The organism is Moorella humiferrea (genome assembly GCF_039233145.1).
GTDB classification, from domain to species: domain Bacteria; phylum Bacillota; class DSM-521; order Neomoorellales; family Neomoorellaceae; genus Neomoorella; species Neomoorella humiferrea.
In genome coordinates this window covers 504,624-729,615 of record NZ_CP136419.1, presented here as the reverse complement: position 1 = coordinate 729,615, position 224,992 = coordinate 504,624, and the positions used below count along the sequence as shown (strand labels likewise).

247 protein-coding genes, 3 tRNA genes, 1 other RNA gene, 7 pseudogenes and 3 riboswitches (1 of these 261 running past the window's edge) are annotated in these 224,992 nt (G+C 53.9%); of the genes and pseudogenes, 47 read left to right on the top strand and 211 right to left on the bottom strand.

Annotated elements, in window-relative coordinates; all coding sequences use genetic code 11:
- The 10 genes and pseudogenes from MHFGQ_RS03800 to MHFGQ_RS03760 form a co-directional block, all read right to left on the bottom strand.
- Positions 1-32 (bottom strand): annotated as a pseudogene (locus MHFGQ_RS03800) (amidohydrolase family protein); its annotated part reaches 470 nt to the left of the window's first position; the annotation flags it as partial.
- A 114-nt stretch (positions 33-146) separates the two neighbouring features.
- The gene (locus MHFGQ_RS03795; RefSeq protein WP_106005775.1) at positions 147-614 is read right to left on the bottom strand and encodes a cupin domain-containing protein; all 468 of its coding nucleotides are present in this window, start codon (positions 612-614) and stop codon (positions 147-149) included.
- A gap of 142 nt (positions 615-756) precedes the next feature.
- Positions 757-957 carry a hypothetical protein gene (locus MHFGQ_RS03790; protein ID WP_106005773.1) on the bottom strand — a complete coding sequence of 67 codons (201 nt, stop codon included), beginning with the start codon at positions 955-957 and terminating at the stop codon, positions 757-759.
- Positions 958-1,238: 281 nt separating this feature from the next.
- Positions 1,239-2,525, bottom strand: a complete 1,287-nt coding sequence (locus tag MHFGQ_RS03785; protein WP_170066326.1) for an SEC-C domain-containing protein — start codon at positions 2,523-2,525, stop codon at positions 1,239-1,241.
- Between the two features lie 91 nt (positions 2,526-2,616).
- Positions 2,617-3,060: a type II toxin-antitoxin system VapC family toxin gene (locus MHFGQ_RS03780; RefSeq protein ID WP_106005771.1), complete on the bottom strand. Its 444-nt coding sequence runs from the start codon at positions 3,058-3,060 to the stop codon at positions 2,617-2,619.
- Positions 3,057-3,245, bottom strand: coding sequence for a hypothetical protein (locus tag MHFGQ_RS03775; RefSeq protein ID WP_146127162.1), 189 nt, complete (start codon positions 3,243-3,245; stop codon positions 3,057-3,059). The genes MHFGQ_RS03780 and MHFGQ_RS03775 overlap by 4 nt, the downstream gene beginning before the upstream one ends.
- 351 nt (positions 3,246-3,596) lie before the next feature.
- Complete coding sequence (locus MHFGQ_RS03770; RefSeq protein WP_106005769.1) at positions 3,597-3,974, bottom strand: hypothetical protein; 378 nt, start codon at positions 3,972-3,974, stop codon at positions 3,597-3,599.
- A 272-nt stretch (positions 3,975-4,246) separates the two neighbouring features.
- Positions 4,247-4,321, bottom strand: coding sequence for an SEC-C metal-binding domain-containing protein (locus MHFGQ_RS13940; protein ID WP_422879838.1), 75 nt, complete (start codon positions 4,319-4,321; stop codon positions 4,247-4,249).
- 52 nt (positions 4,322-4,373) lie between these two features.
- Positions 4,374-4,772, bottom strand: coding sequence for a type II toxin-antitoxin system VapC family toxin (locus MHFGQ_RS03765; protein ID WP_106005768.1), 399 nt, complete (start codon positions 4,770-4,772; stop codon positions 4,374-4,376).
- Positions 4,760-5,032: an AbrB/MazE/SpoVT family DNA-binding domain-containing protein gene (locus MHFGQ_RS03760; protein ID WP_106005767.1), complete on the bottom strand. Its 273-nt coding sequence runs from the start codon at positions 5,030-5,032 to the stop codon at positions 4,760-4,762. Before MHFGQ_RS03760 ends, MHFGQ_RS03765 begins: the two co-directional genes overlap by 13 nt.
- Positions 5,033-5,524: 492 nt before the next feature.
- On the opposite strand from MHFGQ_RS03760, the gene MHFGQ_RS03755 reads away from it, so the two are divergent.
- The 4 genes from MHFGQ_RS03755 (at position 5,525) to MHFGQ_RS03740 (ending at position 7,177) form a co-directional block, all read left to right on the top strand.
- Entirely contained in the window at positions 5,525-5,938 is a 414-nt protein-coding gene (locus MHFGQ_RS03755) for a type II toxin-antitoxin system VapC family toxin (protein ID WP_245907862.1), read from the top strand.
- 152 nt (positions 5,939-6,090) lie between these two features.
- The gene (locus MHFGQ_RS03750; RefSeq protein WP_106005766.1) at positions 6,091-6,339 is read left to right on the top strand and encodes a YlcI/YnfO family protein; all 249 of its coding nucleotides are present in this window, start codon (positions 6,091-6,093) and stop codon (positions 6,337-6,339) included.
- Between the two features lie 87 nt (positions 6,340-6,426).
- Positions 6,427-6,567 (top strand): type II toxin-antitoxin system VapC family toxin, encoded by a 141-nt coding sequence (locus tag MHFGQ_RS03745; protein ID WP_146127160.1) that lies wholly within the window; start codon positions 6,427-6,429, stop codon positions 6,565-6,567.
- Between the two features lie 133 nt (positions 6,568-6,700).
- A complete protein-coding gene (locus MHFGQ_RS03740; protein ID WP_245907861.1) occupies positions 6,701-7,177 on the top strand; it encodes a DUF4351 domain-containing protein in 477 nt (158 codons plus the stop codon).
- A 46-nt stretch (positions 7,178-7,223) separates the two neighbouring features.
- Here the strand turns inward: MHFGQ_RS03740 and MHFGQ_RS03735 are convergent, their stop codons facing one another.
- Positions 7,224-7,394: a hypothetical protein gene (locus MHFGQ_RS03735; RefSeq protein WP_170066323.1), complete on the bottom strand. Its 171-nt coding sequence runs from the start codon at positions 7,392-7,394 to the stop codon at positions 7,224-7,226.
- Between the two features lie 290 nt (positions 7,395-7,684).
- Positions 7,685-7,966, bottom strand: a complete 282-nt coding sequence (locus MHFGQ_RS03730) for a plasmid pRiA4b ORF-3 family protein (protein ID WP_245907864.1) — start codon at positions 7,964-7,966, stop codon at positions 7,685-7,687.
- A gap of 114 nt (positions 7,967-8,080) precedes the next feature.
- Here MHFGQ_RS03730 and MHFGQ_RS03725 point away from each other — a divergent pair, with 114 nt between their 5' ends.
- On the top strand, positions 8,081-8,398 hold the full coding sequence (locus MHFGQ_RS03725; protein WP_062283200.1) for a hypothetical protein: 318 nt from the start codon (positions 8,081-8,083) through the stop codon (positions 8,396-8,398).
- Complete coding sequence (locus tag MHFGQ_RS03720) at positions 8,398-8,757, top strand: toxin-antitoxin system TumE family protein (RefSeq protein ID WP_106005763.1); 360 nt, start codon at positions 8,398-8,400, stop codon at positions 8,755-8,757. The genes MHFGQ_RS03725 and MHFGQ_RS03720 overlap by 1 nt, the downstream gene beginning before the upstream one ends.
- 78 nt (positions 8,758-8,835) lie before the next feature.
- Here MHFGQ_RS03720 and MHFGQ_RS03715 read toward each other — a convergent pair whose 3' ends face one another.
- The 16 genes and pseudogenes from MHFGQ_RS03715 to MHFGQ_RS03640 form a co-directional block, all read right to left on the bottom strand.
- Positions 8,836-9,180 carry a hypothetical protein gene (locus tag MHFGQ_RS03715; RefSeq protein ID WP_106005762.1) on the bottom strand — a complete coding sequence of 115 codons (345 nt, stop codon included), beginning with the start codon at positions 9,178-9,180 and terminating at the stop codon, positions 8,836-8,838.
- 351 nt (positions 9,181-9,531) lie between these two features.
- Complete coding sequence (locus tag MHFGQ_RS03710; protein WP_106005761.1) at positions 9,532-9,855, bottom strand: hypothetical protein; 324 nt, start codon at positions 9,853-9,855, stop codon at positions 9,532-9,534.
- 113 nt (positions 9,856-9,968) lie between these two features.
- Positions 9,969-10,118 (bottom strand): annotated as a pseudogene (locus MHFGQ_RS03705) (polysaccharide biosynthesis protein); the annotation flags it as partial.
- A gap of 159 nt (positions 10,119-10,277) precedes the next feature.
- Positions 10,278-10,610, bottom strand: coding sequence for a protein-export chaperone SecB (locus MHFGQ_RS03700; protein WP_170066321.1), 333 nt, complete (start codon positions 10,608-10,610; stop codon positions 10,278-10,280).
- Positions 10,607-10,840: a hypothetical protein gene (locus MHFGQ_RS03695; RefSeq protein WP_106005760.1), complete on the bottom strand. Its 234-nt coding sequence runs from the start codon at positions 10,838-10,840 to the stop codon at positions 10,607-10,609. Before MHFGQ_RS03695 ends, MHFGQ_RS03700 begins: the two co-directional genes overlap by 4 nt.
- A 48-nt stretch (positions 10,841-10,888) precedes the next feature.
- The gene (locus tag MHFGQ_RS03690) at positions 10,889-11,344 is read right to left on the bottom strand and encodes a hypothetical protein (RefSeq protein ID WP_170066320.1); all 456 of its coding nucleotides are present in this window, start codon (positions 11,342-11,344) and stop codon (positions 10,889-10,891) included.
- A gap of 164 nt (positions 11,345-11,508) precedes the next feature.
- Entirely contained in the window at positions 11,509-11,637 is a 129-nt protein-coding gene (locus MHFGQ_RS03685) for a hypothetical protein (protein WP_343105563.1), read from the bottom strand.
- A gap of 207 nt (positions 11,638-11,844) precedes the next feature.
- Positions 11,845-12,066, bottom strand: a complete 222-nt coding sequence (locus MHFGQ_RS03680; RefSeq protein WP_146127158.1) for an HD domain-containing protein — start codon at positions 12,064-12,066, stop codon at positions 11,845-11,847.
- Entirely contained in the window at positions 12,053-12,733 is a 681-nt protein-coding gene (locus MHFGQ_RS03675; protein WP_146127157.1) for a hypothetical protein, read from the bottom strand. Before MHFGQ_RS03675 ends, MHFGQ_RS03680 begins: the two co-directional genes overlap by 14 nt.
- Positions 12,734-12,754: 21 nt before the next feature.
- Positions 12,755-13,729: a DUF1848 domain-containing protein gene (locus tag MHFGQ_RS03670; protein WP_170066319.1), complete on the bottom strand. Its 975-nt coding sequence runs from the start codon at positions 13,727-13,729 to the stop codon at positions 12,755-12,757.
- 58 nt (positions 13,730-13,787) lie between these two features.
- Entirely contained in the window at positions 13,788-13,961 is a 174-nt protein-coding gene (locus MHFGQ_RS03665; protein WP_170066318.1) for a hypothetical protein, read from the bottom strand.
- Positions 13,962-14,492: 531 nt separating this feature from the next.
- A complete protein-coding gene (locus tag MHFGQ_RS03660; protein ID WP_106005754.1) occupies positions 14,493-15,011 on the bottom strand; it encodes a YwgA family protein in 519 nt (172 codons plus the stop codon).
- Positions 15,012-15,030: 19 nt separating this feature from the next.
- Complete coding sequence (locus tag MHFGQ_RS03655) at positions 15,031-16,164, bottom strand: HD domain-containing protein (RefSeq protein ID WP_106005753.1); 1,134 nt, start codon at positions 16,162-16,164, stop codon at positions 15,031-15,033.
- Between the two features lie 78 nt (positions 16,165-16,242).
- Positions 16,243-16,587, bottom strand: coding sequence for a hypothetical protein (locus tag MHFGQ_RS03650; RefSeq protein WP_106005752.1), 345 nt, complete (start codon positions 16,585-16,587; stop codon positions 16,243-16,245).
- Positions 16,588-16,999: 412 nt separating this feature from the next.
- Positions 17,000-17,290 (bottom strand): hypothetical protein, encoded by a 291-nt coding sequence (locus MHFGQ_RS03645; protein WP_106005751.1) that lies wholly within the window; start codon positions 17,288-17,290, stop codon positions 17,000-17,002.
- Between the two features lie 216 nt (positions 17,291-17,506).
- Positions 17,507-17,641, bottom strand: a complete 135-nt coding sequence (locus MHFGQ_RS03640) for a hypothetical protein (RefSeq protein WP_277997032.1) — start codon at positions 17,639-17,641, stop codon at positions 17,507-17,509.
- Positions 17,642-17,720: 79 nt separating this feature from the next.
- Between MHFGQ_RS03640 and MHFGQ_RS03635 the strand changes: the two genes are divergently transcribed.
- A complete protein-coding gene (locus tag MHFGQ_RS03635) occupies positions 17,721-18,269 on the top strand; it encodes an Rpn family recombination-promoting nuclease/putative transposase (protein ID WP_245907860.1) in 549 nt (182 codons plus the stop codon).
- A 118-nt stretch (positions 18,270-18,387) separates the two neighbouring features.
- Here MHFGQ_RS03635 and MHFGQ_RS03630 read toward each other — a convergent pair whose 3' ends face one another.
- The 9 genes and pseudogenes from MHFGQ_RS03630 to MHFGQ_RS03590 all read right to left on the bottom strand — a co-directional run bounded on the left by MHFGQ_RS03630 (position 18,388) and on the right by MHFGQ_RS03590 (position 23,102).
- Positions 18,388-19,266 (bottom strand): hypothetical protein, encoded by an 879-nt coding sequence (locus tag MHFGQ_RS03630; RefSeq protein WP_170066317.1) that lies wholly within the window; start codon positions 19,264-19,266, stop codon positions 18,388-18,390.
- Between the two features lie 62 nt (positions 19,267-19,328).
- The gene (locus MHFGQ_RS03625; RefSeq protein WP_211292913.1) at positions 19,329-19,901 is read right to left on the bottom strand and encodes a hypothetical protein; all 573 of its coding nucleotides are present in this window, start codon (positions 19,899-19,901) and stop codon (positions 19,329-19,331) included.
- Positions 19,902-20,092: 191 nt separating this feature from the next.
- The gene (locus MHFGQ_RS03620) at positions 20,093-20,272 is read right to left on the bottom strand and encodes a hypothetical protein (RefSeq protein ID WP_245907859.1); all 180 of its coding nucleotides are present in this window, start codon (positions 20,270-20,272) and stop codon (positions 20,093-20,095) included.
- Between the two features lie 40 nt (positions 20,273-20,312).
- Positions 20,313-20,447: pseudogene (locus MHFGQ_RS03615) on the bottom strand (polysaccharide biosynthesis protein); the annotation flags it as partial.
- Positions 20,435-20,788, bottom strand: a complete 354-nt coding sequence (locus MHFGQ_RS03610) for a hypothetical protein (protein ID WP_245907863.1) — start codon at positions 20,786-20,788, stop codon at positions 20,435-20,437. The gene MHFGQ_RS03610 and the pseudogene MHFGQ_RS03615, both read right to left, overlap by 13 nt.
- Positions 20,789-20,896: 108 nt before the next feature.
- The gene (locus MHFGQ_RS03605; RefSeq protein ID WP_170066316.1) at positions 20,897-21,331 is read right to left on the bottom strand and encodes a type II toxin-antitoxin system VapC family toxin; all 435 of its coding nucleotides are present in this window, start codon (positions 21,329-21,331) and stop codon (positions 20,897-20,899) included.
- Entirely contained in the window at positions 21,303-21,503 is a 201-nt protein-coding gene (locus MHFGQ_RS03600; protein ID WP_343105525.1) for a hypothetical protein, read from the bottom strand. Before MHFGQ_RS03600 ends, MHFGQ_RS03605 begins: the two co-directional genes overlap by 29 nt.
- Before the next feature lie 211 nt (positions 21,504-21,714).
- Positions 21,715-21,900, bottom strand: coding sequence for a UDP-glucose 4-epimerase (locus tag MHFGQ_RS03595; RefSeq protein ID WP_106005746.1), 186 nt, complete (start codon positions 21,898-21,900; stop codon positions 21,715-21,717).
- Positions 21,901-22,145: 245 nt separating this feature from the next.
- A complete protein-coding gene (locus MHFGQ_RS03590) occupies positions 22,146-23,102 on the bottom strand; it encodes an HNH endonuclease (protein WP_106005745.1) in 957 nt (318 codons plus the stop codon).
- Between the two features lie 208 nt (positions 23,103-23,310).
- On the opposite strand from MHFGQ_RS03590, the pseudogene MHFGQ_RS13935 reads away from it, so the two are divergent.
- Positions 23,311-23,573, top strand: a pseudogene (locus MHFGQ_RS13935) (IS1634 family transposase); the annotation flags it as partial.
- Here MHFGQ_RS13935 and MHFGQ_RS03585 read toward each other — a convergent pair.
- On the bottom strand, positions 23,543-24,013 hold the full coding sequence (locus tag MHFGQ_RS03585; RefSeq protein WP_146127163.1) for a GDP-mannose 4,6-dehydratase: 471 nt from the start codon (positions 24,011-24,013) through the stop codon (positions 23,543-23,545). The pseudogene MHFGQ_RS13935 and the gene MHFGQ_RS03585 overlap by 31 nt on opposite strands.
- Positions 24,014-24,222: 209 nt before the next feature.
- On the opposite strand from MHFGQ_RS03585, the gene MHFGQ_RS03580 reads away from it, so the two are divergent.
- Genes MHFGQ_RS03580 through MHFGQ_RS03570 form a run of 3 tightly spaced genes read left to right on the top strand, consistent with a single transcriptional unit; the run spans position 24,223 to position 25,083 of the window.
- On the top strand, positions 24,223-24,561 hold the full coding sequence (locus tag MHFGQ_RS03580) for a hypothetical protein (protein ID WP_245907858.1): 339 nt from the start codon (positions 24,223-24,225) through the stop codon (positions 24,559-24,561).
- A complete protein-coding gene (locus tag MHFGQ_RS03575; RefSeq protein ID WP_245907857.1) occupies positions 24,498-24,755 on the top strand; it encodes a hypothetical protein in 258 nt (85 codons plus the stop codon). Before MHFGQ_RS03580 ends, MHFGQ_RS03575 begins: the two co-directional genes overlap by 64 nt.
- Complete coding sequence (locus tag MHFGQ_RS03570) at positions 24,730-25,083, top strand: DUF4351 domain-containing protein (protein ID WP_245907856.1); 354 nt, start codon at positions 24,730-24,732, stop codon at positions 25,081-25,083. The genes MHFGQ_RS03575 and MHFGQ_RS03570 overlap by 26 nt, the downstream gene beginning before the upstream one ends.
- A 217-nt stretch (positions 25,084-25,300) precedes the next feature.
- Here the strand turns inward: MHFGQ_RS03570 and galE are convergent, their stop codons facing one another.
- The 16 genes and pseudogenes from galE to MHFGQ_RS03490 all read right to left on the bottom strand — a co-directional run bounded on the left by galE (position 25,301) and on the right by MHFGQ_RS03490 (position 43,843).
- On the bottom strand, positions 25,301-26,293 hold the full coding sequence (galE, locus tag MHFGQ_RS03565) for a UDP-glucose 4-epimerase GalE (protein WP_106005743.1): 993 nt from the start codon (positions 26,291-26,293) through the stop codon (positions 25,301-25,303).
- Between the two features lie 12 nt (positions 26,294-26,305).
- Entirely contained in the window at positions 26,306-27,652 is a 1,347-nt protein-coding gene (locus MHFGQ_RS03560) for a sugar transferase (RefSeq protein ID WP_106005742.1), read from the bottom strand.
- Between the two features lie 41 nt (positions 27,653-27,693).
- Positions 27,694-28,830: a glycosyltransferase family 4 protein gene (locus tag MHFGQ_RS03555; RefSeq protein ID WP_106005741.1), complete on the bottom strand. Its 1,137-nt coding sequence runs from the start codon at positions 28,828-28,830 to the stop codon at positions 27,694-27,696.
- A gap of 90 nt (positions 28,831-28,920) precedes the next feature.
- Positions 28,921-29,361: pseudogene (locus MHFGQ_RS03550) on the bottom strand (phosphomannomutase); the annotation flags it as partial.
- 13 nt (positions 29,362-29,374) lie between these two features.
- Positions 29,375-30,520, bottom strand: a complete 1,146-nt coding sequence (locus MHFGQ_RS03545; protein WP_106005740.1) for a glycosyltransferase family 4 protein — start codon at positions 30,518-30,520, stop codon at positions 29,375-29,377.
- Positions 30,521-30,785: 265 nt separating this feature from the next.
- Positions 30,786-33,149, bottom strand: coding sequence for a glycosyltransferase family 39 protein (locus MHFGQ_RS03540; RefSeq protein ID WP_106005739.1), 2,364 nt, complete (start codon positions 33,147-33,149; stop codon positions 30,786-30,788).
- Positions 33,150-33,332: 183 nt separating this feature from the next.
- Entirely contained in the window at positions 33,333-33,680 is a 348-nt protein-coding gene (locus MHFGQ_RS03535) for an EamA family transporter (protein WP_106005738.1), read from the bottom strand.
- A gap of 66 nt (positions 33,681-33,746) precedes the next feature.
- On the bottom strand, positions 33,747-34,136 hold the full coding sequence (locus tag MHFGQ_RS03530) for a DUF2304 domain-containing protein (RefSeq protein WP_106005737.1): 390 nt from the start codon (positions 34,134-34,136) through the stop codon (positions 33,747-33,749).
- Positions 34,126-34,842, bottom strand: coding sequence for a glycosyltransferase family 2 protein (locus MHFGQ_RS03525; protein WP_106005736.1), 717 nt, complete (start codon positions 34,840-34,842; stop codon positions 34,126-34,128). The genes MHFGQ_RS03530 and MHFGQ_RS03525 overlap by 11 nt, the downstream gene beginning before the upstream one ends.
- 106 nt (positions 34,843-34,948) lie before the next feature.
- On the bottom strand, positions 34,949-38,356 hold the full coding sequence (locus MHFGQ_RS03520) for a glycosyltransferase (RefSeq protein ID WP_106005735.1): 3,408 nt from the start codon (positions 38,354-38,356) through the stop codon (positions 34,949-34,951).
- A gap of 493 nt (positions 38,357-38,849) precedes the next feature.
- Positions 38,850-39,593, bottom strand: a complete 744-nt coding sequence (locus MHFGQ_RS03515; protein ID WP_106005733.1) for an ABC transporter ATP-binding protein — start codon at positions 39,591-39,593, stop codon at positions 38,850-38,852.
- 23 nt (positions 39,594-39,616) lie between these two features.
- Complete coding sequence (locus tag MHFGQ_RS03510) at positions 39,617-40,393, bottom strand: ABC transporter permease (protein WP_106005732.1); 777 nt, start codon at positions 40,391-40,393, stop codon at positions 39,617-39,619.
- A 29-nt stretch (positions 40,394-40,422) separates the two neighbouring features.
- The gene (gene rfbB / locus MHFGQ_RS03505) at positions 40,423-41,445 is read right to left on the bottom strand and encodes a dTDP-glucose 4,6-dehydratase (RefSeq protein WP_106005731.1); all 1,023 of its coding nucleotides are present in this window, start codon (positions 41,443-41,445) and stop codon (positions 40,423-40,425) included.
- On the bottom strand, positions 41,439-42,296 hold the full coding sequence (gene rfbD / locus MHFGQ_RS03500) for a dTDP-4-dehydrorhamnose reductase (protein ID WP_106005730.1): 858 nt from the start codon (positions 42,294-42,296) through the stop codon (positions 41,439-41,441). The genes rfbB and rfbD overlap by 7 nt, the downstream gene beginning before the upstream one ends.
- Positions 42,289-42,750 carry a dTDP-4-dehydrorhamnose 3,5-epimerase family protein gene (locus tag MHFGQ_RS03495; protein WP_106005729.1) on the bottom strand — a complete coding sequence of 154 codons (462 nt, stop codon included), beginning with the start codon at positions 42,748-42,750 and terminating at the stop codon, positions 42,289-42,291. The genes rfbD and MHFGQ_RS03495 overlap by 8 nt, the downstream gene beginning before the upstream one ends.
- Positions 42,751-42,775: 25 nt before the next feature.
- On the bottom strand, positions 42,776-43,843 hold the full coding sequence (locus tag MHFGQ_RS03490) for a glucose-1-phosphate thymidylyltransferase (RefSeq protein ID WP_106005728.1): 1,068 nt from the start codon (positions 43,841-43,843) through the stop codon (positions 42,776-42,778).
- Positions 43,844-44,287: 444 nt separating this feature from the next.
- On the opposite strand from MHFGQ_RS03490, the gene MHFGQ_RS03485 reads away from it, so the two are divergent.
- From MHFGQ_RS03485 to MHFGQ_RS03465, 5 genes are all read left to right on the top strand, one after another.
- Positions 44,288-44,515, top strand: a complete 228-nt coding sequence (locus MHFGQ_RS03485; protein ID WP_106005726.1) for a DUF1659 domain-containing protein — start codon at positions 44,288-44,290, stop codon at positions 44,513-44,515.
- A 93-nt stretch (positions 44,516-44,608) separates the two neighbouring features.
- The gene (locus MHFGQ_RS03480) at positions 44,609-44,830 is read left to right on the top strand and encodes a DUF2922 domain-containing protein (protein WP_106005725.1); all 222 of its coding nucleotides are present in this window, start codon (positions 44,609-44,611) and stop codon (positions 44,828-44,830) included.
- A 37-nt stretch (positions 44,831-44,867) separates the two neighbouring features.
- Positions 44,868-45,179, top strand: a complete 312-nt coding sequence (locus MHFGQ_RS03475) for a hypothetical protein (protein WP_170066314.1) — start codon at positions 44,868-44,870, stop codon at positions 45,177-45,179.
- 1 nt (position 45,180) lies between these two features.
- Positions 45,181-45,330, top strand: coding sequence for a YvrJ family protein (locus MHFGQ_RS03470; protein ID WP_106005723.1), 150 nt, complete (start codon positions 45,181-45,183; stop codon positions 45,328-45,330).
- Positions 45,331-45,471: 141 nt separating this feature from the next.
- Positions 45,472-46,110 (top strand): hypothetical protein, encoded by a 639-nt coding sequence (locus tag MHFGQ_RS03465; RefSeq protein WP_106005722.1) that lies wholly within the window; start codon positions 45,472-45,474, stop codon positions 46,108-46,110.
- A gap of 152 nt (positions 46,111-46,262) precedes the next feature.
- On the opposite strand, the gene MHFGQ_RS13930 is transcribed toward MHFGQ_RS03465, so the two are convergent.
- Positions 46,263-46,508, bottom strand: a complete 246-nt coding sequence (locus MHFGQ_RS13930; RefSeq protein ID WP_425463820.1) for a hypothetical protein — start codon at positions 46,506-46,508, stop codon at positions 46,263-46,265.
- A gap of 124 nt (positions 46,509-46,632) precedes the next feature.
- Here MHFGQ_RS13930 and MHFGQ_RS03460 point away from each other — a divergent pair, with 124 nt between their 5' ends.
- A complete protein-coding gene (locus MHFGQ_RS03460; RefSeq protein ID WP_211292916.1) occupies positions 46,633-46,869 on the top strand; it encodes an ATP-binding protein in 237 nt (78 codons plus the stop codon).
- Between the two features lie 260 nt (positions 46,870-47,129).
- Here MHFGQ_RS03460 and MHFGQ_RS03455 read toward each other — a convergent pair whose 3' ends face one another.
- From MHFGQ_RS03455 to MHFGQ_RS03425, 7 genes are all read right to left on the bottom strand, one after another.
- Positions 47,130-47,690 carry a hypothetical protein gene (locus MHFGQ_RS03455; RefSeq protein ID WP_106005720.1) on the bottom strand — a complete coding sequence of 187 codons (561 nt, stop codon included), beginning with the start codon at positions 47,688-47,690 and terminating at the stop codon, positions 47,130-47,132.
- A gap of 17 nt (positions 47,691-47,707) precedes the next feature.
- Positions 47,708-48,445: a hypothetical protein gene (locus MHFGQ_RS03450; RefSeq protein ID WP_106005719.1), complete on the bottom strand. Its 738-nt coding sequence runs from the start codon at positions 48,443-48,445 to the stop codon at positions 47,708-47,710.
- A gap of 298 nt (positions 48,446-48,743) precedes the next feature.
- Positions 48,744-48,869, bottom strand: coding sequence for a cyclic lactone autoinducer peptide (locus MHFGQ_RS03445; protein WP_170066312.1), 126 nt, complete (start codon positions 48,867-48,869; stop codon positions 48,744-48,746).
- Positions 48,870-48,874: 5 nt separating this feature from the next.
- Positions 48,875-49,507 (bottom strand): accessory gene regulator ArgB-like protein, encoded by a 633-nt coding sequence (locus MHFGQ_RS03440; RefSeq protein ID WP_343105524.1) that lies wholly within the window; start codon positions 49,505-49,507, stop codon positions 48,875-48,877.
- Positions 49,508-49,534: 27 nt separating this feature from the next.
- Entirely contained in the window at positions 49,535-50,266 is a 732-nt protein-coding gene (locus MHFGQ_RS03435; RefSeq protein WP_106005228.1) for a LytR/AlgR family response regulator transcription factor, read from the bottom strand.
- A 699-nt stretch (positions 50,267-50,965) separates the two neighbouring features.
- Positions 50,966-51,253 carry a hypothetical protein gene (locus tag MHFGQ_RS03430; RefSeq protein WP_170066411.1) on the bottom strand — a complete coding sequence of 96 codons (288 nt, stop codon included), beginning with the start codon at positions 51,251-51,253 and terminating at the stop codon, positions 50,966-50,968.
- A gap of 1,311 nt (positions 51,254-52,564) precedes the next feature.
- On the bottom strand, positions 52,565-53,248 hold the full coding sequence (locus MHFGQ_RS03425) for a hypothetical protein (RefSeq protein WP_146127180.1): 684 nt from the start codon (positions 53,246-53,248) through the stop codon (positions 52,565-52,567).
- Positions 53,249-53,574: 326 nt separating this feature from the next.
- Here MHFGQ_RS03425 and MHFGQ_RS03420 point away from each other — a divergent pair, with 326 nt between their 5' ends.
- The 4 genes and pseudogenes from MHFGQ_RS03420 to MHFGQ_RS03410 all read left to right on the top strand — a co-directional run bounded on the left by MHFGQ_RS03420 (position 53,575) and on the right by MHFGQ_RS03410 (position 57,003).
- The gene (locus MHFGQ_RS03420) at positions 53,575-54,822 is read left to right on the top strand and encodes an IS4 family transposase (RefSeq protein ID WP_343105523.1); all 1,248 of its coding nucleotides are present in this window, start codon (positions 53,575-53,577) and stop codon (positions 54,820-54,822) included.
- A 473-nt stretch (positions 54,823-55,295) separates the two neighbouring features.
- A pseudogene (locus MHFGQ_RS13925) lies at positions 55,296-55,407 on the top strand (IS3 family transposase); the annotation flags it as partial.
- Positions 55,408-56,175: 768 nt separating this feature from the next.
- Complete coding sequence (locus tag MHFGQ_RS13920; protein ID WP_106005605.1) at positions 56,176-56,280, top strand: YvrJ family protein; 105 nt, start codon at positions 56,176-56,178, stop codon at positions 56,278-56,280.
- A gap of 87 nt (positions 56,281-56,367) precedes the next feature.
- Entirely contained in the window at positions 56,368-57,003 is a 636-nt protein-coding gene (locus MHFGQ_RS03410; RefSeq protein ID WP_106005602.1) for a hypothetical protein, read from the top strand.
- A gap of 176 nt (positions 57,004-57,179) precedes the next feature.
- Here the strand turns inward: MHFGQ_RS03410 and MHFGQ_RS03405 are convergent, their stop codons facing one another.
- The 7 genes from MHFGQ_RS03405 to MHFGQ_RS03375 all read right to left on the bottom strand — a co-directional run bounded on the left by MHFGQ_RS03405 (position 57,180) and on the right by MHFGQ_RS03375 (position 61,618).
- Entirely contained in the window at positions 57,180-57,893 is a 714-nt protein-coding gene (locus MHFGQ_RS03405; protein WP_170066295.1) for a hypothetical protein, read from the bottom strand.
- A 31-nt stretch (positions 57,894-57,924) separates the two neighbouring features.
- On the bottom strand, positions 57,925-58,491 hold the full coding sequence (locus MHFGQ_RS03400) for a hypothetical protein (protein WP_106005603.1): 567 nt from the start codon (positions 58,489-58,491) through the stop codon (positions 57,925-57,927).
- A 286-nt stretch (positions 58,492-58,777) separates the two neighbouring features.
- Positions 58,778-58,903 carry a cyclic lactone autoinducer peptide gene (locus MHFGQ_RS03395; protein WP_106005604.1) on the bottom strand — a complete coding sequence of 42 codons (126 nt, stop codon included), beginning with the start codon at positions 58,901-58,903 and terminating at the stop codon, positions 58,778-58,780.
- A gap of 5 nt (positions 58,904-58,908) precedes the next feature.
- Positions 58,909-59,541 (bottom strand): accessory gene regulator ArgB-like protein, encoded by a 633-nt coding sequence (locus tag MHFGQ_RS03390; protein WP_343105522.1) that lies wholly within the window; start codon positions 59,539-59,541, stop codon positions 58,909-58,911.
- 27 nt (positions 59,542-59,568) lie between these two features.
- Entirely contained in the window at positions 59,569-60,300 is a 732-nt protein-coding gene (locus MHFGQ_RS03385; protein ID WP_106005228.1) for a LytR/AlgR family response regulator transcription factor, read from the bottom strand.
- 10 nt (positions 60,301-60,310) lie between these two features.
- Positions 60,311-61,153: a sensor histidine kinase gene (locus tag MHFGQ_RS03380; RefSeq protein WP_106004391.1), complete on the bottom strand. Its 843-nt coding sequence runs from the start codon at positions 61,151-61,153 to the stop codon at positions 60,311-60,313.
- A complete protein-coding gene (locus MHFGQ_RS03375; protein WP_106004392.1) occupies positions 61,154-61,618 on the bottom strand; it encodes a hypothetical protein in 465 nt (154 codons plus the stop codon). It abuts the gene before it with no gap.
- Between the two features lie 546 nt (positions 61,619-62,164).
- Between MHFGQ_RS03375 and MHFGQ_RS13915 the strand changes: the two genes are divergently transcribed.
- Positions 62,165-62,320: a YvrJ family protein gene (locus MHFGQ_RS13915; protein ID WP_146127119.1), complete on the top strand. Its 156-nt coding sequence runs from the start codon at positions 62,165-62,167 to the stop codon at positions 62,318-62,320.
- An 87-nt stretch (positions 62,321-62,407) separates the two neighbouring features.
- On the top strand, positions 62,408-63,043 hold the full coding sequence (locus tag MHFGQ_RS03370) for a hypothetical protein (RefSeq protein WP_106004393.1): 636 nt from the start codon (positions 62,408-62,410) through the stop codon (positions 63,041-63,043).
- Positions 63,044-63,068: 25 nt separating this feature from the next.
- On the opposite strand, the gene MHFGQ_RS03365 is transcribed toward MHFGQ_RS03370, so the two are convergent.
- The 6 genes from MHFGQ_RS03365 to MHFGQ_RS03340 form a co-directional block, all read right to left on the bottom strand.
- The gene (locus MHFGQ_RS03365) at positions 63,069-63,251 is read right to left on the bottom strand and encodes a hypothetical protein (protein WP_106004394.1); all 183 of its coding nucleotides are present in this window, start codon (positions 63,249-63,251) and stop codon (positions 63,069-63,071) included.
- 3 nt (positions 63,252-63,254) lie between these two features.
- Positions 63,255-63,668: a nucleotidyltransferase domain-containing protein gene (locus MHFGQ_RS03360; protein WP_106004395.1), complete on the bottom strand. Its 414-nt coding sequence runs from the start codon at positions 63,666-63,668 to the stop codon at positions 63,255-63,257.
- A gap of 177 nt (positions 63,669-63,845) precedes the next feature.
- Positions 63,846-64,223, bottom strand: a complete 378-nt coding sequence (locus MHFGQ_RS03355; protein WP_106004396.1) for a CBS domain-containing protein — start codon at positions 64,221-64,223, stop codon at positions 63,846-63,848.
- Positions 64,224-64,254: 31 nt separating this feature from the next.
- Positions 64,255-66,783 (bottom strand): alpha-glucan family phosphorylase, encoded by a 2,529-nt coding sequence (gene glgP, locus MHFGQ_RS03350; RefSeq protein ID WP_106004397.1) that lies wholly within the window; start codon positions 66,781-66,783, stop codon positions 64,255-64,257.
- A complete protein-coding gene (locus tag MHFGQ_RS03345; protein ID WP_106004398.1) occupies positions 66,759-69,530 on the bottom strand; it encodes a 1,4-alpha-glucan branching protein domain-containing protein in 2,772 nt (923 codons plus the stop codon). Before MHFGQ_RS03345 ends, glgP begins: the two co-directional genes overlap by 25 nt.
- Before the next feature lie 14 nt (positions 69,531-69,544).
- The gene (locus MHFGQ_RS03340) at positions 69,545-69,988 is read right to left on the bottom strand and encodes a DUF4912 domain-containing protein (protein WP_106004399.1); all 444 of its coding nucleotides are present in this window, start codon (positions 69,986-69,988) and stop codon (positions 69,545-69,547) included.
- A 109-nt stretch (positions 69,989-70,097) separates the two neighbouring features.
- Here MHFGQ_RS03340 and MHFGQ_RS03335 point away from each other — a divergent pair, with 109 nt between their 5' ends.
- Positions 70,098-71,912: a glycoside hydrolase family 13 protein gene (locus MHFGQ_RS03335; protein WP_106004400.1), complete on the top strand. Its 1,815-nt coding sequence runs from the start codon at positions 70,098-70,100 to the stop codon at positions 71,910-71,912.
- Here the strand turns inward: MHFGQ_RS03335 and MHFGQ_RS03330 are convergent.
- From MHFGQ_RS03330 to MHFGQ_RS03310, 5 genes are all read right to left on the bottom strand, one after another.
- Positions 71,824-73,857: a diguanylate cyclase gene (locus MHFGQ_RS03330; RefSeq protein ID WP_106004401.1), complete on the bottom strand. Its 2,034-nt coding sequence runs from the start codon at positions 73,855-73,857 to the stop codon at positions 71,824-71,826. The two genes, MHFGQ_RS03335 and MHFGQ_RS03330, sit on opposite strands and share 89 nt — an antisense overlap.
- 59 nt (positions 73,858-73,916) lie before the next feature.
- A complete protein-coding gene (locus MHFGQ_RS03325; protein WP_106004402.1) occupies positions 73,917-74,144 on the bottom strand; it encodes a DUF4405 domain-containing protein in 228 nt (75 codons plus the stop codon).
- Positions 74,145-74,347: 203 nt separating this feature from the next.
- On the bottom strand, positions 74,348-75,043 hold the full coding sequence (locus MHFGQ_RS03320) for a hypothetical protein (protein ID WP_106004403.1): 696 nt from the start codon (positions 75,041-75,043) through the stop codon (positions 74,348-74,350).
- Between the two features lie 128 nt (positions 75,044-75,171).
- Positions 75,172-75,582 carry a type II toxin-antitoxin system VapC family toxin gene (locus MHFGQ_RS03315; protein ID WP_106004404.1) on the bottom strand — a complete coding sequence of 137 codons (411 nt, stop codon included), beginning with the start codon at positions 75,580-75,582 and terminating at the stop codon, positions 75,172-75,174.
- Positions 75,570-75,812, bottom strand: coding sequence for a CopG family ribbon-helix-helix protein (locus tag MHFGQ_RS03310; protein ID WP_106004405.1), 243 nt, complete (start codon positions 75,810-75,812; stop codon positions 75,570-75,572). The genes MHFGQ_RS03315 and MHFGQ_RS03310 overlap by 13 nt, the downstream gene beginning before the upstream one ends.
- A 123-nt stretch (positions 75,813-75,935) precedes the next feature.
- Here MHFGQ_RS03310 and MHFGQ_RS03305 point away from each other — a divergent pair, with 123 nt between their 5' ends.
- Positions 75,936-76,217, top strand: a complete 282-nt coding sequence (locus tag MHFGQ_RS03305) for a hypothetical protein (RefSeq protein ID WP_106004406.1) — start codon at positions 75,936-75,938, stop codon at positions 76,215-76,217.
- On the opposite strand, the gene nagA is transcribed toward MHFGQ_RS03305, so the two are convergent.
- The 15 genes from nagA to MHFGQ_RS03230 all read right to left on the bottom strand — a co-directional run bounded on the left by nagA (position 76,182) and on the right by MHFGQ_RS03230 (position 94,666).
- Complete coding sequence (gene nagA, locus MHFGQ_RS03300; RefSeq protein WP_106004407.1) at positions 76,182-77,441, bottom strand: N-acetylglucosamine-6-phosphate deacetylase; 1,260 nt, start codon at positions 77,439-77,441, stop codon at positions 76,182-76,184. The two genes, MHFGQ_RS03305 and nagA, sit on opposite strands and share 36 nt — an antisense overlap.
- A gap of 21 nt (positions 77,442-77,462) precedes the next feature.
- The gene (locus MHFGQ_RS03295; RefSeq protein WP_170066133.1) at positions 77,463-78,497 is read right to left on the bottom strand and encodes an SIS domain-containing protein; all 1,035 of its coding nucleotides are present in this window, start codon (positions 78,495-78,497) and stop codon (positions 77,463-77,465) included.
- On the bottom strand, positions 78,482-79,486 hold the full coding sequence (locus tag MHFGQ_RS03290) for an ROK family protein (RefSeq protein ID WP_106004409.1): 1,005 nt from the start codon (positions 79,484-79,486) through the stop codon (positions 78,482-78,484). Before MHFGQ_RS03290 ends, MHFGQ_RS03295 begins: the two co-directional genes overlap by 16 nt.
- A 1-nt stretch (position 79,487) precedes the next feature.
- Positions 79,488-80,468 carry a Gfo/Idh/MocA family protein gene (locus MHFGQ_RS03285; protein ID WP_106004410.1) on the bottom strand — a complete coding sequence of 327 codons (981 nt, stop codon included), beginning with the start codon at positions 80,466-80,468 and terminating at the stop codon, positions 79,488-79,490.
- Positions 80,469-80,472: 4 nt separating this feature from the next.
- Complete coding sequence (locus tag MHFGQ_RS03280; RefSeq protein WP_170066134.1) at positions 80,473-81,465, bottom strand: Gfo/Idh/MocA family protein; 993 nt, start codon at positions 81,463-81,465, stop codon at positions 80,473-80,475.
- Positions 81,466-81,515: 50 nt separating this feature from the next.
- Positions 81,516-82,541, bottom strand: a complete 1,026-nt coding sequence (locus MHFGQ_RS03275; RefSeq protein WP_170066135.1) for a Gfo/Idh/MocA family protein — start codon at positions 82,539-82,541, stop codon at positions 81,516-81,518.
- Between the two features lie 23 nt (positions 82,542-82,564).
- The gene (locus tag MHFGQ_RS03270) at positions 82,565-83,524 is read right to left on the bottom strand and encodes an ABC transporter permease (RefSeq protein WP_106004413.1); all 960 of its coding nucleotides are present in this window, start codon (positions 83,522-83,524) and stop codon (positions 82,565-82,567) included.
- On the bottom strand, positions 83,517-84,548 hold the full coding sequence (locus MHFGQ_RS03265; RefSeq protein WP_106004414.1) for an ABC transporter permease: 1,032 nt from the start codon (positions 84,546-84,548) through the stop codon (positions 83,517-83,519). Before MHFGQ_RS03265 ends, MHFGQ_RS03270 begins: the two co-directional genes overlap by 8 nt.
- On the bottom strand, positions 84,549-86,063 hold the full coding sequence (locus tag MHFGQ_RS03260; protein WP_106004415.1) for a sugar ABC transporter ATP-binding protein: 1,515 nt from the start codon (positions 86,061-86,063) through the stop codon (positions 84,549-84,551).
- A gap of 11 nt (positions 86,064-86,074) precedes the next feature.
- The gene (locus MHFGQ_RS03255; protein ID WP_106004416.1) at positions 86,075-87,238 is read right to left on the bottom strand and encodes a substrate-binding domain-containing protein; all 1,164 of its coding nucleotides are present in this window, start codon (positions 87,236-87,238) and stop codon (positions 86,075-86,077) included.
- Between the two features lie 147 nt (positions 87,239-87,385).
- The gene (locus tag MHFGQ_RS03250; protein ID WP_106004417.1) at positions 87,386-89,503 is read right to left on the bottom strand and encodes an FAD-dependent oxidoreductase; all 2,118 of its coding nucleotides are present in this window, start codon (positions 89,501-89,503) and stop codon (positions 87,386-87,388) included.
- Positions 89,504-89,602: 99 nt separating this feature from the next.
- The gene (locus MHFGQ_RS03245) at positions 89,603-90,859 is read right to left on the bottom strand and encodes an ROK family transcriptional regulator (RefSeq protein ID WP_170066136.1); all 1,257 of its coding nucleotides are present in this window, start codon (positions 90,857-90,859) and stop codon (positions 89,603-89,605) included.
- Between the two features lie 353 nt (positions 90,860-91,212).
- A complete protein-coding gene (locus tag MHFGQ_RS03240) occupies positions 91,213-92,421 on the bottom strand; it encodes an ABC transporter permease (RefSeq protein ID WP_106004419.1) in 1,209 nt (402 codons plus the stop codon).
- Positions 92,418-93,164, bottom strand: a complete 747-nt coding sequence (locus tag MHFGQ_RS03235) for an ABC transporter ATP-binding protein (RefSeq protein ID WP_106004420.1) — start codon at positions 93,162-93,164, stop codon at positions 92,418-92,420. The genes MHFGQ_RS03240 and MHFGQ_RS03235 overlap by 4 nt, the downstream gene beginning before the upstream one ends.
- Before the next feature lie 5 nt (positions 93,165-93,169).
- Positions 93,170-94,666 carry an HlyD family secretion protein gene (locus MHFGQ_RS03230; protein ID WP_106004421.1) on the bottom strand — a complete coding sequence of 499 codons (1,497 nt, stop codon included), beginning with the start codon at positions 94,664-94,666 and terminating at the stop codon, positions 93,170-93,172.
- Positions 94,667-94,841: 175 nt separating this feature from the next.
- Here MHFGQ_RS03230 and MHFGQ_RS03225 point away from each other — a divergent pair, with 175 nt between their 5' ends.
- The 6 genes from MHFGQ_RS03225 (at position 94,842) to MHFGQ_RS03200 (ending at position 100,866) form a co-directional block, all read left to right on the top strand.
- Entirely contained in the window at positions 94,842-95,474 is a 633-nt protein-coding gene (locus MHFGQ_RS03225; RefSeq protein ID WP_106004422.1) for a TetR/AcrR family transcriptional regulator, read from the top strand.
- A complete protein-coding gene (locus MHFGQ_RS03220; protein WP_106004423.1) occupies positions 95,467-96,318 on the top strand; it encodes an MTAP family purine nucleoside phosphorylase in 852 nt (283 codons plus the stop codon). Before MHFGQ_RS03225 ends, MHFGQ_RS03220 begins: the two co-directional genes overlap by 8 nt.
- A gap of 25 nt (positions 96,319-96,343) precedes the next feature.
- Entirely contained in the window at positions 96,344-97,456 is a 1,113-nt protein-coding gene (gene mqnE / locus MHFGQ_RS03215) for an aminofutalosine synthase MqnE (RefSeq protein ID WP_170066163.1), read from the top strand.
- Positions 97,457-97,478: 22 nt separating this feature from the next.
- On the top strand, positions 97,479-98,339 hold the full coding sequence (locus MHFGQ_RS03210) for a menaquinone biosynthetic enzyme MqnA/MqnD family protein (protein WP_106004619.1): 861 nt from the start codon (positions 97,479-97,481) through the stop codon (positions 98,337-98,339).
- Entirely contained in the window at positions 98,308-99,381 is a 1,074-nt protein-coding gene (mqnC, locus tag MHFGQ_RS03205; protein WP_106004425.1) for a cyclic dehypoxanthinyl futalosine synthase, read from the top strand. The genes MHFGQ_RS03210 and mqnC overlap by 32 nt, the downstream gene beginning before the upstream one ends.
- Positions 99,382-99,459: 78 nt before the next feature.
- Positions 99,460-100,866 (top strand): MFS transporter, encoded by a 1,407-nt coding sequence (locus MHFGQ_RS03200; RefSeq protein WP_106004426.1) that lies wholly within the window; start codon positions 99,460-99,462, stop codon positions 100,864-100,866.
- 214 nt (positions 100,867-101,080) lie between these two features.
- Here the strand turns inward: MHFGQ_RS03200 and MHFGQ_RS03195 are convergent, their stop codons facing one another.
- From MHFGQ_RS03195 to MHFGQ_RS03125, 15 genes are all read right to left on the bottom strand, one after another.
- Positions 101,081-101,356, bottom strand: coding sequence for a type II toxin-antitoxin system RelE family toxin (locus tag MHFGQ_RS03195; RefSeq protein ID WP_106004427.1), 276 nt, complete (start codon positions 101,354-101,356; stop codon positions 101,081-101,083).
- Entirely contained in the window at positions 101,343-101,630 is a 288-nt protein-coding gene (locus tag MHFGQ_RS03190) for a type II toxin-antitoxin system prevent-host-death family antitoxin (protein WP_106004620.1), read from the bottom strand. The genes MHFGQ_RS03195 and MHFGQ_RS03190 overlap by 14 nt, the downstream gene beginning before the upstream one ends.
- A gap of 292 nt (positions 101,631-101,922) precedes the next feature.
- Positions 101,923-102,274: RNase P RNA component class A (gene rnpB / locus MHFGQ_RS03185), an RNA gene on the bottom strand.
- 86 nt (positions 102,275-102,360) lie between these two features.
- Complete coding sequence (locus MHFGQ_RS03180; protein WP_106004428.1) at positions 102,361-103,473, bottom strand: Nif3-like dinuclear metal center hexameric protein; 1,113 nt, start codon at positions 103,471-103,473, stop codon at positions 102,361-102,363.
- Complete coding sequence (locus tag MHFGQ_RS03175) at positions 103,449-104,168, bottom strand: tRNA (adenine(22)-N(1))-methyltransferase (RefSeq protein WP_170066137.1); 720 nt, start codon at positions 104,166-104,168, stop codon at positions 103,449-103,451. The genes MHFGQ_RS03180 and MHFGQ_RS03175 overlap by 25 nt, the downstream gene beginning before the upstream one ends.
- Before the next feature lie 46 nt (positions 104,169-104,214).
- A tRNA-Ile gene (locus tag MHFGQ_RS03170) sits at positions 104,215-104,289 on the bottom strand.
- Positions 104,290-104,293: 4 nt separating this feature from the next.
- Positions 104,294-104,368 (bottom strand) — tRNA-Asn (locus tag MHFGQ_RS03165).
- Between the two features lie 68 nt (positions 104,369-104,436).
- Positions 104,437-105,519 carry an RNA polymerase sigma factor RpoD gene (rpoD, locus tag MHFGQ_RS03160; RefSeq protein WP_106004429.1) on the bottom strand — a complete coding sequence of 361 codons (1,083 nt, stop codon included), beginning with the start codon at positions 105,517-105,519 and terminating at the stop codon, positions 104,437-104,439.
- On the bottom strand, positions 105,516-107,336 hold the full coding sequence (dnaG, locus tag MHFGQ_RS03155; RefSeq protein ID WP_106004430.1) for a DNA primase: 1,821 nt from the start codon (positions 107,334-107,336) through the stop codon (positions 105,516-105,518). The genes rpoD and dnaG overlap by 4 nt, the downstream gene beginning before the upstream one ends.
- A 465-nt stretch (positions 107,337-107,801) precedes the next feature.
- Positions 107,802-108,791, bottom strand: a complete 990-nt coding sequence (locus tag MHFGQ_RS03150; RefSeq protein WP_106004431.1) for a deoxyguanosinetriphosphate triphosphohydrolase — start codon at positions 108,789-108,791, stop codon at positions 107,802-107,804.
- A gap of 13 nt (positions 108,792-108,804) precedes the next feature.
- A complete protein-coding gene (locus tag MHFGQ_RS03145; RefSeq protein ID WP_106004432.1) occupies positions 108,805-109,410 on the bottom strand; it encodes a flavodoxin family protein in 606 nt (201 codons plus the stop codon).
- A gap of 83 nt (positions 109,411-109,493) precedes the next feature.
- On the bottom strand, positions 109,494-109,652 hold the full coding sequence (gene rd / locus MHFGQ_RS03140) for a rubredoxin (RefSeq protein ID WP_106004433.1): 159 nt from the start codon (positions 109,650-109,652) through the stop codon (positions 109,494-109,496).
- A gap of 86 nt (positions 109,653-109,738) precedes the next feature.
- Positions 109,739-110,194 (bottom strand): ribonuclease HI, encoded by a 456-nt coding sequence (gene rnhA / locus MHFGQ_RS03135; RefSeq protein ID WP_106004434.1) that lies wholly within the window; start codon positions 110,192-110,194, stop codon positions 109,739-109,741.
- Positions 110,191-110,919 carry a vitamin B12 dependent-methionine synthase activation domain-containing protein gene (locus MHFGQ_RS03130; RefSeq protein ID WP_106004435.1) on the bottom strand — a complete coding sequence of 243 codons (729 nt, stop codon included), beginning with the start codon at positions 110,917-110,919 and terminating at the stop codon, positions 110,191-110,193. Before MHFGQ_RS03130 ends, rnhA begins: the two co-directional genes overlap by 4 nt.
- Before the next feature lie 27 nt (positions 110,920-110,946).
- Positions 110,947-111,261: a YbjQ family protein gene (locus MHFGQ_RS03125; protein WP_106004436.1), complete on the bottom strand. Its 315-nt coding sequence runs from the start codon at positions 111,259-111,261 to the stop codon at positions 110,947-110,949.
- Between the two features lie 114 nt (positions 111,262-111,375).
- Here MHFGQ_RS03125 and MHFGQ_RS03120 point away from each other — a divergent pair, with 114 nt between their 5' ends.
- Complete coding sequence (locus tag MHFGQ_RS03120; protein ID WP_106004437.1) at positions 111,376-111,837, top strand: DUF523 domain-containing protein; 462 nt, start codon at positions 111,376-111,378, stop codon at positions 111,835-111,837.
- A 138-nt stretch (positions 111,838-111,975) separates the two neighbouring features.
- On the opposite strand, the gene MHFGQ_RS03115 is transcribed toward MHFGQ_RS03120, so the two are convergent.
- Positions 111,976-112,239 (bottom strand): hypothetical protein, encoded by a 264-nt coding sequence (locus MHFGQ_RS03115; RefSeq protein WP_106004438.1) that lies wholly within the window; start codon positions 112,237-112,239, stop codon positions 111,976-111,978.
- A 124-nt stretch (positions 112,240-112,363) separates the two neighbouring features.
- On the opposite strand from MHFGQ_RS03115, the gene MHFGQ_RS03110 reads away from it, so the two are divergent.
- Together MHFGQ_RS03110 and MHFGQ_RS03105 are read left to right on the top strand one after the other, a co-directional pair.
- The gene (locus MHFGQ_RS03110; protein WP_106004439.1) at positions 112,364-113,362 is read left to right on the top strand and encodes an SDH family Clp fold serine proteinase; all 999 of its coding nucleotides are present in this window, start codon (positions 112,364-112,366) and stop codon (positions 113,360-113,362) included.
- 17 nt (positions 113,363-113,379) lie between these two features.
- Entirely contained in the window at positions 113,380-113,556 is a 177-nt protein-coding gene (locus tag MHFGQ_RS03105) for a hypothetical protein (RefSeq protein ID WP_170066138.1), read from the top strand.
- A gap of 33 nt (positions 113,557-113,589) precedes the next feature.
- Here the strand turns inward: MHFGQ_RS03105 and MHFGQ_RS03100 are convergent, their stop codons facing one another.
- Together MHFGQ_RS03100 and MHFGQ_RS03095 are read right to left on the bottom strand one after the other, a co-directional pair.
- A complete protein-coding gene (locus MHFGQ_RS03100) occupies positions 113,590-114,024 on the bottom strand; it encodes an Hsp20/alpha crystallin family protein (protein WP_106004440.1) in 435 nt (144 codons plus the stop codon).
- A 58-nt stretch (positions 114,025-114,082) separates the two neighbouring features.
- Positions 114,083-114,760, bottom strand: a complete 678-nt coding sequence (locus MHFGQ_RS03095; RefSeq protein ID WP_106004441.1) for an Hsp20/alpha crystallin family protein — start codon at positions 114,758-114,760, stop codon at positions 114,083-114,085.
- A 169-nt stretch (positions 114,761-114,929) separates the two neighbouring features.
- Between MHFGQ_RS03095 and MHFGQ_RS03090 the strand changes: the two genes are divergently transcribed.
- A complete protein-coding gene (locus MHFGQ_RS03090; RefSeq protein ID WP_106004442.1) occupies positions 114,930-115,310 on the top strand; it encodes a carbonic anhydrase in 381 nt (126 codons plus the stop codon).
- Here the strand turns inward: MHFGQ_RS03090 and garR (MHFGQ_RS03085) are convergent.
- Together garR (MHFGQ_RS03085) and ilvB are read right to left on the bottom strand one after the other, a co-directional pair.
- Positions 115,277-116,188 (bottom strand): 2-hydroxy-3-oxopropionate reductase, encoded by a 912-nt coding sequence (garR, locus tag MHFGQ_RS03085; protein WP_106004443.1) that lies wholly within the window; start codon positions 116,186-116,188, stop codon positions 115,277-115,279. The genes MHFGQ_RS03090 and garR (MHFGQ_RS03085) overlap by 34 nt on opposite strands.
- 24 nt (positions 116,189-116,212) lie before the next feature.
- Positions 116,213-117,883 (bottom strand): biosynthetic-type acetolactate synthase large subunit, encoded by a 1,671-nt coding sequence (ilvB, locus tag MHFGQ_RS03080; protein ID WP_106004444.1) that lies wholly within the window; start codon positions 117,881-117,883, stop codon positions 116,213-116,215.
- 413 nt (positions 117,884-118,296) lie between these two features.
- Here ilvB and MHFGQ_RS03075 point away from each other — a divergent pair, with 413 nt between their 5' ends.
- The 3 genes from MHFGQ_RS03075 to MHFGQ_RS03065 are packed head-to-tail and all read left to right on the top strand — an operon-like array spanning position 118,297 to position 119,111.
- Positions 118,297-118,524, top strand: coding sequence for a hypothetical protein (locus tag MHFGQ_RS03075; RefSeq protein WP_106004445.1), 228 nt, complete (start codon positions 118,297-118,299; stop codon positions 118,522-118,524).
- Positions 118,517-118,861: a hypothetical protein gene (locus tag MHFGQ_RS03070; RefSeq protein ID WP_106004446.1), complete on the top strand. Its 345-nt coding sequence runs from the start codon at positions 118,517-118,519 to the stop codon at positions 118,859-118,861. Before MHFGQ_RS03075 ends, MHFGQ_RS03070 begins: the two co-directional genes overlap by 8 nt.
- A complete protein-coding gene (locus MHFGQ_RS03065) occupies positions 118,854-119,111 on the top strand; it encodes a hypothetical protein (RefSeq protein ID WP_106004447.1) in 258 nt (85 codons plus the stop codon). Before MHFGQ_RS03070 ends, MHFGQ_RS03065 begins: the two co-directional genes overlap by 8 nt.
- Positions 119,112-119,174: 63 nt before the next feature.
- Here the strand turns inward: MHFGQ_RS03065 and ppdK are convergent, their stop codons facing one another.
- The 10 genes from ppdK to MHFGQ_RS03015 form a co-directional block, all read right to left on the bottom strand.
- Positions 119,175-121,847 carry a pyruvate, phosphate dikinase gene (ppdK, locus tag MHFGQ_RS03060; protein WP_106004448.1) on the bottom strand — a complete coding sequence of 891 codons (2,673 nt, stop codon included), beginning with the start codon at positions 121,845-121,847 and terminating at the stop codon, positions 119,175-119,177.
- The gene (locus MHFGQ_RS03055) at positions 121,837-122,694 is read right to left on the bottom strand and encodes a pyruvate, water dikinase regulatory protein (protein ID WP_106004449.1); all 858 of its coding nucleotides are present in this window, start codon (positions 122,692-122,694) and stop codon (positions 121,837-121,839) included. Before MHFGQ_RS03055 ends, ppdK begins: the two co-directional genes overlap by 11 nt.
- Positions 122,666-123,301, bottom strand: a complete 636-nt coding sequence (locus tag MHFGQ_RS03050; protein WP_106004450.1) for a helix-turn-helix transcriptional regulator — start codon at positions 123,299-123,301, stop codon at positions 122,666-122,668. Before MHFGQ_RS03050 ends, MHFGQ_RS03055 begins: the two co-directional genes overlap by 29 nt.
- Positions 123,302-123,394: 93 nt before the next feature.
- Positions 123,395-125,479, bottom strand: a complete 2,085-nt coding sequence (gene glyS / locus MHFGQ_RS03045) for a glycine--tRNA ligase subunit beta (protein WP_106004451.1) — start codon at positions 125,477-125,479, stop codon at positions 123,395-123,397.
- A 3-nt stretch (positions 125,480-125,482) separates the two neighbouring features.
- Positions 125,483-126,412, bottom strand: a complete 930-nt coding sequence (glyQ, locus tag MHFGQ_RS03040) for a glycine--tRNA ligase subunit alpha (RefSeq protein ID WP_106004452.1) — start codon at positions 126,410-126,412, stop codon at positions 125,483-125,485.
- A 125-nt stretch (positions 126,413-126,537) separates the two neighbouring features.
- Complete coding sequence (locus MHFGQ_RS03035; protein ID WP_106004453.1) at positions 126,538-126,972, bottom strand: DUF4342 domain-containing protein; 435 nt, start codon at positions 126,970-126,972, stop codon at positions 126,538-126,540.
- Positions 126,923-127,726 (bottom strand): DNA repair protein RecO, encoded by an 804-nt coding sequence (gene recO, locus MHFGQ_RS03030; protein ID WP_106004454.1) that lies wholly within the window; start codon positions 127,724-127,726, stop codon positions 126,923-126,925. The genes MHFGQ_RS03035 and recO overlap by 50 nt, the downstream gene beginning before the upstream one ends.
- Before the next feature lie 3 nt (positions 127,727-127,729).
- Positions 127,730-127,867: a YqzL family protein gene (locus MHFGQ_RS03025; RefSeq protein ID WP_170066139.1), complete on the bottom strand. Its 138-nt coding sequence runs from the start codon at positions 127,865-127,867 to the stop codon at positions 127,730-127,732.
- A gap of 78 nt (positions 127,868-127,945) precedes the next feature.
- A complete protein-coding gene (gene era, locus MHFGQ_RS03020) occupies positions 127,946-128,848 on the bottom strand; it encodes a GTPase Era (protein ID WP_106004456.1) in 903 nt (300 codons plus the stop codon).
- Positions 128,849-128,860: 12 nt separating this feature from the next.
- The gene (locus MHFGQ_RS03015) at positions 128,861-129,250 is read right to left on the bottom strand and encodes a cytidine deaminase (RefSeq protein WP_106004457.1); all 390 of its coding nucleotides are present in this window, start codon (positions 129,248-129,250) and stop codon (positions 128,861-128,863) included.
- Between the two features lie 110 nt (positions 129,251-129,360).
- On the opposite strand from MHFGQ_RS03015, the gene MHFGQ_RS03010 reads away from it, so the two are divergent.
- A complete protein-coding gene (locus tag MHFGQ_RS03010; RefSeq protein ID WP_106004458.1) occupies positions 129,361-129,846 on the top strand; it encodes an NUDIX hydrolase in 486 nt (161 codons plus the stop codon).
- On the opposite strand, the gene MHFGQ_RS03005 is transcribed toward MHFGQ_RS03010, so the two are convergent.
- From MHFGQ_RS03005 to larB, 19 genes are all read right to left on the bottom strand, one after another.
- Positions 129,843-130,187 (bottom strand): diacylglycerol kinase family protein, encoded by a 345-nt coding sequence (locus tag MHFGQ_RS03005; RefSeq protein WP_106004459.1) that lies wholly within the window; start codon positions 130,185-130,187, stop codon positions 129,843-129,845. The genes MHFGQ_RS03010 and MHFGQ_RS03005 overlap by 4 nt on opposite strands.
- Positions 130,187-130,657 carry an rRNA maturation RNase YbeY gene (ybeY, locus tag MHFGQ_RS03000; protein WP_106004460.1) on the bottom strand — a complete coding sequence of 157 codons (471 nt, stop codon included), beginning with the start codon at positions 130,655-130,657 and terminating at the stop codon, positions 130,187-130,189. The genes MHFGQ_RS03005 and ybeY overlap by 1 nt, the downstream gene beginning before the upstream one ends.
- Entirely contained in the window at positions 130,626-132,791 is a 2,166-nt protein-coding gene (locus MHFGQ_RS02995) for an HD family phosphohydrolase (RefSeq protein WP_106004461.1), read from the bottom strand. The genes ybeY and MHFGQ_RS02995 overlap by 32 nt, the downstream gene beginning before the upstream one ends.
- Positions 132,773-133,777, bottom strand: coding sequence for a PhoH family protein (locus MHFGQ_RS02990; protein WP_106004462.1), 1,005 nt, complete (start codon positions 133,775-133,777; stop codon positions 132,773-132,775). The genes MHFGQ_RS02995 and MHFGQ_RS02990 overlap by 19 nt, the downstream gene beginning before the upstream one ends.
- Before the next feature lie 70 nt (positions 133,778-133,847).
- Entirely contained in the window at positions 133,848-135,098 is a 1,251-nt protein-coding gene (gene yqfD / locus MHFGQ_RS02985; RefSeq protein WP_170066140.1) for a sporulation protein YqfD, read from the bottom strand.
- A 21-nt stretch (positions 135,099-135,119) separates the two neighbouring features.
- Complete coding sequence (yqfC, locus tag MHFGQ_RS02980) at positions 135,120-135,422, bottom strand: sporulation protein YqfC (RefSeq protein WP_106004463.1); 303 nt, start codon at positions 135,420-135,422, stop codon at positions 135,120-135,122.
- 143 nt (positions 135,423-135,565) lie between these two features.
- Positions 135,566-135,742 (bottom strand): 30S ribosomal protein S21, encoded by a 177-nt coding sequence (rpsU, locus tag MHFGQ_RS02975; protein WP_106004464.1) that lies wholly within the window; start codon positions 135,740-135,742, stop codon positions 135,566-135,568.
- An 87-nt stretch (positions 135,743-135,829) separates the two neighbouring features.
- Positions 135,830-136,174 (bottom strand): histidine triad nucleotide-binding protein, encoded by a 345-nt coding sequence (locus tag MHFGQ_RS02970; RefSeq protein ID WP_106004465.1) that lies wholly within the window; start codon positions 136,172-136,174, stop codon positions 135,830-135,832.
- A gap of 22 nt (positions 136,175-136,196) precedes the next feature.
- A complete protein-coding gene (gene mtaB / locus MHFGQ_RS02965) occupies positions 136,197-137,567 on the bottom strand; it encodes a tRNA (N(6)-L-threonylcarbamoyladenosine(37)-C(2))-methylthiotransferase MtaB (RefSeq protein ID WP_106004623.1) in 1,371 nt (456 codons plus the stop codon).
- Positions 137,568-137,679: 112 nt separating this feature from the next.
- Positions 137,680-138,423 (bottom strand): 16S rRNA (uracil(1498)-N(3))-methyltransferase, encoded by a 744-nt coding sequence (locus MHFGQ_RS02960; RefSeq protein WP_106004466.1) that lies wholly within the window; start codon positions 138,421-138,423, stop codon positions 137,680-137,682.
- 16 nt (positions 138,424-138,439) lie between these two features.
- Positions 138,440-139,588 carry a molecular chaperone DnaJ gene (gene dnaJ, locus MHFGQ_RS02955; RefSeq protein WP_106004467.1) on the bottom strand — a complete coding sequence of 383 codons (1,149 nt, stop codon included), beginning with the start codon at positions 139,586-139,588 and terminating at the stop codon, positions 138,440-138,442.
- Positions 139,589-139,603: 15 nt separating this feature from the next.
- Entirely contained in the window at positions 139,604-141,442 is a 1,839-nt protein-coding gene (dnaK, locus tag MHFGQ_RS02950; RefSeq protein WP_106004468.1) for a molecular chaperone DnaK, read from the bottom strand.
- On the bottom strand, positions 141,420-142,124 hold the full coding sequence (grpE, locus tag MHFGQ_RS02945) for a nucleotide exchange factor GrpE (protein ID WP_245907773.1): 705 nt from the start codon (positions 142,122-142,124) through the stop codon (positions 141,420-141,422). The genes dnaK and grpE overlap by 23 nt, the downstream gene beginning before the upstream one ends.
- Before the next feature lie 78 nt (positions 142,125-142,202).
- The gene (hrcA, locus tag MHFGQ_RS02940; RefSeq protein ID WP_106004469.1) at positions 142,203-143,237 is read right to left on the bottom strand and encodes a heat-inducible transcriptional repressor HrcA; all 1,035 of its coding nucleotides are present in this window, start codon (positions 143,235-143,237) and stop codon (positions 142,203-142,205) included.
- Positions 143,238-143,316: 79 nt separating this feature from the next.
- Positions 143,317-143,607: a DmsC/YnfH family molybdoenzyme membrane anchor subunit gene (locus MHFGQ_RS02935; RefSeq protein WP_211292833.1), complete on the bottom strand. Its 291-nt coding sequence runs from the start codon at positions 143,605-143,607 to the stop codon at positions 143,317-143,319.
- Positions 143,608-143,655: 48 nt separating this feature from the next.
- Entirely contained in the window at positions 143,656-144,765 is a 1,110-nt protein-coding gene (hemW, locus tag MHFGQ_RS02930; RefSeq protein ID WP_245907775.1) for a radical SAM family heme chaperone HemW, read from the bottom strand.
- Positions 144,766-144,999: 234 nt separating this feature from the next.
- Positions 145,000-146,805 carry a translation elongation factor 4 gene (gene lepA, locus MHFGQ_RS02925; protein WP_277996998.1) on the bottom strand — a complete coding sequence of 602 codons (1,806 nt, stop codon included), beginning with the start codon at positions 146,803-146,805 and terminating at the stop codon, positions 145,000-145,002.
- Positions 146,806-146,916: 111 nt separating this feature from the next.
- A complete protein-coding gene (locus MHFGQ_RS02920) occupies positions 146,917-147,255 on the bottom strand; it encodes a phage holin family protein (protein ID WP_106004471.1) in 339 nt (112 codons plus the stop codon).
- A gap of 51 nt (positions 147,256-147,306) precedes the next feature.
- Entirely contained in the window at positions 147,307-148,062 is a 756-nt protein-coding gene (gene larB, locus MHFGQ_RS02915; RefSeq protein ID WP_106004472.1) for a nickel pincer cofactor biosynthesis protein LarB, read from the bottom strand.
- A 70-nt stretch (positions 148,063-148,132) separates the two neighbouring features.
- Here larB and spoIIP point away from each other — a divergent pair, with 70 nt between their 5' ends.
- From spoIIP to MHFGQ_RS02900, 3 genes are all read left to right on the top strand, one after another.
- A complete protein-coding gene (gene spoIIP, locus MHFGQ_RS02910) occupies positions 148,133-149,179 on the top strand; it encodes a stage II sporulation protein P (protein WP_106004473.1) in 1,047 nt (348 codons plus the stop codon).
- Positions 149,180-149,231: 52 nt separating this feature from the next.
- Positions 149,232-149,501: a 30S ribosomal protein S20 gene (gene rpsT, locus MHFGQ_RS02905; protein WP_106004474.1), complete on the top strand. Its 270-nt coding sequence runs from the start codon at positions 149,232-149,234 to the stop codon at positions 149,499-149,501.
- A gap of 128 nt (positions 149,502-149,629) precedes the next feature.
- Positions 149,630-149,827 carry a hypothetical protein gene (locus MHFGQ_RS02900; RefSeq protein WP_106004475.1) on the top strand — a complete coding sequence of 66 codons (198 nt, stop codon included), beginning with the start codon at positions 149,630-149,632 and terminating at the stop codon, positions 149,825-149,827.
- Between the two features lie 14 nt (positions 149,828-149,841).
- Here MHFGQ_RS02900 and holA read toward each other — a convergent pair whose 3' ends face one another.
- The 3 genes and pseudogenes from holA to MHFGQ_RS13910 all read right to left on the bottom strand — a co-directional run.
- Positions 149,842-150,831 (bottom strand): DNA polymerase III subunit delta, encoded by a 990-nt coding sequence (gene holA, locus MHFGQ_RS02895; protein WP_106004476.1) that lies wholly within the window; start codon positions 150,829-150,831, stop codon positions 149,842-149,844.
- Between the two features lie 39 nt (positions 150,832-150,870).
- Entirely contained in the window at positions 150,871-152,169 is a 1,299-nt protein-coding gene (gene thiC, locus MHFGQ_RS02890; RefSeq protein WP_106004477.1) for a phosphomethylpyrimidine synthase ThiC, read from the bottom strand.
- Between the two features lie 56 nt (positions 152,170-152,225).
- Positions 152,226-152,331, bottom strand: a riboswitch (TPP riboswitch).
- A gap of 204 nt (positions 152,332-152,535) precedes the next feature.
- Positions 152,536-154,815 (bottom strand): annotated as a pseudogene (locus MHFGQ_RS13910) (DNA internalization-related competence protein ComEC/Rec2); the annotation flags it as partial.
- 115 nt (positions 154,816-154,930) lie between these two features.
- On the opposite strand from MHFGQ_RS13910, the gene thiM reads away from it, so the two are divergent.
- Positions 154,931-155,734, top strand: a complete 804-nt coding sequence (thiM, locus tag MHFGQ_RS02875) for a hydroxyethylthiazole kinase (RefSeq protein WP_106004478.1) — start codon at positions 154,931-154,933, stop codon at positions 155,732-155,734.
- A 14-nt stretch (positions 155,735-155,748) separates the two neighbouring features.
- Here the strand turns inward: thiM and splB are convergent, their stop codons facing one another.
- Positions 155,749-156,771: a spore photoproduct lyase gene (gene splB, locus MHFGQ_RS02870; protein WP_106004627.1), complete on the bottom strand. Its 1,023-nt coding sequence runs from the start codon at positions 156,769-156,771 to the stop codon at positions 155,749-155,751.
- A gap of 120 nt (positions 156,772-156,891) precedes the next feature.
- Between splB and MHFGQ_RS02865 the strand changes: the two genes are divergently transcribed.
- Positions 156,892-158,298: an FMN-binding glutamate synthase family protein gene (locus tag MHFGQ_RS02865; RefSeq protein WP_106004628.1), complete on the top strand. Its 1,407-nt coding sequence runs from the start codon at positions 156,892-156,894 to the stop codon at positions 158,296-158,298.
- Between the two features lie 5 nt (positions 158,299-158,303).
- On the opposite strand, the gene MHFGQ_RS02860 is transcribed toward MHFGQ_RS02865, so the two are convergent.
- Positions 158,304-159,539 carry a D-alanyl-D-alanine carboxypeptidase family protein gene (locus MHFGQ_RS02860; RefSeq protein ID WP_106004479.1) on the bottom strand — a complete coding sequence of 412 codons (1,236 nt, stop codon included), beginning with the start codon at positions 159,537-159,539 and terminating at the stop codon, positions 158,304-158,306.
- A gap of 99 nt (positions 159,540-159,638) precedes the next feature.
- Between MHFGQ_RS02860 and MHFGQ_RS02855 the strand changes: the two genes are divergently transcribed.
- Complete coding sequence (locus MHFGQ_RS02855; RefSeq protein WP_106004480.1) at positions 159,639-160,286, top strand: hypothetical protein; 648 nt, start codon at positions 159,639-159,641, stop codon at positions 160,284-160,286.
- Between the two features lie 48 nt (positions 160,287-160,334).
- On the opposite strand, the gene MHFGQ_RS02850 is transcribed toward MHFGQ_RS02855, so the two are convergent.
- The 6 genes from MHFGQ_RS02850 to MHFGQ_RS02825 are packed head-to-tail and all read right to left on the bottom strand — an operon-like array spanning position 160,335 to position 165,875.
- Complete coding sequence (locus MHFGQ_RS02850; RefSeq protein ID WP_106004481.1) at positions 160,335-161,081, bottom strand: ABC transporter permease; 747 nt, start codon at positions 161,079-161,081, stop codon at positions 160,335-160,337.
- Positions 161,078-161,854, bottom strand: coding sequence for an ABC transporter ATP-binding protein (locus MHFGQ_RS02845; RefSeq protein WP_106004482.1), 777 nt, complete (start codon positions 161,852-161,854; stop codon positions 161,078-161,080). Before MHFGQ_RS02845 ends, MHFGQ_RS02850 begins: the two co-directional genes overlap by 4 nt.
- Complete coding sequence (locus tag MHFGQ_RS02840; RefSeq protein WP_106004483.1) at positions 161,851-162,834, bottom strand: ABC transporter substrate-binding protein; 984 nt, start codon at positions 162,832-162,834, stop codon at positions 161,851-161,853. Before MHFGQ_RS02840 ends, MHFGQ_RS02845 begins: the two co-directional genes overlap by 4 nt.
- Positions 162,835-162,853: 19 nt before the next feature.
- Positions 162,854-163,711 carry a UbiA-like polyprenyltransferase gene (locus MHFGQ_RS02835; RefSeq protein WP_106004484.1) on the bottom strand — a complete coding sequence of 286 codons (858 nt, stop codon included), beginning with the start codon at positions 163,709-163,711 and terminating at the stop codon, positions 162,854-162,856.
- Positions 163,698-165,134 (bottom strand): menaquinone biosynthesis decarboxylase, encoded by a 1,437-nt coding sequence (locus MHFGQ_RS02830; RefSeq protein ID WP_106004485.1) that lies wholly within the window; start codon positions 165,132-165,134, stop codon positions 163,698-163,700. Before MHFGQ_RS02830 ends, MHFGQ_RS02835 begins: the two co-directional genes overlap by 14 nt.
- Positions 165,135-165,140: 6 nt before the next feature.
- Positions 165,141-165,875 carry a globin-coupled sensor protein gene (locus tag MHFGQ_RS02825; RefSeq protein ID WP_277996999.1) on the bottom strand — a complete coding sequence of 245 codons (735 nt, stop codon included), beginning with the start codon at positions 165,873-165,875 and terminating at the stop codon, positions 165,141-165,143.
- 137 nt (positions 165,876-166,012) lie between these two features.
- Here MHFGQ_RS02825 and folE point away from each other — a divergent pair, with 137 nt between their 5' ends.
- Positions 166,013-166,570: a GTP cyclohydrolase I FolE gene (gene folE / locus MHFGQ_RS02820; RefSeq protein WP_106004486.1), complete on the top strand. Its 558-nt coding sequence runs from the start codon at positions 166,013-166,015 to the stop codon at positions 166,568-166,570.
- Positions 166,571-166,597: 27 nt separating this feature from the next.
- On the top strand, positions 166,598-166,999 hold the full coding sequence (folB, locus tag MHFGQ_RS02815; RefSeq protein ID WP_106004487.1) for a dihydroneopterin aldolase: 402 nt from the start codon (positions 166,598-166,600) through the stop codon (positions 166,997-166,999).
- Here folB and MHFGQ_RS02810 read toward each other — a convergent pair.
- From MHFGQ_RS02810 to larA, 56 genes are all read right to left on the bottom strand, one after another.
- Positions 166,981-168,579: an NAD(P)/FAD-dependent oxidoreductase gene (locus MHFGQ_RS02810; protein ID WP_106004488.1), complete on the bottom strand. Its 1,599-nt coding sequence runs from the start codon at positions 168,577-168,579 to the stop codon at positions 166,981-166,983. The two genes, folB and MHFGQ_RS02810, sit on opposite strands and share 19 nt — an antisense overlap.
- A 112-nt stretch (positions 168,580-168,691) precedes the next feature.
- Positions 168,692-169,477 carry an undecaprenyl-diphosphatase UppP gene (gene uppP / locus MHFGQ_RS02805; RefSeq protein ID WP_106004489.1) on the bottom strand — a complete coding sequence of 262 codons (786 nt, stop codon included), beginning with the start codon at positions 169,475-169,477 and terminating at the stop codon, positions 168,692-168,694.
- A gap of 70 nt (positions 169,478-169,547) precedes the next feature.
- Positions 169,548-170,183: a helix-hairpin-helix domain-containing protein gene (locus MHFGQ_RS02800; RefSeq protein ID WP_211292834.1), complete on the bottom strand. Its 636-nt coding sequence runs from the start codon at positions 170,181-170,183 to the stop codon at positions 169,548-169,550.
- 30 nt (positions 170,184-170,213) lie between these two features.
- Positions 170,214-171,659: a sodium:proton antiporter gene (locus tag MHFGQ_RS02795; RefSeq protein ID WP_245907761.1), complete on the bottom strand. Its 1,446-nt coding sequence runs from the start codon at positions 171,657-171,659 to the stop codon at positions 170,214-170,216.
- Positions 171,660-171,740: 81 nt separating this feature from the next.
- Positions 171,741-174,230: a leucine--tRNA ligase gene (leuS, locus tag MHFGQ_RS02790; RefSeq protein WP_106004491.1), complete on the bottom strand. Its 2,490-nt coding sequence runs from the start codon at positions 174,228-174,230 to the stop codon at positions 171,741-171,743.
- Between the two features lie 35 nt (positions 174,231-174,265).
- The gene (gene rsfS / locus MHFGQ_RS02785; RefSeq protein ID WP_106004631.1) at positions 174,266-174,607 is read right to left on the bottom strand and encodes a ribosome silencing factor; all 342 of its coding nucleotides are present in this window, start codon (positions 174,605-174,607) and stop codon (positions 174,266-174,268) included.
- Between the two features lie 8 nt (positions 174,608-174,615).
- Positions 174,616-175,179 (bottom strand): bis(5'-nucleosyl)-tetraphosphatase (symmetrical) YqeK, encoded by a 564-nt coding sequence (gene yqeK / locus MHFGQ_RS02780; RefSeq protein WP_106004492.1) that lies wholly within the window; start codon positions 175,177-175,179, stop codon positions 174,616-174,618.
- 76 nt (positions 175,180-175,255) lie between these two features.
- On the bottom strand, positions 175,256-175,501 hold the full coding sequence (locus tag MHFGQ_RS02775; protein WP_106004632.1) for an RNA recognition motif domain-containing protein: 246 nt from the start codon (positions 175,499-175,501) through the stop codon (positions 175,256-175,258).
- 45 nt (positions 175,502-175,546) lie between these two features.
- Complete coding sequence (gene nadD / locus MHFGQ_RS02770; protein ID WP_106004493.1) at positions 175,547-176,200, bottom strand: nicotinate-nucleotide adenylyltransferase; 654 nt, start codon at positions 176,198-176,200, stop codon at positions 175,547-175,549.
- Positions 176,201-176,237: 37 nt separating this feature from the next.
- Positions 176,238-177,494: a glutamate-5-semialdehyde dehydrogenase gene (locus MHFGQ_RS02765; protein WP_106004494.1), complete on the bottom strand. Its 1,257-nt coding sequence runs from the start codon at positions 177,492-177,494 to the stop codon at positions 176,238-176,240.
- 68 nt (positions 177,495-177,562) lie between these two features.
- Positions 177,563-178,699: a glutamate 5-kinase gene (gene proB / locus MHFGQ_RS02760; RefSeq protein WP_106004495.1), complete on the bottom strand. Its 1,137-nt coding sequence runs from the start codon at positions 178,697-178,699 to the stop codon at positions 177,563-177,565.
- Between the two features lie 255 nt (positions 178,700-178,954).
- Complete coding sequence (gene obgE / locus MHFGQ_RS02755; protein WP_106004496.1) at positions 178,955-180,226, bottom strand: GTPase ObgE; 1,272 nt, start codon at positions 180,224-180,226, stop codon at positions 178,955-178,957.
- Between the two features lie 27 nt (positions 180,227-180,253).
- A complete protein-coding gene (locus tag MHFGQ_RS02750; protein ID WP_106004497.1) occupies positions 180,254-180,796 on the bottom strand; it encodes a Spo0B domain-containing protein in 543 nt (180 codons plus the stop codon).
- A 78-nt stretch (positions 180,797-180,874) separates the two neighbouring features.
- Positions 180,875-181,144: a 50S ribosomal protein L27 gene (gene rpmA / locus MHFGQ_RS02745; RefSeq protein WP_170066165.1), complete on the bottom strand. Its 270-nt coding sequence runs from the start codon at positions 181,142-181,144 to the stop codon at positions 180,875-180,877.
- A gap of 33 nt (positions 181,145-181,177) precedes the next feature.
- Complete coding sequence (locus MHFGQ_RS02740) at positions 181,178-181,516, bottom strand: ribosomal-processing cysteine protease Prp (RefSeq protein ID WP_106004499.1); 339 nt, start codon at positions 181,514-181,516, stop codon at positions 181,178-181,180.
- Positions 181,516-181,827, bottom strand: coding sequence for a 50S ribosomal protein L21 (gene rplU, locus MHFGQ_RS02735; RefSeq protein WP_106004500.1), 312 nt, complete (start codon positions 181,825-181,827; stop codon positions 181,516-181,518). Before rplU ends, MHFGQ_RS02740 begins: the two co-directional genes overlap by 1 nt.
- A 125-nt stretch (positions 181,828-181,952) precedes the next feature.
- Entirely contained in the window at positions 181,953-183,638 is a 1,686-nt protein-coding gene (locus MHFGQ_RS02730; protein WP_106004501.1) for an Rne/Rng family ribonuclease, read from the bottom strand.
- Between the two features lie 5 nt (positions 183,639-183,643).
- Positions 183,644-184,354, bottom strand: a complete 711-nt coding sequence (locus tag MHFGQ_RS02725) for a TIGR03936 family radical SAM-associated protein (protein ID WP_106004502.1) — start codon at positions 184,352-184,354, stop codon at positions 183,644-183,646.
- Positions 184,344-186,212, bottom strand: a complete 1,869-nt coding sequence (locus MHFGQ_RS02720) for a TIGR03960 family B12-binding radical SAM protein (RefSeq protein WP_106004503.1) — start codon at positions 186,210-186,212, stop codon at positions 184,344-184,346. The genes MHFGQ_RS02725 and MHFGQ_RS02720 overlap by 11 nt, the downstream gene beginning before the upstream one ends.
- A gap of 74 nt (positions 186,213-186,286) precedes the next feature.
- A complete protein-coding gene (locus MHFGQ_RS02715; protein ID WP_106004504.1) occupies positions 186,287-187,183 on the bottom strand; it encodes a site-2 protease family protein in 897 nt (298 codons plus the stop codon).
- Positions 187,184-187,186: 3 nt separating this feature from the next.
- Complete coding sequence (locus tag MHFGQ_RS02710) at positions 187,187-187,921, bottom strand: murein hydrolase activator EnvC family protein (protein ID WP_106004505.1); 735 nt, start codon at positions 187,919-187,921, stop codon at positions 187,187-187,189.
- A gap of 71 nt (positions 187,922-187,992) precedes the next feature.
- Positions 187,993-189,390: a [FeFe] hydrogenase H-cluster radical SAM maturase HydG gene (gene hydG / locus MHFGQ_RS02705; RefSeq protein ID WP_106004506.1), complete on the bottom strand. Its 1,398-nt coding sequence runs from the start codon at positions 189,388-189,390 to the stop codon at positions 187,993-187,995.
- A gap of 15 nt (positions 189,391-189,405) precedes the next feature.
- On the bottom strand, positions 189,406-190,179 hold the full coding sequence (locus MHFGQ_RS02700; RefSeq protein ID WP_106004507.1) for a thiazole synthase: 774 nt from the start codon (positions 190,177-190,179) through the stop codon (positions 189,406-189,408).
- A gap of 49 nt (positions 190,180-190,228) precedes the next feature.
- Complete coding sequence (gene thiS / locus MHFGQ_RS02695) at positions 190,229-190,429, bottom strand: sulfur carrier protein ThiS (RefSeq protein WP_106004508.1); 201 nt, start codon at positions 190,427-190,429, stop codon at positions 190,229-190,231.
- A 6-nt stretch (positions 190,430-190,435) separates the two neighbouring features.
- On the bottom strand, positions 190,436-191,113 hold the full coding sequence (gene thiE / locus MHFGQ_RS02690; protein ID WP_106004633.1) for a thiamine phosphate synthase: 678 nt from the start codon (positions 191,111-191,113) through the stop codon (positions 190,436-190,438).
- A riboswitch (TPP riboswitch) is annotated at positions 191,104-191,212 on the bottom strand. (Overlaps the previous gene by 10 nt.)
- 151 nt (positions 191,213-191,363) lie before the next feature.
- Positions 191,364-192,980 carry a chaperonin GroEL gene (groL, locus tag MHFGQ_RS02685; RefSeq protein WP_106004509.1) on the bottom strand — a complete coding sequence of 539 codons (1,617 nt, stop codon included), beginning with the start codon at positions 192,978-192,980 and terminating at the stop codon, positions 191,364-191,366.
- 34 nt (positions 192,981-193,014) lie between these two features.
- Complete coding sequence (gene groES / locus MHFGQ_RS02680) at positions 193,015-193,302, bottom strand: co-chaperone GroES (RefSeq protein WP_106004510.1); 288 nt, start codon at positions 193,300-193,302, stop codon at positions 193,015-193,017.
- 118 nt (positions 193,303-193,420) lie between these two features.
- Entirely contained in the window at positions 193,421-194,557 is a 1,137-nt protein-coding gene (gene rodA, locus MHFGQ_RS02675; RefSeq protein WP_106004511.1) for a rod shape-determining protein RodA, read from the bottom strand.
- A 104-nt stretch (positions 194,558-194,661) separates the two neighbouring features.
- The gene (minE, locus tag MHFGQ_RS02670) at positions 194,662-194,958 is read right to left on the bottom strand and encodes a cell division topological specificity factor MinE (protein ID WP_106004512.1); all 297 of its coding nucleotides are present in this window, start codon (positions 194,956-194,958) and stop codon (positions 194,662-194,664) included.
- A gap of 18 nt (positions 194,959-194,976) precedes the next feature.
- Entirely contained in the window at positions 194,977-195,771 is a 795-nt protein-coding gene (gene minD / locus MHFGQ_RS02665; RefSeq protein ID WP_106004513.1) for a septum site-determining protein MinD, read from the bottom strand.
- Positions 195,764-196,207, bottom strand: coding sequence for a septum site-determining protein MinC (gene minC / locus MHFGQ_RS02660; protein WP_170066144.1), 444 nt, complete (start codon positions 196,205-196,207; stop codon positions 195,764-195,766). Before minC ends, minD begins: the two co-directional genes overlap by 8 nt.
- A 146-nt stretch (positions 196,208-196,353) precedes the next feature.
- Complete coding sequence (gene mrdA / locus MHFGQ_RS02655) at positions 196,354-198,432, bottom strand: penicillin-binding protein 2 (protein WP_106004515.1); 2,079 nt, start codon at positions 198,430-198,432, stop codon at positions 196,354-196,356.
- Positions 198,399-198,893: a rod shape-determining protein MreD gene (gene mreD / locus MHFGQ_RS02650; protein ID WP_245907777.1), complete on the bottom strand. Its 495-nt coding sequence runs from the start codon at positions 198,891-198,893 to the stop codon at positions 198,399-198,401. Before mreD ends, mrdA begins: the two co-directional genes overlap by 34 nt.
- Positions 198,894-198,905: 12 nt before the next feature.
- Positions 198,906-199,748, bottom strand: coding sequence for a rod shape-determining protein MreC (gene mreC, locus MHFGQ_RS02645; RefSeq protein WP_170066146.1), 843 nt, complete (start codon positions 199,746-199,748; stop codon positions 198,906-198,908).
- 14 nt (positions 199,749-199,762) lie between these two features.
- Positions 199,763-200,803, bottom strand: coding sequence for a rod shape-determining protein (locus MHFGQ_RS02640; RefSeq protein WP_106004517.1), 1,041 nt, complete (start codon positions 200,801-200,803; stop codon positions 199,763-199,765).
- Between the two features lie 94 nt (positions 200,804-200,897).
- Positions 200,898-201,554, bottom strand: a complete 657-nt coding sequence (gene radC, locus MHFGQ_RS02635; protein WP_343105543.1) for a RadC family protein — start codon at positions 201,552-201,554, stop codon at positions 200,898-200,900.
- Between the two features lie 35 nt (positions 201,555-201,589).
- Positions 201,590-202,180, bottom strand: a complete 591-nt coding sequence (locus MHFGQ_RS02630) for a Maf family protein (RefSeq protein WP_106004519.1) — start codon at positions 202,178-202,180, stop codon at positions 201,590-201,592.
- Between the two features lie 8 nt (positions 202,181-202,188).
- A complete protein-coding gene (locus MHFGQ_RS02625; RefSeq protein WP_106004520.1) occupies positions 202,189-202,836 on the bottom strand; it encodes a redox-sensing transcriptional repressor Rex in 648 nt (215 codons plus the stop codon).
- A 68-nt stretch (positions 202,837-202,904) separates the two neighbouring features.
- Positions 202,905-204,221, bottom strand: coding sequence for a bifunctional folylpolyglutamate synthase/dihydrofolate synthase (locus MHFGQ_RS02620; RefSeq protein WP_106004521.1), 1,317 nt, complete (start codon positions 204,219-204,221; stop codon positions 202,905-202,907).
- 11 nt (positions 204,222-204,232) lie between these two features.
- Positions 204,233-206,875: a valine--tRNA ligase gene (locus tag MHFGQ_RS02615; protein WP_106004522.1), complete on the bottom strand. Its 2,643-nt coding sequence runs from the start codon at positions 206,873-206,875 to the stop codon at positions 204,233-204,235.
- A 341-nt stretch (positions 206,876-207,216) separates the two neighbouring features.
- Positions 207,217-209,547, bottom strand: coding sequence for an endopeptidase La (gene lon, locus MHFGQ_RS02610; RefSeq protein WP_106004523.1), 2,331 nt, complete (start codon positions 209,545-209,547; stop codon positions 207,217-207,219).
- Between the two features lie 98 nt (positions 209,548-209,645).
- On the bottom strand, positions 209,646-211,361 hold the full coding sequence (gene lonB / locus MHFGQ_RS02605; RefSeq protein ID WP_106004524.1) for an ATP-dependent protease LonB: 1,716 nt from the start codon (positions 211,359-211,361) through the stop codon (positions 209,646-209,648).
- A 98-nt stretch (positions 211,362-211,459) separates the two neighbouring features.
- Positions 211,460-212,722, bottom strand: coding sequence for an ATP-dependent Clp protease ATP-binding subunit ClpX (clpX, locus tag MHFGQ_RS02600; protein WP_106004525.1), 1,263 nt, complete (start codon positions 212,720-212,722; stop codon positions 211,460-211,462).
- Positions 212,723-212,743: 21 nt separating this feature from the next.
- The gene (clpP, locus tag MHFGQ_RS02595) at positions 212,744-213,343 is read right to left on the bottom strand and encodes an ATP-dependent Clp endopeptidase proteolytic subunit ClpP (protein ID WP_106004526.1); all 600 of its coding nucleotides are present in this window, start codon (positions 213,341-213,343) and stop codon (positions 212,744-212,746) included.
- Positions 213,344-213,370: 27 nt separating this feature from the next.
- Positions 213,371-214,705, bottom strand: coding sequence for a trigger factor (tig, locus tag MHFGQ_RS02590; protein ID WP_106004527.1), 1,335 nt, complete (start codon positions 214,703-214,705; stop codon positions 213,371-213,373).
- 146 nt (positions 214,706-214,851) lie between these two features.
- Positions 214,852-214,926: transfer RNA gene (locus MHFGQ_RS02585), tRNA-Gly, on the bottom strand.
- A 56-nt stretch (positions 214,927-214,982) separates the two neighbouring features.
- On the bottom strand, positions 214,983-215,189 hold the full coding sequence (locus MHFGQ_RS02580) for a hypothetical protein (protein ID WP_106004528.1): 207 nt from the start codon (positions 215,187-215,189) through the stop codon (positions 214,983-214,985).
- A gap of 113 nt (positions 215,190-215,302) precedes the next feature.
- Positions 215,303-215,389: riboswitch (cyclic di-GMP riboswitch) on the bottom strand.
- 204 nt (positions 215,390-215,593) lie between these two features.
- On the bottom strand, positions 215,594-216,331 hold the full coding sequence (locus MHFGQ_RS02575) for a FadR/GntR family transcriptional regulator (RefSeq protein WP_170066147.1): 738 nt from the start codon (positions 216,329-216,331) through the stop codon (positions 215,594-215,596).
- 131 nt (positions 216,332-216,462) lie between these two features.
- The gene (gene garR, locus MHFGQ_RS02570) at positions 216,463-217,353 is read right to left on the bottom strand and encodes a 2-hydroxy-3-oxopropionate reductase (protein WP_106004530.1); all 891 of its coding nucleotides are present in this window, start codon (positions 217,351-217,353) and stop codon (positions 216,463-216,465) included.
- 262 nt (positions 217,354-217,615) lie between these two features.
- Entirely contained in the window at positions 217,616-218,404 is a 789-nt protein-coding gene (gene hyi / locus MHFGQ_RS02565) for a hydroxypyruvate isomerase (RefSeq protein WP_106004531.1), read from the bottom strand.
- 19 nt (positions 218,405-218,423) lie between these two features.
- Positions 218,424-219,494, bottom strand: coding sequence for a hypothetical protein (locus MHFGQ_RS02560; protein WP_106004532.1), 1,071 nt, complete (start codon positions 219,492-219,494; stop codon positions 218,424-218,426).
- A 17-nt stretch (positions 219,495-219,511) separates the two neighbouring features.
- Positions 219,512-220,522 (bottom strand): uroporphyrinogen decarboxylase family protein, encoded by a 1,011-nt coding sequence (locus tag MHFGQ_RS02555; protein ID WP_106004533.1) that lies wholly within the window; start codon positions 220,520-220,522, stop codon positions 219,512-219,514.
- 58 nt (positions 220,523-220,580) lie between these two features.
- A complete protein-coding gene (locus MHFGQ_RS02550; protein ID WP_106004534.1) occupies positions 220,581-221,630 on the bottom strand; it encodes a tripartite tricarboxylate transporter substrate binding protein in 1,050 nt (349 codons plus the stop codon).
- A gap of 9 nt (positions 221,631-221,639) precedes the next feature.
- Positions 221,640-223,214, bottom strand: a complete 1,575-nt coding sequence (locus MHFGQ_RS02545; RefSeq protein WP_106004535.1) for a tripartite tricarboxylate transporter permease — start codon at positions 223,212-223,214, stop codon at positions 221,640-221,642.
- A gap of 11 nt (positions 223,215-223,225) precedes the next feature.
- Positions 223,226-223,678 (bottom strand): tripartite tricarboxylate transporter TctB family protein, encoded by a 453-nt coding sequence (locus MHFGQ_RS02540; RefSeq protein ID WP_106004536.1) that lies wholly within the window; start codon positions 223,676-223,678, stop codon positions 223,226-223,228.
- A gap of 27 nt (positions 223,679-223,705) precedes the next feature.
- The gene (gene larA, locus MHFGQ_RS02535) at positions 223,706-224,992 is read right to left on the bottom strand and encodes a nickel-dependent lactate racemase (RefSeq protein ID WP_170066148.1); all 1,287 of its coding nucleotides are present in this window, start codon (positions 224,990-224,992) and stop codon (positions 223,706-223,708) included.

Sequence of the window (224,992 nt, the reverse complement as noted above, 5' to 3'; positions counted from 1 at the left end):
CCTTTAGCAATCATTTCCGGAACCCGGGCAAACGTACATTGTCATTTATAGCGAACACAAAATAAATTCGCCGCTTTCTAATTTTTTTCTGCCGGCGAAATGATAATTTTTTAGATAAAATCAAAACAGAGAAGGGGTAGCAACAATCAAAAATTTATTTCAATTTGTTCAGACGGGTTATGCCAGCGATGGGGTATGGTGCAGGGGTAGTATAAGCAGTCTCCCTCTTTTAAATCATAGTCATTAACGCCTTCCAAAATATATCTGAGTTCCCCCTTGAGAATAAAGATGAATTCCTCGCCTGGATGGGTTATTGCCCGCCCAGAATCAGCTTTAGGGGGGACAGTAATTATCGCTGGCTCCATTTGAAAATTTCGTCCTTGGGTAAGAAATTCTTCAATAAGATCGCCAAGATCGCCCGTAGACGTAGAATTACGTACAAGTCGCAGGCGTTCTCCAGGTTTAACTAAACTTATTTTCGTATCGACATTCTCCAGTAAAAAAGAAATAACTGAGATGCCTAACGCTTCAGTTATAGCTTTCATCGTTAAAATATTTGGAATAGATTTACCTATTTCAATTTGGCTGATGGCGCTGGGTGAGAGGCCAGTCATACGAACCAATTCCCGAATAGTGATCCCTTTAGCGATTCTCTATAACCTAATTGTCGAGCCAATATCCACGACTTTGCTGCCTCCATAACAACCTGCGGGGGCAGGTGAAAAACAGGGTTTTACGTCAGTATGGACGGATTTCTCAGCGCCTTATTTTCATACATTTGCTGGCAAAGTTAATCTGTTCGACAAGGCGGGCTTTAATTTTCTCCTGGTCTTCCAAAGACAACTGGTTAATTTTTTTGGCGCCGGCAATGCTAGTAATAATCTCTTTGATCTGGAATTCATAATATCCCAAGCGGCGAAGTTCATTGCATAAATTCCGGTTCTCTTCCCCGACCAATGTGTCTGCCTTCCTTAATGGACACAAAATAAGGCCGACTGTAGGCCGGGTTCACTATTGGATCCATACGAAGGAGAAACGAACAAGTATTTAATCAATTTAATCTTCAACACATTGCCATCCAAACTTGGCAAATATCAAACGCCAGAGCTACATTCAGCTTTAGCCGTTCCATAACTTTTCATCTTCTTCATTAACACGTTAAATTTTCCAAATCAAGGTTTTTATCCACTCGCGGAAACGTTATAATTACTACCTTGCCATTAAACATTGATATGGCATTAAGTCTCATTTGCATCCGCTATAGTGGTAAGGTAATCTCTCCCCAAAGTCCTAAACTGGGCCAACACGTAATCCGCTTCCTTTTCTAATCCCCTCGCTTTTAGGGCTTCCGCGTAGCGGGCAACCTTTTCTTCCTTGTACAAATCCTCAATACTGGTAAATACCCCGCCTGTATCCGGAGCTGTTTCAAGGGGATTCTTGAGGAAATTATACACGCACAGATGATAAAGTTTTTCGATTAATTCCGGATTATTTATGACCACGCCAACCTGCGAAGCAAAGATGAATTTTTCCAGAGATTCCGCTAGGGCTTCATCTTTTAAACTCGCCCTGTTTTCTTCTAATACCTGGTAAATAGCGGGCAAAAAGTGTTCGGCCTCATTCTCTTCCCACAGGCACTCTGCTATCCAATCGTTTTCAAACAGGCCCGGAATCTTTTTTAGAGTATAGACACCGCGGGCCAAAGCATAAAAAGGAACGTTTAACTTTATCTCTTTTTTTATAATGGCCTCCATGGCCGTTATGGAACCCCTGAGGAGTTTGGTGTAAAAATAATCGCCAAAGGCTATATGATCTTCTAAAATCTCCATCAGTTTCTTTATAAACTCCGGATCTTCTTCGCCGGTAGAATCTTGCAATGCTTTTATTTTCTCCATGGTTGCATCAAATTCTTCCATAGTGACGCTCATGATAGCCTCGATAAATCCCTCACGGGTATCTTTGTTAATAATCATGCCTAAACCGGAAAGGAGGGTTTTCATTTCCTCGTCCGTATAACTGTCGTAGTGCAGCGAATAGGCTATGTCGATGATGCAACCGCTTATAAAATCATCGTCATTAACCATTTCCGCTACGACTTGCGCCAAACACTCCTTTAGTTCTTCCTCCGATTCCTGATGGGCTTCGACTTCAAGGAGGATGTCGGGAGGGATGCGCGTCATGTGTAACCGCGGCTTTTCCTGCAGCAGGCGTATATAATTATTTCTGATGTTTTCCAGAAAATCTCCAAAAGCTTTTTCCGAAATATTATCCTCTTCTTCCCAGGCTTCTTTCAAAAGCCGTCCCACTCGTGAGGGTTCAAGGGGTTTTATATCTTCACCCCATTTTAAGCCGCAGATAAATCCAACAGTAGCCAAAACCTCTTGGCCGTGAGCAGTAAGGCCCTGACCTACTTCGCGGCCGACAGCCCGCGTGGCTTCCTCTACAGCCGGAAGGCAGCATTTCTTGTACTTGCGCCCGCTGCCGCAGGGGCAAAAATCATTTCTTTCAACCTGATAAATCTGCATTCCAATACCCCTTTTCCTACAACGTCTTTTCAAGCCGCTGCTGGTGCAAACTGCTATGATCACCCAGGAAATTATAACTGATATTATCGCTCTATAATAGTCCATTATCCTGCAAAAGCCGGACATACGGCCCCAGGGAAGTGGGTAACAAAGCGTTGGCCAGCTTTTTATCTACCGTAATAAACACCGCATTTTTGGCCACGGCCAGGGCGATGTAGAGGCTGTCGTATAAAGAACGCCTGTAGCCGTTAGCGATCTCAAAAGCGGCAGGAAGAAGAGGCTGGATCTCAGCGACCCTTGCAGGGAATTTTTGAGTTATCGCCGCCAATATCCTGCGTGCGTCTTCCGTGTCGATCTCGCCGCGCGTGCACTTTTTCCAGAGGACATTCCCTATTTCCGCAAAAATCAATTCCGGTGCCCACAAACGGCATTCGCCTTTACCCGCTCTCTCCAAAAGCTCAACAGCCGCCTCCCAGTGAGGTTCCGGGATATACCACTTTACGGCGACGATGGCGTCTACGACAAAGATTTTCACCTTTCCCTGTCCTCTCTGATCAGCTCAACGCTGTCGCTGTAACTTTTTCCTCTCGCCAAAAGCTTTTTCCTTATATCGGCCGCCATTTTCACCCCATCCAAATCATTTTCACCTGCAGCCTCTTCCAGAATTTTATGCAGTTCCACCTGCAAAGACCTGCCTTTTGCCGCTGCTCGCTGCTTCAAAGTTGCCAAAACCTCCTTGGAAACATTACGGATAAGGACATCAGGCAAAGCCAGCACCCCTCTGCTATCATTCTGATAGCATCATTATAACATTAAGCAATGTAATAGTCTAACATAAGCTTTTAACACCGCGCGAACGACTAAAGCAATTCTCAGTATCTACCATCACACGGGCGGCTTTATTCAACAATTTCCCCTTTCCTGTAGACCGGTGCCTTCCACGCTTCCAAGAAAAAGGCGGTAAAAACTCCTACCATGCCTTCCAGTTCCACCTGAGTTTCGCTCAGATTTGTTTTGAAATCTGTCAACAACTGGACTTTTGCTTCCAGCTCGGCATTTAACTGTTTTACGCTACGCGGCTGGGCTAGAAACTGCCTGTATTCCTCCATGACTTGATTTAACTTGCTTGCTCGATAATGATAACGTATAGTTAACCACCTGTCTGATACCGTTAATCCACGTTGTAAATCCGCGGTAGATATGAAATTGCTCAGCACACTCCCACGTCTGGGCATCACCGACTACGGCCAGAAAACGGCCTTTGTGATCCTGGCCCTCCGGGCTACGCGTAAGAACAAGCCGCGTAAAGCCAAACTTTTCTTCCTCGGTGAGGCGCACCGGCTGCGGTTTAAAGGCCTGGATCACTTGTTTGGCTGCGTCATAAAAACGCTCCCATTCCACCGCCCCGATTGCATCTGGCAAAACCCTCAGCCCCAGATAGATGCCCATCAGTACCCCCCCTCGGGAATATCAAAAAACGGGTGCCACACTGGCTAAAAGCGGTCGTACAAAGATAGCTACTACAAACTGATCCTACGTTTTTACAGCTTGTTTGCTCCATGAAAGGTGCCGGTTATATCCAACTCAAGGCAATAAATATAACAAGGTATCAGGGCTCAATCCTCTAAATTTCCGGAAACTTATCAAAATGACGATCGTAAGAATATATCTCCATCCGGTTTCCAGCTTCCATTCCGGCGGCAATAAAGGCATCCGTCCAATCAACGTTTTTTCTTGGCGTCACGGCCGCTGCCGCAGGGACAATTATCGTTTCTTTCAACCTGGTAAATTTGCACTATATCACATCCTGCTAAAGATTGTCGCTTACATATGAGTTCTGGCTCTTCCTCAAACGTCAAGACACTGCCAGCCAAACTGGGTAAAATGATTATCAAAGGCCAGAGCTACATTCAGCTTTAGTCGTTCCATAACAGCAAAAGTAGTAGCATCGGTATAAGAAAAAGACTTATCTTTGTATGCAATTATGATTTCCCTGGCTCGCTTCTCATCTTCTTCTTTAACACGTTCAATTTTCCAAACCAAATTTTTTACCCATTCACGGGCCAGTTCATGACCTATACGGCTCAAAATTAAAGCATGGGTTTCAGCCAAAATAAAGTTTGTTAATATTAAATCAACATCCTGTTCGCTTAATTTCTTAAAGAGATTCTTAGCCTTCTCATGCCAATCGTCCGAGCGGTCAATAAGAGCGTAAATAGCGCTGGTATCTACCATTATTTTTTCCATCTTTCTACTTCACCTTCAGCCAGGTAATGATCATGTTTGGCAGCGACATCTTTAAGGCCACTGTTGCCGGCACCAACTAATTTCCATATAGGGTCTTCTTTACTCAAGGGCTTCACTGGCTGGACTTTTTTCAAACGTATCTCATCTCCATCAACCAGGATGGTCAAATAATCGCCTGCCTTCAGGCCCAAAGTTTCTCTGATACTTTGGGGAATAGTCATCTGCCCTTTACTAGTTAAGCGTACTAAGGGGTTGGACATGAAGCATCCTTCTCCTTACTTCCAGAAAGATTTTCTTACCAGAAGTATACCATTACTAGCACTATAATTGCAAGCAAAATCCAAGTTTACTGTGGAGGGCATCTCCAAAAAATACTACAGGGCCTAGCAAGCCGGGAGCGACAGGCTTCACACGGTCGCTTTCTACATGGTCCTAATCTCAGGACTATCCTCTTACACGCTGGTCTCTTACTCGCTGGTCACCGCCTGGGTGAAATAGTCGCGGGCCTAGCCGGGACGCTATTCCTCTTCCGCTCCCACTGCCAGGCGGAGTAGATGATGCCCTCCAGGTCATCGTGGACCGGCACCCAGCCGAGGCGCACGCGGATTTTCTAGCATCCGCCACCAGCACCGGTGGGTCGCCCGGCCGCAAGTTATCGCCCTGGATACCAACTGTTTCATTTATATGCTTCAGGCAGACCCCTGAGCCCTGGTATTAAAAGAAGAGGTGCGTTTCAGGCCGTTACTTCGACTTTGACGCTTCTCGAACTGTTAGTCAAACCCAAATCCCTGGGTCTGGAAGAAGTCTGCGAGCAGTATATTACCACACTAAAATCTTACCCAAATTTGCAGCTGATCGATTTTTACCTGGAAATAGCCGTTCTGGGGGCAGAAATCCGCGCTAAATACCGGGTGCGAACTCCTGACGCCATTCAACTGGCATCTGCTTTAGCATCAGATGCCACGCTATTTTTCACAAACGATCTTTCCCTTCCCCGGGCGTTTTTCCTCCCAGGGCGTAGTTTACCCCACCTGCACCAGTTCCCGTCCCTTCTTCGCCCGGAAGCCCGACAGCGCCAGGAACAAAAGCTCTTCCACCCTGGCCTGCGCCTGGAACTGCCGCCAGACGTCTCCCCTTCCCTTTCCCGGTCTTTTTCCTTCAGGTAACCCGTCGGGCAAAGCCGACTCCCCCTGTGCTATCATTTTGATAGCTTAAACAGCAACTCACTCCGGTAATCCTTAAGCCAGACGGACTGAATTACATGTTGTCTCTATTTTTTAAATCTGTTATATTTTATAGTAACAGGAGTTGTTATAAAATGCCCGAAACAAAAATGATCCATATAAGGTTTCCTGCAACAGTGATAGATAAAATGACGGTCTATCTTAAAGAGCACGGCATAAACCGCAACAGCTTTATCGTCGAAGCTGTAACCGAAAAACTGCGCCGGGAAATGCAAGTTAAAGCCTTCAGAGAAACCCGGGGCGCTTTGACGCATGAGGATGCTCCCGAATGGACGAAAACTGGAGGAACAAAATGGGTTCAAGGCTTGCGCGGTAAAGATTAAGGAGACGTCGAACTTATCCCCGTCGACAGTACAATTGCTGAATTCGCAGCAACGCTAAGGCGGGAGTGGGCCGCAGAAGGAAAAACAATGAGTATGGCTGATAGTCTTATCGCGGCCACTGCAGCAATAAAGGGTGTGAAGGTAATCACATCAAACCTTAAAGATTTCCCTCCCTCTTTAACCTTAAGCCTTGAAAAAGCGATACAAATCTCTGCTCCAGAAATATAGTCCAGTTTTACCGCTTCCGCTCCCACTGCCAGGCGATGGACGTTGTTGACCGGACTACCGTTACCGCCTGGTCGACCTGGGTAAAATAACCTATGAGGAGCTAAAAAACCACCCGCAGCAGCAGCTGCGTTCCTTGCTGCCCCTGGCGGACAGGGAGAGGCGCAAGAAAGAGGGGGAGAAATTTCTCCGGCAGTGCGCAGAGGATATTTTAAACAGCGACCTGGACCGGGAGACCAAAAAGGCCGTGCTCCTACGGGCGGAGATATTCGCCGGCCTGGTTTACGACCGGCAGGTGATCGAGCTTATATTCCGGGAGGTGGAACAAGTGCTGAACATCGAAGAGTCCGCCGGTTACCAGAGGATATTTGAAAAGGGTCTGATAAAAGGCCGGCAGGAGGGTTGGCAAGAAGGCCGACAAGAGGGCCGGCAAGAGGGCCGGCAGGAGTCTCTGGTAGACGTAACCATCAGGCTCTTGAGCAAAAAGTTCCGCAGGCTTCCCAGGGAGTACGTGGCCAGGATCAAGGAGCAGGACGCGTACGTACTACAGCAGGTGATCGACAACATCTTCGACATCAACGACCTGTCCGAATTGGAAGACTACCTGCAGTAAAAGGTCCTTTATCCCACCGGAGACCCGGTGGTTTTTTATTGCAGTTTTATAGCTGCTTGTACTGTAATTTTCCCCACGGCGACGGCTGGCCTCCGGACGCGTTCCTCTCTTCCATAAGGGTCGCCAGCCAGACCTGCCGTGTATCATTGTCGTAATCGCCTTCGTCCAAGCATTCGCTCAACCTATCCACACAACGGATGCCGTTTTCCCCTAACACAACTTTTACCCTGTATGGCTCATCCTGGGCCTGCCAACTGGCGGATATCTGCCTCTGTTAAACCGGTTTTCATGTCTTCCTCGTCCATAATAAGCATAATAACCCCCTTTTTCGGTATGCTCACTGCCTTTGCCCGTATGTCGTCAGCAGAAGTTCACCCTATAGAGCCCTGATTGCTTGCGCGGCAAAAGCCATGGCGGCTTCTTCACTCAAGCGCGGTTTTTCATTTTGTCCAGATAAAGCATGGCCCTCAACACCAGGGGGATGAGGTGGGTTTCCGGGTTAAAGCATTACTTGATGGTTTTTAACTCCTGGTTTACGAACTCCACATCGAAGTCTTCGGGGTCGAAATCTTCTCCCGCCAAAATCCGCATATCTTCATAATCGGGATGGCCGGGGTCCTGGAGAATGTCTAACAAACTGGCATAGCCCCAGGGACCGCCGCAATCTTCAGGCGGGCAGGCGCGTTTACCTTTCAGACATACAGGGTAGCGCTTCCCTGGCTCCGGCGGAAGAATCTTTTCCACGACGATTTCATGCTCCCAGCCGTCACCGAAATCATACTCGTAAATAAATTCATTCTCCCAGGGGCTAAAGGAAGTGGCTAATCTAAATCGTGACCTTACTTGACTTAATGATAAAGCTACTTTAAACTGAATATACCTGAATAATTGAGGTGGTTACCAGTGGAACGGATAGAAATACGAGCACCCGAGTGGTTGGTAAAACTGCCTCCTCGGGAACGCGAAGCTTTAATCGTGGACGCCATTGACCTTACAGCTAAAAGGAAAACCATCCAGTTAAAACATCAAATCAAAGAGGCCGAGGAACAAATCAAAAGGCTAGAAGCAAAATATAACATGAACTATGAAGAATTCCAAAAAAAAGTAGTTCCTACTATGACAGACTTCGAAACCCACAGAGACGATACCGAATGGGAAATGTGGCTCGATATTATCAGGGAAGCTAAAACGCTTTTAGCAGCATTAGAGGGCCAGCAATAATGAAGCAATATTATACGGGTGCACTGGACAAACATAAAACTATTATTGCAACCATCGAAGATTTTACTACACTAACCCGCCGGAATCGTACCATTATCTCCGGTAGGATTTATTTTATTGATGGCTCTTTTTTAGAAATTTATGATCGCTGGCAGGACGATAAACTGGAACGTTATAATTACTACTGGCTGGATGGAGATACTGTTATTATGGGCTGGGATAACAAGGAACACCACAGGGAAATAGCCACGTTTCCTCATCATAAACATACAAAGCACAAAAAAGAAGTACTTTGTTCTTACGAAAACACTTTAGCTGATGTTTTAGCTGTGATTAATAATCATCTTTGTGGCAAATAGAGCATAAGGGAGGCTGGTAGGCTGCAGTGGGGAGAAGCGGCAAGACATCTGGCCCTGCCGCTTCCATAGCTTAATCTTTTAGGACTGCTGCTGGCCCGGGGGCAGGAAGGGCGTGGCTGGGGCTTCGCCGTTGTGACTGGATAGATACTTGATATACTGGGCTAGGTAGTAATTCATCCCCGTCAGCGGCCGGCCGCGCACGGCCGCGTTCCACATGGCCCTGGTCTCAGGGCTCTCCCCCCGCCAGCTCGTCACCGCCCGGGTGAAGTAGCTGCGGACCCTTTCCTGGTTCTCCGTATTGGGGTTCATGGGCACAAAATAGCGCCGGGCATAATTGAGCCCCTTCCATTTGGCAAAGACCAGGGCCTTCCCCAGGGCGCCGCTGGCATCCAGGGACATCAGGGGCGCCGTCACTTTGGCCATGATGCTCACCTCCTTTCGCCCCCATTCTACCAGGGGCTAAAGGAAGTGGCTAATTTCGTAACCGGCGAGGAACCTGACTGCCGATCAACGTTCCCGGCAGGATGCGAAGGACTACCTGCCAGTCTAAGTTCCCTCCCTGAAAAAAGTTTCCCGTATCGCGAGAAAGTAATAAAGTTGGTACAGCAGTAAGGCAGCGGGATGTACGGCTGGCTGCCGGTAGAACTTACCCCGGCTATTAAATTGCACTTAACCGGCCAGGACGAACATCACCGTACCATCGCCGTACCCACTCCGTTTAATGAACGTAGCAACCATAAAGCTATATTTAAGCACCTACCCTATTTTCCCCAACTACCCTTGCCAGGCAGCCAGATCCCGCCGTATCTGCTCGCCGCCAGGACGCTCATTCCTCTTCCATTTTACTGGACCGCTAGTCATCAGAAGCCTTAGAGCCAGGCCTTCCTGGTAGAGCTTTACCCCCGTTGCCACCAGCTCGCCCTGTTCACCCGAGAGGACAATAATCACATCGTCAGGATGTAAATCTTTGTCTCCTACCATCAGCCAGCGGGCAGCAAACGGTAACCAGAAACTTTTCGTTGTCCACAAAAATAAAAAGAGACCTGCGGTAATAATTAAAAGACAGACCAGGCGCAGCAGTTCTTCCACCCCGGCCATGTCGGCCCGCCAGCCGGGCTGGGAGACCAGCGCCAGGAAGTGCTCCAGCTTGGCGGCGTCGAATTCCTCCGGCCGGGCAATAAAGATGCTCTCGCGGGAAGTGGCATTAGGACAAGGGCGCCGGCCTGGATGACCAGCTGCACTGCCTCGGGGATTGTCATAAAGTAGCGGGTCATCTCCGGGTGGGTCACTGTCACCGGCCCCCCGGCGGCAATCTGGCGCTGAAAAAGGGGCACGACGCTGCCGCGGCTGCCCAGGACGTTGCGCTTTACGCCTCTCCATCCGGCGATAGCATGCTTTAACTCAGTGACCATTGCGCGATTATTATTGTTTTTGAAGCTCATTTAAACGATTGATGTTAACTAATGGAAGTATTACGGGTGGAACATTTGCAGCCATAGTAATACTCGAAACAACTGTTCTCAAGAAGGAAAAAGAATAGCCGGAGCGTTAATTTCTGCATAACGATACAACTCATTCTTTTCAACAGCAGAGTTAGTTTTAAACCAGCCCCGTAAATTAACTTCTAAGTGAAATGGATTATCTTTTTCGGGGCTTTCTTCAAATATATTACAAAATAAATCAACGGTAATCTCATTATTTGTTTCATCAACAGTTGATTCAGTCCGTACTTTGAAGTCAAGCGGTATAGACTTATTCTTCTGTGATTTAAAGTTCTGATTCAACTTATAAGATAAATGTAAAACTTTATACCCCCGAAAAATCAAATTGCTCTCTATAGACTTGTCTATCATGCCGCCTCACCATTTGCAATAGCAATATAACCATTTGTTAAGTCGCTATATGGTTCCTCAAGAATACTATATTCAACGATTAACCTTTCTGGTTGCCATTCACTATCTGCTTCCTCCCCAATATCGGGACATTGCTCAATCCCAGCCCTCTGTAAATCCCTTTCAAATTGTTCAATAGTTACCTGGGCAAGATATTGGTTTATCTGCTCAACTACTTCTTTAAAATCCACCGTTACTGCACCTCCATTGTTCAATAGATTTTATACACCGCTCTTCTTTTACGCATATTTGAATTTGTACCGGGGGAATATTAGTAATGTCGTACGGATAACTCCGGCCGGGCACAAGAAAAACAGCTCTAACCACTCATAAGGAAATTGTTGGCAGATAAAATTTATAGCCACACCATTTAAAAGGCGTTTTCCTTTATACTTTGTCTGCTTCATTTTGCCCTGTAGTTGTTTTATTATCGACAAAAACATATCCCATTCCCGCTTTCGTGTTAAATCAAGAACCTCCTGGGCTTCAATAACAGTTTTTAAGATAGCCCATTCTTTATATTTCCTGGCGCGTACACACCAATCAATAGCCTGGTCAGGATCATCCTCAAAAAAGTATATACCCTTCCCCAACCATTCATCTTCTCTATTTGAAGGTAAAAATCTTTTATCCAATAATATCATATCAGCACTTGCTTTACTAGTACCATGAAAACCTATAAAAACCCTTACCATATTATGCCCCCGATATAGGTTAGATAACCTAATGGAAATAGGTTCTAGCTTAACCGTAGAAATCCTGCTATTTTGAGTTTATAAACTTCATAACCTGCCAGGCTGCAGGAAGGGAGCCTGACAATTAACACCCTACCCCACCTGCACCATTTCCTGCCCTTTCTCTACCCGAAAGCCCGGCAGGACCAGGCGCAGCACCCGATGGAACCGCCGGCGCCGGTAACCAGGACCACTTCCCCCGCCAGGTAACCAGCCATGGCCGCCAGGTCCACCCTGACCGGCTCCCGGCCCAAGATGTCTTCTAAAATGGTGCAAGTGAGAATGCTTGAAATCCTACTAGCCGGTAGTCTACTGGGCCAAAGAAATGCCAATAGTTCTTCTCGATGCATAAAGGGCAAAATTGAACCACGGTTCCGAATGGAGATCTCCTGCAAACAACGGCAATACCTGCTCCGCCCACCCTTCAGTTTTTTGCAGAGTTGCCGCCATAACCTTTGAGCCTATGAAGCTTGACAGCGTGACCGATAATTTGTGACAAAGATTTTATCACCTGCTCTGGTCAAGGCACTTTCTCCAAAATTGGGTGTTTTCTTTTGAACAACTTGCTCTTTCTCGAATTGAATGCGCATAAAAACCGCTTCACCTACGTGTGAAAGGGGGTAATGACCAATATCATGCAAAAGGGCAGCCATGCGAAGTTTCCTCAAATCATCCTCTTCCAACACACCTTTTTCGCGCAAATGAGCCGTAATTTAGGGTAGGCAGAAAAATATCAAGAGTTTTTCCTGATGGCTTTTTCTTTATCGTCTTCATATCCTCGCCGGCCAGACCATTATCAGTTCCCGGCTTGCCCTTAACTGATTCGACAGGTATACGCTCAATAACTGCGCATACCTGTTCTAAACACCTGCTTTCAGGGAACGGCTCAGAAATTATCTCTAATCTATTAAGGACTATACCCGTTTTAGCAGCATAGGTCGTTATTAACTTTTTGGCAATTTTGTGGGTTAAAGTATTAGGTTCAATAAGTATGACGTCTAATTCAGTTTTTATGCTGTTACTCCATTTATAAAGAAAATCCATCAGTGCCAGGGAAAAAGTGCCAACCCCCGCTCCTATATCCACCACAGTTATTTTTTTCTGCTTAAGTAGAGAAGTTGTTAACTCATGATGTTCCTCTTCGTATTGGTGAATAGTATGAAGAGCTTTATAGAAATGGGCGGGGAAATGGTAATAGAGCGTTCCAGCCAACTGCATTGGAGTAGTAGCTCGCGGATCCTTCCAGAACTTATAGCCGGTATAATTGTTGTCACAGTCGAAATGATCCATCAATGCTGCATACAAGTCAAGCATAACCTGAGAAGCTTCCAGTATATTTGCCGTATACACCCCTCGACACTCCATCCCCGTTCACTCCCAGTTGAACACCTGTTGTTGACAGACTTCTCCGCGTTCCACGTTAATTTCTTCCTCCTCTAATCGAATAACTTTGTTTTTGATGAGGAGCGGGAAATCGGGATCATGTATAAGGTTTTTGGGGGGGCATTCAAAGCTGGTATTTGCATAGCAGTATACACAATCATGGGAACATGTATCGTACATACCAATATCTACACTTTCGTAGCATGCACACTCCTTTCGGGTAGGTTTGATCTTATAAGCCATTTTGTTTATTTGAAATAAATCTCCCAATAACTCCACGTCCACACAATGGGCTTTCTTTATAGACCCGCCTACCAGATGGTCGTTACAACAGCTATATAATTGTATACCGTGTTGCAAGGCTATTTCTGCCAGTTCATTTACCAGGGTCGACTGTTCTTCTTCAGAAATAGGGATTAAGTTAATACCTGTTTTTTCTAAAGAGTTCAATCGCCGCCTTACTTTAGAATAGAGATTAGCAAAGCTTGTATAACACCTCGTGGTATATCCTTCAAGGCTCTGGCACAATACCTTAAAAGTCTTTAGATGAAACGCCCAATCAGTGTATGTGCTAACTAATATAGGATCGTAGCGCCATTGGATATGTTTAGGGGAATACCGTTTCGATATCATTTGGAAAATGGAAATGGAACTAGTAGCCTCTGGCACCCTGTTTTCGAATACCTGAGGCAACCCGGTGATAGTGTAAAGAAAAACCATGTTGTAACCCTTACTATCCAGTTCATCCAAATAACCTAAAAAGGGTCTAAAGTTTTTGGACCAGAAAACAATGGCTGCCACTTGAGATGTTGCTAATGAAACTTTTTTAGCGCGGTGGTTATACGGATTATAGGCAAAAACCCAACCCTCACGGATACGCCTCATAAACCACTCGCCATAAAATGCTGGAATATCAGTACGGCGGCTAGCAGATATAATAAGAGGTTTTTGAGAACCCAGCACAGCTGACACCCCTGATCTCAATCAGCGTTATACTTTATACCCAGGCTAGCTGCCTTGTTCAATGGACGCCACGGACGCCACCTCCCAGGAGGCTATCGTATGCTTCCAGGTTGACTGCTGCCACCATGGGGAAGGCGGCATCCGGCTGTACCTGGTTAGTGTCCGCATTATCTTCCTGGCCCAGGTAATAGCGGAACTGCCTGGAAACTATCCTGGACGCTTTTGAGGGCAAGTCTTATGGCCTTCTTTACTTCCTCAATACCATACTCGAGGATCAGGCCCAGGATACGCGCCAGTTCCCGGTCCTCCCCCCGGCCTAAGAGGCGCTCTTTAAGCTCATAAAGACCCGGAGGCAAGAAAGCCCGGCGTAAAAGGTGCTGCATTGGCCAGGGAACGCGGCTTTTGCACCAGCACCGGCAGGTAGTGTTCCAGTACCAGACTGGTCTGGTCAGCAAGAGCGGTAGCAGAATAGCTGCACCTAAACTTTACGCCCAGCGATGATTACAGTTGCTTCGCTCCACTCCACCTGGGTTTTTTTACATACCACTCCAACGCTTTCCTAGCCACCGACTTGCTAGAAAGCCGCATACCTCGGAGGGATAAAAGAGAGGTGCTTATTTTCAGCATCTGCCACCAGAGCCGGCAGGGCGCCTGGCCGCCGGCCAGCTGGTGCTCCAGGCCCAACACATGGGCTGCCGCCAGGTCATCCACCTGGATGTAGTCGCGGATGCAAGTATCATATGTGATTAAACAACATATACTATTACTTTGAAAACTTCTCCTCCAAAAATTTTAAGGCCTTTTCAATTTCCCCATCTTTATATTCTTGTTCTGGCTTTAGTTCCTTTACATAACGGGCAGCCTCTGTATCTGAATAATTTATTTTCCGAAGAAACCTTAAGGTGGCAATCAACTCTAGAGTACGGGCATCAAACTGGGCCAATTCCCTGGCTGCTTCCTCAAAGGAATCCGGGACTGCCAAATGGCCAGCAAAGTCCGACGCCCTTTTCCCCCTCTCGGATAAAGAATATATATATTGTTTGTATCCATAAACTGTCGTTTCCACCTTCTCTTCCAATAAACCTAGGAATTTCATTTCATCTACTTCCGTAGAAAGTTCTTCTGAGTATGGCCCGTAAAGGTGATAGCCAAAACTTTCCTTAAAGGCATATCCTTGTTCTTGAAGTAGATATACCATTTTCTGTAGTTTTTTGCGACCATGCACTTCTCCCACTGCAGTTAGTAGCTTTATTAACATATAATACTTATTCAATATATTCATTTAACCAACTCCCCTAACTTTATTTTCGTATTAACTTTATCACATCTTGACGGCAATTTTCATCTGGAACATAAACATAAATCACAACTTTGCGCGTACCGGCGATAGCGCGAATCGGGTCTGAAAGCTTCATTATGTCCCACTCTCTACCATTTTCATCACGTACCCGGATAGGCGGTTTGTTGGTATCTTCTTCTTCAGGCGATGTATAATAATCATGGGCTACATCTGATTGAGTATCCCATAAAAGGTAATAATCCGGGTCATAACCATTCTGCTGAAGTATATGTCTCATTCTAGGCAGTACTTCTAAAAAATTAAGCGAGGCGCTATCAGCCAGCCTGACAGGCTTAAACAGTTCTCTTATCCAAATACGTTTCGACAAATCAGACAGAATGGGATCCGGACTGGACTGCCACATTTTTAAAGCATGCCAGATATCAACATCATCTATAGCTAAATAATCATCGCTATTCCACTTGTCTTCCAGAAAGGGTTTAAGGGGACCAGGTATTAAATCATTGGGCAAGAAACCTTGACTGAAGAGCTCTTTGGCCCTTTTCCAAATGGTATGAAGAACTTTTTCGGCTCCCCGGGTAGTCTTATGAAAATATATTTGCCAGTAAGCATAGTAACGAGCAAAGATAAACTGTTCTGCCGCCATAAGTCCTTTATTATTGATTATTAAACCCGTACGCTTATTACTCAATTCGATTACTGCCAGAAGCCTGGTAAGATCAAAATGCCCATAGCTAGTCCCGGTCATAACTGCATCACGTAAAAGATAATCCATACGATCTATATCGATTTGGGAGGAAATGATATTCTTTAGTAACTGCCACTGAGGATCGCCTTGAAGTACTTGACATATCTTCTCCGGCAATTTGGGATCTATTTTTTGAAGAGCACATCGGAGTTCCGTCGGGCCTAAAATAATATCTCGAGCCCAAGCCTCGTGTTTCTTCCCGGGAGTTATTATGCCTTCTAAAACATGAGATAGTGGACCATGGCCTATATCATGCAATAGACTGGTGCACTTTCCAAGTAACCTTTCTTCTTCAGAGAAGGTATATCCCTTGCGTTCCAGTTCTGCTTCTAACCTTATAAAGAATTTTTTCTTCTTAACCCTTGCCCTCTTCAGCTCCCACTCCATGATGAAAGCCCTAATCCGATGGGCTACAGTTGGAGAAGCGGCAAAGCCTCCGGCCCTGCCGCTTCCCGGCTGATGCTTTTAGGATTGCTGTTGGACCGGGGGCAGGAAAGGCGTGGCTGGGGCTTCGCCGTTGTGACTGGATAGATACTTGATATACTGGGCCAGGTAGTAATTCATCCCCGTCAGCGGCCGGCCGCGCACGGCCGCGTTCCACATGGCCCTGGTCTCAGGGCTCTCCCCCTGCCAGCTCGTCACCGCCCGGGTGAAGTAGCTGCGGACCCTTTCCTGGTTCTCCGTATTGGGGTTCATGGGCACAAAATAGCGCCGGGCATAATTGATCCCCTTCCATTTGGCAAAGACCAGGGCCTTCCCCAGGGCACCGCTGGCATCCAGGGACATCAGGGGCGCTGTCACTTTAGCCATGGTGTCCACCTCCTTTCGCCCCTCATTCTAGCAGGGGCTAAAGGAAGCGGCTAATTTCGTAACCGGCCGGGAACCCGGCTGCCGTAAACGTAACCATCAGGATGCGAAGGACTACCTGCCAGTCTAAGTTCCCTGCCCGGAAAAAGTTTGCCGTATCGCGAGAAAATATTAGAGTTGTTACAGCGGTATGGCTGCAGCAGGCACGGCCAGCTGCCGGTACAGTAGGACTTATCCCCTCGTTAAATTGCACTTAACTGGCCAGGACGAACATCACCGTACCATCGCCGTACCCACTCCGTTTAATGAACGTAGCAACCATAAAGTTGTATTAAACACCAGCTTTATTTTCCCCAGCCGCCTCGCCCGGCAGTTATATCCCGCCGCATCTGCTCCCCTATGACCCTCGTATAACTCAACCTTTAAATCCCCGCGGCCTGCGGCGGTGCCACTGCCAGGCCGCAGCAATGATGTCCTCCAGTTCTGTATACCGCGGTCGCCAGCCTAACTCCGCCATGGCTTTTCCTGCCGCGGCTACCAGCACCGCCGGGTCGCCGGGCCGCCGGGGACCGACACGGCAGGGCACCTTTTTCCCCGTAACCTTTTCTGCCGCCCGGATTACCTCCAGGACCGAATAGCCCCGGCCGCTGCCCAGGTTATAGGCTGCCGTGGGGCCGCCCCGCTCCAGGGCTTCCAGGGCCAGCACGCAGGCTGCCGCCAGGTCGTCGACGTGGATTTAGTCCCGCACCGCCGTGCCCAATATCCCCTGCCGGCGAAGCCCCGGCTGCGTTGAAGTAACGTAAGGATATCCAGGCCCACCACTTCTATCCCCCGGTCCTGGAGCCACCAGCGGGTAGGATCCAGCCACGGATCCTCCGCCCCGTAGAAGCTCAAACGGATGCCACTGCCCCGAAATACATTGTTAAAAGTCATCCTGGTGCGCCGCAGGTGGTAAGGAGAAGTAACGACAATGACCGAATACCAGCCATTTTTCCTGGTAGAACTTTACCCCGGTCGCCACCCGCTCGCCCTGTTCACCCGAGAGGACAATAATCACATCTGCAGGCTCGCCGGGGGAACTGGACGGGACTGCAGCTCCGGGGCCAGGCCTTTGCCAATATATTAAAAAATAACCTTTGCTCAGCCAGGCCCTCTCAGGTAAAATAAAGAAAAATTTTATCGATTATACGAATACCAGGTTTTTAACCCAGGAAGTTATTACCGATATTACCGCCGGCGACAAACACTACGTTGATATCCTGGCGGAAGTTAAAATCAAAGGCGAAGACGGCTGCGTCCTGGTCCATATCGAGCCCCAGGCCTACCGGCAAGCCAACTTCGCCCGGCGCATGTTTATTTACTTCAGCCGGCTTTACGAAAAACACCAGAAAAGAGTGCTCCCCATCGCCGTCTTTGCCCATGACAGTAAGGCAGAAGAAACCAACCGGCATGAAGTAGAGTTTCCCTTTCTCAAGGTGTTGCAGTTCGAGTTTTACAAAGTACAGCTCAAGAGACTCCCCTGGCGGCAGTACATCAACAGCAACAACCCGGTAGCGGCGGCATTGTTGAGCAAAATGGACTATTCGCCCCGGGAGCGGGTACAGGTAAAGATCGAGTTTTTGCGCCTGTTGACCCGGATGCAGGTGGACCCGGTAAGCTCCACTCTGGGCTTAAGGTCGCCCTAGCCTCAAAGACCGGCCAGGTTTAACCAGGCCGGTCTTTAAGTCATCCTTTAAATCCCCGTGGATTATATCAGTAACCAATGGATATAACACTGGGATGGTCAAGCCAGCGTAATCGCCTCTAACAAGGCCTATTTTCCTCCACCATAACCGTAAGGTAATCGTGACCCTTTTCTACATCCGGGAGAATAAACCGGCATCCCAGGGCATCCATGGGATCAAACATTAAAATGCGCCAGAATGTATTGCGGGCGGCATCAAACTGGCCCAGGCGCCACTGGCAGAAGCCTAGCCCGTGCAGGGCGCGCAGAAAAGGGCGATTATTTATCCAGCTCCACGGAAGCAGTCCGTTAAAGCCTGGCGGCAGGGCCTGCTCGCCAACTTTAACCCCTGCGAGGTAACGTTGCATCGCTCTTTTTGCATGCCAGGCGCTGCGCCCATCTCCAAACGTATATGTGCCCAGGTGGACAAAGGCATCAATGCAGCGCAGATCTTTGGTCAGGCACCCCTGCAAAATTTCCCACGTTTTATCAATATTGCCCTGATGAGCATATTCAACCGCCAGGGATATTGGGTCCTCCATTTCCTCAGGGTTCGCCCCTGGGATAATTTGCTCCATTTCAAATACCTCACGGGGACCTGCTTTCAGAACAGCAATTACCCACTCAGGTAAAGACGAAGGCAATTCCCGGTCCAGATCAATTTCCCACAGCTCGGCAAAGTAATAAAAAGAATCCCAGGTGCCATGCGAGTACAGTCTCAGGGGAACAGGTGTTAATACGGAACCGTCTATGTAAGAATCAATGACTTTACCCGAAAGATAAGTATGCTTCTTGTATTCCCATTCTTTATTGGGGATGACCCTGAGGATTTCTCCCTCAGTTTCATCCCTGACGCCTCCGACCGGCCGCAAGATAATAATCTCCCGTTCCGGTAACCGGAGGCAGCGCAGATTCGTCTTTCCTGCCGCCAAAACGATTAGTTCTACTAAATCTGGCATAATCATACCCACCCTATCCCTGCGGTTATTATAGTTGCTTCTTTTCCTAATAAGCTATCCGGCTATTTCCAAGCGCCGGCATTACGGAAAAGACTTGCCGCCCACAGGAAAGCATTCTCGTAAATAATGTCCTTGTCCATGGGTTCGAGAAGGGCTACCTGCTTTAAGCGGGCATGTACCTCTTGTACAGATACCAGCTCTACCGGCATTCCCTCTTCTCTGGCTTTACTCACTGTTTCAAGCACTAATTTGTTGGGCGGCATGAAACACCAGATTTCGTAGACCACCTGATACTTCATTTCCATTTGCAATGCTGCAAACTCTGCATAGCGTTGGAGTGCGGCAACTTTTTTCTGCACCCGGCGTAGCCTTGTTTGCAGCTTCTCTTTTTCTGCAAAATGATATATACTGGAAAAATCCATGCCGTAAATTTCTCCAGGTTTATGGGCAAAAGCCACTACCGGGACAATATTTTCCCCGGGAATATCCAGGCTCACCGTACAGCCTTTTACCATTTCATAATAGGCCAGGATAAAACCGCGTTCAATATCCGCCTTCAGGTATTTAGGTAATTTGCGCACCATATTGTCCTCCGTGAAAAATGCTTGTGTCCGGCCGTTACGCGCCGGCGTCAACCGTACTACAGGGTTCTTACCTATTCCCACTACCAGGCGGAGCAGGCTATCAGTTTATGGGTAGTATTGGAGGACCATTCACCTGGACCAGTAAGGCAAAAAATAGCTTTAGGTTGGCGATAAAACTTTTCCAATGTCCATACTATGTCGGCAATGACCAGGTCGGGAAAAATACTTGCTCTGCCCCGCTTTCAACTCTTTGTACAAGGGCTGAACACCGCCGCGCCCGCATATTCCAACTGGCCCAGTTCCGCTTCATCCACGAATATATAGGTAGTATCGCACTCCCCCAACAGTTCCCCCAAGGCAGAAATGGCATAGAAGGCATGGGCGTTTTGCGCGAATTCCCCGGCTACCCCGCGGAAATTCACAAGGTCGACCTTCCCGGGTATAGGCAATTCCTCTAATTCCCGGCTCGCCCATGTCGAGAACGAAAATCTCCCCGCTTTTCACTAAAGCCCCGGCCTGGATAACGAGCTGCACCGCCTCAGGGATGATCATAAAGTAGCGGGTCATCTCCGGGTGGGTCACCGTCACCGGCCCTCCGGCGAATAAACTTGAGAATACCCGCCCGGCTTGTTTCTATGCCACATCCAGGCAGTGGCGATAATCTCCTCCAAACTAGTATATCGCGGCCGCCATCCCATCTCTTCGATGGCTTTTCCTGCCGAGGCTACCAGCACCGCCGGGACGCCGGGCCGCCGGGGACCGAAACGGTAAGGTACTTTCTGCCCCGTCACCTTTTCCGCCGCTTTTATTACCTCCAGTACCGAATAGCCCCGGCCAATGCTAAGGTTATCGGCCGCCGTAGGACCGCCCTGCTCCAGGGCTTCCAGGGCGAATACGTGGGCTGCCGCCAAGTCCTCGACGTGGATGTAGTCCCGCACCGCCGTGCCCAATATCCCCTGCCGGCGAAGCCCCGGCTGCGTTGAAATAACGTAAGGATGTAGAAGCTCAAACGGATACCCTCAAATAAGGCCGTATGCCGTTAACTATTATCTTTGTTCAAAAGGATTGTATAAATGTAGACCATGCCTGCGAAGATGTTTGAAATCTTCAACATTCCGTGTGACTAAAACAGCCGCTAATAATAAGGCTGTAGCTGCAACGATGGCATCTGGTAATTTTAGCTTGCGATTATGATCCTTTTTACTAATGGCGCGTAATTTGGCGGCTTTAAGAGCGACGTTAGAATCAACTTCCACTATTTCTCCTATATCCAGAATACCTCTTATCTTTGATTTTTGTTCAAGAGTTAGTTCATGGAATGAAAACAGCTCTGCCTCGACTATTGTTGAATAATAGACTTCTATATCGTCGTCTTCTAGTTTCTTCATTGCCCAAACTGCTGCTTTTACTCCTGCCAGTGTATAAATAATTATGTTAGTATCGACCACATATTTATTCGGGTACGACCCCTGATCGATCATCTTCATCCTCCCTGATGCGTAACATCTCCTCAACCAATTGAGGATGGTCCTTTAAGATACCCGCAGCCGCCAGGACAGCACCTTTTGATTTACTACGTTTAGTCAGCTTAATGGTTATCTTGTTCGTACCCGGGATAATCTCTACCCAATCACCAGGTTTAATTTTGGCCATTTTCAATACTTCTCCGATGGTAATTCTTCCGCCTGGCTCTACTCTTCTCTTAACCTGTAGCAATGCCATCACTCCTAAGGCCCAAGGGTAATATCAATTATATTCTGTAAGATTATACCCCAAAAACGTCTCCAACTCAATCTGGTATCTGTTTCTTCTTTAAACACCCGACCATCCTGCCGCATCTGCTCCCCTATGACCGTGGTATAACTTAACCGTTAAATCCCCGCGGCTTGCGACGGTGCCACTGCCAGGCCGTAGTAATAATGTCCTCCAGTTCGGTATACCGCGGTCGCCAGCCTAACTCCGCCATGGCTTTTCCTACCGAGGCTACCAGCACCGCCGGGTCGCCGAGCCGCCGGGGACCGATACGGTAGGGCACCTTTTTCCCCGTCACCTTTTCCGCCGCTTTTATTACCTCCAGAACCGAATAGCCCCGGCCGGTGCCCAGGTTATAGGCCGCCGTGGGGCTGCCCTGCTCCAGGGCTTCCAGGGCTCCAGTATGATACTTTTTTATTGCACTGGTCTAGCAGGAAGTTAAAGGAAGTTGCTAATGCCTGTATTGATCTTCATGCTACCAATTAATGCCATTTAGTATGTAACTGGTATGGCACTAGCTACAGTATATCCGCCCACGGCCATCTATTCAAAGGACTCCGCAGTGAACGCCATGACAAGTTCCATCAGGGTGTTCCTGGAGGCCGATTTATTGGGAACATCTATCACCCATATGATTCCATTATCCTGGCGCGTCCAGTATTTTTCCCGCTCCACGGTAACCACAATACTGCCTTCGAAAATGTTAAAGAGGTTCACATAACCGCAAATGCTACTGCCCGTGGCCAGTAGTCCACCAACCATCCAATCTGGATTATCCACGAGGAAAAGCAGCGGCTTTTCACCCCCGAGAATGCGGATAGTCCCCTTTAGGCCTTGCTGTAAAGCTTGCTCTCGGCTAAGGGTTTCTGGCCGGAGAATTGCACGAAATTTCGCCGCGGTAGGGTCTTCCAAGTACTCTGGCCCCAACTCCATGCAGGCCAGCTCATAGACGATTTTGAGCAGGCCCCGTTGCCAGTCCCACAGATTGAATGTGAAATTCAGTTCCATCGTTGGATGTTCAACATGTACTTCCTTCCGTGAGAGCAACTCCATCCTCAAGCTCTTATTTTTCGCCCTCTGAGCGATTTTCTCCAGGATAATAGGTAGTCTATTTTCGTCGCTTTTGTCCAGGATAATTCGTATACGCTCTCCCGTATCGATTTCCTCACGGATGACCTTCGGCACCGTATAGAGTCTTTTTGGTTTGCCGCTACTATCGAATTCATAACGAACTTCGTGTTGCGGATCACCGGCAATGTATCCCTTTTCTAAAGGATTGGGAATCTTTCCACTCTTTCCCGGCAAACAAAGTAGCATCCGCTTCGCTTCAATCAACCAATTGTTGATTAAGGGAGCGTCCACATATCTGCCAAGTTTGGAATTACACTCCCGGCACACGTTTTTGATAGTAATGTTTCCCCCAAGCGCTTCCGGAAAAATGTGCTCCTCACTGGCAGTTGCGTTATCTAGCTCTCTTAGACAAATAATGCACCTAAACACGCCCCCTTACACCACCCTCTCGAAAACTACGTTTGTCAATACAAAAAATGATCAACTATGCAAAGTAAATCTGAACACTTGTTCTAAAGTAAAAGTAATCCAGTCTTCGTGAAAACGTTGAGAATGAAGAGATGGTGCCTACCCCTATCCCTAGGGAAAGTGGTAGGTAACGTATGACGAACGGCTGTTCTAGTTGGCCCTGGCTTTTATTAATAAGCCGCGGGTATTCCTTAACGAAGATGAGCTAGGCACTGTTAGGGGCATTACGGCATCCCTTATATGGTGAATTTTTTCTGGGAGCGACTGGTGCTGGACGCCTTCTTTAAAAACTATCTCCAAAATTGTCAACTAGAGATGGATGTGGCCTTATGCACCAAGATATGGTTAAGGCAAATTTACCTGCCGGAACTTGAAGAGAAACAGCCTGAGTTGCATCATTTTTACCGCCCCCTCGACATCCTGGAAAAAATGATACCTTGAGAATAACCTCGCGGCCTGCGGCGGTGCCACTGCCAGGCAGTAGCAATGATGTCCTCCAGTTCGGTATACCGCGGCCGCCACCCTAACTCCGCCATGGCTTTTTCTGCCGAGGCTACTAGCACCGCCGGGTCGCCGGGCCGGGGGGGACCGCCACGGTAAGGTACTTTCTGCCCCGTCACCTTTTCCGCCGCTTTTATTACCTCCAGAACCGAATAGCCCCGGCCGCTGCCAAGGTTATAGGCCGCCGTAGTGCTGCCCTGCTCCAGGGAAGCCAGGGCCAGGATTTGGGCTGCCGCTAGGTCGTCGACGTGGATGTAGTCCCGCACCGCCGTCCCCAATATCCCCTGCCGGCGACACCCCGGCGGCGTTGAAATAACGTAAGGATAAGGATATCCAGGCCCACCACTTCTATCCCCCGGTCCTGGAGCCATAAGGCTGTAAAGGGCGTTTTCATAGGTGCTGATAGCCCACCGTTCGCCCTGTTCACCCGAGAGGACAATAATCACATCGGCAGGATCGCCTGGGGAACTGGACGGGACTGCAGTTCCGGGGCCGGACCTTTGCCAATATATTAAAAAAATAACCCTTGCTCAACCCAGGTCCTCTCAAGTAAAATAAAGAAAAACAGGAGAAACTGCCAATGTCCATTGATCACGACCGCTTGTTCAAAGAACTGCTGACCACCTTTTTCCGGGAGGTTATGGAGCTCTTTTTCCCTAAAGCCCATGCTTTAATCGATTATACGAATACCAGGTTTTTAACCCAGGAAGTTATAACCGATATTACCGCCGGCGACAAGCACTACGTGGATATCCTGGCGGAAGTAAAAGTCAAAGGCGAAGACGGCTGCGTCCTGGTCCATATCGAACCCCAGGCTTACCGGCAAGCCGACTTCGCCCGGCGCATGTTCATAAGGTGCTGCCCATCGCCGTCTTTGCCCATGACAGTAAGGCAGAAGAAACCAACCGGCATGAAGTAGAGTTTCCTTTTCTCAAGGTCCTGCAATTCGAGTTCTACAAATTACAGCTCAAGAGACTCCCATGGCGGCAGTACCTCAACAGCACCAACCCCGTAGCAGCGGCATTGTTAAGCAAGATGGACTATTCGCCCCGGGAACGGGTGCAGAATGCAGTTGGACCCAGCAAGGATGGAACTGATAACCGCCTTTTTTGAAAGCTACCTGGTATTAAACCCCGAAGAAGAAAAAACCTTGCAAGAGAAGTTGCCGGAAGAACTTCAACCCGAGGAGGTGCAAAGGGTTATGGAATTAACCACATCCTGGCATTTAAAAGGCTGGCAGCAGGGCAGGCAGGAAGGCAGGCAGGAAGGCAGGCAGGAAATACTTTTAAGACAGCTAAGGAAACGCCTGGGTACCATTTCTTCTGAAGTGGAAGCGAAGATAAAGACTTTATCAGTGGAGCAGCTAGATGACCTGGCTGAAAAGATACTTGACATCACCAGCGAGGATGAACTGTTGAAGGTCCTTGATATTAAACATTGATACGCCCTCTGGATAGAGGATTACCCTGGCTTCCCAGGACCGGCCCGTCTTAACAGTGCCGGTCTTTTACTTATTTCTCTAAACTTCCCAGCCAAACCGTGAAGCTCCTGCCGACCCTGCCGGGCCTATTCCTGCCTCTGACGAGGTCCCCTGTCTATGCCCCTGACGGGCCGTATCTTCACCCATCTTTTCCTCCGGCAAAATCCAAGAGCTACTATTACCTCCCCGCCAAAACCTTTTCCCTCTTCCGCTCCCACTGCCAGGCAGAGTAAATAATGCCCTCCAGGTCGTCGTACAAAGGTTTCCATCCCAGACGCGCGCGGATCTTTTTGGCATCGGCCACCAGGACCGGCGGGTCGCCCGGCCGCCGACCTTCGTAGCGCACCGGGAAGTCTACACCGGTCACCTTTTTGGCCGCTGCAATCACTTCCAGGACGGTATAACCCCGGCCGTAACCGCAGTTAAATACTTCGCTCCGGCCGCCGTCCAGCAGATACTCCAGGGCCAGGACGTGGGCCGCCGCCAGGTCCTCCACGTGGATGTAGTCGCGGATGCAGGTACCGTCAGGGGTGGGATAGTCGGTGCCGTAGACGCTTAAATACGGCCTTTTGCCCGCCGCTGTGCGGATGGCCAGAGTGATGAGGTGGGGCGCGTCTTCTTTCCCCTCGCCGATCCTGCCGTCCCGGTCGGCGCCGGCAACATTAAAATACCGAAGGGATACGTAGCTTATCCCACCGACAGCCGACACATCCTGCAGCACCCTTTCCACCATGGCCTTGCTGTACCCGTACGGGTTAATGGGGTTTAAGGGGGCTTCTTCCGGCACCGGGATTTGCTCCGGGATGCCGTAGACGGCGGCGCTGGAAGAGAAAATGAGCTTATCAACCCAGCCCTTTTTCATGCAGTCCAGGAGGTTCAGGGTGCCCTGCACGTTGTTTATGTAATATTTCAGGGGCTGGGCCACGGACTCGGGGACGACAATATGGGCCGCAAAGTGCATGACGGCGTCGGGCCGGAACTCCCGGATAACCTCTTCCAGTTTGGCGGCGTCCAAAAGGTCGCCCACCACCAGGTCGCCGTATAAGACAGCCCAGGGGTGGCCTGTAATAAGGCTGTCATAGGTCAGCACCTGGTAACCCCTCTCCCCCAGGGCCTTGACCACGTGGCTGCCGATATATCCCGCACCGCCGGTGACCAATACTTTAGCCATGATATATATCTCCTATGATGCTTTATCGCGCATGAGCATGACTTTCAGGGTATGTAAAAGAATCTGGGCGTCGCTTAAAGGCGAGATGGTTTTCGCATAGAGCAGGTCATAACGCAGTTTATCGGCCGGGGTGGTGCTGTAGCGCCCCTGGACCTGGGCCAGGCCGGTGATGCCGACTTTCAACTGGTGGCGCCAGTCGTAGCCCGGCACTTCTTTTCTGAACTGCTCCACAAAGATCGGCCGCTCCGGCCGGGGGCCGATGAAACTCATTTCACCTTTAAGGACATTCCAGAGCTGGGGTAGCTCGTCAATGCGAGTGGCCCTTAGAATCCGGCCCACCCGGGTCAGGCGCGGGTCGCCGGCCGTGGCCAGTACCGGACCGGTATCCTTTTCAGCGTTAGGTATCATGGTCCGCAATTTGATTAACTGGAACACCCGGCCTCCCTGGCCCACCCGCTGCTGGCGGTAAAAAACCGGTCCCCGGGGAGATTCTATTTTTATCGCCAGGGCCGCCAGCAAAATCAAGGGTACGGCTATTATGGACAGACATAGGGACAGGGCAATATCGAAGGCACGCTTCCAGGCGCGTGAAGGCACAGCTATAAAGCCGTCCACCCGAAAAACAGGGATGCCGTCGAGCTGTCCCAGGCGGGCTTGGGCTAAAAAGATTTCATAGATATCAGGAACTATAAAAGCGGGCAGATTACGAGCCATAATTTCTTTCAGCATCATTTCGCGATATTCCAAGGGAATCCCATCGCAAAATAGTACCGCCCCGGGCCGGCTGGCATCAAGGGCTTGAGGAAGTTCATGATAAGTTCCCAGCACTGGAAACTCTATCTCAGACATTGTCGAACCGCCCTCGACTACCAGACCCGCCACCTGGTAGAGGCGGTTGTCTTCCCGGGCAACCTGCCGTGCCCGCTGGCAAGCTGTAACCGCAGGACCAACAACAACCAGCGTAAGGGTTCCCTGTAACCAGATAGAGCAGCGCCAGACAGCATACCGCCAGATGCTCAAAAGCGCGAGCTGGATTGGTGCAGTCAGGAGAAACACCGAGCGGGGGAAGGCATACTTTTGCAGCATGTATGAAATGCCCAGGCCGCTGAGGATAGTCAAAGCCACCACCCAGACCAGGGCGGCAAAGATCTCTATCCAGCGGTAACGGCCGCCGACGTAGAGCCCGTAGCTGTAAAAAAAGACAAAGGCCGCCAGGGTAATCCAGATGGCAATCGTCCGGTAGGCGTGCCAGTTAACAGCAGGAATGCTGCCACCGAAGCGGAGCCAGAAAGCCAACCAGAAGCTGAAGTTAACTAAAAAAAGATCCCCGGCTATTTTTACCACCTTTGTCCAGCGCAAAATCCCATCCCTCCCCCGAGACGAGCAGAAGCTACGCGTTCTTAACCTGGTAAATAGCGGCTATAAACAGCATCCATCTCGGCGAGCACTTTGTCAAGGGAATAATCGCCAATCTTCTCCCGGCCCGCTCTACCCAAGGCCAGGCGCAGGTTTTCATCCCGGGCCAGCAGTTCCAAATAGCCAACCAGCCCCTCTACGTCGTCCAGCTCCACCAGGAACCCCGTCCGGCCGTGGTCTACCAGATCCCGGTTGCCGCGCACGTTGCTCGCCACCACCGGCTTGCCCGCGGCCATGGCTTCCATAAGGGATCTGGGGAGGCCTTCGCGCCGGGAGACCAGGACGAAGATATCCGTCTCCTGCAAGACCTGGGGTATATCGCGGCAAAACTTTAGGAAATGAACCCTGCCAATCCTTTTTTCTAGCACCAGCCGTTCAAAATAAGGCCGTAAATACCCGTCACCGGCCAGCCAGAGAGAGGTATCTTTTGTTCTGGCAATAAATCTAGACCATGCCTCTAGCAAAAAAGCATGATTCTTTACGGTTGAAAATTCAGCCACGCAAGTTACCACTATATCGTTTTTACCCAACCCCAGCCTTTCCCGGATATTGATGCTACCAGTACCCCCGGCAAACTTCTTCAGGTCCACCCCTACGCCGTGCACATAAAAGAGGTTTTTCCCCGGCCTGAAGCCCATTTTAACTGCGCTATCGTAATCTTCCCTGTTCATCACTATCAGCCCGTCCGTCCACCGGGCCGCCAGCCGCTCGGCAGGGTAGTAAAGGAGCCAGTTCCGTAAAGACGCGCCCCAGTAAAAGTGGAAGCCGTGGGCGGTATAGAGCACAGGTCCCTGCCCCGTAACCCTGGCCAGATATCTCCCCAAAAAACTGGCTACCGGGGTGTGGACATGGATGAGATCAAACCGGCAAGCTTTAAACAGCCGGCCTAATTCCCTGAAAGCGCGCCAATTTTTAAGGCTATAGGGCGAGCGGGAAAAAGGTATTTCCCAGCATCTCACACCTATAGCCTCCACCTCTTCCTTTCTCCCCTGATCTGAGGAGGCCGCCGCGTGCACCTCATATCCTTTACTTTGCAAAAGCTGCATGAAAGGCAGGTGAAAAGCGGCCAGGTGGGTGTAAACAGTGGCGAGAAACAAAATCCTGCCTTTTGAGTTAGTCAACCTCTCAACCCCTGCCACTTATGGATGAGCCTTTCCAAAAAGGCAAGCCTGTTAAGGGAAAGGGCCTAGACTTAAAATCCTGCCCCCGCTTTATGGCAGTTCCCACTCGAAGGCACCAACGGGTGGAAATTCCTTAAGGGCTGCCTTTATGATGGCGCATATTTTTTGCAAGTCCTCCCGCGTTCGGGCCTCACACCTGGCTACTAGGACAGGCTGGGTGTTCGACGCCCGCACCAGGCCTCAGCCTCCAGGGAAGATGACCCTGGCGCCGTCCACGTCGATAACCTCATAGCCCTTCTGCCTGAAATACTCTATCACGCCGGAGACTACCTCCGCTTTACATTCGTCAGCACAGGGGATACGTGTCTCAGGGGTAGCGCAGTACCGGGGCACGCTCGCCAGGAGCCCAGACAGCGGCCTTTCCTCCCGGGATAGAAGGCGCAGGAGCCTCGCTGCTGTATAGAGGGCATCGTCGTACCCGTAATACTCATCGGCAAAGAAGAAATGCCCCGACATCTTGCCTGTAAAAAGGTTTATGAATACCTTAAATGGATATCTTCCTATATAACGCAAGCAGACGCTCGCGCATCAAATTCCAACTGTATTTTTCCTCATAAGCTCGCCTCCCGTTTTCCCCTAGCCTCTGCCGTAAAGCCGGGTCCCGAGCTAGGCGAATAAGTGCTGCTTCGAGGGCCGCCACATCCCCGTATACCACGACTAGGCCGCAATTAACCTCCTCAACAAGGCGGTCTATACCCGTGCCCCGGGCCACCACAACAGGTTTTGCCAACATCATAGCCTCAAACACTTTATTCGGGCTGGAGTAGCGATGGTTGGGGATAGCCGGGTCATAGGTAGCGAACAGAACATCGGCGGCATAACTCAGCTCCAGGGCTTGCTTGTATGGTACCCGACCATGCCAGGTAACGTTGGACAGCAAGCGAGCCAAGCCCAGGATGCGTTCTTCATCACCACCGCCAAAACCAGCCAGGTCTAAATGCCACTCTGGGTGACGCGTAAGCACCTCCAATATCTCCAACAATCCCCGTTCCACCTGGAGGAGTCCGACATAAGCCAGGTAAAGCTCAGCCCGGCGTATTGGAGAAACGTTGAATCTCAAGGCGTCTAATATATCGGGTGGACTGTTGTAAACAATGGTAACGTGACGAGGCTTACCTCTAGCAATCTGTTTCCGGCGGGCCTCATCTACAAGTATAACGGCATCTGCATGGTTGAGGGCTTTAAGCTCAAACATATAAAGTAGCTTGCGCATGAAACCGGGTATAGTCCGTCTACTATCAGCATAAAAGTCAAAAACATCATAGATCACGCGGTTGCCCCTGAATACTTTGCTAAATAAGCATGGCAAGAGAGTATCAAAATCACAGGCATGGCAAATCCTTATACCTTGACGGTTACGGATAAAAAATCGTAAAAGAAAAGTCTGCCAACGTAGTATATGAAAAATGTTTTTAAGTCCCAACCCATAAGAAGCAGGATGAGAAAACCGCACTATATGATAACCTTGCTGCCACTCTTCTCTGGGCAATTGCCCTGTACGATCCCACGCTAGTACAAGGACCTCATAGCCAGCTTGACACAAGGCTTGAGCTATTTTTTCTACTCTGGGGTCTGGAGCTACCGGGTTTGACCGACAAATTAGCACCCGCTGCAAGCAAGAGGGCTGCATCCCGTGGCTTTTTCCTCCCACTTTAACCTGACGATGATATAATAGTTTCAACGAGGTTAATTTAGTTATTAAGGTAAAAGGCCGCTACTCCCTTCTGGAATTCCTTGTTACCTCCTGAGTTCCTCCTGCTCAACTAATAAATGTAAATGTATTAGTAAATTCAAGATTCTTTTTCTCAACCGGTTTGAAGATTTATTGATAGACCTGCTATTCCTATATGAACCTATCCCCACCTGAAGATTTCATTCTAACTTGGGCTATTATTTTAGGAACTAAAGTTAGTATCTAGTGGCGAGGCTTCTGACGTTTTTCCTTCAGTAGTGTATGTTACCTCCACGAAAGAGAGGTCATCAAACCATACTGAGCTCTGTTCATGAGGACTAACATAGACTGTTGCAAAAGCCGCTTGTGAAGGCGCTGTTACCGTCATCTCATATTGCTTCCAGTCGGCTCCAATTTCGACAAGTTCTATATCCGTTTTGAGAAATCCTCCTTGTGCATTTGACCAATTAACCTGTAACCTCGCCATCTGTCCCTGCCTGTTTGCACGCGCGTAGTAACTCAGCAGATAAAGTCCCCCAGGCTTCACTGGCACAGTTTGATAAAAGACGTTTTCGGCACCCTCACCACGTACGGCAACAAACCCACTATGGCTACGGAGACCAGATGTATCAATTGCAGGTTTACCTACATGTTGCCAGCTACTTGGTTGTTCCCCTTCCAAATTCTCAAAACCTGAGTTCTTTAACAGTTCCGGTCCCAATTTACGTTTTAAAGGTTTTTCGCTCAGCTCAAATAGTAAAACATAGGCCCGTGCATAAATAAGTTTGAAATGGTTCTGAAAAAATTTGTCATCAGGTAACTCCAACCTGCTACGCTGTTTATTAATTAGGATATAATTTGCCCCTAATGTTTTAAGCTCTTCGTATAAAGCCTGCGAATCAGCCAGCTTACTTGAAATCCGGGAGTAACGTGCTGGGCCAAACCAGTCACCCATAAATTGTCCATCAGCAAAATAGGCCATATTTTCATCGTACAAAGCATATAGGGTATACTTACTTCCTTTGAGGTCGTTTAAAAATTTATAAGCAGGATAAGAGAGTAGATGCCGTGCTAAATAGGTGTCTCGTTGATCTTGCGTTACTGGTACAGGTCCCTGTTCTAACACTTTATGCGTCGCATAAAGCCATCCCGGTGATACCAGAAATATTGCCATTATGCCAGTAATGAACGAATGAACCGACCATCTTTGCAAAAAAGGTAACCAGAGAAAGAAACGTTCTACTACTGCTGCCGTTAATAAACTAAGTAATGGAATTATTGGTAATAAATAACGCAAGATTTGAGCACTGAAAAACCAGAAAAGGAAGTAAGCCAGAATTAGAGCTAGAATACCCCTGATTTTGGTGCTGTAGATACTAAAGACTAATAATATCGGTATTGCAAAAAAATAAGTTTTAGAAAGCGGAGCCTCCATAATAAAGACGTCCTGATTAAAAGCCAGATGCCACGGGAGCGTAATTAACGCGGTAAGACTACGCCCAATACCATGTGCATGTTGTAAATCATATAAAAGCGCTTTTAGATCTTCAGCAGTATATAAATAATTATTGCCAAATAGCGAGGATAAAAAGGGAAAAACGGGATTACCGGTGTAATAGAAATTACGTAAATACCAAGGGGCTGCTATAGCAGTAGCTATAGTTACGAAGACCAAGGGAGCTAAGTATCGGCGCTCCCTTATACTAATGTAAAAGACGATGATCCCCAAGAGTCCAAGAAAAACAAGGGCAGAATACTTGGAGCTAGCGGCGAAGCCAACGAAGACTCCAGCCAATATAAGCCAGTTCCATTCTTTAGAATAGAGCCAATTCCATAAACTGTAAACCGCCAGTGTTACGAACAACGTTAACCCGACGTCAATATAGGCCGAACTTCCAAGCCAAAGTACCAGTGGGGTTCCAAGCCAAAGCGCTGTAGCCCACAAGCCTACCCTTGAAGAAAAGCTACGATGCCCCCAGGAATATAATGCAATCGCAACTAGAACCATCATCAAAAACTGAACTAATTGTGCTGTGATGTCATCGAAGATTATCAACATTAAAGTAAAAAGCATTTCATTAGTTTGCGGAAAAAATGGGAAGCGTAAAAAAGGTGTTGGCTTAATATGATGTTCATGGGCATATATTTTGGCAACAGCTAAATGATACTCTATCGAATCCCAAGCTATTGGTGGATATAGAGGCATCAGCATTATAGGTAGTAAAACGATAATACTTATAAAAATAAAAATTAAATATTTAACGCCGCTTTTCTTCTTAAGGATTCCAACTCTTTTCTGAAAGGCGGTCAACTTATATAACCAAAAAGTCCGAATTGGTGGGTATAAAACTGAAACGGCTATAAGTTTTAAAAATATAACCAATAAGTTTGAACGGTTTATCAGGCCTAAAACACCTAGAGTTAAAACCAAATAACTAATACTTCCGAGGCCCAAACTTATCGAAAAAACAATTTCCTCCCAAATCGAGGCGAACTTTACCTTTATCAAAAGCTCTCTTCCTAACAGATAACTAATAAGCCCTAACCCAGTTATCACTATATAATGTAATAACCCAAATTCGATCATTTTGGCTCCTCCTGAATATCCAACGCAGCTATAAGATAACCATTGTTGAAGTAATTATTGTCCAACTTTCCTCACCTTATTAGACAGGAATATCTACGTAGGTATGACAGCGATATGGTAATTGTTATAAAAGACAAAAATTTTCTATATTTCGTATACTTATTCACATCCCAGTCACTTCACTTAACGCAAGCCAATTAATGTCACACCTGTCATAACTAGGACCATTCCTAGCCAAGCCAGAGGTGTAATGCTTTCCTGAAAGATAAACAGCCCGGCCAGCATACCGAAAACGTAGGCAATGCTTTGCATGGGGTAAGCCACGCTTAAATTAGCTCGGGATAAAACGATAAACCAAACAACGGTGGCCAAGACATATAAAACGATCCCGCTCCAGATGAAAGGAGAAATAAAGACGCCAGTCCAATTTTGTACGGAAAGCCCGCCCAAACGATCCAGTCCGAGCTTCCAAAATACCTGGCCGGATACCAACAAAACGACATTGAGTAAGATTAACCCGTATACAGCCATTAAAAGTAACTCCTCCTTGGCCGATGGTTAACCGCGGCTTTTGGTGTCCTGGATGACTATTCCTATTTAAATTGCAGGTTGTTCTCCGCTGGCTGAACCTTCCCTATTCCCTGGGTCATGCCGATACACTTCGTGGCGCAGCAGGGCCACTTCTTGGGTCAAGTGCACAACTTTTTCCGATAAGCGGGAAACTACCACCGTTAAATGCAGGGTTAGGACGAAAGCAAAAACAAGACCAAAGAGAAACAGCATGGAGGGAGCATACTTAACATCCAGCCAGCGGGCCGCGGTTTCTACCACGGAGGGGTTCAGGGAAACCAAAAACATTAGTGCGGCCACCAGGATCCACATCAAGGAATATTGTTCTTTAAGATGCTTTTTGCGCACCAGGCCGAGGGTGATGATTAAAAACACGCCCGAAAAAAGTATGGAGAGCAGGTAAACGTTAAAACTCATGGAATACACTCCCTGTCCGTGGTCTGGTAAGCATGACTAGAATGGCCAGTAACACCTTGGCCACATAATATATCGAGCGCCAAAGGGTAATGGAGGAAGAGCCGCTTTGCCGATAGGCCATGGTTACCGGTACCTCCTTTATGCGGAAGCCGTACCGGTGCAACAAGACCAGGACTTCCACCTCTGGGTAGTCGGTGGGGTATTCTCGAGCGAATAAACCGATCACCCGACGGTTGACGGCTCGGTAGCCCGAGGTGGTATCTCGGATGGGTTGGCGGATAATTTTGCTTATCAAGAAAGAAAATATCTTCATACCTACTTTCCGGTCGAGGGGAGGCTGGTAACCAGTATCGGTGACAAAGCGGGAACCGATGACCATATCGGCTTCGCCGCGGGCCAGAACCTCCAGCAAGCGGGTCACGTCACGTGGATCATGCTGGCCATCCCCGTCTATTTGTACGGCCACATCATAACCGTGCACCTCGGCGTATTTGTATCCCGTTTGTACCGCTCCCCCAATGCCTAAGTTTACTGGCAGGTCCAGTACGGTGGCCCCGGCCCTGCGAGCCAAGCGGGACGTCCCGTCAGAAGAACCATCGTTGACCACCACAATATCTATCTCCGGCTGTGCCCGGCGAATGCTTTTAACCACCTGGTCGATATTCCCCTCCTCGTTGTAAGCTGGTACAATGGCCAGCACTCGCATCTATCTTCCTCCTTCCCAGCTTTTTACATAATCGTTATGATCTAATTTGGGCAAAAACTTATTTTACCTTCTCATAAACCTCTGAGTTTTACAGTTCGCACAATTCTTATACATATTTTCTCTCTCGATATCTATGGGGTTCCCAGCGAATACCCCATTTTTCCTCAAATCTCTTCCGATTAGCCTCAAACAAGCGCAAGTACTCTTGTTCACCGTACAGCTTAAATGTGGCGCTGTGAAAATGATGAATAAAGACATCCTCAACGCAAATTATCTTGTAACCTGCTTGTCTAACTCGTAATGCTAAATCATCGTCTTCGAACATCCCGACTTCAAAGCGTTCATCTAAAAGTCCTATTTCGTCAAATAATCTGCGCCGCATCGCTGTACAAAATAGGGCTAGCATTTTAATGTCAAAGTATTTACCTTCGTATTCATGTGAACGGCGTTCCGCAAATGATTCCATCTCTTCTATACTAGAATAGTTTACGTCGATTTTAGCCTCATTTCCGGCCGAGTTAGTTACCGGTCCGACCATCCCGATGTTAAGATCACGCTCCAAGTGTCGGATGAGCCTCCCGAGCCAGCCCCTAGTCACGATGGTATCGTTGTTGAGCAGTACTATATATTCGCCCGTAGAAGCTCGAATGCCCTGGTTATTGGCGCGTGCAAATCCCTCATTATGTTCATTTAAGATTAACCGAATGTTTGAATGCTGTTGTACCAACTCTTTCAAATATTCGCGGGTACCGTCGGTTGAGGCATTATCAACAATAATCAACTCAAAGTTTGGCCAAAGGGTATTCCGGTAGATACTGTTTACACATAATCTGGTAAAATGAATATTGTTGTGAGTAAGTATAATAATGCTAACTTTAGGATATAGATTCTGAATGGCGGGTTCAATACGGGCAAAGCGCTCCTCCCATGTATTTTGTTGAGCAAAGCGCTGGCGAGCCGCCACCATCTCGGCGCTATTTTCCTGTAATGCCCGCTCAATTTTTTCTATAAACTCTTCTGGGGTGCTTGCCAGATACACAAGCTTTTCCGCTTCATATAAAGCAACCTCTGGGAGAGGTACGGATACTACGGGCTTGCCCGCGCTTAGGTATTCATAAAATTTAACGGGATTTGTGGCTTCCGTCAGGGGCGTCCGCTTAAAAGGAATTATGCACGCATCAAAAGCATGCAAATAGGCTGGGAGTTCTTGGTAGGGCTTTTCTCCGAATAAATAAACATTCTTGAGATCAGTGAACGGAGCCAGGTTAGCTCCAAAGGTGCTCCCAATTAATACAAAACTCCAATCAGGTTTCAGGCGTGCCATTCTCGCAACCAATTTGGAATCAAACCAATCGGAGATAGCACCATAATACCCGATGATAGGCCTCGATAAGGGGGCTATTTCGTGAGGTAGAGTTTTAAAGCTAACACTGAAATGTTCAAACTCGCACGCGTTGGGTACGAGCAAGCAATTTGAGGAGTAACCCTTTTGCTTTTCCAACAGTTTTTGCGAGGTTGCTAGAATCAAATCGCTCCCGGAGCTGAGATTTTCCTCCAAAGTGAGCATTGCAGGACTATTGGTTGAAAATCCTCCATGTTCATCCATACAGTCGTAAACCACTTTCCATCCAAACTGCTCTCGTAAGCGAAAAGCTACTGGTTGCCAAAATGGTAATTGAACGAGACAAATGGCCTCTACTATACTGTAGTGCCGACGCAAGTATTCGAAGGAATCTACCCACCTTTGCAAAGTAGAAGCATCTACTTGATTACGATAAACATTTAATTTAGGGGAACCTGGAAGTTCTACCTCCGCAATATTTTTTTCTAGCATTTTGACTGTGGCGCTAACATCACTTTTCGGATTGAATGTTGTTTTTAGGTAAAAAACACGGTGACCTTTTCTTGCAAATCTTCTTGCGAGATGCTGCGGGCGTTGGAACCTAAACCCCCAATCGATTATAGGGAAAACAATAACATCGTAACAAGCAGTTTTAACAGCTTGTAATTCTGAATAAGGATGCCTCCTTTTTTCGCCATCTCCCTTCTCATCACGAAGCAGCTCTGGCGGAGTCCACGAGGGCGCTGGTTGGCGTAGTATTACTCTTTTAATCCAGAACTTTACAGAAGTTGGAAGCCACTTCCGGCCTGTTTTCCATGCTATATCTTTAACCTTTTGCAGTAATTGCTTCGGATGACAAAAGTACCAATATAGCGCAATGATGGCATCAGCTACCCTGTATCGTTTCCAGGTGAACCTTTGTTGTATCTGATGCAGAAATCCTTTAACTTCTTGTAATGCATGTTCTTTATCAGCTAATTGCTCCCGCAGTTGATGGATTGCTCCCTCTTTCTCAGCCGCCTCAGCCCGCAAATTTTCCACTAGCTGCATCTTTTCTTTTATTTGTTTTTCTAACTCTTCTATCATGCGTTCTTTTTCTAAAATTTGATATTGGAATACTTGCAGTATACGGTCTTTTTCATGTTTAATTGCTTGGTACTCAGTTGTCATCTTTGTATTGATTGTGTCACTATGTATTTCGTATGCTTTACATAACCTTTGCCATACCTTGGAATCAGACCAATTTGCTTGAGCCGCAAGTCTAAGAGTCGCAATCGCATCGTCAATGCGGCCTTCGAGAATATGAATTCCTGCTTGAACTACCATTTGTATCTCTTGAAGATTGTCACCGTCAAAATAAAAGCTCATTCGTTTCAGTGCCTCAATTTGTTGGAAATGTAAGTAAATCTCTGACAATGGTTCACTGTACCGTTGAAACAATCCCTCATCAACCGGAAAAGTACGGTTCTGAAGCCAGTTGGCAACTTCCCAGTCAGCAGGACGTAATCCGCCTTTCCGGGCAATCCCTACAAGTGTAGCGTAATCACCTCCGTAAGTGAAAGAAACCAATAGCGGAACACACCCAAATACATCATTAAAAGCACGACAAAGGAATGGGGAGGTGAGGTATAAAACATGTTCGAGTGAAGAACGAAAACCAACCCATCGATCCTTTCTAAGCTTGACAATATCGGCTCCGGCATCTGGTGTAGAGAAGAGTATTAGACCCCCTGGTTTGAGCCAACGGTAGCACTTTTCGAGGAGATTTCGAAAATCAAGAATGTGTTCAAAAAAGTCCCATGCTGTAATTAAATCAAACTGCCCTTCATCAAACTGTTGCACTTCCACGGGCTGATTTATCACGCGCAGCCCGGCCTTGACAGCAACTTCTGCAACACTGCTAGCTATTTCAACGCCCAAGCTCTGGAAGCCGAGTTCTTCTGCAAGCATTAAAAATCGTCCTGTAGCACACCCCAAATCCAGCAATGTACCCCGTGTTTCCCCAGCGAACAGCTTCACAAGAGCCTGTTGCCATAGAAAATCTACTGGGAGCAAGTCGCCATACGCAGCATAGCCTACCGCTGGAGTCTCATCCTTTGAAAGTTGTGGCTTCTCAAAATATGAAGAATCGTATATAGAGGCTAGCGTGCTGGAAATTTCCGCTGCCCACATCAGGCCACACCGCAGACACAGATAGACAGGTATTCCGTCGCCGCGTCTGAATGGTCTGTCGATGAAATTTCCATTTGAACAGTATGGGCAACTTGATAGGTTGAATTCGCTCGTTGCCAATATCGATGCCCCCTTCCCGCAGCAATGTCGACCTCTTTTAAAGGCAAGTCCGCTATCTGGCCCATAACATTGATGTATGCTGCTTCAGCGACTTGAATTGCCCATTCTCCTTCCTCGCCAGAACACAACGACTTTTGTCTGCTATGCATGCAGTAAATAAATCTCACTATAGGCCTCCAAGATAACTCCCCCGTCTGTTTCCCAATCATATAACCTCAGCCAATGACACCTACTCCGATTTTGTCCTCCATCACTCTCAAGCCCTCCGTAAACAAGGGCGAACACCAATTTTGTAAATATTTGTCTGTTCTAGAAATATTACCCTGCTAGCCCAGCCTCTTCTTTGCCTTCCAATGCCTTTTTTCCTGGATAATTATCTAAGAGATTCCTCATAAGCCACAATAACCTCCCTGGCCGGGCCCTGCATTTTTATTTCTCCCTTGTCAAGCCACACGGCCAGGTCGCATAGTTCCTCGACTTGCTGGGGTGAGTGGGTAACAAAAATAATGGTAGTCCCCTTTTTCTGTAATTCCTTTATCCTGGCCAAACATTTCTCCTGAAAAGCCAGGTCTCCCACAGCCAGAACTTCATCTATAAGTAAGATTTCCGGGTCCACGTGCACGGCCACAGCAAAGCCCAGCCGCATGTACATCCCGGAAGAGTAGTTGCGTACGGGGTTGTCGATAAAGTCGCCGAGTTCGGCAAAGGAAATTATGTCGTTAAGGCGCTCTTTTACTTCCTTGCGGCTAAGCCCCAGGATAGAGGCGTTTAAGAAAATATTTTCCCGGCCGGTGAAATCCGGGTGGAAGCCAGCCCCCAGCTCCAAGAGAGTGGAAACCCGGCCGTTTACTTTTACCCCCCCCCGGGTGGGGTAAAGGATGCGGCTTATAATTTTTAAAAGGGTGCTTTTGCCTGAGCCATTGCGGCCTATAAGCCCTACGGTGCTGCCTTTGGCTACACTTAAGTTTATCCCTTTTAAGGCCCAGAAATCTTCGGCCTTATTTCGTCCCCAGAAGAGAACCCTTTCCTTTAGGCTATAAGCTTTGTCGTGATAAAGGCGGAATTTTTTCCATACATCTTTTACTTCTATAGCCACTTCTTTAGCTTCTTTTGCCAAGCCAGACCCTTCCCTTATCTTTCCTATACTTCTTCTGCTACGGCCCGCTGCCAGCGCTCAAAGGCTAAAAGGCTTATACAGAAAAATAAAAAGTAGCCTAAGGCGAGGTAAAGGAGCATCCGCCAGTCAGGCCAGGTGCCCTCGAAAAATATGTCCCGGTAGGCCTCGATAAGAGGGGCTGCCGGGTTTAGAGCGAAAAATTTTCTTACGTCAGTAGGTACCATTTCCACCGGGTAGAGGACCGGGGTGAGGAAAAACCATACGGTCATGAAGACCCCGGTTATATGCTCCAGGTCCCGGAAGTAGACATTGCCCACCGCGACTAAAAGGGTCAGGGAAGCCACGAGAAGAGTTTCGGTAAAAAGAACTAAAGGAAAGGCTAGAAGGACGCTCGTCATCCGCACTTTAAAGAGCAAAAGGGCCGGTATAAGTATAAGTAGACTTAAAAGGTAGTTCACTAGATTGGCCAGCACCACCGAGAGGGGTAACACCTCCCGGGGGAAGTATACTTTCTTTATCAGCCCTGCGTTCTGCACGAGGCTTGCCGCCCCCTGGAGGATGGAGCTAGATAAGTAATTCCAGGGAAGGAGCGCTACAAAAAGGAACATGGCGTAGTTTTTTATGTTCGACCGCATAATAAAGGAGAAAACGATGCTGTAAACTATTAACATAAGGAGCGGGTTAAAAAAGGTCCAGAAGAAGCCCAGGACCGAACCTTTGTATCTCGCCCGCAATTCTTTGGCGACAAGATTTAGTAGCATCTCACGGTAGGTATATATTTCTTTAAGGCGACCCCACATGGCGGTTGCTCCTAAGTATTATTTTCGGTTTACTTGGCCAAAGACCCATACCATTTTTCCGCATATTCCCGGTACTCGCCGCTCTTTACTCGTTCCCACCAGGATGTGTTTATAGTGTACCAGTGGATCAGTTCCTCAAGGCCGCTGACAAAGTCCCTGGCAGGTGCCCAGCCCAGCTCCTGCCGGATTTTCTTTGCGTCAATGGCGTAACGCCTATCATGCCCGGGCCGGTCCTTAACAAAGGTGATTAGGCTTTCGGGTTTGCCCATGAGCTTTAAAATGGTTTTCACGATCTCTAGATTCGTGTGCTCGTTGCTGGCGCCTATGTTGTAAACCTCACCCGGCCTGCCCTTCTGTAATACCAGGTCCAGGGCCTGGCAGTGATCTTCTACGTGTATCCAGTCCCGGATATTTAAGCCATCGCCATACATGGGGATGGGCTTTCCTTCTAGCGCATTGGTAATGCACACCGGTATGAACTTTTCCGGGAACTGGTAGGGGCCGTAGTTGTTGGAGCACCGGGTTATAACTACGGGCACGCCGTAGGTACGAAAGTAAGCCCGGCAGAAGAGATCTGCCGCCGCTTTGCTGGCCGAGTAGGGGCTGTTGGGCCGGATGGGGCTTGCTTCGGTGAAGGGCGGGTCGTCCGGCTGCAGGGAGCCGTAGACCTCATCGGTGGATACCTGGAGGAATTTCCGGACGCCGTGCTGCCGGGCGGCCTCCAGCAGCACCTGGGTGCCCTTGATGTTGGTCTCGATAAAGGGCGCCGGGTCGAGGATGCTGCGGTCCACATGGGACTCGGCGGCCAGGTTGGCGACGAGATCGAATTTTTCCTCCCGGAAAAGACGGTCGACCAGCTCCCGGTCGGCTATGTCCCCACGGACAAAGCGATAGCAAGGGTTGTCCTCTACGTCCTTCAGGTTTTCCAGGTTGCCGGCATAGGTGAGCTTGTCCAGGTTGACTATGTACCAGTCGGGATGCTCTTTTAATATGTGCCGGATAAAGTTAGAGCCGATAAAGCCAGCGCCGCCGGTGACTAACAGCTTTACCAATCCGTGTTTCTCCTTTCAGCAAAGTAGCGCATCAATGCGTCCTGCCAGGGTGGCAGGAGGTAGCCAATAGTTTCTTTTAACGGAAAGGGGTCCAGCACCGAGTAAGCCGGGCGCCGGGCCGGGCGCGGGAATGCGGCGGTGGTAACGGGTTTAATGTTGGTCTTAACACCTGCCGCGGCCAGGATTTCCCGGGCAAAGCGGTACCAGGTGGTGGCTCCCTGGTTGGTGATATGGTACACGCCGTAGCAGCCGCTTGCCACCAGGCCGGCCAGGGCGCGGGCCAGGTCAATTGTATAAGTGGGACAGCCCCACTGGTCGTCGACTACGGTAAGGGTTTCCTTTTCCCGGGCCAGTTTCAGGATGGTTTCGACAAAGTTCGGGCCGCCGGGGCCGAAGAGCCAGGAGGTGCGAACCAGGTAATAACGGGGCGCTATGGTTTCCAGGAAGCGCTCCCCCAGGTACTTGCTGCGGCCGTAGGCGTTAATGGGATGCCTCGTGTCATAGATATTCCAGGGCTCATTTTTTTGCCCGTCGAAGACGTAATCGGTGCTGATGTGGACCAGCACGGCACCTGTCTCTTTGCAGGCCAGGGCGAGATTCCTTACGCCCAGGGCGTTAACTTGTACGGCCGCTTCGTAATCGGTCTCGGCCTGGTCGACTTTGGTGTAGGCGGCGCAGTTTATTATGACTTCCGGGGTGTATTCTACCAGGGCCTGCTTGACTGCTGCCAGGTCGGTTATGTCCAGCCAGGCATGACTTAGAGCCGTAACCGTGTGGTTACGGCCCTGGAATTCCCGGGTTACGGCCTGACCCAGCATGCCCCCGGCTCCGGTTATGAGGAATTTAGCCATGCTTTACCTCCCAGGTGTAGGGGATGGCCGGGTCGTTGTAGGGCCGGCGGTACTCGTCCGGCTGCTGGTAGTTGTAGAGCTCGGTGGGAAAATTGACGATTAAAGCCGTCTCCGGTCCTTCGGCGGTGAAGCCGTGGTAGACCAGGGGCGGGATTTTTAAGAGCACCGGGTTTAAGCAGCCGATGTGAAACTCGTTGACCAGCCCCCTGGTGGGGCTGCCTTCCCGGTCGTCGTAGAGGACCACCCGGGCCATGCCGCTGACGCAGACAAAATGGTCCCACTGCAGTTTATGGTAGTGCCAGGCTTTGATGACGCCGGGGTAGCAGGCGGTGATGTAGGCCTGGCCGAACTGCATGAATTCTTCCCAGTCGCGGCGGAGCATCTCCATGAGGTAACCCCGGCTGTCGGGGATAAGGCGCAGTTGCCGCAATTTTACGCCGTCGATAAGTTCCATAATTCTATCCTTCTTTCTTTCCGGTTTAAACAGCGACCTCCGCGTCGTCCCCAAGGAAGAGGCGCAGGGCCTGGCGGCCGTCGCCGGCGCGGCGGACGCGGGTGTTGCGGCCGATGAGGCTGTCCTCAATGCGGGGGATGTCGCTTAAAACGCAGCCTTCCAGGACCACGGAGTGCTCCAGACCCACCCTGGTCAGGGTGCTGCCGTCGCCGATGGCCGTGAAGGGGCCGATGAAGCAGTCTTCCAGGGTCACGCCTTTGCCGATGACAGCTGGCCCGCGGATGGTGGTGTTCTTTACCTTGCTGCCGGGGCCGATGGCGACCCTGCCGGCGATATGGCTCCCGGCGTCGACTTCTCCTTCGATGGCGGTGCGGGCGTAGGCGTCCAGGACGGCCCGGTTGGCCTCCAGGATGTCGTCCTTCTTGCCGGTATCCAGCCACCAGCCTTCCACCCGGCGGGCCAGGACCCGGCCGCCGGACTGGAGGAGCTCCTGGATGGCGTCGGTGATCTCCAGCTCGCCCCGCCAGGAGGGGCGGATATTGGCAATGGCCCGGTGGATGGCCGGGGTGAAAAGGTAGATGCCTACCAGGGCCAGGTTGCTGGGCGGTTCTTTGGGTTTCTCAATGAGGCGGGTCACCCGGCCATCCCCGTCCAGGACGGCGACGCCGAAGGCCCTGGGGTCGGGGACTTCCTTCAGCAGGATGGCGGCGTCGGCGGTTTCTTTCTGGAAGGTCTCTACCAGGCCGGTCACGCCGTCCTGGATGAGGTTGTCCCCCAGGAACATGAGGAAGGGCTCGTCCTTAAGAAAATCGCGGGCCGTAAGCACCGCGTGGGCCAGCCCCAGCGGTTTTTCCTGGAGTATGTACGTCACCTGCGCGCCGAAGCGGCTGCCGTCGCCCACCGCCTGGCGCACGCTCTCCCCTGTCTCCGGGGAGATGATGATGCCGATGTCGCTAATCCCGGCCTGGACGACCTGCTCGATGACAAAAAATAAAATGGGCCGGTTGGCCACGGGGATGAGCTGTTTAGTTGTCGTATAAGTGAGGGGGCGCAGGCGGGTGCCCTTGCCGCCCGAGAGGATGAGGCCTTTCATGGTCGATTTCACCTGAACTTTCGAATGTTAATTAGCGTTCCGCCCAGAATTTTTAAGCCTAACCTTACTTTCTCCACGGCCAGGGGAAGGCCCACATAGCCTAAGCCCACCACGGCAACCTTTGCCCGGCGGGTCTTTATTTGTGGCCGTTGTTATTTATTGGCAACAAGAGTGCCGTTTATTTTCCCAGTTTCCCTTAAAGGTCTTTCTGTCCACTTCCCTTTTATTCTACACGGATGGCAATTTTCCTGCTTTCTTCCAGGTTTTTTCTAGGTCCACCGACGAATACGTTCTTCTTCCTTTCGTATTTGACGAACTTCCGTTCTCTTTTGCCTGCAGGATGGGAATTTACGGCTGCCTTCCTTTCGTAATTCGCTCCAAACAATAGTTCGTTTTTAGCGCCGTCCATGCTATGCTTTAGCTGTGCGAAGGGAGGTGAAACAAATGCCGGTAGTCAGCACACCCCTGGCCTCTACCCTGCGCTTCCAGGTGCAGGTGGGGACCGACGCCAACGGGCAGCCCGTGTACCGGACGCGCTCTTACAGCCGCGTCAAGCCCGGGGCGGCAGATCAGGACGTTTTCGACGTGGCCCAGGCCCTGGGCGGCCTACAGGTCCACCCCGTGATTGCCGTTAGCCGCGTCAATGAGAACGACCTAAGTGCCAGCTCTTAAGGTGCTGATTAAGCTCGCGGTTTAACTTGGGCCGGGCCGGCGCCCCTTTTGGGGCGCACCCGCCCCGCCGCGGTGGAAGGGAGGTGAAACGTCGTGATCACCAAAAGGCTGGAGCTGATTTTCCAGAACGCCGCCGGCAACCGCTCCACCCTGGCGGTCATCGACCCCCGGGAAAACCTGACTGAGGCCGAAGTCCGGGCCGCCATGGAGCTTATTCTGGCCAAAAACATCTTTACCTCGCCCGGCGGTGATCTGGTGGCCATCGTCGGCGCCCGCATCGTCACCAGGGAGGTAACCGACATCATCGCTGCTTAATGTTCTGTAGCCTTGTTGAACCGGGCGGCGGCCGCGGATGCGGTTTAAGACAGGCTTCGGGACCTGCGCCGGCAGCGCCGCCCGGTGCCGATTTATTACGCGGAAGGGAGATCCATGTATGCTCAAGGTGCACTTCAGCTACTTCGCCCGACCCCGGCGGGGCCGCTGCGACTGCTGTGACCGCCAGCAGACCCTGGAAGTGAAGCTCCTCCTCCTGGATGACGCCTCCCTCATAGGCGACCTCATCCTCTGCGGCGAGTGCGCGGCCGCCTGGGAAGAGCTGACCAGTCGGGACCGGGAAAGGGTGGTCAAACAGTGGAACTTTACCGGTGAGGGGGAGGAAGGCTAATATGGAAAATTTGTGGGTACAGATCGGCAATTACGGCTTCCCCATGGTTGTGGCCTTTTATTTGCTGGTCCGCGTCGAGAAAAAACTCGATGATCTCACGGCGGCCATCCAGGCCCTGGTGCAAACCTTAAACAGGGCCGCGCCGGGCTAAAGCCGCAGCCGGGCAGTAATCTGAATACCCTGCCGGAGGCCGCAGGCCGGCCCCTGTCCTTATGACGATTCGTGATTTAGCCCATCTTGATAAGCGAAGTTTTGTTCGGTTATAATAAAACCCGGTCAGGAGGTGGTATATTTGGCAGTCAGCTGGATACAGAAAGGTTTGTGGCAAAATCTTAACTGCCTGGTGCCGGTCTACGGCACGGGCGACGACTGCGGTAACTACACCGAGGTCTGGCTGGATGACGGGCAAAAAATCCTCGACCGCCGCCGGACGAAAACCGTCCTCAAGGCCCTGGCCGCCCACCTGGGGGTCTCCTGGCGGCAGGATAATACCGCCTGGTCCCGGGAAGGCCGCAGCCACCTGGCCCCCATTGTCCTGGGGCCGGAGTTGGTCCTAGTGCCCTTGCGCCTGCGCCGGCCCCGCAGCAGGGATGAGGGCGGTACGGGCTATGTGGTCGGCGGTAAGGTGAAGAGTTTTGAGGCATACCGGGAAGGGTATTACCGTACACGCCTGCTTCTTGCCGGCAACCAGGTCCTGCCTTGCCTCCTCAATATGGATACCCTTGCCCTGCGCCTGGCGGAAGGGGAAAGGGCCCTGGAGCGCCACCGGGAAACCTTCTGCGAGCTTTCCGCCCGCATTTCCACCCGCCGCACTAAAGATAACTGCTACCTGGTGGTTGAGCCGGGCGGTAGCACCGTCCCTGCCCGGCTCATCGACCGCGGTGGCGATATTATAATCCTTCGCCGGGAAGTTAGTTCGAGCTCCCTGTGATTCCAGGGGCTGTTTTCTGTTTATTTTTCCTTGTTCTTGCTATCCAGACTTTAAACGGCTGCTAGAAAATCCTGCCGCATCTCTGGTGTTCCTGAAAGTGAGGTTTGCGGCTGGCAAGACAGAAAAGAGCCCCCCTTCTTTATTCCGGGGCTCTATGTGTGGGCATCATAATTCACAGGGTAATTTAAATCAACATTCAGTTTCGTATAATCATGAACTTGCTGGGCAGTTGGAGCCCATTTATTTACATACCATTGTCGTCCCCACCAATCATTTAAGCATACTGGAATCTTGTTGAAATCTGTACCCTGTGTGTTTGTTCCCATATACTTTGCCAGGTTACTCTGAGTTAAAGGTTGGTCTTCAGGACCATTGGTGACACCAAGGTAATCTAGCATCATATATACAGTAGCGGGACCGCAATAATAATTCGTTTCCTGGGGTACTAAGTCTAACACAAGCGCTTCCCTGAACCGCCCTGGATTGAAATATCCTTGGTAGTTCCTTTGGGACTGGGAAGGTATTTTCCCGAACGCAGTTCCTCTTGCTGAATTCCTCTTTCAAGTTATTTCCGAAAGGAGTGAGCGCGGCAGTGTAATTATTAACACCAACCTGGACTTCTCCAAATGGGAAGAAATTTTCGGCGACCGTATGTTGGCGGCAGCCCTGGTAGACCGGGTTACCTTTAAATCCCACATCTTGAACATGAACGCTGAATCCTATCGCCTGAAGCAGCGCCAAAAAGCCAGAGCTGGCTAGAAAGGCTGTTCGTCGGTCGCACTGCCTAACCCTTCTCTGGGGAAGGGTTAGGCAGCATCCCTTCATCCTCAACGTTTTCACATAGGGTGGATCACTTTTACTTTAGCATAAATGGATCAGATTTACTTTGTCATAGTGGATCACTTTTGTATTGACAAACGCAGTAGCCTTAAAGACCAAGAAGTCTCGCTTCGACTAATACTGTTAGTACAGAAGTATCCAAGACTTTCCTCAACCTAAACAGAGTATATAGAATCTTCTTAGAAAGTGCTTGTAGAAGAAGAGTCAATCCAAGGCCCACTAGGATACCACTGATCGCTATCTAATTCAAATATCGCTTTGGCTTTTACATAGTATTCATCACTTGCAAAAACTTGTAGCCAGTATGTGCTTTTCTTAACGAAATAAAAATATGTCCCACCAGGCAATATATACCCTCTTATATTTCCATTTTGAAAAGCGCTTGAAGTTAAGTAATCGTCCACATTATTGCTACTATCAACCATTTCAACTCTATAAATTGAACATGACCCATTACCCACCTCAGGAGGCCATATTATCTGACTAGGGGTTTTGTAAGCATAGAAATCATGATTTTCTACTGCTTCATAGTAACTGCCCGCTTCATATCCACTGAAAGCATCACCTGCATATGAAAAACTGTAGTTAAAATTTTTGATTCCCCAATCAGGGCTCCATGAACTATGAGAAAAATTATTGCCTGTAGTAATAAGTGTACTTGCGTAGGCAAAAGGTATAACACTAACAATAATAAGAATGAGAAAGACTAAAATTAGCAATAGCTTCCTGTAATTTATCATCTAGATAACCCCCTAGCTTATAAATATAACTTTGATTTGTCCAATACAAAGTTGAACTCTTTAAATTTCTCATTTATTTTCACTTTAGCCTCATATTTTAATTTGGTTTTCATATTAAGCCACAGTTCCTTTTTAGCTTTTTCTTCTTCATGTTGCTTTGCTGCCTCAAAAACTATGTCCTTGGTTGCATTCGCAAAGGACTTGCTGAAGGTTAATAATCGAAAGGCATTATACCATTCATAAGTGTTCCAGTAATCCTCAAGAGACATGTTGGCGGCTTTACACAAATTGTCTACTAACGTTTTATACTCGTCATTCGTGGCATATTGATTTTGTTCCTCAGCAATAAACCTTTTTACCTCATCTTCAGTCGGTAATAGCTTGTTTTTAATGGCATAATCGAAAACTATTTTTTCCTCAACTAAAACATTAAATACTTCTGTATAGCTTTGGTAACGTTTATTAGCTTTTTGATTTAAGCCTCTTCTGAATTCTAATTCTCCTATTGTAATAGGTAGCTCATTTACCCATGCAACAGTTTCATCAGGAGATACTTCTGCCGTCTCTAAGGTTTTATTTAAATCTCTAAGTAAATCAGGGTTGCTTTGGATAAATTCACCTATAGGTTGAAAAAATTCCTCTATTGTTTTTTGTCCCTGGGCATAGGTTACACTGTTAATAGCATTTATGCTAAATATCCCAATCAAAACTATTGATAACACTGTTAATAATACACCCGTCTTCTTCTTAAACATACACTTAGCCCCCCTTTTTATTTTAAATTATATTTACTTACCCAGAAATAATAAATTACTTAAGCACTAACCTGACCTCAATCGCTATGGGTTTCGTAGTGCAACCAACGGAATCAACTCCTTTTCATTTCCTGCTTCCATTTTATTACCATTATACCCAATCCGATCTTTTTCTGGGATACAATGCGGTTTTTGGCGGATATAATGCGGTTTTTGCCAGACGAAATCAGGGGTGCCGGTAAATGTATTTGACTAATTTTAAAGGGACTCAGGTTTTATTCCTGGCCCCTTTAGTAATTTACTTCAAAAATTCTCTAGGAACTTCCGGTTGGTACCACGCCAGCCAGCTGGTCGGCCGGACCCCCAACAGGGCGACAAATACCGCTAAGTTAGCTACCAGGGCAAATAAAAAGCGCCTCTTCATCCGGATCACCTCCCCCCTTTAGTAATAGAGCTGGTAACTTTTATTAACAACATGTCGTAATGGTGCATCAACTTATAACCTGCCGGCAGTAGCGTGAATAGCTGCAGCAATAACCCTAAGGAAGCCGCGAAAATTAAATCGCTCGTAAGAGGCAGTATGTTTACCAACATAAAATAGGTAAACAGAATTCCTAAAGCCCATTTCTGCATGCGTACCCTTTCTTCCGGTTTTTTAACCGGTCTGGAGGGATTATCTACGGGAACCCGGGATAGGGTTAACAGGATGGCCAGGCCGAGGACAATATAAAATAGTGTCAATGTCCAGTTGCTCAATCCTCCGATAAAACTGGCAAGGATCCCAATCCCTGTAAAAGCAACAATGCTTCCAAATAAACAACGAGCGAAGCCCGTACAATGGGCGCCCCCGGCCGGGAGGCGGAAAAGGGCTGAAGCCGTGAAGGCTGCCAGGGTTTGGGGCAAAACGCCCAGTACAGAGGGAATGGCTAAAAAACAAAATGTTTTAACTACAATTCCCAGGATTATTTCCAGTCCATAAGTAATAACAGGTATCCGGGAGGGATCAAGGCCGCCGTTAAAGGCCAAAGACTTTGCCAGGCGCAGCGATAGGTTATGAAGCATTCAATCAGTCCTTTGCTGGAATAAATTCTAAGCAAGATTAAGATGCTTTTTGACCAATTCAATATTGTTCCTGCTAATGAGGGCATCCTTTTTGTATCCGGCAAACCTGACCACAAAGGAGTTATCGGCAAAAGGGCTGATCCTTTCCACCATATTTAAATTTATCAGGTATGATTTATGAACCCTCTGAAAGCAGTCATTTCCCTCCAGTTGCTGCTCCAGTTCTCCAATGGTTTGACTCGTGGTAAAGTCCCTTTTGACAGTATGAACTATTGTTGTGTTCTTGCCGCTCTTTTCGATAAACACTATTTCGTTGAGGTCGATAAGGATCATTTCTCCCCTGCTTTTTAAAGCCAGTTTGTTTAACTTTTGACTTCTTTTATTAACTTGCCTGAGGGCCAACTTTTCTTCAATTCTAGCCAGGGCCTTCCTTACGCGGAAGGCGTCAAAGGGTTTGAGAAGATAATCGACGCTGTTTATTTCAAAGGCATTGGCGGCATACCCAGAATGAGCCGTAAAAAAGACGATTAAAGTCAGGGGAACGGTTGTCATAATTTCCCTGGCTACTTCAAGACCATTCGGCCCGGGCATTTGGATATCTAAAAAGGCAATGTCCGGCCGCAGATGGGAGGCTAAATCCAGGGCTGCCAGGCCATCAGCGGCTTCGCCTACTACCTTTACTTTTTGCGTTTCTCGGAGTAATCCGCAAAAATAAGTTCTTTCCGCCACGTTATCATCGGCAATTATAGCTGTTAGCATATAATTCACCCGGCTTCTCTTTCCTCCCGAATTAGGGCAAAATGCGGTTTTAGAAGGATATAATGCGGTATTCGGCGGATGAAATGCATGGCTTTGTATCCCACCCTTTCGGATCGGTTTTCCCTATACTGTATTTAATGTCATTATTCGCCATAAACCTAAATTTTCCTGTCATAGATAGGCATTCCGCAGCTAGTTCTATATCGCCAGGAAGGTAATAAAAAACCGCCTGGCAACAACGCGCCGGGCGGTAGCAATAAAGAACGTGTTTTAACTAACATTTAACTTATGCTTGAAATGCTTTTCCGGAGCAGCCATCAGGCTATCAGAACATATACCCTCCTCCAGGCTGCTATGCAGGATACTACCCTAACCCCGGGTTAGGGGGAGTTCACTACAGGGAGTTTTTACATCGAGAAAAACCAACAATAAGGATTATAAAGGCTGTAAATAAGATTAAGCTATTAAAAATTTGAATCCCTGATATCACCATACCAATATTAGTATAAGACATGCCTACCCCTCTAAGAAATAAATTTAATGGGATAAAGTGTATAGTTATCTTAATAAGGTAATAAAATACAACCAGAGCAAAAAACCATATTCCATAACAAAAAATCAAGTCCTTTTTAATCTGTGCATAGCAAACATACATTCCTGTAATGGCTATAATAGAGATTATAATATATACTAATAATGTCATGATTTATCGCCTCTATTGTTTTTATAGCACCAGAAACTCAGAACAAGCATTATATAGGCAATAATAATTAAAATATAGCCTGAGTAACGAAAAGCATTTATAATAAATAAAGTGGTTTTCAGTGAAAGCTTAGTTGAATATAGGAGACTTGGAGCTAAAATAAATATTTGCGAAACGGCAAGTAAAATAAAAAACCTTGTGGCATAACGATAAAGGTTATTGTATTTATATTTATGGCAGATTAAAATCCCTATAAACACAAGTGGCATGCTAAAAATATCCACTAAATTCACCTCTTATATCTTAAATTTTTACATTAGTTCTTGGAAATTTCCAAGCGTTGACACTCTAAGCCTTCGTGCAGCTATAGAACGAATGAGTAAGTTCATAGATGAAGCTGAGGTCCTTTGTTAACTGCTCTTAAAAAGTGGTTAGAGGTAACCCCTTCTTCCAGGTTGAATAGTAGAACAGCTTGCTTCATTGGACTTCTCGCTCATCATTTTTGCCCATCGTCTATCTCTAATTATCCATCCTCATCATGATTCGCTCTTCCGATTACATGTTCCTTCCAGTTTGGTAATAGATCTAATATGTTTTCTTTAAAAAATTAGGGGGATAAATACCCCCTCCTTCATAAGTTAATTTTTTAAGCTAAACATTAAAAGTCTATCCGTATGCGATACCAATCACTATATTTATTAGTAGAAAGCTCATAAGAGTTAAATACACCATTTATAACAGTATAACCTTGAGTTATTAAATAAGCTCGATAGTAATGACCTGCTTTAAGTTCAACCTGAAAAACATTTAGCCGGGAATAATTTTCTGTAAAAGTTTGACCAGCCCGGCAGCAACGCACCGGGCGGCAGCAATAAAGAATATGTTTTACCTGGCATTTTTACTTATGCCTGAAATGCTTTTCCCCTTTTTCTGTATAAAAGGTATCACCCTATCTTCACACGTTGCCGGTTTTCTTCTGGCAAAAGCCGCATTTTATCTGCCGAAACCTACATTATATCCCACGGAAGAATCGAATTGGGAATAATGGTGGTATAATGGAATTAAGAAAGTAATGATGAAAATCATGATAGAACAGTAAGCTTCCGTAGAGATTTTGGCTTCGATAGAACAATATAACTAAACTTAATATGCTTTTAAAAGCATTACCTCAATCTTAGCCGAATAAAAATACCTCCTTATAATGGAGAGACCACATAAAGTCCCTCCGCTAAATTTTCACGAAATCGCACTTTAGTACAAAATTTTCCCTTTACAAGGCGCTGTTCGTCAGCTAGACGCACAGCGCCCTCTATTTTTTCCCGATTCATAAGTTGTTCAGTCGGTTTACTGCTTTTAAGTGTGAGGGGTTATTTCTCCTTAATCCTGTTCGTAACCTCTTTAGATATTCTGTCCAATTTTATGGTTATTTCTTCTTGCATTTTCTTCAATCTAAGCAATAAAACAATAATCGTCGTTAATAAGATCCCAAAAACAATTATAATCACTATAGGAATTAGCAAAAGGAAGGAGTTGTAGAAACCGGCATACCATGGTGCCTCTGGAGGCATTAGCATATAGACACCCGTTAGGTTAAACTAATAATATATCCATTCTTCAGCCCAATTGAGAGACGGATCAAAGTATCCATAAGCGTTTATTTTTACTGTTTGGCTTGCCCCCATATTTGTTGACCAAATACCCCTACCAGTAACACCAACTGCGTAAGGGCCAACATCGGTTAACACATCTGTTCCAAGCGGATTCACCTGATTACCATAAATAGCAGACCCAATATCCCATTTTTCCTTGAGAATGGGATTGTTGCCATTAGGATCATAAATGAAATGTAACTCGTATCTTCCAACTTCTACTCCCAAAAGAAACCACTTATGCATTGCTATAGCATGTACGTAATCGCCTTCCCATGTATAATAGGCCGGGATTTGAGTTCCACCGGAAGTTATCTGATAGTCTAATGTAATGGCACTTCCGTCTCCGAAATCAATGGTTTTGGTTTGGCCAGCGTATACTCGTACACCATTAACTTTTTCTGCAACTTTCTTAGGGTCAAAAATTGAGAATTTGGAAAGTGCTTTAATGGCAGCTTGATCGCCTTTATTAGCCTTTTCTAACATGTCTTTAACATTATTTTTTGTTATTACAGCAACTTCACTTTGCTGCGCGAACGCAACAGTAGTTAAAGTTCTCTTCGTATGCTTATCTATTAGGCTCCTTAGGGCTTCTCTGATTAATTCCTTGTGTTTTCTCTTCTCCTCCAAAAAGACCAATTCCCTTGGCAAGCTTCCTGAACGTTTTTATGGTTATCATATAATGCACAATCAGAACTACTTCATCGATCCATTGTCCCCCTCCTTTTGCTTTTTTACCATTTTTGCTGTTAGTTCATCCACTTTCTGCCTTCACCGGGGTTACATTTTATATAATTCTTCACTAGCGTTGCATAAAGAAAAAATAAACTTGTCAAGGGAAATAACGCCCAAAAAACAGCCAAATTCCTGAAATAACCTAGCCTTGCAAGAAAAAACTCCTTATACTAGAGATTGAGGGTAGTCCTTGCCCCAACCTCTAACATAAGGAGGCCCAAATGCAAGGTAAGGATACCACATTATCCACATTTCATCAACTGTTTGCTCCAGTTTCTAACGACTATTTTTGGCAGTTAACCGCCGGTATGGGGGTCGATAAGTACGCTAAGAAGCTAAATTCCCTTCAACTCATTAAACTAATAGCCTTCGCTCAGCTGGAACAACTTAATGGCTTGCGGGATATCAGCAATAGCTTCAATGACCCGCAATTTAGCCGGGTTATCAATTTAGAGAGTATCAGTTTCTCCCAGATAGCGCGCCGTTTAAGGGATTTATCGCCGCAATTCATCCGGCTATTATTCAGCCATCTCACCACCCGGATAGGCCGGGAAATCGGCTTTGAAAACTTAAGAAATACCGCAGGACGTATTTACCTCATCGATTCCACTATCATTAGTCTCTGTTTTACCCAGTACCTCTGGGCCGAGTTTCGCAGGACTAAAAGCGGGATAAAACTCCACCTGCGCTTAAAGTTCTGTGAAGAAGAGGTTCTACCTGATAAAGCAATTGTCACCCCGGCCCGGAAGGCAGATAAAACCCAGATGGATACCCTCGTAGTAGAGGAAGAAGAAGCCTTAAACGTCTTTGACCGCGGCTATGTCGATTACAAGAAGTTTGACAGATACTGTGAAGAAGGCGTCCGCTTTGCCAGCCGCTTAAAGGGTAATGCTCTGGTAGAAATAATCGCCGAGTTGCCGGTAAACCCTGACAGCAAGGTTAAAAAGGAACAGCTTGTTTACCTTGGCAAAGATGGAGTTACCAAAATGAAGCACCCTTTACGGCTGATAACAACCGAAGATACCCAAGGGCAACCGGTAATTATAGTCACCAATGATTTCGAGTTACCGGCGGAAGAATTAAGCGAGATTTATCGTAAGCGCTGGCAGATAGAACTCTTCTTCAAATGGATGAAACAACACCTGCAGGTGAAACATTTTTATGGTAAAAGCGAACAGGCTGTAGAAAACCAGCTCTTCATAGCGCTAATAACCTACTGCCTGATGGTTATGCTGCAATTAAAGGCCGGCTATCAAGGACCATTTCTCACTATTAAACGTTTAATCCGCACCTGTCTATATGAGCCCTTTACCTTCTTCGTCCAAAGCCTGCACCGTAAACCCAAACGAAGGTCTTATGGGCGGCACAAGATAGACTATGAAGGCATCTATCAGGATTTAGTAAAGCAAGTTTTAGCTGGCGAAGCTGATTATTTAAACGACGTAACTTATGACCCCTTAGTTCTTTAAGCAACTTTATATGGCAATATGTGGATAAGGACTACCCCTGATAACCTAAGTCCTTTGGCCAGTGAAGGAAGAAAATGCATGGTTGTATACACCATTAATGTTATTATATAACATATTCTGCCTTCCATATATTGCCTTGCACTGTGCTAAAAATTTTTATGCAACGCTAGTGATAATTCTTCTAAATTAATCCAACGGTATCTCCCCCTCCCTATTCTTGCTACCTCTATTTTACCACCACTTTTCCTAATCGGATCCATTTGTGGGATATAATGAGGAAATATTGGGATAAAATGCGGTTTTGCAAGACGAAATTTCTCGTGGAGCTTCTGGCTGGTACCAGGCCAGCCAACTGGTCGGTCGGACGCCTATAATGGACCCATAGGTTAAGACACAAAAAGTAAAAATTAAGCTATAATGGTAACATGGAAAAGTGAATAAAATTATAACTTTATGCAAACATCGTGTTGGAAATGCTCCGTGGGGAGAAGACAGTAGCCGAGATCGCTGCTCAATACGAAGTCCACCCCGCCCAACTACACCGATGGAAGGCTGAGGCCATAGAGAACCTCCCTTCCCTTTTCACCCGCGGCGCCAGCGAACTGGAAAAGATGAGAAAGCAGTATGAAGCCGAGAAGGAGGAACTGATCAAGCAAATAGGCCAGTTGACCATAGAGGTCAATTGGTTGAAAAAAATCTGCCGAACTCAACGAGCGCCGTCAAAAGACGTGAAATGGTGGAGCGTCATCACCCCGAAATCTCAGTAAAGAGGCAGGCGGAACTTTTAGACCAACCGCACCTGCATATACTACAAAGGGATATAGGCTATGTAGTCAATAAAAAGCGCGTTCTGACCGGTTTTCCCTATACTGTTTTTTATGTCATTATTCGCCATAAACCTAAATTTCCCTGTCATAGATAGGGATTCCGCAGCTAGTTCATATCGCCAGGAAGGTAATAAAAAACCGCCTGGCAACAACGCGCCGGGCGGTAGAAAAAAAGCTAAAAGGGATATGGTTAGACCTATCCCTTAGGATTTACCATCTCAATATGAATTTTTCTACTGTTAGAGTTCACATGAACCCAATATATCCCCTCAAGTTGCTGTCAAAAGTATAAGTGGGATATCCATAGTCATTTGTTCGTGATAGGTATCCTAGAATAACGATGCCTGGTTCTGATCATCTCTTTGTTTCAACCGGAAACCGAGCATGTTTGTCATATCAAACCATAAAAATTAGCTACAGGAGTTCATATAATCGTTAAGATACAAATAAAATGTCTGCAGTATTTTTTCCTTTGTATTCCTCTCGTTTTCTTAATCAATCTACCCTGTAGCCTTTCCAAAATAATATCAGAAGGATATATTTACTGGTCCGCGTCGAGAAAAAACTCGATGATCTCACGGCGGCCATCCAGGCCCTGGTGCAAACCTTAAACAGGGCGGGACCGGAGTGAGGTCCTTATCGCGAATCGTGATTGAAAACCGCCTTGATCTTCGAACATTTGTTTTATATAATGGAGACCAGGTAGGAGGTGGCATTATTGGCAATCAACTGGATTAAAGAGGGCTTGTGGCAGAGGCTCAACTGCTTGGTGCCGGTCTACGGCACGGGTGACGACTGCGGCAACTACACTGAGGTCTGGCTGGACGATGGGACAAAAATTTTAGACCGCCGCCGGACGAAGACGGTTCTAAAGTCCCTGGCAGCGCACCTCGGTGTTTCCTGGCGTCAGGAGCAGACCGCCTGGTCCCAGGGCAGAAGTCATGCTTTTCCCGTCGTCCTGGGACCGGAAATGGTCCTGGTACCTTTGCGCCTGCGCCGCCCCCGCAGCCGGGATGAAGGCGGGACGGGCTATGTGGTCGGGGGTAAGGTAAGGGGTTTTGAGGCATACCGGGAAGGGTGTTACCGTACACGCTTGTTCCTTGCTGGCAACCAGGTCCTGCCCTGCCTCCTCAAGATGGATACCCTGGCCCTGCGCCTGGCCGAAGGGGAACAGGCCCTCCTGCGCCGCCGGGAGCTTGCGGAAAGACTCACCGCCGCCGGTACCATCTGCCGGGAAAGGGACGGTTACTGCCTGGTGATCGAGCCCGGTGGCAAAACCGTCCCTGCCCGGCTCATCGACCGCGGTGGCGATATTATAATCCTGCGTCGGGAAGTTAGTTCGAGCTCCCTGTGATTCCAGGGGCTGTTTTCTGTTTATTTTTCCTTGTTCTTGCTATCCAGACTTTAAACGGCTGCTAGAAAATCCTGCCGCATCTCTGGTGTTCCTGAAAGTGGAGGTTTGGTCATCCTTACTTATCTTTGTCTCAGATCCTTATATGTTAAGCCAGTTATCCCTTATCGACCTTGTATCTAAAAAAGACTATTAAATATTTCTTCCTTCTCTTGCAGGTATTTCAAAACCTCTTCTTTTGATGAGGTTATTAAGTTGGTGTCAACAATTTTTAATTCAGCATTTTTTACCAACTCGTATTTATATTGCGTCCAATCTTTTTGCTCAAATATAATTTGAGTTTTTAGGGCCCCTATAGTCAAATTCTTTTTTACTAATCTGGGCAATAAATCATTCCAATAACGTTCCTCACCAAGTACTTGAACAATTTTTTTTAATTCAGGAGATGAATCCTCCATTTTCCGTACAGATTGTATATATTCTGTTACCTCTTGATCGCTTTTCAATAAACCTTTTTTTATTGCTTCGCTATATATAGCGGTATCTGCCAATACTTGGGCTAAAGCTCTGGTTTCAGGTGGATATTTAGCAAATAATTTACTTGCGTTTTCTGCTATCTTCTTACCTTGAGGCCCCAATTTATTAGCGTCTTGCTGCAATAAAGTGTTACTATATTGAGCACTTGCATAACAAGATAAATATTCTCCGGATGTAATAGGGATATTATTTACGTACGCTACTACTTTGTCTGCTTTTTCTACGTCCTTATCAGCTAAAGCCATATCTTCAGCCCTTTTTATTTTAGCATCTTCTTCTGCATGTATTGTAGTCATAATAGAAAATGTTGATATTAAAACTAATGCCAACAAAGCAATCCACTTTCCAAGTTTCATAGTTAGAACCCCCCATATATTTTATATTATATTACCATAAATTAAAATTGTTATAGTCCTGACAGCCGCCCAGTAAACCAGCGTCGTCAAAAGCCTGAAAGCCATAAAATACACTTGCATCTATTACAGAACCTTCAATCGGTAAAAAGAAATCTTTATAAACTTCACCACCATAATATAGATAATCCCAACGAGGTTTTAAAACATCACGTGGTTCCCATTCATACATTGCTATGGTACCCATGGTAACTCCATTAGATTTTATATAAGTGGAAGTATCCGCATAAATATCAAAAGGAAAACTTAATCCCGCTACAACAAAACCATCACTTATATGATAGTATATTCTATTATCAAACCGATCATATTGGGTCCATTCTTCACGTGCCCCGTTAGTTATTGTAACCGTGTATGGTACTTTGTCGCTATTTATAATAATTGTGGTTTTTTGATCTTCACTTGTTTTATATGCTGCAAATGCTAAATTACTAAAAAGCATCATTATAAGAATAATAACCAAAAATATGGGTAGCCCTTTTTTTAAACAATTTTTCATAAAAATCCCTCCTGATTTTTTCTTTAAAAAGTCCATTTTCATTATTTACCCCAAACAAAGACTTACTTTCGATTAACTACCATATATATCACTTGTCTGTTTTGCACTTATGCATCAGTCTATGTAACATACTCCATGAAATTACCCCTCCTTTTCATTTCTTGCTTCCATTTTATCACCATTATACCCAATCCGATCTTTTTCTGGGATACAATGCGGTTTTTGGTGGATATAATGCGGTTTTTGCCAGACGAAATCAGGGGTGCCGGTAAATGTATTTGACTAATTTTAAAGGGACTCAGGTTTTATTCCTGGCCCCTTTAGTAATTTACTTCAAAAATTCTCTAGGAGCTTCCGGTTGGTACCAGGCCAGCCAGCTGGTCGGCCGGACACCCAACAGGGCGACAAATACCGCTAAGTTAGCCACCAGGGCAAATAAAAAGCGCCTCTTCATCCGGATCACCTCCCCCCTTTAGTAATAAAGCTGGTAACTTTTACTAACAACATGTCGTAATGGTGCATCAACTTATAACCTGCCGGCAGTAGCGTGAATAGCTGCAGCAATAACCCTAAGGAAGCCGCGAAAATCAAGTCGTTCGTAAGTGGCAAGACGTTTACCATCAAAACGTACGAAAACAAAACTCCTAAAGCCCATTTCTGCATATGTGACCTTTCTTCCGGTTTTTTAACCGGTCTGGAGGGATTATCTACGGGAACCTGGGATAGAGTTAACAGGATGGCCAGGCCGAGGACAATATAAAATAGTGTCAATGTCCAATCGCCCAACCCCCCGATAAACCTGGCAAGGATCCCAATTGCTGTAAAAGCAACAATGCTTCCAAATAAACAACGAGCGAAGCCCGTACAATGGGCGCCCCCGGCCGGGAGGCGGAAAAGGGCTGAAGCCGTGAAGGCTGCCAGGGTTTGGGGCAAAACGCCCAGTACAGAGGGAATGGCTAAAAAACAAAATGTTTTAACTACAATTCCCAGGATTATTTCCAGTCCATAAGTAATAACAGGTATCCGGGAGGGATCAAGGCCGCCGTTAAAGGCCAAAGACTTTGCCAGGCGCAGCGATAGGTTATGAAGCATTCAATCAGTCCTTTGCTGGAATAAATTCTAAGCAAGATTAAGATGCTTTTTGACCAATTCAATATTGTTCCTGCTAATGAGGGCATCCTTTTTGTATCCGGCAAACCTGACCACAAAGGAGTTATCGGCAAAAGGGCTGATCCTTTCCACCATATTTAAATTTATCAGGTATGATTTATGAACCCTCTGAAAGCAGTCATTTCCCTCCAGTTGCTGCTCCAGTTCTCCAATGGTTTGACTCGTGGTAAAGTCCCTTTTGACAGTATGAACTATTGTTGTGTTCTTGCCGCTCTTTTCGATAAACACTATTTCGTTGAGGTCGATAAGGATCATTTCTCCCCTGCTTTTTAAAGCCAGTTTGTTTAACTTTTGACTTCTTTTATTAACTTGCCTGAGGGCCAACTTTTCTTCAATTCTAGCCAGGGCCTTCCTTACGCGGAAGGCGTCAAAGGGTTTGAGAAGATAATCGACGCTGTTTATTTCAAAGGCATTGGCGGCATACCCAGAATGAGCCGTAAAAAAGACGATTAAAGTCAGGGGAACGGTTGTCATAATTTCCCTGGCTACTTCAAGACCATTCGGCCCGGGCATTTGGATATCTAAAAAGGCAATGTCCGGCCGCAGATGGGAGGCTAAATCCAGGGCTGCCAGGCCATCAGCGGCTTCGCCTACTACCTTTACTTTTTGCGTTTCTCGGAGTAATCCGCAAAAATAAGTTCTTTCCGCCACGTTATCATCGGCAATTATAGCTGTTAGCATATAATTCACCTCATCCTTGCTGAATTGTTGCAGGAAACTTAATTCGGAAAGTAACCGGATCAGCCTCGACTTCAATTGTCCCCCCGTGATTCTCGACCACTTCCTTTACCGTAGCCAGGCCCAGACCCCGGTCGGGCCCTTTGGTAGAGACGCCCGGCTGGAAGATAACATCTTTAATTGCGGAGTCTAAGGGAGGGCCGGAATTGCTGACGGTAAATAGATAATACAGGTTGGCCCTGGATATTTCCAATTCTATCTGGCGTTGCCCGGGCGGTAAGGTCTCTACCGCCTCCATGGCGTTTTCCAGGAGGTTCCCCAGTATGGTAACAAGAGCATACGGCTTTACAGCCAAATCCTTTAAATCCGTACTTACGTCAATATACATAGTTATTTCCTTGGCTATAGCCTGATTGAGTTTATTTTGTAAGAAGGCGGCAATCACGGGTTGCTCCAACCATATCAGGTGGCTGGTATTGCCAGCAATTTGCACTAAATGCGAGGCGTACTCCCGGGCCAGGACTTCTTTTCCCAAGGAAAGCAGGGCATAGACAGTATCAAGATGGTTAATGATATCGTGCCTTTGGGCGCGTACGGTGCGCAGGAGGCTCTGAACGCTGTCCAGCTCCGTTTCTTTTTGCTCCAGGAGTTGCTGTTGCCGCCTTAGTTCCAATATTTTTTTAATCAATAAGAGAATCATAAGATAAAATGACAGGCTAACAAGGTTCGCTCCTATGACTATCGGTTTATAGAAGGCATATTGGGAAAGCTGCAGGTTCTGGACAGCAATGTTTATTAGAAAGGACTGACCTAGCAAGGCCGCGATTAACCAGTAACTATGATTTGCGGTAGCCATTCACAAATCTCCTTTAAAACAGCGGTTAGCCCTATATAGTGAATATGTTATTAATGATAGAATTATCAATTCCGGTACGGCCATAAGCAGGCGCAGTTTGGGATCAGGCCATGCCTCGCTAAACCGGTTTAAGCCCAACAAATGACTTTCCACAGGCAGTAAAATTATTTCAATAGCGCCAAGGGTGGCCAGGGTTGCCAGCGATGCTACCAAACTTTGATTGAAATCCAAATTGAATATTAGCCAAAATATTAGAGTTAAAACGGCAACCCCTATCAAGGCATGAACGCCATAAGGAAAAGGCAATCTCCTGATAAAATAGGAAATTATGGAGGAAAGGGCCGCCCCAATTAGTAGTCTGTAAATGCTGGGACAACGTTTAAATAGGCCTGAGCCAAAAAGCAATAACAGGATACTTTCCGGGAATGACTGTAAGGCCAAATTTATTAATGGCATCTTATCCATTTTTTACCTCCTAAAATATTCTTGGACCGGCTTCTCTTTCCTCCCGAAATAGGGCAAAATGCGGTTTTAGAAGGATATAATGCGGTATTCAGGAGATGAAATACATGACATAATCTCCACGCCTTTCGGTTCTGTTTCCCTTATACTGTTTTTTATGTCATTATTCGCCATAAGTCTATATTTTCCTTTTATAGAATGACATCCCATCACTATTTTTCTACCGCCAGAAAGCGCAATAAAAAACGGCCCGGCAACGACGCGCCGGGGGGCAGAAAAAAAGGATAAAAGAGATATGGATATACCTATCCCTTAGTATTTTACAAATCCAATATTTCCCATTAATTTGCTGGCGAAAGTATAAGTGGGATATCCATAGGCATCTGTTCATAGTAGGAATCCATAAATAACAGCGTCTGTTTCTAATCATCTTTTGTTCTAATCGGAAACAAAGCATGTTTTTAATATTAAACCGTAAAAAATTATCCATAGGAGTTTTTTATAACCGTTAAGGTACAATTTAATTGTCTGTAGTGTTTTTCCCTTTGTATTTCTCTCGTTTTCTTAGTCAATCTATCCTATAGCCTTTCCAAAATAATTATCAGATGGATATATTTACTGGTACGCGTCGAGAAAAAACTCGATGATCTCACGGCGGCCATCCAGGCCCTGGTGCAAACCTTAAACAGGGCGGGACCGGAGTGAAGCTCTTATCGCGAATCGTGATTGAAAACCGCCTTGATCTTCGAACATTTGTTTTATATAATGGAGACCAGGTAGGAGGTGGCATTCTTGATAATATCCTGGTTAAAGGAAGGCCTGTGGGAAAAAGTAATTTGCCTCGTACCCATCTACGGCACGGGTGACGACTGCGGCAACTACACTGAGGTCTGGCTGGACGATGGGACAAAAATTTTAGACCGCCGCCGGACGAAGACGGTTCTAAAGTCCCTGGCAGCGCACCTCGGTGTTTCCTGGCGTCAGGAGCAGACCGCCTGGTCCCAGGGCAGAAGTCATGCTTTTCCCGTCGTCCTGGGACCGGAAATGGTCCTGGTACCTTTGCGCCTGCGCCGCCCCCGCAGCCGGGATGAAGGCGGGACGGGCTATGTGGTCGGGGGTAAGGTGAGGGGTTTTGAGGCATACCGGGAAGGGTGTTACCGTACACGCTTGTTCCTTGCCGGCAACCAGGTCCTGCCCTGCCTCCTCAAGATGGATACCCTTGCCCTGCGCCTGGCCGAAGGGGAACAGGCCCTCCTGCGCCGCCGGGAGCTTGCGGAAAGACTCACCGCCGCCGGTACCATCTGCCGGGAAAGGGACGGTTACTGCCTGGTGATCGAGCCCGGCGGCGGCACCATCTCTGCCCGACTCGTTGACCGCGGGGGTGATATTATAATCCTGCGCCGAGAAAATAAAGCAAGCCCCCTGTGACGGCAGGGGACGGCTTTTTATGTCTTTAACCCTTATGTCCCTCAGCACGAATTATAGCTGTTTGTAAAGCGTATTTGACGCCCCTTAACTTCCAGGGATCATTTAGAAGCTCTTGTCGTTTCGAGGTTTTTACCAGCTCTTCGATAGCGCTTACTTGCTCACGGATATAGGCGATTTTCTGCAGAACCCGTTCTTTATCTATAGCCACAATTTACACCCCCACAATTATCTTTAGGGCCTCCCGGTAACGTGGGTAATTTTCGGCATACTGGCGGCTTATTTTTTCTATGAAATCGCTAACTATCAGTGGCCGGACGTTATAAATCAAGCGACCGTTTCTTATTACCTTGAAAGCAAAAATGCTGTTCATTATATTTAAAGGCACAACATCAAAAGGATGGCCGTTAAGTCTGGAAAGGCGGTTGGCTATACTATTGGCTATCCTTTCGTAGTATTCCTCCGGCGGTCCGTAAAGAGGGTCTATGACCAACCCGATATCAATATCACTATCAGGGCGGCATAACTCCAAGGCGGAACCGAAAAGGTAAGCCCCGGCTATCTCCTCCCTGGCCTCCAGAGCCGGGGTAACAGTTTTTGCTATGAGGTCGGTAGGGATTTTGATCATAATCAGGTTCCCACCAATTACAGTCTTCTCAATCGTTACCGGCGCTAGTGTTGCCGGGGGCTATGTAAATGGTACCATAAAGTCCATCTTTTATCAAACCAAAATACACAACCATATCCCCATACAAAATTGCGCCCGGTACGTCGTTTACGTGGCCGGGCGCCTGGAAGAAAACGCCTATCGTTTTACGCGTTCCATATGCTTCCTGGCCATGGCCGCTACAATGTCGGCGCGGCTGATGATGCCCACCATTTGGTCTTTTTCATAGACGGGCACGCGCTTTATCTTTTTCGTGTGCAGGACGACGGCTACTTCCTCTACCGGAGTTTCCTGGCTTACGGCTATTACTTCGGGATTCATTATGTCCACGACGCGGCTGCCGTTTTTCAGGGCGATGAGATCGGCCTCGCTGACCATGCCGATTACTTTGCCGCTCTCATCGCATACCGGCACGCCGCTGATGTCGTTTTCGGCCAGCAGTTTAGTCAGCTCGTAGATGGGAGCGTAGGCGCTAATGGTGATCACGTCCTTCGTCATTATATCCTTGGCGCGCATTGACTTCCCTCCTTTGGGGCGGCGTTTTCTTCTAACCCCACAAGATTAAACCCATAGCGTAAGGTTGCCCCATATCTTCATGATATGGAAATACGCAAAGGCTATATCCCTGGCGGCCGCTGCGGCGGCAGGGCAGGGAGGCGGTATACAAGTACCTTCCTCCGCCCAGATCCTGACAGGAAGGGAGGAAGAGTTTTTCCCCGGCTATAATTTCACCCTTGCCGTCCACAGGCCCGTAGTAAACTGCCACGCGCACATCCTCGGGCTTTAAAGGACCCAATGCTATTATCGCCCTAATGGACAAATTGTCGCCGACCTCCAAGTTTTCCGTTCCCGTTCCTTCCACCTTTTCAATCCGCACCTGGCTCCAGCTGTCCTCCACCCCTTTCTTCCACCGGGCCAGTTCCCTGGCCCGCTGTTGGTCATTCTCATGCAAACGCCGGTACAACCTGGCCGCGGGCAGGTAAAACTTGTCAGCGTATTCTTCTACCATGCGCCGGGAGTTGAAGACAGGGGCGTAAGCCTGGATGGATTTTTTCACCCTGGCCAGCCACCCTGATGGCAGACCCCTTGCGTCGCGTTCATAGTATAGAGGGATTATATCCCTTTCCAGCAGGTCATAAAGGAGTTCCGCTTCTACGGCGTCTTGATAAAGGGGGTCGTCGTAAACCTCACCGCGGCCGATGGCCCAGCCTGTTTCCGGTTCCCAGGCTTCATCCCACCACCCGTCCAGGGTGCTGATATGTAACGCCCCGTTCAGCACCGCCTTCATGCCGCTGGTGCTGCAGGCTTCCAGGGGACGGCGCGGGCTGGCCAGCCATAAATCCACTCCCTGGAGCAGATACCTGGCAATATTCAGGTCGTAGTCTTCGAGAAAAATTATCTTTCCTTTAAACTCCTCCCGCCGGCTCTGGGTGAGAATGTAGTTGATTAATTTTTTCCCTTCCTCATCCTGCGGGTGGGCCTTGCCGGCGAATATTATCTGCACCGGCCGCCGGAAGTCGGACAGGATTTGCTTAAGCCTTTCTCCATCATGGAACAGGAGGGCGGGCCTTTTATAGGCGGCAAAACGGCGGGCGAAACCGATGGTTAGAGCCTCAGGGTCCAGAGCCGCGCGGGCTTCTTCAATGTCCTTCAGGGCGGCCCCGCGGTTTAGAAGCTGCCTTGCCAACTTCTCCCGGGCGAATTTTATCAAGGCGTGCCGCTGTTTTTCCCGGGCCTGCCACAACTCCCAATCGGGGATTTTAGCCACCGGGGCCCACGTTTCTTCTTTTGCCTGGTTCTCCCGCCAGGAGGGGCCTAAGTGGCGGTCGAAGAGCTTTAACATTGCTTCGCCCACCCAGGAGGTGATGTGGACGCCGTTGGTGACATGGCTGATGGGCACTTCCTCGGCCGGCAGGTTGGGCCAGACGGACTGCCACATTTTGCGGGCCGTTTGCCCGTGCAGGCGGCTCACGCCGTTGGCCCAGGATGACAGGCGCAGGGCCAGAACGGCCATATTGAAGGGTTCCTGCTGGTTGTTGGGGTCCTGCCGCCCCAGGGCCAAAAACTCGTGGCGGGAAAGGCCTAGGGACTGGTAATAGGCAGTGAAATATTTGTCCATAAGATAGGGCGGAAACAGGTCTATACCGGCGGGCACCGGAGTATGGGTGGTAAAGATATGGCTCGCTTTGGCCAGCTCAAAGGCGGTGGCAAAGTCCAGGCCGTGTTTTTCTTGCAGTCGGCGAATATGTTCTAAAACGAGGAAGGCCGAGTGCCCTTCGTTGAGGTGATAGACAGAGGGCTCGATCTTCAATGCTGCCAGGGCCCGCATGCCCCCAATGCCTAATAGGATTTCTTGCTGGATGCGCTTTTCCAGATCGCCACCGTAAAGGGTATCGGTAATCGACCGATCGGTTTCCCGGTTTTCCGGGCAGTCGCTGTCTAAAAGGTAAAGGTGAAGGCGGCCTGCCCGGGCCTTCCAGATTTTTACCCTGACCTCCCTCTCAGGGAAAGCAACCGGTACAGTCAGGGGATTGCCGTCGCCATCGCGCTCCAGCTCCAGGGGCAGTTCGTAGAAGTCGTAAAAGGGGTAAACTTCCTGCTGGCAGTCTTTGCTGTCCAGGCGCTGGCGAAAGTTGCCGTGTCGGTATAAGAGGCCAACGCCCACCAGGGGCAAGGTCAGGTCGCTGGCGGACTTCAAGTGATCCCCGGCCAAAACCCCTAAGCCCCCGGCATATATGGGCAAGGCTTCGTTAAGGCCGAACTCGGCCGAAAAATAGGCGATGACTGCGTCCCCATCCATGCCGTGGGCGGCGGCCCAGGAAGGATCATATATCTGGGTCAGGCTTTCTATGTAATAAGGATCTTGGGCGGCAGCGTTTAGTCTTTCCTGGGGCAGCCGCCGGAGGAACAACACCGGGTTATGACCGCATTCTTCCCATAGTTCGGGTGACAGGCAGCGGAAGAGTTCTGCCGTCTCATAGTACCGTGGCCAGTAGAGATTTAAAGCCAAAACGCCCAGGGGCGCTAATGGGGCTGGCAGTCGCGGTCGGACTATGAAGTTGTGGTGGGCGCGCATTGCATCATCTCCTTATAAAGGGCGAGGGTTTCCTCGGCCACTGCGTCCCAGGTATAATCTTGCGCTACTTTAGCCCGGGCATGGCGGCTTAACTTTTGTGCCCGACCGGGATTGCTTAAAACGGCCAGCAGGCAGCGCAACAGGTCGTCCGGGTCGCCGGGGGTAAAGGCGAGACCCGTCACCCCGTCTTCTACTATTTCCGCCAATCCGCCGGTGCGGGACACGATCACCGGCACCCCGGCCGACATGGCTTCCAGGGCCACGATGCCGAAGGGTTCGTAGAGGCTGGGAAAGACGGCGACGGTGCTCTGTCCCAGGAGCTTGTTTCGCTCTTCTTCGGTGACGAAACCTAAAAACCGCACCTTCCCCCCTATGCCTAGATTTACGGCCAGGGCTATCAGTTCCCCTTCATATGGTCCCCTGCCGGCGATGATTAATTCCGCCCGGGGATAAAACTTAAGGAGGCGGGCGAAGGCGGCTATGAGCACCTGCACCCCTTTTTCGATCACCAGCCGTCCCACGTAGAGGATAACCTGCCTGTCCCCCGCCACCGGTTGGACCTGTACCGGCCGGACGGCGTTGGGGATTACTTTTATTTTGCCCGCAGGTTGCTTAAAGAGACTCTGGACTTCTGCGGCCATGTAACGGCTGCAACAGATTATCCGGTCGGCGGCTGCCGCCAGTTCCCTTTCGATCTCGTGGATGGTGCGCTGGCAGTCGTTGTGCAGGCCCCGATTGCGGCCGTACTCGGTGGCATGTATGGTGCAAACCAGCGGCACCCCCCATGCCTCGCGCAGTTCTCGGCCCGCCCACGCCGCCAGCCAGTCGTGGGCATGGATGATCACCCCGCCGGGGGGTAAATGGTTGCGTAAGCCATTAGCCCTGGCGGCCGCAGCTATGTTGAATTCCAGGACCCAGTACAGAAAATCCTCAAAGGTTTCCGGCTTAAAACTGAAGGGTAGATAATGGAGGTATACGCCCTTCCGCACCTCGGCCGCTCTCCGCCCGCCGGGACCGGGGGTGAGGACGTGGACCGGGCACCCCCTCTTTACCAGAGCTTCCGCCAGGTCGCGGACGTGGATGCCCAGGCCGCCCACATGGTGGGGCGGGTACTCCCAGCTCAGCATGACAACAACCGGGGCAACGTGGTTTGGGTAATGGCCTTGGCGATAAAGGCTGTAGTCCAGATGGGGGAAAAGGCCGTGGCGGGCCTCAAGGCGTGACAGGAAGACTTCGTTTATTTTCCCTTCCCGGTAGTCCCGGTACAGGCGGAAAAAGTTGGCTAAATGGGTTTTTAGGCGCCGCCGGGCGTAGTCCACCACCGTTCTGTTGGTAAGGATGAAGGGCCAGTCGCTGCTCTGGGCGAGGAGCAGCTCCCGGGCCGCCTGCCGTAAGGCCCGCTCGCCCAGGGCGTCGCGGGGCGGCGGGTTGGAGGCCATGGCGACCATGGCCTTTTCCGCCCGGTGCAAGGGCGGGTAAATCCAGTCGTTTAGCTCATTGAGCCAGACGCGGTTGTACCCCCCTTCCCCCCAACTGGACGGCCCCATCTTTATTTCCTGCACCGGCGGGTGATTTTCTAAATAAGCCGCCAGAGTCGTGAGCCTCATGGTCCCTCCTGCTGCCGCCAGGCGCAGGACGTCTTCCAACCAGTCGGGGCCCTCAAACCACCAGTGCCCGAAAAGCTCGGCGTCGTATGGCGCCACCACGATGGGCGCACCTCCCGCCGCCCCGGCCCATGCCAGCACCTGCCGCTCGCGCTTGGCCATAAAGTCCCGGGCATGTTCCGCCGCCCTGGTCCGGGCCGCCCGGTAGTCGTAGGGCTCTTTGACCTCGGTCCTGCCGGTGATGCGGTAGTATTTAAAGCCGGTGTCGCCCCGCACGCCGCCGATGAGGTAGGGCGCCAAATAGTGGAAGTCCAGGTCATAGCCAATGTCGCGGTAAAACTCGCGGTAGACGGGGTCCCCGGGATAGCCCTCGGTGCGGCTCCACACCTGGTGGGAAGTCTCCCAGTCCCGGCCGAAACAGGCGACGCCACCGACCTTGACCGGGGCATACACTGCCGCCGGCGGTTCCGGGACGGCGTTCACCATGCCGTGGGCGGCAACAATGAAATATTTAATCCCGGCCCTGGCCAGCAGTTTTTCCAGCCCCGGCGCATAGCCGCACTCCGGCAACCAGAACCCGCCAGGCGTCCATCCCATGTGGGCGGCAAAAAAGTCCAGGGCGATTTTTATCTGGGCGTATCTGGCTTCCCTCGTGAGCATGAGGGGCAGATAACCGTGGGTGGCGCAGGTCGTGACGATTTCCAGGTGGCCGCGATCCCGCAGCCGTTTTAAAGGCGTCAACAGGTCGCCCCCGTATTTATTAAAGGCCGCAGCCACTTCTTGTAGGCGCTGGTAATAAAATTCCGCCAGGGGCTGAAAATGGGGATCCCCTGCCGTCCGCTCCAGCTCCTTAAGGGCCAGTTCCTTCAGCCCTTCCAGGTAAAGGGCATAGCGTTCCTGGCGTTCCTTTTCCCCCAGCATGGCGATCAATGTCGGGGACAGGGAAAGGGTGAGGCTGAAATCTACGCCTTCGCCGGCCAGGGTTTCCCACTTTAACAACAGGGGCAGGTAAGATTCCGTCAGGGCTTCGTAGAGCCATTTCTCCTCCAGGCCCGTCCCCCTTTTGCCCGCCGGCAGGTAGGGCAGGTGGGCGTGGAGGAAAAGGGCGAGGTAGCCGTGGGCCGCTTGTGGGCTCAAAGCCATGGTTTTCTCCCCTTTTAAGAACGATGACTTATGAAATTTCTTAATTCTTTTTCGCCTTTATCTGCCTTATCTGCCTTGACTGCCCCGGCTTCTTCTCCCGCCTTCTGCCCGGCCCAAAAGGGTCCCGGTATAATTCCAGGGGTGCGGGCTAAAACTAAAAACTGACCCCGGGTAGTTTTTAAGCCCAGCTCGACATGATAGGCAAAGCTCGGGTCTACGTCGCGGAAGTAGTGGCTGCCAGAGGGTCGAAAGGTCAGGGTTATTTCCCGGCTGTGGGTGGGAGAGGCTTTGCACACCAACCGCAGGACCAACGGGGAAGCGGGATGAAATTTATCTAGAAAATCCCTGACAACCTGCATCCTTTCAGGGGAAAAGGCCCAATAAACGAAAAGGGTCCGGGGATCTTGCAGCAAACAGACCAGTTCGTTCGCCGCCCTGCCGAAGGCGCCACCTCCCATAAATATTCCCCTTTCCCTGTCTTCTTACTTTATTCATATCATATCCAGTTTCTCCCGTCAATTTTTATCGTATAATAAGAAATAATAGAATTGCGGAGATGATGAGGTTATGGTTTTCCACGGGAGCCATCACCGGTTTCGCCAGCCCCTAGCGCCCAATGTGATCCTCCTGCGCTTAAAAATTCCCCGAGGAAAAAGGGCCCGCTGCCTCATCCTTTATGAAGACGGCGGCATTAAGACGACGCCCATGTATCTATATGCGGCGACCCCCCATTACCTCTACTACCAGGGGGAAGTAGAGGTTTCCCGCCCCGGGGAATGCAGGTACTTTTTCCGCTGCCAGTTAGAGGAAGGTGAGCCCTTTTACATATTCGATGGAGTAAATGGCCCCGGCCGCCCTTTCCTTTACCGCTGGGATCCTGCCAACATTTATGAGGTACCCCCTTGGGTTTACGATGCCGTCTCCTACCAGATTTTCCCCGACCGCTTTTACAACGGCGACCCCCGCAACGATCCACCGGGGACCGAGCCGTGGGGCGGCATTCCCACCAGGGATAACTTCTTCGGCGGGGATTTGGAGGGCATATGGCAGAAAATCCCTTACCTCCAGTTCCTCGGCATCAACACCATATGGCTGAATCCTATCTTTGCTTCGCCGTCCAACCACCGCTACAATACCAGCGACTACTTAAAAATCGATCCGGCCCTGGGGGACGAAAAATCCCTCCACCGCCTGGTTGAGGGTCTCCATGCCGCAAACATGCGGCTGATCCTGGACGGCGTCTTCAACCATACAGGTACGGAATTTTTCGCCTTTAAAGACGTCCTAGTTAAAGGAGCCGCCTCTTCCTATAGGGATTGGTACTATTTTGAAGGCTTCCCCGTGCAGATGGAACCGCGGCCCAATTACCTCTGCTGGTGGAACATACCCAGCCTACCCAAATTAAAAGTGGAGAACCCCGAAGTGCGGGAGTACCTGCTGGGGGTGGGCACTTACTGGTTGCGCGAAGCCGGCATCGATGGTTGGCGTCTGGACGTGCCCAACGAGGTAGAGCCTTCCTTCTGGCGGGAATTCCGCCGTCAGGTTAAAGAAACTAAAGCCGACGCCTATATTGTGGGCGAGATCTGGCGCGACGCCCGCTTCTGGCTCCTGAACGGATACTTCGACGGGGTGATGAACTATCTCTTCCGCGATTTGGTTCTGGACTTTTTCGCCCGCCGCCGTTTTTCCATATCCACTCTGGATTTTCTCCTGGGGCTTATCCGCCTGCGCTATCCCGAGGCGGCAAACTTCGCCCTTTTAAACCTCCTCGGCAGCCATGACACCGCCAGGGTGATCACCGCCTTCCAGCAGGGTCTGACCGAACGGATGGGCCACACCGTCACCTATGAAGAGGCGGTGAGGCGCCTGCGCCCGGCTTTAATCCTCCAGTTTACCTATCCGGGCATCCCACTGATCTATTACGGCGACGAAGTAGGCCTGACGGGCGGGCCTGATCCCGACTGCCGCCAAACCATGCCCTGGGAACCCCAGCGATGGGATCAGGAACTTTTACGCCTCTACCGTCGGTTAATAAAATTAAGGAGGAGCCTCCCGCCTTTAAAGGGCGGTTTCTTCCAGCCTCTTTTTACCGACGACGGGACCGATGTTTATGCCTTCGCGCGGCGCTTGAAAAACGAGAAGGTTGTCGTGGTTATAAATGCCAGTGATTTTCCCCAGTCTGTAAGCCTTCGGGCAGAGGAACTGGGGCTTCAGGAAGACGAGGTTTGGGCCGACGCTTTAAACGGCCGGTATTTTACAGTAGTAAGCGGCCAGATGCTTTTGCCCTTAGAGGCTAACTGGGGGGCGGTGCTGTACAGGTACAAACGCAATTTCGTCCTTTCCCCTTGGCCTGGTACATCATGTCGTCCACCCGCTGAATGATGGTGTCGACGGTATCTCCCGGTAAGTATCCGGTAACCCCGAAGCTGGCCGTCACATGTCCCACGCCGGGGATCTCCATCTGGCTTAGACGCCGGCGCAGGTCTTCGGCCAGAAGGGCGCCTCCTTCTGCCGTCGTGTCGGGTAAAAGAATGACGAATTCCTCCCCGCCCCAGCGGGCAAGGCAGTCCGTCTTGCGCAGCCTTTCCTTAAAAGAGGCTGCCATGGCCTTTAGAACCTGGTCGCCGACGGCGTGTCCGAAACGGTCGTTGATGTTTTTAAAATGATCTAGATCGGCCATGATCACCGATAAGGGCTGACCGCTACGCCGGACGCGCTCGATTTCTTGTTCCAGGGTCTGGATGAAATAGCGGCGGTTATATACACCGGTTAACGGATCCGTTATGGACAGACGATAAAGCTCTTCTTCCATCTTTTTATACCGGGTGACGTCCACGGCGTAATGGACGTACACGTCTTCGCCCTGGGGGACCCACCACGTATCCCAGACGCCCTCAGCGAATTCCACTTCGCTGTTCAGGGGTTCGTTGGCGGCCAGGGCCTCGTCGCCGCGGCAGAAGTAACATTTCGTGCCGGGTAGAGGGACACCGGTTTTTTGTATGGCTTCCCTGTATTCTTTAGGCAAATATTCCCCGCCGTGGATGCCCTGCCAGCAGTAATCGCCTTCTTTGGTGCCAAATAATTCTGCCGCGGCTTTATTCTGGGCCAGGATGCGGCGTTCCCGGGAAATCAGCCAGGCCGGGCTGGGAATGCCTTTAAGCATCAGCCGCAGCCGCTCTTCCCGGCGCCTGTTTTCTTCTTCCAGCCGTTTCTTTTGGGTAATATCATCAATTATCATCTGCGCGCCCGTCACTTCATTTTTGTTTGCCAGGGGTTTTACATGCACCCGCAGCCATACTTTTTTGCCCCATTTGGATTCATAGTGGACTTCATAAGTATCGCTTCTGTTGTTTTGAAGGCAGTCTTCGAGTCTTTGGGATAAACCGAATTTAATCATTTGGTGGAAGGTGAGGAGATTAATCTTTTTGGTCTCTTCTATTGACGGCGATCCCAATATTTCCGGCACCTTTTGATTTACATAAGTAATATTGCCCCGGCGATCGCATTTTAAGATGCCTATGGGGGCATCCTCGGCCAGTTCCAGGTACTCCTGGCGGCTCTTTACAAGTTCTTCTTCCATCCTCCGGCGCACCGTCAAGTCGATTACTACTGCCGTTCCCACTTTTTCCCCCATATGTTCGAATTGCTGCAGGTGGACCTCCACCGGGTAGGTGGTGCCGTCTTTGCGCCGATGTACCGTCTCAAACACTACTTTTTCTTGCTCGCCCTTAAGCAAAGGGTCAAGAAGGGCCTTAAATTTGGGAAAATCAAGTTCCGGCTTGAGATCCAAGGGCGTCATCTCCCTTAATTCTTCCATGGTGTATCCGAGGTTTTCTCTGGCCCCGCGGTTGACCGCCAGAAATTTTAACGTTTTGAGGTGAAAGATATAAACCTCCGTCAAGGACTCTTCAAATATCCTGCGGTACATCCGCGCCTGAGAGATGATTTCATGGAGCTTAAGGGCCATCTCTACGGTAGACACCAGCACGTGTTCCGGCGCGCCCTTCAAAACGTAGCCGTAGCGCGCAACTTTACGTACTTGCTCAAGTACCTCCGGGGTGGACATGGCGGTGAGAAACACCACAGGCACGTCTTTTATCTGCTGTAGGTGTTTGGCGAGGGACGCTCCGTTCATCCCTTCTCCCAGATCTATATCCATTAGAATGAGATCGGGACCCTCTGGACTGGATATCTTCTTAAGGGTCCCTTCCGCGGTGTCGGCAAAATCTGTGCTATATCCATGCCTGCTTAGAATATCGGCAGTTATCCTGGCCTGAAGCTTGCTGTCTTCTACTATTAATATTCGTTTACCCGGTATCATGTCCATCAACCTGCCTCCAGCTACAACCCGGCTGCCGCCCGCGCAAGCCGGCCGGCTTAAGCTCCTTAAATCCTCTGGCGTAAACGCTTCGTCGTCGCCACGATCCAGCTCCAGTGCAGGGCAATGTGAATAACAAGCAAAACAACTGCAATCACCGCCAGCCATGCGTGAAAATCAACCCATTCGTGGCGGCTGAAAATGAAAGTGGCCTCCACGCTTCCCCTGCCCTGCCTGCCGGACGGCAGAACCTGCCAGGTGATGAACAGTAATCGTCCTGGCCGCCGTTCCGGCAATACTCTATTTCCTTTAAATGGCGCAGGAAGACGGCGACCGCTTTGGGGTCGAACTGGCTACCAGTGTTGTTTTTAAGCGTCATAAAACAATTTGTTATATTTTGCCTACTGTATGGTTATATTCTGTCATATATTTGGTGCATCTGTCAATATTAGTCGATTTTAAATTGGCCACCTCCCGGAAAGCTGCTAACTTGCAATTTTTACCGCTCGTTTATTTTATAGCTTTCCAGGGTAGAAGTCACTCGAATATCTCCGGAAACGAATTCCCTTTTCACCATGCCTACCCCTTCTTTGTAGTACTCATAGATGGTGGAACCGGCGCCTTCGATCTTTATTTTAAGGCAGTCGGCGAATTTCCCCGCCGGCGTGTCTACGGTAGCGTTAACATCCACGATCTCCCTGGGGCCGTTGGGGGTTTCCCACCGGGTGCCCGCCGCCAGGGGCGCCTTCAAAATGACGACGTTTTCCCGGGGCGCCTGGTCCAGGAGGTTCGTGTTTTCATACTGCTCGCCCTCAAAAAGGATGCGCGTTACCGCGTCGTCCGTTATCTTAAAAACGGCCGCGCTGACCGTGCCGCCGTTGTCTTCCTTGATCTGGGCGCGGTCATTTTTGACGTACAGGACCTCGCGTTTAAAAGTAGCGTATTCGTTGCCCTCACCAAGATACTGCCACCAGCTACCAGGAGTAAGGGGAAAATAATTACCGGGCTTGACAACTGTCGAGGATTTCTGGCCTCCCCCACCCGCTTCGGGTTGCTGACCCGGTGCGGGCTGCTGGATGCCCGGCTCCTTTGCCCCGGGCGGCTGGGGCGCTTGGGGGCGGGACCGGTCCTTAAAAGTAAAAAAGGCCACCGCTATGAGTAAAGCGACGGCGATAACTGCGGCTGCGCGTCGCACAGGCATACCTCCGGTTATCGTTTCATAATACACATTTTGCCCATTGGCGCCTCTTTTTATCGTTAACCTGGTGTCTGCCGCTATATGGGAGCAGGCAGACCAAGGGTACTGTAAGACGCATATACAAGTTACGCTTGCGGCGAGGAAAGGGAGACAGGGGTTAGCACTTCCAACCCGGGCACCCGTTTAAAATGCTCTATATTTAATGTTAACAGGGATAAGTTGCGCGCTAGGCAGATGCCGGCAATGAGGGTATCAGGCACTCCTATTACCTCTCCGCCAGCCCGCAATCTATTTTCAATCATAGCCGCCGCCAGGGCTGCCTGGCCATCAAAGGGTAAAATGGTAACCTGCTGAAAAAATTTTGTTAGCAACCTTTCCCTTTTACTGTTGGCCGGAAGACCTACTTTGAGTTCAAATACCGTTATCGCTGTTATGGTAAGCGTACCATTTCTTAAAGCTTGCTCGACATAATCGACTTCAGGCTGGTGCCCTTTCAAAAAGCCAATAATTATCGAGGTATCGGTTACGACTCCCACCGCGACCAGAACTCCTTCACCCTGGCTGCATATTTTTGGCTTTCTTCTTCATTTAAACTACCGGCCAGTTTTAGAACCTCGTTAATCTCTTTTTCCCGATTCTCCACCCTTGCTAAATACTCCTCAAGGGCTTCATTTACTATTTCCGAATAACCCCGTAAACCCCGCCTGGCCGCCAAGGCCATAAGCTTAGCACGGATTTCATTGCTGATTTCAATGGTTGTGCGCATGTTAAATCACCTCATGTAAGTATTTTAGTATGCAAATGCTTATATGTAAATAATAAATTGGCATGAAAAAGTTCCTTTTGAAATAATCTTTCTACAAAAATAACCCACGCCGGGTGAAGTGCTATGATTAAAACACTGAACAAAATCCTCGGCATCCTTTCCTACTTCCTTGGCGCCGCTGTCGTCCTAGAAGCCCTCATCAAAGGAGTACGGGGGCCTTCGCCCCCGCAGCTTTATATTGCCTTGGCTATAATTATCGTCGGCCCTGTGGAGGATTTAGCGAACTGCTTAATCGGAAAATCAAAGTTAGACTCACGTGCTAAGGAACTCTATAAAGAACTGGTCAACCAGCTTACCAGCCTCGCCTTTTTAATTCTGCTGGGACTGGTGGTGAGGCGGGTTTAGCGGTTTATATCGCCCGGCGGCTGCCGGGTCGACATATACCAGGCGGCCGCCGATGAAGGTGGCTTCAACACCGAAGTCGTTATCCAGCACAGTAATATCCGCATCTTTGCCGGTTTCCAGGGAACCCTTGCAGTCGTCGATGCCCAGGGAACGGGCGGGATTGAGGCTGGCCATGCGCACCGCTTGCCATAGCGGAACTTCCAGAAAGCGGGTAGCGTTGGCCACGGCTTGCTCCAAGGTTAGGAGGCTGCCGGCCAGGGAGCCGTCGGGCGCGCGGCAGGCACCGTTGACAACCTTTACTGGAAATTGACCGAACGGTACTTCCAACGTCGTATCCGGGGCCCCGGCCAGGGGACTAGCGTCGGTGACCAGGTTGAGGCCATCTACACCTTTAGCCCGCAGGGCCAAACGCATGGCGGCGGGGTGGACGTGGACGCCGTCGCAGATTATCTCCGCCATTACCCCTGGCAGATCCATGGCCGCCCCAGCGGTACCAGGTTCCCGGTGGTGTAGCCCCCGCATGGCGTTGAAAAGATGGGTGACCCTCCGCACGCCGGCGCGGGCCGCCTGAACGGCCTGTTCATAGGTGGCATCCGTATGACCCATGGCCACCACCACACCTGCGGCCTTCAGGAGCGAGATACATTCCATAGCGCCCGGCAGCTCCGGGGCCAGGGTGATGACTTTTAGACTCGGACCTGCGGCTTGCAGGAGGGCTCGGCAATCATCCGGCCGGGGCAGTCGCAGGGAGGATTGCGGCCAGCAGCCGCGACGTACCGGGCTTAAGTACGGCCCCTCCAGATGCAGGCCTAAAATGGTGCTCCCCGTCATTTCTTTTCCGGCTACTTCTCTACGGAACTCGTAGAGCAAGTGTACATCATGCGGTAACGGAACCGTGGCCAGGAGGGAGGTTACTCCGTGGGCGGCGTGAACGCGGGCCACCTGCTCCCACTCACTCCACGGTTGCTGCCAGTCGAAGCCGTGGACCCCGCCACCGTGAACATGCAGGTCGATAAATCCCGGGCAAACATAGCGGCCGGATACGTCTATGATTGTACCCCTCAGTTCCCGGTCCGTGCTTTCTCCGCCGGACCCCGGGCCGCCCAGGGCGATGATTTTACCGCCACCAATCTCTAAAATACCGCCGGTAATCAATCGATCCGGCAGGACAAGGATGCCGCCCTGCAGTGTTATAACATCGGGCGGCGTCGAACTGATCGGCAAAGGTTAGGCCCCCTTCCTTCCTTAACGGGTCACCGTTACCTTACGCAGTCCCCGCGGGCGATCGGGATCTAAGCCTTTTGCTTCGGCAAGGAAACAGGAGAAAAGCTGCATGGCCACAATGCCGGTAAACGGCGAGATGAACTCGTCCACAGCGGGGAGTTCCAGCCCTGTCCGGGCCTGGTCCAGGATTTCCCGGCGGTCGGAGAGGACGATGAGTTCCGCTCCGCGGGCCAGAAGCCGGCCAGCCATTTCCTGCATCTGCATATAACTTCTGCCGGAGGGCGCTACAATGATAGCCGGATAACCATGGGATATAATGGCAATGGGGCCGTGTAAAAAGTCGGCGGCGGAAAAACCCTGGGCCTGCACATAGCATGTTTCCTGCAGCTTCAGGGCCGCCTCCAGGGCGGTGGGGTAATTCAACCCCCGGCCCAGGACCACACATTCATCCATATACGCGTACCGCTCTACGACCTGGTTGATGCGCGGCGCCAGGGCCAGGCAAGCCTCCACGGCTTCCGTCACCCCTGCTAGGGCGGTAATCAAGTCGTCACGCCCGGACAGGGCCGCCACCAACATGCCGAGCAGGGCCAGCTCGCTGGTATACGTCTTGGTCGCTGCCAGTGCCGTCTCTTTACCGGCGCGACAGAGGAGCAGGTGATCTGCCTGCCTAGCCAGCGTAGATTCCGCTTCGTTGGTGATGGTGACTACCACCGCCCCGCTCGTCCGGCCCTGGTGTAAGATCTCGGCCACATCGGCCGCCTCGCCCGACTGGGAGATGCCGATTACCAGGGCGTCCTGTAATTGCAAGCAGCCGCCGTAAAGGGTGATGACCGAAGGTGCGGCCAGGGCCACCGGCAGGCCGGTGTAAACTTCCAGGGCGTATTTGGCAAAGGTGGCGGCATGGTCGGAAGTGCCGCGGGCGGCGATAACCGCATAACGGCACTGCCGTTCCTTGATGAGGTTAGCTATGGCGCGGACGTTTTCTTTTTCTTCCTGGAGCAGTCGGCGCAACACACCAGGCTGTTCCATAATCTCCTCTAACATGCGCGACATGTTTGCCTGCCCCCTTCGTCCAGCAGTCCGAGGCGGGTAAAAGCTATGGCGGCAGCGCCTACTACTCCCGCCATTTCCGGCCATGTAGACAAAACCACCTGCACGCTACTAGCGGCCGGCGGCAGGGCGCGCTGGCGCACCACCCGGGTTACCGTGGGTAACAGCAAGCTGCCGGTCCGGCTGACGCCTCCGCCCAGAACCACTAGTTCCGGGTCGAAGATGGTAACCAATGAGGCGATGCCCAAACCGATATAATTGGCCGCTTCTTCCATAACCTCCTGCGCCAGCTTATCGCCGGCCGCGGCGGCGGAGGCGACGTGCAAGGCGGTGAGTTCTTCGTTACGGTTTATAATCTCCCCCAAGATCGAAGGCCGGCCGGCGGCGAGGAGGGCGGCGGCCCGGCCGGCGATAGCCTTGCCCGAGGCCAGCGCTTCCCAGCAGCCGTAATTGCCGCATCCACAACGGGGGCCTGCCGGGTTAACTACCATATGGCCGATCTCGCCGGCGTTGCCGTGGTGACCGCGGTAGATCCGCCCGCCCAGGATGAGGCCGCCGCCGATGCCCGTACCAATAGCGATATAAAGCAAATTTTCCACATTGCGCCCATGGCCGAAGCATTTCTCGCCCCAGGCCGCGGCACGGGCGTCGTTCTCTAAGAAAAGGGGGAGGTTCAACTCCCTGGTCAGAATTTCGCCAACTGGGACATTGCGCCAATTCAAATTGGCAGAGAGGATCACCCTGCCGCCGTCACTGTCGAAAACGCCGGGGAGGGCCATACCCACCCCTTTTATTCCTCCCCCTTTCCCGGCCTCCGCTCCCACCAGGCGTAACCCGGTCACGATGCGCTCAATAACGCACGCGGCGCCGTCGTCAGGACGAGTAGGTACGATCATTTCGTTGATAACCCGCCCTGCCTGGTCGACCAGCCCGAAAGCTATTTTGGTTCCACCCAAATCTACTCCTAAGACGTAGCTCCGTTCTTTCTCCATGTTAGTTTCCCACCGCTACTGGCGCATTGGTTTCCGCGGCGCGGTAGGCGGCTAGGGCCACTTCCAGGGCTTTCAAGCCGTCATGGCCGGAAACCGGGAACCGACGGTTGCCGGCAATGCAGGATACAAATTCCCGCACCATGATATAATCGGCGTCGCTACCCCAGTTTTCGTAACGGGTAGTCAACTCTCCTGGGCCGTAGACCGCCAGGTTCTGGGCAAACAGGTCCAGGTAAGCAGTACCGGCGGTGCCGATGATTTCCATGGTCACGTCACCCCAGGTGGGGAAGCCCGGTGGCCGTGACCAACTGGTGTCCAGGGTAACGAAGACGCCACCGCTCAGTTCCATGGATAGAAGACCACAATCTTCTACGTTGATATCATAAAGGAGGGTCCCGGCCTCGGCATAGACGCGGATCACTTCCTGGCCTAAGAACCACCGTAAGAGATCAACAACGTGGACAGTATGGTCCATGACAGCGCCGCCGCCGGCCTTTTCCCGGTCTAAAAACCAGCCTGGCGGCAGCGAGCCATGATTGGTGGCGCGAATGGCGATCACCCGTCCCAGCTTGCCGGCCTGGATTTCCTGGCGTAATCGGCGCGCCGCCGGGTGAAAGCGGCAGGGAAAGGCCACGCCCAGCTGGACATTGTTTTCCTGGCACGCAGCGATCATGCGGGCGGCATCTTCAATGGTGGTTGCAATGGGCTTTTCGCACAGGATATGCTTACCATGGGAAGCGGCAGCCAGGGCCATGGGGGCATGTTCGGCATTGGCGGAGCAGATGATCACTCCGTCGATATCTGTTTCCAGGAGGGCATCGATCGTAGGAAAGTAACGCGTGCCAAACTGCGCGGCGGTGGCGCGGCCCCGGCTGGCGTCGTCGTCCGCCAAGCCGGCAAATTCCACCCCGGGTAGGCGAGTAAGGGCGCCGGCGTAGCTGTAAGCATGCATATGGGCGAAACTTAAAATCCCTATTTTCATCCCTTCATCTCCTCGACTGCGCTAAAGTAAAAACCTGTCCGGTGATCGCCGACTTCAGGGCTGCCAGGGCGACTTCCATAGTATGGAGGGCTATCTCTATATCGGCCAGGGGTGTGGGTTTACCTGACAAGCAATCTACGGCTTCCTTCAACCCGGCAACGTACATATCTTCTTCCACCGGGCTTATTAGACCATGACGTCCCGCCACGCCATCAGCGGTGGTAAACCTTAAGGGCGCTGTATTCTCTTCGGAATATGCTATAAGGCCGTTGCTGGCAGCAATCTCTAGCTCGTCACCACCATGGTCACGGGGAAGCCAGTTTCCATCCAGGTGGGCAATAATACCATTTTCCATCCGCAGGGAAACCAGGGCATATTCCCCGGCCAGTATTTCCCGGTAGGCGGTGGAAGCGGCGTAAACCCGCTGCACCCGGCCACAACAACCGATCAGGAAAGCAATGTCCTGGGCGAGGAGGTCCAGGATGACGCCGCCGCTTTCCTTCAGGCTGCGGCGCCAATCGCCGGCGCTGGCAGGTATGCCGGGCCGGCGCCGGGTAATCCGTACCACCCCGGCCCGTCCGAGGCTCCCGCCGGCCAGGATGGCCGCGGCGCGGCGCAGGGGTGGCATAAAGGCGTTGAGGTGCAAGGGGATGAGGCGGACGCCCGCCTCCCGGCAGGCGTTCACGGCCGCCTGCGCCTGGTCCATGGTGCGAGCCAGGGGGGTCTCGCAAAATACGTCCTTGCCGCGGCGGGCAGCCTCTTGCACAAGGTCAGCATGGTTAGAGGTCGGAGTGGCTATATCAATTATGTCGAGATCAGCGTCAAGCAGTTCCTCCAAGGGCATAGCTTCGCAGCTGGTTGCGGCCGCCAACCTGGCAGCGACAGCAGCATCAATATCAGCTACGGCCCGGAGCTCCACTCCCTCAATTTCCCGGTAGGCGGCGGCGTGGGCCTGGCCGGCGGCCCCGCAGCCGATAAGGCCAATGCGTAAAGTCACTATTATTCTCCTTCCTGCAACGGAAGTTAGATTAATGACCGGTGGTGGCATTATCCGGGGCGTCTATTTGCTCCCCAAGTGCCCCGAGAAAAAGATGCGACCAGTTTCAGGACTGTTGCCACCGCCAGGCGCGCCTCCATCGGGCTGACCCGGAAGGGCGCCCCGGTAAGGAGACAGTCGACGAAATGGGCCAGCTCCTCGGTGTAAGGATCGCCGGCCATGATCGCCGGCAGGCGGTTGCCGTCTATGGTCGTCACTTCATCACCCCTATAGACCAGGACCTGCTTTTCGCCTGCGCGGGGACTCATGAACTCTACAACGCCTTCCTCGCCTACCAGGCGGTAGCCGGTGGTAAAGGGGTAGGAGGGCGGCATCAGGTGACTGGCTTCCAGGCACGCCGCGGCACCATTAGCATAAGTGAGGTTGGAAACTACATGGGCCGGTCCCAGACGACCGGGGGTCATTATTTCCTGCATGTAAAAGGATTGTGGCTCTCCCAATAACCAGTTGCTGAGGTCGATGTCGTGAATCTGCAGGTCCATAATGGTACCCCCGCTTTGCTGGCGGTCTAAGAGCCAGTTGTTCCAGCTCCACCCGGGGGTGGCTGATACTCGCCAGGCGCCGAAAAAGAGGGGCCGTCCTAACTTTCCTTCTTCCAGAAGGGATTTGGCTACCATGTATTCGGGCATGAACCGGCAAACGTGGGCCACCATCAAGCGCACGCCGCCGGCCTCGACGGCAGCGATCATTGCGTCGATATCTTCTAGGTTGAGGGCAAAAGGTTTTTCCACCAGGATGTGCAGGCCGGCGGCGGCAGCTTTGACCACAGCTTCGCGGTGGTAAGGCGATGGCAGGCAGATATCGACGGCGTCCAGTTTTTCCGCGGTCAGCATTGCATCCAGGGTGGGGTAAGCTTTGAGACCGTACTTAGCCGCCAGTTCGCCGGCTTTTTCCGGCCTAATATCGGCCACTGCCGTTAGTCGTGCCCGGGGATTGTGGGCGTAACCAGCGGCGTGGATGGCGCCGATAAACCCGGCACCAACAATACCGATACGGATAACATCTCTATTGCTCAATTTTCTTGACCTCCTTTCCCGGCTCACTGCCGGATGGCTGGTTGCCGGGTATAAAGGGCGAGGAGCAGGATCAGGACCAGACCGTTGATGACTTGACGGCCGGCTTCATCAGTGTGCAGCACCACCAGGAGATTGGCCAGGGCTGTAAGGATCACCGAACCGAGCAGGGTACCGGTATAGGAACCTTCACCCCCGGCCAGAGAGGTACCGCCGATAACTACCGCTGCCACCGAGGGCAGTACATAGGCGGCGCCCATGTTGACAAAGACAAAGTTGTTGTAAGCAATAAGCCAGAAGCCGGCCAGGCTACTCAAAATCCCGCTCAGGATATAGGCAATACCCTTGACCGCGTCGGCCCGCACCCCGGCCAGATAAGCGGCGTTGTAGTTGCTGCCGATGGCATAGAGCTGCTGCCCGTACACGGTCCGGCGCAGGATAAACTGCATCAGGATTAACACTATAATGCCCAGCACCGCCAGCCAGGGCAGGAAGGGAAATAAGCGGCGCGAGCCGATAAAAGCAATGATGGGCGCCGGCATACCCACCGGTGAACCGTGGGTATAAATCAGCTGGACGGTGGTCACAACGTTGGCCATGGCCATGGTCATTACCAGGGGAGGCACCCGGGCATAGAGGATGCCGGCAGCGTTGAACAATCCGATAGTCGCCCCTGATAGGATAACCAGCAGCAGGGCCGGGAGGATATTGCTATTTTGGCCAGCCATAGTCTGGGCGGCCAATACCGCACCCAGGGACATGACTGCCCCTACAGAAAGGTCGATTCCTTCCCCACCGGCGATGACCACCAGGGTCTGGCCGGCGGCGGCGAACCCCAGCAAGACGGCCATGGCCAGGATGCTGCCAATATTGGCCGGCGATAAGAAACTGGTGTTGATCAGGCCGCCGCCGATAAACAGGGCGACGGCGATGAGCCCGGCCATAAGAATCTGGTTGTGCCGCCAATTGAGGTTGATTTTAGACATGCTGGGTCCTCCCTCCCCGGCGGCGCCGACCCAAGCCGCCAAGGGCCCCGCCACGCTGCGTCAACGCTGCACTGGCCAGGCCTAAAATCACAATGAGATTGGCCAGAAGCTGCTGGTAAAATGAGGCTACGCTTGTAAGACTCTGGACATGGCTAACATAGTTGCGGAAAAGGAAAAAGACGATGTTATTTATTAACCCCAGGAAAAGGGCTCCGGCTATAGAACCACCGATACTACCCCATCCTCCTGCCAGGCTGCTGCCGCCCAGAATTACAGCAGCAACGGAGTTGAGGCCAAACATCTGGCCTATCTTGGGATCTCCAGACGCGGTTAAAGCCGTCAGGCATAGACCGGCTACACCGGTAATGAACCCGCAGAAGGTATAAGCGAAAAACTTTACCGCAGCTGTGTTGATTCCTGAAGCATAGGCGCTACGCTCACGTCCGCCGACGGCGCGAAGGTAAATGCCGACACGCCGGCGGGAGATCAACAGCCAAAGTAGTGCTACGGCAATGATAATCCAGCCTGCTACAGGGATCCCCATGATGGCGGCGCCGTAGGTAGTGTAAATCTCCCGGGGAACCATCCCACCCGGTTTAGGCCATATCCACAGGGCAAGACCGCCGACCACGGACATAGATGCAAAAGTGGCCAGGAGGGGCGGTATGCGCAAATAGGCCACCATCAGGCCGTTTCCCGTCCCTACCAGGGTGGCGGCCGCCAAGGCAACGGCCCAGCTCAGTCCCACCGGCCAGTGCCCCTGGTTGGTCAGGGCAATAGCCACAGTATTAACCAAAGTCATATTGCTGCCAATGGAAAGATCGATACCCCCGGTCAATACTACAACGGTCTGGGCGATGGCCGCCAGCACCAGGGGCGCGTTTACTGCCAGGAGAGAATTAAAATTGTAGCTTGTGAAAAAATCGGGCCCCTGGACCAGGATATTAACTATAATGCCTAAGAGCAAAAGTAGATAGCCAGGTGCCGCCGGGGATAAGCGTAATCGTCGCCACAGCCGTATCATTTAAGTCCCCTCCTCAGGCCGGGTCTGTTTCATGCCGAGCATCGCCGCTACCAGGGCTTCTTCCGTTTTTTCGCTTCCCTGGAGGATAGCAACTATTTCACCCTCGTAAAAGACATAAATACGCTCGGCGATGGCCAGGAGCTCTTCATTATCACTGGAAGCGATAAGGACCGCCGTCCCAGAGGCGGCCATTTGCCGCAGCAGGTCATGGATCTCCCGGCGGGCGTTGACGTCGACACCTTTGGTAGGATCGTCGAGTAAAAGGAGACGCGGCTGAACGGCCAGCCACCTGCCGATGATTAACTTCTGTTGGTTGCCGCCGCTGAGGCTGCTGGCCGGGTGGGCCGTGCTGCCGGCGACAATGCCCAATTGCTCAATCTGCCGGCCGGCTTCATCCTGTAAATAGTTGGGATTTAAGATAGTGCCCGGATTGTTTTTAGCCAGCCGCGCCAGGAACAGGTTCTCGGTAACGGAACGCACAGGGAGGATACCATCCCGTTCCCGATCACCTGAAATAAAGCCAATGCCCTGGCGTACTGCTTCCCGCGGGGAGGTAAAGGCTACGGAGGCGCCGTTATATTCCACGCGCCCATCGCTGAAGGGGATCTGGCCGTATATGGCCCGCAGGAATTCTGCCTGGCCCTGTCCCTGCAGCCCGGCCAGGCCGATAATTTCGCCGGCCCGGGCCGTGAGGGTGACACCCCGCACCCGCGGTGGGACTTGAAGATTGGAAACAGCAAGGATTACCTCCCGCCGGGTTTCCTTTTCCTCTCTGGCAGTTACAACACGGCTTTTTTCCGGTCGAGTACCGGTCATGTAATAGACCACATCTGCCTCATCTACCTGGTCCAGCTGCACGGAAGCAACACTTTCCCCGCCACGGAGGATCATGGCTGTCTGGCATAAGGAGAAGACTTCATCAAAACGGTGCGAGACGAAAAGAATGGCTAACCCCTTCTCGCTCATTTCCCGGAGCAGGCTGAATAGATGCTGTACCTGATCATGATGTAGAGAGGCCGTTACTTCATCGAGGATAAGAATGCGGGGATCCCAGGCCAGGGCTTTGGCCACTTCTACCAGGCTTTGGGCCGCCGGTTCCAGGTCGCCGGCCAGGGCGTCAGGGCTGGCATCAACCCGCAGGCGGGCCAGTAATTCCTCCGCCTGTGCCTGCGCCTTCCTGGTATCTACAAAACCTGCACGCCGGCAGGGCTCCCGGCCGAGGAGAATATTTTCGGCTACGGAAAGGCGGGGTACAAGGCTCAAATCCTGGTAGGCGACGGCGATGCCATGGCGGCGGGCATCCCAAGGAGAATTGATTACCAGGGGCCTGCCGTCCAGGAGGATTGTACCGCTGTCCGGTGCCACCAGTCCGCCCAGGACTTTGACCAGGGTGCTTTTTCCTGAACCATTGGCCCCGAGCAGCGCCCGGATTTCTCCGGGCGCCAGGCTCAGGGATGCATCTTTCAGGGCGGTTACTCCGCCGAAATGCTTGCTGATATGCTGAACTTGTAACAAGGACTCAACCCCTACTGGAACAATTTATCGATTTCTTCTTGCGGCAAAACGCTATCGATATAATAAGTGTCAGGCTTATCCTTCGTCTTCTCGTACCATTCCTTAAGGTTATCGTTGGTGATGATCACGGTAGGCTTGATCATAATGGCGTTCTTATTCTCTTTATCCATGGGATCGGAGGTCAGAACGCCGTCTTTGAGTTTTTTACCTTGGAGCAGATTGACGGCAATCATCAAACCATCGGCACCGATACCGGGAGGATTCTCCACGATTATGGCGTTCAAGGGATTATTGGGGTTCTTCTGGTTGATGTCATACCACAGGCGCAGGTAAGCGATCCACTCGTCACTGGTTATAGCCTTGGGCAGCGGGTGGTTGGCTTCCTGGAGGGCGTTGATTATGCCCACCGCGGCCCCGTCCTGGCATAAAATGCCGTCAAACTTGGGATATGTTGAAAGCAGGCTCGTCATCAGCTGCTTGGCCTTGCCCTCATCCCAGTCCATATTGACCTGTTTCAAGACCTTGATACCAGGGTATTTGGCCAGAACATCGGCGAAAGCCTGATGCCTGACTTCATTGGCCGGGGCGCCGGCCATGGCGTCGAACTGCAGGATGTCGCCCTTGCCGTTCAGCTGCTTGGCCAGCCATTCGGCCTGGATGCGGGCCCATTCATACTGGTCATTGGTTACGCTAATAACCTTGGGATGGTTGATATGCTGATCTATGGCCATGACAAGGATCCCTTTGCTTACTGCTTTGTCGATAACCGGGGCCAGGGCCGTAGCCGATACCGGGTTTATAAGGATGGCATCTACGCCGGAATTGATCAGCTGATCCATTTGCTGGGCCTGGGTGGTAGCATCGTTGTTAGCTACATAGACGGAGTAGTTGCTGATTATCCCTTGAGATTTAAACCTGTCGGCCACTTGCTGCATATTCTGTTCCATCTGGATGCGCCAGGCGTTGGCGTTGGTCCCGTCAAGCAGGGCGATATTGAAGCCTGATTTTTTTGTTGTTTGTCCCGCCTGGCCGGACTGGCCGGATTTACCGGCATCCGTGGCTGAACCTTTGCTGCCGCCGCATCCGGCCAGGGAAAGGGAGGCCACCAGGACTAGCACCAGAATGAAAATGACACCCCGGCTAAATCCGACTTTCTTACTATATTTGCCAAACATTAATAGTCCTCCCTCCTTAGGGGTTAAGTAAAATGAGAGGTGATGTTGGTGACTTTCAAATATGGCTATGTTGCTCTATGCCTCTATCGCACCTGACCCCCTTCCGCCTCCATTTTTAAACTGTTGTAGCAGCCTCACCTCCCACCGCTAACGGCTGAGCTCCAGCCGGACGTCCAGGGGAATATCGTCCATCAAGGCGCCGTTGGGGTTGAATAATGTATCGCCGTCGACCATAAGCCCGAAATTGGCGCCTTCGGAAACGGCTGCCTTTAAATTGCGAGGACGGACGGCGTCGCCTACGTTGACCACCTTGAGGCCGGCGGCCAGAAGCTCGTGGAATAGAGCGTCATTTGGTTTTACCTGGCAAATGACTACTGTATCGGCGGGTATGATGGTGCGGTTAAATTCTCGATCCATAATGACGACTGCATCCTCGCGTATTTCCAGGAGGGTGGCGCTGGTAATCACCTTAACTGGGTAACGGTAAGGTTTAGAGGTTAATGCTTCGGCGTCGGTTTGGTTGAAGCGCTTGCGTACCACATACATGTGCACGGGTTCAATGGTGGATCCCAGTTCTTTGTTCGGCGTGATAATCGTTACCTGCTTGCCGATGGAAGCCAGGAACTGGGCCGTATCGACGGCCTGGAAGTGGTCACCCCACAGGATTACCCGCTCACCGACACGGGCCATCTGCCGGTCGCCAGGATTGTACTCGCAGGTCCGCTTCGGGCAGGCCATTACTTCCTCGAACCGGACGACATTGCTGCCATTTGCCCTGGGCAGGTCGGGAAGATAGGAACTGGCACCGGTGGCGTTGACGATGACGTCGTAGGCGCGCAGATCATCGACGGTCGGCTGGGTTCGATAGCGAACTTCCACCCCTAGGGATTTGATCTGGTAGCGAATCCAGTCGGCGTACCACTTCATTTTTTCCTTCCCCGGTACCAGGCAGCAGCCCAGAATGGCCCCGCCAAGCTCACCGGTCTTTTCGAAAATAGTCACTTTATGGCCGCGAATAGTAGCCACCCGCGCTGCCTCCATTCCGGCCGGGCCGCCACCCACAACGGCAATGTTCATAGTCTGTTTGGCTTTTTGCATGCGGGCATAACGAGCATCGCCCACCGCGGGGTTGATAGCGCAACGGATTTCTTTCTTGGCCAGCATGGATTCCTGCCAGCAACCCACCAGGCAGGAAATGCATTTCCGTATTTCACGAACTTTACCTAATTTAGCCTTAACCGGCCAGTAAGGATCGGCAAGGAGCTGGCGAGAAAGGCCGACCAGGTCGGTTTTGCCTTCAGCCAGGATTTGCTCACAGTATTCGGGATCGCGTAAAGTATGGCTGTTGATCACCGGTATGCTGACGACCTTTTTGATAGCCTCGGAAGCGTACATGGTCCAACCTTGCTGGTAATACATGGGGTCAAAGCCGGCGCCGGGGGTTTCGGTTATGCACTGGCTCAAGTCCAAGGCGGCGACTCCTGCTTCCTCAAACATGCGGGCCACTATTTTACTCTCTTCAAGGTCGCGCCCACCGGGAATCCACTCATCTACAGAGAAACGGACCAAGACGGGGAAATCACGACCGCACTTTTTGTGGATCTGGTCGATTATAGCCAGGGGGAAGCGCATCCGGTTCTCCAGGGATCCGCCGAAACGATCGTTGCGGCGGTTGGTGTAAGGGCTCATGAACTGGGCCAGCAGGTAACCGTGGGCGGCGTGGAGTTCTACAGCGTCGAAGCCGGCCTGCTGCACACGCCAGGCTGCCTCGGAGAAAAGTTCAATCATATCAAGCACTTCTTCTACCGTCATGGCCCTTGCTTCTTTACCCTTTTCCTCGGCGTTGGCATACACTACCTCATGCCCGGCCGACCAGGGAACTTTGATGACCATATCGTTGGTAGACATGGTATTATAGCGGGGAATGGCCGCCTGACGGCCGGGATGCTGTAGCTGTACGGCGCATTTGGCTCCATATCGATGCATGGCTTCGGCCAAGCGGGCCAGACCGGGTATGTAATTATCGCCGTCGGCCACCAGGGAAGTAACCGTCGGCCGGCCGGTTTTACCATCCGGGCTGGTGGCGCCGACGATAATGAAACCCGTACCCCCCTTGGCGATTTCCGCGTGATGAATGATATCCCGCTCGCTCACCGAGCCATCGGCATGGGAAGAACTGATGTCGGTAGGCACATGAACTATGCGGTTGGGTAACTCCAAATTGCCAATACGAATAGGTTTAAATAGGTTAGGAAAATTATTCATTTATATACCTCTCCCTTAAATATTATTTAACCTAAAATTTCAAAGAAGTTATTTGTGTTTCAGTGATAATCACCTCCTGTATAACCTCTTTAAACATCTTTACTGAGGAAATACAGGTTCGGCACTGGTGTCAAGGCCTGACGACCAGAAACGAGTCGCAAGGAGGTTGTGAAGCACAATTCCTGCAACGCCGTACAAACGCGCCTTTTCGCCCAGTTGATGGGGAAGCAAGCGGACTGCGGCACCCGGCACCCGCAGACCGTGGGTGGCCATAGTTTTCTGGACATGCTGGAGGATAAAGCTGTCTTTGCCGATTAGTTCCCCTCCCAGGATAATAGCCTCAGGGTTTAAAAGGTTAACAAGGTTGGCTAGGCCGATCCCCAGACTTACCCCGGCTTCTGTCAGGGCGTTGACCGCCAGTTGATCGCTGGCCCATGCTGCTTTATTCAGGATCTCCGGGGTCACCTGGTCGATGTTGTCGACCAACTCGGTAATCACCGTTGGCACCCCCCTCTTCATCGCTTTGGTTACCCGCGCCCAGATGGCCGGCCAGGCGACCAGATTCTCCAGACAACCTATATTGCCACATTCGCACCTTTCTCCGCCTTTATCGATGCTCATATGGCCTAATTCACCGGCACTGCCGGTTATACCGCGAAAAATCCGCCCACCGAGGATCAATCCAGCCCCTACCCCGCTGCCTACCGTCACATAAACCATGTTTTCAAAGGGGCGCCCTGCTCCGAACCATTTCTCGCCCAGGGCCGCGGCATTGGTATCGTTCTCCACATATACCGTTAAATCAAAGCGCTTCTTTAGCATAGACCCCAAAGGTAAGTCCATCCAATTAAGTTTCAGGGAATAGCGTACTATACCGGTATCGGCGTCCACCAGGCCGGGGGTAGATATGCCAATTCCAGCGATGTTTAATTTCCTGGCCTTCATACTATCGATAATAGTTCCAACCGTTTCGCCGATCAGTTCCGCCAGGGCGTGGCCGGTAAATCTATGAGGTACGGAACGTTCTTCTTCCAATTCCCGTGCATTCAAGTCGGTGCGGGCTACAGTAAGCAAAGTATCGGTAACATCAACTGCAATAATATAGCCCGCCTTAGCGTTGAATTCCAGAAGAGTCGGTTTACGGCCGCCGCGGGATTCGCCCTCCCCCGCACTTCTCACCCAGCCCTCGGCAATAAGATCGTTTACCAGGGTGGCAACGGTAGTGGGGCTCAATTGCGTTTTGCGGGCAATGTCTACCCGGGCAATGGGCCCATAAGCGCGGATAGTTTCTAGTACCTGCGCCCGATTCATTTCCTGTAAGAGTTTTAGATCTGCCGGTCCTCGCTTTGTATTCATCTTATACCCCATACTTTTTGCATCGGCTTTATTAAGTAATCAAGAAAATAATTGGCATGAAAGCCGTATTTTATTCTTTAAATAGCTTTTTTCCCCTTTACCAATGTTTTATGTCATAATAATTCTCTATAAAACCGGAGATTCCTGCTGCAAAGTAAAAAATATTAGAGAAATACTTTCTAAAGATATTGGAATAAGTAGTCGAAAAAAGTCTTTTTTATTCTGTTTCTGATGGCCTTATTATCTTTCAATTATTATTTTTTCTGGCCTTTTTATTTGCTTTTCACTGATGCTTTTATTAAGTTATAAAAAATATAAAGCCCCCTTTTTCTACAGGGGGCAAGTATAATCGACTATTCATACCGCAAAGCCTCGATGGGGTCGGCCGTGGCGGCCCGGCGGGCCGGATAGTAGCCGAAGAAGACCCCCACCAGGGCCGAAAAGCCTATGGCCAGGAGGATGGAACCCGGAGCGATGACGGCCGGCCAGCCGGCCAGCATAGCTATCAGGCGGCTGCCGGTAAACCCGGCCAGCATCCCGATTATACCGCCGGCCAGGCTTAATACCAGGGCTTCGATGAGGAACTGGCTTAAAATCGCCCCGCTGGTGGCCCCTACGGCCATGCGGATGCCGATTTCCCGGGTGCGTTCGGTCACGGACACCAGCATGATGTTCATGATGCCGATGCCTCCCACTAAAAGGGATACAGCCGCCACTCCGGCTAAAAGGAGGGTCATGGTCCGGGTGGTGGCCTCTACCGTCTCCATGATGGCCGTCATGTTCTGGATGTTAAAGTCGTCTTCTTTCTGATCGCTTAAACGGTGCCGCCGGCGTAGTAAGCTCGTTACTTCGTCCTGCACCGTGCTGAGGCTGGCGGCGTCCCGGGCCTGGACGTTGATGACCTGGACATTCTTGCTGCCGCTGAAGCGCTGCTGGGCGGTGGTGACGGGGATGTAGATCATGTCGTCCTGGTCCTGGCCACCCATGCCGCCGCCCTGGGCTTTGAGGACGCCGACGACGGTGAACCTGAGGTTGTTTATGGTGATGGTTTTCCCTACGGCGCTGCCGCCGGGAAAGAGGTTGGCTTCTACCGTGGGACCGAGGACGGCTACCTGCCTGGCGTAAACGACGTCTTCGTCGGTGAAAAAGGAGCCGGCCGTCGTTTCCAGGTTCCTGATCTTTATGTAGGCGGTGGTGGTGCCTTTGACGGTGGTGCTCCAGGTCTGGCTCCCGGCTGCGGCCGTGGCCTGCTGGTTGACTTCCGGGGCGACGTTTTCTACCAGGGGAAGGGCGGCTATGGCTTCGGCGTCGGTTAAGGTCAGGGTGTTTATACCGGCGGCGCCGCGCACCGGCCCGAACCCCGTCCCGGGGCGCACCATCAGGATGTTGGACCCCATGCGGGCTATCCTTTCGGTGACCTGGGCCGTAGCGCCCTGGCCAATGCTGACCATAATGATTACGGCGGCAACGCCGATTATGATCCCCAGCATGGTAAGTAAAGAGCGCATCTTGTTGGCCATGAGCCCCCGCCAAGCTACGGTCAAGGCCGCCCTGAAGTTCATGCTTTCCTCTCCCCTATGGCCGCCACCAGCTCTTTTTCCGCCTGGCGGGGTTGGTTTATGGCTTCGTCGGCGATGATCAGGCCGTCGCGCAGGCGTACCAGCCGCCGGCAGTAGGCGGCAATGTCGGGTTCGTGGGTGACGATGACCACCGTAAGCCCTCGTTCGCGGTGCAGCCCTTGGAAGATGGCCATCACTTCGATGCTGGTGCGGGTGTCCAGGGCGCCTGTGGGTTCGTCGGCCAGGATAATGGCCGGGTCGTTGACCAGGGCGCGGGCGATGGCCACCCGCTGCTGCTGCCCGCCGGAAAGCTGGTTGGGCAGATGGTGTTCCCGGCCTTCCAGGCCTACCTGTTTCAAGGCGGCCAGGGACCGTTCCTTCATTTCCCGTCGGGGTACGCCGGCGTATATCAACGGCAGGGCAACGTTTTCCCACGCCGTTAGGTTGCCGATGAGGTTAAAGCTCTGGAAGACAAAGCCGATCTGCCGGTTGCGGATGTAGGCCAGCTGGTCCGGCGTGAGCCTGGTGATGTCCTGCCCGTTTAATAGATAGCGGCCGCCGGTGGGTTTATCCAGACACCCCAGGATGTGCATCAGGGTCGATTTGCCTGACCCGGACGCTCCCATGATGGCTACCATTTCTCCGGCCTCGATCTTTAAATCTATACCCCGCAGGGCGTGTACCCGGTTCTCGCCGCTGGCGTAGACCCGGGTCACTCCTTCTAGCTGGATGACGGGTGCGGCCACTTCCTTTACCTCCCGGTCGTCGTCCGGGCCGGCTGCCTTACCTGCACGGGTCCGGGGCCCATGAAGGACCTGGTCTGGGTACTACTAGACGTCCTGGCCGATGTGCTGGTGCCGACGACGACGGCTTCCCCTGCAGCAAGCCCGCTCACTACTTCGACGTTGCTCTCGTCGCTGGCGCCGGTGACGATCTGCCGGGGCACCGGCCGGCCGTTTTCTAACACGAGTACAGTGGTGCCGGCAGTATGGCCCCCTGCGGCCCCCGCCTCCGATCTACCAGCACTTCCGTTATCATTTGTGGTCGTCCCTGGAACGCCGCCCGGAATCGTCCTGCCGCCGGAGGTACTGCGGTCGCCCCCGACCGCCGCGCCGCTCCGGCCGCCGTTTCCCTCGCTACCGGCCAGGTAGGTTCTGGCAAAGGTGAGGGCCGCTTCGGGTATGGTCAAGACGTTGTCCTTGCGGTCAAGGATAAAGTCGACGCTGGCCGTCATGCCGGCTTTAAGGGAAGGCTCAGGGTCCAAAGATATTACGACATCATAAAGCTGGACGTTAGATACCGTCTGGGCTTCGGGGGCGATCCAGGCCACTTTACCCCTCATTTCCTTTCCGGGTATGGCGTTGACGGTAAAGCTGACTTCCTGGCCGACCTTTACTTTATTGATGTCGGCCTCGTTTACCTTCGCCCGCAGCTGCAAAGTCGGGGTAATCATAGTGATGAAACTGGAGTTGCTGTTATCTGTGCTGCTGCCGACCCTATATCCCACCTCGCCGTTCACGGCGCTGATGATGCCGTCCCACGGCGCGCGCAGCTGGGCGCTTTCCAGGTTGTTCCGGGCCAGCTCTACCTGCGCCTTCGCCGCTTCTACCTGGGCCCGCGCCGCGGCGATCTCTTCCGGCCGGCTGCCGTTTTTTAAATCTTCTAGGGCCGCTTCGGCCTGCCGGAGTTTGGCGGCCGAGCTGTCCCGCGCGCTTACGGCGCTGTCCAGCTCGGCTTTGGAAAGGGCCCCGGCTTCAAATAAGGCCTTGTTCCTTTCCGCCGCGGCCGCCGCGTCGTTGTAGGCGATCCTGGCGGTTTCTACGTTGGCTTCCGCCTGGGCGATCTCTGCGGCCGTGGCCCCGGCTTCCAGCTTCTGCAGGTTGGCCGCGGCGCTGTTATAGCTCGCCTGGGCCTGGGCCAGCTGCGCTTCCAGCTCCGCAGTGTCCTGAACGGCCAGCACCTGCCCGGCTTTGACGGCGTCCCCAGGCTTGACATAGATCGCCTTGATGATGCCGCTGTTTTTAAATCCCAGGTTGACGCTCTTTACCGGCTCGATGGTGCCGGTAGCGTTGATGGCGTTTTTGATGCTTCCCTGGGCGACGGGTACGGTTATGTACTTAACCTCCGCCCGGCGCCCGTATTGCCACCACAAAAGGGCACCAACCAGTAGTAAAAATATACACCCCCCCAGGAGCCACCTGACCTTTCGGAATCGGGGGGGCGTTACCGGAACTGCCTCTACCGTCATTGCCTTCTCCCTTCCTGCCCCTCGTTTATCTAATTTTCAATTATAGCAAGAAGGGCGCAATCGAACCTTAAAAATTGCTAAGAAATGTTGCCATTGACTACGCTTTATAAAGGATATAAAATGACGATGAAAAAATGAATCGATGTTCATTGTTTGAAAATTGGAGGGAAAGCCCTTGGTTTACCGGCGGACAAAAAAGGTCGATCAGCGTCTGGAAAGCCGCCTGCAGGCTATTATGCAGGCCGCCAGGGAAGAATTCGCTCGCAACGGCTTTTACGGTACGTCGATTAAGGACATTGCCCGCCGGGCCGGGGTGGCCGTCGGTACCATCTATTTATACCTGCGTAACAAAGAGGCCCTCTTTGCCGCCCTGGTCAATGAGGCATATGAGATGGTCCTGGAGCGCATCGCCCAAGCCCGGAAAAAGGCCGTGGGTGGCCGCGAAAAGCTCAAGGCTTCCATGGAAGCGGCCCTGGAAGTGTTGCAGGAACACCGCGACCTGGCCCGAGTGATGCTGGTGCAGTCGCCGGCGGGCCACCCGGCCGTTAGCGAGCAGCTCTACGACCTGCTGCGCCGCCTAGCCCGGCTGGTGGAGGAAGACGTGCGGGAAGAGATGGAAAGGGGCGCCCTCCCACCCCAGGACGCCCGCCTGGCCTCCTTGGCTTTTGTGGGTACCTTTTACCAGGTAGTCATGGGCTGGCTGAAAGATGGCTACCCCACCGATTTGACCGCGGCCGGCAAAGACCTGATAGCCTACAACCTGCGCGGTCTGGGTTACCCTCCGGAAGGAGAGGAAGAGGATGGCTGAAAAAAAGGTACAGGCCGACATCGGCTTTATCGGCGGTTCCGGCACCTACAGCCTGAACTTTCCCGAGGCCTTAAAGGATCCAAAGACGGAGGTGCTGGAGCGGGATCTCGTCTTTTCCACCCCCTGGGGTCCCAGCGCCCCCCTGACCCTTTTCATCACCGGCGACCCGCCGCGGCGCATCCTGGCGGCCAAGATGCACGGGCGGATTCCCGGAGTCTCCTGGGGTGAAAGTTCACAACGCCTTTTCCACGCGTTTATGCAGGCAGGCGTAAAAAAAATTATTGCCGAGGGCGGGGTGGGAAGCGTCAACCACCTCCTGGACCTCAAGGACATCGTGGTGGTCACCGACTACATCGATTTTTCCATGCGCCGCGACGTAGGGCTCATGGAAGGCTATCTGTCGATAATGCGCCGGCCCATCTGCCCTTCCCTGCACCGGGTCCTGGTGGAAGCGGCAAAAGAGGCGCCCTTAGGCCGGGTCTTCGACCGCGGTGTCTACCTGGTAACGGACGGGCGTCACTTCGAAAGCGCGGCCGAGGTGAATCTCTTCCGCCAATGGGGGTCGGACGTCGTGGGACAGACCCTCTGCCCGGAGGTCTACCTGGCGCGGGAAATGGGGGCCTGCTATGCCGGCATTTATCTGGTCGTCAATTACGGCGAAGGTGTGGTGAAACCCTGGGAGCATCGGGATTTAAAGGATCTCTTTTTCACCGCCGCGCCGCCCTTTGGCCGCATAATTCTAAAGGCCCTGGGGCGGATACCCTTTAACGACGACTGTGGCTGCAAAGAGTTGCGCAAGCCCACCCTGCTCTGTCCGGACAACATCGGCAGGCACCCTGTATGAAAGGAGTTTGACGGAATTGTCTCGTATGACGTCAGAATTCATTCGCCGGGAGCTTCTACGGGGAGAACTGGCAGACATAGCCGCCAGGGTAGAGGCGGGAGAAAGGCTTTCCCGGGAGGACGGCATCCGCCTCATGGAGTGCCGCGACCTGCTGGCCGTCGGCTACCTGGCCGACCTGGCAAGACGGCGGACCTGTGATGATGTCGTTTATTTCATCAACAACGCCCACATTAATTATACCAACGTCTGCCAGAATCTCTGCGAACTGTGTGCCTTCGGCAAAGAAAAGGATGCCCCGGGGGCCTACACCATGACCCTGGAAGAAGTTGAAGCTAAGGCCCGGACGGCGGCCGCTGCCGGCGTCACCGAGATCCATATCGTCGGCGGCCTCAATCCAGAGCTCCCTTACGACTATTACCTGGAACTAGTGAAAACGGTGCGCCGGGCGGCCCCCGGGGCCTGCATCCAGGCCTTTGACGCCGTAGAGATCGATTTTATCGCCTCCCGTGCCGGCCTTCCCGTAGCCGACGTCCTCCAGGAACTGCGGCAGGCAGGACTGGATTCCCTGCCCGGGGGCGGGGCCGAGATCTTCAACCCCGACCTGCGCCGGCGCCTGTGCGCCAAAAAAATCGACGGCCGACGCTGGCTTAAAGTACATGAAACGGCCCACCGCCTGGGCATTCCCACCAACGCCACCATGCTCTACGGACATTTCGAGACCGCCGCCGACCGGGTGGACCACCTCCTGGCCCTGCGGGAGCTCCAGGACCGCACGGGAGGATTCCTGGCCTTTATTCCTCTGGCCTTCCACCCCACCAACACGGCCTTCAGCCATCTGCCGGGCCCCACCGGCGTCGACGATTTAAAGGTGCTGGCCGTCAGCCGCCTGCTTCTGGACAATTTCCGCCACATCAAGGCCTTCTGGATAATGATGGGGCCGAAGCTGGCCCAGATCGCCCTCCATTTTGGCGTCAACGACCTGGACGGCACGGTGCGGGAAGAACACATCTTCCACGATGCAGGAGCGACAACGCCCCAGTACCAGCCACCCGAAAGTTTTCTCAACAGTATCCGGGCGGCCGGCCGGATACCTGTAGAACGGGACACCCTCTACCGGGAAATCCGCCGCTATGTTTAAAGAGAAGGAGGTTCCCACCGCCATGGATCGTCCTAGACTGGGACGGGTGAGCTACCTCAACTGCCTGCCCCTTTTCTACCCCATCGAGGCCGGGCGGGTGTCGGTCCCGGCCAAAATTGTCGCCGCCCATCCCGCCGTATTGAACGCCGCTTTCCGTCGGGGCGAACTGGAGGTTACGGCCGTCTCTTCCCTGGCCTACGGTCAGTTCGCGGGAGAAGCCCTGGTCCTCCCGGGGCTCTCCATTTCCTGCCGCGGCAGGGTCGGCAGTGTTTTACTGGCAAGCCGCTTGCCGGCAGAAGACCTCGAAGGCCGGCCCCTTTCCCTGACTCCTTATTCGGCCACCAGTGTGGTTTTGCTCCGCATCCTCATGAAGCGTTGGTACGGTGTGACCCCGACCTACTTCACCCGCCCAGCAGGCAGCCTCCCGGAATGGGAGGGCCCCGATGCCCTCCTCACCATCGGCGACGAAGCCCTGCAAATCGCTCGCAGCGGCCGCTTCCCCCACATTTACGACCTGGGCGAGGAGTGGCTGCGGTTTGCCGGCAAGCCCATGGTCTTTGCCCTCTGGGTGGTGAGGAAAGATTTTGCCGCCGAAAACCCGGATAAGCTTGCCGCCATTTGGCGGGCTCTGCAAAAAGCCAAGGCTTGGAGCCGGGAACACCCCGGCGCCCTGGCGGCGGCAGGGGCCGGACGCCTCGAAGTAGAGCCAGAATTTGTTGAAGATTATTTTGCCCTTTTAAATTACGACCTGGAATGGCCGCACCTGGAAGGACTACTGGCCTTTTACCGTCTGGCCCACATGGACGGTTTCCTTACCCACCCGGTTACCATTGAGATTTGGGGGGGAGAGCGTGATCGAAGCTATCGCCTGCAAAGTGCTTGAAGGTAAACGGTTGAGTGCCGACGAAGGCGAGTGCCTATACCGGGAAGCCGACCTCCTGGAGATGGGGTATCTTGCCAACCTGGTGCGGCAGCGGCTGCATCGTGATGGGACGGTCACCTTTGTCGTGGACCGCAATATCAATTACACCAATATATGCGTCAACGCCTGCCGCTTCTGCGCTTTTTACCGCCTGCCCGGAGATGCCGAAGGTTACGTTTTAAGCCGCGAAGAGATCGGCAACAAAATCGAGGCCACCCTGGCTGCCGGGGGTACCCAGATTTTGCTGCAGGGGGGCCTCAATCCCGATCTGGACCTTGCCTGGTTTGAAGACCTTTTCGCCTGGATTAAATCCCGCTATCCCGTAACCCTTCACTCCCTGTCACCGGTGGAAATCGACTACCTGGCCCGCAAAGAAAAGCTCCCCGTATTTGAGGTGCTGCGGCGGCTTAAAAAAGCGGGCCTGGATTCCCTGCCCGGCGGGGGTGCAGAAATCCTCGTAGACGGAGTCCGCGACCGGGTCAGCCCTAAAAAGACCAAAACGGCGCGCTGGCTGGAAGTGATGCGCGCCGCCCATTCCCTGGGGATGAAGTCCACGGCAACGATGGTTTTCGGCCTGGGCGAAACTATTGCCGACAGAATCGCCCATCTGGAGGCCGTCCGCCGGCTCCAGGATGAAACCGGGGGTTTTACTGCCTTCATTCCCTGGAGCTTCCAGCCCGGCAATACCGAGCTGGGAGGCACCGAGGCCGGGGCGGCGGAATATTTGAAGGTCCTGGCCCTCGCCCGCATCTATCTGGATAACGTCCCCAACCTCCAGGTTTCCTGGGTGACCCAGGGCCTTAAGGTAGCCCAGGTGGCCCTTTTCTTCGGTGCCAATGATTTCGGCTCCACCATGCTGGAGGAAAACGTGGTGCGGGCGGCGGGTGCCTCTTACCGGGCCTGTATGGAAGAAATCGTCCACTGCATTCGGGAGGCCGGTTTCCGTCCCGCCCAGCGTGACAATGAATACCGCATTCTTAAATATTTTGACGCAAAGCATTAGTTCCCTATTTACGCCAAAATTAGCAGATATATAATTACATTAGAATGCCTTTCTCTGTGTATATAAAAGGAGAGACGAATGGTGGACGAAAACAGGCGGAGCGAAACCAGGGCCACTTATATCTTAACGGTGTGCACGCTGGCTTCCTTTTTGACGGCATTTATGGGCAGCTCCATCAACCTGGCCATTCCGACCATCGGGGAGGAATTTCAAGCCGGGGCCCTTGACCTCAATTGGGTAGTATCGGCCTTTCTGCTGACCTCGGCCGCTTTTCTCCTGCCCTTTGGCCGGTTGGCTGACCTCTACGGCCGTACGCGCGTCTTCCGGGCCGGCCTCTGCGGCTACGCCCTGTTTTCATTGCTGTCGTCCCTGGCCCCTTCTCTACCCTTACTCATCGCCACGCGGGCCCTCCACGGTATAAGCAGCGCCATGATTTTCAGTACCGCCACGGCCCTGCTGGTGGCCTTTTTCCCCGCCCAGGCTAGAGGCCGCGTCCTGGGCATCAACGTCGCAGCCGTGTACACCGGCCTGTCGGCGGGGCCCTTCCTGGGCGGCATCATCACCCACTACCTGGGATGGCGGCTGCTTTTTGGAGTTAATGCCGTCCTGGGTCTTGCCGCCCTCATCATCGCCGTGACCAAACTCGAAGGGGAGCCGGTAACGCCACGGCGGGAAAAATTCGATCTATCGGGCGCCCTCCTCTCTGTTCCTAGTTTGGCCGCCGTTATCTACGGGGCTTCCAGTTTTTCTTTGGGGTTCCTGCCAAAACTCCTTTTAGTTCTCGGCCTGGGAGGGATTCTTTTATTTGTCCTCCAGGAAAGCAGGGCCCCCTTCCCCCTGCTGGACGTAGGCCTTTTTAAATCCAGCTCCGCCTTTACCTTTTCCAATCTGGCCGCCCTTATAAGTTACAGTTCCACCTACGCGGTAAGCTATATCATTTCCCTTTACCTCCAGGTTGTCAGGGGATTGGAGGCCCAGACCGCCGGCCTGATCCTTTTGGTTCAGCCCGTCGTCCAGGTGCTATTTTCGCCGCCGGCGGGGCAGCTTTCGGATCGGCTGGAACCGCGAATCGTGGCGTCGACAGGCATGGCCTTAAACACCATCGGCCTTTTCCTTTTTTCCCTGTTTAACGCCCGCACGCCCATGGCCCTGGTCGTGGCCAATCTCATGTTTATGGGCTTTGGCTTTGCCCTCTTTTCTTCTCCCAACACCAATGCCGTCATGAGCTCCGCTCCCAGGGCTTATTACGGCGTAGCTTCGTCCATTCTGGGAACAATGCGCCTTTTGGGGCAGGCCTTCAGTATGGCAGTAGTGGCCTTGATTTTTAATTTATATTTAAAGGGAAGTCAATTCACCCCTGCCGCCGCTCCCCTCCTTTTAAGAAGCATGAACGTGGCCTTCCTGGTCTTTGCCGTTTTTTCCCTGGGCGGCATATTTGCCTCCCTGGCCCGCGGACAAATACACCGTGGGGAAAGGGAAGGTTAAAGTTTGGCGACACACCTATATTTGCGCGAAAGAAGCCCTATCCTTCTTTTTAACGGTTGTAAATAGGCTTGTGGATTAGGGGAAATTTGCCCGGCAAGCAGATTCCAGGAAGGACCGTCGCTATGAGAAAGGCTGGCTAATTCTTCTACCAGCCTTTCTAGGGACATTTTTATTGCTTTTGTGAGCGATCCATTGTCAAGCAAGCAAACAACAGCTATTTAAAATATTTTTTCCAGTTCTTGTAAGTATTTTCATTGCGCTTTACAATTGCCCCTATAAGAATTATCTTTTCATCCAAGATTTGATACAGGATTCTGATGTTATCTATCTTAAGGCGATAATAATTTTTCTCCAGGCAGATAGCGTTAGGTGGTACAGGGATTTCAGTAAGCGTTTTTAATGCCTGCCACACTTTTTCCCTTTCCCTTTTTTCTAGCCTCTCAAAATCATGCTTGAAACGGTTAATGTTTTTGGGTTTAACCTGGTACATTATCCCTGGCCTCAACTTCCCTCATGACTTCAAAAACGTCTTTTTCCAGGGGGTTCACGGTGGGTTGTTCAAAAACCTCCCGGGCCAGTTTGGTATCTTGCATAAGCTCATAAGCTTCAACTAGTTCTTTATAAGTGTCAATATTGAGAAGAACTCCTGTAACTTCATTGTTTTTGATTATAAATACAGGTGTTTCTTTGGCGACCTTGAGGTATTTGCCAAAAGACCTGGACAAAGCTGTAGAGCTAACCATCGATTTAATATTTATATCCATTGTCCCCACTCCTTTACTTATAATTATACATATAATTTTCCGTACTTCAAGTCTGGCTCCTAATTTTTGGGCCAAGCGCCCTGATCACGCCTCCCTGTGCGTCCACCTTCTCTTGTGACAATTTTTCCCGTACTAAAATGAAAATCTACATGTCAGCTTGCATAATGAGGGCGGTTAAAATACTATAGCAATAACATGGAGCGATATAAGGAGAATGGCTCACTGAGTGAGACATAACTCCACTCAGTGAGCCATAACTCCGGCCAGCAGTCTATAACCAATAAAATAAGTGCTTTTGAGCAAACCTGTAAGCCGAGTTCTGTCTTGGATGGTCATCTATCTAGGACGCCAGTTGCCTGACGCCTCAAGCGACCTTACCCGGGGACGGGGCGGGCCACCCCATTTGTCCCCCTATTCGGTCTTGCTCCAGGTGGGGTTTACCGAGCCGGTTAGTCGCCTAACCGCTGGTGAGCTCTTACCTCACCTTTCCACCCTTACCCGGCACAAATGTGCCGGGCGGTCTGTTTCTGTGGCACTATCCTTGGAGTCGCCTCCACTGGACGTTATCCAGCACCCTGCCCTACGGAGCTCGGACTTTCCTCAGGCGGCAAAGTTGTGCCGCCCGCGACCATCCGGTTTACTCAAAAGCACCTTTTTAGTTTCTGCGGGGATTATAATATAACACCTCTTGCTCCAACCTGTCAAGGAGGCGCGGCAACTGCGGAATTTGCTATAGTACGTACCACGGTTCCTGTTCCTTCTGGGAGGCCAGGACCATTACTTCCCGCTCCTGAAGCTGATCCTGGAGGTATGTCACCAGGGCCGGGACAATCAACCTTTCGGTAGCGTAGTGACCCGCGTCTATGACGGCCAGTCCCATATTGACGGCCGCCTGGGCTTCGTGGAATTTCAGATCGCCGGTTACCAGGACGTCGGCCCCGGCGGCCAGGGCGGTATTCATAACGTCGCTGCCGGCACCGCCGCAGACGGCTACTTTCTTTACCCTCCGTTCCCTTTCGCCTACCACATTAACCCTGGCCGCGCCCAGGGCCTCCTTGACCTGCAGGGCAAATTCGTAGAGGGGGAGGGCCTGGTTTAAAACTCCCAGACGACCGATGCCCGCCGCCGGGCCTTCGTTGGCCAGGGGGTAGATGTCGTAAGCCACCTCTTCATAGGGATGGGCCTTGAGGAGGGCCTGCAAGACTTCCGGCAGCCTGCCGGTAGGGACGATGGTTTCCAGACGGTATTCTTTAACCTCGGTGACTTCCCCTTCCCGCCCTATATAGGGATTAGTACCGCTGAGGGGCAGGAAAGTGCCCGTGCCGGCCACCCGGAAGGTGCAGTCGGAGTAATTGCCTATCCATCCCGCCCCGGCCCTGGTAATGGCTTCGCGAACGTTTTTTTCATGGTCTGCTGGCACAAAGGTAACGAGCTTGTAATATTTCTCCCGATAGGTGGGCCGGAGGACCTGAATGTCTTCCAGTTCCAGCTTTACTGCTAGATGGTAGCTCACGCCCAGCTCGGCGCAGTCTAAATTGGTATGAGCCGCGTAAACCATGATGTTGTCCTGGATAAGGCGCTGGACCAGGCTACCGGGGGCTTTATCGAAGCGTAAGGACTTTACGGGCCGGAAAAAAAGGGGATGGTGGCTGATGATGAGGTTGGCCCCCCGAGCGGCAGCTTCTGCCGCTACTGCCATGGTGACGTCCAGGCAGACCAATATCCGCCGCACTTCCGCCTCAGGCGTTCCCAGCATAAGGCCGACGTTGTCCCATTCCGCCGCCAGCTCCGGCGGGGCTAGGGCTTCCATAACGGCTATTATTTCGCTGAGTCTTGCAGCCATGCCAGCACCTCCCGTATGTCTTCCAACTGCCGGTCTACTTCCACCAGCCTGGCGCGGGCACGCTCACTTTTTGCGTTAAGCAGCTGGCGTCTTGCCGCATTTAGTTTTTCCATGCTTTGCAAGAGATAAACGCCCAACAGGGGGTGACGGCGCCGGAGCAAAAGGGGACCGAAACGCCACTCAACATCGCTGTAGGCCGGGCTCTCCCCCTGCCCGGCCGCCATGATAAAATAATAGTGGCCGCCTTCGTATACCAGCTCTTCTTCTTCCAGGCACCATCCAATAGTGGCAAGGAAGCGGCGCAGCGGCCCGGCTTCCCCCTGGGGCTGGAGGATCAGACGCCTCAAGGCCTGCCTTACCGCCGCGCCGGTCGTCAGGATGTCCTGCTGGGTAAGGGCGCCAAGACCGGTGATAGTTACCGTGTCTACTTCCCCGGGCTTTAAAGGGGCAAAGCCGTCTCCCAGGCGCACCTCTACCCGCTCCTGAAGGCCGGCATTGGCTACGGCTGCCAGGGCCCGGCGGTAGGGACCCCATTTTTTTTCAACGGCAATAACACGGGGGCACCTGCCGCTGGTGACCAGGTATATGGGCAGATAAGCGTGATCGGTGCCGATGTCCGCCAGGCGGCTTCCCGGCGGCACCATGCGGGCGACGGCCCGCAGGCGGGCCGGTAGCCCATTAAAAAAGGCCAGCACTTCGTGGTCACCTCCCGACCGCCGCTGCTGGCCTTGTTTTCTTGTTTGGTGGGCCCACCCGGATTCGAACCAGGAACCAACCGGTTATGAGCCGGCAGCTCTACCGTTGAGCTATGGGCCCTTTCTGGCTCCCCGGGCAGGACTCGAACCTGCAACCACCCGGTTAACAGCCGGGCGCTCTACCATTGAGCTACCGAGGATAGCCAACGCTTATATTATACCCGGGAATGCCGTTTTGGTCAACAGGTAGATGGCCAATCAATCCCCTTTATTCCAGGTAGTCCTTGAGCTTTTTGCTGCGGCTTGGGTGGCGCAGCTTGCGCAGGGCTTTGGCTTCAATCTGGCGGATGCGTTCCCGGGTGACGCCGAATTCCTGGCCTACTTCCTCCAGGGTGCGGGCCCGGCCGTCATCCAGGCCGAAGCGCAGGCGCAGCACCCGTTTTTCCCTGGGCGTCAAGGAATCTAAGACCTCTTCCAGCTGCTCCCTCAAAAGCATAAAGGATGCGGCCTCGGCCGGTGCCTGGGCGTCCTCGTCTTCGATGAAATCCCCCAGGTGGCTGTCTTCTTCTTCGCCGATGGGCGTTTCCAGGGATACAGGTTCCTGGGCGATCTTCATGATTTCCCGCACCCGTTCTACGGGAACGTCCATCTCCTTGGCGATCTCTTCCGGAGTGGGTTCCCGGCCGAGTTCCTGGAGGAGCTGCCGCTGAACGCGGATAAGCTTGTTGATGGTTTCGACCATATGCACTGGGATTCTGATGGTCCGAGCCTGGTCGGCTATGGCGCGGGTTATGGCCTGGCGAATCCACCAGGTGGCGTAGGTGCTGAATTTATAGCCTTTACGATAATCGAACTTCTCTACGGCTTTTATTAGGCCCAGGTTGCCTTCCTGGATGAGGTCCAAAAACAGCATGCCGCGGCCGACGTAACGCTTGGCGATGCTCACCACCAGGCGTAAATTTGCTTCCGTCAGGCGGCGTTTTGCTTCTTCGTCCCCCTGCTCCATCCTTTTGGCCAGTTCGATTTCTTCTTCCGGCGTCAGCAGGGGTACCCGCCCGATTTCCTTCAGGTACATGCGTACTGGATCATCTATGGCCACGTTGTCGGGCACCGAAAGATCGATGTCGGTGTCGATGGCTTCGTCTTCTTTTTCCAGGGCCTCGAGTTCTACGGTTTCCGGTAAAATTTCTATGCCCATCTGGTTTAGATGCTCGTATATATCGTCGATCTGCTCGGGTGTAAGCTCGATTCCTTCGAGGGCGTCCATAATCTCGCGATAGGTTAAGCTGCCCTGACTCTTGCCCTTTTCTACCAGCTCCCTGATTTTTTGCCTCTGCTGTTCCTCTTTCACCGCTGCTCCCCCCTTCCGGACTTTATTGTTTTTATAGCCTGCTGGAGGTGAAAGACCTGTTCTTGAAGCTCTCGTACCCGGCCGACGGCGCCTTCCCTTTCCGCCCTGGCCAGGTCGATTCTTATTTTCTTTTCCTGCTTCTGAAGCCGGTGGAGCTTGTAGAGAAGGACCGCCTTTTTGACGGCCTGCTCCCCGACGGGAGCTAAATCTTCGGCCACTGCCAGGCGGGCCATTAAAATTTTCCATTCCGGCATATCCTGGCCGGTTATAAGGGATATCAGCTCCTGCCCTGCTAATTCCCCTTCTTGCCGGCGTTTTTCCCGGATAAAGGAAATGAGGCTTTGGATGGCCCGGCCGCCGCCCCACTCCTCCCCCAGCTCCCCGTCGATGAGTGCCGCCAGCCGGGGACTCTCTAAGTAAGCCTTAAGCAGGTAGAGCACTCCGGTTTCTCCTGGATTCGCCGCTCCAGTTTTGCCCCGGCCGTGTTCTTCCGGGACTACAGCGGCCCGGACCTTTCTCACCGACGGCCGTCCCATGGCTGCCATTACGGCGGCTTCCGAAATGCCCGTATGGCGGCTCAACAGTCTGATATAGGCTTCCTGTTCGACGGGGTCCTGTACCTGTCGAAGACTGGGCAGGACGGCGTCCATAATAGCTTTGCGTCCCAGGGGCCGGGTGGGATCGTGGGCGGCAACGGCTTTGTTGATTATAAACTCCATCAGGCTCTGGCTGGCCTCTACCAGTTCCTGAAAAGCCTCCGCCCCCCGGGCTGCCAAAAATTCGTCGGGATCTTTCCCTTCCGGAAACTCAAGGACACGAACTTCCAGCCCCGCACCGGCCAGGATGTCAAGGCCCCTCAAGGCGGCGGCCTGGCCCGCCGCGTCGGCATCGAAGGCGATAATCACTTCGCGGGCGTATTTTTTAAGCTCCCGGGCCTGCTCATGGGTCAGGGCCGTTCCCAGGGAGGCGACTGCATTGTTGATGCCGTGCTGCCAGGCGGCGATCATATCCATATAGCCTTCCACGAGGATGGCCTGGCCTTGCCGGCGGATGCCCGGCAGGGCCAGGTGCAGGCCATAGAGATGCCTCCCTTTATGAAATAAAGCCGTCTCCGGGGAATTTAAATATTTGGGCTGCCCGTCGTTTAAAGTGCGCCCGCCAAAGCCTATGACCCGGCCGCGGGCGTCTTTTATGGGAAACATGAGCCTGCCCCGGAAGCGATCCACTGCCCCTCCTGAAGGCCGGGAAAGACAAAGGCCGGCGTGGACAATATCGTCGAGGGTGAAACCCTGGCGCCGCAGGTAATCTATGAGGGCCGTTCCCGTCTCCGGGGCGTATCCCAGTTCAAAAAGGCGCGCCGTTTCCCCTTTAACCCCCCGCATCATGAGGTAGCGGCGTGCCGGCGCGGCCGCCGGGTGACGCATGAGAAGGCGATAATAAAAGCTGGCAGCTACTGCCCCCAGCTGGTACAGGCGTTCCTTCCATTCCCTCTGGCGCCTTGCCGCCGGCGTTTCTAAAACTCCGGCCAGATCAATACCCGCCCTGGCGGCGAGGGTCTTTACCGCTTCGGGAAAGCTGAGGCCGTCTTGCTTCATTAAAAAGGCGATAACGTCGCCTCCCACCCCGCAGCCGAAACAGTAAAACATCTGCTTATCCGGGCTAACGGTAAAGGAAGGCGTTTTTTCTTTATGAAAGGGGCAAAGACCGACGTAGTTGCGGCCGCTCTTTTTCAGCCGCACATAACCGGCGATGACTTCGACGATGTCGACCCGCTCTTTTACCTCTTCGATCACTTCCTGGCTGAAGGCGGCTGTCACGGACACCACTTCCCGGAACCCGGTGTGCTAATACAATTCGCTGTCAGATTGAAATATCCTCTTTTTCGGGCCGTATTTTCGCTTTTTCCTATTATTTGTCCCGCTTTACCAGATTATACCTTTGTCTTACCGCATAGGTTTCAACTTCTGGCGATACACTTAAAAATTAGAGGTAGCCGAAAAAGTTAACAGGGAGATGAAATTATGGGTAAAACGGTGGCCTTAATTTTAATCGCCCTCATCGGCGGATGCGCCCTCTACGTTCTCTACCGGGGTGTCTTCCTTGCCCTCTTTCAGCCGTTTTTTAAAACGAGGCAGTGACTTTATATATTTCTATGTTTGCCCTGTATATAGTTCGCCGGATATGGCTAAAATATTATCCAGAAGGTGGACGGAATCCTGCCGCCCGCTTCGTCGGCGAGCGGATAGCCTGACGAGCGAAGAGGTTCCGCCCACCTTCATTATTTATGAGGGAAAGCCTGTCGGTACAAAAATCCTGGTATACTGGAGAATGGCAAATCGATCGGTCATCCCGGCAATATAGTCGCAGACCCGCCGGGGTAAATCGTCCTGGGGATGGACGGGCGGCGGCAGAGCTTCCGGGTGCTCCAGGTAATAATAGTAAAGCTGCTTCAGGAGGTTTTTGGCCTTGCCTTCTTCCGTTTTGGCGGGGGAGCCGATGTAGACTTTTTGAAAAAGGAAGGCGCGCAGCTCATCGGTGGCCCGCTGGACCGCCGGGCTCATGGCGATGCGGCCTTGCTCCCAGCTGTAGCGGATGAGGTCCGTCACCATGGTGTCGATGCGCTGCCTGTGGGTGTCCCCCAACACTTTCAGACATTCGACGGGGAGCTGTTCCCTGGTAATGATGCCGGCCCGCAGGGCGTCGTCAATGTCATGGTTGATGTAGGCGATGCGGTCGGCATAGCAGATTATCTGCCCTTCCAGGGTTTGGGGTTTGACCGGGCCGGTATGGTGAACGATGCCGTCGCGGACTTCCCAGGTAAGGTTCAGGCCGCGGCCGCCTTCAAGGACTTCCACCACCCGCAGGCTCTGAAGGTTGTGCTTAAACCCTCCGGGGACCACCTCGTTCAAGGCTTCTTCCCCGGAATGGCCGAAGGGGGTATGACCCAGGTCGTGGCCCAGGGCAATGGCTTCCGCCAGGTCTTCGTTTAAGCGCAGGGCCCGGGCAATGGTGCGGCTGATTTGGGCCACCTCCAGGGTGTGGGTAAGGCGCGTGCGGTAATGATCTCCTTCCGGTGCGATAAAAACCTGGGTCTTGTGCTTTAAGCGCCGGAAGGCCTTGGAATGGATAATCCGGTCGCGGTCCCGCTGGTATTCGGTACGTATGGGGCAGGGCTCCTCCGGTACCTGGCGGCCCCTGGTGCGGCTGCTTAAACTCGCCAGGGGACTCAAAATGGCTTCTTCCCTTTTTTCCGCTTCTACCCGCAGGAGCATCGACCCTCACCCCCTAAAGGCGGTGCCTGCGTAAAGGGGCGGTAGCCGCCGCCACTTCGGCCAGGCGCCTGCCCGTAAGACGAACCCTCGCAATGGCAAATTCGTCCTTTTCGGCCGGAGCCTGGCCGCAGCTGCCCTGATGGCCGCAGTCCGCTTCAATGAAGCCGTCGCCGACGATCATCATACCCTGGATGAGCATCATGTCGAAAAGGGCTTTAAGGGTCGTTTCCTGGCCGCCAAAACGGCTACCCCCTACGGCTACTCCGGCGCCGACGACGTTGTACAGGGCCTTTTCCTTGCGCAAAACGCGGCTTTTATCCCAGAAGGCCTTGAGCTGGGCCGAAACGCTACCGAAGTACACCGGGCTGCCCAGGAGGATCCCGTCGGCCCGCCGCAGGAGGTCGAAGGCTTCCCCCAAGGTGTTGTTGCGGGAACACGCCCCCCGACAGGGATTTGAGCATTGGGTGCAGTATGGTATTTTCTGGTCAGCCAAAGCATCAGCGACGTGGATGAGGGCCGTCTCCGCCCCCGCGCCGGCCGCCGCCGCCAGTCCTTCCCTCAGCAGAAAAGCCGTATTGCCTTCCTTTTTGGGACTGCCATTGATACCTACGATTAACATTGCTAAATTCCCCTTTGTCCAGGTTTCTTCTCTTTAAATCGGGATAATTTGAAGGCGGCGCTGACAGCGCCGCCCGTAACCGGCTACAGGGGTTCAAAATTGTCTTTGCCCAGGCCGCAGTTAGGGCAGACCCAATCTTCCGGGAGGTCGGCAAAGTCCGTTCCCGGGGCAATACCGTTGTCCGGATCGCCAACTTCGGGATCATAGACGTAACCGCAGGCTAAACAGGACCATTTGGCCATTCTGGAGGCCCTCCTTTTACGGAACTTTGTCCGGCGGAACAGGGTGTAACGCCGGGATGCCCCTTTTTAGCAAATAGTATTCGCTATTAAGATGGAATTTCCTGCTGCAAAAGGCGTTTAATTGCCGCCCGGGCCAGCTCATCGCAGCGATTGTTTTCAGTATTGTCGCCGTGCCCCTTTACCTTTAACCATTCCACCTGGTGGCGGGAAGTCTGCTTAAGTAGTTCCTGCCACAGGTCCCGGTTTTCCACCGGCTCTTTTTTGGCCGTCAGCCAGCCGTTTTTCTGCCAGCGCTCCAGCCACCCCTGGCGAAAGGCGTTGACGAGGTAGGCGCTGTCGCTGTAAAGGCGCACCCGGCAGGGCTCTTTGAGGGCCTTTAATGCGGCAATGGCCGCCGTCAGTTCCATGCGCTGGTTGGTGGTCCGGACCTCAGCCCCGCAAATCTCCTTGCGTTTATCGCCGTAAATGAGCACGGCGCCCCAGCCCCCGGGACCGGGATTGCCCGAGCAGGCGCCGTCGGTGTAAATAATTACTTCTTTCATTTTCCCGTCACGGCCCTCCTGGCCTTGCTCAGGGGACAGGTGCACCGCAGGTGGCAGTAGTGACAGTGGTATTCCGCAACGGTAAAACCTCGCCCCACACCGCTGATGCCCGATATAGATTTACGGGGCAGCATGAGGTATGTATCCGTGAGCATCATCCCTAGGCTTCCGGCGTCTACGAGGGAGAAGATAACTTCCTGATCGGCCAGGTTGTCCCAGTAGGAATGGCCGGGGCCGAAGGGCGTAGTTGCTTCCAGCCCCGCGGCTGCCGCCTCCAGTTCCAGCTGCTGAAAGCCGCTGTAGTAGACGCTTTCCACCAGGGCCGAGCCGGCCATGTCCAGGAGATAGGCAGCCAGGGCGTCTCCCCTTTCCTGGTATTCTTTAACCCTCGCTTCCAGACGGGGACCGATGGTGGCCAGCATTACTAAAATTCCCTGAGCCGGCGCCAGTTTGGCAGCCAAAAAACGGCTGGTGAGGATCTTTCCCCCTTGTAACGAAAGCCTGTCTTCCTCAATGGCGACCAGGTCATGGTAGGCACAGGCAAAGGCAGGTTGGGCGAGGGCAATGGCCTCCCGGCATATGTCGTTATACAGTTCCATAACACGGCCATCCGGACGGCGTCCTTTTCCTCCGCCCTCCATGGCGAGGAGTTTGTCGACGTCAACGGTGGCCGTCAAGGAACGGATAAAATTTGTTTCGCCGGACCGCCACGGGATCTTCTGCATTGATCACCAGGTCTCCTTTTCAGGTTTTTAGTCGAGCCTTACGGCCGTACCGGCGGCGGTAACCATGAGCATCCCTTCCCTTACTACTTCATAGTCAAGGTCAACGCCCACCACGGCATCCCCGCCCAGGCGTCTGGCCTTGTCGGCCATTTCCAGCAAGGCGATTTCCCTGGCCTGGGCCAGCTTTTCTTCATAGGCTCCCGAGCGGCCGCCAACAATATCGGTAATGCTGGCAAAAAGATCACGAACGATATTGGCTCCCATGATGGCCTCACCTGCTACTATCCCCAGGTATTCCCGAATCTCATGACCCTCGATGGTATTGGTCGTAGTGATAATCAAAACGTATCCCTCCATAAAAGCATTTTTTTAATTTTACCATAGACTACTTACGGTGTAAGCGGGAATTTGACGTGCCAGTAAATAAATGTTAAATTGACAGGGGGTGATTATTGAATGGGGAGAATCCTGGTCAGTGCCTGCCTGGCGGGCGTAAATTGTAAATACAGCGGCGGCCATAATCTGGTCCCGGCCATAGCCGAACTCGTAGCAAAGGGCAAAGCAGTTCCCGTCTGTCCGGAAACCCTGGGGGGATTAAAAATACCCCGGCCGCCGGCGGAAATCCAGGGCGGCGACGGTCGTGACGTACTGGCCGGCCGGGCCCGGGTGGTGGATAAAGAAGGAAAAGACGTAACGGCGGCCTTCCTCCGGGGCGCGGCGGCCACCCTGGCCAAGGCCCGGGAGATAGAGGCCGAACTGGTGGTCTTAAAAGAAAAAAGCCCCTCGTGCGGCAGCAAATTTATCTACGACGGCACCTTTACCGGCACCAAACGCCCAGGCTTTGGTGTCACAACGGCGCTTCTCAGGGAGCATGGTTTCAGGGTTATCAGTGAGGAAGAATTTGCTTTTAAAGTATAGAAATGCAGTAATCGGGACATTATTCTACTACCGGTAAACTTTTCTCTTTACCAGCTCATAATCAGAAGTTGTTCAAAGGGATAGTGTTTTGTATTTCGCGTAACCAAAACAAGCTTCCTAGAAATGGCCAGAGCAGCATTAGTTACGTCGCCTCAAGCGATTAACAAAAGCCAGAGTGTCATCTTCACCGGGCTTTTTATCTGGTACCAGCTCCCCTTGCCAAAGGCCTTCGGAGTTTTGTACATAGGCAAGGCGTTTTTGTCGCTTGAGTTCTTTTTCAATAGCCATGGCAATAAACTTTGACCGCTTCCCCTTTCCGACCATGGTGTCAATTTCATGTATAACACTTAAAGGTAATCTTACAGCTGTCATTTTAGAAACTCTGCCGGAAGTACTATTCATGGTCGCCACTCCTTTTCTTGTATTACTTATAGTATAACAATTCACGCGTTAAGGAGCAACGGGTGTTTTTCATCGCCCGGCGGGAAATACTATTTTTAACCCCGCGCTTGGGAGGGCGATAACCATGGGAAGGGCCGAACGCCTGCCCCTTTTACAGCAGATCGAAGCCGAACGCCAGTCGGCCGTGATCTGCTACTTTACCGGTGATCGGGAGAACCTGGGCACCCGCATAGCACCCGACGTCATCCGGGTTTTTTACCGCCATCTCCTGGCCCTGGGCCCGCGGCCGCGCATCGATCTATTCCTTTATACCCGCGGCGGCGATGTCCTGACGCCCTGGCGCCTGGTAAACCTGGTGCGGGAATTTACCCATCACCTGGGTGTTCTGGTACCCTTTCGCGCCGCCAGCGCCGGCACCCTCCTCTGCCTGGGGGCCAACGAGATAGTCATGGGCGCCCTGGGAGAGCTGGGACCCATTGACCCCAGTGTCGCCAATGCCTTCAACCCGGAAGACCCGGCCAACCCCATCGCCCGCCTACCGGTCAGCGTGGAAGACGTCATGGCCTACTTTTCCCTGGCCCGGGAGACTGCCGGTCTGGAGAGTGAAGACAGTCTCGCGGCGGTGTTTAACCGCCTGGTAGATAAGGTACATCCCCTGGCCCTGGGCAATGTGCACCGCAACTATGCCCTCATCCGCTCCCTGGCCCGGAAGCTCCTGGAGCTGCACATGCCTGCGGAAGAAGACGGGCGGGTTACAGAAATTATCAAAAACCTGACGGAAAGGCTTTACGCCCATAACCATATGATCTCTCGACGCGAAGCCCTCCAGGAAATCAAACTTCATGTTACCACGCCTTCGGCGCGGCTGGAGGAGCTCATGTGGCAGCTTTATCTCGATTATGAAGCCGACTTGAAGCTACTGGAACCGTTTAACCCGGTCGCCCTTTTAAAACCCCAGGAGTATTCGGTGGATTTTGAGGCAACCGGCGGTATTATAGAGAGCATTCCCTGTCTGGATGCTTTTATCTTCAACGGCACCATAACCCGGGAAAGCCAGCCCAGGGAAGGCGCCCCGCCCGTTAACGTCACCTTTACCCGCCAGGGATGGCGCCAGCTGATCTAAAGAAAGGAGTTTCGTCCATGGTTACAGGGAAATCCGGACCCTTAAGAACCAACATCCGTATAATACCGGTCCGCAGTCCATATCGGACGCTTACGGATTCTTCTGCTTACCCGGCCGCCTTTGATACCCTTACTCCGGGCACTTATTTAGTCGTACGCGATGAGGAAGAAAAAAGCAGCAGCTGGCCCCTCTGAAGGATCCGGCTGCTGCCTTTATCCCTTTGTTATTTAAATTAAATGTCCTTGCCCCGGAGAAGGATTTTGTTCCGGCGACTGTACGTTTACGGCTATTTGTCTACCGCGATTCGTTTTGGGGAAACGTACCATCAAGAGCCCGCGGTCGAAGCTGGCCGCCGCTTTTTCCCCATCTAATTCCGGCGGCAGGGGGAGAAGGCGGTAAAACCTACCTACCGGCCATTCCTGATAGCGGTAGACATAGCGGCCGGCGTCAGGGGCGGCAACAGTACCTTCTATCTCCAGGGCCTGCTGACGAACTTCCACGCGGACGTCTTCCGGCCGGGCTCCGGGTACGGCAAATATGTAAATTAAATCATGATCGCTTTCCAGGACGTCTACAGGTGGTACCAGCATATCAGCCGGGGCCGCCATCCATCCAGGCGACGTCATTCCCGGGACGAACCACTGTCCCTGTGGTTGGAGCATTTTTATTCACCTCGAATAGTTAATTGGGATGGAAGCAGGTCTGTATTAATTAAAGTTGCTAGCCGGTGACGTTGACCTTGACCCGCCGCCGGGCGGTAAGATCCGACTTCGGCAGGCGCGCCTCGAGGATACCGTTGCTGTAAGTGGCGTCGACGTGCTCTGCCCTTACCGAACACGGCAGGGCCACCGTCCGATGGAGGCTCGTGGTCATACCGCCTGATATGGCCAGGGCGGAAATGCTTAAGGAGTCGTCGGTCACAGTTAATTGTAAATTATTGGGGTTTATGTTAGGAAGTTCCGCCGTTACCACCACATCGCTATTGGTTTCGGCCAGCTCGATGCGGGGCTGAATCATTCCGCCGCTAGGAGCAATGGCACTGGACATTCCCAGGCCGGCCATCATCCCGGGGAACCCGCTTACCATAGGTTGAAACATACCGGGACCGGCGAAACCTCCCATGCCCTGACCGGCAATCTGCCCGGAAAACATGGCCGGACTGAAACTGCTGATTAGAGGCTGACTAAAACCGCCCCAGTACTGGCCGATACCGGAAAAGGGACCCGCCTGGATGTCCGTATGCCAGCCCATGGCAGGATTGTAGCTTAAGCCCATGGACGGAAAACCGGTGCTCGCTCCCGCCCGCCAACCTGAAGAGGTGGGCACAAAGCTGTAATTGATTACCGTGCTTCCGGGCATACCCATTCCCAAGCCGGGACCGATGTTGCTGATGTACATGCAGTTTACCTCCCATTTGAGCCTGCTTCCATCCGGTGGATATTATGGCCCTCCCGGCCCGGAAATATGTAAGCCCGCCTGCTAAAGGCAGGCGGGCGATAGATTTGTAAAATAAAGGGTTTTAACTACCGGCGTCATAATTTATAATTGAAGGCGGAGGTGGTATACCATGGCGAGCTGCCAGGCTTGTGTATTGACCTGTATGGATTTCCGCATCCAGACCGCCGTTGCCAATTGGTTGCGGGACAAAGGGTTGCTCGGGCAGTACGATTATTTATCCCTTCCCGGCGCCAGCCGCAATTTCCTTGAAGAAGGGAAAATAAACCTGGTGGAAGATTCTTACCGGCTCCATCAAATTAAAGAAGTATACTTAATCCACCACGAGGACTGCGGCGCTTACAACTTAGGGGACCTTCCCGTTGCGGAACAGCTGGCCCGCCAGCGCCCGGATATGGAAGCGGCCGCCAGGATATTAAAAGAACGCCACCCGGAACTTAAAGTACATCTGGCCTTCCTTTATCTCGACGGCCGTGTGGTGGAACTAGCTTGACACTCTACCTGAGCCAGCTTCTCATAGAAGCGGATGATGGCACCATGGTCGGCGTCGCCCAGGCCGTCAACCTTGAGGGCCTGGAGGATTTCCATGACTGTCGCGGTCAGGGGCAGGGGTACTCCCACCTCATGGCCGGCAGCCAGGGCGTTGGCCAGGTCTTTGATGTGCAGGTTGATGCGGAAACCGGGATTAAACTTTCTGGCCATTACTAGGGGGGCTTTGGCGTCAAGGACCGCACTCCCGGCCAGCCCGCCGCGGATGGCCTGGTAGACGAGTTCCGGCTCGACGCCGGCTTTGGTGGCCAGGACCAGGGCCTCGGACATGGCGGCGATATTCAGGGCGACGATAATTTGGTTCGCCAGTTTGGTAACATTGCCGGCGCCGATGTCGCCGACCCGCACCACCGAGGCCCCCATGGCCTTTAAAATATCATAGCATTCATCAAAGTCTTCCTGCCGCCCTCCCACCATAATCGACAGGGTTCCGTCTATGGCCTTCGGCTCCCCTCCGCTGACCGGGGCATCGAGCATCCTTATGCCTTTTTCCTTTAATTTGGCGGCAATTTCCCTGGTAACCATGGGGTCTATGGAGCTCATATCAATAAGGATGGAACCCTGCTGTGCGCCTTCGATTATCCCGTTGTCTCCCAGGACCACTTCCTTTACATGAGGGGAATTGGGGAGCATGGTAATAAATTTGTCGCAGCGTGCAGCCACCTCGCGGGGAGAACCGGCGGGTTCCGCTCCGGCTGCAACTACTTCCGCAACCGCCTCTTTGACGATATCATATACAACTAACTGGTAGCCTGCCTTGATAAGGTTTTTGCTCATCGGTTTCCCCATTATACCAAGTCCGATAAAACCGATTTTACCCATTGTTTTCTACCCCTTTTCTAAATTTTATTGTTCGTATTCTTGAATGGCGTCAATACTGGTACCCATGGAGCAAAGGGTCGTCCTCTCTACTACTATGTCAAGGACGTATGGTACCCCGGCGTTCATCGCCCTTTCCAGGGCCGGTCTTATTTCCTCCGGCCGCGTTACCCTTTCGCCTTTGGCCCCGTAACCTGCGGCCACCTGGACAAAATCTATTTTCCCCTCACCGTACCACAGGTCGACGGCATATTCATAGCCGTAGTTCTGGGCCTGATTCTGACGGATAAGGCCCAGGTAGCCGTTGTTCACTATGACGACGATAATTGGCACATCGTACTGGCAGGCCATGGCCAGGGTTTCGCCCTGAAAGGTAAAACCACCGTCGCCTACGATGGCGCAAACCCGAGCGTCGGGATTGGCTATTTTGGCACCTACAGCCGCCGGGATTTCATAACCCAGCGTCCCCGCTCCCCCCGAGGGAAGATAGTACCTGGGCCGCCATATCTTCTGGAACTGCCCCGACCAGATCTGGACGACGCCGCAGCCGGCCGTGAAAATAGTGTCCTTGCCCAGCAATTCGTTTATTTCATGAAACACCCGCTGGGGCTTTATGGGAATATCATCGAATTGCAAACGCCGCTCGTATTTTTCCCGGAGCTCCGGTATCCCGGCCACCCAGCCCTGGGGCGCCCTTTTTCCGGTCTTCACCTTGGCGGCCTCCAGCAGCGCCGCCAGGGCCTGCTTGGCATCGGCGACTATGCCCAGGTCGGGGCTGACGACGCGCCCTATCTGGGTTGGTTCGATATCGATATGGATAAACTTTCGCCCCCGGGTGTAGACATCCAAGTTACCTGTATGCCGGTCATTGAACCTGCAGCCGATGCCCAAAACCAGATCGGATTCTAGAAAGGCTTTGTTACCGAAGGGTGTATTGCACTGTATACCTACCTGGCCGCAGTAAAGGGGGTGATCCGGGGGTATGCTGCCCTTGCCCATATAGGTTGTCACCACCGGTAAGGAAAGGTAGTCGGCAAAGTCTAGGAGCTCTTTAGTGGCCCCGGCAGCGATCACCCCGCCACCGGCAAGGATAATGGGGGATCGGGCGGCCAAAATCATTTCTACCGCTTTTTCAATCTGTTTGGGATTGGACCGGGGTTTATCCCAGGTCAATGGAGCATCCAGATCCGGATCGTAAGGTATATCGGTCGTCTGGACATCCAGGGGTAGGTCGATAAGAACCGGACCCGGCCTGCCCGACCTGGCCAGGCGGAAGGCCTCCCTGAAAATACCTGGTGCCCGGGCCGGTTCGGTCACACACCATGCGCCTTTAACATAGGGCCGTACCGTACTTACAATGTCCACGCACTGGAAGGCTTCCTTACCGAGTTGGGAACGGGTATTCTGGCCGGTAATCGCCACCATGGGTACAGAATCTATCTGGGCGTTGTACAGCCCGGTAACCAGGTTGGTCGCCCCGGGGCCCGAAGTGGTAAGACAGCAGGCGATCTTCCCGCTGGCCCTGGTATAGCCGTCGGCGGCATGGGCCGCCCCCTCTTCGTGCCTGGCGGTGTAATGCTTTATTTTCGAGCGGGCTAAGTACTTATACACCGGCGTAATGCTGGCACCCGGTATCCCAAACGCAGCCTCCACGCCTTCGCTTTCCATTATTTTCACTAGAACTTCGGCCACAAGCACTACGCTTACCCCCCATCCGTATGTTTCTCCCCTTGAGCCTTTATTTTAAATGGTATACCATAAAAAATAAAGGCTTTGGCCGCCAAAAGTCATTCTCGCCCTTTGAAAACAGTCTGGCGTACTTTAAACGGCCGGAAAGGAGCAGAGGGGGGATAAAGAACACAATTTATTCTTTAAATTATTCTTTTCATCCTATCGGTACTACCTGTAAGTTGTTAAAATCTGCACATTATGGATTGCATTTTTTGTAGGTGTGCGGGATAGATCGCGATATTTGTTGACAATATTTGCCTTATGCATTAGCATAAAAGTATTACGACCCAGAATCTTTATCAGGATCCAATAAACGCCGGAACATTTTCAAAAAGCACCACCATTAAACAAACAAAAAAAGATTAATTACGGGTGATAAGATGAGGCGCATAGATTACGATGAATACATGGAACAATTACGTAAAAAATCGCTCCATCTTTATGTGCGCTGGGCAGCACATACAAGTAAAGGCGATCATTCTCGTAAACCGCGCGACCCTGAAGAGGAAAAAATTTTGTTTCTTTTGGACCGGAACCGCTGGCAATGGGCACTAGCCAGCAAGCGCCTGGAAAAACTTGGCCCCCGGAGGTATAGATGGAATGGATAAATATTTAGTGGCAAGGCTGGAATCTTTAAAGCAAGAGAAAGACCAGCTTAAAAAAGCCCTGGGGATATTGGCTGTTTTGACGGCTGCCCTTAAACCTTTAGGTATAAAACCCATTCTGGTAGGCGGGCGGGCGCTGGAATTTTACACTTTAGGTGGTTACGCAACCAAAGACATGGATCTGGTTATCAACGGCAGGGAGCAGGCCAAAGCTATTCTTGCAAGAATGGGTTTTTTACACCGCCCCGGTGAGCGACACTGGTATCACGAAGAACTGGACAAAGCTGGTGTAACCACTGGTGTAACCATTTTTGTTACGGAGGGTGTTTACCATGGGTGAAGTGATCAAAAGAAGGATTTTAAACATTTCTCTGCCGGTTACTTTGTATAAAGATCTCGAGGAGATGGCACGGGAAAAAGCCAAAACTAAGGCAGAATTCGCCCGCGAGGCCATAGTCAGGTATATAGAAAGCGAAAAACGCTGGCAGTATATTAGAAAATGGGGCCAGGCTTCCGCCCGGCAATTACAGCTTAAAGATGATAAAGATATTGAAGAAATAATCCACACAATGCGGAAGGAAGGAATATAAAAACAGGCTGCCGACCCAGTGCAAAGTCAGCAGCCTGTAATTTTACTATCTTATCCCGCCTTGTTATTCTCCCTTTTGCTCGAGTTTGCCCTTCTTTTCCTTCAACGCGGCCTGGGCGGCGGCAAGGCGCGCTACCGGCACCCGGAAGGGTGAGCAGCTGACGTAGTTCAAACCGATCTGGTGGCAGAACTCCACCGAGCTGGGTTCACCGCCATGTTCGCCGCAGATGCCGACTTCCAGTCTGGGATTGGTGCTGCGGCCGAGTTCCACGGCCATCTTCATGAATTTGCCCACGCCGTCGCGGTCGAGGACGATGAAGGGATCCTCTTTCAGGATCTTCTCGTCTACATACTGATGCAGGAATTTGCCCTCGGCATCATCCCGGCTGAAGCCGAAGGTGGTCTGGGTCAGGTCGTTGGTGCCGAAGGAGAAGAACTCGGCTTCCCTGGCGATTTCATCGGCCGTGGCGCAGGCCCGCGGCATTTCGATCATTGTACCGACCTTGTATTCAAAGTCGACGCCCGTTTCCTTCTTTACCTCTGCAGCCACCTTATCCACCAGCTCGTGGAGGCGCTTTAACTCGTTGACATGGATGACCAGCGGGATCTCCACTTCCGGCAGGACTTTAACCCCTTCTTTCACCAGCTGGGCGACGGCCTGGAAAATGGCCCGGGCCTGCATGGCGTAGATCTCCGGATAGGTAATACCTAAGCGGCAGCCGCGGTGGCCCAGCATGGGGTTGAATTCGTGCCGCGCCCGCACCTCGCGCAGGAGGGCCTGCTTTTCTTCCAGCTCTTTGGGATCGCCGCCTGTCGCCTGCAGCCTGGTGACTTCCACCAGCAGCTCTTCGATATTAGGCAGGAACTCGTGCAGGGGCGGGTCGAGGAGACGGATGGTCACCGGCAGGCCTTCCATGGCTTTGAGGATCCCGTAGAAGTCGCCCTGCTGCATGGGCAGGAGTTTGGCCAGGGCCGCTTCGCGTTCTTCTTTGGTCTTGGCCAGGATCATCTCCTGGACAACGGGCAAGCGGTCAACCTGCATAAACATGTGCTCCGTCCGGCAGAGACCGACGCCCTCGGCGCCGAACTCCCGGGCCCTCCGGGCGTCTTCCGGCGTGTCGGCGTTGGCGCGGACTTTGAGACGGCGGAAGGAGTCGGCCCACTCCAGGATGGTTTCAAATTCACCGGTCAGCTGCGGGTCAATCAGAGGGACTTCGCCCAGCATGACGTTGCCCGTGGAACCGTCGATGGAAATGACGTCCCCTTCTTTGATGACCAGGTCGCCGATAAAGAAGCGTTTATTTTCCACATCAATCTTAATGGCGTCGCAGCCGGTGACGGCCGGTTTGCCCATACCCCGGGCCACTACGGCGGCGTGGCTGGTCATGCCGCCCCGGGCTGTGAGAACCCCCTGGGCCTGGACGATGCCGTGGATGTCGTCGGGAGTGGTTTCGGTACGCACGAGTATTACCTTTTGGCCGTCAAGGCCCATCTTTTCGGCTTCATCGGCATCAAAAACCACCTGACCAGAGGCGGCGCCTGGGGAAGCCGGAAGGCCTTTAGCAATGACCTGGAGTTTGGCTTTGGGATCGATGCGGCGGTGCATGAGCTGGCCTAACTGGTCGGCCTCGACGCGGAGGACCGCTTCTTCTTTGGTAATCAGGCCTTCGTTCACCATATCGACGGCGATTTTAACGGCTGCGGCCGCCGTGCGCTTGCCGTTGCGGGTCTGGAGGATGTAGAGCTTACCCTTCTCAATGGTAAACTCGATGTCCTGCATGTCGCGGTAGTGCTTCTCCAGCAGCTCGCATATCTCTTCGAACTGGCGGTAAACCTCGGGCATTTCTTCTTTCAGGGTGCTGATGGGTTTGGGCGTGCGGATGCCGGCCACCACGTCCTCGCCCTGGGCGTTGATGAGATACTCGCCGTAAACGCCCTTCTCCCCGGTGGAGGGGTTACGGGTAAAGGCCACGCCGGTACCGCTGGTGTTGCCCATGTTGCCGAAGACCATGGTCTGGATGTTGACAGCGGTGCCCAGGTCATCGGCGATTTTATTGATCTTGCGGTAGACGATGGCCCGCGGGTTGTTCCAGGAGTTGAAGACGGCGCGGATGGCCATGTAGAGCTGTTCTTTGGGATCCTGGGGGAAATCGCGACCGCTGTGGCTCTTGACGACATCCTTGTACTCCGCAATAACCTCGCGCAAAGCTTCCGGGGTCAACTCGTTGTCAAATTTGACACCCAGGCGCTCTTTATGTTTTTCCAGGACAGCTTCAAAATTGTTATGTTCTATGCCTAAGACCACATTGCCAAACATCTGGATGAAGCGGCGGTAGCAGTCCAGGGCAAAGCGCTCGTCACCCGTCTGGGCGGCCAGGCCCTTGACCGACTCATCGTTTAAACCGAGGTTTAAGATAGTGTCCATCATGCCGGGCATGGATACGGGCGCCCCGGAACGGACGGAGACGAGCAGGGGATTCTCGGGGTCGCCGAGTTTTTTGCCGTTGATAGCCTCGAGATCCTTCAGGCGGGCGGCGACTTCCTCCTCCAGACCGGGCGGAAACTGCTGTCCCAGGCGGTTGTATTCATTACATGCCTCGCAGGTGATGGTAATTCCCTGGGGCACGGGCAGGCCGATGTTGGTCATCTCGGCGAGGTTGGCACCTTTCCCCCCGAGGAGGCGCCGCATGTCAGCCCTACCTTCGCTAAACAGGTAAACGTACTTTTTATTTGCCATAACCTTCCCTCCGATAATAGATTTGGAGTATTTTATCGGCCGTCTCCTCGACGGCCTTATTGGTAACGTCGATTACCGGGCAACCTAATTTTGCCATTACTTCCCGGGCATAGGCCAGTTCTTCTTCGATGCGGCTGCGGTTAGCATAACCGGCCTCACCCGGTAAACCCAGGGTTTTCAAACGCTCCTGGCGGATCTGGTATAATTTCTCGGCATCTATAGTCAGCCCTATTATCTTTTCCGCCGGTAGTGTTAGCAATTCTTCCGGCAGGGGCACCTCCGGAACCAAGGCCAGGTTGGCGGCCCGCAGGCGCTTGTGGGCCAGGTACATGCACACCGGTGTTTTAGAAGTCCGGGAGACGCCGATTAAAACCAGGTCGGCGTGGCAGAGGCCCCGGGGGTCTTTGCCGTTGTCATATTTGACGGCAAATTCAATGGCTTCCATTTTACGGAAATAATCTTCATCCAAACGGCGGATGAGACCCGGCTCCTGGCGCGGCTCCCTGCCCGTCGCCCGGGCGAAGGCATCTATCAAGGGCCCAAGGAGATCTACGGCCGTTATTCCCCTTTCGGTCGCCAGCTCCAGCAGCCGCTTTTTCAACTCCGGCAGGACCAGGGTAAAAACAACTATGCCCCCTTCCTGGGCCGCTTCGTTCATGACCTCTTCCAGATGCTCGGCTTCGGTCACAAAGGGCACCCTGCGGATGTCCAGCTCGCCGCCGTCAAACTGGCTGGCCGCCGCCCGGGCCACATACTCGGCCGTTTCCCCTAAGGAGTCGGAAATGATATAGATAACGCCGATGGTAAACCCTCCTTCCCTAGCGGCCGCCTTCTCCCAGCTCGACAAAGAGCCGGGTAATGGTCGTCTTGGTGAGGCGGCCGATAACCTCCACTTTCTTTTCCTGCCCTTCCACCGGGCGGACCACCGGCAGGGCGTCCACTTCGTGTTCGATCATTTTCCGGGCGGCTGTCAGGACGGTTTCGTCAGAGGTGGTGCAGATGATGTTCGGCATTCGCGTCATGACCACCGAAACAGGCATCTTCTGGAGATCGCCACCGCCGATGGCGGCTTTCAAAAGGTCTTTGCGGGAGACAACGCCCTCCAGGTAGCCTTCATTATCAACCACCATCAAAGTGCCGACGTCCTCTAAAAACATGGTCACCACAGCGTCGTAAACCGAGGTGTTTACTTTTACGGCACGCGGCAGTCCCTTGACGTCCCCCACCTTTATCTTTTTAATCTCCTCGGCAACCAGGGCCTGGGTGGGTTTGCTGCTCAAAAAATAGCCCACCCGGGGACGGGCTTCCAGAAGGCCGGACATGGTGAGGACGGCCAGATCGGGCCGCAGGGCGGCACGAGAAATGTTCAGCTCTTCGGCAATCTGCTGGCTGGTAATGGGTCCGGAACGTTTGACGATGGCTAAAATCTGCTGCTGCCGCGGGGAAAGCTCCACCTTTTACCCCTCCTCCCGGCCCCCAGCCTGGATGCTCTCTAATGTATACCACATACCCGGTTATTTTCCTTCCCGCTTGCCAAAAAATTTCCGTTAAGGTACCAGGCGGGAAAAGTCGGCCAGTTGCCTGACCAGGTCCACCACCCCCTGAAGGAGGGCTAGGCGGTTGGCGCGCACTTCCTTTTCCGGTGCCATGACCAGGACGCCGTCAAAAAAGGCGTCGATGGGCTCCCGTAAGGGAATCATGGCTTTTAAGGCGTCTAAATATCTGCCGGCCTTGATTTCCGGTTCCACTCGGCGCCGTACCTCTTCCAGGGCCCGGTAGAGTTCGATTTCCACCTTTTCCTTCAAGGCCTCCGGTTCCAGGACGTACCTTTCGCCTGCCTGGCGGGCCAGGTTGAAGGCGCGGGTGAAGGCCGTTTGCAGGGCGTTAAAACCCTCTTCTTCCCGGAAGGCGTTCAAATCCCGGGCGCGGTGGTAGACGTCGGCCAGGTCGTCGCTACCAACAGCCAGGCAGGCCTCGATGACGTCAAAGCGAATGCCCTTTTCCTCCAGGAGATGCTCTAAACGCTGGCGGCAAAAGGCGGCCAACTGGTCCTGGACGAAGGTTAAATCCCGGGGGAGCTTAATCCCTTCATCGCCGTAACCCTGGTAGGCGGCGGCGATAAGCCTTGCCAAGGAAAACTTAAGGTTAAGCTCCACGGCCATGGTTACCAGCCCTGCGGCCTGGCGGCGCAGGGCGTAAGGGTCCTGGGAACCAGTGGGAATCAGCCCGGCGCCGAAGCAGCCCACCAGGGTGTCCAGCCGGTCGGCCAGGCCCACGACCATCCCCGTCAAAGAATCGGGCAAGCGGTCGCCGGCGAAACGGGGCCAGTAGTGCTGGCGGATGCCCCTGCACACTTCGGCATCTTCGCCGTCGTGGGCGGCGTAGTAGGAGCCCATAATCCCCTGAAGCTCGGGAAATTCGTAGACCATGGCAGTAGCCAGATCAGCCTTGGCCAGCTCCGCCGTACGTTCTACCAGCGGCGTCAAGTAATCCGGCAGATCCAGCTCCGTGACCAGCAAGCGGCTTAAACGTACAATGCGTTTTGTTTTATCATACATGGTCCCCAGATTTTCCTGGAAGACGATCTCCGCCAGTTTCTTCACCCTATCCATCAGGGGGATTTTCTGATCTTCCCGGTAAAAGAAGGCGGCATCGGCAAGTCTTGCCGCCAGCACCCTTTCGTTGCCGCGGCCGATGGTTTCCAGGTGGGCGTCGGTGCCGTTGTGGACGGTGATAAACAGGGGCAGGAGCTCCCCCCGATCGTTCCACACGGGGAAGTAGCGCTGGTGGTCGCGCATGGGGGTAATGACTACCTCGTGGGGCAGTTTCAGGTAGTCCGGGTTAAAACGTCCGGCCAGGGCCGTGGGATATTCCAGGAGGTAATTTATTTCTTCCAGCAGATCGGGATCTTCTTCCACCCGTCCTCCTTCCCGGGCGGCCAGGCGGGTCACTTGCTCCCAAATAAGCCGCCGGCGGCGCTCTTGGTCGACCAGAACGAAGTTTTGCTCCAGTATTGCAAAATAAGCACCCGCCTCGGGGACTTCATGGGGCCCTGGAGATAGAAAACGGTGACCGTAGGTCAGGCGGCCTGCTTTAAGGCCGGCCACCTCCACAGGTACGACATCCTCGCCGAAAAGGGCCAGCACCCAGCGTATGGGGCGGGCGAAACGCATGTCCAGGGTTCCCCAGCGCATGGGTTTGGGAAAGCTCAAACCGTTAACGATGTTTAAAAGCAGGTCGGGCAGGACCTCCAGGGCCGGGCGCCCGGCTTCCTTTTTGACGGCAAAGACGTATTCCCCGCCGTTAATGCTGCGGGTAACAAGTTCGTCCACTGCGACGCCGTTGTTCCTGGCAAAACCCAGGGCGGCCTTGGTAGGCCGGCCGTCGGCGTCGAAGGCCACCTTTACCGGCGGTCCCTTAATCTCCTGAACCCTTTCTTCCTGGATTTCCGCTAAGTTGCTTATGTAAAGGGCCAGTCGCCGGGGCGTGCCGTAAGTGGCCACCCGGTCATACTTTAAACGATATTCCTCAAAAACCCCGGCAGCCAGGTCGGCCATTTGTTCCAGCGCCCCCGGCATAAAACGGGCGGGAATCTCTTCGGTGCCTATTTCAAAAATAAGGTCGCGGCTCACGGGCTATCCCTCCTTTACGTCGTACGCGTCTTTCAGATCCCGGCCTAAGACCGGAACGTCCATGGCATGGTTTAGCAGGGGATAGCCCAGTTTTTCCCGCTGCTCGAGATAGGCGGCGGCGCACAGGCGCGCCAGGTGCCGGATCCTGCCGATGTAGGCCGTCCGTTCGGTGACGCTGATGGCTCCCCTGGCGTCCAGGAGGTTAAAGGTGTGGGAACACTTAAGGACGTAGTCGTAGGCCGGTTGTACCAGGCCCTGTTCCACCACCCGCTTGGCCTCGGCCTCATAGGCGTTGAAAAGGGTGGTCAGCATGGCGATGTCGGCGACATTGAAGTTGTAATGGGAGTAATCAACCTCGGTCTGGTGGTGGATGTCGCCGTAGGTAATGCCGTCTACCCACTCGATGTCAAAAACGCTGTTCACCTGCTGTATGTACATGGCCAGCCTTTCCAGGCCGTAGGTGATCTCAGCGCTCACCGGCCGGCAGTCGAAACCGCCGCACTGCTGGAAGTAGGTAAACTGGGTAATCTCCATGCCGTCCAGCCAGACCTCCCACCCCAGTCCCCAAGCGCCGAGGGTGGGAGATTCCCAATTATCCTCGACGAAGCGGATGTCGTGCTCGCGAGGATCGATCCCGATGGCTTCCAGGCTCTTTAAGTATAAATCCTGGACGTCGTCGGGGGAAGGCTTTAAGATGACCTGGTACTGGTAATAATGCTGCAGGCGGTTGGGGTTTTCACCATAGCGGCCGTCGGTGGGACGCCGGGAAGGCTCGACATAGGCCACGCGCCACGGCTCCGGCCCCAGCACCCGCAAAAAAGTCGCCGGGTGCATGGTGCCGGCTCCTTTTTCCAGGTCGTAGGGCTGCTGGATGACGCAGCCCTGGGCCGCCCAGTACTGCTGCAGGGTCAAGATTAATTCCTGGAAATTCAAATTAAATTTCTCCCCTCTTACAAAAGAAGCCCCCGCCCTGCCAGGGACGGGAGCTAACTTTTCGTCAGAACACTTTGGCCGGCCCCTGGCCAGCCTTACATGTCATTAATTTAGCAAAATAACCTCTAGTTGTCAACTTGGTCGTCGCCAGCCAGGGTATGTTCTTCCACCTGCCCGTCGGGCCGCTCGATTTCCAGGGTGTAGCGGTTAAAAAGGGCGGCCACCGTGCTTAGACCCGCCAGGACGGCCAACTCGCTGCTGGCAAGAATCCCTAAAACTCCCAGAGCGCCGACGGTTGCCGGTATTTCGGCCACGGTTTTGCCGTCCTTTTTGACTTTAATCCGCGCCACATTGCCCCGCTGCAGGATGCCACGAATACGCTCCATGAGCTTTGCGCTCCACCCGGCCAGCTCCTTTTGCAGCCCTTCTTTGGCAGTTTCTTCGTACTGGATGAGGGCCTCTAAAACGTCACCTCCCGCCCGTTCCAGGGCATCCCTGGCCTCCCGGTAGCTAATTCCTAAGCGCTCGCGCAGCTGATCGATTTTTTCCAGTTCCGTCATCTGTAACGCCCCCTATCTCATTGATCAAGGCACGGGATTTGAGTTTCCTGTCTAAATAGTATTCTAAAAAGGCGGGCATAATTTCCCCCAGCTCTTTATCAAAGTACGGGCTCAAACGCAGGCGCTGAAGGTGCCGCCAGTTTATATGATTTAACTGTTGCCATATCTTTATACTACCCGGCACTACCTGGTATTCCGGAGGCTTTTGCCCGCGGCACCGGGAACAAATAGCCCCACCGGCTGCCGGCGCAACGGTCACCTTCCCCTTTAGCTCTAACATGCCGTCGCAGGAAGCGCAGCGGTCGAGGCGGGGCTCCAGACCCATGATTTTTAAAGTGCGGGCTTCAAAGGCGCGGGCCACAAGGGAAGGGCGGGCCGCCCCCAGGGCCTCCAGCCCCTCTTTTAAAAGATAATACATGGCCCTATTGATCTGGCCGGGCATGACGACGACGTCGGCGATCTCCACCAGATAAAAGGCATAGGCCAGAAGCTGTAAATCGCTACGCAAGGGAGCGAAAATCGACTGTACTTCACACTGGGTGACGGTGGCCAGGCTTTTACCGGCGTAAAATAAAAAGCGGGACCGGCAGAGCTGCTGGGTTCCGCTGCGCAGGCTGCTTTTGGATTTACGCACCCCTTTGGCGATGGCCTCTACCTTGCCATGATGGGGCGTGAGGATGGTCAAGAGCAGGTCCGTTTCGCCGTAGTCCCTGCTTTTCAAAACTATGCCTTCGGCCCGGAAATAGCCCGCCATTCTTTATCCTTCTCCCGAAAGTTGCCTTTCCTGCCGCCATTCATCGGCAGCCAGCTGCCGTTCAAGCAGGCGGTACAAAAGATAGGCTTCAATGCTGCCCGTCAGGGTAAAAAGGCGCCACCACGTATCCTTCGACTGCATAGGCGTCATCCTTTCCGGGTTTCGCCGTAGTGGGGTAATAAATAGACTGGCCTAAAAGGCGCGCCTTATACCAGGGTACTACTGGATAAGGCGGCGATCATAACCCAGCTGGCGTAACGCCAGTTCCTCACGACGCCAATTCTTTTTTACGCGCACCCTTAAATTTAAAAAAATTTTGCTGCCCAGCAGGGCTTCCATCTCCCGGCGGGCCGCAGTGCCGATGCCTTTGAGACGGCCTCCTCCTTCTCCAATGATGATGCCCTTTTGGGATTCCCTTTCCACATAAATCACCGCATCGACGTAGAGAAAGCCGTTGGGGCGCTCGGCTATTTCCTCCACCACAACGGCCACCGCATGGGGCACTTCTTCCCGGGTGGCGTGAAGGACCTGTTCCCGGATGAGCTCGGCTATAATGAATTTTTCCGGTTGATCGGTGATCATGTCCGGAGGATAATACTGGGGCCCGGGCGGTAAAAACTTTAATATTATTTCCGGCAGGGCGGCTACATTGGTGCCCTCCAGGGCCGAGACGGCCTGCACGGCTTTAAAGTCCAGGCGGGAGCGGAAGAATTCTTCCCGCTCTCTAAGGACGGCGTCGTCCACCAGGTCGATTTTATTAAGAACGAGGATAACGGGGGTAGCGACTTCTTTTAACTGGGCAATAATGTATTCTTCGCCGGGTCCCGGAGGAACGGCAACGTCAACTACGTAGAGGATTACGTCCACTTCGCCCAGGGTGCTGCGGGCCACGGCCACCATATATTCCCCCAGCTGATGGATGGGCTTGTGGATGCCGGGCGTGTCGAGGAAGACAATCTGGTAGGTGTCCGTCGTCAGCACCCCCAAAATTTTATTGCGCGTCGTCTGGGGCTTTTCGGACATGATGGCGATTTTATGGCCTACCAGGCGGTTCAACAGGGTTGATTTGCCGGCGTTGGGCCGGCCGATGAGGCCGGCAAATCCGGAAAAATATTCAACCAAAACAGCGGCACCTCATTTCATGATAAAGGTGTCGGGCAGCAGCTCCTTGAGGGTGCGGCGAATCCAGGGACCGCCGGGCCGTCCTATGAAGATTTCCAGCTCAGAAGCAAACTCGGCCAAAACTTGGCGGCAGGCGCCGCAGGGAAAGGAAGGCGCATCTTTACCGCCAACTACCGCCAGGGCTAAAAACTCCCGTTCGCCGGCGGCCACGGCCTGGAATACGGCCACCCGTTCGGCGCATACGGTTAAACCATAGGAGGCGTTTTCTATATTGCACCCCGTATACACTTTGCCCGTAGCCGTTAGTAAAGCCGCACCTACAGGAAAGAGTGAATAGGGCGCATACGCCCTTTTTCTAGCCGCGGACGCGGCGGCGATTAATTCTTCGGGTCTTAAAGACATGAGGCGTCCTCCTTATCTAATTTTACCATTAGAGCCAGTCGGCGGTCAATTTTTCGGGAAATTGAACTATAATTAGGGAAGAACGGAAAACCTGGTGAAAGGGTGAGGACATGCAGCGGACTTATCCTTCCCGCCCCCTCGTCGGCGTGGGGGCGGTGGTCATTAAGGACGACAGCATTCTTCTGGTACGGCGAGGGGCACCGCCGGCCGAAGGCCTTTGGAGCCTGCCCGGCGGCAGTCAAGAGGCAGGCGAAACGGTACGGGAGGCCGTGGAACGGGAGGTTCTGGAAGAGTGCGGCATCAAAGTGGCCGCCGGTCATCCCATCGCCGTCCTGGACAGCATTTATACCGACGGCGACGGCCGGATAAAATTTCATTACGTCCTTATCGATTTTTGGGCCGAATACCTTGGAGGCAGCATTAAAGCCGCCAGCGACGCCGCGGCGGTCCGCTGGGTACCCCTGCGGGAGGTGGAGAACTATCCCTTAAGCCGGGGGTTGAAGGAGGTCCTGGAAGCCCTGGGTCTCCTCGACCCTTCTCCCTCCCTCCCGCCGGTGGGCGTTCTGTACAGCACCATCCGGGGCGAAGCCCTTTAATAAAGCCCCAGGCGGGGGCCGAAAATTATGCAGGCAATGATTATCGCCCCGATGGCGGTCATCAGCACCGCCCCGGCGGCGACGTCCTTGGCGATCCGCGCCAGGGGATGGTATTTTGAGGTGTAAAGGTCGACGGCCACTTCTAAAGCCGTATTAAAGGCCTCCGCCGCTATAACCATGGTAATGGTGAGGGTTAAAACGGCCCATTCCCAGGGCCGGACATGAAAGTACACCCCGGCGGCTACGACCGCCGCTGCGGCCGTCAAGTGGATGACCATATTGACCTGGGTGCGCAGGCAGTAGAACACCCCGACCAGGGCCGCCCGGAATTTATCCAGCATTACCGTTTCAACCCCATCCGGGCAAGGATCTCTTCCTGGCGCGCTTCCATCCTGGCGGCCGCCTCTTCCCCTTCATGGTCGTAACCCAGGAGGTGGAGAAACCCGTGGACCGCCAGAAAGGCCAGCTCCCTTTCAAGGCTGTGGCCGTATTCACGCGCCTGGCGGACGGCCGCGGGCACGGAAATGACAATGTCTCCCAAAAGCCTTTCCACCTCGGGGGTGAAGGAGACGGGCTCATCGGGAACGTTTTCTTCCAGGGCGAAGGAGAGGACGTCGGTCGGGGCGTCGATCCCCCGATAGGTACGGTTTAAGTCCTGGATGGCGGCGTCGTCCACCAGGGTGAGGCTAACCTCCGCCTGCCCGTCTACTCCCAGGACAGCGGCGGCCTCCTGCAGCACCCTTTCCAGCAGGGATATTACCTCCTCTTTCAGGGGGTAATCATCCTGCAGATTGTTTATGGAGCACTCCATTGCGGTTTTTTCTCCTTTCCATTTCTTTGAGAACCGCTTCCGGATATTCCACCCGGTTGTGGAAAATGCCGTTTAGAACGCGCATAAAGGCTTCCGCGATGAGGCTTAGATCCTTAAAGGTCAAGTCGCTGGCTTCCAGCTGGCCGTCCTCCAGTTTTTCTTTGATGATTTTGCGTACGAACCCCTCCATGCGTCCTGGGGTGGGCCTGGGCAAAGAACGGATGCCGGCCTCTACACTGTCGGCCAGCATGACTATGGCCGCTTCCCTGGTCTGGGGAATGGGGCCTTCATAGCGAAAGTCGTTTTCGTTCACGCTGTCTTCCCGGCTGTTTTCCCGGGCTTTATGGTAGAAATAGCTCATTAAAGTAGCCCCATGGTGCTGGGCTATAATATCCTGAATCACCTGGGGCAGGCGATATTCCCTGGCCATTTCCAACCCGTCCTTGACGTGGCAGGAAATGATGAGGGTGCTTAAAGTGGGGGCCAGGCGGTCATGGGGATTCTCAGCCGTCACCTGGTTTTCAATAAAAAAGTACGGACGTTTGAGTTTCCCTATATCATGATAATAGGCGCCCACTCGCGCCAGCAGGGAGTCGGCGCCTACGGCATCGGCCGCCGCCTCGGCCAAATTGGCCACCAGGATGCTATGGTGGTATGTGCCCGGCGCTTCCAAAAGGAGACGCTTCAATAGGGGATGGTTGGGATTGGATAGTTCCAGAAGCTTCACCGCCGTAGTAATGCCGAAGCTGTTCTCCAAAAAAGGCAGGAAGCCCAGGGTCAAGACCGTTGACAAAAGGCCGTTAGCCAGGGCCAGTACCGCGGCAATGCCCATTTGAAAGAGGGTGTGCCTTAACATCAACTCCAGGGCCACCACACCGATGAGCCCGGCCAGCATTAAAAAAAGGCTGGATCGGGCAAGGTCGGAACGCTGGCTCAAGTGGCTGACACAGTAAATGCCCACCAGACCGCTGATGACGCCCACGGCAACGAACTGGTAGTATATACCGCTGATAATGCCAGCCTCCAGGGCCAGAAAGACGGTAAAGACAACGGCCACACCTGCATCCAGGAGGATGGCCACCAGCATGGAACCTGCGGCCACCGGCATGAGGTAAGCCACCAGACGGGTGATTTCCGTCCCCCCGCCCAGGCTGATGGCGGCCACCCCGCGGGCAAAAATCAAGAATATCAACCATAAAAGTCCCAGGAGGAGCAGCAGGCGGTTGTTGTTATATACCTCACGCTTAAAAAAGCGCAAATAAAGAAGCATCAGGGTCACCAGGATGGCCTGATAGAGGACGAGACCCATGAGCCCGCCCCACGAAGCCCCCGACCGGAGCAATCCCAGCTTCTGCAGGGCTTCGATGTCCTCGGCGGTTACCAGTTCCCCATCGCTGACGATCTTTTCATTCTGGCGGATGGTCACTTGGACGGGGCTCACCTCAGCGGCCGCCTTCTCCTTTTTCTGCATGGTAGCGGCAACGTCGTAAATGAGGTTGGGCTTTAACTCCAGGCCCCTGATTATGGCCGCCACTGCCGGCTTAAATTTATCTTCTATCGCCGCCTCTTCCACGGCGGCCAGCATTTTATCGCGGGCGGCATCCAGGGCGTCCTGGGGTACGGCCTCACCCATTATCCTGTTCACGATGTTTTTGGTCACTTCGCGTAAAGTGTCAACGGTAGTTGGGTCGGCACCTGCCAGGGCCTGGAGGGAAGCAGGGCTAAAGTTTATCTGGTTCAGCTTCTCCTTTAACAGGGCCGCCTTCGCGCCGACGTCGCCGGCACTGCCGCTTACAGTTTTAATCTCCCGGAAAATCTCGTCGAGGCGACCGGTTAGAGCCGCGGCTACCGTATTGTCTACCCGATAAACGGGGGCTACCTGGGCCGCCGCTTCTTCCCTGGCCTTCTGGGTTAAAACTTCGCTTTCGTAGACAATACCCTGGGGCGCCTTGAAATCCCGGGGGCTGGGCTGCCCCACCTTTAAATCCAGCTTCTGGGGCATATAATCCAGGGCCAGGACGGCCACGGCCGCCATAAACAGGATTATCCCCCAAAAAATCCTGGTTTTTGAAAGTTCAGGACCAAGGCGGGCCAGCAGCGGATAAAGGAGCCCTTTCAACCGCTGCCACGGCACATCCGGTCACTCCTCTCGTAGGCTTTGATTATTTCCTGGACGAGGGGATGGCGGACCACATCGGCCTCAGTGAGATATTCAATGGCAATGCCCTCGATGCCCTTTAAAATCCGCTGGGCTTCCACCAGGCCGGAAGTAGTGTCCCGGGGCAGGTCCACCTGGGTGACGTCACCGGTGATGACCGCCCGAGAGCCAAAACCGATTCTCGTTAGAAACATCTTCATCTGCTCGGAGGTGGTGTTCTGGGCCTCATCCAGGATGATAAAGGCATCGTCCAGGGTACGCCCTCGCATGTAGGCCAAGGGCGCTACTTCTATAATATTTTTTTCCATATATTTTTGTGCCGTTTCCATCCCCAAAATATCGTAAAGGCCGTCGTACAGGGGGCGGAGGTAAGGGTTGACCTTTTCCTGCAGGTCCCCGGGCAGGAAACCGAGCTTCTCCCCGGCTTCCACTGCCGGACGGGCGAGGATTATCCTTTCTACGCTCCGGGACCGGAGGGCGTTGACGGCCATGACTACGGCCAGATAGGTCTTCCCCGTACCGGCGGGTCCGATGCCGAAGACGATATCATAACGGCGCATGGCCTGGACGTAGCGAAGCTGTCCCAAAGTCTTCGGCCGGATATGCTTGCCCCTCGGGGTGACGTAAAGAACCTCTCCCAGGGCCTGAGCAAGGTCGGTATGGCCCTCGCCGACCCGATCCTCCAGGCGCACCATGTTCCAGGCGTAATTGATGGTGGCCGTGTTTATGGTCGTACCGGCCCGGGCTAGCTTAATCAGCTGCCTGAATAATCTTTCCAGTTCCTCGACTTCCTGGCGTGACCCCCTCACCGTCACCTCATTGCCCCTGGCTATGATGCGGGCCGAAGTCCGGCTCTCAATAAACTTAAGATTTTCGTCCTGATGTCCGAAAAGGTTGACTGCTTCACCGTTGCTGCCGACTACCAGCCGGGTTTCGTAATCGGTGACCAAGGTTTTATCCATCAGCTCCTTTGTGCTTTAAATCATTTAATTTTAGCATATACATGAGGCGGCGTAAAGGTGCACTACACCTTTAACCGCCGCCCAGGGGTACGACCTGGCCGATGTCTTCTTCCGTTTCTATCCAGGCGCGAACGCGAACCGTTTCTTCTTCTGGTTTGCTTATGGGAATTATCTTTTCCCCTGTCACGACTGCACCGGGCGGCAACTTTCTTTTAAGTTCCGCCAGGATCTCTTCACCGGCAGTCCGCACCGCTTCTTCATAGGAAAGCTGTCGCGAGTTGATTTGAACTTCGCTATATGTCGTAATAATGAGTTCGACGGGCACGATAAAATTCCTCCAGGACGGCAGGGCCACAACTTTATTTTCCCGGTGGTAGTGGGCGTAAGGAGGACCTTCCGGTCCTTTTATTATATAGCGTCGCCCGACAATCTGCACCGTAATCGTCTCCTGGTGGCGCCCCGTAGGTACTGTAAAAATTCGCCGGCGCTCAACGCTTTTTTCTCCTTCATACCAGACGCGAGCCTTTACCTCACCCCGTGCCCGGACCAGGCGCGGCTCCTGGGGCGGTTGGGAAGAAGGGGCCCCACCCTGCGGCTGTTCCGGGCCGGACGGCAAAATTAAGCCGGATATTAAAATCTCCCCCCGCCGCACGGTGTCGCCGACCTTGACCCTACCTTCGCCGTCGATGACGAGGATATCCTTGATCACCCCGTCCTTGGCGGCCACGATACTTGCCGGACCAGTCTCCCGCTCCTCCGGAGGAGCCGCCGCTTTTTCTACTACGGCGATTTCGGCCAGGGTTCCCCTAAAGCGTATACCTATCCAGGCGGCCTGGGGCAGGCGCCTTTCTATCCCTTCTTCGAGGACGCGGACGTCGATGGCGCTTTTTCTGATCCCCGGTTGCAAACCTTCAGCCCGGGCGGCGGCCAAAACCTGTTCCGGGGTAAGGACCTTAAGGGGTTCGCCTTCCGGGCGAACATGGATCACCCAGACAAAGGTAGATAAAAAATAGACGGCCAGCAAAAAGAAGAGGCTGCCTGCAACAAGTACCTGGCGCCGCCGCAGGCGGCGGCCGTAAAAAGGCCAGCCCCGCTTGTCCACAATGCGTACCCGGCAGCCGCTCCTATGGGCCAGAGAACGCAGGGCGTGTATTTCGTCCACCCTCATTTTGGCCTGAATGCCGCCGTCTTTATTGAAGACTATATCCCAAAGGGTAATATTTGCGGCCAGGGCCTCATTGAGGAATTTTTCTGGATCGCCACCACGAACTTCCAGGAGCAGATAGCCTTCCAGGTTGTTCATTATGCTGCGCCAGGGCACCGGTCCCTTCCTCCCATCCCCTCATTTCAGAAATTCCAAAGAATGGATGGTGCCTTCCAGGGCAATGGCGTCCGGTCGAATTTCTTTGAGGAGCAGGCCCGTCCCCTTGATCGCCAATTCGCCGGTGGTAAGGTGCAGGCGCACCAGATCATCCCGGTAGGTGCTTATACCCCGGTGGTTTTCTACTATAAGCCTGCCATTGCCTAACAAAGTCAGACGGGACAGGTCCAGGACGGCATCCGCCGGCAATTCCAGGTATTCGGTAACGGCCCTCTCCAGGCGTCTGGCCCTGTCCACGAGACTGTGCCGGGAACGTCTTTTCATCCTGTTCCCTCCTGCCACTACTTTATGCAGGGTACCGGAAAAAAAGACCGCAAAAAAGCCCGGTCCTGTAGGACCGGGCCCTATTGGCTTTAAAGCTGGCCACCGGGAAAATTAAATATTGAGGGAAGTGAACTGCCGTGACATCAATGCCAGCGACGCTTGCGAGCCGCCTCGGATTTTTTCTTGCGCCTGACACTGGGTTTTTCATAATGTTCCCGGCGCCGCGCCTCGGAGAGGATACCCGCCTTCTGGCAGATACGCTTGAACCGCTTCAGAGCGGCATCGATGGATTCGTTCTTGCCGATTCTAACCTCGCTCAACCCTGCTTCCCTCCCCCCGCCACCCGGTGGACGCTGCCCTTCCAGAGCTCAACATAAATTTAATTATATATCGCATTTCACGTGAAGTCAACCGAGGATGCGCAGCTGCCTGCCGCCTAACAAATGGAAGTGCAGGTGGTAAACGACTTGGCCGCCTTCTTCCTTGCAGTTATTTACTATGCGAAACCCGCGCTCACTCAACCCCATCTGCCGGGCAATCTCCACCGCCACCAGGTGTATGTGACCGAGGAGTTCCCGGTCTTCCTCCGTTATGGCCGTGAGGTCGGGAATATGTTTTCTGGGTATAATCAGGATATGTACGGGTGCCACCGGCCTGATGTCTTTGAAGGCTACAACTTGATCGTCTGAATATACTATCTCTGACGGAAGTTCGCCCGCGGCTATCTTGCAAAATATGCAGTCTGCGGCCACAATTCCCGCTCCTTTCCTTTATCTATCCACCTATGGAATCTATTCTCCTCCCAGGGCCATTTTCCTGCCGCCCCGCGTTAACATCTTGCACTAATTTCCCCCAAATTAAACTTCCCCGCAGTTCCTCCAGCCTCACTGCGACCAGGCTCCCCGTCGGGTCTGCCGCCGCCGGAAAAGCGACCTGTAAATAGTTACCGGTGTGGCCTTCAAAAACTCCCGGACGCCCGGCCAGGGCCCTTTCCACCAGAACTTCCATGGTTTCCTGCAAAAATTCCCGGGCGTACTGGCGGGAGAGTTTGCGTCCCAACTGCAGGAGCCGCCGTTCCCTCTCCTTTTTTACCGCCGGATCTACCTGGTCGGGCATGGCCGCGGCCGGCGTCCCCCGGCGCGGTGAGTAGGGAAACACGTGGATGGCTGCCAGTCCTGCCTCCTTCACCACCCTCATGGTATTTTGAAACTGTTCTTCCGTTTCGCCCGGAAAGCCTACCATGACGTCGCTGGTAAAGGCGGCCCGGGGACGCCGGGCACGCAGGGAGGCGATTAAATCGAGATAATAGCGGGCGTCGTACCGCCGTCCCATTCGCCTGAGGATTTCGTCGTCGCCGCTCTGCAGGGGGATATGATAGTGGGGACAAATGATCTCTTCTCCCGTCAGGACCTCCTTTAAGTCCGGAGTAAAATCCAGGGGGTCGATGGAACTGATCCGCAGGCGTTTGAGGCCCGGTATCTGGACTATCTGCCGCAGCAGGCCAGCCAGATCCGGTCCCCCCGGAAGGTCACGGCCGTAGGCACCGGTGTGGACGCCGGTAAGGACTATTTCCAGATAGCCGGCAGCTACCAGGCGCTGTACTTCCTTCAGGACCGCCTCCGGCGCCCGGCTGCGGAAGGGCCCACGGGCATAGGGAACGATACAGTAGGTGCAGAACTCCTCGCAGCCCTCCTGAATCTTCAGGAATGCCCGGGCCCTGCTTACCTCCACCAGGGGAAGCTCTTCAAAGGCTTCGCCCGCCTCATGGGGGCGAACGGCGTTAACGGTAATGCCTTCCCGGCGGGCCTTTTCCACCAACTCTACCAATTGGCGCCGATCCCTGGTGCCGATTATTACATCAACGCCGGGTATACTCATCACCTCTCCGGGAGCCACCTGGGCATAACAGCCGGTTACGGCTACCACCGCGTCCGGATTGGCCCGGCGGGCGCGGCGGATGTACTGCCTGGATTTGCGGTCGCTGATGTGGGTAACGGTGCACGTGTGGACTACATAGACGTCCGCCTTTTGCGAAAAAGGAACGATTTCATAGCCGGCCTCGCGAAAGAGATGCTTCATTGCTTCCAGTTCGTTCTGGTTGACTTTGCAGCCCAGGCTGACCAGGGCTACCCGGGGAGATGGCATGAATTTCACCTCGAATCCTTCAACAAATAGGGTTTTCATCAGAAATGGTATCCTTTAGTTCGCGGCTCCGGGACACGCCCTGATAAATTTTCATGTCTCGCTATAGGGGGCGTCAGCCCCCTAACTCTCCCAGGGCGTACATAATGGCGGTCAGGCAGACCAGACCGGCCGTTTCTGTCCTCAAAATACGGGGGCCTAGTGTCACCGGCACGCCGCCGAAACTTTGGGCAAGTAAAACCTCCGTCTGGCTCAGTCCCCCCTCTGGACCGATGAGGACGGCTATTTCCCCCGTCCCTTGAAAGCCCGCCAGGGCGGAACGCAGGGTGCGGCATTTCTCTTCTTCCCATGGGATAAGAAGCAGGGTACCGGGCTTCAGGTTGGCCAGGGCCGTCTGTAGCTCCACAGGGCCGTCTACCGGCGGTATCAAATGTCTGCGGCTCTGGCCGGCGGCGGCCCGGGCCTTTTGCTGCCAGCGTTCGCGCCGCCGCATTAAGGCCTTTGTATCGGGTCGGGGAATGGAACGTTCTGTAGTAAGGACTACTATCCGGGTTACCCCTAATTCTGTACATTTTTCGATGATAAAATCCATTTTGTCGCCCTTGGGGAAACCCTGATACAGGGTGATCTTAACCCGGGGTTCAGGACTTTGCAGGGAATTTTTTATCATAACGATAGCCCGGTCCTTCTGAACGTCCACGATTTCCCCCAGAAACCCCCGTCCCCGCCCGTCGGCCAGGGTAACGGTATCCCCTACCCCCAGGCGCAGGACGCGCAGGGCATGATGGGCGTTTTCCCCTTCCAGGATGGCCGTTTCTCCGGGAATAAAGTTTCCTGACAGAAAAAAATGGTGGGCCAATACGGCTCACCCTCCTTCAGCCCATAAAGGCGTCCCTCACCTTTTTAAAAAAGCCCTTCTCTTGTTCCTTACCGCCCTTGGGCTCCCACCCGTACAGGCGGGCAAACTCCCGCAGCAGCTCTTTTTGCTTTTCATTCAAATTGGTGGGTGTCTCAACATGGATCCGCACATGCTGATCGCCCCGTCCGGCACCGTTTAAGCGGGGGATTCCTTTCCCTTTAAGCCTGAAGGTGGCCCCGCTCTGGGTGCCGGCCGGGATGTTTAATTCCACTTTGCCGTCCAGGGTGGGCACCATGATCCTGTCTCCCAGGGCGGCCTGGACCATGGTCACCGGCACCTCGCAGTAGACGTCGAAACCTTCCCGCCGGAAGAAGGGATGGGGCCGCACGTTGATATATACATATAAATCCCCCGGGGGTCCGCCCCGCAGGCCGCTCTCCCCTTCCCCGGCCATACGCAGGCGAGCGCCCGTGTCCACGCCGGCGGGGATCTTGATCTTTATTTTACGGATGCGCTGGACTATGCCGCGGCCGCGACAGGTGGGACAGGGGGTCTCGATGACCGTTCCCTCGCCGTGGCAGTGGTGACAGGTGCGTATCGTCTGAAAATGGCCCAGGGGCGTTCTCTGGGAAATGCGGATCTGGCCCGTACCGTGGCAGGCCGGGCAGGTCCGCGGGCTGGTCCCCGGGGCCGCGCCGCTGCCGTTGCACGTAGAACATCTTTCCTGGCGCGGCACGCCTATTTCCTTTTCCCCGCCAAAGGCTGCTTCTTCAAAGGATATCTCTATATCCACGCGCACGTCCTGACCCCGCTGGGGGCCGGTACGCGCGGCGGTGCGGCCGAACCCGCCGCCGAAGAACATGTCGAAAAGGTCCCCGAAGGGGCCGAAGTCGGCCCCGGTGTTGCCGAAGTCAAAGCCGCCGAAGCCTCCTCCGCCCGCTTCCGTACCGGCATGGCCGAACTGGTCGTAACGGGCCCTTTTCTCCGGGTCGCTCAAGACTTCATAGGCTTCCTGGACCTCTTTGAACTTTTCTTCGGCCTCTTTATCCCCCGGGTTCATATCGGGGTGATATTTGCGGGCCAGCTGGCGGTAGGCCTTTTTTATTTCCGCCTCGGAGGCGTCCCGGGAAACCCCCAGGACCTCGTAATAATCGCGCTTGGCCATAACCGTCACCGACTTTTATTTCTTATCGTCGTCGACTATTTTATAGTCGGCATCGTAAACGTTGCCTTCCTGCTTGGTCCCGCCGGTGGAACCGCCGCCCTGGGACGCACCGGCCTGGGCCCCGGCCTGCTGGTACACCTTTGTGGTCAGGGTATAAAGGGCCTGGGACAGGGCTTCCATTTTCTCTTTGATCTTGGCGACGTTCTTGCTATCCATCACTTCCTGGAGCTCTTTCTTGGCCTGCTCGATGCGGTCCACATCGGCCTTGTCGGCTTTATCCTTAAACTCCTTCAAGGTGCGCTCGGTTTGGTAAATGAGGGAGTCCGCCTGGTTTCTGGTTTCGATTTCTTCTTTGCGCTTGCGGTCGGCCTCGGCGTAGGCCTCGGCGTCCTTAATCATGCGCTGGATTTCTTCCTCGGTTAAACCGCTGGAAGAGGTAATGGTAATGGCCTGCTGTTTACCGGTGGCCAGGTCCTTGGCCGAGACGTGGACGATGCCGTTGGCGTCGATGTCAAACTTGACTTCAATCTGGGGCACGCCCCGAGGCGCCGGCGGGATACCAGTCAACTGGAAGCGACCCAGGGTTTTGTTGTCGGCGGCCATGGCCCGCTCGCCCTGGAGGACGTGGATTTCCACCGTGGTCTGGTTGTCGGCGGCGGTGGAGAAGATCTGACTCTTGGACGTGGGGATGGTGGTATTGCGTTCGATAATCTTTGTAAACACGCCGCCCAGGGTTTCAATGCCCAGGGATAGGGGCGTCACATCCAGGAGCAGGACGTCCTTGACCTCGCCGGCGAGGACCCCGGCCTGGATGGCCGCTCCCAGGGCGACGCACTCGTCGGGGTTAATGCCCTTATGGGGTTCTTTACCGAGGATCTTGCGCACCGTCTCCTGGACCAGGGGCACCCTGGTGGAACCTCCTACCAGCAGGACTTTGTCGATATCCTTGGGCTCCAGCCCGGCGTCGGCCAGGGCCTGCATGGTGGGCCCCACGGTCTTTTCGACCAGGTCGGCAATCAGTTCCTCAAACTTGGCCCGGGTGAGGGTTACATCCAGATGGATGGGGCCGTTGGGGGTCGCCGAAATGAAGGGCAGGTTGATATTGGTGCTGGTCATGCTGGAAAGCTCGATTTTGGCCTTCTCCGCCGCTTCCTTCAGGCGCTGCATGGCCATTTTGTCCTGGCGCAAATCCACCCCGTGCTCGCGGCGGCAGATGTCTACCAGGTAGTCCATAATCCTCTGGTCAAAGTCGTCGCCGCCCAAGCGGTTGTTGCCGCTGGTGGCCTTGACCTCAAAAACGCCGTCCCCCAGCTCCAGGATGGAAACGTCAAATGTACCCCCGCCCAGGTCGTATACAAGAATAGTCTGGTCTTCTTCTTTGTCCAGGCCGTAGGCCAGGGATGCGGCCGTCGGCTCGTTGATTATCCGCAAAACTTCCAGCCCGGCAATGCGGCCGGCGTCTTTGGTGGCCTGGCGCTGGCTGTCGGTAAAGTAGGCCGGGACGGTGATGACCGCCTGGGTCACCTTCTCGCCCAGGTAGGCCTCGGCGTCGGCCTTGAGCTTCTGCAGGATCATGGCCGATATTTCCTGGGGTGTGTATTCTTTATCGTCAATTTTCACTTTATAGTTGGTGCCCATGTGGCGTTTAATGGACATAACGGTGCGGTCGGGATTGGTAATGGCCTGGCGCTTGGCGACCTGGCCGACAATGCGCTCGCCGTCCTTGGTAAAGGCCACTACGGAAGGAGTGGTGCGGCCGCCTTCCGCATTGGGGATTACTACCGCCTCACCGCCCTCCATGACGGCCACGCAGGAGTTGGTGGTACCCAGATCAATTCCTATTACTTTGCCCATTGCCTTCTACCTCCTGTTCTCCAGTTTCTACCGTGGGTGCCGTTTCTGCAGCCGCCACGGCGACTTTAACCATCGCCGGCCGTAAAAGCCTGCCGTGCAGTGTATAGCCGCGGCGGAACTCTTCCACTACCAGGTTTATTTTGTCCGCTACATCGGTTTCTTCCCGCGCCACCGCCTCATGGACCTCGGGATTGAAGGGCTGTCCCAGGGCGGCCACGGGCGTCAACCCTTCGCGGGTTAATATTTCCTGCAGCTGCCGCAGGGTCATCTCTACACCCGTCGCCAGGGCTCCTTTCTCCGCCCCGGAAGCGGCCAGGGCCCGCTCCAGGTTGTCTAGAACGGGCAAAAGGGCCTCTATAAGCCTGGCATTGGCCCGGCGCGTCAAATCCTCCACCTCGCGGCGGGAACGCTTGCGGTAGTTGTCGAAATCGGCCTGCAGGCGCAGTAAACGCTGCTGGAGCTCGGTCACCATCGTTTCTTTGGCCTCGAGCTCTTCCTGCAGGCGGTTCAATTCTTCCCGGACGGGGTCTTCCTCGCCGGCATCTGCCGTCGTCTCCTGTCCCCCTGCGGTGTCGTCCAGGGAACCTGGCACCTGCTCTTCTGTGCCATGGCCATCCCCTTTTGCTTGTTCTTCGAATACGGTTTCTTCCATCGCTTTGCCGTTTTCTTCCTTTATTTCCATCCTTGGCAACGGTCACTCCCTTCCGTAAAAAAGGCCAGCACCTTAAGGCACCGGCCTGGTTCAGGTGGCCCGTAAAATTTACCGGTAAAACTGCTCCAGGGTTCGGGACAGGCTGTCGGCCACGCACTGGAGGACGGAGATAACCCGGGAGTAGTGCATCCGGGTCGGCCCCAGCAGACCAACTTTGCCCATGATTTTCCCTTCCACGGAATAACTAATTGTTACGACACTGCACTTATCAATACCTTCTTCTTTGTTTTCCTGGCCTATCCTTATGGTCAATCCCTGGGTAGGAACGGCGTTAAATATACGCCGCAGGGCTTCTTCCCGTTCAAGGAAGGCCAGAATGTCCTTTACCTTTTCCAGGTTTTTAAATTCCGGTTGGCTGAGGATGTTAAAAATCCCTTCCAGGTAAACCTTCTCGCCGCCTTCTAAGGAAAGGATCTGCTGGAGCAGATCGATTATTTGCTTGATTAATCCCCGGTGTTCGGCCACTTCCCGGTAAATGTCCCTCAACACGGCCTGGCGCAGTTCTTCCAGGGCCAGACCCTGGAGGCTGGCGTTTAAAACCCGGGAAATGCGGCTTAGATCCTCAGGCGTTACAGTCTCCGGAACGACAAAAATCCTGTGCTCGACCACCCCAGTACTGGTTACGGCCACCAGTAGGGCCTTATTGGAAGAGTGGACCGGCAGGATCTGCACCTGCTCGAGGATGGCGTTCGTTTGACACGGCCCCAGAGCCACCGCGGTATAGGCGGTCATCTCGGAAAGCAAACGGGCGGTTTCCTCGAGGACCTGCTCTATCTCCAGCATTTTTTGGTTGTAGCGCCGCCGTACATATTCTTCTTCCGCCGGTGTGAGCCTTTCCGGGGCCATGAGGCAGTCGACGTAGTAGCGATAACCGAAATCCGAAGGAATACGGCCGGCCGAGGTATGGGGCTGTTCCAGCAATCCCATTTCTTCCAGATCGGCCATCTCATTGCGTATGGTGGCCGGACTTACACCCAGGTCGTACCGCCTGGCAATGGTGCGGGAACCTACCGGTTCCCCGGTGAGGATGTAATCCTGCACCACGGCGGCTAGTACCTTCTTTTTGCGCTCATCCAGCCGCATGGTATCACCCTCTTGTTAGCACTCTTAAGCAAAGAGTGCTAAGAGCTTAATTAAAACATACCACCGGCCCGGCGTTTTGTCAAGGGAAAGTACGGCAGCCTTCGTTCCATAAATTGTAAAAACAAAAACCTTTACCCGCCATTAATAAGGATCCGGGCGCCACCACCCCGCAGAGGCTCGCCAGCCACCCGGTCGTCGCCTTTATCCCGTCACTTGCCTGGCTCCGCGTCTCGAGTACGTAGTTTAGCGCCCATAGTACGAAAAACCAGGCGGCAAAGAAGATTTCCCGGCTCAGCCAGGAACTTTTGAGGTTTAGTATCGCCCGCGGCGCCCCCAGGGGACTGCCCAGGTGGCCCAGGGAGATGAGCATGCCAGCCGCCATTATCCGGTAGGCATTGTTTACCAACGGTATAAATAACTATATAAATCGTATGAAGACCTCATTGGCCAAGGGTAAACCCTTTTCTGTAAGTTTCAGACGACCTTCCCTTTCTTCAAGCAATCCCGCCCGATAGAGCCCTTCCAGTTCGCGGCCATAAACTTCCCTGGCGTCGACGCCGAAACGTCGCCAGAAGTCCTCTAAATCTACGCCCTCAATTAAGCGCAGGCCCATAAACATGGTCTCGGCCATCATCTGACGGGGCGTCAGTATTTCCATTTCCTCCCGTGGGAGCCTGCCGCCGGCAAGGGCATGGTGATATGCCGCTAGATCACGGCAGTTCTGCCAGCGCCGTCCTCCCCAGTGGGAAGCCGCCGCCGCTCCCAGGCCGAGGTAGGGCATATTTAACCAGTAGGCAATGTTATGATGGCACCGGTAACCCGGCCGGGCAAAGTTGGAAATTTCGTAGTGTTCGTAACCGGCGACGGCGAGGAACTCCCGGGCCTCCCGGTACATGGCCAGCTCCAGTTCTTCTCCAGGTAAAGATAGAACTCCGGCCTCCGCCTGCCGTCCCCAGGGGGTATCTTCTTCCAATTGGAGACAGTAGCAGGAGACGTGTTCCGGTTCAAGGCTTACTATTTCTTTGAGGGTTGCCTTCCAGGCTTTCAGAGTCTGGCCCGGCAGGCCGTAGATGAGGTCGACGTTGATATTATCAAACCCCGCCCGACGCGCCTCTTGAAAGGCCCCATAGACGTCCCGGCGCCGGTGGATGCGACCCATTGCCGCCAGTAAACCGTCGTCGAGGGACTGGACCCCCAGGGAGAGGCGGTTAACCCCGGCTGCCTTAAGAATCTTAAGCTTCCTCCCGTCCACGGTGCCGGGATTGGCTTCTACGGTGATCTCCGCCCCGGGCTCCACGCCGAAAAAGTGCTCCACCGCCTTAAAGAGGCGTTCCAGTTGGGGAGCCGGGAGCAGGGTCGGGGTGCCGCCGCCGACATAAATTGTTGCGGCCGGACCGGGCCGCCATTCTTCGACGACCAGGGCCATTTCATCCTCCAGGTCGCGGCAGTAACCGGCCATCTCCTGCGGGGAACGACCGGGATAGGACACGAAGTCGCAGTAGTGGCATTTGCGAAGGCAGAAAGGAATATGGAGATATAGGGCATAGCTGGCTTTTGTTTGGAGCGAGCGATTTGGCCCGAGCGGTGAAGTGGCCTTGGTGAAGCCGAAGAGTGAGGGCGGGGCCGAGGACAGGATGTCCGAGGCCGGCCTTTGAGGCAAGGATGCCGAATAGGCCGGGAACCCCGCCCGAACCTGAGGCTGAGCCATAGGCCACTCCGCAAGGGCCATGGAGCGAGCGAAAACAAACCCAGCTTCCATATCCTACGATTTCCCTACCTTCAGCACGGCCATGAAGGCCTCCTGGGGGATTTCCACCGTTCCCACCTGTTTCATGCGCTTTTTGCCTTCCTTCTGTTTTTCGAGGAGTTTGCGTTTCCGGGTCACGTCGCCGCCGTAGCATTTGGCCAGGACGTTTTTGCGCAGAGCCGGAATGGTTTCCCGGGCGATGACCCGGCTGCCGATGGCCGCCTGGATGGGCACGTCGAAGAGCTGCCGCGGTATGAGCTGCCGCAGGCGCTCCACCAGGGCCCGGCCGCGGTGGTAAGCCTGGTCGCGGTGGGTGATTATCGACAGGGCGTCCACCACTTCATTGTTAATAAGAATATCCATCTTTACCAGCTCCGACGGCCGGTAGCCTTTGATTTCATAATCCAGGGAAGCATATCCCCGGGTGCGGCTTTTTAGCTGATCGAAAAAGTCATAAATAATTTCCGCCAGGGGCAGATCGTATTTCAAGGCCACCCTTTTTTCCGAGAGGTAATCCATTGTAAGGAAGGAGCCGCGCTTTTCCTGGCAGAGTTCCATAACGGGACCGACGTATTCTTTGGGCGTCATGATGGTGGCCTCGACGTAGGGCTCTTCAATGTGTTCGATAAAATTAGGCGCGGGTAAAGCGGTGGGATTGTCCACCATTTCTACCCGCCCGTCGGTGCGGACCACCCGATACACCACACTGGGTGCGGTAGTGATGAGTTCCAGCCCGTACTCCCTCTCCAGACGTTCCTGGATTATTTCCATGTGCAAAAGCCCTAGGAAGCCGCAGCGAAAACCAAAGCCCAGGGCCACCGACGTCTCCGGCTCAAAGACGAGGGCGGCGTCGTTTAACTGCAGTTTTTCCAGGGCGTCCCGCAGGTCGTCGTATTGTTCCGAATCTACCGGGAACAAACCGCAATAGACCATGGGCATGACCCGGCGATAGCCGGGCAAGGGTTCCCCCGCCGGCCTGTCGGCACTGGTGATGGTATCGCCCACCCGGGTATCCTTGACGTTTTTAATGCTGGCAGCTAGGAAACCTACTTCTCCTGCTGATAAGACTTCCACCGGCCGCGGCGCCGGGGTGAAAACGCCCACCTCGTTCACTTCAAATTCGGCCCCGGTGGCCATGAAACGAATGCGATCGCCCTTTTTAACCTGGCCCTCCACCACCCGGATGTAGGGAATGGCGCCCCGGTAGCTGTCGAAGATGGAATCAAAGATCAAAGCCCTTAACGGGGCTTCCCGGTCGCCCCTGGGAGGAGGAATGCGTCGGACGATGGCCTCCAGGATTTCTTCCGTCCCCACTCCGGTTTTGGCCGAAGCCAAAATGGCCTCGCTGGCATCCAGGCCGATGACTTCCTCTATCTCCCGCCGCACCCGTTCCGGCTCGGCGTTGGGCAGATCGATTTTATTGATCACGGGGATTATTTCCAGGTTGTTTTCTAAAGCCAGGTACACGTTGGCCAGGGTCTGGGCCTCAATGCCCTGGGCCGCGTCCACCACTAGCAGTGCCCCTTCGCAGGCCGCCAAACTCCTGGAAACTTCATAGGTAAAGTCCACATGGCCGGGGGTGTCGATTAAATTTAAGACGTACTCCTGACCGTCACGGCTTCTATAATTCAGGCGGACCGCCTGCAGCTTGATGGTGATGCCCCGTTCCCTTTCCAGTTCCATGGTGTCCAGAAACTGTTCCACCATCTCCCGCTTGCTGACGGCTCCGGTGTATTCCAGGAGGCGGTCGGCCAGGGTTGATTTGCCGTGGTCGATATGGGCTATTATACAGAAATTGCGGATATGCTTCAGTTCCGTCACCAAACACTTCCTCCCCCGCACTTTTCCCGGCAAAAACTCATGGGAAACCGGCTCTATTATAACAGAAAGCGGGCCGGGCTAAAAGCCCGGCCCGCCGCACCGGTCGGCTGGCTAACGCAATTCCGTCGGAACAAAGGCATCGATTACCCCGATTACCAGGGCCGCCAGCAGGGCGCCGACGATGTTCACGCTTAAGTAGGCGGGAACGATAAATTGAGCAAGATAGATGACGATTGCCGCGACGATAAAACCGACAATGCCGCGACCATGGGGAGAAATGCGCTTGCCGAGAACGGCTTCGGCCAGCCAGCCCAGCAGGGCGATAACTACGGCTGCGATCAGGGCGCCGGTAAAGCCTGCCACTCTAATGCCGGGAAGAATGAAGCCCACCAGCATCAGCACCAGCGCCGAAACAATGAAACGTACTATGGTGCCTACCCAGTTGCCCATTTTTTCACCTCCTTCGGGCTCGCCTATAGCATTGCCCAGGAAGGAGGTAAATTATACTTTTTTCAGGCGGGTAATGGTTGTGGCCAAGGCGGCGGCCCCGAATCCGTTGTCGATGTTAACCACGCCGATGCCGGCGGCACAGCTGTTGAGCATGGTAAGGAGGGCGGCCAGGCCGCCGAAGCTGGCGCCGTAGCCGATACTTGTGGGCACGGCAATGACGGGGCGGTCCACCAACCCGGCGACGACGCTGGCCAAAGCCCCTTCCATGCCCGCCACGACGATAACGACGTCGGCCCGGCGTACCAGCTCCACCCGCCCCAAAAGGCGGTGGATGCCGGCCACGCCCACGTCGTAAATCCTTTCTACCTCGTTGCCCATTACCGCCGCAGTGACCGCCGCTTCTTCCGCCACGGGCAGGTCGGCCGTACCGGCGCTCAACACCGCCACCTTCCCACCGGTAGGAGGGATTTCTCCGGCAGAAACGACAATAGTCCGGGCCAGCTCGTTAAACTCGGCTGCCGGCAAGATAGCGGACACTTCCTGGTAAACCTCCCTGTTGGTACGGGTTACCAGAACCGTAGAACCGGCGGCAGCCAGGCGGGAGGCAATGGCCGCTACTTGTTCCTTGGTTTTCCCCTGGCCGAAAATGACTTCCGGAAACCCGTTACGTAAAACCCGGTGGTGGTCCACCTTGGCAAAGCCCAGGTCTTCTTCCCTAAAAGTTTTTAGACGTTCCATGACGGCTTCCAGTTCGACCCTGCCGGCTTTATAGGCTTCCAGGAGCTCCTTTAGCTTATTTTCCATCATCGCCGTCCTCCCTTTTGGTCTAATTTATCCTTCCGAGGAATAAAATGGCTAACAGCAGGGAGGCGTTAATGTGCGCATCCACGTCGTTACCCGCTGGCACGCTAGAGCACTATTCAACCGCATGATAAAAATATTTATAACCCTGCTCCTATTCCTTTCCCTGACCGGCGGCACCTGGCATTTGTTTAATAAAGAAAGGGGCCGACGGGCTGACGACTTTAATTCAGGAGCGTCCTTATTCCCCTTGCCCCTGCTGAAAAGTGTTTTAAAAGAAGGCCTCCCTCCCCTACTGTTAGATGACGAAGATAATGATGATAGGGCCGCCGGTGCCCTGGCGGCGGCCGTCCAGGTCCTGGCCTCACCCCTGGTAGTTGCGCCCGAAAAGCTGACGGCGCAGCCTTTAACCGGTGAAGAAGAACCGGTGCCCCAGCCGCTGCCCGGAGAAAGTCTCCCCCCGCCGCCGGAAGAAATAATACCCCCCGCCGACGGCCACCCCCTGGTTGCTATATACAACACCCATAATGCGGAATCCTACCAGCCCAGCGAGGGACAGGCCAAATTTCCCGGTAAAAACGGCGGTGTCAGCCAGGTGGCGGCGGTCCTGGCCGAAACTTTAAGCAAAGATTACGGTATCCCCGTAGTGCGTTCGACTACAATCCATGACTATCCCGACTTTACCAGGGCATATACCAACTCGGAAAAAACCCTGAAGAAAATGCTGGCGGAAAATCCATCCGTTCTGGTAGCCCTGGACATCCACAGGAACGCGGGCCTGCCGGCGCCCCCGGTGGCGGAGATTCAAAACCAGAGGGTGGCCCAGGTGCTGATAATCGTCGGCAGCAGCGCCCGTCTGGAACATCCCAACTGGCGCCAGAATGAAGCCTTCGCCCGGAGGCTGGCCCAAAAAATGGATGAGCTCTATCCCGGTTTATGCCTAGGGGTAAGGGTTCAAGAGGGGCGTTATAACCAGCACCTCCACCCCCGTGCCCTCCTTTTGGAGATGGGCAGTGATAACAATACCCTGGAAGAAGCCGAGCGCGCCGCCCGCCTGGTCGCCCGGGTGCTGGCCGTAATTATTGAGGAACTGCGGCGGGAAAACCCGGCCCAGACTGGTTAAATGTTGCTTTTAAATGGTGGCCATGATAAAATAAGGCGGGAGGTGAGCTGGGATGCCCAATATAAAATCGGCCATAAAACGAGTGGAACTGACCCGCAAGCGAACCGAGCGCAATAAGGCCATCAAATCCCGGGTAAAAACGGCCATTAAAAAATTCCGCCTCGCCCTGGAACAGGGGGACGCTTCTACCGCCGAAAAACTGCGCCAGGCCATTCGCACCCTCGACAAAGCCGTGACCAAAGGCGTTATTCACCCCAACACCGCGGCGCGCAAAAAATCGCGGCTGCAGCGCCTGTTCAACAAAACTTCGGCCTCTGCATAATCTCTACATTAATCTGAGCACTACAACCCCCGCTTATACTGGGGGTTTTCAATTTTTACCGCAGTATTTTCCCCCCGGCGCCATGCCATAATAAAAGCAGGCGCGATATGAAGGGGGGGAATTAAATTATGCCGGAAAAACCCGGTGCCAATAAGGAGCAAAAAGGCACCGCCCAAAAGGGCTATGCCGCCGGAAGTGCCCGCGAAGGCGCCTATGAATTCGGTGCTGAAATAGCCACTCCCGCTACTAAAACACCCGGTACCGCCAAGGGTACCGTTGGAGCGGCCAAGGGCAAGGAACAAAAACGGCCCGGTGCTGAAGAGTAAATTAAAAGGGGAGCCTATGGCTCCCCTTTAATAATCGCCCAGATGGCCCTTTCCAGCACCGACCCGGCCGTACCACGCCCGCTTTTAATGGCGACGTCGGCTTTTAATAATTCATTTAAAGCCCGACCGGTGCCTTCCAGGCTGAAATTTCCGGCCTGGACGGCAATTTTTTGGACCACAAAAGGCCTGAGGCCCGACTTGGCGGCAAACTCCCTTTGATCCGCAGCCAGATGGTATTGATAAATTAGACGCAGCTGACGGGCCAGCATGGACAGGACGCCCAAGGGCTGTTCCCCTCTGTCCAAGAGGCGGCGTAAAAGGGCTACGGCTTGAGGAGCATTACGGTTGCCCAGGGCGTCTACCAGTTGAAAAACGGTGGCCTGGGCGGCCGCCGCCGGCAGGAGTTTAAGAACGGCGTCCGGGGTTATAGCACCCGGCCTGCCCATATAGGTCATTACCTTGAACAATTCATTTCGCGCCGGGCGCAGTTCGCCACCGGCCGCCTGGGCCAGGATTTGCGCCGCCGCCGGCAATAAACTATAACCTGCCGCGGCGGCTTCCTGCTGCAGCCATTTTTCCAGTTCCCTTGTTTTTAAAGGGGCGAATTCAACCACCCGGCCCGCCCGTTCTATTAATTTTATTCCCTTCAGGCGTTTATCGACGTCGCCGCCGGCCACCAGCACCAGGCAGGTCGAAGGAAAGGGGTCCGCGAGGTAAGCGTGGAGTTCTTCTCCCTGCAAAATTTCCGCCCCCGGCTCTTTAACCACCACCAGCCGCCATGCTGCCAGGGCCGGCGGGGTGGCGGCCTCAAGAACAACGGCCGCGGCCGTCGTTTCCCGTCCATCTAATTCGCAGCAGTCGAAGGCTTCCGCTCCCGGCGCGACCAGTTTTTCCTTCAGTTTCTCAAGGGCCCGTTCCAAAAGATAACCTTCGGTGCCGTAAAAGAGATAGACCGGTGCTATCTTGCCTTCCGCCAGTTCTTCATTTAATTCCCGCCAGTTCAAGGGCAAGGCCTCCCGGCTCCGTTACTTACCCTCTACATTTTAGCATTTTTCCATGGGCTTGCCCAGATACTCGCCTACCAGGCGCATAGCGCAGAAATCGCCACACATGGAACAGGTGACGGCGGTGGTTTCGTTCCGGTTATGGCGGTACTGCCGCGCTTTTTTCGGGTCAATGGCTAGTTGGAGCTGCCGTTCCCAATCGAGGGCCTTGCGGGCGCGAGCCATTTCCCGATCCCATTCCCAGGCCCCGGGAATTCCTTTGACCAGGTCGGCGGCATGGCCGGCAATGCGGGCCGCTATGACCCCTTCGCGGACATCGGCCAGGGTAGGAAGGCCGAGGTGTTCGGCCGGAGTGACATAACAGATGAAATCCGCCCCCGCCGCCGCCGCCAGGGCGCCACCGATGGCCGCCGTGATGTGATCGTAGCCGGGGGCCACATCGGTGACCAGGGGCCCCAGTACGTAGAAGGGGGCTTCATGGCACAGGCGTTTCTCTAAAAGAATGTTGGCCTGGACCTGGTTTAAGGGCACGTGCCCCGGGCCTTCGACCATGGCCTGCACCCCGGCCTCGCGGGCCCGATCTACCAGCTCGCCGAGGATAATCAGCTCCTGGATCTGGGCCCTGTCGGTGGCATCCGCCAGGCAACCGGGGCGGAGACCGTCGCCCAGGCTCAAAGTAACGTCGTAACGGCGCGCAATCTCCAGCAGACGGTCGAACTGGGCGTACAGGGGATTTTCCTGTTCGTGGTGCAGCATCCATCCCGTCATGAACGAACCGCCGCGGCTGACAATGTCGGTAAGCCGTCCCTCCCGCCGCAGGCGATCTACCACTTCCAGAGTGACGCCGCAGTGGACGGTGATGAAGTCCACGCCGTCTTCGGCCTGTCTTTCAATAACTTTAAAAAGGTCGTCGGCGGTCATTTCCACCAGGGCGCCGTACTTTTCCTGGGCTTCTACGGTAGCCTGATAAATGGGCACCGTGCCTACGGCCACAGGGGAATGGGCAATAATCTGCCGCCGGCATTCATTGATATCGCCGCCGGTGCTCAAATCCATAACGGCGTCGGCGCCGGCGTCCAGGGCTTCTTTTAGCTTTTCCAGCTCCGGTTCGATATTTGGGTAGGTCGTAGAAGTGCCCAAATTGGCGTTGACCTTGGTCCTGAGGCCCTTGCCTATACCACAGGGTTCAAGATTCACGTGATTCTTGTTGGCCGGGATCACAACCCGACCCGCCGCAACCTCCGCCATCAGGTCTTCTACCCTGATGCCTTCCTTGGCCGCTACCTTTTCCATGGCCCGTGTAACCTGCCCCACCCGGGCCGCCTCTATTTGGGTCATTTCTTTTTACCTCCTTCTTTAGTAAAAAACACCTGCGGCAAGCAGGTGTTTTCGACAAATCTTCGACCCCACTTCCCTACGCTGGTATAACCCAGATCAGGTTCCAAGGGTTAGTGCATTCCTTGCACCTCTCAGCCCTCGCGGGCACCCCCGGGGTTGATATGCACTTTTCGCCGTCCTTATATGTATTCGCCTCAAGTATCCTATTTCCTCCCAGGCGCCGCGGTTCTTTTTTACGACCAGATCGTCCCCGGGGATGACGGTGTTTACCCACCAGCGTACCCCGTCGCTTCTGACTGTAACGGCTCCCTGCCTGTCGGTACGGTAAACGGGAACACCGCGCCGCCGCCAGAAATCCAATATTTCCGGCGCCGGGTGGCCGAAATTGTTCCTGTCCCCAACGGAGATCACCACCGCCCGGGGTGCCACCCTTTGTAAAAAGTCCGGTTCCAGGCCGTAGCGGCTGCCGTGATGGGGCACTTTAAAAACGGTACAGCTTACATCCACCCCGCCTTTTACCAGATCAGCCATGGCTTCGGCCTCGATATCGGCAGAAAGGAGCAGGCTAAACTGACGGTAAATTACCTTGAGCACCAGGGAGTTATTGTTGCCGAAAGATTCGCTGCCGTTGATTTCCCGGCCGGGGTGCAGGATCTGGATATTGATGGCCGGATCCAAGGCCAGGGCGTCGCCGCGACCTGCTTCCTGCCAGGGTATACCCCGGGCCTGAAGTTCGGCCAGGAAGGGGCGGTACTCTTCCAGCATGGTTCCGCGTAAGGGCGGCACGACCACAAGGGACACGGGCATCTCGCGGACTACGGAAAAGAGGCCTCCCATATGATCGGCATCGGGATGGGTGCTGATAACCACGTCCAGATGCCGCACCCCCTGGCGACGGAGGAAGGGCACCACCACCCTTTCCCCCACGTCGAAATTTTCCTGATCGTAGGGACGCCCGCCGCCGTCGATAAGGAGGTGCCGACCGGAGGGAGTGGCCATGTAAATGGCGTCTCCCTGGCCAACGTCGATAAAGGTTACCTTGAGTTCCTCCTGCCGGCCCGGAGGATAAAGAAAAATTAGGAGGGTGGCCAGGGTAAGGAGAGCCAGCAGGCCCAGCTCGCGGCGGTGCCACTGCCACAAAGCCTGCCAGCGGGGTTCATAGCGGCGCAGCCATATTTCCCGCAAAAGGATTAAGACGAGATAATAACCTGCCACCACTTCAGAGGAGGGCGCGGCCACAGGGATAATAATTCCCGGCATACCGGCCAGGATTTCCAAAAAGGCTAGAAGCATAGTTACCACCGCGCCCAGGGCGGCGAATACAGCGCCGCCGGCCGCAGGAGCGACTACGGCCAGGACGGCGGCAGCCAGCCCCACGGCGACAATGCCTCCCACCACAAAGGCAGTTAACAGGTTGGCCGGCAGGCTTAAAAGGGATATAAAATTAAAATAGTAGGCCACCAAAGGCATCGTGGCCACCTGGGCCGCCAGGGGAACTATCAGGTAGACCCGCCAGGACGGAAGCCGGGTCAAAAGGGCGTCCAGCAGGGGATATAGATAAACAATTCCCCAGGCGGCGGCAAAGGAAAGCTGAAAGCCGCCGTCGTAGAGGTAACGCGGGCGAAAGAAGAGGATTATCAGGGCCGCCAGGGCCAGGGCGGTATAGAAGTCCCGGTTCTCCCGCCGCAGGTAGGCCATCAACCCCAAAGCGGCCATGAGGCCGGCCCTGAGGACCGAAGGAGTAAAGTTGGTTGCGGCGGCGTAAAAAAGGAGCCCGGCAAGGCTTAAGGCTACGGCCGCCTTACGTCCCAATCCTAAAAGGCCGGCGACGGCCATGACGATCAGCAAAACCACGGCCGTATTGGAACCGCTGACGGCGAAGAAATGAAATACGCCCAGGTTTTTAAAGGTGTCGGCGTCGGCCTGCGTTAATTCATTAACGTCACCAAATAAAAGGGCCGCCAGGATTCCTGCCTGGCGCGGCGGCACGGCCGCGGCGATGGTTTCCTTCACCCTGGCTTTGCAAAAAAAGGCCAGGCGAACCAGGGGATTGCCCGGATCGGTACCCACCTTTGTTATGGCCTGCCGGTCGTTTATTACCATACGGTTATAAATATACTGACGCTCCAGGTAGGCGCGGTAGTCCAGCTCACCGGGATTGCGGGCCGTCCGCGGGGCCTCCAGCCGACCGTGGACTTTGAGGACGTCGCCGTAGCGATAAAGGGCAATGGCCCCTTCTCCGGCAGTTTTATAAAGTACAACCTGAACTTTCTCCCTTACCCTTTTGTGGTACCCGCCCTGCCTTATCTCCCGGGCTTCAAGGGTATACTCGACGCGGTTGGCGTAAACCCGCGGTTCCCCCGTCACTACACCGGTAAGATCTAAAAATGTATCCCGCTCGCCCACAAGCTGGCTCTGGCGATGGCTGTCATCCCAGGTGCCAACAACGACACCCAGGGCCATAAATCCGGCCAGAAAAAACGCGTACCGCCATTGACGACGCTGCGGCCTCCGGATAAATAAAACCGGCAGCAAGGGACTAACGGCCAGGGCAAGGGCCCAGGCCGGCGCCGCTTTTATTTGCGGAGTCAAAAGCAGGCCAACTATATACGCAATGGCCGTCCACACCAAAGGCCTTTCCAGCATAAGGCAGATTTCTGCGGGCAGCCGCTAAATTCCTGCTGGCATATCGAGTTCTGGAGATTAAAAATTATGGTATACTGAAGTAAAACGGGCTCAAAAATATGAAAGGAAGGAGAATATGGACTGGGGCGAACAGGTAGTATCTCTACGCCGGAGGATAAGGGAGCAAAGACCTTTAGTTCACCACATAACCAACCTGGTAGTAACCAATTTGACGGCCAATGTCACCCTGGCCGTCGGCGCCTCGCCGGTCATGGCCTACGCCGCGGAAGAAGTGGCTGATATGGCCCGCTTGGCCCAGGCGGTAGTACTGAATATGGGAACCTTGACGGAAGATGTAGTTGAAGCAATGCTCTTGGCAGGTAAAGCAGCCAATAAAGCCGGCATCCCTGTAGTTTTTGATCCTGTAGGAGCCGGGGCTACGCCTTTCCGCACCCGGACGGCGCAAAAAATTATCAAGGAACTGCATGTCGATATCCTCCGCGGTAATGCGTCGGAAATAGCCATCATAGGTGGTTTTGGCGGGCAGACAAAAGGAGTAGATGCCGCGGGGGCTCCTGCCCAGGTGGCAGAAATGGTCAAGCAAGTAGCCAGGGATTTAAATACTGTGGTAGCGGTTACGGGAGCTACTGATTACATTAGTGACGGGGAACGCCTGCTGGCAGTAGACAATGGGCACCCCCTGCTGACCCTCGTTACCGGAACCGGCTGTTCTGCCACCGCGATAATCGCCGCTTTCCGGGCCGTGGAGGAAGACGGCGTAACAGCCAGTGCTGCGGCCCTCGCCTATTATGGGCTGGCGGCAGAATCTGCGGCGGCAGCCAGCCAGGGGCCGGCCAGTTTCCAGGTAGCCCTCCTGGATACGCTTTATAATTTAGCCGGCGAAGAACTCGCCCGGGGAGTAAAAATACGCGCCTTGTAAACTAGTAATCATAGCTATATAAAGTATTCAATAGTCGCCTGGGGTAGATAAGTAGCTACCATTTCTTTAAAAAACGATTCCATCTCTGTTTTTACCTTAGCAGGGTAAACATATTTACCGTAACCGAACTGGCCGTATTTGAAACTGCGGTCCTCTTCATCGAGAGGTAATTCTGTCTTTGGAAATAAAGTTTCTATAGTGGTCTTCGCCTTTTTCGTGAAGCGATGGGTTATCAATTCCAGGGTCAGGTCGTTGTGTTCTGCAATTAAAGGTTGCCGGGCAATTTCTTGAAAAAGAGCCCGGTATTGCTCTTGCCAGCCATCCAGGTAAAATATGGGGGCTATGATAAAACCCGGGGGATAGCCGGCCTTTATTATCCTGGCAGCCGCCGCCAGCCGTTCTGCCAGCGGCGGCGTACCATGCTCAAAACGCTTAATTATATCCGCGGCGTTAATACTAAAACGAAAGCGGGTATGACCGCGGTGGTCTAATCCCAAAAGGTTTGCAACATCGGTAAATTTGGTGACAACACGCAAGCGTCCCAGGGGTTGATTACCCATAAATTCAATGGTACGGGCCAGGTTACCGGTATATTTTTCTACCGGAAGGGGGTCTGAAGTAGCTGCCGCTTCAAAGACCGTAACTTCCGGTTTCCTGTCCTCGATATAATCCTTGGCCATCGCCAGGATTTCGTCTATGTTGACGTAAATTCGCTGGTACGGCCTGCGGCCGAAGTGGGTGAACAGGTAACAGTACTCGCACATTCCGGGGCAACTAGTAGCTAGAGGTAATTGATAGTGGGCCGATGGTTTGCAGGTTTCCAGACGCCTGCTTCGTCTTACCCCCACCACCAGGGTCCTTTTGGCTTCCATGAAGCTTTCCCGCATAGATTTACCAGGAATGCCGGTTATCCGGTTGTAGGAAGAAGTAAAGAGTATCTCCAGGCCCTTTTCACGAAAAGTATGGTATAGTTTTTTACCCAAAGGATAATCAAGGGCACCGGGCTCAAAAATGACCCTCTTTAGAGGCGTACCCATTTTTATCACCTGCCTGCCCATATTCTGTCCCATTCCCGGAAGGGTAATGAGCCTAGAATATAGGCTTGGCTTTTTAGGAGATAATGATAATACACTGTCTATAGGGGAATGGAGTATCAGATGAATAATAAAAAAGCCGGAAGCGGCGATCTCTTTAAAACCGTACTGGGCTCAGCCGGTCTGACCCTTCTGGGGTTATGGTTCCTCCGTCGCCCCCTGTTGAACCGGTGGCACGATTTCTTTCTTCAAACCATAATGACCGAACCTTATGATGAGAATCTATGGGAATTCGTCTCGGCCTCAACGCGCACCGGCCTTCAGAAAATTGTGGAAACCAATCTGCGGGCCCACCATGGCAAAATCATCCAACGCCCCTTCGGCAGTCCCTGGCGTTCTCCAGGAACGGAAGACCTTATCTTTAACCTGGCCCAGTTAGCCAAACTCCCCGTCGAAGGAAGCGTCCCCGTCGACACCAAGGTGACTCTAGGACCCCGGGCGAAACGGCCCCTTCAAATAAGCATGCCCATCATTGTTTCCGGCATGGCCTACGGGCTGGCCTTAAGCGAAAAAACCAAGGTTGCCCTGGCCCGAGGCGCGGCCCTGGCGGGCACGGCCTCCAACACCGGCGAAGGCCCCATGCTCCCGTCCGAGCGCCGGGCCGCACGCTTCCTCATCGTCCAGTACACCCGCAACGGCTTAAATCATCAACCGGAGATATTAAAACAGGCCGACATGATCGAAATTCAGCTGGGCCAGGCGGCCATCGGCGGCCTGGGGCATCGTACCGAATACAATGAGCTGCCTCCCTTAGGTCGCCGCCTCATTGGCCTCAAACCCGGCCAGGCGGTCGTCACCTACGCCCGCATGCCGGGTATGAACAACCCCCGTAAAGATTTACCGCGCCTGGTCACCAGGCTACGTCACCTGTCCGACGGCGTGCCCGTCGGCGTTAAAATCGGCGCCGGCAACGATCTGGAAAGGGATCTGGAAATACTTCTGGAAGCCGACGTTGATTTTATAGCCATCGATGGCGCTGGGGCTGCCTCAAAGGGTTCACCGCCCATAATCCAGGACGACTTCGGCGTGCCGACGGTCTATGCCGTCAACCGCGCGGCCGCCTATTTAAAAAAACAGGGCGTCAAAAAACGGGTCAGCCTGATAGCCGGCGGCGGACTGGTGACGCCCGGTGATTTTTTAAAGGTCCTGGCCCTGGGGGCCGACGCCGTATATATCGGCACCATAGCCCTCTTCGCCCTCACCCATACCCAGGTGTTGAAGGCCTTACCCTGGGAACCCCCCGTGGACGTTGTCTTTGCCACGGGGCGCTATCAAAATCGTCTGGACGTCGAGAAAGCCGCCCAAAATCTGGCCAACTTTCTACGGGCCTGCAACACGGAAATCATGGAAGGGGTACGCGCCCTCGGTAAAAAAGCCGTGAGACAGGTCAACAAGACCGACCTGGCTGCCCTGAACCCGGTGACGGCCAGGGAACTGGGAATACCCCTGGCCAGTCGTCCGTGCCTTTAGCCCTTTTAGGAATAATCGCCGAAAACCCGCCTGCGGGCGCGAAAAAGCCGGCGGCGCTGTTTTTCGGCCTGAACCAGATAATATAAACCGGCCACACCCAATACTGGCAGGCTGAACCTTAACCACCAGTCGCCGATGCTTAGAGGCCGCGCCGGGATAGGCTGGCGGTTGACAACGGCTACCCGGCCCACCACCTCCCCATTCTGGCGGAAAACAATTTCGCCAACGCTCCGGCCCGCCGGGAGGGGGCCCTTTATTGGAGAAAGCTCCAGCCGCCCGACCGGGGGACCGCTGCCATCGTTCCTGCCGACTATGGCCAGATCCGCGGCCGCCGCAAGCTCTACCTTTTTGCCGTCCCCGGCCTCGACTACGGCAACGATTTCGCCCTGGCGTACCAGTTGAAAGGAACGAAATTCCTTGAAGGCATAATCCAGGAGGGCGGCCACGTCCCCTTCGGCCGTCCGGGAGCTGCGTTCGTCCAGGACCACTGCCAGATAGCTCTGCCCGTCCCGGGTAGCCGAACCCACCAGGGTAAAATGGGCTTCGGAGGTGTATCCGTTTTTTACCCCATCGGCGCCTTCATAGTTCCAGAGGAGCTTATTCTGGTTGATCAAGGTCGTTTCCCATTCTTGACCGTGCCAGGGCCGGGTTTTGGTGGCTACTATGCGGCGAAAGGTTTCGTTCTGCATGGCCGCGCGGGCGATTATCGCCAGATCCCTCGCGGTGGTATAGTGATTGGGATTGGGAAGGCCATTGGGGGTCACAAAGTGGGAATTCACGGCTCCCAGGGAGGCGGCCTTTTCATTCATCAACCGGGCAAAGCCTTCCTGGGACCCGCCGTAATGCTCGGCGATGGCCAGGGCGGCGTCGTTACCGGAGTTAAGGAGCATGGCATAGAGGAGATTTTCCAAGGTCACTTGCTCTCCTTCTACCAGATAGACCCTGGTGCCGTCCACCCGCGGGGGATTGGGCCCCACGGTAATCACATCATCCAAACGTCCCTTTTCCAGGGCAATCAACGCCGTCAGGATTTTAGTGGTACTGGCCGGGGCCTTACGTTCATCAGGATTCTTTTCCCAGAGTACCTTTCCCGTGGCCATGTCCATCAAAACCGCCGCCGCTGCCGTAATCTGGGGAGGCGTTTCCTCATTTTCCGCCCAAACTTTAAAGGGTGTTATAAAAAAGAGAAAAAAAACTATAAGTAGAAAGGTGGCCTTTCTTACCTTGTTTCCCGGCGACATTTAATACAGTATTCTCCCTTCCGTATGTGATCTCCATCATAGCCCGCCGTAAGGTTCCGTATTAGGATGCAGGTAAGTAGAGAAAAAGGAGGAGGAAAAATGAGCCCGGTACGCTGCCCCGGCCAGGACCGTCGCTACTGGAAGCCCGGCGATATTTTCGAGGAACCCTGCCCCCACTGCGGCGGCCTGATTGAGTTCTGGAAGGACGATGTCAACTTACGCTGCCCCCACTGCCGCAAGCTGGTAACCAACCCCCGCTTTGACCCCGGCTGTGCCGCCTGGTGTTCCTACGCCAGCAAGTGCCTGGGAGAAGTGGCCACCGTTTACCAGCGCCAGCCCCGGGTAATCCGCGATAAGTTGGAAGTAGAGGCCCGGAAAAATCTCTTCCACCAGAGGGAATTGCTCAACCTGGCCTTAAAGGCCGCCAGCTTTGCCGAAAAAATAGCCCGGGAAGAAGGCGTGCAACCCCTGGTAGCCATCGCGGCCTGCCTGTTCTACGACATTGGTGTGGGCGGAGAAAAGGCAGGAACCGCTGCCTTGGCCCGGGAGATCATGACCAAGGTTGGCCTCGAAAGAGACATTATTGAACAGGTGGTAAAGATTATCACCGCGGGGGAGACGGTCCTGGACGACCCCGCCTGGCAAGTCGTCCAGGATGCCCGCCGCCTGGCCCGTCCCGCAGGCGCCGGGCCGGAAAAATGCTCCTTTTATACTGCTGCCGCCCGCCGCCTGGCTCTACAACCCTAATTACGTTACATCCACGTTTTGCCTCCCCTGCCGACCCCGCAATGCTGACTACAGCCGATGCCAGGGACACAGGAGATATTCTAGGAAATTAAGCAAAATATAAAGGACCAGGCCCATGAGGGCCATGGCCAGTATCCCGGCAAACATCGCTCCATAATCGGCCCTGAACAGCCCGTCCAGGATGTAATACCCCAGGCCACTGTTGCCGGCGATGGTTTCGCTTAAAAAAAGGACGGAGATGGCACTGCCCAGGGATATGCGCACGGCCGTTATTATTTCCGGCAGGCAGGCAGGTATGACCACCTGGCGGTACAGGCTGAATTTGCCGGCCCCCAGGGAGGCGACGGACAGCAGCAGCTGGGGCGGTATCTTGCGAGCGGCGTCCCGGGTCGTAATTAGGATCTGATTGACGACCACCATAAAAATAACAAGCATTCTGGTAGAATCGCCGATACCTAAAAGAACCATGGCTACCGGCAAAAGGGCGACCTTGGGAACGGGGTAAAGGAGGTAAACCAGGGGTGCCAGAAAGGCGTCAAAAAGCGGTTGCCGCCCGGCCAGGAGGCCTAAAGGCACCCCCACAACTAACGCCAGTGCCAGACTTCCCAGAACTCTGTAGGTACTGACGTACATATGGCGTGCCAGTTCCGGCCAGCCTTTCTCCACCAGACTGTGGAAAACCTTCAAGGGATCAGGCAGACCCGGATTATTTATAATTAATGCCAGAAGCCACCAAATAAGGAGCAAGAAAACAACGGACGCCAGATAGGACAGGACACGGCGGGCATCCGTCACCCCTCGGCACCCCCCCTCTTCCCTGGTCCAGGGGAACTCCCCAGCATCCGTCTCACCTGGGAACAAAATTGGTGGAACTCAGCGGTAAAGCGATAGTCTTTTCCCCCTGCCCCCGGGTTGTCCAGGACTGCCTTGACCCGGCCCGGTGCTTCCGTAAAGATGATGATTTTTTGTCCGAGAAAAACGGCTTCTTCAATGTTATGGGTAACCAGCACCGTCGTCAACCGGCGCTGGTTTTGTATTTCTATAAGGGTCTGCTGCAGACCCTCGCGGGTCAGGGCATCGAGGGCGCTGAAGGGCTCATCCATCAACAGGACGTCGGGGTCCAGGGACAGGGCCCTGGCTATGGCCACCCGCTGTTTCTGCCCCCCGCTGAGCTGAGAAGGATAACGTTTTTCCAGCCCTTTAAGGCCCAGGGCGGCCAAAAGGGGACTGAGCTTTTCCACCTGCCGGCGCCGGCTGTAGCGCCGTAAGTTTAGTCCCAGAGCGGCGTTTTCCCACACCGTCTTCCAGGGCAAAAGACCGTAATCCTGGAGGATGACGGCCGTCTGCCGGCGCGGCCTGCATACCCTTTCCCCCCCGACCCATATCTCACCCCGCAGAGGGGTCAAGAGCCCGGCCAGCAGATAAAGGAGGGTGGTTTTGCCGCAACCTGAAGGGCCGATGAGGGCACAGGTCTGTCCCTCTGCCACGCTGAAATTTATGCCTTCAAGGGCCGTCACGGCACCCGAAGGGTTTTGATAGATGTAATCTACATCAATAACCCGTATCACTTATTTTCCCCGCCGGCCGGGACAAAGGTGCCGTCCACAAGTTCAGCATAACTGTAAGGTGCCGGCAACAGTTTTTTGGCCACCATCCAGTCCTGGACGTCGGCCACTTCCCTTTCTGCCGGCAGCCGGGGCGGTGAAAACCTGGGCGACAGGTAGGTATCTTTTAACTCTTCGGGAATGCGGGCTTTGGCGACAAAAAGTTCCCGGTACTTTTCCGGATGGCTGCTCACCATGTCGGCCGCTTCCCCGTAAAGCTGCAATACTTTCTTGATGGCCGCCCCTTTTTCCTTGATGGCATCTTCCCGGAAAATGAGCACCACCTGGGACAGGTTGCGCTGAAGCTTGGTATCGTCCAGGATTACCCGGCCGCCCTTCTTCTCCGCCAGGGTGGCAAAGGGATCGGGTAAAAGGGCGGCTTCCAGCCTCCCTCCCAGCAGGAGCTGCAGGCGTTCGGGAATCTGGGGTACGGCTACCTTCTGAACACTGCCGGGATCCACCCCGGCTTCCATAAGGAGCCGGTCGGCGACGTACTCGATTATGGTGTTCTCCGAAATACCCAAGGTGGCACCTTTAAGCTGTTCCGGGCGATTTACGGCGGTTCCCGGTCGGGCGACCAGGGCAAAACGTCCTTCGGCCGGGGTAGAACCCATGGTCAGGGAGACGATCTTTACAGGTGTGCCGCCCTTCCGTAAAAGGGCGGCGGCCACGATGTCCGCCACCTCGCCGTCAATATTCCCCGCCTGCAGGGCCAGATCGCGATCGCGGGCGCTGTTGAAAGGTATGAGCTCCACCTTTAATCCGGCTTTATTGAAAAGCCCTTCTTCCTCGGCAACGAAAAAGGGGAAGTTATCCTCCACGGGGATGAGGCCCAGCTTCAAGGTTTCTTCCGTCCGGCCTTCCTTCGCCGTAGTCCGGCAGCCGGCAGCGGCCATAACGACTATTAAAAGAAGGAGCGCAAGGCTTAAGCGTTTCGAAACCAATGTTTTCACCCCTGTATCTTCAGCGCCAGTTTAAGGCTAAAAAGGTAAAGATAAACATTAAAACGCTCAAATAGCCGTTTAAATTTAAAAAAGCTATATTGATGCGGGACAAATCTTCGGGGGACACCAGACGGTGTTCGTAAATTAAAATAACCGCCGCCAGTATTACCCCCAGGAAATAAGTCGGGCTTAAGTCAAGGAGCAGACCCACCAGGACCAGCATGAGGACGGCAAAGGCGTGGAGGAAGCGGGCTATAGTCAGGGCCCGGGCCTTGCCGAAACGGGCGGGTATCGAATGTATGCCGTATTGGCGGTCAAAGTCGTAATCCTGGCAGGCGTAAATAATGTCAAATCCGGCCACCCAGCTTCCCATGCCCAGGCCTAAGACCACGGCCGGCAGGTCTACGGCCGCACGTACGGCCACCCATGCTCCCACGGGGGCTAAAGAGTCGGCCAGGCCCAGGACCAGGTGACAGGCCCAGGTCCAGCGTTTGGTGTAAGAATAAACGATCAGAACGAAAACGGCTATGGGCAGCAACTGTACGCAGAGCCAGTTGAGCCTGGCGGCCGCGTAAAACAAAAGGGCAAAGGAGATGATCGTATACAGCCATACCTCGGCTACAGACAAAAGACCCCGGGGAAGGGCACGGTCGGCCGTACGCGGGTTTAAGGCATCGATATGGCGGTCAATGAGGCGGTTTAAAGACATGGCCGCCGTCCTGGCTCCGATCATGGCCAGGGTAATCCAGCCCAGCTGGGCGAGAGTCGGCCTGCCACCGGCGGCCAGGAAGGCCCCCAGGTAGGCAAAAGGTAGGGCGAAAATGGTATGCTCAAATTTAATCATCTCCAGGAAAATTTTCAGCTTACGGCAGGCCATATTCATGCCACTTCCTGTCGATTAATTCCAGAATTTCCCTACTCATACGCGCCTCCCGGGGCCAGGGCCGGGGATAGCCCTCTTCCGGCATTTTGCGCGTGGCATCCAGACCCATCTTGCTGCCGTAACCCGTATAGGTGGAGGCATGGTCGAGGGCGTCCACGGGCCCGTCTACGATAACCGTGTCCCGCCGCGGCTCGATGTTGCCCAGGACGCGCCAGCGTACCGCGCTGAGATCGTGAACGTCGACGTCATCGTCGACGACAATTATCAACCGGGTAAACATCATCTGGCCCATACCCCAGAGGGCATGCATTACCCTGCGCGCCTGGCCGGGGTAGGTCTTGCGGATGGAAACAATGACGCAGTTGTGAAACACCCCTTCCACCGGAAAGTTAATGTCCACAACTTCGGGCAGCTGAAGCTGGATGAGGGGCAAAAAGAGGCGTTCCGTGACTTTGCCCAGATAGGCGTCTTCCATGGGCGGCGGTCCCACCACCGTGGCCGGATAAACGGCCCGGCGGCGCATGGTCATGCAGGTCAGGTGGAAAACCGGGTAATAATCGGCGGGGGAATAATAACCCGTATGGTCGCCGAAGGGGCCTTCCAGCCGCTCTTCACCTGCTTCCACGTAACCCTCCAGGATAATTTCCGCCCGGGCCGGCACTTCAATGTCTACGGTCAAGGCGGGTACCATCTCCACCGGCTGCCGCCGCAAAAAGCCGGCAAAAAGCATCTCATCTATTCCCGGCGGCAGGGGCGCGGTGGCAGCATAGATCACCGCCGGATCGGCCCCCAGGGCCACGGCCACTTCCAGGCGCCCGCCGCTTTTACGCAGGTGCTCCGCTCCGTCCTTGTGGCGGTGCCAGTGCATGCCGGTGGTGCGTTCGTCGAAAACCTGCATGCGGTACATGCCGACGTTGCGCCGCCCGGTGACGGGATCGCGGGTGAAAACCAGGGGCAGGGTAATGAACCGGCCGCCGTCCTCCGGCCATAGCTGAAGCACCGGCAGTTCCGCCAGGGAAGGAGGATCGACCCTTATTTCCTGGCAGGGGGCGGACTTAACCCGGCGGGGGAGAAAACGTCCCAGCTCGGCCAGGCGGGGTAGATATTTAATTTTTTCCATCAGGCCGCCGCCCGTACCGGGCAAATCAATAAGGGCGCGCAGGCGCCCTGCCGGTTCCTCCAAATCGGCGATCTCCAGGGCCGCCTTGACCAGCTCTTCACTGCCGAAAAGATTGGCGGCCACGGGTAAAGAAGACCCCTTTACCCGCTCAAAAAGGAGGGCCGGTCCTCCTCTTTTTACCACGCGGTCGGCGATGGCGGCAATTTCCAGGATGGGGTCCACTTCCACCTTGATGCGGTGGAGCAGCCCCTTTTGTTCCAGATAAAGCAAATAGGCCTGCAGGTCTTCATGGGCCAACGCGTCTCACTTTCCCTTCTGCTGCATCCGTGCCAGGATACGCGAATTTTCCTGGACCTTCTGGGTGATATCCTTGGCCGACTGGGAAGTTCTGGCGGCAAGGTCCCGTACCGCCTGGGCCACCACCGAGAAAGTGCGCCCGTGTTCCCCGGCCCGTGCCGCTTCGATGGAGGCGTTGAGGGATAAGATCTTCGTCTGTTCGGCGATGTCGCCGATGATCCTGGCCACGGCGGCAATTTCGTCGTGGAATCGGGTAAGGTGTTCGAGCTGGTCCACGATATAGTTTTCAATGGCCAGCTGCATGTCGAAAACGATTCTTTTTGTAAAGGCTTCCAGCAGGCTTAAGGCCAGTTCCGGTTCCCCGCCGTGGTACTGCCAGATGATGCGGCGGATTTCCGTAAGATAAATACGGTAGGCCCCGAGGTACCACCTGGGATAGAGGCCGATTTCTTGATGCTTTTTGCCGATGGCCAAACGCCGGGCTATATACTCTTCATCGATCACCGGCTCCGTGAGGCTGATAAAATAAGCCCTTTGGGTCTGGGAGAGGCGTTCAATGGTGCTGTGGTTTTTAATCAAAGCATCCAGATAAGGATACTTGACGAGCTCATCGTAAAAGGTCTTGACAACATTGTCGGCTTCCCGAAGAAAAATTTCCTTTTCTCCGTGCATCAGGGCGAGTTCTTCCGCCCCGAGGCCCAAAAAACGCAGCTGCTCGGCATAGTTTGCCGCAATGGCCATATCTGCACCTCCATCTTCCCTATCTTGAAACATATTTCGCCTTGAAAAGCCATATTCCTTCTCGCTTAAATTGACTGGCTCCAAGATCTGTGCTTTAATGACAGAAAACAGAGATTTGCCGGGAGGAAGGATTGACGATGGACAAAGAGAAAATCCGTCAGGCAGTGCGAATGATCATTGAGGCCGTAGGCGAAGACCCGGAACGTGAAGGCTTGAGGGAAACCCCGCGCCGCATTGCCGATATGTACGCCGAAATTTTCGCCGGCATTAATCGCGACCCCGGAGAGGAATTAACGGTGGTCTTCGATGAACATCATGAGGAAATGGTGCTGGTAAAGGACATCCCCCTTTATTCCGTCTGCGAGCACCATTTTCTCCCCTTTGTAGGCAAGGCCCACGTGGCCTATATACCCCGCGGGAAAATCACCGGCCTGTCCAAGCTGGCGCGGGTGGTAGATATCGCCTCCCGGCGGCCCCAGGTTCAGGAACGTCTAACCTCCCAGATCGCCGATATCATCATGGAAAAACTCGATCCCTACGGCGTCGTCGTGGTCATCGAAGCCGAGCATTTGTGCATGAGCATGCGCGGTATTAAAAAACCGGGTCATATTACCATTACCTCTGCCGTCCGCGGTCTTTTCCGCCGCGACCAGGCCGCCCGGGCCGAGGCCATGTCCCTCATCCGTGGGAAGTAAAATTTAATTTACCTGGGAGTCCTTACTATGGCTAACGATAAAATAATCCTCGCGGGTCTGGAATTCTACGCCCACCACGGCTGTCACCCGGCGGAAGCCGAGCTGGGGCAGCCTTTCATCTTAGACATCGAGCTCGTCCTGGATCTGTCACCGGCCGGAAAAACCGACGATTTAAAGGCCACCATCAACTACGATGCGGTTTACCGGTTGGTTCGTACGATAGTAACTGAAGGGCGATTTCATCTTTTAGAAGCCCTGGCGGAAACTGTGGCCCAAAAAATCCTCGTTTCTTTTCCCGTCGAAGAAGTGATGGTGCGTATAAAGAAGCCCCGAGCGCCCCTCCCGGGAACCATCGCTTATGCCGGCGTCGAGATCAGGCGCCGCCGCAAAAGCACCGATTTCCCAGGCGGCTACTCCAAAGGCCGGTAGCGGGCGATGATGGCTTCGGCAACTTTAAGGCCGTCAACGGCGGCGGATACAATACCTCCGGCATACCCCGCCCCTTCGCCGGCCGGGTAAAGGCCCCGGACACCGGCTTCTCCCCTTGCATCGCGCCAGATGCGTACCGGGGAAGAACTGCGGGTTTCCACCCCGGTCAACACCGCCTCCGGTAGGGCAAAGCCGTGAACCTTGCGGTCGAAGACGGCAATGGCTTCCCTTAAGGTGGCCACAACATAATCGGGCAGACAGTCCTTTAAATCGCCGAGGGCCACCCCAGGGCGATAGGTTGGTCGCACCTTACCCAGCTGTTCCGAAGGCCGCCCGGCCAGGAAGTCCCCTACCAGCTGCACCGGGGCATGATAATTTTCCCCGCCCAGTCGGAAGGCTAGGCGTTCCCACCGGCGCTGGAATTCAATACCTGCCAGGGGGTGGTCGCTGCCGAAATCATCCGGCGTCACCCCCACTAGAAGGGCGCTATTGGCATTTTCGCCGTCCCGGGCATAGGTACTCATGCCGTTGGTTACCACCCCGCCGGGTTCTGATGCGGCGGCTATCACGCTCCCTCCGGGGCACATGCAAAAGGTATAGGCCGAACGGCCGGCAGGGGCGTGGTAGGCCAATTTATAATCAGCGGGTCCCAGGCCTTTTATCCCGGCAAACCTTTTATACTGGGCAAGGTTGATGAGTTCCTGGGGGTGTTCGATGCGCACCCCGATTGAAAAGGGTTTGGGCTCGACGCGCACCCCCCTTTCTAACAGCAATTTAAAGGTGTCCCGGGCGCTGTGGCCGCAGGCGAGAACTGCCACCGCCGCCGGCAGCTTTTCCGAATTGTTTATGACCAGGCCTTCCAGGCCCTCGTTTTTGATTATCAAGTCGGTAACCCGGGTATTAAAATATACCTCTCCTCCCAGGCGGGTTATTTCACGGCGCATGTTTTTAACGACAAGCCTTAGAATATCGGTGCCGATGTGGGGCCGATAGTAATAAAGGATTTCCCGGGGCGCCCCCCAGCGCACAAATTCCTCGAGGACGAAACGGCAGCGGTGATCGTTGATTAAAGTCGTCAGCTTGCCGTCGGAAAAAGTCCCGGCCCCCCCTTCGCCGAACTGTACATTGCACCCGGGGTCGAGGATGCCCTCCTCAAAGAAGCGGGCCACCGCTTTCGTCCGGGTATCGACATCTCCGCCCCGCTCCAGCAGGATGGGCCGGTATCCCCGGCGGGCCAAAAGCAGCCCGGCAAAAAGGCCGGCCGGTCCGGTGCCGATAATTACGGGACGATGGGGAAGCATCTCCTCTCCGGACTGTACTGGCCGGTAGACGGGATAGACGGCCCGGGTAACGGTTTTATCGCCGGCATGCCTTTTTAGAAGACGGTCTTCGTTTTTTACCCTGGCATCCAGGGTATAAACCCAGTAAATCATTTCCCGGGAGCGGGCATCGAGGGACAGGCGGTAAATGGAAAAATCCAATAAATCCCGGGCCGGTATGCCGAGTTTCCGCAAAAGGGCGGCATGCAAATCCGGACCCTTCTCAGTTACGGGTATTTTGATACCTGTAACCCTTAGCACTGCCACACCTTCTTACCGCATGGGTAGAAAAAACCGCTTATTGCTTTAAATATTAGCATAACCAATAAAATAAAACCGCTACCAATGGTTGATAGCGGCTTTACTTCCCTTTTTAACGGCGCCAATAGAAAACCATTACGACCAGCAGGGCGAGTAAAATACGGTACCAGGTAAATAAGAGATAGCTACCATGGCGCAGGTAGCGGAGCATAAATTTTATGGCCAAAAAGCCGACGACGGCAGAGGTTACCACTCCCAGAATGAAGGGAGTGTTGACAGCCGCCGTGGTTAAATCCTTAAGCTGCAGCAAGGCCGCCCCGGCTATAATCGGCACCGACATGAGAAAGGAAAAGCGGGCCGCCGTTTCCCGCCGCATGCCCGTTAAAAGGCCCGCCGACATGGTAATGCCGGAACGGGAAACGCCGGGAATAATGGCCAGGGCCTGGGAAAGGCCAACAATGATGCCGTCCATCAAGGTAATCTCGTCCATGCTGCGGGATTTACGCCCCGCCCTGTCGGCCCACCAGAGACCTAAACCCATAAGGGTCAGGGTCGCGGCGATAAGCAGGGGGGAGCGAAAAACTGTCGCCGCCTGATCTTCCAGGAGGTAACCGAAAAGGGCTCCCGGGACGGAGGCGACAAGCAAATAATAGAAAAGGCGGCCGTCCCGGCTGCGGGGTTGAAACAAACCGCAAACGACGAGTTCCAAAAGATCCCGCCAGAAGTAAAGGATTACGGCGATGAGGGTTCCCAGATGGAGAGCCACGTCGAAGGTCAGGCCGGGATCGGGCCAGCGGAAGAACCACGGCAGCAAAACGAGATGGGCGGAACTGGAGATGGGCAAAAACTCGCCCAGTCCCTGGACCAAACCCAGGATAACGGCCTGGATAACGTTCATCCTATGCGCTCCTTTTGGCTTTTGTTACATAGCCAGTTTATCTACATCCCGTAATCGTGTCAAGGATGATTTAATAGACGGTAATCAGGTCCTTGATTTCGTTAAATCTGCTGGGGCCGATGCCGGAAACATTCTGCAGGTCCTCGATGGTGCGAAAGGGGCCCTTCTGGTTGCGGTAGTCGATGATACGCTGGGCGAGGGTGGGGCCGATGCCCGGCAGGCCGTCCAGCTCAGCAAGGCCGGCGGTGTTGATATTTATCTTGCCGCCGGATTTTACACCGCCGGTGGTGGCCCCTGCGGCGGAAGCCCCAGGAAGGCCGGTGTACCCTGCCGCGGCCACCTCACCCCGCCGGGGAACAACCACCTGCTGGCCGTCCATTAAAGGCGCTGCCAGATTCAGGGCGTTGGGATCGGCATCCGGCAGCAGCCCCGCCAGGGCCACGGCCTCGTTTACCCTGGCCCCGTTTTTTAACTCGTATACTCCCGGCCTTTCCACCGCGCCGGCCACGTGGACCTGGATGGTCGACGCTTCGCTGGTCGTGTTATCGTTCTTGCTTAAGGGCCGTTCGTCTGCCGCCACCACCCGCGGTGTTTCCTCTGCCGCCTTCCTTTCCTGCCAGCGGCCGAACTGCAAGCCCAGTCCAAAGAGCAAGGCGGCCACAAGTCCCATGGCCAGCCACCGTACACGGCCATCCCATTCCCACACCTGCCGTCACCCCGTAAAAATTCTTATAATCTAACGGAAGAACAGAAGGGTATCCAGGATAAAGATGGGGATTAAAATTCCAATCGACCAGGCCATATAACCGAAAAAGCTGGGCATACGGATGCCGTTTTCTTCGGCAATGGAACGCACCATAAAGTTGGGCGCGTTGCCGATATAGGTGTTGGCCCCCATGAAAACCGCGCCGCAGGAAACGGCCATCAACATTTTCGGGGCCACTATGCCCAGTGTCGTGGGAACACCGCTCGTCGCTCCCAGGCTGGCGGCGGTCGTTAAAAAGACCAGGTAGGTGGGGGCGTTGTCCAGGAAGCTGGAAAGGGCGCCGGCCGCCCAGAAAAACTGGGCCGGACGCGTCAGCCCTAGCTCGGCGCCGCGGGCGTGGAGGATGGCCAGGGCCGGAATCATGGTCATGAAGATACCGGCAAAGAGGACGGCCACTTCCTTGATGGGACCCCAGGTGAAACGGTTGTCCTGACGAATTTGCATAGAAGTAGTTCTCCAGGACAAAAGTGCCGCCAGAAGTATGGCCACATCGCGGATTATATTGGTAAAGGGTAATACCAGCTTTTCCTCGCCGTGGCGGAAGAGGGTGAAGCCGTAGAGTTCACCGGTTTCAGGGTCGGCGAAGGCAGGGTTCTTGGCCAGGACGCCGCTCAATATGACGGCCGCCAGGATGATGCCGAGATATATTAGGTTCTGCAGCCCTTCCACGCGTAGAGGTTCACGGCCGCCCGGAAGCTCTTGAGTATTTTCTTTGCGGTAAAAATAACTATCAAGGAGATAATAAAGGGTCAGCAGTACCAGGACATTAAAGCCCATGGGGACGATGAGGCGCATGGTCCAGAAGAAGGGTACGCCCCGTAAATACCCCAGAAACAGGGGCGGATCGCCTACCGGCGTAAGACTACCGCCGATATTGGATACAAGGAAAATGAAGAAGATAATAATATGGGCCTTGTAGCGCCGCCATTCGTTAGCCCGGATCACCGGCCGGATGAGGAGCATGCTGGCTCCCGTCGTGCCCACCCAGCTGGCGAGAAAGGTGCCGACCAAAAGGAGGAGGGTGTTGACCGCCGGATTACCCCGTAAAGTGCCGCGGAGGATAATGCCTCCAGAAACTACAAACAAACCGAAAAGGAGAATGATGAAGGGCAGATAATCAAGGAGATATACTTCCAGGGCCTGGTAGACGGCCGTTCCGCTACCAAAGGCAATAAAAAAGGGGATAAAGAAAACCATGGCCCAGAAGGCGCTCACCTTGGCCATATTATGCTCCCACCAGTGGCTGTTGACCAGGGGACAAATGGCAATGGAAAGGAGCATGCCGACAAAGGGCAGGACGCTCCACCAGGGCAAAATATGCCCCAATTCACCAGAGGACGCCCAGGCCATACTGCTATAAGAAAAATAGATAAAAATTCCCATAAGCAGCGACGGTAGCAACTTTCTCCGCAACATCTTATCCATCCTTTCCCATAAAAGCTATCCGGGCAACATTATTTTAAGGCCCATGCAGGTAAACCTGCATGAGCCTCACCGTCAGCTTGCCCGACGGGCGACGACGTTGACCAGCTTGTCGGGAACGACGATGACCTTGACCACTTCCTGTCCGGCCAGAAGGTCGGCCACCCTTTGCCTTTTTAAGGCCAGCTCCTTGATTTTTTCTTCCGGCAGTCCCGCCGGAACCTGCATGCGGTCCCGCACTTTACCGTTTACCTGTATTACCATGGTAACTTCTTCCGTTACCAGGGCTTCAGGGTCGTAAGCTGGCCATTTCTCCAGATGGACGCTTTCTCTGCCGCCCAGGCCCTGCCACAGCTCCTCGGCGATGTGGGGCGCAAAGGGGGCTAAAAGGGTTACGAGCTTGCGCAGGACTTCCCCCATCAATGGCAGGTTTTGATCCGGCTTCGGAACGCTGTCCTGATAGCGATAGCAGCCGTTGACCAGCTCCATAATGGCGCTGATGGCCGTGTTGAAGTTAAAACGCTCCTCGATGTCCTCGGTGACTTTCTTAATGGTGGCGTGGAGGAGGCGCCAGAGTTCGCGGTCGGCGGCGCTTTTCACCTCAATGCCGTCGCCAGCGCCGCGCACGTCCCCGGCATAGCCGGCCACCAGCCGCCAGACCCGGTTTAAAAAGCGATAGCAGCCCTCCACCCCCTGATCGCTCCACTCCAGGTCCCGCTCCGGGGGAGCGGCAAAGAGGATGAAAAGGCGGGCGGTGTCGGCGCCGTAGCGGTCGATTATCTCTTCCGGACTAACCACGTTCCCTTTAGATTTAGACATTTTACCGCCGTCTTTTAGGACCATGCCCTGGGTCAAAAGGTTCTGGAAGGGTTCCTCCACCCCAACAAGGCCGAAGTCGTACAGAGCCTTGGTGAAAAAGCGGGCATACATGAGATGGAGGATGGCATGCTCCACCCCGCCGATATACTGATCGACGTTCATCCAGTAATCAATCTTGTCCCGCTCAAAGGCCTTATCCTGACAGTGGGGGCTGGTGTAGCGCAGGAAATACCACGAAGAGCAGACAAAGGTGTCCATGGTGTCCGTTTCTCGCCGCGCCGGGCCGCCGCACCGGGGGCAGGTGGTGTTGACAAACTCGGGGCAGTTCTTTAGCGGCGATTCCCCCGTGGGCTTAAACTCCACTCCTTCGGGTAATAGGACCGGCAGGTCTTCCTCCGGCACGGGCACCAGACCACAGCGATCGCAGTAAATCATGGGTATGGGCGCGCCCCAGTAACGCTGGCGGGAGATGAGCCAATCGCGCAGGCGGTAGTTCACCCGCCCCCTGCCTTTACCGGTTTTCTCCAGGTACTCAATGACCTTAACAATGCCCTCCCGGTTGGCAAGGCCATTAAAGGGTCCCGAGTTTACCATGATACCGTCTTCCACGTAGGCTTCCGTCATGGCGGCACCGTCGAGCTCGCCGTCCCTTGGGCGGATAACCACTTTAATCGGCAGGTCGTATTTGCGGGCGAATTCAAAGTCGCGCTGGTCGTGGGCCGGCACCCCCATGACCGCACCGGTCCCGTATTCCATAAGGACGTAGTTGGCAGTCCAGATGGGCACCCGCTCGCCGTTTACAGGATTTACGGCATAGGCGCCGGTAAAGACACCTTCCTTTTCCTTTTCAGTGGCCGTACGATCCAAATCGCTGAGATATCGGGCCGCCTCGACGAACTTGGCCACCGCCCCTTCCTGGGGCGTGCCGGCCGCCAGTTTCATCACCAGGGGATGCTCGGGGGCCAGGACCATGTAGGTAACGCCGTAAAGGGTATCAGGCCTGGTGGTAAAGACCGGTATTTCCTCGCCGCTTCCTTCTACCCGGAAAACGACTTCGGCCCCGGTGCTCTTCCCGATCCAGTTTTCCTGCATGGTTTTAACCTTTTCCGGCCAGCCGGGCAGCTTCTTTAAGTCTTCCAAGAGCCGCTCGGCATAGGCGGTAATGCGGAAAAACCACTGTTCCAGATCCTTACGCATCACTGGGGTATGACAGCGCTCGCAGGCGCCGTCCACCACTTGCTCGTTGGCCAGGACGGTGGCACAGGAAGGACACCAGTTGACGGCGGCTTTTTTCCGGTAGGCCAGGCCGTGCTTGTACATCTGCAGGAAAAGCCACTGGGTCCAGCGGTAGTAATTGGGATGGCAGGTGGCCACTTCCCGATCCCAGTCGTAGCTGATGCCCATGGCGTGGAGCTGGCGGCGCATGTTGGCAATATTGCTCCAGGTCCACTCCGCCGGCGGTATGCCGCGGTTGATGGCCGCGTTTTCCGCCGGCAGGCCGAAGGCATCCCACCCCATGGGGTGAAGGACGTTGTAGCCCTGCATGCGCTTGTAACGGGCGACGACGTCGCCGATGGAATAATTGCGTACGTGGCCCATGTGTAAATTGCCGGAAGGATAAGGAAACATTTCCAAACAGTAAAACTTGGGTTTGCTGCTGTCTTCCGTAACCCGGTAGAGTTCGCTTGCTTCCCACCGGCGCTGCCATTTGGGTTCGATTTCTTTAAAATTGTACCTTGCTTCCATAACCCGTCACTCCCAGAATTTACCCTCTTACTTAGTTAATCTATTTTAACCACCCCGGCATCCCGCCAGAGGCGTTCCAGATCGTAGAAACGCCGCTCTTCTTCCCGAAAAATATGTACCACCACGTCGCCGTAGTCAAGGAGGATCCAGCGGGCGGCATCCCAACCCTCCCGGTGCAGGGGTTTCACCCCGTTTTCCTCCAGTACTTCTTCCACCCGGCCGGCGATGGCCTGGACGTGGGTCGCCGCCGTTCCGCTGGCGATGACGAAATAATCGGCAATAAGGGTAATCCCCCGCAGATCGAGGATTACCGGTTCCAATCCCTTTTTTTCCATAATCGCCCTGGCCGCCAGTTCGGCCACCCGGGCCGCCTCCATCAAAGGCACTAACCTCCCCTGGTCATTAAAATAAAATTGCGCGCCTCCACCGTAGCCGGGTGAAGGAGCTGTTCCCTGTCCAACACGTAAACTATGGTAGTTTCTAACGCCTTCAAAAAAGCCGTATCCAGGTCGGCAGCCGCCGCCTGCCTGAGGGTGTGGACGCCGGCGAACTGGCGTCCGGGTTCGATAACATCGGCAAGGTATATTATCTTGTCGAGAGGGGTCATGGCCGGCGCCCCCACCGTATGACGGGCAACGGCCTGAAGTACGGCTTTATCGGTGATACCCAGCTCCCGTTCAAGGAGCAGGGCCCCTACAGGCCCGTGGAGCAGGAGCGGCAGCCGCCTCTCGATTTCACAGGATATGAGCCCCGCCTCCTCGGCCAGCTCTAAAAGCCGCTCTGGGGGCAGGTCGCGGGCATAATCATGTAGCAGGCCCGCCAGGCGGGCCTGCTCGGGGTCAATACCGTTTTTCACGGCCAGTCCGGCCGCTGTATCAGCTACACCCAGGCTGTGGCGAAAACGCCCTTCCGGCAGCCGGGCCGCCAGAAGCTCAAAATACTTCTTCATTTCTTCCTCCAGCAGCTAACAAAAACCCCCTATTTTTTAAAATTAAAAATAGGAGGTTCACTGCTTTTTCAGGTCTTTAGGAACGGGTCCGGGCTTCGTTGACGGTTAAGACGCGGTTACCGAGCTCGGCACCGTTCATGGCCGCTATCATCCGGTCGGCGTCGGCGTCGTTTACTTCCACGAAACCGAAACCCCGGGAGCGCCCCGTCTGGCGGTCGGTAATAATCCGCGCGCTCAACACTTCGCCGTGGGCGGCAAAAGCCCTGGCCAGTTCTTCTTCGGTGGTGGCCCAGGGAAGATTGCCCACGTAAAGGGTACGCACCAATGCACTTCACCTCTTCTTTGAAGTTAGTAGTAGTATATAGTCCTAGCTCTTTTCATATACGCCGCCCGGTCGTGATTGATACAGGCCGTGGCTGCGGATATATTCTTCTACCGTCTCCGGCAGCAGGTATTTTATGGGTTTATTGTTTTGCACCCGCCGGCGGATGTCCGTAGAAGATATGGCCAGAGCCGGGACTTCGATGAGATGGATGCGGTGCCTACCCTCAACCGGTAACATGGGCTTTAATTCCCCAGGCCGGTTCAACTGAAAACCGGGACGCGTGGCGGCTATAAAATGACACTCCTTCAGGAGCCTGTCGACATCCTTCCACGTCAGGATCTCCAGAATGGCATCGGCACCGGTGATAAAAAACAGCTGGGCATCAGGTCCGTAAAGGCGGCGAAACTCGAGGACGGTATCAATGGTATAGGAGTAGCCCTCCCTGTCGATCTCGCACCTGGACACTTCAAAATAAGGATTGCTGGCCGTGGCCAGAACCGTCATTTGATAGCGGTGCTCCGCCGCCGTGACCGCATAGCCCTTTTTATGGGGAGGTCGTCCGGAAGGGACGAATATCACTTTCTCCAGGGCAAACTCCCAGCGGGCGGCTTCGGCAGTCACCAGATGGCCGAAATGGATGGGGTCAAAGGTGCCCCCCATAATACCTACCCGCCGGTATTGGGCGAACGTCGTCATAACTCCCTCCCGGTTCCCTATGCTGATATTTTAACAATTACTGACGTATCTGTCCACTACCAAAGATGATATATTTAAAGGTGGTGAGCTGCTCCGGACCCATGGGGCCGCGGGCATGGAGCTTCTGGGTGCTGATGCCTATTTCCGCGCCAAAACCGAATTCATAGCCGTCGGTAAACCTGGTGGAAGCATTAACATAGACGGCGGCAGCGTCCACCCGGGCCAGGAATTCCCGGGCCGTGTGATAATTATTGGTGACAATGGCTTCGGAATGTTTTGTGCCGTAGGTATGAATGTGCTCCAATGCGGCTTCAAGGCCGTCCACAACCCGCACGGCCAGAATCAGGTCCAGATATTCGGTGGCCCAATCCTCTTCGGTGGCCGCCTCTGCCCAGGGAACGAGTTCCCTGGTCCGCTCGCAGCCCCTCAATACGACGCCCTTTTCCTTCAAGGCCGCGGCCAGCGGGGGTAGGAAGGCCGCCGCTATCCCCTCGTGGACCAGGAGGGTTTCCATGGCGTTGCAGACGGCGGGACGCTGGGTCTTGGCGTTGATGACGATATTCTGGGCCATGGCCAGATCGGCTTCGGCGTCGACATAAACGTGGCAGTTGCCCACCCCCGTTTCAATGACCGGCACCGTTGCCTTTTCCACCACCGTACGGATGAGGCCGGCGCCGCCCCTGGGAATCAAGACATCCAGATATTCATTGGCCCGCAGGAGGAGGTTAACGGCTTCGCGGTCGGTAGTTTCAATCAACTGGATGGCGCCGTCCGGTATACCGGCGGCCGTTGCCGCCCGGCTGATGACCCGGGTAAGTGCCATGTTGGAGTGAAAGGCTTCCGAGCCGCCCCGCAGGATGACGGCGTTGCCTGTTTTCAGGCACAGGCCGGCGGCATCGACGGTGACGTTGGGCCGGGCTTCATAGATTATGCCGATGACCCCCAGGGGTACCCGCATACGGCCGATCTGGAGGCCGTTGGGGCGCGTCCACATGGCCGTTACTTCGCCCACGGGATCGGGCAGGGCCACCAGTTCCCGTAATCCCGCCGCCATGTCCTTAATGCGTTTTTCATTTAAAAGCAGCCGGTCGAGTAAGGCCCGGGAAAGCCCCTTTTCCCTGCCAGCCTCCATATCCCTGGCATTGGCTTTAAGGATAAATTCCTGTTCTTCCTCCAGGGCGCGGGCCATGGCCAGCAGGGCTTGATTTTTTATGGCGGTGTTGAGGTTGGCGAGTACGCGCGCCGCCTCCCTGGCCTGTCGTCCTTTTACCTCTATTTCCGCGGCTATGCTCATGGCAGCACTCCTTTCTCCTATAAAAAATATTCCCAACGCCCCGCCGGGCGCTTAACGCCATTAGGCCTTTATACCAGAACGATCATGTTATCGCGATGGATAATTTCGTCGTAATCTTTATAACCTAAGATTTCGCCAATTTCTTTCGTTTTTCTGCCCTGTATCCGGCGTACGGCCTCTGCCGAATAATTAGACATCCCCCGGGCTATTTCTTTGCCGTTCGGATCGATAATGCTGACAATGGCTCCCTGTTCGAAATCGCCGTTAACGGCTACCACCCCGCCGGGCAAAAGGCTTTTCCCATTCCGACAAATGGCCCGGGCGGCCCCGGCGTCCACCAGAATCTCCCCTTGCGGGGCCGGACCGTAAGCCAGCCAGCGCTTGCGGGTATGGGCGCGGTGCTCCCGGGGTATAAAGATGGTCCCCACTTCCTCGCCCCTCAAAACGGCACCGATCCTGCCGCCCTCCAACCCGCTGGTGATCACCATGGGAATACCGAAGCTGGTAACCAGGCGGGCCGCCTGAATTTTCGTCGCCATACCGCCCGTAGACCACGTAGATCCGGCACCTCCGGCCAAGGCTTCTATTTCCGGGGTAATTTCCGTCACGCAGGAGAGCAGGGTGGCTCCTTTATCGGTTAAAGGATCGGCCGTATAAAGGCCGCCGGTATCCGTTAAGAGGATCAGCAGATCGGCATCCACCAGACCGGCCACCAGAGCGGCCAGGGTGTCGTTGTCTCCCACCCTTATTTCGTCGACGGCCACGGTATCATTTTCGTTTACTATGGGTACCACGCCCATTTTCAAGAGCGTGGCCAGGGTATGACGGGAATTTAGATAACGGCGGCGGTCGGCCAGATCATCGCGGGTCAGCAGAACCTGGGCCACGAGAAGGCCGTAATCGCTAAAGAATTTTTCATACATGTGCATCAAAAGGCCCTGACCCACGGCGGCAGCCGCCTGCTTTTCCGGCAGGGTCTTTGGTTTTTCCTTCAACCCCAGGCGTCCCATACCGGCCCCCACGGCTCCGGAGGTAACCAGCACCACCTGGCGGCCGGCGTTGACCTGATCCACCAGTTCCCGCACCAGGCGCTCCATCCGTTCCAGGTTGAGTTTACCGGTTTTGTGGGTCAGGGTGCTGGTACCCACTTTAACGACCAGCCTGCGGGCGTGTTGCAGAGCCTCACGGCACTCCCTCTCCGTCAAGGCCGTCACTCCTACTAAAATTGTCCTGGCTTTATCTCTTTGAGTAATCATTACAGGCCGTCATATTTCTCGTCCCTAAAGCCACGTTACGATCCCCATCCCGTTCATCGCCGCCTCGCTGCGTCTTCGCGCAAGTATCTGACGCCTCGAACCAAGTCGCCTTCCGCCTGTACCCACCACCCCCCTTACCTGGCATTATACCCATTGCTCTAGCCAGGTACCATCCTCTTCATACCACACTGGCATCCAGTACTTTTATGCCTCATCCATGTACTCAAACTCATATTTACCTATTCTTACCGTAGCGCCGGGAAAGACGCCGGCCCGCTGCAGGGCGTCCTCAAGGCCCTTTTGCCGTAAATAATTCTGCAGGCGGCGGACGGCCTCGTCGTTATCTAGATATGTCATGGCCACCCGCCGCTCGATTTCCCTGTTTTGCACAAGGAAAACGTCGCCTTCCCGGATGATGGTTATCTCTTCTGGTGTAAAGGCGGTTACCTTCTCCTCTTCGGGTTCAATTAAAGGTGCCGGCGGCGGCAGCCTTTCAAGCATCTCCGCCAGGTGATAAAGAAGGGGCTCAAGGCCGGCGCCGGTGGCGGCGGCGATGGGGAAAACGGGATAAGCGTCCGCCAAGCGGTCCTTTAGGTAGGCCACCTTTTCTTCGCCGCCGGGGACGTCCATTTTATTGGCGGCGATCACCTGGGGACGCCGGGCCAGCTGGGGGTTATAATGTTCCAGTTCTTTGTTAACTACCTGCCAGTTCCGCCAGACGTCTTCAGCGGGTAATGATACGTCGAGGACATGGACCAGGACCCTGGTGCGTTCGATGTGGCGTAAAAACTTCAATCCTAGGCCGGCACCCTGATGGGCGCCTTCGATGAGCCCGGGGATGTCGGCAACCACAAAGGATTTCCCTTCGTCCATACGTACCATGCCCAAAACAGGTGTCAGGGTGGTAAAGGGGTAATCGGCAATTTTGGGCCGGGCGGCGGATATCCGGGACAGGAGGGTGGATTTACCGGCATTGGGCATGCCGATCAACCCTACATCGGCCAGGAGCTTTAATTCCAGTATCAACCAGCGTTCTTCACCGGGTTCACCTTTTTCCGCATAAGTCGGGGCCCTGTCCGTAGGCGTCGCAAAGCGGGCATTGCCCCGGCCGCCGCGGCCTCCGGCCGCCACGACGACGCGCTGGCCCGGTTCCACTAAATCGGCCAAAATTTGGCCGGTAGCCGCGTCCCGGACTACCACCCCGACGGGCACCCGCAGGACTAAATCCGGCGCGCTGCGGCCGTGTTTATTCTTACCCTGACCGTGCTGGCCCCGCTCGGCCCGGTAATGGGTGCGGTAGCGGAAATCGACCAGAGTTCTTAAGGACGCATCGGCTTCCAGGATAACGCTGCCACCCCGCCCGCCGTCGCCGCCACTGGGTCCCCCGCGGGGCACATATTTCTCCCGCCGGAAGGCGACGATGCCGTTGCCACCGTCGCCGCCGCGGACGTAAATCTTAGCTTCGTCGTAAAACAAGGAAATTGCGTTCCTCCAACTAAGGTTTTAACTCAACCGTTTCTTGAAAAGCAGACTCATTTCGCCTCTGGCAGGTTCCCAGACAAAGGGTATTTGATGGTGTCCGGCCAGTTCGGCCAAGCGGGCGGCGTCGCCCTCGGGAAGAACCGCTTCTCCTCCGAATTTAAAAGACAGGCAATAACCGTCGGCGACCTCCGTCAGACTCACATTGAGGGTGCCGCCATCGCCGGCCAATGCCATGGCCAGATCCCAGGCGCTCTCCCACAGGGCAAGGGCCGCATCCTTTTCTAAATCCAGGTTCTCCATCATAGTATGTATGTCACATCGCAGGTTGATGCCTCGATTGGTTAGCTCTTCCATTTTTTTAAGAATCAATAAGGCCAGTTCCGGTTGCTTCAGGCGTAAAACGGTTCCCAGCCGTTCCAGCTCACCAACTACCTGTTCGAGGTAGCTGAGGGCCCTTTCGCCTTTTTTCAGCTGGATATAACCGTAGATGACCTGCAGATGGTTTAAAATGTCGTGTCGCTGCCAGCGCAACAAAGAAATGACTTCTCCTGCCTGCCAGGTCACGGCGGACACCTCGCCCTTTAAATATTATTTTTACCGATGTTTACAGCAGAAACCCCTGGATAATTCCAGGGGTTCTTTTTAACTGGCATAGACACTGACTTGTTTCTTCTCGCGGCCCTTGCGCTCGAAGCGCACTATGCCGTCCACCAGGGCAAACAGGGTATCGTCTTTGCCGATGCCCACGTTTACGCCCGGATGGATCTTGGTGCCCCGCTGGCGCACCAGGATGTTACCGGCCCTGACAAACTGGCCGTCCTGCCTTTTAACGCCCAGGCGCTTGGACTCGCTGTCACGCCCGTTACGGGAGCTGCCGACACCTTTTTTATGGGCAAATAGTTGTAAATCCATAATCATCGCGCCCACCCCCTTGAACCGGAATTGCTAGCTGGAAAACCGCCGATACTCTATCGCTACATAATCACCGTAATCTTCGGCTATGGCCCTGAGACCCGCGGCAATGGTCTTTAAAATAATCTGGGCCTTTTTTCGGCCGACGGGGCTTAAACCTTGAGCCAACCGGCACTCGAGGAAGCCCTCCCTCAAGGTTACTACGGGTTCTTCCTCCAACTGTTCCCTCAGGCTCAACACCGCCGTCTGGGCGAGGGCCGATACGGCGGCACAGACGATATCCTCCCCCTTCGGCCGGAAACCGGCATGACCGGTAACGGTTAAGCCAAAAAGGCTTCCGTCCTTGTCCTGCCAGAAGACGATCTTAATCATTAAACCTCGATTTTCTCTATCCGCAGCCGGGTATATGGCTGGCGGTGTCCCTGCTTGCGACGGTAATTTTTCTTGGGCTTATACTTGAATACTATTATCTTTTTACCCTTACCGTGGGCCTCTACGGCGGCGGTGACCCTTGCTCCCTCAACGTAAGGAGCGCCAACCTTGAGTTCGGCGCCTTCGCCCACGGCCAGCACCTTATCCAGAACTACCTTTTCTCCTGCGGCAACCGGCAGCTTCTCCACCCGGATGACGTCGCCTTCCTGCACCCGGTACTGTTTACCGCCGGTGGAAATAATGGCGTACAAACTTAAATCCCCCCAAGCTAAGACTCGCCGCCGCAGGGTACCCTGGTGCGGTTTTGAAACCCCCGGCGAGCGGTTTAAAACTCTGGTGCGGCTTTTTGCAGTTTATCACATTTTCCCAAGGGCTGTCAAGCATCGTCCACGATCCGCGCCCGGGCGTAGGTGCGGTAAACCCGGGTGATTTCCACTGGCACCTCCTGTCCGAGGTAGGCGGCACCGCCGGGGATATCGAGGACAAAGCCGTCCACCCGTGCGATGCCGTCGTCGAGGTTAACGGTATGGATGCCTTCTATGGTCACCTTCAAAACCTGCCCGGCCTTCACGGGAGCGGCCAGTTCGGCGATCTCCCGGCGGTCAAAGATCTCTATCAGCCGCACTTCCTCCACATGAAGGTCTTCATTTCCCTTGATAATGAGCTTTTTCCCGGCCCGCTGCTCCAGAAGGCGCATTTTGCCGCCCCCCGGCCCGATGAGGAGGGCAGCCACCGCCGGGTTGGCTTCCACCAAAAGGGCCGGCGCCCGGCTTTCTGATGCCAGCTGCATTACCTTCTTCCTGGCCTGAAGGGCTATCGTCTCCTCCGACAGGACTTTGCCCGTACCGTGGCAGTACGGGCAATCCTGCTGGAGCATACTTCCCAGTTCTGCCTGATCTTTCTTCCGGGTCATTTCCAAAAGTCCCAGGCGGGTAAAACCTAAAATATGGGTCTTCGTTTTATCCCGGGCCAGTTCATTCTGGAGGACTTTGATCACCTGTTCCTGATGGGCTGGATTTTCCATATCGATAAAATCGATGACTATAATCCCGCCGATATTGCGCAACCGCAGCTGCCGGGCGACTTCCACCGCCGCCTCCAGGTTGGTCTTCAGGACGGTTTCCGCCAGGTTGTGGCGGCCAACGTATTTACCGGTATTGACGTCAATGGCCGTCAGGGCCTCCATCTGGTCGATGATCAGATAACCGCCGCATTTTAACCACACCTTGCGCTTGAGGGCCTGTTCCACCTGGCTCTGAACGCCGTAAAGGGCAAAAAGGTCAACTCCTTCCTTGAGTACTACCCGCCTGCGGAGTTCGGGCGCCAGAACCGCAAGTTGGTCCAAAATCCTGGTATAGGCGGTACGGGAATTGACCAGGAGCCTGTCGACATCCTCTGTGTATACATCCCTTAGAATTCTAACGGAAAGCTCTGCATCGCGATGTAATAAGCGCGGCGCCCTGCTCTTCAAAGCCAGCTCCCGGATGGCCTTCCAGGTAAGGCAGAGGGAGCGCAGATCTTCCTTCAGCTCTTCCAGACTCGCGCCGGCTGCGGCCGTGCGGGCGATCAGGCCCATGCGGTGGGGTTTAACCGCCCGCAAAAGCTCTTTCAACCGCTCCCTTTCTCCGTTGCCGCCGATCCGGCGCGAAATGCCTGTATAATTTACCGTAGGCATAAGGACCAGGTAGCGGCCCGGCAGGGTGATCTGGGTGGTGACCCGGGCGCCTTTGGTCCCCCGGGGTTCCTTGACCACCTGCACCAAAACTTCCTGGCCTACCTTGACCACATCGCCGATACGCCGGCGGCTTCCAACCCCTTCCTCCCCCAGGGCCTTCAGGCCATAGGTATCGTCGATAAAAAGAAAGGCGTTTTTCTCCAGGCCGATATCGACAAAGGCGGCCTGCATGCCGGGAAGAACGTTGGCCACCCGGCCCTTATAGATGTTGCCCACCAGGCGTGCCCGGGCATCACGCTCCATATATATTTCCATCAGGCGGCCGTCTTCTAGTACGGCCACGGCCGTTTCTTCAGCGTCTTCCTGGATAAGAATTTCCTTGTTCACTCTCTCTACCTTCTCGTAACAGCGCTGCGGTGACGGCCCCGGGCCGGGGAAGGAGGTTCAACAAACTCTTCCGGTGTCAGGAGCCTGCCGTTTTGACGAATAAACAGTCCGGTACGCGTCAGCCGGTACGTTCCTTCCAGGGCCAATGCCTGAAGGACTTCTTCCGGGCGCACAACTCCTTTGGCGCTGCATTCCAGGAGCATATCCAAAAAACCATTGTCTAAAACATCGAGGCGGTAAACCCCGGGCCGGATGTCCTTTACCCCGGTACCCTCCTTACTTGACCGCACGACTTCGATCACCGGCGCGGCTAAAAGGGCCGACACCCTTTCGCGAATCGTCTCCGCGTCCTTTGGTTCATCCCAGGATACGCGGTAGGCGGCCGCATTAATTACGGACGTTAAAGCCGGCGCCCCTTCTGGAACCGACAAGACCAGGATGAGCTCCAGCCCCACCGGCAGTTCGGCCCCGAGCCTCTCTTTTATCTCTTCGTCGGAAAGGGGGTGAGCCAATTCAACGTCCAGATATTCGGCCAGGCCCTCGATGCCTACGGCCAGAGCGGGGCCAAAGGAAAGGCGGGGATGGGGATTAAAACCGCGGCTGTAGGCCAGGGGCAGGCCCGCCCGCCGCATGGCCCGCTGCCAGAGGCGGAGCATCTCCAGGTGCCCCAGATAAACCGTCCAACCACCCTTACGGTACTTTATTCTAAACCGCATGGCCCGGGGAACCTCCCTTCAGGATAAGGTCGACCCCCAGACCCGGACAAACGCCGCAGCCGCTGCATCTCCCCGAACGACAGTCGGCCGTGACCCGTCCCTCCCGGGCGCGCCGCCGCTCTTTTTTTAAGAAGGCCTTACTTACACCAAAGTCCAGGTGATCCCATGGAAAAACTTCATCGTCACGGCGCGGGCGATAGGCGTAAAAGGCCGGATCAATCCCCGTTTCCCGGAAGGCTTCTTCCCAAAGGGTGAAATTAAAGTGTTCCGTCCAACCCTCCAACCTGGCACCGCGGCGCCAGGCCGCAGCAATGGCTTTACTTAAACGCCGATCACCTCGGGAAAGGACCGCCTCGATAAAGCTGACCTCGGCCTCGTGCCAGTTAAACTTCATTCCCGGTCCTTTGAGATGGCGGCGCAACATCTCTTGTTTCCTTTTGATTACTTCTATACGGTCCTGGGGTTCCCATTGAAAAGCAGTCCAGGGTTTGGGGACAAAAGACGATACACTCACGGTCACCGTCGGCCTGCCCCCGGGGGCCAGTTTTCTGCCCACGTCGAGGATGCGGCGGGCTAGATGGACTATTCCCAGGAGATCTCCTTCCTCCTCCGTCGGCAGACCGATCATAAAGTACAGCTTAATTGCCTGCCATCCCGCCCGGAAGGCCTCCGCGGTTGCCGTCAGGATGTCTTCCTCATCGACGCCCTTATTAATAACGTCCCGTAGACGCTGGCTGCCCGCTTCGGGGGCAAAGGTCAGGGTGCTTTTCCGCACCCGCTGGACGGCTTCCGCCAGGCGGACGCTGAAGGCATCCACCCGTAAAGATGGCAGGGAAATGCTCACTCCCCGGTCGGCATAGGCGGCGGTCAGGGTTTGGGCCAGCTCCTCCACCCTGGAATAATCGGCCGTACTTAAGGAGGTAAGGGAGATTTCTTCGTGGCCGGTATGGCGCACCAGCTCCTCGGCCTGACGCAGGAGAAGGGCGAGATCCCTTTCCCTTACCGGGCGGTAAATGGCGCCTGCCTGGCAGAAACGGCAGCCGTGGGTGCAGCCGCGCATGACCTCCAGCATGATGCGGTCGTGGATAACCTCAAGGAAGGGGACAATGGGCCGCGTCGGGAAATAGGCGGTGTCCAGATCGGGGATGACTCTCTTTGATACCCGCGCGGGCACGCCTTTCTCCCGGGGCACGACCTCTGCCACGGTGCCGTCATCATTATATTTTACCTCATACAGGGAAGGGACGTAAAAGCCGGGCAGACCGGCAATAGTCTGCAAAACCCGGCGGCGGTCGTTAATTGTCCCCTTCTTTTTCAAGTCGGCCACCAGGGCCAGCAGCTCAGGCAAGGCTTCCTCGCCGTCGCCTAAAAGAAAAGCATCAAAAAAAGGGGCCAACGGTTCCGGATTGGCCGCCCCCGGCCCCCCGCCGATAATTAGAGGATGGGCGGCGGTACGCTCCCCGGCCAGAAGGGGTATACCGGCCAGGTCGAGGATATTAAGGATAGTGGTATAGCTCATTTCGTACTGCAGGGTAAAGCCTAAAACGTCGAACTCATATAAAGGACGGTGGGATTCCAGGCTGAAAAGAGGGATGTGATTTTGCCGCAACAGGGCCTCCAAATCGGGTCCCGGGGCAAAGGCCCGCTCCATCAGCATACCCGCCCGTTCATTGACGGCACCATAGAGGATGGCCAGGCCCAAATGGGACATACCTACTTCATACAAATCGGGATAAATAAAGGCCATGCGGGCCGGATTTTCTTCCCAGTCCTTGTGTACGGCATTCCACTCCGTACCCAGATAACGGGACGGCCTGCTGACCCGACTTAACAATTTTTCCAGTTCACCGTCTCGCAATTTATTGCCTCCAGCCTTAAAGTTCTTGGTAATTAGTATAACAGGAAATCGCAAAAAAATATAGGTAATGATACCTACTTGCGCAAAAGCTCACCAATGGTACTGTTTCCTTGTTCCAGAAGGGTTTGCATGATTTCTGTTTCTGTAAGGATGCCTTCTAAACGACCTTCCCTGCCGACCACGGCCACCAGGTTAAAGGAATGGGGCGAAAAGAAACGGGCCACCCTGGCCAGGGTTAAACCGGGATCGGCCGCCAACCAGAAAATCTTTCCGGCCGGCACTTGCTCCCCTTTGATGGCCCTTTTGGCCCTCTGCCGCCAGAAATCCTGCCAGAACATATAAGGCGCCGTCTCCCCTTCCTGTCGGGCTGTATAATAGATAAAAAGACCCAGGACCAGGCCCTGAAGGTCCGTCAGGCGATAGATAAAGCCGATTATGCTCCCCGCGCCCAGTAGAAAGGCCAGGGTATAACCGCCGTAAACACCCGCGAGGGTAGCCCGATACAATCCTGCCCTTCTAGCCTGCCAGGCGCGGAAGATGCGGCCGCCGTCCAGGGGTAGTCCCGGCCAGAGGTTAAAAAGGCCGAGGATAATATTTGCCTGATGAAAAAAATGAAACCAGGCCGGCACCCCATCAATGATGAGAAAAACCGGGGACGTCGCCAAGGCAAGGAGAAAACTTCCGGCAGGCCCGGCCAGGGCTATCAAGGCTTCATCAGCTACGTCCTCCATAAAACCGCGCCCCCCGGGTCGGCAAAGGCGGGCCACCCCGCCAAAGGGAAAGAGTTCCACCCCGGTGACCTGCCAGCCGCGACGGGAAGCCGCCAGAACGTGGCAGAATTCGTGCCAGGCCACGGCGGTAAACAAAAGGAGGGCCTGGGGAAAAACCCCTACGAGAAAGTAAAGGCCGAGGAGGAGGAGAAAATAATCGTTTAGAATTACTTCTGTCCCCTTAATGCGCCCGGCGCGCATGGCTTAAATCTGGGAAGGGAAGTTTAAAAGGGCTTCTGGATCGACAGGCCGACCGTCCCGGCGCACTTCAAAATGGAGGCGGGCCGCCGGGTCCGGTGCCAGGACGGCGATGACTTCACCCTTTTCCACCGCCTGTCCCGGCGTCACTTTAACCTGACCCAGGGTGCCGTAAAGGGTGACCATACCCCCGCCGTGGTCCAGTTCCACGACTAGCCCCAACACCGGGTCCGGCCCGGTTCTGATGACTTTTCCCGCCAGGGCGGCCCGCACTTCCGCTCCTCCCGCGGCCTGGATGTCAATGCCGTTATGAAAATACTGCCGGCCTTCGATCACCACCGGGCCGTATTTTTGAACGATGTTCCCGGCCAGGGGCACGGCCATAGCCGGTGAAGTCGCTCCGGCAGTTGCCGAGACGGCGTTTCCTTCCTGCCGCAGAAAATGGAAAACCCAGCGGTCGTAAGCATCCAACCACATGGTTGAACGCACCGCCTGGGCAAGGACAGGTGTAAAATCGGCCGCCGGATCGGCCAGGTAATGGCGCAGGCCGGTCTTTAGGGGCCGCGCCCAGGGGTCGTCCAGGCGAAAAAGTAGGGTTACGGCGAGCCATATAAGGCCGGCGGCGATACCCTGGCGTAATAACCGGCTGCGCCTTTTTGCCGGCGGCAGGGTACGCCCCGGCCCCTTACATCCCCCCAGGGGGGCACCTTTAACTTCCTCCCAATCCCAGTTGTCCCGCACTCTATCTCCCCCCGGACAAGCGTCTTTCTTTATTTATATATATGCCTCCGGGGGGCGGGTATGACGGTTTGCTAGAAATGGAGGTCCCTTTGCCCCCGGCAGATTCCCTCCAGCCGCCTTGCTATTTCGTTCCGCAGATGGTCGTCGGGAATAGAGGCCAGGGAGGCGGCAATTACCTTGTCCCCTTGCTCCCGTAGTTCCGGCGGCCCCTGGGTCACCAGATATTCTTTTAAGCTCAAGAGGGCGTTGGGCAGGCAATAGCGCTGGATGTCCCCTTCCCTTGCCAGGGCTGTGAAGCGCCTGCCGGTGCGGCCTAAGCGGTAGCAGGCCGTGCAGAAACTGGGTAAATGGCCGTGTTCTAACAGCATGGCCACCATGGCCTTCAAAGGCCTGTGATCGCCGACTTCAAATTGGGCTGCCGGCTCTTCGGGTTCGGCGTAACCGCCGGGGCTCACACAGGATCCGGCAGAAATCTGGGAAATACCCATATCTACCAGCTCATCACGCAGTTCCGGCCGCTCCCGGGTGGTCAGCACCAGGCCTACATAGGGCAGGGCCAAACGGTAGACGGCCACGACCTTACGGAAGGCGGTATCGCTTAAAGGATAAGGCACCTCCTTCAGCGCCGCCCCCAGGGCAGGTCTAAGACGCGGCACAGACATAGTGTGGGGGCCGGCGCCGAAGGCCTGTTCCAGGCTGCGGGCATGACTGATGGCCGCCAGAACTTCAAAGCGGTAGTCATAAAGCCCCAGGAGGGGACCCATACCCACATCGCCGAATCCGGCGGCCATGGCCCGGTGCATGACCGTCAGGCGCCAGCCGTAGTCGGCCTTCGTCCCTGCAGGATGCATGAGGCGGTAAGTAGGGGGATGATAGGTTTCCTGGAAGCACTGGTAAACGCCCGCCCCCGCTTCTTTGAGCCGGCGAAAACCGTCGACCGTCTGAGGGGCCACGTTAAGATGGACGATGCGTAAAGGAGAATAGCGGTAGACCGCTTCCACGGCCCGGCACAGATAATCAATGTCGGCGCCGGGTCCACCTTCGCCGGCAACCAGAAGGACCCGCTGGAAGCCCTGTTCGGCCAGGGCCCGGGCCTCCTTCCCGATTTCTTCCGGGGTGAGCTGCCGACGCTTCAATCCCCTGTTGTCGCGGCGGAAGGCACAGTAGAGGCAGTTGTTGCTGCAGTAATTGCTGATATACAGGGGCGCAAAAAGGACTATCCTGCGGCCGTAAACCCGCTCCTTTACGTCGGCCGCCGCCTGGTATACCATCTTGAGTTCTGCCTCTTCTTCTATATTTAGGATGGCGGCTGCTTCTTCCAGGGTCAGCCCCTTTAAGGAGCGGGCCTTGTGCAAAATGTCCTGCAGGGCCCTGGCCGAAGGAGGCGGCGTCGGTACCAGTTCTACAACGGCCCGGGTATCGACTATCGTCTTAAGGGGCCCTTGATATTCATAAGCCGGCACGTTCATAACGGGCACCCCCCTTTAGCGACCAATCATGCCTTCGGTGGGACTACTGGGACTGGCGTACGTCTTTTTGGGAATCCTGCCGGCCAGATATCCCTGCCGCCCGGCAATCACTGCCTGGCGCATGGCCGCGGCCATCAGTACGGGGTCGCGGGCCTTGGCTATGGCCGTGTTAATCAGGCAGGCCGCGGCGCCGATTTCCATGGCCAGGGCGGCGTCGGAAGGGGCGCCGATGCCGGCATCGACGATCACGGGCACATTGACGCGGTCGATGATGAGCTTGATGGCATCAAAGTTGGGCAGACCCTGGCCCGAGCCGATGGGCGAACCCAGGGGCATGACGGTGGCCGCTCCCGCTTCTACCAGACGGCGGGCCACAACAACGTCCTGGGTGGTGTAAGGGAGGACAATAAAGCCTTCCTCCACGAGGATGCGTGTGGCCTCAATGGTCGCTACGGGATCCGGCAGGAGGGTTTCCTCATCGCCGATGATCTCCAGTTTAACCATGTTGGACAGGCCGGCTTCCCGGGCCAAGCGCGCCAGGCGCACCGCTTCTTCAACGGTGGTGGCCCCGGCGGTATTGGGTAAAAGGGTTATTTTGTCCAGATCCAGGTAATCTAAAAGGGAAGGACCCGGCGACTGGAGATTCATCCGGCGGACGGCTACCGTAACTATTTCCGCTCCGGAAGCGGCTATGGCTTCCCTCATGACCTCCATGGTGGCATATTTACCGGTACCGACCATCAGGCGGGAATTGAAGGCGCGCCCGGCGATTACGAGTTTGTCATCCATACGAAAATACCTCCCTATATGCGATATCCCTTCGCGGCAACCGCCGCTATCAACCTCCGCCTACCAGGCGGATGATCTCGATTTCGTCCCCTTCGGTAAGAACGGTTTTCCCGTAGTCCTGCCGCGGTACAACCTGCCTGTTGCGTTCCAGGGCCATATAGCGGTCGTTTATCCCCAGGGTTTGCAGGAGTTCGGCAACGGTTAGGCCGGCCTGGAATTCCCGCTCTTCACCGTTCACCTTTAACCGCATGGCATTTCACCTCCTTGTCAGGGCCTTTTTCAACCCGGCCACGGCCGCAGCCGGATCTGAAGGGGACATGACGGCCGACATTACGGCCACCCCGCGGGCGCCGGCAGCCAAGCACAGAGCGGCATTTTCGGCGTTGATGCCGCCCAGGGCGATAGTTGGTATACCAACACCGGCCGCAACTTCCCCCAGGGCGGTAAGCCCTCGCGGGGGTATTCCTTTCTTGGAGGCCGTGGGAAAGACGTGACCGAACAAGATATAATCGGCTCCGGCCCGCTCCGCTTCCCTGGCGGCCGCCAGGCTGTGTACGGAAACGCCCACGATTTTATCCGGCCCCAGCAGCCTCCGGGCTGTGTCCGGCGGCAGGGAGCTCTCCCCCAGGTGGACTCCGTCGGCATTTACGGCCAGGGCGACATCAACCCGGTCGTTGATTAAAAGGCGCGTTCCCGACGGCAGCGCCGCCTTGATATCCAGGGCCAATTTGTAGAGCTCCCCGCCGGGCAAATCCTTTTCCCTTAACTGCAGGAAATCTACCCCCGCTAGCCGTGATACGTGCTCCGCTAAAGGACGCGGGGTCAGACGGCGGTCGGTGATGACGTAGAGCCAGGCCAGGCGCTGACACCTCCCTTCTCCCTTTATAAATAAAACCGGCGCCCTCCCTTGATGGAGGGCACCGGTCTTTGACATTTTAGTATCCCTCCGCAGGCATTACCCTGATCAGGTCAATGGGTCAGGTGCTCACTAGCCCTTTCTCAGCCCCTAACAGGAGCTCCCCGCCGTATTAATTTTATAGTAATTATGCCATTTTTAATTCTATGAAGCAAATATTGTTAAAGTTTATTTTTGCCGTTTTTTACTTATTTGCCCTCCCGCATTGCCCCGGGCGGCAATTTTTACAAAAAAAGACCCGGGGATATTCTCCCCAGGTCTTTTATTTTTAATAATCCATTCCTCCAGGCGGCATGGGGGGATTCTTTTCTTCCTTGGGAATCTCGGCAATCAAGGCTTCGGTGGTCAGCACCATGGAGGCGATGCTGGCCGCATTCTGCAGGGCGCTCCGGGTAACCTTGGCGGGATCGACGATACCGGCCTTCACCATATCGACATACTGTTCGGTGACGGCGTCGAACCCGATGCCCGGTTTCTCGTTGCGCACCCGCTCCACAATAACCGAGCCTTCCAGACCGGCGTTGGCCGCGATTTGCCGCATGGGTTCTTCCAGAGCACGTTTAATGATGTTGATGCCCACGGCCTCATCGCCTTCGGCCTGGAGTTTTTCCACGGCCGGGATGCAGTGGACCAGGGTGGCGCCACCGCCGGGAACGATGCCTTCCTCAACGGCGGCCCGGGTGGCGGCCAGGGCGTCTTCAACCCGGTGTTTCTTCTCCTTCAATTCGGTTTCGGTGGCCGCACCGACACGGATAACGGCTACGCCGCCTGCCATCTTGGCCAGACGTTCCTGCAGTTTCTCCCGATCGTAGTCGGAATCGGTTTCTTCAATCTGTTTCTTAATCTGGGCAATGCGGCCGTCAATAGCCTCTTTCTTGCCGTAGCCTTCGACGATGGTGGTCTTTTCTTTAGCGATCTTGACCTTCTTGGCCCGGCCGAGCATATGGAGGTCGACGTTCTCCAATTTGACGCCCAGATCTTCGGAGATAAAGGTACCTCCCGTGAGTATGGCGATATCTTCCATCATGGCCTTGCGGCGGTCACCAAAGCCCGGGGCCTTTACGGCAGCGCAGTTTAATGTACCGCGCAGCTTGTTGACCACCAGGGTGGCCAGGGCTTCGCCTTCCACGTCCTCGGCAATGATGACCAGGGGTTTGCCCGTCCGGACCACCTTCTCCAGGAGGGGCAGCAGGTCGTTGATGGCCGAGATTTTCTTTTCATGGATAAGTATATAGGGTTCCTCAAATTCGGCTTCCATGGCCTCGGCATTGGTAACAAAATACGGCGATACATAGCCGCGGTCGAATTCCATACCTTCCACTACTTCTACGGTAGTGGCCGTGCCTTTGGATTCTTCTACGGTGATGACGCCGTCTTTGCCGACCTTCTCCATGGCATCGGCAATGAGCTCACCGATTTCGCGCTCATTGGCGGCAATGGAAGCCACCTGGGCGATGCTTTCTTTGGATTCTACGGGGATGCTGATCTTTTTGATCTCTTCGACAACCGCTTCTACGGCCCGGTCAATTCCCTTCTTAATGAACACGGGATTAGCACCGGCGGCCACGTTCTTCAGGCCTTCCCGGACAATGGCCTGGGCCAGAACGGTAGCAGTGGTTGTCCCATCGCCGGCCACATCGTTGGTCTTGGAAGCAACTTCCCGGCAGAGCTGGGCCCCCATGTTTTCATAGGGATCTTTCAGCTCGATTTCTTTGGCCACAGTTACCCCGTCTTTGGTGATGACCGGGGAACCAAATTTACGTTCTATAACAACATTGCGGCCCTTAGGACCAAGGGTGACTTTAACCGCATCGGCAACCGCGCTGACACCCCTCTCCAGGGCGCGCCTGGCTTCGGCATTAAAAGCCAGTTGTTTGGCAGCCATGTTTCTTACCTCCTCCTGTTCAATTTAATTGCTTTTATTTCTCTTTAATAGCCAGGATGTCGCTGTCGCGGATAATCAGGTATTCCTGGCCTTCGTATTTGACTTCCGTACCACTGTATTTGGCAAAGACCACAATGTCGCCCACCTTGACCTCCGGCGCTACCCGGGTACCATTTTCCAGGAGTTTACCCGGTCCTACGGCTACGACCTCCCCTTCCTGGGGTTTTTCCTTAGCCGTATCCGGCAGTACAATACCTCCCTGGGTTTTTTCTTCGCCGGTCAGGACTTTAAGTACTACCCTGTCGGCAAGCGGTTTCAGCATGTAGACTCCTCCTTTCACGGCATTTAGCGGAGTTGTTGTTAGCACTCACCTTTCCTTAGTGCTAACAGCCAATTATTAATATACACAAGGGGTTCCCACTTGTCAATAGGACCCAGTGCTAAAAAAGGATTTTTTGCCTCCTGAGGTTAACATTGAGAACCAAACCTAAGGCCAGCATGTTAGCAAGCATAGAGCTACCGCCGTAGCTGAAGAGGGGTAAGGGAATGCCGGTGACGGGCATAATGCCGGTAGTCATGCCCACATTGACCAGGATATGGAAGGCAAAAGTGGAGGCTACGCCACTGACGAGAAGGGCACCGAACATGTCCTTGGCGTGGGCGGCAATGCGCAGCATACGGTAGAGAAGAATAAAATAAAGGCCGAGAACGCCCACGGCGCGCACGAAGCCCAGTTCTTCGCCGACCACCGAAAAAATGAAATCCGTATGGTGCTCGGGCAAGAAATTAAGCTGGGCCTGGGACCCCTGGCGCCAACCTACCCCCCACCAGCCGCCGGAGCCGATGGCGATCTGGGACTGGATGACGTGATAACCGGCTCCCGTGCCTCCCTGGCCGTCATTATAGGGATTGAGGACGACCACCAGCCGTCGCAGCTGATAGTCCTCTAGGGGTAAAGGCAGGCCGAAGCGAAAATGGGCAAAAAGGGCCAACCCCGCAATGGCTATACCGCTGCCGGCAATAATTAACAGGAGCCTAGGGTTGGCTCCCCCCACATACAACATGCCGAATAGAATGGCCAGCAGCACCAGGGAGGTACCCAGGTCGGGCTGCTTTAAAATCAACAGCATGGGCAGCGCCACATAAACAAAGGGTAAAATAAGGTCCTGCCAGCGATTTAACCGTCCCTGGCGCTTGTCCAAAAAGCAGGCGAGGGTAATGATGGTTATGGTTTTGGCAAATTCCGAAGGCTGGAGGAGGAAAAAACCCAGATTGATCCACCGCTGGGCCCCTTTGGCCTGATGCCCGATGAGAAAAACCGCCGCCAGTAAAATTAAATTAAAGACGTACAGGGCGTGATGGTAGCGTTTCAGCTGTTCGTAATCGATGAGTAGCACCAAAAACAGGCCGACGAGGCCTATCAAAATCCATATCAGCTGTTTTTTAACGTAGTAATAAGGATCGGGGGCCATATTGGCTCCCGCACTGCTTAAGACGGCCAGGCTTACGGCCAATATGGCGGCAACACTGCCGACAAAATAATAATCGAGGTTGCGCCAATGACGGCGTTCCAGCATCGTTCTTCCCGCCCTTCACCCCACTATTATATAACAGCAGGAGAGGGCAGGCCATAATAAAAAAGCGGCAAAAAAATCCCCCCGGAAGACCGGAGGGGTATTTATCAGGCTTTGGCGGCTGTTTCTGTGCCGGTTTTAAAGGTCCGCTTGACCCTCAATATAGGTATGTTGGCCACCAGGGCAACTGAATCGTTTTCCTGATTTAGGCTGACTTCTAATCCCGCCGTATCGATATCCATATATTCGGAAATGACCTTGATGAGATCGTTTTTCAGGGCTTCCAGCAAATGGGGGGAAACGCCTGCCCGGTCATGGACCAGCACCAGACGCAGGCGCTCTTTGGCGATTTTTTTACTGGACGTGGTTTCGCGCCCGAAGAAGCGTAATAAGAATTCCAGCACCCACCCCTTGCCCCCTTCCTAGCCCAGGCCGATAAGCCTGCGGAGCCTGGCCATGATGCCGTTTCCAGCGTCCCAGTTCAAAAAGGGAACTTCTTCGCCCGTCAAGCGGCGGGCTATGTTGCGGTAGGCCTGGCCGGCCCGGGAGTGCTTATCCAGCACGGCCGGTTCGCCGCGGTTGGTGGAGATGACGATGTACTCATCTTCTGGTACCACACCGATAAGATCGATGGCCAGGATTTCCAGCATATCTTCGATGTCCATCATATCGCCCCGGCGTACCATATCCGGGCGCAGGCGGTTGATAATGAGACGCGGGGGTTCCATCTCGGCCGCTTCCAGAAGGCCGATGATACGGTCGGCGTCCCTGACGGCGGCCACTTCCGGTGTAGTAACAACAAGGGCCTTTTCCGCGCCGGCAATGGCATTTTTAAAGCCCATTTCAATGCCGGCAGGACAATCGATCAAGACAAAGTCATACTCTTCGCGTAGCTGGGCCGTCAGATCGATCATCTGCTGCCGGCTGACGGCCGTCTTGTCCCGCGTTTGGTTTGCCGGCAACAGATAGAGGTTGTCCAGCCTTTTATCCTTAATCAATGCCTGCTTCAAACGACAGCGTCCCTCGACAACGTCGAGGAGATCATAAACTATCCGGTTTTCCAGGCCCATGACCACGTCCAGGTTGCGCAAGCCGATATCCGTATCCACCAGGACAACCTTTTTACCCAGGCTGGCCAGGCCGGTACCGAGGTTGGCCGTCGTCGTCGTTTTGCCAACCCCACCCTTACCGGAAGTGATGACGATCACTTCACCCATTTTGTTCCTCCTCTTCTTCTATCTTGCTCCTCGAAATCCAGCGCCTTTCGCCGCCGGGTTGGTATTTTTCAATGACGACTGCTTCATCCCGCACACGGGCGATCTCCGGTTCTTCCGCATTACCCGGACCTTCATTGTCAGGGGCCCGGGAAACATAACCGGCAATGCGCAGCTGGGTGGGCTGGAGCCGAAAAGCCAGAACCACGGCTTTTTCATCGCCTTCGGCCCCGGCATGAACCACTCCCCTTAATGTGCCCATAACTATAACGTGACCGCTGGCTACTACCTCGCCGCCAGGATGAACGTCGCCCATGACCACCACGTTCCCGGGATATTCGTAACGCTGGCCGGAACGTATCGTACGGCATACCAAAAAGGTTTTATACGTCACCTGCTGGGTACCTGCCCCGGTCTCATTACCAGTTGAAGAACACACGCCGATACTCCTCCTCGATACCGGGCGGCAGAATCCGCTTCGGCTTATATTTTTTTCTACACTGCCGAGGTAAATCCTGCCGCATCAGGAAAAAAGATGGGGTCTTTTTTCCCCATCTTCTCAGCAAAAAGGGACGCCGGCTGACATTATTCCACGGAAACGCCGTAAAAAGGTTTATTCAAAATATCTGTAAGGCCAAAGTACTGGGCGAAAACTTCCCGGGCCACCACGCCGGCAGAATCACCGCCGTGGCGGGCGTATTCGATAATGACGGCGATGGCAATCTCGGGGTCGTCGTAGGGGGCAAAGGCCACAAAAAGGCCATGAAAATCGCTGTTTTTATCATCGCCGGCCAGCCCTGTCTGGGCGGTGCCGGTTTTGGCGGCCACCTTGATGTCGGGAGGGAAATCGCGGAAGAGAAAGGCGGCCGTACCGTCGGCGCTCTGGGTCACGGCCAGCATGGCCTGCCTTACCTGGGCCATGGCCTCCTGGGAAACCGCCACCCTTTCCATCACTTCAGGCCGGTACTCCTTCTTTAAAGAACCATCGGCGCCGATCACTTTGTCTACCACATAAGGACGCCAGCGAGTCCCGCCGTTGGCCAGGGTGGCGATATAGTTGGCCAGCTGGATGACGGTGTAATTGTTATCCCCCTGGCCGATGGCCGTGTTATAAGTGTTAAAGGGCTGCCAGGTGGTGTTAAAGTTGTAATTAATCTGGTATTCGGCCCTGATCTGCCGCAGCTCCTGTTCCTTTTGTTTAAGGAGCTTTTCCCTTTCCTCGGGGGCGGCTGCGGCAAGGAGGTCTACATATTTTTTTTCGATGCGCTGTTCCTGGTTCTTTAACCAGCGGTCCCAGTAAGGGGCGTTGATTTGCTTTTTCCATTCCGGGGTGGGCAAAATACCTTTAGCTTCCCCCTGAAGGCCAACGATCCCCGTCGGTTGTCCCAGGCCGAACTGCCTTGCCACATCATCGATTTTCTCAATTCCGGCCAATTCCCCGGCCCACTGGAAATAGGTATTGCAGGACACGGCCATACCCCGGTACATATTAACGTTACCGTGGACCGCCCAGCAGGTAATGCCCCCCGGTTTCCAATAACGGCCGGTATCGTATATGGTATCCTGGGGCTTCACCACCCCGGCATCCAGGGCGGCCATGGCCGTAATGGGCTTAAAGGTCGAACCCGGGGGATAAACACCCTGAATGGCCCGGTTGAATAAGGGTTTCAGGCGGGGATCGTTATAATAACTTGCCTTTTTGGCGTAAGAGCCGTTGACAAAATCGTTGGGATCTATATCGGGTTTGCTGGCCATGGCCAGAACGGCCCCGCTTTTTACGTCCAGGACCACCGCCGCCCCGCCGCCCGCCTTGGGGTTCTGTTTCTTGGTGGCGGCAATCACTTGGTCCATGGCCTTTTCCAGGGTCTGCTGGAGTTTTAAGTCAATGGTTAACTGGACGGTATCGCCCGGGGTAGGCGGCAGGGTTACCAGATCCCGCACCTTGCGGTTGGCGGCGTCTACTTCTACCTGTTCGGCCCCTTTTTTACCGCGCAGACCCATTTCCAGATTGCCGTCGTTATAATATTCCAGAAAAGCCTCAATGCCGCTTTTACCTATTTTATCGTTGATGCCGTAATTATCTTCTTTTCTAGTTTCAAGTTCCTCCTGGGTGATCTGACCTACATAGCCTAAAAGATGGCCGGCCAGGGGGCCGTAAGGATAATAGCGCTGGGGTTCTTCAATAATATTTACCCCCGGCAGTTCTTGCCGGTGTTCCTCGAGACGGGTCACCGTGGCCATGGCTTCCGGGTCGCTCGCCGGAAGCCTTTTGATTTCCGTAGATTGGTAACGGTAAGGATTGTTGGCAATGAGTTCTTTAATGGCCGCAGGCGTCAGTTCGGGATCCTGGAGCAAAGCGGCAAGGTTGTTGATAACGGTATCTAGATCCTGGTTGGGGACGCTGCGCAGGCTAACGATATATACCGGCTGGCTGGTGGCCAAAACCTGCCCGTTCCTGTCCAGGATGTCGCCACGGCGGGCCTCGATGGGATTGATGCGGATTCTATTTTCGGCCGACTGCTTGCTGAATTCCTGGGCGTTGACAATCTGCAGAAAAAACAGCCGGGAAGTCAAAAGGAGAAAGATAAAAATAAGAATTCCCAAAAAGCCTTTAAGCCTTTGAGAAAGCCTCAGCTTCCAGCTTTCCTTTTCCCGATCCCCCATGCCGTTCCTCCTTGATACAGGCCGTATCCAACCAGGGCCAGGCCGGCGTTATAAAAGGCCATGGGTACGATAACGGTTAATATGCCGGCCGTCCAGGGGTACTTGAAACCCACCGCATGCCCCAGCAGCAGAAATAAGATACCCTGACCGATGGTTGCCGCAAAGGCGAGGAGGGCCGGCGCCAGCAGGTTTTCCTGGTTTAACCATTCCTTGCTAAGACCCACCAGGTAACCGGTCACCATCCTGGTCAGGGCATTGAGGCCTATAAATTTCGCCAAAAAAAGATCTTCCATCAGCCCGTAAAAAAAACCCAGCATACCTCCCCGGGAGGCTCCCTTCAGGAAGGCAAAAATGATAAGGGTCACGGTGAGCAGATCGGCCTTGACTCCGGCCATTTTGAAGGCCGGCAGCACCGTGGCCTGCAAAACAAGTCCTGCTGCACCTAAGAGCAGCATTCCCATAAACTGCAATACTTATTGCCCCCCCTTGACCCGCGTAATGACCAGAACCTCCTCCAGCCGATCGAAATCAACCGCCGGTTCGATAATGGCCCGCTTCATCAAGCCGTCGGGTTCAGGCAAAACCTTTACCACCGTTCCCAGGGGCAGGCCTTTAGGAAAGATGCCGCCTAGGCCGGAGGTCACTACCACTTGATGTTCCATAACGGGGGCGTCACGGGCTATATGAATCATCTGCAAATAACCGCGGTAATCAGGGCTGCCCTCGACGACACCCGGCGTCCGGTTGACCTGGATCATGCCGCCGACGGCGCCCTCGCGATCGAGGAGGAGCAAAACTTCTGCCGTATTGGGAGTAACGGCGACGATGCGGCCGACTACCCCGGCGGTAGTGACCACCACTTGATCCTTCATAAGTCCCGCCCTGGTTCCGAGGCCCAGGGTTATGGTATGGTACCAGTTGGAGGGGCTGCGGCCGATGACCGGGGCCACAGTAAAATCAAAGTTATTGCGGTTAACCTGGGTATACTGCAGGAGGGCCCGCAGACGGGCATTCTCCTGGCGGTATTCTTCCATCTGGACGGCAGCCGCCCTTAAGGCGGCTATTTCCTGCTGCAGGGCCTGGTTTTCCGCCTGAAGGCGTCCGTAATTCTTTACGGCCGTAAACAATACCCCGGTTTTGTTTACCGCCAGGGTAATAACCCTTTCCACCGGCGCCAGGAAGTCCCTTAAACCCTCTTCTACATTGCTTAAGCGGTCCCGCTGGGGGGGTGTTATGCGCATGAGAAAGTAAAGACCTGCCGCAGCTACAAGGATTAAAGTGAGGGGAATGACGAGCTTCCGCCCCTTCAGGCCCAAAGCTCCTCCCCCCTTTAACTAAAACGCTGCGCCGGCATTAGCACCCGTTTAAGGACTTCAATATTTTCTAGAACTTTACCCGTGCCTATAGCTACGGCCGTCAGAGGATCTTCGGCCATGTACACGGGCATGCCCGTTTCCTGGCTCACCAGGCGATCCAGGCCCCAGAGGAGGGAGCCGCCGCCAGCCAGGACGATACCCCGATCCATCAAATCGGCGGCCAGTTCGGGTGGCGTCCTTTCCAGACAGACCTTGATGGCCTCCAGGATGGCAGCCACCGGTTCCGCCAGGGCTTCCTGAATTTCCGTGGCCGTAACTTCAACGGTTTTGGGCAGTCCGGTGACCAGATCCCGCCCGCGGACGGCGTAGGTACGGTTTTTGCGGGCCTGATCCTCTTCCGTATCGCCGAAAAAGGCCGCTCCCAGCTCGATTTTTATCTCTTCGGCCGTTCGCTCGCCGATCATCAAATTGTACATGCGCTTGATGTACTGGGCAATGGCTTCATCCATTTCGTCGCCGCCGATACGAATGGAGCGGCTCGTGACGATCCCGCCCAAAGAAATAACGGCCACCTCGGTGGTTCCGCCGCCGATATCAACGATCATGTTACCCGTGGGCTCATATACCGGTAGCCCTGCGCCGATGGCCGCTGCCATGGGCTCTTCAATAAGATAGGCTTCCTTGGCTCCGGCCTGGAAGGCCGCCTCCCGGACAGCACGCGCTTCTACGGCCGTTACGCCGGAAGGAACCCCCACCACCACCCGCGGCCGCACCAGGAAACCTTTGGAAATGGATTTTTCGATAAAATAACGCAGCATGCTCTGGGTGACATCGAAATCGGCAATAACCCCGTCTTTTAACGGGCGAATGGCGACAATATTGCCTGGAGTACGGCCGATCATGCGCTTGGCTTCTTCGCCGACGGCCAGGACGTTTCCCGTCCCCCGCTGGATGGCCACTACCGAAGGTTCACGAAGGACTATACCCTTGTTGCGGACGTGGACCAGGGTGTTGGCCGTTCCCAGGTCAATCCCGAGATCCCGGGCGAAAATCATAACTTTAACTCCTTCCTGCTCAATTCGCACCCATTATAGTACATGATATTCTGCAGGGCAACAGGTTAAAAATAGAATTATTGCGATGCACGCATTATATTAAATTTCGTTCCTTTAAACTAAAAAAGTGACCGTCGCCGATTATCAAATGGTCGAGGACCTCGATGCCCAGAATTCTGCCCGCCTCCACCAAGCGCCGGGTGACCATTATGTCTTCCTGGCTGGGAGTAGGATCGCCGCTGGGGTGGTTGTGGGCCAGGATAATTGCCGCGGCGCTGCGGCGAATGGGGTCTTTAAACACTTCCCGCGGGTGGGCCGGTGAAGAATTAAGGCTGCCGACGGAGACGTTGTCGATGCCGATTACCTGGTTTTTGGTATTTAAAGAGACGGTCCGGAAGTTCTCGCGGTCGAGGAAACGCATCTCGTCCATGAGGAGGCCCGCCACGTCCCAGGGGTTTTTAACGACCGTCCGCGATAGGTTAAAAGCCGCCAGGCGCCGTCCCAGCTCTAGGGCCGCCTTAAGCTCGGCCGCCTTGGCCAGTCCTATGCCCTTTTCCTGCCGCAACTCTTCCAGGGAAGCAGACGCCAGGTACTGAAGACCCTCGGGCCGGGAAAGGAGGCGCCGGGCCACGTCTATGGCCGTTTCCGTCCTCGTTCCCGTACGGATGAGGATAGCCAGCAGCTCGGCGTTGGACAGGGCCTGGGGGCCGGCGGTCAAAAGCCTTTCCCGGGGCCGCAAATCGGCCGGCATTTCCTTTATGGTCGTCCCCTTCGCCGTTTCTCCCTTCACTCTCCCTTTCCTCCCCATATATCTACGCCGAATTGCTCTAAAAGCTCCGTCACTTTCACCAGGGGGAGGCCGACGACGTTAAAATAGTCGCCGTTGATACCCTCCACCAGGAGGGCACCCCGTCCCTGGATGCCGTAGGCCCCGGCTTTATCCATGGGTTCTCCTGTGGCCACATAGGCGGCAATCACTTCCGGGGTCAGCCGCCGGAAGGTCACGTCGGTGACAGCATGGCTGGATTTCGCTTCGTTCCCCGGCGCCCTGACTACCGCCACCCCGGTATAAACGGTATGGGTGCGCCCGCTCAAGGCAAAAAGCATGGCGGCGGCTTCTTCCCTGGATTTTGGCTTTTCCAGCACCCGGCCGTCACAAACGACAATAGTATCGGCGCCGATAATGAGGCCTTCCTTTATCGTACGGGCCACCGCCCGGGCCTTGGCCAGGGCCAGCTGTTCCACCTTCAGGGCCGGCGGCAGGTAGTTAAAGGCTGTTTCATCCACCATGCTGGGATGAACTTCAAAGCTAAGCCCCAAACGCGCCAGCAACTCCCGGCGGCGCGGCGAAGCCGAAGCCAGGATCAACCTGTTCACTGGCAGGTTTACTTCCCACCCTTCAAACTACGGCGCAGGGCCAGGTTAAAGGTAATGAGCTCCAGGTTGACGGAGAGATCAACGTTGCGCAGCTCTATCCGTTCGGGGACGTTAATAACGCAGGGCGCAAAGTTCAATATGCCCTGGATGCTCGTCTCGGCCAGCTGATCAGCCACTTCCTGGGCGTGTTCCGCCGGCACGGCAATGATGGCTATCTGGGCCTTCTCTTTTTCGATAATCTCCTTCAGGCGCTCCATGGGATAGACTTCCACGCCGTTTAAGCGATAACCGATTTTGTGGGGAGCGTTGTCGAAAATGCCCACCACTTTAAAACCGCGCTCGCGGAAGCCGCCGTACATGGAGAGGGCCGTCCCCAAATTGCCGGCGCCGATGATGACCACCGACCAGGTGGTGTTGAGGCCGAGGATTTTAATGATATGCCAGTAGAGGTCCTTTACATTATACCCTACGCCCCTGGTGCCGAATTCACCGAAGTAGGCCAGATCCTTGCGTACCTGAGCCGGGCTGACGCCCGTTCCGTCGGCTATCTCCCCGGAAGAAATGGTCGTAATGCCCCGCCGGTCCACCTGGGCCAGGTAACGGGAGTATACCGACAGCCTGATGACGGTGGCTTCGGGGATTTTAAGGGTTTTCACCTATATATTCCCCCTCGTTGGCTCGAAATGACCTTGCACAAACAGCCTTTAAAAGATATTCGCTGTTGTTAAATAGAATCCTCTTTTTTGAGCTTTTTAAGCCATTCCCTTGCTTCTGCCACCATGTACAACGATCCTGTTACACAAATGAGGTCGGACGGCCCGGCAATATCTAATGCATGCCGCAGGGCGTCGGGGATATCTGCGACAACTTCGGCCCGTACCCCCAGGCGGCGAACCATAAGGGCCAGGGACTGCCAGTCGCCGGCGCGGGGGTTGTTCGGCCTGGTGACGATTACCCTGTCGGCCAGGGGGGCCAGCTCGGCCACGACCTTCTCCCGTTCTTTATCGGCAAGAATGCCCAGAACCAGAAATAAATGCCGGTAGGAGAACAATTCTTTTAAGGAGCGGCTCAAACTCCTGGCACCGTCGAGGTTGTGAGCACCGTCGATGACTACCATGGGGGCGTGATGCATTATTTCCAGCCGTCCCGGCCAAGAGGCCCGTGCCAGACCGCGGCGGATATCTCCTTCGGATACCATCAGGCCATGGTGATGTACGGCCGCCTCAATGACAGTCACGGCGGTGGCGGCGTTTTCCAGCTGGTGCCTGCCCAGAAGGGAAATCTTAAGGCCTTCGTAGTTATTAAGGAGACCTTTGAGATCCAGCTCCCCCCCCGAAAGACTCACGCCCTTTTCCTGCCAGGTAACATCCCGGCCGACAACATAAAGGGTGGCACCCTTTTCGCGGCAGACGTCCTCAATCACCGCCAGGGCTTCCGGCCGACGGGCGGCGGTCACCACCGTCCCGCCCTTTTTTATTATGCCGGCCTTCACCCGGGCTATGGCCTCGATGCTGTTCCCCAGGTACTCCATGTGGTCCATGCCGACGTTGGTGATGCAACTTACCAGCGAGGCGGGTATCACGTTCGTGGAGTCGATGGCACCGCCCAGGCCGACCTCCAGCACCACCAGTTCGACGCCTTCATCGGCAAAATATTTCAGGGCCGCTGCCGTAAGGACTTCAAACTCCGTGGGATGTTCGCAACCCGCCGCCACCATTTCTTCCAGGAGCGGTCTAAACCAAGTTAAGAGTTTTGCCAGTCGCTCCTCGGGAATGGACCTACCGTTAATTCTCATCCTTTCGGTATAAGAATGAAGGTGGGGTGAAGTGAAAAGGCCTACACGATAGCCCGCCTCTTCCAGGATTGCGGTGACCATGGCGGCTACCGACCCTTTTCCGTTGGTCCCGCCGATATGGAAAAAGCGCAGCCGTTCCTGGGGCAGACCGCAACGGCGGGTGAGTTCTTCAATTCGCTCCAGGCCCATGTTAAAGCCAAATTTAGTCAAATGCTTTAGAAATTCCAGGGATTCGCGGTAATCCACCCCGCCGCCTCCTAGTCCTTTAAGAAGCCCAAACGCTGGTTCAAAACGGCGACTTTATTCTTTAGTTCCGCCGCGCGGGCCTCTTCTTTGGCTACAACGGCCGCCGGCGCCTTGGTGCGAAAATCTTCCCTGGCCAGTTTCTTTTCCACCTTTTCCAGCTCGGCCCGGGTGTTCTTAAGTTCCTTTTCCAGGCGGGCCTGTTCCTTTTCCAGGTCAATAAGACCGGACAAGGGAAGAAATACCTGTACGGTGCCGGTAATGGCCGTCGCCGCCCTGGCAGGCGGCCGCTCCAGGGCTCCTTCTACCTGTACCGGGCCGGCGGCGGCCAGAACTTCTAGATATAAAGATCCTTGGCGTAGAATCTGCCGGTCTTCTTCGGCGGGAGCAACGAGAATTACCTCCGCTTTGCGTCCGGGAGGCACATTCATCTCGCTGCGCAGGTTGCGGACGGCCTTGATGACGGCCATGATCAGCTCCATGGCCTTCTCTGCTTCCGGGTCATGGCGTTCCGGGAGGGCGACCGGCCAGCTGCTGATCATAATGCTTTCTTTTTCGCCGGGTAAATGCTGCCAGATTTCTTCAGTTATAAAGGGCATAAAGGGATGCAGAAGCTGCAGGCTTTTACTTAAAACTTCAACTAAGACTCCCTGGGCCACATGTCGGGCTTTCTGGTCCTTGCCGTACAGGCGAGGCTTAATAAGCTCAATATACCAGTCGCAAAACTCGCCCCAGAAAAAGTCGTAGAGGAGCCTGGCCACTTCGCCGATTTCATAGGCTTCCAGTCCTTCCGTAACCTGGGCGATCAATTGATTGAGACGGCTCAAAATCCAGCGGTCGGGCAGTTCTAGTTCCCCCGTCTCAATGGGTGCGGGCCGGTAATCCTCAAGATTTAACAGGGCAAAACGGGCAGCGTTCCAGATTTTATTGGTGAAATTGCGGATTCCTTCCAGGCGTTCGGGGTGAAAGCGCAAGTCATTGCCCGGGGTGTTGCCGGTCACCAGCATAAAGCGCAGGCAGTCGGCACCGTACTTATCGATCACTTCCATAGGATCGATACCGTTACCCAGGGATTTGCTCATTTTTCGCCCCTGGGCGTCCAGCACCAAACCGTGGATAAGGACTTCCCGGAAGGGCACATCTCCCATGAACTCCAGGCCCATAAAGAGCATCCTGGCGACCCAGAAAAAGATGATGTCCCGTCCTGTCACCAGGACGGAAGTAGGATAAAAGGTCTCAAGCTCCGGCGTATTTTCCGGCCAGCCCATGGTGGAAAACGGCCATAGGGCGGAGCTGAACCAGGTGTCGAGGACGTCGGGATCCTGTTCCAGGGCCGTACTGCCGCAGGCGGGGCACTCCACAGGGTCTTCCACGGCACAAATTTCTTCCCCGCACTGCTGGCAGTACCAGACGGGTATACGGTGACCCCACCAGAGCTGACGGGAAATGCACCAGTCGCGGATGTTTTCCAGCCAGTTAAGGTAGATTTTGGTGAAGCGCTCCGGAATAAAGCGCACCCTGCCCTCCTGGGCCGCCCGGATCGCCGGTGCCGCCAAGGGTGCCATGCGGACGAACCATTGGGGGGAAACCAGGGGTTCAATGACAGTGCCGCAGCGGTAACAGTGACCGACGGCATGGGTAAGGTCTTCCACTTTCACCAAAAGCCCCAGTTCTTTTAGATCCCTTACTATTTTCTCCCGGCAAGCATACCGGTCCAGGCCGGCATAGGAACCGGCCTCCGCCGTCATGCGGGCGTCCTTGCCGATAACGGTCACGGCCGGTAGATTATGACGCAAGGCCACTTCAAAGTCGTTGGGATCGTGGGCCGGCGTTATCTTGACGGCCCCGGTACCGAAGGAGGGATCGACGTAGCTGTCGGCAATAACGGGTATTTCCCGGTTGACCAGGGGCAGAATCACCGTTTTACCAATAATGCCGCGGTAGCGCTCATCCTCGGGGTTTACGGCTACGGCCGTGTCGCCCAGCATGGTTTCCGGTCGGGTAGTGGCCACGGTAATGCCGCCTTCCCCATCCTTAAAAGGATAGCGCACATACCAAAGGCGGCCCGCTTCTTCTTCATGTTCCACCTCGATATCGGAAATGGTGGTGTGGCAGTGGGGGCACCAGTTTATAATATAATTACCCCGGTAGATCAATCCCTTTTCGTAGAGGCGTACGAATACCTCGCGCACGGCCCGGGAGCAACCCGCATCCATGGTAAAGCGCTCCCGGCTCCAGTCGCAGGAGGCCCCCAAAAGGCGCAGCTGTTTGGTAATACGATTGCCGTACTCGTTTTTCCATGCCCAGACCCGCTCCAGAAACTTCTCACGGCCCAGGTCGTATTTGCTCAAACCTTCTTTGGCCAGTTCTTCTTCCACCCGGGCCTGGGTGGCGATGCCGGCATGATCGGTTCCCGGTAACCATAGAGTGGCATCCCCGCGCATCCGGTGCCAGCGGGTTAAGATGTCCTGCAGGGTGTTGTCCAGGGCATGCCCCAGGTGCAGGCTGCCCGTAACATTGGGCGGGGGCATGACTATGCTGAAGGTTTTCTGTCCTGCGGCCGGTAAGGTTCCGCGGAAATAGCCTTTTTCCGTCCAATAGCGGTACCATTTTTCTTCTACAGCTTTAGGATCGTAAACCTTGTCTAGCGCAGCCAACACGCTTGCCTCCCCAAAATCATTACTTGCCGTGGCTGGCTTTTGTTTTGAGCGAGCGACTTGGTCCGAGCGGCTTAGCGGCCACAGGCTATGCCGAGAGCGATGGCGGGGCCGAGGACAGCGAGGCCTTCGGCCGGCCTTTGAGGCAAGGATGCCGTATAGGCCGGGAACCCCGCCCGAGCCGAAGGCTGAGCCTCTGGCCGCTCCGCGAGGACCACGGAGCGAGGAAAAACAAAGCCAGCCCAGTACAAAAAACCCCCATCCGCCCAAAACGGACGAGGGGAGATAAGCCTAACCGGCGTTCTCTACGGTACTATCTTAGCGATTTCTGGTTCATGCTGTCAAGTATTGTCTGTTTTTTCTTCTTCCTTCCTTACCAGGGCCTCTTTGAGGACTTCGTCCATGTGCTCAACAAAAATAAAGTTGAGCTTGCGGCGAATGTTGGGCGGGATGTCTTCCAGGTTCTTTTCGTTTTCCCGGGGCAGGATGACGTTTTTCACCCCGGCGCGGTGGGCGGCCAGCACTTTTTCTTTAATCCCGCCTACCGGCAGCACCCGTCCCCGCAGGGTGATCTCCCCCGTCATGGCCAGATTACCCTTTACCGGGATGCCGGTCAGGGCCGAGGCCATGGCCGTGGCCATGGTGATCCCCGCCGAAGGCCCGTCCTTGGGAATGGCCCCTTCGGGCACGTGGATGTGCAGGTCGTACTTTTCATGAAAGTCCGCTTCCAGGCCCAGTTCCTCGGCCCGTGAACGGATGTAGCTGAAGCCGGCGTAGGCCGATTCCTTCATGACGTCGCCGAGTTTGCCCGTCAGGGTAAGGTTGCCCTTGCCCTTCATTACTGATACCTCGACATTCAAAACCTCACCGCCGGCCTCCGTCCAGGCCAGACCGTTGGCCACACCTACCATGTCGTTCTGCAGGGCTTCGGTATGGCGGTAACGCGGTATGCCGAGGTAGTCTTCTAAATTACCGGCGCTGATCTTTACCGCCTTAGTTTTCCCGCTGACGATGTCTCGCGCCGTTTTACGGCAGATAGTGGCTATCTGTCTTTCAAGGTTGCGTACTCCCGCTTCCCGGGTATACTCCCGCACGATGCGCCGCAGGGCATTTTCCGATATCTCCAGCTGTTCCTTTTTCAGCCCGTGTTCTTTAAGCTGCTTGGGCACCAGGTGCAGGGCGGCGATCTTCACCTTTTCCTCTTCGGTATAGCCAGGTATACGGATAACCTCCATACGGTCGAGGAGGGGCCGCGGTATGGAGTATTCTACGTTGGCGGTGGTGATGAACATTACCCGGGAAAGATCGAAGGGAGCTTCAATATAATGATCGCTGAACATATGGTTTTGTTCCGGGTCCAGCACTTCCAGCAGGGCCGAAGCCGGATCGCCGCGAAAATCGCTGCTTAATTTGTCTATTTCATCCAGTAAAAAAACCGGGTTTTTGGTGCCCGCCTGCTTCATGCCCTGGATGATCCTTCCGGGCAATGCCCCCACATAGGTGCGGCGATGGCCGCGGATCTCCGCTTCATCCCGGACGCCGCCTAGAGAGATGCGTACGAACTTGCGCTGCAAGGCCCGGGCAATGGATTTGGCCAGGGAGGTTTTGCCGACGCCCGGCGGCCCGACAAAACATATAATCGGACCCTTCATTTTTTTGGCAAGCTGGCGGATGGCCAGGTATTCCAGGATACGGTCTTTAACTTCCTTCAGGCCGTAGTGGTCTTCGTCAAGGATGCGTTCGGCCACCTTTATGTCCAGGCGGTCCCTGGTCTGCTTGTTCCAGGGTAGACTCAAAAGCCAGTCCAGGTAATTGCGCACCACCGTGGCCTCGGCCACCATCGGCGGCATTTTTTCCAGGCGTTCGACCTCTTTTAAAGCCCTTTCCCGGACCTCCTTGGGCAGCTTGGCGGCGTCAATCTTCTGCCGCAGTTCCTCTACTTCCGCCGCCCGTTCGTCTTTTTCGCCCAGCTCCTTCTGGATAGCCTTAATTTGCTCCCGCAGGTAGTATTCCTTCTGGGTTTTTTCCATCTGCTTGCGGACGCGTAAATTTATCTTGCGCTCCAGTTCCAGGATCTCCTTTTCCCTGGCCAGGATTTCGCATAAAAGATTCAGGCGTTCTTTGATGTCCACCGCTTCTAAAACGGCCTGCTTATCCGTCAATTTAAGGTTAAGGTGGGAGGCTACCACATCGGCCAGCCGACCCGGTTCTTCCAGGCTGACGACGGCCACCACCGTTTCCGGCGGGATTTTCTTGGACATCTTGACATAGGTCTCAAATTCATCGATCAAACACCGCATCAAAGCGTCGATTTCATTCGAAGTTTCCACTGCATCGGGTGCTTCTTCGATTTCAACCTTGAGGCAGGGGTCGTGGCTCAAGTATTCTTTGATTTTGCCCCGCCGGATGCCCTCCACTAAGATGCGGATAGTCCCGCCCGGCAGCTTTAATAGCTGCTTGATCTCGGCTACGGTTCCAGTAGCATAAATGTCGTCTTCTCCGGGATCGTCGTCCTGGGCCTCCTTCTGCATGGCCAGGAAAATGACCCGATCCTTTAACATGGCCTCCTCAATGGCATTGATGGAACGTTCCCGCCCGACGTCGAGATGAATTACCGTATAAGGAAAAACAATAACCCCGCGCAAGGGCAACAGGGGAAGAATACGGCTCAAACTTTACACCTCCACGGTGCTCCCTTGTATATACTTTTATTTGTCCGCGTAATTATTCTAGTATATTCTAAGGCATTATCTGTTTTATTGCAATAGCTTTAAAAACTCAGGCGCGACGGCAGGGGGCTGGCGCTCAATACCTGGGTGCGCCCCTGATAGCCTTCGTGGCTGCCGGCCTTTGCCCGGGGTATTAGAGCCTGTTCCAGGACTTCGTCCACCGTTTGCACGGGTACTACCTGGATATCTTTAAAAGAACGATAAATCTCCTGCCAGTTGTCTTTAGGGATTAGCACCTTTTTCGCCCCGGCCAACCTGGCCGCTTCCACCTTGGCGACCACCCCTCCCACGGGTCTGACTCTGCCTCGAATAGAGATTTCTCCGGTTATGGCCACCAGGTTGTTCACCGGAATCTCCGTAAAGGCGGAATAGACGGCCGTCAGCATGCTGACTCCAGCGGAAGGCCCGTCTATCGGCACACCTCCCGGAAAATTAAGGTGAATGTCATAATCGCGCACATCAACGGGAAGCAGCCGGCGCAGAACGGTTAAGACGTTATCCACCGCGTTGCGGGCCATGCTCCGCCGCCGCAGCCGGCGGCCATCGAAGCTGCCGCTCTCTTCTTCTTCGATGACGCCGGTAACGGTAACCTGGCCGCGGCGCTGGCCGACAAAATTGACGGTAGCTTCCAGTTCGACGAGTAGCCCCATACTTGGTCCATATACGGCCAGGGCATTGACCACGCCAACCTGGGGTTCGGGAGGAACCTTGCCGTCGTGTCGGGGAGTATAGTGACAGCTGCTTACCACCCATTCTACATCTTCGCGACTTATCTCCCGCCTTTTTTCCGTGAGGGCCAGGCCCGCCGCCAGCTGCACCATGTTAACGGCTTCCCGGCCGTTGGTGGCGTACTGTTTAATAAGCTCCACGGCGGCCGGAGCGATGGGCAGATCGATCTTCCGGGCGGCATTGCGGACGATGGTCGCGATTTCTTCGGCCTGCAGGGGACGGAAAAATACCTCCAGGCAGCGGGAACGGATGGCCGCCGGGATTTCCTGGGGCAGACGGGTAGTCGCCCCTACCAGGCGAAAATCGGCGGGCAACCCGTTTTTGAAGATATCATGGATGTGATTGGGAATGTTGCTGTCTTCCGAGCTGTAATAGGCGCTCTCCAGGATAACTTTACGGTCTTCCAAGACTTTGAGCAGTTTGTTTATCTGAATGGGATGCAGCTCGCCGATTTCGTCTATAAAGAGAATACCGCCATGGGCGCGGGTTACGGCGCCCGGTTTCGGCTGGGGAATGCCGGCCATGCCTAAAGGGCCGGCCCCCTGATAAATGGGATCATGGACAGAGCCAATCAGGGGGTCGGCGATGCCCCGCTCATCAAAACGCGCTGTCGCCCCGTCTACTTCGACGAAACGGGCCGTTTCTTTAAAGGGCGATAGGGGATTTTTCTTGGCCTCTTCCAAAACGAGGCGGGCGGCCGCCGTCTTGCCTACTCCTGGCGGGCCGTAAATAATGACGTGCTGGGGGTTGGGGCCGCAGAGGGCGGCCCGCAGGGCCTTCAACCCTTCTTCCTGGCCGATTATCTCCTCAAAGGTGGTCGGACGCGTCTTTTCCGCCAGGGGCTCTGTTAAAGAAATCTCCCGCATACGCTGCAGCTTCTCCAGCTCTTTACGGGATTCTTTTTCCACTGCCACCCTGTTGCCCTGCTGGTTGCGCAAAAGGTTCCAGAAGTAAAGGCCGATCACCACGGCGAAAAATACCTGGACGAAACCCAGGACTCCTCCCATGCCTTGTCCCCATTCAAACATCGCTAAAACTCCTTTCCGGATACCTCGATAACTTAAAGTTTATCCGGAAAGGAAAATTTTATCCAAAAAGGCGGTGGCACGTGCCACCGCCTTTCCTTTTAGGCCGTTTCTTCTTTTTTCTTTTTGCGATCCACCGTCGTTAGCAGCAGAGGTTCTTCCTTGCGCAGGACTACGTCTTTTGTGATGATACATTTGGTGACGTTGCTGCGGGAAGGTATCTCGTACATTACATCCAGCATTATTTCTTCCAGTATGGCCCTTAAGCCCCGGGCACCGGTCTCCCGCTTCAAAGCTTCTTTGGCTATGGCCCTGATGGCGTCTTCTTTGAACTCTAGGGTTACGCCGTCCATCTCGAACAGCTTCTGATACTGTTTGACCAGGGCATTGCGGGGTTCCGTAAGCACCCGGACTAGGGCGTCCTCATCAAGGGCGTCCAGGGTGACGATGACCGGCAGCCGCCCGATAAACTCGGGGATTAAACCGTACTTCAACAGGTCTACGGGCTGGACCTGTTTTAAAATGTCGCCCACCTGCACGTCCTTCTTACCCTGGATTTCGGCGCCAAAGCCCATGGTCTTCTGGGAGATGCGGTTCCTGATGATTTTATCCAGGCCGTCGAAGGCGCCGCCGCAGATGAAGAGGATGTTGGTGGTATCCAGCTGGATGAATTCCTGATGGGGATGCTTGCGCCCTCCCTGGGGAGGTACGCTGGCAATGGTCCCCTCCAGAATCTTCAAGAGGGCCTGCTGAACACCTTCGCCAGATACGTCCCTGGTAATGGACGGGTTTTCCGACTTGCGGGCGATTTTATCGATCTCGTCGATATAGACGATACCCTTTTCCGCCTTCTCCACGTCATAATCGGCCGCCTGGATGAGCTTTAGCAGGATGTTTTCTACGTCCTCACCCACATAGCCGGCTTCCGTAAGGGAGGTGGCGTCGGCAATGGCGAAGGGTACATTGAGTATCTTCGCCAGGGTCTGGGCCAGCAGGGTTTTACCGCTGCCGGTGGGGCCAAGCATGATGATGTTGCTCTTCTGGAGCTCAACGTCATCCATCCTGGCACCGAGGTTGATGCGCTTATAGTGGTTGTATACTGCCACGGACAGGGCCTTTTTGGCCTTATCCTGGCCGATGACATATTGATCGAGGATTTCCCTGATCTCTTTGGGTTTAGGCAGCTCACCCATCTCCAGGTTGAGATCCTCGTTCAGTTCTTCCTCGATTATCTCGTTACACAGTTCTATACACTCGTCGCAGATATAGACGCCGGGGCCGGCGACCAGTTTTTTAACCTGGTCCTGAAGTTTCCCGCAGAAGGAACACTTCAGCTGGCCCTTATCGTCGGTATATTTATACATGTTTAGTTCACCTCGCCGTCCCTATTTACGGGGCAACTCGCGCTTGGTGATCACCTCGTCGATTAAACCGTACTCTTTGGCTTCCAGGGGCGTCATAAAATGATCGCGGTCGGTGTCCCTGGCAATCTGTTCCACGGGTTTACCGGTAATGTCGCTCAAAATACGGTTTAAAGTATCCCGGATGGCCAGGATACGCTTGGCGTGGATCTCGATATCTACGGCCTGGCCCTGGGTGCCGCCCATGGGCTGGTGAATCATGATCTCGCTGTGGGGCAGGGCGAAACGTTTGCCCTTGGCGCCGGCCGCTAAAAGAAAGGCACCCATGCTGGCCGCCAGGCCGACGCAAATGGTAGATACATCGGGCCGGATATACTGCATGGTGTCAAAGATGGCCATCCCTGCAGAAATGGAGCCACCGGGGCTGTTGATATATAGGTGGATATCTTTATCGGGATCCTCCGCTTCCAGGAAAAGCATCTGGGCAATCACCAGGTTGGCCACATGATCATCTATGGCGCTGCCCAAAAAAATGATACGGTCTTTTAGCAAGCGGGAGTAAATATCGTAGGCCCGCTCGCCCCTGTTCGTCTGCTCAACGACAACCGGTACCAGGATAGACACTCCTTATCCCACCTCCATAGGAAAATGTTACTCCCCTGCAGCAGCAGTTTCTCCCTTCTCCTCTACTCCGCCTTCCCGGGGCGGAACGGCCACGCTGTTTTCCACCAGAAAATCAATGGTCTTTTTGATCATTATATCGTATTTCAGGAAAGACAAGTCGCCCAAATTTTTCCGGACTTCTTCGGGATCCTGCCGGAAGGCGCGTGCCATTTTGTCGATTTCCGCCACCACCTCTTCTTCAGTGGCCTCAATATTTTCCGCTTTTGCTATGGCCTCCAAAACCAGCTCCGTCTTTACTTCCCGTTCCGCTCCGGGCCGGAATTCTTTATCTAGATCTTCCATATTCTTCCCGTTTTCTTTTAAGAACTCATCTAGAGTTATTTTTCTGATCTGTAAGTTGCGCTCCAGTTCGCGGATGCGAGCAGCGATGCGTCGTCTGACCATAACCTCCGGGAGATCTACTGTTGCCGCATCTACGACCTTGGCCACCACCGCCTGCCTGACGGCGGCATCGATTTCCTGGCGCCGTCTTTCCTCCAACCGACGGCGGATATCCTGGCGCAGTTCGTCTAAGGTTTCGCACTCGCTCACGTCTTTGGCGAACTCATCGTCTAAGGGCGCCAGCTCTTTTCGCTTAATTCCCCGTACGGTAACCTGAAAGACGGCTTCCTTGCCTGCCAGATCCTTTTGATGGTAGTCGGACGGAAAGGTAATGTTTATGGTACGTTCTTCATTCACCCTGGCACCTACTAGCTGTTCTTCAAAGCCGGGGACCAGTGTGCCCGAGCCTAATTCGAGGGTAAAATTGCTGCCCTCCAGGCCGGGATGGGGTTCTCCATCTACCGTACCTTTAAAATCGATAACGACGATGTCACCTACCGCTGCGGGTTCGTCTTCGATGTTTTTCAGGGTGGCATACCGTTCCTGCATGCTTTTAAGGTAGGCGTCGACGTCTTCTTCGCCGACCCGAACCTCGGGTTTTTCTACTTCAACCCCCTTATAGGGTCCCAGCTGGACTTCAGGTTTTACCTCGACCTTTGCCTTAAAGATTAAAGGCTCGCCCTCTTCTACCTTGACTATTTCTACTTCCGGCCGGTCGATGGGTTCCAGGCTGTGTTCGGCCAGGGCTTCTTCATAAGCCGGCGGCACGACAATTTCCACCGCTTCGTCATAGATGGGCTCTTTGCCTATATAACGCTCGAGGATAAAACGCGGCGCCTTTCCTTTACGGAACCCCGGTATGTTTACCCGCTTTACCAGGCGGCGATAGGCTTGATCTATGGCCTTTTGTACCCTGGGGGCTTCCACTTCTACTTCCAGAAGTACCTGATTTTTATCCAGCTTCTCGACGGTTGCCTTCATTACTTAACTGCTCCTCCCTGATCCCTACTACGTTTAGCATATTTCGCCGTTGCCATTACCTTTTCCTGCCGCATCCTTAAAAAGCAGCATTTAGAATAACACCTCGGACAGGTTAATACCCGTGCCGAGGCCCTCAGCGAAAAATATGGAGCGGAAGACGGGATTTGAACCCGCGACCCTCGCCTTGGCAAGGCGATGCTCTACCACTGAGCTACTTCCGCCCGTAATAAGGTACTCCCTTTCCGTAGCGTTATCTTAGCAGATAGCACCGGTCCTGTCAAGCTTTCTGCCGCCAATTTTTGTAGTTATGCATTATTGTATCATCAACCTTTTGTAAAAGATTATGGACGAGGATTTCCACCTGACCCTCAATCATCCGCAAAAGAAAGCGTTTATACGGCGCTGACACACTTTTACGAGACAGGTAATCGTCCAAAAGGGCTTCCAATACTTCCAGGTTTATAAGCCTTTCCCTGCATGACATCCGGTAATCCCCTTCCTGTGAGCGGGCCCCAATGCTACTAAAAAATTAAGGGCGGCGCGAAAACTTAAGGCCGCCCTGAAACTCAATGCTTAATAAAAAATCAGCATCAAGGTACCGGCAGCCTGGCGATCATAGCTTAAAAAGCCTTAGACCCATGGCTTTGCGTCCCCCCCTTTCGGTGGGGTTTGCCTTTAGCGGTAACATTTTACTTTTTATTACGCTATTCGACATCAATACCTTTTTTCCTGCAAAATAAAAAAACAACCCGGCTAATTCCGGGTGTGGTAGGAAATTTATATTTAAAAAGGAGGTCAGAGGGCTTTGCTCACCTGTATATTAACATGCAGGAGTTATAATTGTATTAACGTCACTTTAAAAATACATTAAAATATATGCCCGGCAATCTAGCTTTTATCTAATTTTTCGCCCTTTGCCATGCTCTCCAGGAGCTTGGCCCGGCCGGCCACGTTGTTAAGATGCTCCAGCATGGCATTGCGCGCCTCCCGCGGTTTTTTATTGCGGATGTTTTCTATGATTTTCCGGTGTTCCGTAACCACGAGTTCGCGATGCCACGGAAAAGTTTTACCATAGCGTAAACTCAAATGGAAATACTGCCTGATAATGTGCTCGATGGTGCTGGCGGTTTGAATAAAGATGGGGTTTTTGGTAGCCAGGGCTATAGTGTTGTGGAACTGATAGTCGGGTTCGATGGTGATTTCTCCCCGTGTTATCTCTTCTTCCAGTCTTCTTTCCGCCGCCTCAATGGCCTCAAGATCTGCCTCGTCACGCCTCTCGGCCGCCAGGGCAGCGGCTTCAGCTTCCAGGGCCCGGCGAAACTCCACCCAGGAAAGGAGCTGTTCGTACTCCACTTCATTTATCTGGGCGAGAACGTCCTCGGCCTCCAGGGGAAAACGCTTGATGTAAATCCCGTTGCCGTGCCTGATCTCCAGGATACCGCTCGAAGAGAGGACGGAAAGCCCCTCCCTTAATGTAGGGGTGCCCACGCCGAACATTTCACTCAGCTCTTGTACGGGCGGCAGGCGATCGCCAACCTTATATTCGCCTGATTTTATAAGCTGAAGAATACGCTCCACCACTTCTTCATACATTTTCTTTTTCCTGATGACTAGCCTTTCTTTCATAAACATCACGCACCTGTACCTGACTGTAAATAAATTCCCATAGCTGCCGCCCAATCGTTTTTATCTCTTTTAAAGCGAGGTCCAGGCCTTCATAAATCCGGCCCGGACCTCGCACGGCGACTTGATTTTCCCTATTTCTTTCTGACCTCCACCTGGGCCAGCTTTTCGTAGAAACGAATGATGGCCCCGTGGTCGGCATCCCCCAGCCCGTCAACCTTTAAGGCCTGGAGTATTTCCATAACAACAGCCGTCAAGGGCAGGGGCACGCCCGCCTCATGGCCGGCCGACAGGGCATTGGCCAGGTCTTTAATGTGTAAATTGATGCGGAAACCGGGTTTGAACTGACCGGCCAGCACCAGGGGCGCTTTGGCATCCAACACCGTGCTCCCGGCCAGACCGCCGCGGATGGCCTGGTACACCAGCTCCGGGTCGACTCCGGCTTTGGTGGCCAAAACCAGGGCCTCGGACATGGCAGCGATGTTCAGGGCGACAATAATCTGGTTGGCCAGCTTGGTAACATTGCCGGCGCCAATTTCACCCGTGCGGACCACGGAAGAACCCATGGCCTTTAAAATATCGTAGCATTCATCAAAGTCTTCCTGCCTGCCACCCACCATTATCGAGAGGGTGCCGTCGATGGCCTTGGGTTCGCCGCCGCTTACAGGCGCATCAAGCATACGCACGCCCTTTTCGGCCAGCTTTCCGGCTATTTCCCGGCTGACCATAGGATCGATGGAACTCATATCGATTAAGATAGAACCGGGGCGGGCCCCTTCAATAAGACCGTTGGGTCCTAATACGGCCTCCTTTACATGGGGGGAATTGGGGAGCATGGTGATGAATTTATCGCATCTTTCGCCCACTTCACGACAGGAAGAGGCAGGTTCCGCGCCGGCGGCAACCACATCGTCTACCGCCTGCTTGTTGATATCATAGACCACCAGCTCATAGCCGGCCTTTAAAAGATTCTTGCTCATGGGTTTACCCATGATACCCAAGCCGATAAAACCGATTTTGCCCATCTTTTTGGCCCCTTTCTTTAAGTTTTCTATCCTGGAAAATTACTTCTCTCCAGGCTGGCTTTGTTTTTGCTTCGGCATCCTTGCCTTTAGAATTCGGCCTTGGACATTTTGTCCTCGATGCCCGCCCTCGCTCCTCGGCTTTGCCAAGGCTGTTTAATCGCTCAGACCAAGTCGCTCGCTCTAAACAAATGCCAGCCCGTTATTTTTCTTCTGATGGTGCCGCTATAAGTTGGTATAAATTTCGCACCTTAATAACTTTCATTTAACCCAGGGTGTAACCGTACTCCGTCACCCAGGATAATGATTTAAGGGTATCGGGAAGCGGGATGTACTCCAGGGATACATATCCCTTGTATCCAACGTTATCCAGTTCGCGGAAAAGGAAAGGATAATTTATTTCACCGGTTCCGGGTTGATGCCTACCGGGGTTGTCGGCTATCTGAATGTGGCCGATCTTTGCCAGGTGTTCGCGCAAGATGACCGTCAGGTTTCCTTCCACCTTCTGGGCATGGTAAATATCGTACTGTAAAAATACGTTGGCGCGACCGACCTCGTCAATGAGCCGCAAAACCTGAGCGGTAGTGTTGAGCAAGAAACCAGGTACGTCGTAATAGTTTAAGGGTTCCACCATAAGGTTTATACCGTATTCCCCCAGAACTTCGGCCGCGTAGCGGACGTTCTCCACTAGTACCCGCCACTGTTCTTCTAAGGTGAAGGCGTCTATCCTCTTGCCGGCCAAACAGTTCAACCGCGGCACCCCTAAAGCCCGGGCCCAGTCAGCCGCCTGCTTTACTCCTTCCCGGAACTCATCCTTCCGCCGCGGGTCGGCGGCGATACCCCTTTCACCCGCCGCCCAGTCGCCGGCAGGCAGGTTGAAGAGCACCACCTCAAGACCGTTTTCCTCCACCGCTTTTTTTACGACTTCCATGCCGTGTTCATAGGGGAAGAGGAACTCTACGGCTTTAAAGCCGGCTTCTCTTGCGGCTTTAAACCGCTCCAGGAAAGGGACCTCGGTAAAGAGCATAGTCAGATTGGCGGCAAATTTTGGCATAAAATCCTCCCCTTCGCTGCTATTTATATAAGCTATCGATAAATGAATTTATTTGGCGGCCCCTATTAATTTCCGGCACGACTATGTGTAAAAATATCCCGCGGCATGGTAGCTCTTTTTTAATTACTTCTATATCGTCTTCCTGCATTTTCCCCCTTAAAATCAAATGTTTTTTCTCTAAAATTCTTCGGAGCATGGGAACCATTTCCTTAATGGAAGGCCCTCCCACATCATAGTTTATCTCAATTACGTTTAAATCTTCAATACTAATAAGATCGTCAACTATGAAAAAAGAATTAGGGTGAACATGGATAGTCGTATACGGAAAGGCTTTAGAAAGCAACCTGTCACCTTCATAGAAAAATTGCCTGTAAATGCCCGGAGAACCTAATGCCATCAGATCTTCCTGGAAGATCATACACTTATCCGGCGCCCACAAGGGATACCAGCCGAAACTGTAGCCCTCGTAAAATGAGGGTATCCTCTCCCTGAGTAACTTTACTACATCCCGGTAAAATTCAGCCGCCTCCCGGGCCAGCTTTTTTACCGTTTCCGGGTGGTCAAAAAAGGCGTAAACCAGTTTTTCCTGGCCTATAAGGGAGCCAAGCAAATCAACCGGTCCCCTTAAAATGGGCTGGCCAATTGGATAACGATTCTGTGCCAGCTCTACCAGACGGTCTACGAATTCCAGCAATTTTTGCAGCCAGGGATTGCCCGGGGAAAAGGCAATTTTAACCTGGTTTATATCATCGTAGCACGGTTTGGCCCAAAAACTTCCCTCAGAGCTGTAGATTGGGCAGCCCAAGATGGCTTCCAGCCAGGGTATTCCCGGAAAAGGCATGGCGGCCCAAAAGGCTTCCTGCTCTATTTCAAGGCTGTCTAAATACATCCTCTGGTAATCCTCATAGTAATCTTCAACGACGATCATCTCCGGCGTTATTTCCCGCGGTTCGGCCAGCAATTTTTGGGCCGCCGTAAAATTTTCACTGATCAACTGGCTCCCGATTTGATAGCCGATTAATGGTCGCGGCAGTTCATTTTTTTGCCAGTAAGCTTTATGCAGTTCTATTTTTTGCGATGCCGTTAACACCAAAATCACCTTTTATTTCAATAATAAACGCCGTAGCGCAATATCGCACCATTTAGCGCCAGGATGTTTTCGGCCTTACAGTATTCCGTTAGGCCATTAGAGCTGGAAATAACGTAACCTCCGCCCCTGCCCACTTTCTCCAGCTTCTCTTTGGCTTCCAGAACCGTTTCTTCGGGGGTGCCCATGGTTAAAGTGTAGTGCAGATCCATGTTGCCGATAAGGCAGATTTTGTCGCCCCATTCTTCCTTCACCTGGAAGATATCAACGGCACCGTGCTCTAGATTGGCAATGGCACAGATGTTTAACTCTTCCACCAGATCTTTAAGCATAGGCAGAGGATTGCCATCAGTATGGTATATCCTGGGAATAGCTATGTGATCAACGACCTTTTTCATATGGGGCAGCATATATTTCCGGAAGTGTTCCGGAGAAAACATCGGTCCCCATTTAAAAGCTATGTCTTCGGAAATATAGGCTGCATCGAAACCTAAATCATTGACCCGCTCAATAACCTTAATACACCACTCGCCGATCAATTCCATGCTCTCTTCGATAAAACCGGGGTCGTCATAAAGGGCGTAGGAGAAGTTTTCATACCCCATGCTGTTGTACGTGTTGCTTAATCCCACCCTGATACCGGCAATGGCCGCCAGGCCGTTTTGCCGGGCAAAGGACAAAAGTTCTTCGGCACCCCTGTAAAAATCCGGATTCTCGGGGTCGGGCAGAAATTCCTTTAAAGCCTTCAAGTCGTCCCTGCTCTTGAGCAGGCCTTCCTTCAATTGTTCTACGTCGCCGTTCTTTTCCATGATGGCATAAAAGGGGGGCCTGAAGTTATACGTAATGGTATCAAGGCAGAGAATTTTATATAAGTCCGGCGGGGTACGCCAGCCCGGCGGCAAATCGGTCTTGCGCCCGACAATCCTGTCGGCGAGACCTCGGTGAACGTAACTCTCAAACCACGGCACCCTGTCGGGCTGCTGTCTTTTCAGTGCAGTAAGGAATCTTTCCCGGGAGGACATGGGTTTCATGGAAATATCTCCTTTCAAAAAATAAAGCTATCTACGGGAAGGGAAGGGTTACAACCTTTTATTGCAATGTTATATTCAGGTCTTTAATCAGCTTGCCGAAATAGTCATAGGCCTCTTTGAAGAATTTCTGATATTCTTCGGGACCCATATAAAGGATGGGCTGATAGAGATTCTTCATCGACTCTTTAAACTCGGGATCTTCGCTTACCTTTTTCAGCACGCCGGCCAGATAATCAACCACTTCTTTAGGAGTTCCGGCCGGAGCGGCAATACCCTTCACTGAACCCCAACTGTAGAAGTTTATGCCCTGTTCTTTTAAAGTCGGCACGTCCGGGAAGGCGGGATCGCGCTCCGGTAGATCTACGGCCAGGGGACGCAACCTGCCGGCCTGAATATGGGGCGCCACTTCGTTACCGGAACCGCCGCCCACGATGGTATGGCCGCCGATCAGGTCGGTAATGGCCTGGGCGCCACCCTGATGGGGTATGGGAACGATGTTAATGCCGGTAACTTTGCCAATACCGCGCATGGTGATATTAACGTTGCCCGTAGCCGTCGATACGCTGGCGGTGACGGGCTGTTTACTCGTTTTAGCCCAGTTGATGAGCTCCTGCATTGATTTAAACTGGGAGTTGCCCGGCACACAGATAATGGTGGAATGGATTGACATTCTAGCTATGGGTGTAAAATCTTTCAGGGGATCGTAGGGCACTTTTTGCAGCTGAGGACCGATTAAATCTTCGCCTGAACCGTAGCCTATCATTAAGGTGTAACCGTCGGGCTTGGAAGTTTTGACAAATTCCCGCCCTTCAACACCGCCGGCGCCCGGTTTGTTGACAATCATGACGGGCTGCGGGGAGTATTTGGTCCACACCTTTTCAATGGCCCGGGCCAGGGCATCGGTAGAACCGCCTGCCGCATAAGGAACGATAATAGTGATTGGTTTTTCTGGATATTTACCGCTTGTTGCCGCAGTCCCTTCTTTTTTCTCTTGAGAAGGGGCATTGTTCTGGGTAGCAGATTTGCCGCCGCAGCCGCCGGCGATAAGGAGCACCAGCAGGGCGACCATCAACAGACCCAATATTCTCCAGGCTTTCTTACGATACATCTTAATCCTCTACCCCTTTCCATTAAGTTTATTTCCCGTAGATAGCTTTACGAAGGCTGTATTAAACTCGCCGGTGGTTATTTCCGGCGAAACCTCCGACCTTTTCCGCCGGCGTAGCGATTGCAGACCTTGAGCGATCACCAGGGCTATAAAGATACCGAACAAAGTAGCCGCTATGGGCCGGGTAAAAAAGATGGCCATACTGCCGCCCGACATCAAAAGAGACTGCCTTAAAGAATTTTCAATTATAGGAGCAAGTACAAAGGCTAGAGGTAACGGACCCGGCTCAAATTCGAGTTTGCGCATAAAATAGCCCAGGAGGCCGAAGAACAGTAGGGTATATATGCTAAAGGTATCGTTGGCTATGCTGTAGACTCCTACACAGGTGAACAATACCACCGCCGGTGCCAAGATCCCGAAAGGCACCTTCAAAAGTTGAACCCATATACCTACCAGGGGTAGATTAAGGGCCAACAACATCAGATTACCTATATACATCGAAGCGATAACTCCCCAAAAGACGTCGGCGTGCTCTTTTACCAGGAAAGGCCCGGGGGTTACCCCCTGGATCAACAGCGCCGCAAAAATCATGGCGATAGAGGCGTTGGCGGGGATACCCAGGGTTAACAGGGGTATAAAGGAGGCGCTAGAGGCAGCGTTATTCGCGGATTCCGGACCTGCTACACCGCAGATGGCCCCCTGGCCGAATTCTTCCGGTTTTTTTGAACACTTTTTTTCTACAGCATAGGACGCCAGGGAAGCAACTACGGCCCCACCGCCGGGGAGGATGCCAACGATAAAGCCGATTAATGAACCGCGAATAATCGCCCATTTCGCTTCAATGAAATCCTTTATGGTAGGAAAGACGTTACCGATTTTCGTGGTTACTATCTCCCCCTTTAGGCTCTGCTCCAAGGTATATAAAATCTCGCCAATGCCAAATACCCCCATGGCCAGGGTAACAAAATCAAAACCGCTTTGGAGCCCTATAATTCCACCGGTAAAACGGACCTTCCCCGTCATGGGATCAAGGCCGACGCTCGCCAGCAAAAGGCCGATCAGTAAGGTAATAAGCCCCTTCACTATGGACGATCCCGATAGAAATACCGCCAGCAAGAGCCCCACAAGGGTGAGGGCAAAGTACTCCGGGGGCCCAAAACGCAGGGCAAATTCGGCCAGGGGAGGGGCGACGAAGCTTAGTCCAATAACCCCGATAGTGCCGGCGATAAAGGAGCCAATGGCGGCAATTCCCAAGGCCGCTCCTGCCCGACCTTTCAAAGCCATTTTGTAGCCGTCTATCGCGGTAACTACCGATGCCGCTTCACCCGGCAAGTTAAGGAGAATCGAAGTCGTCGACCCGCCGTACATCGAACCGTAATAAATTCCGGCCAAAAAAATTATCGACGTCGCCGGTGAACTCATTTTATAAACTACCGGCAAAAGCAGCGATATCGTAGCCGCCGGGCCGAGACCGGGAAGGACACCGATGGCCGTACCCAGCAGGCAACCTACAAAGGCAAATATAAGGTTATAGCCTTGTAGAGCAATGGAAAAGCCGTTGATCAGACCCTCAAAAATACCCATTACCTGCCCTCCTATAGCGCGAAAATGCCTGCCGGAAGCGGAACTCCCAACATATGCTCAAAAATTAAATACAAAGATATGGTCCCGATGACGGAAATAACTAATGTTTTCAACCATTTTTCATGTTCGAGAAGCGTTTCCCATGCCAGGAGAAATATAAAAGTAGCAAGCATATATCCGATTTCTTCCATAATAACGCCGTATAACCCTATAATTAAGGCAGCTATTAAGGGTTTTACCCATTGCAGGGTTCCCCAAAAAGGTTGCGGCCGGCCGTCGGCACCCAAATTACTGATTACCAGCGCCAGGCTGAATATCACCAGCAGTAAACTGTACCAAAAGGGCAAAAAGCCGGAATCCGGATGATGATAATTTCCGAGTTTAAGCACCACAACAGAATCGACCATTAAAGCCACGCCAACGATGATTAAAAAGAGGCCCGTCGTCCTTAAATGCTTCTTCACCGCCACCACCCCCGGCCGGTTAAAACTTTATAAGAGTTGCTGTTTTCGCAAAATGGGCAGAGTAAGAAGAGCATCTGGGATTATAATTACCCTCGCGCCGGTTCTGCCCGCAAGCTCCCTGTTAACTGCCTCCTGCAAAGTGGGCACGGCATCTAAATATATCTTTTTTAATTCTCCTGCAGGAATTTCACAATCGGTCACCACCAACCGCGCCTGTTTTAGAATCCAGGAGAGTATCAGGGCTTTTTGATCGCCCGGAGCAAACCCCTCCTTCGCAGCGTGCTCGATAATATCCTCCGGGCCATTGGAGGCGGCCATCCATTCTACATACCCGGGATGGCCGAAGCCGTCTTCGCAGCTGGCCGGGATGATGATCACCCCTCCCTTTTTTACCACCGGCCGGGGGCCGAAGACGGAGGTGTTGGCCGCCCGGGTGGCCTGGTAAAGATCGCGGTTTTTGGGGTAACCCACCCCGGCAATGACGATGTCCGCCTGGTCATCGATCTCCACTTCATACATGGACCGCGCCGTTTTGACGCCTTCCAGAAAGGCGGCCACCGGATCACCGGCCACCACCCTTACCAGTTCTTTCCTCCCCGTCTGGACCACGTTAACGATAAAATCTAATCCTATGGCCAGGGTGGCCTCAGTTAAAAAGTCCCGGAAGGTATTGCCCTCCACAACTCCCAAGCGGGTTTCGGCCATCACTTGATAATTGTGGGTGGCGGCAATGGTTTCCGCCCCGGCCACGCCAACGGCCACGCTTTTTACGCCGCCGCTATAACCTGCAAGGAGATGAGTTTCGATAACCCCCGTGGAGATTTTAATATCGGCGGCGGCGACATGTTTGTTAACTACCAGCGGTATACCCCGCCGCGATTTGCCTAAATAAACCAGCCCATCTTTATCCCAGGCGTTATGGTTGACGAAGTTGAGGCTTGACACATTATCTTTTCCAAACATATCGACAAGTTCTTCCCTGGTGTTGGGCCTGTGGGTCCCGGTGGCCACGACAACGGTTATATCCTCGCGGCGTATACCCCCGACTTGCAGTTCTTCTAATAAAACTCTCAGGATGACATCCTCGGGAAGCTTACGGGTAATGTCGGTAACGATTATGGCGACTTTCTGTCCCGGACGCACCATGGCCTGTAAGCGCCGGCTGCCGATGGGATTGGCGACGGCCTCCCGCACGGCTCGTTCCGCATCGGGAAGAACCGGCAGCTTCCGTGCCTCAACTACTGTAACATCAACGCCATCCGGGATCGTAAACTCTATCAACTTTTTCCCGTTAGGGACGGCATACCTGGCCAC

What these genes read in the sequence shown, in the direction of transcription:
- MHFGQ_RS03795 (WP_106005775.1), bottom strand. Translation starts at nt 614, where the DNA reads ATGACTGGCCTCTCACCCAGCGCCATCAGCCAAATTGAAATAGGTAAA.
- MHFGQ_RS03785 (WP_170066326.1), bottom strand. Translation starts at nt 2,525, where the DNA reads ATGCAGATTTATCAGGTTGAAAGAAATGATTTTTGCCCCTGCGGCAGC.
- MHFGQ_RS03770 (WP_106005769.1), bottom strand. Translation starts at nt 3,974, where the DNA reads ATGGGCATCTATCTGGGGCTGAGGGTTTTGCCAGATGCAATCGGGGCG.
- MHFGQ_RS03765 (WP_106005768.1), bottom strand. Translation starts at nt 4,772, where the DNA reads ATGGAAAAAATAATGGTAGATACCAGCGCTATTTACGCTCTTATTGAC.
- MHFGQ_RS03760 (WP_106005767.1), bottom strand. Translation starts at nt 5,032, where the DNA reads ATGTCCAACCCCTTAGTACGCTTAACTAGTAAAGGGCAGATGACTATT.
- MHFGQ_RS03750 (WP_106005766.1), top strand. Translation starts at nt 6,091, where the DNA reads ATGCCCGAAACAAAAATGATCCATATAAGGTTTCCTGCAACAGTGATA.
- MHFGQ_RS03745 (WP_146127160.1), top strand. Translation starts at nt 6,427, where the DNA reads ATGAGTATGGCTGATAGTCTTATCGCGGCCACTGCAGCAATAAAGGGT.
- MHFGQ_RS03720 (WP_106005763.1), top strand. Translation starts at nt 8,398, where the DNA reads ATGAAGCAATATTATACGGGTGCACTGGACAAACATAAAACTATTATT.
- MHFGQ_RS03715 (WP_106005762.1), bottom strand. Translation starts at nt 9,180, where the DNA reads ATGGCCAAAGTGACGGCGCCCCTGATGTCCCTGGATGCCAGCGGCGCC.
- MHFGQ_RS03710 (WP_106005761.1), bottom strand. Translation starts at nt 9,855, where the DNA reads ATGGCCGGGGTGGAAGAACTGCTGCGCCTGGTCTGTCTTTTAATTATT.
- MHFGQ_RS03700 (WP_170066321.1), bottom strand. Translation starts at nt 10,610, where the DNA reads ATGATAGACAAGTCTATAGAGAGCAATTTGATTTTTCGGGGGTATAAA.
- MHFGQ_RS03690 (WP_170066320.1), bottom strand. Translation starts at nt 11,344, where the DNA reads ATGGTAAGGGTTTTTATAGGTTTTCATGGTACTAGTAAAGCAAGTGCT.
- MHFGQ_RS03660 (WP_106005754.1), bottom strand. Translation starts at nt 15,011, where the DNA reads ATGAATATATTGAATAAGTATTATATGTTAATAAAGCTACTAACTGCA.
- MHFGQ_RS03655 (WP_106005753.1), bottom strand. Translation starts at nt 16,164, where the DNA reads ATGGAGTGGGAGCTGAAGAGGGCAAGGGTTAAGAAGAAAAAATTCTTT.
- MHFGQ_RS03650 (WP_106005752.1), bottom strand. Translation starts at nt 16,587, where the DNA reads ATGGCTAAAGTGACAGCGCCCCTGATGTCCCTGGATGCCAGCGGTGCC.
- MHFGQ_RS03630 (WP_170066317.1), bottom strand. Translation starts at nt 19,266, where the DNA reads ATGCCAGATTTAGTAGAACTAATCGTTTTGGCGGCAGGAAAGACGAAT.
- MHFGQ_RS03605 (WP_170066316.1), bottom strand. Translation starts at nt 21,331, where the DNA reads ATGATCGATCAGGGGTCGTACCCGAATAAATATGTGGTCGATACTAAC.
- MHFGQ_RS03600 (WP_343105525.1), bottom strand. Translation starts at nt 21,503, where the DNA reads ATGGCCAAAATTAAACCTGGTGATTGGGTAGAGATTATCCCGGGTACG.
- MHFGQ_RS03585 (WP_146127163.1), bottom strand. Translation starts at nt 24,013, where the DNA reads ATGGCTCCAGGACCGGGGGATAGAAGTGGTGGGCCTGGATATCCTTAT.
- MHFGQ_RS03580 (WP_245907858.1), top strand. Translation starts at nt 24,223, where the DNA reads ATGTCCATTGATCACGACCGCTTGTTCAAAGAACTGCTGACCACCTTT.
- MHFGQ_RS03570 (WP_245907856.1), top strand. Translation starts at nt 24,730, where the DNA reads ATGGAACTGATAACCGCCTTTTTTGAAAGCTACCTGGTATTAAACCCC.
- galE (WP_106005743.1), bottom strand. Translation starts at nt 26,293, where the DNA reads ATGGCTAAAGTATTGGTCACCGGCGGTGCGGGATATATCGGCAGCCAC.
- MHFGQ_RS03545 (WP_106005740.1), bottom strand. Translation starts at nt 30,520, where the DNA reads ATGCAGCCCTCTTGCTTGCAGCGGGTGCTAATTTGTCGGTCAAACCCG.
- MHFGQ_RS03540 (WP_106005739.1), bottom strand. Translation starts at nt 33,149, where the DNA reads ATGATCGAATTTGGGTTATTACATTATATAGTGATAACTGGGTTAGGG.
- MHFGQ_RS03535 (WP_106005738.1), bottom strand. Translation starts at nt 33,680, where the DNA reads ATGGCTGTATACGGGTTAATCTTACTCAATGTCGTTTTGTTGGTATCC.
- MHFGQ_RS03530 (WP_106005737.1), bottom strand. Translation starts at nt 34,136, where the DNA reads ATGAGTTTTAACGTTTACCTGCTCTCCATACTTTTTTCGGGCGTGTTT.
- MHFGQ_RS03525 (WP_106005736.1), bottom strand. Translation starts at nt 34,842, where the DNA reads ATGCGAGTGCTGGCCATTGTACCAGCTTACAACGAGGAGGGGAATATC.
- MHFGQ_RS03520 (WP_106005735.1), bottom strand. Translation starts at nt 38,356, where the DNA reads ATGTGGGCAGCGGAAATTTCCAGCACGCTAGCCTCTATATACGATTCT.
- MHFGQ_RS03510 (WP_106005732.1), bottom strand. Translation starts at nt 40,393, where the DNA reads ATGTGGGGTCGCCTTAAAGAAATATATACCTACCGTGAGATGCTACTA.
- rfbD (WP_106005730.1), bottom strand. Translation starts at nt 42,296, where the DNA reads ATGGCTAAATTCCTCATAACCGGAGCCGGGGGCATGCTGGGTCAGGCC.
- MHFGQ_RS03495 (WP_106005729.1), bottom strand. Translation starts at nt 42,750, where the DNA reads ATGGAACTTATCGACGGCGTAAAATTGCGGCAACTGCGCCTTATCCCC.
- MHFGQ_RS03490 (WP_106005728.1), bottom strand. Translation starts at nt 43,843, where the DNA reads ATGAAAGGCCTCATCCTCTCGGGCGGCAAGGGCACCCGCCTGCGCCCC.
- MHFGQ_RS03485 (WP_106005726.1), top strand. Translation starts at nt 44,288, where the DNA reads ATGCCGGTAGTCAGCACACCCCTGGCCTCTACCCTGCGCTTCCAGGTG.
- MHFGQ_RS03475 (WP_170066314.1), top strand. Translation starts at nt 44,868, where the DNA reads ATGCGGTTTAAGACAGGCTTCGGGACCTGCGCCGGCAGCGCCGCCCGG.
- MHFGQ_RS03470 (WP_106005723.1), top strand. Translation starts at nt 45,181, where the DNA reads ATGGAAAATTTGTGGGTACAGATCGGCAATTACGGCTTCCCCATGGTT.
- MHFGQ_RS13930 (WP_425463820.1), bottom strand. Translation starts at nt 46,508, where the DNA reads ATGCTAGATTACCTTGGTGTCACCAATGGTCCTGAAGACCAACCTTTA.
- MHFGQ_RS03455 (WP_106005720.1), bottom strand. Translation starts at nt 47,690, where the DNA reads ATGATAAATTACAGGAAGCTATTGCTAATTTTAGTCTTTCTCATTCTT.
- MHFGQ_RS03450 (WP_106005719.1), bottom strand. Translation starts at nt 48,445, where the DNA reads ATGTTTAAGAAGAAGACGGGTGTATTATTAACAGTGTTATCAATAGTT.
- MHFGQ_RS03445 (WP_170066312.1), bottom strand. Translation starts at nt 48,869, where the DNA reads ATGAAGAGGCGCTTTTTATTTGCCCTGGTAGCTAACTTAGCGGTATTT.
- MHFGQ_RS03440 (WP_343105524.1), bottom strand. Translation starts at nt 49,507, where the DNA reads ATGCTTCATAACCTATCGCTGCGCCTGGCAAAGTCTTTGGCCTTTAAC.
- MHFGQ_RS03435 (WP_106005228.1), bottom strand. Translation starts at nt 50,266, where the DNA reads ATGCTAACAGCTATAATTGCCGATGATAACGTGGCGGAAAGAACTTAT.
- MHFGQ_RS03420 (WP_343105523.1), top strand. Translation starts at nt 53,575, where the DNA reads ATGCAAGGTAAGGATACCACATTATCCACATTTCATCAACTGTTTGCT.
- MHFGQ_RS03405 (WP_170066295.1), bottom strand. Translation starts at nt 57,893, where the DNA reads ATGAAACTTGGAAAGTGGATTGCTTTGTTGGCATTAGTTTTAATATCA.
- MHFGQ_RS03400 (WP_106005603.1), bottom strand. Translation starts at nt 58,491, where the DNA reads ATGAAAATGGACTTTTTAAAGAAAAAATCAGGAGGGATTTTTATGAAA.
- MHFGQ_RS03395 (WP_106005604.1), bottom strand. Translation starts at nt 58,903, where the DNA reads ATGAAGAGGCGCTTTTTATTTGCCCTGGTGGCTAACTTAGCGGTATTT.
- MHFGQ_RS03390 (WP_343105522.1), bottom strand. Translation starts at nt 59,541, where the DNA reads ATGCTTCATAACCTATCGCTGCGCCTGGCAAAGTCTTTGGCCTTTAAC.
- MHFGQ_RS03385 (WP_106005228.1), bottom strand. Translation starts at nt 60,300, where the DNA reads ATGCTAACAGCTATAATTGCCGATGATAACGTGGCGGAAAGAACTTAT.
- MHFGQ_RS03380 (WP_106004391.1), bottom strand. Translation starts at nt 61,153, where the DNA reads ATGGCTACCGCAAATCATAGTTACTGGTTAATCGCGGCCTTGCTAGGT.
- MHFGQ_RS03375 (WP_106004392.1), bottom strand. Translation starts at nt 61,618, where the DNA reads ATGGATAAGATGCCATTAATAAATTTGGCCTTACAGTCATTCCCGGAA.
- MHFGQ_RS03360 (WP_106004395.1), bottom strand. Translation starts at nt 63,668, where the DNA reads ATGATCAAAATCCCTACCGACCTCATAGCAAAAACTGTTACCCCGGCT.
- MHFGQ_RS03355 (WP_106004396.1), bottom strand. Translation starts at nt 64,223, where the DNA reads ATGCGCGCCAAGGATATAATGACGAAGGACGTGATCACCATTAGCGCC.
- glgP (WP_106004397.1), bottom strand. Translation starts at nt 66,783, where the DNA reads ATGCGCGCCCACCACAACTTCATAGTCCGACCGCGACTGCCAGCCCCA.
- MHFGQ_RS03345 (WP_106004398.1), bottom strand. Translation starts at nt 69,530, where the DNA reads ATGGCTTTGAGCCCACAAGCGGCCCACGGCTACCTCGCCCTTTTCCTC.
- MHFGQ_RS03340 (WP_106004399.1), bottom strand. Translation starts at nt 69,988, where the DNA reads ATGGGAGGTGGCGCCTTCGGCAGGGCGGCGAACGAACTGGTCTGTTTG.
- MHFGQ_RS03335 (WP_106004400.1), top strand. Translation starts at nt 70,098, where the DNA reads ATGGTTTTCCACGGGAGCCATCACCGGTTTCGCCAGCCCCTAGCGCCC.
- MHFGQ_RS03330 (WP_106004401.1), bottom strand. Translation starts at nt 73,857, where the DNA reads ATGGACATGATACCGGGTAAACGAATATTAATAGTAGAAGACAGCAAG.
- MHFGQ_RS03310 (WP_106004405.1), bottom strand. Translation starts at nt 75,812, where the DNA reads ATGCGCACAACCATTGAAATCAGCAATGAAATCCGTGCTAAGCTTATG.
- MHFGQ_RS03305 (WP_106004406.1), top strand. Translation starts at nt 75,936, where the DNA reads ATGATTAAAACACTGAACAAAATCCTCGGCATCCTTTCCTACTTCCTT.
- MHFGQ_RS03295 (WP_170066133.1), bottom strand. Translation starts at nt 78,497, where the DNA reads ATGTCGCGCATGTTAGAGGAGATTATGGAACAGCCTGGTGTGTTGCGC.
- MHFGQ_RS03290 (WP_106004409.1), bottom strand. Translation starts at nt 79,486, where the DNA reads ATGGAGAAAGAACGGAGCTACGTCTTAGGAGTAGATTTGGGTGGAACC.
- MHFGQ_RS03285 (WP_106004410.1), bottom strand. Translation starts at nt 80,468, where the DNA reads ATGAAAATAGGGATTTTAAGTTTCGCCCATATGCATGCTTACAGCTAC.
- MHFGQ_RS03270 (WP_106004413.1), bottom strand. Translation starts at nt 83,524, where the DNA reads ATGTCTAAAATCAACCTCAATTGGCGGCACAACCAGATTCTTATGGCC.
- MHFGQ_RS03265 (WP_106004414.1), bottom strand. Translation starts at nt 84,548, where the DNA reads ATGATACGGCTGTGGCGACGATTACGCTTATCCCCGGCGGCACCTGGC.
- MHFGQ_RS03255 (WP_106004416.1), bottom strand. Translation starts at nt 87,238, where the DNA reads ATGTTTGGCAAATATAGTAAGAAAGTCGGATTTAGCCGGGGTGTCATT.
- MHFGQ_RS03250 (WP_106004417.1), bottom strand. Translation starts at nt 89,503, where the DNA reads ATGAATAATTTTCCTAACCTATTTAAACCTATTCGTATTGGCAATTTG.
- MHFGQ_RS03245 (WP_170066136.1), bottom strand. Translation starts at nt 90,859, where the DNA reads ATGAATACAAAGCGAGGACCGGCAGATCTAAAACTCTTACAGGAAATG.
- MHFGQ_RS03240 (WP_106004419.1), bottom strand. Translation starts at nt 92,421, where the DNA reads ATGAACTTCAGGGCGGCCTTGACCGTAGCTTGGCGGGGGCTCATGGCC.
- MHFGQ_RS03230 (WP_106004421.1), bottom strand. Translation starts at nt 94,666, where the DNA reads ATGACGGTAGAGGCAGTTCCGGTAACGCCCCCCCGATTCCGAAAGGTC.
- MHFGQ_RS03220 (WP_106004423.1), top strand. Translation starts at nt 95,467, where the DNA reads ATGGCTGAAAAAAAGGTACAGGCCGACATCGGCTTTATCGGCGGTTCC.
- mqnE (WP_170066163.1), top strand. Translation starts at nt 96,344, where the DNA reads ATGACGTCAGAATTCATTCGCCGGGAGCTTCTACGGGGAGAACTGGCA.
- MHFGQ_RS03210 (WP_106004619.1), top strand. Translation starts at nt 97,479, where the DNA reads ATGGATCGTCCTAGACTGGGACGGGTGAGCTACCTCAACTGCCTGCCC.
- MHFGQ_RS03200 (WP_106004426.1), top strand. Translation starts at nt 99,460, where the DNA reads ATGGTGGACGAAAACAGGCGGAGCGAAACCAGGGCCACTTATATCTTA.
- MHFGQ_RS03195 (WP_106004427.1), bottom strand. Translation starts at nt 101,356, where the DNA reads ATGTACCAGGTTAAACCCAAAAACATTAACCGTTTCAAGCATGATTTT.
- MHFGQ_RS03190 (WP_106004620.1), bottom strand. Translation starts at nt 101,630, where the DNA reads ATGGATATAAATATTAAATCGATGGTTAGCTCTACAGCTTTGTCCAGG.
- MHFGQ_RS03180 (WP_106004428.1), bottom strand. Translation starts at nt 103,473, where the DNA reads ATGGCTGCAAGACTCAGCGAAATAATAGCCGTTATGGAAGCCCTAGCC.
- MHFGQ_RS03150 (WP_106004431.1), bottom strand. Translation starts at nt 108,791, where the DNA reads ATGCTCCTGCGGGTAGAAGCGGAAAAAAGGGAAGAAGCCATTTTGAGT.
- MHFGQ_RS03145 (WP_106004432.1), bottom strand. Translation starts at nt 109,410, where the DNA reads ATGTTAATCGTAGGTATCAATGGCAGTCCCAAAAAGGAAGGCAATACG.
- rd (WP_106004433.1), bottom strand. Translation starts at nt 109,652, where the DNA reads ATGGCCAAATGGTCCTGTTTAGCCTGCGGTTACGTCTATGATCCCGAA.
- rnhA (WP_106004434.1), bottom strand. Translation starts at nt 110,194, where the DNA reads ATGAAAGAAGTAATTATTTACACCGACGGCGCCTGCTCGGGCAATCCC.
- MHFGQ_RS03130 (WP_106004435.1), bottom strand. Translation starts at nt 110,919, where the DNA reads ATGCAGAAGATCCCGTGGCGGTCCGGCGAAACAAATTTTATCCGTTCC.
- MHFGQ_RS03120 (WP_106004437.1), top strand. Translation starts at nt 111,376, where the DNA reads ATGGGGAGAATCCTGGTCAGTGCCTGCCTGGCGGGCGTAAATTGTAAA.
- MHFGQ_RS03115 (WP_106004438.1), bottom strand. Translation starts at nt 112,239, where the DNA reads ATGAATAGTACTTCCGGCAGAGTTTCTAAAATGACAGCTGTAAGATTA.
- MHFGQ_RS03110 (WP_106004439.1), top strand. Translation starts at nt 112,364, where the DNA reads ATGGGAAGGGCCGAACGCCTGCCCCTTTTACAGCAGATCGAAGCCGAA.
- MHFGQ_RS03105 (WP_170066138.1), top strand. Translation starts at nt 113,380, where the DNA reads ATGGTTACAGGGAAATCCGGACCCTTAAGAACCAACATCCGTATAATA.
- MHFGQ_RS03100 (WP_106004440.1), bottom strand. Translation starts at nt 114,024, where the DNA reads ATGCTCCAACCACAGGGACAGTGGTTCGTCCCGGGAATGACGTCGCCT.
- MHFGQ_RS03095 (WP_106004441.1), bottom strand. Translation starts at nt 114,760, where the DNA reads ATGTACATCAGCAACATCGGTCCCGGCTTGGGAATGGGTATGCCCGGA.
- MHFGQ_RS03090 (WP_106004442.1), top strand. Translation starts at nt 114,930, where the DNA reads ATGGCGAGCTGCCAGGCTTGTGTATTGACCTGTATGGATTTCCGCATC.
- garR (WP_106004443.1), bottom strand. Translation starts at nt 116,188, where the DNA reads ATGGGTAAAATCGGTTTTATCGGACTTGGTATAATGGGGAAACCGATG.
- MHFGQ_RS03075 (WP_106004445.1), top strand. Translation starts at nt 118,297, where the DNA reads ATGAGGCGCATAGATTACGATGAATACATGGAACAATTACGTAAAAAA.
- MHFGQ_RS03070 (WP_106004446.1), top strand. Translation starts at nt 118,517, where the DNA reads ATGGATAAATATTTAGTGGCAAGGCTGGAATCTTTAAAGCAAGAGAAA.
- MHFGQ_RS03065 (WP_106004447.1), top strand. Translation starts at nt 118,854, where the DNA reads ATGGGTGAAGTGATCAAAAGAAGGATTTTAAACATTTCTCTGCCGGTT.
- ppdK (WP_106004448.1), bottom strand. Translation starts at nt 121,847, where the DNA reads ATGGCAAATAAAAAGTACGTTTACCTGTTTAGCGAAGGTAGGGCTGAC.
- MHFGQ_RS03035 (WP_106004453.1), bottom strand. Translation starts at nt 126,972, where the DNA reads ATGACGGAACTGGAAAAAATCGATCAGCTGCGCGAGCGCTTAGGAATT.
- recO (WP_106004454.1), bottom strand. Translation starts at nt 127,726, where the DNA reads ATGGCGGGCTATTTCCGGGCCGAAGGCATAGTTTTGAAAAGCAGGGAC.
- MHFGQ_RS03025 (WP_170066139.1), bottom strand. Translation starts at nt 127,867, where the DNA reads ATGCAGTCGAAGGATACGTGGTGGCGCCTTTTTACCCTGACGGGCAGC.
- MHFGQ_RS03015 (WP_106004457.1), bottom strand. Translation starts at nt 129,250, where the DNA reads ATGTCTTTAAGACCCGAAGAATTAATCGCCGCCGCGTCCGCGGCTAGA.
- MHFGQ_RS03010 (WP_106004458.1), top strand. Translation starts at nt 129,361, where the DNA reads ATGCAGCGGACTTATCCTTCCCGCCCCCTCGTCGGCGTGGGGGCGGTG.
- MHFGQ_RS03005 (WP_106004459.1), bottom strand. Translation starts at nt 130,187, where the DNA reads ATGCTGGATAAATTCCGGGCGGCCCTGGTCGGGGTGTTCTACTGCCTG.
- ybeY (WP_106004460.1), bottom strand. Translation starts at nt 130,657, where the DNA reads ATGGAGTGCTCCATAAACAATCTGCAGGATGATTACCCCCTGAAAGAG.
- MHFGQ_RS02990 (WP_106004462.1), bottom strand. Translation starts at nt 133,777, where the DNA reads ATGGATAAAACCTTGGTCACCGATTACGAAACCCGGCTGGTAGTCGGC.
- yqfC (WP_106004463.1), bottom strand. Translation starts at nt 135,422, where the DNA reads ATGAAAAGACGTTCCCGGCACAGTCTCGTGGACAGGGCCAGACGCCTG.
- mtaB (WP_106004623.1), bottom strand. Translation starts at nt 137,567, where the DNA reads ATGCCATCTCCCCGGGTAGCCCTGGTCAGCCTGGGCTGCAAAGTCAAC.
- dnaJ (WP_106004467.1), bottom strand. Translation starts at nt 139,588, where the DNA reads ATGGCCAAGCGCGATTATTACGAGGTCCTGGGGGTTTCCCGGGACGCC.
- dnaK (WP_106004468.1), bottom strand. Translation starts at nt 141,442, where the DNA reads ATGGGCAAAGTAATAGGAATTGATCTGGGTACCACCAACTCCTGCGTG.
- grpE (WP_245907773.1), bottom strand. Translation starts at nt 142,124, where the DNA reads ATGGAAATAAAGGAAGAAAACGGCAAAGCGATGGAAGAAACCGTATTC.
- hrcA (WP_106004469.1), bottom strand. Translation starts at nt 143,237, where the DNA reads ATGCGGCTGGATGAGCGCAAAAAGAAGGTACTAGCCGCCGTGGTGCAG.
- MHFGQ_RS02935 (WP_211292833.1), bottom strand. Translation starts at nt 143,607, where the DNA reads ATGCTCATCTCCCTGGGCCACCTGGGCAGTCCCCTGGGGGCGCCGCGG.
- MHFGQ_RS02920 (WP_106004471.1), bottom strand. Translation starts at nt 147,255, where the DNA reads ATGGGCAACTGGGTAGGCACCATAGTACGTTTCATTGTTTCGGCGCTG.
- larB (WP_106004472.1), bottom strand. Translation starts at nt 148,062, where the DNA reads ATGATGGAAAATAAGCTAAAGGAGCTCCTGGAAGCCTATAAAGCCGGC.
- rpsT (WP_106004474.1), top strand. Translation starts at nt 149,232, where the DNA reads ATGCCCAATATAAAATCGGCCATAAAACGAGTGGAACTGACCCGCAAG.
- MHFGQ_RS02900 (WP_106004475.1), top strand. Translation starts at nt 149,630, where the DNA reads ATGCCGGAAAAACCCGGTGCCAATAAGGAGCAAAAAGGCACCGCCCAA.
- thiC (WP_106004477.1), bottom strand. Translation starts at nt 152,169, where the DNA reads ATGACCCAAATAGAGGCGGCCCGGGTGGGGCAGGTTACACGGGCCATG.
- thiM (WP_106004478.1), top strand. Translation starts at nt 154,931, where the DNA reads ATGGACTGGGGCGAACAGGTAGTATCTCTACGCCGGAGGATAAGGGAG.
- splB (WP_106004627.1), bottom strand. Translation starts at nt 156,771, where the DNA reads ATGGGTACGCCTCTAAAGAGGGTCATTTTTGAGCCCGGTGCCCTTGAT.
- MHFGQ_RS02865 (WP_106004628.1), top strand. Translation starts at nt 156,892, where the DNA reads ATGAATAATAAAAAAGCCGGAAGCGGCGATCTCTTTAAAACCGTACTG.
- MHFGQ_RS02860 (WP_106004479.1), bottom strand. Translation starts at nt 159,539, where the DNA reads ATGTCGCCGGGAAACAAGGTAAGAAAGGCCACCTTTCTACTTATAGTT.
- MHFGQ_RS02855 (WP_106004480.1), top strand. Translation starts at nt 159,639, where the DNA reads ATGAGCCCGGTACGCTGCCCCGGCCAGGACCGTCGCTACTGGAAGCCC.
- MHFGQ_RS02835 (WP_106004484.1), bottom strand. Translation starts at nt 163,711, where the DNA reads ATGGCCTGCCGTAAGCTGAAAATTTTCCTGGAGATGATTAAATTTGAG.
- MHFGQ_RS02825 (WP_277996999.1), bottom strand. Translation starts at nt 165,875, where the DNA reads ATGGCCATTGCGGCAAACTATGCCGAGCAGCTGCGTTTTTTGGGCCTC.
- folE (WP_106004486.1), top strand. Translation starts at nt 166,013, where the DNA reads ATGGACAAAGAGAAAATCCGTCAGGCAGTGCGAATGATCATTGAGGCC.
- folB (WP_106004487.1), top strand. Translation starts at nt 166,598, where the DNA reads ATGGCTAACGATAAAATAATCCTCGCGGGTCTGGAATTCTACGCCCAC.
- uppP (WP_106004489.1), bottom strand. Translation starts at nt 169,477, where the DNA reads ATGAACGTTATCCAGGCCGTTATCCTGGGTTTGGTCCAGGGACTGGGC.
- MHFGQ_RS02795 (WP_245907761.1), bottom strand. Translation starts at nt 171,659, where the DNA reads ATGTTGCGGAGAAAGTTGCTACCGTCGCTGCTTATGGGAATTTTTATC.
- leuS (WP_106004491.1), bottom strand. Translation starts at nt 174,230, where the DNA reads ATGGAAGCAAGGTACAATTTTAAAGAAATCGAACCCAAATGGCAGCGC.
- rsfS (WP_106004631.1), bottom strand. Translation starts at nt 174,607, where the DNA reads ATGGAGGCGGCCCGGGTGGCCGAACTGGCGGCCAGGGCGATTATGGAA.
- yqeK (WP_106004492.1), bottom strand. Translation starts at nt 175,179, where the DNA reads ATGAAGAAGTATTTTGAGCTTCTGGCGGCCCGGCTGCCGGAAGGGCGT.
- nadD (WP_106004493.1), bottom strand. Translation starts at nt 176,200, where the DNA reads ATGACGACGTTCGCCCAATACCGGCGGGTAGGTATTATGGGGGGCACC.
- MHFGQ_RS02765 (WP_106004494.1), bottom strand. Translation starts at nt 177,494, where the DNA reads ATGAGCATAGCCGCGGAAATAGAGGTAAAAGGACGACAGGCCAGGGAG.
- rpmA (WP_170066165.1), bottom strand. Translation starts at nt 181,144, where the DNA reads ATGGATTTACAACTATTTGCCCATAAAAAAGGTGTCGGCAGCTCCCGT.
- MHFGQ_RS02740 (WP_106004499.1), bottom strand. Translation starts at nt 181,516, where the DNA reads ATGATTAAGATCGTCTTCTGGCAGGACAAGGACGGAAGCCTTTTTGGC.
- MHFGQ_RS02725 (WP_106004502.1), bottom strand. Translation starts at nt 184,354, where the DNA reads ATGCGGTTTAGAATAAAGTACCGTAAGGGTGGTTGGACGGTTTATCTG.
- MHFGQ_RS02715 (WP_106004504.1), bottom strand. Translation starts at nt 187,183, where the DNA reads ATGCGCGCCGGGCGCATTAAGGGGACAGAAGTAATTCTAAACGATTAT.
- hydG (WP_106004506.1), bottom strand. Translation starts at nt 189,390, where the DNA reads ATGAACGTGCCGGCTTATGAATATCAAGGGCCCCTTAAGACGATAGTC.
- MHFGQ_RS02700 (WP_106004507.1), bottom strand. Translation starts at nt 190,179, where the DNA reads ATGGATGACAAACTCGTAATCGCCGGGCGCGCCTTCAATTCCCGCCTG.
- thiS (WP_106004508.1), bottom strand. Translation starts at nt 190,429, where the DNA reads ATGCGGTTAAAGGTGAACGGTGAAGAGCGGGAATTCCAGGCCGGCCTA.
- thiE (WP_106004633.1), bottom strand. Translation starts at nt 191,113, where the DNA reads ATGTCAAAGACCGGTGCCCTCCATCAAGGGAGGGCGCCGGTTTTATTT.
- groL (WP_106004509.1), bottom strand. Translation starts at nt 192,980, where the DNA reads ATGGCTGCCAAACAACTGGCTTTTAATGCCGAAGCCAGGCGCGCCCTG.
- groES (WP_106004510.1), bottom strand. Translation starts at nt 193,302, where the DNA reads ATGCTGAAACCGCTTGCCGACAGGGTAGTACTTAAAGTCCTGACCGGC.
- rodA (WP_106004511.1), bottom strand. Translation starts at nt 194,557, where the DNA reads ATGCTGGAACGCCGTCATTGGCGCAACCTCGATTATTATTTTGTCGGC.
- minD (WP_106004513.1), bottom strand. Translation starts at nt 195,771, where the DNA reads ATGGGTGAAGTGATCGTCATCACTTCCGGTAAGGGTGGGGTTGGCAAA.
- mrdA (WP_106004515.1), bottom strand. Translation starts at nt 198,432, where the DNA reads ATGGGGGATCGGGAAAAGGAAAGCTGGAAGCTGAGGCTTTCTCAAAGG.
- mreD (WP_245907777.1), bottom strand. Translation starts at nt 198,893, where the DNA reads ATGGGAATGCTGCTCTTAGGTGCAGCAGGACTTGTTTTGCAGGCCACG.
- MHFGQ_RS02640 (WP_106004517.1), bottom strand. Translation starts at nt 200,803, where the DNA reads ATGATTTTCGCCCGGGATCTCGGGATTGACCTGGGAACGGCCAACACC.
- radC (WP_343105543.1), bottom strand. Translation starts at nt 201,554, where the DNA reads ATGCCGGCCGATTTGCGGCCCCGGGAAAGGCTTTTGACCGCCGGCCCC.
- lonB (WP_106004524.1), bottom strand. Translation starts at nt 211,361, where the DNA reads ATGTTTGAATGGGGACAAGGCATGGGAGGAGTCCTGGGTTTCGTCCAG.
- clpX (WP_106004525.1), bottom strand. Translation starts at nt 212,722, where the DNA reads ATGTATAAATATACCGACGATAAGGGCCAGCTGAAGTGTTCCTTCTGC.
- tig (WP_106004527.1), bottom strand. Translation starts at nt 214,705, where the DNA reads ATGAAGGCAACCGTCGAGAAGCTGGATAAAAATCAGGTACTTCTGGAA.
- MHFGQ_RS02580 (WP_106004528.1), bottom strand. Translation starts at nt 215,189, where the DNA reads ATGTCATGCAGGGAAAGGCTTATAAACCTGGAAGTATTGGAAGCCCTT.
- MHFGQ_RS02575 (WP_170066147.1), bottom strand. Translation starts at nt 216,331, where the DNA reads ATGAAAGAAAGGCTAGTCATCAGGAAAAAGAAAATGTATGAAGAAGTG.
- garR (WP_106004530.1), bottom strand. Translation starts at nt 217,353, where the DNA reads ATGGGCAAAATCGGTTTTATCGGCTTGGGTATCATGGGTAAACCCATG.
- hyi (WP_106004531.1), bottom strand. Translation starts at nt 218,404, where the DNA reads ATGCCAAAATTTGCCGCCAATCTGACTATGCTCTTTACCGAGGTCCCT.
- MHFGQ_RS02555 (WP_106004533.1), bottom strand. Translation starts at nt 220,522, where the DNA reads ATGAAACCCATGTCCTCCCGGGAAAGATTCCTTACTGCACTGAAAAGA.
- MHFGQ_RS02550 (WP_106004534.1), bottom strand. Translation starts at nt 221,630, where the DNA reads ATGTATCGTAAGAAAGCCTGGAGAATATTGGGTCTGTTGATGGTCGCC.
- MHFGQ_RS02545 (WP_106004535.1), bottom strand. Translation starts at nt 223,214, where the DNA reads ATGGGTATTTTTGAGGGTCTGATCAACGGCTTTTCCATTGCTCTACAA.